Origin of the sequence: Micromonospora sp. CA-259024 (assembly GCF_050936255.1) — a bacterium.
GTDB lineage: Bacteria > Actinomycetota > Actinomycetes > Mycobacteriales > Micromonosporaceae > Micromonospora.
In genome coordinates this window covers 2,609,347-2,840,032 of sequence record NZ_JBNJND010000002.1, presented here as the reverse complement: position 1 = coordinate 2,840,032, position 230,686 = coordinate 2,609,347, and the positions used below count along the sequence as shown (strand labels likewise).

The following is a 230,686-nucleotide window of genomic DNA, read 5'->3' as shown; positions in this document are numbered from 1 at the left end:
AGCGCGGCCAGGGCTGGGCTGACCGCGGCGGTGAGCGGCGCCGGGTCCGCCAGCCGACGCGCCGGCTCCGGTAACCAGGCGAGGTCCGCGTCGAACCGGCCGCGCGCGGCGCGTACCTCACCGGCCGGGTCGGCGACGGCCAGGCGACGGCCGCCGCGCATGACCGGCACGAGCAGCGGCTCGCGGTCGCCCGGCGGCGGTTCGTCGCGCAGCCCCACCACATCACCGTCAGCACCGGCGGGATCGCGGAAGACCTGCTTGGGACCGGGCAGAGTGGCCTTGCCGGGCGACAACTTGAGCACCGGCCGGTCGCCGACGGCCACCAGCTTGTAGGCGCTGTCCAGGGACGGCGCGTCGAACGAGACGCCCATGCGGGTGCCGACGCCGTACGCGTCGATCGGTGCGCCCGCGGCGACGAGCGTCGCGATGACATCCTCGTCGAGGCTGCCACTGGCCACGATCTGGGCCTGAGTCAGCCCGGCGTCGTCCAGGATCGCGCGGGTCTGCACGGCGAGCGCGGCGAGATCTCCGGAGTCGAGCCGCACGCCCACCGGGCCGGTCAGTCCCAGCTCCGCGATGACCTCGACGGCGGCTCGCACTCCGGCGGGCGTGTCGTAGGTGTCGACGAGGAACACCGGGTTCGTCGGGAAGTCGGTCGCGAACGCGCGGAACGCGGCGCGCTCGTCCGGGAACGCCTCGACGTACGAGTGGGCCATGGTCCCGGACGGCGGAAGTCCGTAGCGTCGAGCGGCCTCGACGTCGCTGGTCGCGCCGAAGCCGGCAATCGCGGACGCCCGAGCCACGGCCGCGCCGGCTTCGATGCCGTGCGTGCGGCGGAACGCGAAGTCGATCAGCTGCGCGTCGCCCGCCGCGAGGCGGCATCGGGCGGCCTTGCTGGCGACCGTGGTGTGGAAGGTGATCAGGTTCAGCACACCGGTCTCCACGAGCTGCGCCTCGGCGATCGGCGCGGTGACCTCCAGCAGCGGTTCGTCGGCGAACACCACGCGGCCCTCCGGCACGGCCCAGACATCACCGGTGAACCGCAGCCCCGCGAGCGCTGCCAACGTCGCTTCGTCGAGCCCGACGGTGTCGCGCAGGTAGCCGAGTTCGCCCTCGTCGAACGCGAACCCTTCCAGGAACGCCAGCGCCTCGGCCAGCCCGGCGGCCACCAGGAAGCCACGCTGCGGCGGTAGGCGGCGGACGAACAGGCTGAACGTCGCGCGTTCCACCATGTCCCGGCGCAGGTAGCTGGCCGCCATCCGCAGCTCGTAGAGGTCGGTACGCAGCCCGGTCACGGTTCCTCCATCGGCACTGGGCACCATCGACGGGCAGGTGGCATCGTGGTGCTGCCATCCCGTCGGATCCGGGGCGGACGCCGGCTAGTGCGTCCGGCCCCGGCTTCCGAGCCAGCACGCCGCGACCAGCAGTTGGGCCCGGCTACCCTTTCCGGTCGCCGGTACACCTGACGGCGACCCTCCGCGTTGACAACTCGCGCTACCCGTTCGCCACGGTCGCCGGCTCCGGCGGGGTGTGCGGCCCGCTGGCCGGCCGCTCGTCGCCGTGCCCCGGCCACCACGCCTTGTGCCCGATCAGCGCGGTCAGCGCCGGAACGAAGAACATCGACATGACGAACGCCGACAGCACGATGCCGATCGCCACCGCGAAGCCCATCTGCTGCAGGAACGAGATCGGCGCGAGCAGCAGCACCGCGAACGTCCCGGCCAGGATCAATCCTGCTGCCGCGACCGTCGGGCCGGCGTGTTCCACGCCGTTGGCGGCAGCCTTGCGTGGCTCGTTGCCTTCCCGCGCTTCCTCCCGTAGTCGGGCGATCATCAGGATGTTGTAGTCGGTCCCGATGGCCACCACGAAGAGGTAGAGGATGATCGGCAGCTGGAAGGTGACGCCGGGCTCGCCCTGCAGCCCTTGGAAGAGGTAGACCGTGGCGCCCAGCGTGGCGGCGAAGTTGAGCAGCACCGCGATCACGAGGTAGATCGGCGCGACCAGGCTGCGCAGCAGCAGCGCGAGGATGAGCGCGATCAGGCCGGCCGCGACCGGCAGGATCACCGAGAGGTCGCGGTTGTTCGCCGAGTTGATGTCCGCGAAGATCGCGGTGGTCCCGCCCACCAGCGCCCGGGTGCCGGGCGGCGCCGCAGCGTGCACGGCACCGCGCAGGTCCTCGCGGACGAGGGTGATCGCCTCGTTGGAGACCGGGTTCTCGTCGAGCAGCAGGTTGACCCGGGCCACACTCGGGTCGGTGCTGCGCTCCGGGGGCTGCGCCTGGCCGACACCCGGGGCTTGCGCTACGGCCGCCGCGAAGTCGTTGACCTGTTGCTCGGTCAGCGGCGATCCGTTACTGGTGGTCAGGTAGACCTCGGTAGGGGCGAGCGCGCCGGCGGCGAACCCGCGTTGCAGGTCCTGCGCGGCCTTCGCCGACTCGGTGTCCTGCGGGAAGCCGGCGCTGAAGTCGTAGTCGGCCTTGTAGCCCAGCACGCCTGCGGCGAGCGCGACCAGGAGGACGCCGGATGCCGCCGCGACGAGTGCCGGCCTGCGCCCGACGACCGTGCCGAGCCGGTGCGAGATGGTGGCCTTGGGCGCACGCTGCCACGCCTTCGACGGCCAGAAGACGTATCGGCCGAGCAGCGAGACGACCGCCGGGACGAGGGTGAGCGAGGTGACCAGCATGACGGCGACGGCGATCGCGAGCGCCGGACCGAGCGAGCCGAAGAAGCCCAGGGAGGCGAGGAGCAGCACGAGGAACGCGACGATGACCGCTCCGGCGGCCGACGTGATGACCTCGCCGACCCGCTGGACGGTGACGATCATCGCGGTGCGCTTGTCGTCACCGGCGCGCAGCCGCTCCCGGTAGCGGAAGAGCAGGAACAGGATGTAGTCGGTGCCGATGCCGAACAGCACGATCAGCAGGATCGTCTGCAGATCCTGACTGACACTGAGATCGAATGCCTTGCCCGCGGCGGCGACGAGACCCGTCGTGATGCTCAGGACGACGCCGACGACCACCACGGGCAGCAGCGCGGCGATGGGGCTGCGGAAGATGATCAGGATCAGGCCGATGATCAGGATGATCGTCGCGACGCCGACCACGGCGAAGGCATTGTTGAAGGTGTCCTCGTTGTCGACGAAGCTCGCCACGTCGCCGGCCACGCCGGCGGTCAACCCACTGTTCGCCAGCTCCGGGCCGATGTCCGCTCGCAGATCGCGTACGGCGTCGAGCAGCGCCGGGTCGTCGGGGGTGGGGGCGTCGAGCCCGACGTTGATGATCTGCACGGACTTGTCCGGCGCGACCGCGGGCGGACCGGTCAGGTAGCCGGACGTGTGCGGGATGTTCTTGGCCTTGAGCGCCTGGGCGAGCTGGCCCACCTTCGCCTCGTCCGCCGGTGTGAGCTTCTGCCCGTCGGCGCGCTTGACCACGATGATCGCCGTCGCGGTGGCCTGCTGCGGAAACGCCTTCTGCCCGAGCTCGGTGGCCTGCACGGACTCGTACGAGCGGGGCAGGAAGCTCTCCTGATCGGCGGAGGTGATATCGCTCAGCGACGGTGTGGTGGCGATGATGGCGGCTGCCGCGACCACCCACCCGGCAATCACCCACCAGGCTTTGCCCACAACGAATCTGCCCAGCCGCTCGAACATGGTTTCCCCCGTGTGTTCGGCACCACCGACGTCTGGGGCCTGGAGCGCCCAGGGCACCCGCCCGTCACTCCGCCGGCAGTCTTCGCTACCCGCTGTGCACACTACCGTCGCCCGGCACTCCTTTTCGGATGCTTGGGCTCCGGGGGTTGCGCGAGTTTCAGCCGTTCAGGTAGGCGAGCACCGCCAGCACCCGCCGGTTGTCGTCATCGGACGGCGGCATGCCCAACTTGCTGAAGATGTTGTTGATGTGCTTGCTGACGGCCTTCTCGGTGACGAACAGCCGCCCGGCGATCGCCGCGTTCGACCGTCCCTCGGCCATCAGTCCCAACACTTCCCGCTCCCGGGCGGTGAGGTTCCGCAGTTGCTGCGTGCCCGAGTTGCGGGCCAGCAGCTGGGACACCACCTCGGGGTCCATCACCATGCCGCCGTCGGCGACCCGGCGGAGCGCGTCGATGAACTGGCCGACGTTGGACACCCGGTCCTTGAGCAGGTAGCCGACTCCCCCGCTCCGGTCGGCGAGGAGTTCCCGGGCGTACAGTTGCTCGACGTGTTGGGACAGCACGAGGACCGGCAGCCCGGGCATCTCCACCCGAGCCGCGAGGGCGGCCTGCAGGCCCTCGTCGGTGAAGGTGGGCGGGAGGCGTACGTCGACGACGGCGATGTCGGGGCGGTGGCGGGTGAGTGCCGGCAGGACGGACGGCCCGTCGGCGACGGCCTCGACCACCTGGTGTCCGTACGCGTCGAGGATGTGCGTCAGCCCGTCCCGGAGGAGGGCGAGGTCCTCGGCGATGACAACTCGCACGGCAGCTCCATGGTCACGACGGTGGGTCCGCCGGGCGGACTCTGCACGGTCATCGTGCCATCGAAGGCTGCCAGTCGGCGTCGCACACCCGCCAGGCCGGTCCCCGCGTCCGGCGACGCACCGCCCCGGCCGTCGTCGCCGACCACCAGACTCAGCAAGCCATCGCGGTGCACGACGTGAATCCAGGCACGCCGAGCGCCGCTGTGTTTGGCGATGTTGGTCAGTGCCTCGGCCACCGCGAAGTACGCCGCGGATTCGACCGCCGCTGGTGGGCTGGCAGGCAACTGCACGTCGACGTCCACGGGCAGCGTTGCGGTCAGGGCGAGGGCTTCCACCGCTCCGGGGAGGCCGCGTTCGGCGAGCACCGGCGGGTAGATGCCGCGCACGAGGTTGCGTAGGTCGGCGAGGGCGTGGCCGCTGGTCTCCTGCGCCTCGCTGAGCAGTCGCGCCGCCCGTGCCGGGTCGTCGGCCATGAGCTTCTCGGCCAGGCCGATGCTCATCCGCAGCGCGACCAGCCGGGCCTGCGCCCCGTCGTGCAGGTCGCGTTCGATGCGGCGCAGCTCGGCGGCCTGGGTGTCGACGGTGTCGGCGCGGGTGGCGGCGAGGTGCCGGACCCGCAGGGCCAGCTCCTGCGCCCGGGTCGGGGCGAGGAAGAAGCCGGCGAAGCGGAAGTGCAGCCACACCAGCCAGTGCGCGACGGCCAGCCCGCCGGCGAGGAGCAGCCAGCCCTGCGGCGCGGACAGCCACGCCTTCGCGAAGTTGTCCATCGGCCAGAACACGCCGTAGCCGTACCAGTCGATGGTCAGGTACAGCACCAGCGGCACGAACAGGGCGCCCTCCAGCCCGTACGCGGGCAGCACGAACGCGAGCAGGCAGACGCCGCCGGTGATGGTGCCGGGGATCAGCCAGGCGAAGTCCCGCCAGGTCGCCGGGTCCGAGACCACCCACCGGAACCGCCGCCAGGTGCCGAGCCGGGCGCCGGCGGGCACCGCCGCGTACGGCGACGCGATCGGCGTGCCGGCCCACCGGCTCAGCCCGCGTTGCGCCGTCAGCGACAGCCGTACGAGCACAGTGACCGCGGGGAAGAGCGCGAACCCGATGCCGAGTGCGGGGATGAGGGCGAGGGAGACCACCGACAGTGCGAACAGCGCCACGTTGGTGCTCAGGCTGAGCAGGGCCACGGCCAGGCCCTGCACGGCGGCGAGGGCGCCGGGCCGGAGCTGCTGCCAGATGGTCGACCGTACGGAGCTGTCCACGGCGTCATTCTCCGCCCTGGGAGCGATCCGAATCGGTGGTGCTACCACCACCTTGCTTTCGGGACCTGCCACCCCTGCCTTCGAGCCGCACCGGCCGAAGGATCGATGGCATGACCAGCGAAAACAAAACCGCGCCACGCCGGCTGGCGGGCCTGCCGTCGGGCCGCCGCAGCAAGTACGTGATGCTCGTCTTCTGGCTCGTCCTCGTCGCGGCGGCCGGGCCGCTGGCGATCAAGCTGACCGAGGTGCAGGACAACGACAGCCTCGGCGCGCTACCGGCCAGTGCCGAGGCCAGCCGGGCGGTGCAGCGGGCGGAGGAGGCGTTCCCGGACTCGCAGAAGCCCCTCGCTGTCGCCGTCTACGCCCGCGAGGGTGGGCTCACCGACGGCGACCGCGCCAAGGTGGACGGCGACCGCGCGGCGTTCGCACCGTACGCCGACGGCGGTCAGGTGTCCCCGCCGGTGGCGAGCGAGGACGGGCAGGCGCTGCTGCTCTCCTTTCCCGTCGCCGGGGACGCCGACCAGCGCGCCGACGCCGTGGCCGCCATCAAGGACCGCCTGACCGCGGACGTACCGGATGGGTTGCGGACCGCGCTCACCGGCCCCGCCGGCGGGGAGGACGACGTCTTCGACGCGTTCGCCGGCATGGACACCGCGCTGCTGCTGGCGACCGCGGCCACCGTCGCGTTGCTGCTGCTCATCACCTACCGCAGCCCAATCCTGTGGTTGATCCCGCTCATCACCGTGGTGCTGGCCAACCAGCTCGCCAGCGCGGTGGTGTACCTGCTTGCTCGACACGCCGGGCTGGCCGTGGACTTCCAGAGCCAGAGCATCCTGACCGTGCTGGTCTTCGGTGTCGGCGTGGACTACGCCCTGCTGCTCATCGCCCGCTACCGGGAGGAGCTGCGCCGGCACGCCGACCGGCACACGGCGATGGCCGTCGCGCTGCGCCGGTCGATCGGCGCGATCGCCGCGTCGGCGGCGACCGTCGTGCTCGGTCTGCTGTGCCTGCTCGCCGCGCAACTTCCGTCCACCCGGGGGCTCGGGCCGGTCGGCGCGGTCGGGATCGTCGCGGCGCTGCTGGCCATGACCACGCTGCTGCCGGCCGTGCTGGTCATCTTCGGGCGGTGGCTGTTCTGGCCGTTCGTGCCCCGGTACTCGCCTGACGCGGTCGGGCTCGACGTGGCGACCGAGCACGGAGTGTGGCGCCGGATCGCCGGTTTCGTCGGTCGGCGGCCCCGCACGGTGTGGCTGGGCACGGCGGCTGCGCTGGTCGCCCTCAGCTTCGGTATCGGCAACCTCAGCATCGGCATGCCGCATGACGAGTCCTTCACCAAGGAGGTCGGCTCGGTCACCGGACAGCGGATGATCGAGGCGCACTACCCGAGGGGAGCCGTCGCACCCGCCGAGATCCTGGCCGCCGCCGGCCCGGCCGACCAGGTGGTGGCCGCCGCCCGTACCGTGCCGGGGGTTGCCGAGGTGGGCGAGCCGGAGCGCTCGCCGGACGGGCGTTGGGTGCGCATCGCGGCGGTCCTGGCCGATACGCCGGACAGCGACGCGGCGCTGGACACGGTCGAGCGGCTCCGCGCGGCGGTGCATGCCGTGCCGGGTGCGCAGGCGCTGGTCGGCGGGGACACCGCGTACCTGATCGACGAGGAGCGGACCGTCAGCCGGGACAACCGGGTGGTGGTGCCGCTGGTGCTGGCGGTCGTCCTCGTCATCCTGGTGCTGCTGCTGCGGGCGCTGGTCGCGCCGCTGCTGTTGCTGGCCAGCGTGGTCCTGTCCTACGTCGCGGCGATGGGCGCGGCCGGGTTGATCCTCGACGCGATGGGCTACCCGAACCTGTTCGTCGGGATCCCGCTGCAGACGTTCCTGTTCCTCGTCGCCCTCGGCGTGGACTACACGATCTTCCTCAGCACACGGGCGCGGGAGGAGGCGGCGCTGCTCGGGCACCGCAACGGCGTGCTGCACGCGCTGACGGTCACCGGCGGGGTGATCACCAGCGCGGGCGTGGTGCTGGCCGCCACGTTCGGCGCGCTCAGCGTGCTGCCGCTGGTGCCGTCCGTGCAGACGGCGGTCATCATCGGCGTCGGGGTGCTGCTCGACACGTTCCTGGTCCGCAGCCTGCTCGTCCCGGCGCTGGCGCTGCACATCGGCCCCCGCACCTGGTGGCCGAGCGCTCTGGCGCGGCCAAGGATCCGGCCGGTCGCGGCGACGCCGACCGAGCGGGCACCCGCAGCGTCGTAGGAATCCCGCGGGAGTCGGCAGCCCGGCCAGATCGCGCGCTGGGCCTGGCTGCCGACCTACTCCGCCCGCCGCCGCGGATCCGGCCCTGGGCTCATGACTAGCCACTCCGCCGCCGGGTACGCGCAACCGCGGTGGCGGCCGGGCACGGTGCCGATCCGCCTGGGAGGAGACATCCAATGGCGAAGTTCCTGTTGAGGTCGACCTACACCATCGACGGGGTCAAGGGGTTGGCCAACGACGGCGGCACGAAGCGCGCCGAGGTCGTCCGCAAGTCGATCGAGGCCGCCGGTGGGCAGATGGAGTCGCTGTACTTCGGGTTCGGTGATCACGACACCTACGTGTTGTGCGACCTCCCCGACAATGCCGCGGCGGCCGGACTGGCCATCGCGATCCGGGCGGCGGGCGGCGTGGACACGAAGATCACGCCGGTGCTGACCCCGAGAGAGGTCGACGAGGCGACCCAGCGGAAGGCCGAGTACCAGCCCCCAGGGAGGTGAGCGTCCGCACCACCCGGCAGGACATTAGGTTGGCGACATGGAGCAGCGGATCAGCCTGATCACCCTCGGAGTCAACGACGTGCCCCGCGCGAAGGCGTTCTACGAGCACCTTGGCTGGCGCGGCCAGGAGGTCGAGGAGACCGTCTTCCTCCAGGCCGGCGGCGTGGCCCTCGTCCTCTGGGCCCGTGACAAGCTGGCCGCCGACGCGGGCATCGACGATCCGGGCACCGACGGCTTCGGCGGCGTGTCCCTGGCGCAGAACGTCCGCTCACGGGCGGAGGTCGACGAGGTGATCGCCACCGCAGTCGAGGCCGGCGCCGCGGTGACGAAACCGGCGCGGGAGACGTTCTACGGCGGCTACGCCGGCTACTTCACCGACCCGGATGGTCACGTGTGGGAGATCGCCTGGAACCCCGGCTTCCCCCTCGGCCCGGACGGCTCCCTGACCGTCCCCGACTTCAGCGCCATGGACTGAGCCGGGAGCGGATCAGGGTGCCGGAGACGGGCAGAGCAGCTGGTCCAGCAACGGGAGCTGGAGGGGATCCAGGCAGACCCTCAGCAAGGCGGGATCCGACACCGGCGTCGCAGTCGGAGCCGGCGAGGTCGGTGAAGTCGGTGAAGCCGACGCCGTGGGTGGCGTCGGGACGGCTGACGCGGGCGGCGCCGTGGTGGAAACCGGGCCAGGGGTCGGCGCCGAACTGGTTGGCGGGGCCGGGGCGACCGACGGCGCGGCGGCCGGTGTCGGGGCCACCGCGACCGGCGCTTTCCCGACGGTGGAGGCAACCGCCGGACGAACAGGCGTCGACCTGCTCGGACCACTGTCCGGCAGGTTCGGCGTCGGGCGGCCGACCGACACGACCCTGGTCTTCTCCGGTGCGACCGGCCCGACGGGAAAGGCCGGGACGAGGACCTGGCTGACCCTCGGCACCTCCATGACGACGAGCTGGGACGCAGGGTCGGCCCGCTCTGTTCCCAGAGCGCTGGGGCCGAGCGTCGCGAGCACCACCGCTCCGACGGCGGCGACGGCGGTCACCCGGCGGTCCGGGCGTGCCGCCGTCAGCGGTGCCTCGTCCGGCCCGACCAGCGGCAGCGGCGTGGGTCGGGCATCCTGATGGGCGGCCAGCAGCGCGTCGACCTGTGCGGTGACGGCCGCGCGATCCTCGGTGGCCGCGAGGGTGAGGTAGAAGCGGAAGTTGACCACGGCGCTGGCCGGGACGAGCAGCCCGGCGAGTCGACCGTGGTCGGGCAGCAGGGTGACCGGGACGTCGGGGTGGTGTCCGGGGCCGACCAGGTCCGCGTACCTCCACTCGCGCCGACGCTCCCTCCCGGCGAAAGCCACCCGCCGGCTGGTCACGACGGCCATGCCGGTGTCGGCGATCCGCAGACCCGCCGGCAGCGCCTCATCCACAGTGTCGGCAAAGTCGCACGGCCCCGGTGTGGGCAGTCCGGGGACGTGCCGCGCCTCGGCCTCGACCAGCGTGGCGACGGGGAGGACGCGGAAGACGAGTTCGTCGTCGTCGAGGTCCACGGGCAGGCCGGTGCGTGGCTGCGTACACCCGAGGAAGCCGGCGGCTTCGATGCGCAGCCGAGCCAGGTGGTCGTTGCGGCGCGACCAGGCGTCGGTGGCGTCGCGGTACGCGCGCCGCCGCCGCTCGTTCTCGCGCTCGGCCCAGGCGAGCCGCCAGGGGGAACATGCCAGTGAGGTCACGGTCACACGCGGTACAACCGCTCATGTACGTGACAGGCAACGCCGGCTGGATCGATGCTTCCCTTTGTTCCCGAAAGGAGAGAATTGCAGGATCATGACCGACAGCGGCGGAGCCGGCCACGATCGGACCGGCTCCGCCTCATGTCAGGACCTGCGCAGCGAGGTGAAGAACTGTCGCATCTCACCGGCGAGCAGGTCCCGCTCCTCCAGCGGCATGAAGTGCCCGCCCCGGCCCGGCTCGCTCCAGTGCCGGATGTCGGTGCAGGCTCGCTCGGCGATCTCCCGAGGAAAGTTGGCCTGCGACGGTTCGGTGCTCACCGTGAACGCGGCGGGCACGGTGATGTCGGGCCGCGGGGTGTTGTGGTCGAAGTCGGCGTACTGCCGGAACGACGAGCCGATCGTGCCGGTCGCCCAGTAGAGCGTGATGATGGTGAGCAGGGTGTCGGCGTCGAAGCTGTTCGCCAGGTCCCCGTGGTTGTCGCTCCAGTCCCGGTACTTGTCGACGAGCCAGGCGGCCAGCCCGGCCGGTGAGTCGGCGAGTGCCGCCGCGAGGGTGTCCGGGCGGGTGCCCATGATGGCGCTGTAGCCGCCGTCGGTCTCGTCGTACGCGGCTTCGGCGTCCAGGTACGCCTGCTCGGCCGCCGACAGGGGACGAGCGTCGAAGCTGGCCGGGAACGGCGGATGGATCATGTGGATGCCGGCGACCTGCTCCGGGTACAGGGCACCGAGCCAGCCGGTGACCACTCCCCCGACGTCCCCGCCGAAGGCGCCGTAACGCTGATAGCCGAGCACGTCGGTCATCAGCTCGTGCAGCGTCCGAGCGAGGAGCGCCCGGGTCACCGGCTCGCCCGGGGCCTCCGAGAAACCGAAGCCGGGCAGCGATGGCACCACCACGTCGAACGCCTCGGCGGGGTCGCCGCCGAACCGGGCGGGGTCGGTCAACCGGTCGACCAACGGCAGCATCTCGACGAAGCTGCTGGGCCAGCCGTGGCTGAGGATCAAGGGCAGCGGCGCGGGCGTACCGCCCGGTCGGACCGCGCGGACGTGCAGGAAGTGCAGCTTCCGGCCGCCGACGAGCGCCAGGTGGTGCGGGTACGCGTTGAGCTCGGCCTCGCGGGCTCGCCAGTCGAACCCGTCGTGCCAGTAGGACACCAGGTCCCGCAGGTAGTCGGGGTCGACGCCACCCTGCCACGGCTGGCGGCCGCTGCGGTCGGTGAAGCGGGTACGGGCCAGGCGGGCCCGCAGGTCGTCGAGAACCGCATCGGATACGTCGACGCGGAACGAGGAGAAAGACATTGGTCCTCCGATAAGGAGGGCGCTCCCCGACGCGAGCGGTCAGCTGAGGGGGACGGCCGAGAAGAGCGCCCAGGAATGACGATGGGTGGTCACCGGGCTCACCTCCTCTCGTGGCTGACGAAGATCACCATAGCCGACAGCGAACAGCCGGCAGCGGTCAGCCGGCTCGCCGCCGGTACGGCAGGGGGCCTCGGGCCGGAAACCGCGACTCTGTGCGCGGCGGGTACGCCTCGCAGTGCTCGGCCCAGTGTTCGGCGGCGGTCGCGAGGGCATCCGCGGAGACGGTGAGGACCAGCGGGTAGACGGCGCTGGACGGGCGGCGCATCCACGGCGGCAGCGACTCGGCGGAGAACTCCACGATCAGCTCCAGCCGGCGGCGGCGGAGCACCCGCGTCCGCAGGGCCAGGTTGGGTTCGGTGAAGCGGACCAGCGCCGGTGGCGAGCTCAGCCCGAGGGCCGCGGTCGCCTGCCCGTGCAGCCATCCGCCGAGCGCGCGGGCTTCCTCGACCATGAGGCTCGGGTAGTGGTGCGACCAGGTCTGACCGTCGGCGGTACGGGCGTCCACCTCGATGAGCAGCCAGTCGTGCCACCCGGGCGCGGCGCCGTCGGGGTCTTCGGGCGGATCGATCCCGGGCTGGTAGCCGACGGGGCGTATCCGCACCCGTGCGCCATCGTCAGACCGGATCTCCACTCGATCATTCTGGCCGACCGAAGCAGACTTTCGCCCCCAAATCGGTCACTTCCAGATGGTTCGTCGCACGCCTCGGTGCTCGGCGCAGGCGTTGGAACGACCGCCGGTGAGGCTGACCGAGCCGTCACGGCACTGCACGAGGTAACCCCGACCGGCCCAGAACTGCGGCACACAGTCGAACCAGTCGCACACCTCGGTGGCCGGCTTGCGGATCCGTGTGCCGCCGCAGAAGTCGTACCCCAGTGGGTTCTCCGGCGCCCCGCAGCGCGGGTCGCGGGTCGTGCTGGGCGACGGGCGTGGTGACTTCGTCGGCTTCGGCGGTGGGCTGCCCAGCACGGGCGCCGGGCGGATCAGCGCGGGTGCCACGCTGGGGGTGGGCGCCGGGGTGGCGGCGGCGGCGACCTCCGGGCCGCCGGTCGGGTCGGACGGGTCCGACTCGATCAACGCCGCCGGCACCAGCAGCGCGATGGCCGCGGCCACCGCGAGGGTCCTGCGGCCACCGGGAACGAACGACGAGAGCCGGGCCTGCCCGGGAGTCGCCACGGCCGGCCGAAACGGCTTGAGCTGGGCGTGCTCGGCGATCAGCTCGTCGAGCTGGGCGAGCACCGCGGCGCGCTGTTCGATCGCGTCCGCGAAGGCCAGGGTCAGCTTGAACCGGAAGTCCGGCGCGGCATCGGTGGGCAGCATCAGCCCGGACGTGCGCCGCCGGTCCAGCACCTGGATCAGGGTGACCGGCGCCGCCGGGTCGTGGGCCAGCCCGGTCATCCGGCCGTACGCCCAGTCGCGCCGACCGCGTCCGCCGAGCAACACCAGCCGACGGCTGGTGATCACGGCCATGCCGGCGTCGGTGACGCGTACGCCGTCCGGGCGGCGCGGGCGCAGCGACCCGGCCTGCGGGGCGACCGTGAGGTCCGGCGCGGGCAGCACGGTGGTGTGGCGAACCTCGACCAGTTGCGCGGCGGGCAGTGCCCAGAGCACCACCTCGTCAGCGGCCAACTCCAGTGGCAGGCCGGCACCGGCCGCCGCGGAGCCCTGGAAGTCGGCGGCCAGGGCGCGTAGCCGCCGCAACTCGTCGTCGCGTCGCCGCCACGCCGTCTCAGCGCCGCGGAACGTGCTGATCCGCCGCACGTTCTGCCGGTGCGCCCACCGGTACCGCCAAGTGGAACCCGTCGAATCAGTCTTTGCCACGCCGACTCCTTCGCCGCGCAGGCCACCAATCTGGGGTGTCACGTCGTTAACCGGCGCGGCGCGGCGCCCGGACACGCCGGAACGGGCAAAATACCCGATCGGCGGAGCAACCCACACGATAGGCCGATACTGCTGCACCGACGATCGACCTTTCCGCGTGTCGTGCGGGCCGATCGGTAACGTCAGCCGCAGCCGGGTGGCGAGGCCGCCGCACCGCCGCTCGAAGGGGATGAGGGTCGTGCCGCAGGACACCCGGCCCGCCGTGGTCATCGGCGTCGACATCGGCACCACCAGCACCAAGGCCGTCGCGTACGACACCGACGGGCGGCAGCTCGGCAGCCACTCGGTCGGCTACCCCCTGAACGACCCGCAGCCCGGGTACGCCGAGCAGGACCCGCAACTCATCCTCGACGCGGTGCTGAAGTCGATCAGCATCGTCGTGGCCGAGCTGGTCGAGCCGGTGGCCGGGCTGTCGTTCAGCTCCGCCATGCACAGCCTGATCGGGCTGGACCCGGCCGGCAACCCGCTCACCCCGTCGGTGACCTGGGCCGACTCGCGGTCGACCCGGCAGGCCGAGCGGCTGCGGGCGGTGCCGTCCGGGCTGGCCCTGCACCGTCGCACCGGCACACCGATGCATCCGATGTCGCCGCTGCCCAAGCTGCTCTGGTTCGCCGAGCAGGAGCCGAAGCTCTTCGAGAGCGTCGCGCACTGGGTGGGCATCAAGGACTGGGTGCTGCTACGGCTCTGCGAGGCGCTGGTCACCGACCACTCGATCGCCTCGGCCTCCGGCCTGATGGACATCCACACGCTGACGTGGGACAGCGAGGCGCTGACCATCGCCGGCATCACCGCCGAGCAACTCCCCCAACTGGTCGCCACCACCGCCGTGCTGCCCGGCCTCACCCCGCAGGCCGCGGCCACCACCGGCCTGCCACAGCGCACCCCGGTGGTGGTCGGCGCCGGCGACGGCCCCCTGGCGAACCTGGGTCTGGGCGCGGTGCACCCCGGCATGGTGGCCTGCTCGATCGGCACCAGCGGCGCGATGCGCGTCATGGTCGAGCGGCCCGGCGTGGACCCGCTCGGCGGGGTGTTCTGCTACGCGCTGACCGAGCAGCGCTGGGCGGTCGGTGGCGCGATCAACAACGGCGGCATCGTCCTCAAGTGGGCCGGTGCCGCGCTCGCCCCGGATCTCGGCGAGCACTCCGAGGAGGAGCTGGTCGCCCTCGCCGCCCGCGCGCCGGCCGGCTCGGGCGGGCTCATCATGCTGCCGTACCTGCACAGCGAACGGGCGCCGCACTGGAGCGCACTGCCGCGCGGGGCGTACGTGGGGTTGACCCACGGGCACCGCCGCGAGCATCTGATACGAGCCGCACTGGAGGGGGTCTGCCAGCAGCTCGCGCTGGTGCTCAGCTCGGTACGCGCGGCCGGCAACGAGGTCCGTGAGATCCGGGCCGGCGGCGGCTTCGCCCGCAGCGGCCTGTGGCGGCAGATGCTCGCCGACGTGCTCGGCCAGCCGGTGAGCTTCCCGACCGCGCACGAGGGATCGAGCTTCGGCGCGGCGCTGCTCGGCATGCAGGCGCTCGGGCTGATCCCCAGCATCGACGTCGCCGCCGACCTCGTGCGGATCGAGGAGACGGTACGCCCCGACCCGGCCGCCGCCGCCACCTACGCGTCGCTGCTGCCGCTCTTCGCCGAGCTGTACGACGCGCTGGTGCCCGCCTTCACCTCGATGCGCCGGTTGGCACCCGGCCTGCCCGCGGAACCCGAGCCATCAACAGGACCACCGATGTGACCGTTGCCGGCGCGCCCGGGTCAGGGCGCCTCGACACCGGAGATCAGGTAGCGGTGCACGTCGGCGTCGAGGATGGCCGCCGTCTGCACATCGCTCGGCCCGGAGCCCCGGAACGCCGCCAACTGCTCCGCTGACTCCCAGCGTTCGTAGACGTGGATCCGGCCCGGGTCGAGCGGGTCGGCGGCCAGCAGGAAGTCCAGGCAACCGGCGGTCGCTCGCGCCTGTGCGATGACCTGGTCGCACTCCGACAGGTAGGCGTCGCGCGCGCCCGGCTCGACACGCAGACTGCCGGCAATGATCAACATTGGGTTCCCTCCGGGGTCGGTGTTGCTGATGAGCCTGATGCCTCTGAGTCATATTGATACCGGAGAGTCATCACCCTCCCGGGGACATCGCCGCCCGGACGGGTGACGCCAGCCCCGGGGACCTCGTCGGCCTCTCACGTTTCTTATCGTGCAAACGTGAGCAAAAGCGACATAAATTCCTGCGTACTCCTGAAGGTGCTGACGGCGACGGTCGCGCTCGCGGTGCTCGCGACGACCGGGCCGGCCACCGCGGACGGGCCGGGGGCCACGGCCGAGCCGGACCACCGGACCGAGCCGGGGTACGCGGCCGACCCGGGCGACGGGCAGAGCCACGAGCCCGGTGTGGACCCGGCGCCGGAGCGGCCGCCGACGAGCGAGGTGTCCTGGTTGTCGTTCCCCGGCGGGGTGTTCGCGGTGGACTCGCTCGGGCACACCGTGCGCTACCGCGCCTGCGACGGCGACACCGGCCGGGTGGCCGACCCGGGCATGCGGGTCGCCGCCGGGGTGGCCAGCGGTGAGGTCATCGTCGGGGGCACGGCCTACCGCTACCGGGTGCCGTTGGTCGGGCGCAGCGAGGGCACACTCGAGGTGATCCGACGACACCGCCCGCCCACCGAGCTGACCGGCGTGGTGGTCACCAGTCCACAGCCGCCCACCGACCCGGTCGCGGGAGCCCGACTGTTCCCGCTCAGCGGGCAGCTCGCCCGGGTGGTCGCCGACGCGAGCCTCAACCCGGCCGGGGTCACCGTCCGCGACCTGTCCGGCCGGTACGGCGACCAGCAGATCGCCGTCAACGGCGCGCTCCGCCCCAAGGCGGCCAGCGTGATCAAACTGTGGATCCTCGTCGAGTTGCTGCGCCGGGTCGACTGTGGACAGGTCTCCCTCGACGACGGCGTGCTGGTGACCCCGGAGGACGTGGTCGGCGGCACCGGCCAGCTGCAGTTCGAGACGTTCCCGCAGGTGGTCACCCTGCATCGACTCGCCCAGTACCTGATCAAGTACAGCGACAACATCGCCGCGAACGTGCTGATCACCTACCTGGGCGGGTTCGCCCCGGTCAACGCGCTGATCGACTCGATGAACCAGCGGTCCACCATCCTGGCGCGCCGGATGCTCGACAGCGGGGCCGCGCAGCGCGGCGAGGAGAACTACACGAGCCCCGACGACGTGGTGTCCCTGCTCGGCGCGGTCTGGGACAACGAGATCCTCACCCCCGCCTCCCGCGACCTGATGATCGGTTTCATGCGGGAGCAGACCCTGAACACCAAGATCCCGGCGGCGCTGCCACCCGGGGTGCCGGTGGCCCACAAGACCGGCGACCTTCCGGACGCGTCACACGACGTCGGCTACTACCTGATTCCCGGCAGCGAGACCGCCGTCGCGTTCCTCACCGCCGGGCCGATGGCCACCGGTGACGAGACGGTCCGCCGGATGGCCCGTACCGTCTACGACTTCCTGGTCACCCCGACCGGCGGGCCGGTCGAGGAGTGAGCCGGTGTCAGGCCCCGGGGATGTTCGCCGGCGGGTCCTCCCCGACCAGGTCGGCCGCCGGCGGATCGGCCGACACCGGCAGCCCGAAGTCCGAGTACGTCAGGTCGAGCTGCGCGGTCTGCGACTGCTCGCTGGCCAACTCGATGCGGTAGCGGACCAGCCGCCCCTGCTCGTCGACGGCCGCGGTGAACGGCACCGCCCCGGCCCGGTCACCGAGCACGCCGCGGACACCGCTGCCCAGCACCGCAGCGCTCTCGCGCAGGTCCAGCGTGCCGGCGTACTCCCGCGCGCCGGTCTGCCGGACCCCCGCCGGCGCGGCCAGCGTGCCGGCCAGCCGGGTGTTGTCCAGGCCCTGCTTGGCCGCCGGAGCACCCGGCGCGCCCACGTGCCACCAGGTCTTGCCGTCCCAGACCGGGACGCGGCGGTCCGGGGCGGTGACCCGCACGTACACGTCCGGCCCGGTGGTCAGCCGCTCGATCTTCACCTCACCGTTGGGCACCTTCAGCGAGGTGGTCTCCAGACCACGCTTCGCCTTCGGGTCCCAGAGCAGCACCGTGCCGTCCCCACCCGCCGCCCCGCCGGTGCCCACCGTCAGCTTGTACGGCTGCTCGTCGGCCTTGCCGGCGGCGGCCTTCAGCACCGCGACCGGGTCGGTCGGGACCGGCGACGCGCTGGCCGTCGGACGGCCCGCGTCGGGTTCGTCGCCGGTGGCCACCAGTGCCCACACCCCGGCGGCGACCGCCACGGCGACGATGGCGCCAGCGGCGATCAGCTTCGGCTTCTGCACGGTCATCTCCCCGAGGGTGCGGTCCGGCCAGACTAGCCGGACCGCACCCACTCAGGCGCGGCTGATCGCGTTGGCGTGGATCGCCTCGTTCAGGTACGCCGCCAGCCCCGGGGCGATGTTCTCGTAGTACGCGGTGAACCGCTCGTCGGCCAGGTACATGTCGGCCAACCCGGTCTGCATCTCGTACGAGCACTCGTAGAACCAGCGGCTGATGAGCTGCCGGTGCTCCTCGGCCAACTCCATCGCCTCCGGGCTGTCCGCCGGTGCGCCCGAGGCCAGCACGACGACCATCCGCCGACCCCAGTCCTCGTTCTCCGCCTTGTTACGCAGCCAGTCTTCCTTGCTGTAGCGGGCGACCCGCCGGTTCGACTCCCGGTACGCGTCGGTGTCACCCCAGCGCTGCTCCGCCTCGGCCTGGTGCTCCTCCGGGTCGAAGTCACCGAAGACCTCGAACCGCTCCTCCGGCGTGAGCTGGATGTTCATCTTGCTCGCCTCCATCGCGAACTCGATCGCCGTGACCATCTCCTGCAACCGCTTGAGCCGTACCGTCAGCAGTTCGTGCTGACGACGCAGGTGCGCGGCCGGGTCGGCCGCCGGGTCGTCGATGATCGCGGCGATCTCCTCAAGCGGGAAACCCAGCTCCCGGTAGTACAGGACGAGCTGCAACCGCTGCAGGTCCGCGTCGTCGTAGCGGCGGTAACCGGCCGAGGTGCGCCCACTCGGCGAGAGCAACCCGATCTCGTCGTAGTGATGCAACGTCCGGACCGTCACGCCGGCGACCCTCGCCACCTGACCCACCGTGTACGCCATGGTTCCCCTCCCTTCCGGGAACCAGGCTCCCGCCTGCCGCTACGTGAGGGTCAAGGCCGATTCTGACCCACCATGGCGGCGCCGTCCGGCCGCCCGTACAGATAGCCCTGACCGCGCGGGCACCCGATCGCGGCGACCGCCTCGTGCTGGCGTTCGGTCTCCACCCCCTCGGCGACCACCGCCAGGTCGAACGCGCCGGCCAGCCGGGTGACCATCTCCACCGTGGCGTACGCCCGGTCGTCGTCGGTGCCGAGGCGGGCCACGAACGAACGGTCGATCTTCAGCTCGGTGGCCGGGATGCGGTGCAGGTAGCTCAGCGACGAGTAGCCGGTGCCGAAGTCGTCGATGGCGATCCGGATGCCCAACTCCCGGAGCTGGTGCAGCCGCTCCAGCACCGCGTCGGTGCCCTCGATCAGCGCCGACTCGGTCAGCTCCAGGGTCAACGCGCGTGGCGCCAGCCCGGCGGCGCTGGTGGCCGCGGTGACCGTGGCGATCAGGTCCGGCCGGCGCAGGTGCGCGGCGGCGATGTTCACCGCGACGGTCGCCTCCGGTGCCCGACCCCGCCAGGTCGCCGCGGCCCGGCACGCCTCGTGGATCACCCAGCGGTCGATGGGCAGGATCAGGCCCGTCTCCTCGGCCAGCGGCAGGAACCGGGCCGGTGGCAGCATCCCCAGTCGGGGGTGCCGCCAGCGCACCAGCGCCTCGGCGCTGCGGACCGCGCCGGTGGCCAGGTCCACGATGGGTTGGAACTCCAGGTGCAGCTGCTCCTCGTCGACCGCACGGCGTAGATCGGCGATCAGCTCGGCACGGGAGACGGCCGACTCGCGCAGCGCCGGGGTGCACGTCCGGTACGCGGACTTCCCGGCCGCCTTGGCCGCGTACATGGCGATGTCGGCGTCGCGCAGCAGATCGGTGTGGGAGGCGTGCTGCGGACCGTACTCGGCGATGCCGATGCTCGCCGACGGGTGCACCCCGACGTCCTCCTCACCGTCGGAGGGCCGCAGCGCGTCCAGCAGCCGCTCGGCGAGCCGCTCGGGAGACACCGGTCCGTCACCGTCGACCAGCACGGCGAACTCGTCCCCGCCGAGCCGGGCGATGGTGCCGTCACCGCCCACGGCAGCCCGCATCCGGGCCGCCAGCCCGGTCAGCAGCGTGTCTCCGGTGGCGTGCCCGAACCGGTCGTTGACCTGCTTGAACCCGTCCAGGTCGAGTAGCAGCACGGCCACCGGTCGCCTGTCGCGCAGGGCCAGGCGCAGCCGCCGGTTGAACAGCAGCCGGTTGGGCAGCCCGGTGAGCTGGTCCCCGTACGCGAGCCGACGCAGCCGGGCCACCAGCCGCAGGTTCTCGTTGGCGGCCAGCCCCTGGCGTACGGCGAGGGCCGCGAGCAACGCCATCATGGTCACGAAGACCAGGTGCGGTGTCTGCCCGGTGGGCCGACGGGCCAGTACCACCGCGATGATCGCCCCACCCACCGGCAGGTACGGCAACGCCACCCGCCACCAGGGCGGCAGCGGCGACTCGGCGGTGTCATCGGTGCCGTCGCAGTCCGGCGGTGGCCGGTTTCTGGTGGCCAGGCCGATCAGCAGGTAGCTCAGCGGCCAGCACAGGTCGATCGGGTGTCCGGCGACGTAGTCGCCGCGGGCGACCTGCGACACGTAGACGACGTCGGCGACCACCCGCAGGCTGAGGCTCGCCGCGAGCACGCTCATCGGTCGCCACATCGGCCGGGCCGGGCCGCAGACCGCGACCAGGATGGTGAGCTGCATCAGGTCGAACATCGGATAGAGCAGCCCCAGCGTGCGCGCCGGGTCGGCCAGTTCGGCGGCGGCGACCCCACGGAAGACCAGCACCCAACCCATCGGCACCAGGGCCAGCGCGACGATCACCCCGTCCAGCAACGTACGGGCCCGCCTCACCGCGGTCCGTGGGGCGGACGGCGAACTGAGCAGCGCGGCCGTTCCGCTGATGATGCCGGCGGTGAAGACCAACCCGACCAGCGGTGTGTGCGGCAGGTCGCCGCCGACGAGCCGCTGCACCGTCCAGATCGCCCGGCCCAGCGCGGCGAGCGCCATGGTGACGGCGAGCAGCGTCCAGAACCGGCGCAGCCGAGCCGGATGGCGACGAGCCACACCCGCACAGGCCACGGTCACCCAGCCGGCCACCACCATCCCGCCGAGGTCACTGACCAACGCGGCGCCCGGCAGTGCGGCGACCAGCCAGCACGCCTCCAGGAGAACGACCGCGCCCGCGGTGATCGGTCCGACGCGGTTCGGCTGGGCCGCCGCGACGCCGATCGCCGGCCCGCCGGTCGGCTCGGCGACGGTGGGCTGCCCCGCAACCCGCTCCACATCATGTCGTGACACGGTCGCTCCGGCTCTTCGTCGTGCGTGCACCCTCGCGGACCGCTCCATGACAAACCCCGAAAGCCTAGCCAGCAGCCGGGGCGCCCCGCCAGGCCCGGACGGCCACGCGCGTCGAGCCGGTCCGGCCACACAGGACGAGCATGCCGGGGCGGCCCCTCTGGTGCTCGCTCCTGTCGAGCTGCCCCGTTGATGGAGGTGGGTGCAGCGAGGGCGCTCAGCGCCCGACGGATCGATTCCAGGGTGAGCGGGGCAGCCTGGTGCCGGCCGGTGGACGGCGGGCGCGGCGGTGCTTCCGCCGGCCGGGGGTGCAGGGCGGGCGCGGGGCGGTGTGCACCGGAGGGCCGGCGGGCGGGGGTTGCCGGCCGATCAGCCAGCACAGGAACGGGGCCACCTGCGGCTCAGCCGACCGGGAGACGCGCGGCGTCGGACTTGGAGATCTCGTACTGCGCACCGCAGAACGTGCACTGCTGCGCGTACCGGGTGCGGATCGGGATGAGGGGGATGAAGAAGAGGGTGAACTTCGTCGACCGGCGGGTGATCACCTGGGCGGCGTGGTTGCCGCAGTGGCGACAGACCTGCTGCACGACACCGGACCGGTCGACCTTGGTACGCAGACCAAAGATGAAGAACATCGCCGTCCAGTACCCACTCCACCCCGAGAAGTCACCCCGCACCGGCAACGAACACGCCCGCGAGCGCCGGCCCGTGTGCGGTGGGCCGGCGCTCGCCGGGGTGTCGGCGTCTCAGCTGGCGGGCTGGGGCTCCAGACCGGGCACCTCGGCGGGGAGCCAGATCGGCTGCCAGTCCGGCACCTCGTGGTAGCGGCGCAGCTCGAACAACCCGGAGACCGTCCCGCTCCAGGCCGCGTACGGGGGGTTGGTCTCGTCGAAGCCGCTCTGCACGAAGGTCAGCGTGGTCCGACCGGCGGACTCGGCCAGCTCCCAGCTCGTCACGCCGGTGGGCCCCCAGTCGACCGAAATCTTCCGGCCCGGCTCCAGGTCGACGACCTTGGCGGCGTAACCGGCGTCGAAGCCGCCCATGGCGTACCGGCCGCCGACCCAGGGCTCGATGCCGATCGGGAAGCCGAACCACGCGCTGGCCTGCTCGGAGTCGGTCAGCGACTGCCACACCTTGTCGGCGGGGGCGGCGATGACCAGCTCGCCGCGCAGGTCGGCGGAGGTGAAGTCGGTGCGCGGCAGCAGCGGCCGGCCCTCCAGGTGGGCGGCCAGGTTGGCGATGGACAGCGCCCAGTACGTCTGGAGCACACCCCGGATGCTGGAGCCGCTCATCGCCTCGGCGAAGTCGAAGTGGCTCTGCGTCAGGGTCAGGACGGTGGTGTCCGTGCCCTCGGCGGTCAGCTCGAACGTGGTGGTGGTCTCCACCCCGTCGAGCAGCCAGCCGAAGCGCAGCGTGTCGTCGTCGGCGTGCAGCGGCCGCTGGTGCGGGGCGTCACCCTCGGGCGTGTAGCGGCCCCAGAACTCGTACCGCTGGGGCAGCTCGACCTCGGCGTGCTCGGCCAGCCAGAGGCGCAGCTCGGCCGGGTCGGTGAGGGCCTCGCGGACGCGCCCGACGGACGCGGAGAGACGGGCTTGCACCTTCATCGGTTCACTCATTGTCGTTCCCCTTCGGATAGCAGGCCACGGCCAGCTTGAAGGCGTCGCCTTCGCTGCCGCCGTAGCGGGTGAACAGGTCCTGAAGTGCGGTTTGCAGGTCGTGCAGGAACTGTGGGCGCTGCTCCGCCGGCACCCGGATCTCGCCGGAGACCCCGATCGAGGGCAGCTCCGGCGCCGCCCGGTCCAGGGCGGCGATGTCGGCCTGGACCTCCTCCATCAGGTCGAGCAGGTAACCCAGGCTCAGCTCGTCGCGGGCCCGGCGCAGCCCGATCCGGCCGACGAGCCGGGGCGACAGCCAGTAGGACCGGGCGGCCGCCTGGTAGATGCCCTCGGTGATGCCGCGGACCTTGCGCTCGTTGACCAGCTCGACCAGGCCGGCCGCGACGAGCTGCTTGACGTGGTAGTAGACGCGCTGTGGCGTCTGGTCGAGTCGGGCCGCGACCTCGGTGCAGGTGCGGGGTTCGGCCAGTTGCCGCAGCACCTCGACGCGCTGCGGTTTGAGCAGGACCTCGGCCTGCTCGATCTGCTCCAGGTACAGGACGTCTCTCATGGCAAAATCAGTTTGTACGTACAAAACTTGTTTGTCAATCGCTTCGCGAGAAGCCGCGCCGACTTTCTCGGCGCGGCTTCAGGCAGCGGTCAGCAGATGGTCAGGGCAACCAGTCCGGCCGCAACGGATACCCGTTCACGCCGTCCGGGCCGTTGTGGGTGGCCAGCACCTGATGCAACTGGATGCCGTTGCGCTCGAACGCCATCCGCGACCCGGCCATGTACAGCCCCCACACCCGGGCGGTGCCCGCGCCCACCTCCGAGACGCAGAAGTCCCAGTGCTCGACCAGGTTGCGGCACCAGGCGGCGAGCGTCAGCGCGTAGTGCTGGCGCAGGTTCTCCTCGTGGTGCACCTCCAGACCGGCGTCGTGGACCTCGCTGATCAGCCGGCCCGGACCGGCCAGCTCCCCGTCCGGGAAGACGTACCGGTCGATGAACGCGCCGGAGCGGTGCGGCGCCCGATTGTCCGCCCGGGTGATGCAGTGGTTGAGCAGCCGCGCGCCCGGTCGCAGCCGGTCGCGCAACGCCCCGAAGTAGGCCGGGTAGTTGCGCACCCCGATGTGCTCGGTCAACCCGATCGAGGAGATGGCGTCGAACCGCTCCGCAGGCGCGTCCCGGTAGTCCAGGTGTCGCACCTCGGCCAGCTCGGTCAGGCCCTCCCGCTCGATAGCGGCCTGCGCCCACTGGGCCTGCGCCTTCGACAGGGTCACCCCGAGCGCCTTCACGCCGTACTCGCGCGCGGCGTGCCGCACCATGCCACCCCAGCCGCAGCCCACATCCAGCAGCCGCATCCCCTTCTTGAGCGCCAGCTTGCTGGCGACCAGGTCGTACTTCGCCGCCTGGGCCTGCTCCAGCGTGTCGTCCGGAGACCGGAAAACCGCGCAGGTGTACGTCATCGACGGGCCGAGCACCTTCTCGTAGAAGGCGTTGGAGACGTCGTAGTGGTGCGAGATCGCCGTGCTGTCGCGGACCCGCGAGTGTCGCAGCCCGTTCATCACCCGCTTCCACCGCGGCTGCGCCTCCTGCGGAGGAGCCGGTGGCGGCATCAGCCGCTCCCAGCCCAAGCCCCGGACCAGCGCCAGCCCCTCGGCCAGCGACGGTGGGCGTAACCGCAGCTCGTCCTTGAGCACTCGCAGCGCCTCGTACGGGTCACCCGGATGGACCCCCTGCAACGCCAGGTCGCCACTGACGTAGGCCCGGGCCATGCCCAGGTCACCGGGGGCCGTGAGCAGGTACGACAGCCCGCGCTCGGAACGGATCGCCAGGGTGATGCCGGCATCGGACGGGCCGACGGCGCTGCCGTCGTACCCGGTGATCCGTACCGGCAACGGCCCCGTGGTGACCGCGCGGACGACGTCCGCCACGGTCGGACCCGTGCGCGGGCCCCCCGCCGGCGGGGTGGCGGGGACGCTCGCCGCCCCCTGATCTCGGTCGGTCAGGCTCATGCTCGTGCTACCGCCTTTTCGTACAGTCCCGTCAGCCGGTGGTCCGGGTCGTAGCGGTCCTTCACCGCGCGCCACGTGTCGCCGCCGTACAGGCGATCGAAGGCGTCCCGGTCGTAGTACGCGTCGGAGTAGAGCGACTTGTGCCCGCCCGACTCCGACACCCTGCGTTCGATCATGCGGTTGACGTCGCCGTCGGCGGCGCCGGGCACGATCGGCACGCTCCCCCAGAACCCAATGTTGACGTAGTCCTGCCCCGGCCGGAGTGGATATAGGGGCCAGGACCTCGCGGAACCGGGACCCGCCGGCTCGCGCAGTCGCAACGGACACAGCCACACCGGGTTCATCCCCACGCTGCCCGCGAACCAGCGCAGGAAGTCGGCCGTACGGTCCAGCGGGATCTCCACGTCCTGCACGACCCGTTCCCGGGCCGGCTGGCCGCGCAACCGATCGATCCGTGCCGCCACCTGGTGCCGGTGCTCCAGCCGGACCAGGCGGTGGTAGAAGTCGCTGCGCCGGTAACGCGCCGGCCAGAGCCTGCGCACGACCGGATGCTGCGCACCGAACGCCGCCGAACACCAGAACCAGTCGGTGTCCCACCGCCAGAGGTAGTCGTACGCGGTGAGCACGTCGCGGGTGCGTTGGCGCAGCGACCGGTAGTAGATCGCCTGACCGGTGTAGTCGCTGGGTGGATCGGCCGCGTCGGTGAACGTGGCGAACACCAGGTACGCCTCGCCGGGGCTGAACATCACCCCGTCCATCGCGTCGACCGGCTCACCGGCCCAGGACCGGGTCGCGGTCACCTCGGCGATCGCGTCGGTCAGCGCCTCCAGTCGGGTGAACCGGATGTTGCGCAACGCCACGTACCGGCCGACCGGCTGCAGCTCGATGCGGAGCCGGGTGGCGTAGCCGAGGCTGCCCAGCGAGTTGGGGAACGCGGTGAACAGGTCGGCGTGCTCACCGTCGGGTCGGGCGGTGATGATCTCGCCGGAGCCGGTGAGCACGTCCAGCTCCCGCACCGACTCGTGCGGGAGGCCGTTGCGGAACGAGGTCGACTCGATCCCGAGGCCGGTCACCGCACCACCCAGCGTGATGGTGCGCAGCTGCGGCACCACCAGCGGCATCAGCCCGTGCGGCAGCGTCGCGTCGACCAGGTCCTCGTAGGTGCACATGCCCTGCACGTCGGCCGTGCGGCCGGTCGGGTCGACCGACAGAACGCCGTTCAGGCCACTCACGTCGAGGCCCGGGGCCCGGGGAGCGGACCGGGGGCGGAACAGGTTGGAGGTGCGTTTGGCGAGCCGGACAGGCTCGCCCGTGGGCACCGCGGCGTACGACCGCCGCAGCGTGTCCACCGCTTGATCATGGTCAATCGGGTGATCCACACGCTCAGCGCGCATGTGATCACCTTACGCCTGCACCCAGGAAACCGTGGGATGTCGACGGTGGCCGTTTCCCGTCCGGTGACAGACCCGGCGGTTACCGTGGCGGGCATGCCATCGCCAGCGATCGCCGCCCTGGACGCCGCCCAACTGCCGTATCGGCTGGTCAGCCATGGTGCGGTCGGCAGTCTCGCGGAAGCCGCCGCGGCCCGGGGCGTGGCCGTCCCCGACGTGGTCAAGACGATCGTGGTCCGCCGGGGTGCGGACGATCACCTGTTCGTGCTCACCCCCGGCGACCGGGTCGTCTCCTGGCCCAAGCTGCGCACCCTGCTCGGCGTGCACCGTCTCTCCATGCCGGACGCGGCGGGTGCCCTGGCCGCCACCGGCTACGAACGCGGCACCATCACCCCGTTCGGCGCGAGCACGGCCTGGCCGGTGATCGCCGACGAGCGGCTGCGCGGCCGGGAGATCACCCTGGGCGCCGGCGAACGCGGCCTCGCCATCGCGGTCGACGCCGACGCCGCGATCGCCGCCCTCGACGCCACCGTGGCCGACGTCACCGACCCGCAGCCCACCCGCTGAGCACTGTCGTCGTCGGTGGCGCGGCATAGTGTTGGAGACATGCCGAAAGCCGTGTGGAACGACCTGGTCATCGCCGAGAGCGACGACACCGTGCTGGTGGAGGGCAACCACTACTTCCCCCGCTCCGCCCTGCGCGACGATCTGATCCGCGAGTCCGCGACGCACACCGTCTGCCCGTGGAAGGGCACCGCCTCCTACTACACCCTTGCGCACGAGGGCAGCACCAGCGAGGACGCGGTCTGGTATTACCCGGAGCCCAAGCCGGACGCCGAGATGGTGCGTGACCGGGTGGCGTTCTGGAAGGACGTCCGGGTCGTCGACTGACCCACCGACTGGCCGTGGCCGACGGCGGTGGGTGAGGATGGCTCGTATGCCCGCGCCCGAGGAACGCCCCGACCCCGCCGGCACCGTCTACGGCGGCAGCCGACGGGCGCCCCGCTCCGGCCCGCTGGCCGATCCGCTGCTGCGGGTGGCGCTGGGGGTCGGGCTGGTGGGCGTACTCCTGGGGGTGGCCTTCGCCAGCGGGCTGTTCGACGGTGACGACGCGACGGCCGTGCCGGCGCCGGTCGGCGCGCCGTCCAGCGTCGCAAAGCCCAGCGACCCGGCGGCCGAGCCGAGCCCGACCCCGTCGGCCGAGCCGTCGCCGACCCCGTCGGCCACCACCCCGGCCGCGCCACCCACCGGGCCCCGGGTGTTCCGGGCCGCCTCGGGGCTCTGTCTCGGCCTCGACGGCGACGGTGAGAAGGCCGAGGCCACGTTGGCCGCGTGCAGCGGCGGCCCGGAGCAGCAGTGGGTGATCAACCCGGCCGGCCCGGACGTGGTGACGTTGACCAACGCCGCCCACGGGCAGTGCCTCGACGTCGAGGGCGGCAGCCGGGACGACGGAGCACGGTTGCAGCAGTTCCCCTGCCACGGCGAGGTCAATCAGCAGTGGCGGCTCGGCGCGACCGGCACCGGTTCGGTGCTGCTGATCGCGGCGCACAGCGACCGGTGCGCCCAGGCCGACGACGACGGTGCCGAGGCCGGCGACGAGATCCGACAGCGGCCCTGCGACGGCCGGCCAGCCCAGCAGTGGAGCCTGGGCTGACCGTCCACACGACATCCGACGCCCGGTATCAGCCCTGGTAGCTCCAGGCCTTGGGCGCGGTGGCGGCGGCCAGCACGGCCTCCGGCACCGCCTGGCCCGGTCGCTTGCGCAGCAGCAACGACAGCCCGGCGGCACCGATCGACAGGGCTCCCGCCACGTACCAGGCCATCGCGTAGTCACCGAGCCGATCCCGGACCAGCCCCGCGCCGGTCGCGGCGACCGCAGCGCCGAGCTGGTGGGCGGCGAACACCCAGCCGAACACCACCGCCCCGGCGGCACCGAAGTACTCCCGGCACAGCGCCACCGTCGGGGGCACCGTGGCCACCCAGTCCAGGCCGTAGAAGACGATGAACACCAGCATGCTCGGCTCGGTGGTGCCGGAGAACAGGCTCGGCAGCACCAGCAGGGACGCCCCGCGCAGCGCGTAGTAGATGCCGAGCAGCAGGCGACTGTCCACCCGGTCGGTCAGCCAACCGGAGGCGATCGTGCCGACGATGTCGAAGAGCCCGACCAGGGCGAGCAGCCCGGCGGCGGTGGTCTCGGTCATGCCGTGGTCGTGCGCGGCCGGCACGAAGTGCGTACCGACGAGGCCGTTGGTGGTCGCGCCGCAGATCGCGAACCCGCCGGCCAGCAGCCAGAACGGCCTGGTCCGGGCCGCGGCGGCCAGCGCACCCAGCGCCCGTGTCGCCGCGCCGCCGGTCGCCGGTGGCGCCGCGACGACCTCGGTCGCGCCGTAGGCGGGCAGGTCGAGATCCGCCGGGTGCTCGCGCAGCAACCACACCACCAGGGGTACGACCGCCAGCGCGGCTCCGGCCACGACGAGTGCCGCCGTACGCCAGCCGTGGTCGCGTACCAGGACGGCGACCAGCGGCAGGAACACCAGCTGTCCGGCTGCCCCACCGGCGGTCAGCACCCCGGTGACCAGGCCCCGTCGGCGCACGAACCAGCGACCGGTGATGGTGGCCACGAAGGCCAACGCCATCGAGCCGGTGCCCAGCCCGACCAGCACGCCCCAGCAGAGCAGCAACTGCCAGCTGGCGTTCATGAAGACCGTCAGCCCACTGCCTGCGGCGACCAGCAGCAGCGCCACCGAGACCACCCGGCGGATGCCGAACCGGTCCATCAGGGCGGCCGCGAACGGCGCGGTGAGCCCGTAGAGCAACAGGTTGACCGAGACAGCCGCGGAGATCGTGGCCAGTGGCCAGCCGAACTCCTCGTGCAGCGGGTGCAGCAGCACCGACGGGGTGGCGCGGAAGCCGGCCGCGCCGACCAGCGCCACGAAGGCGACGGCGGCGACCAGCCAGGCGGGATGCAGACGGCGGTTCTTTGTCACGTCGACCAGTCTGGGCGGCGCCGTCGGCAGCGACGAGTGGCCGGAAAGCCATCATGCGCAATAATCGGGCCATGACCGTACGCCCGCACCGCATCGCCGTCCTCGCCCTGGACCAGGTGGTCGGCCTGGACCTCGGCACGCCGTCCCAGGTCTTCAGCACCGCCCGGGGTGCCGACGGTGTGCCCCACTACGACGTGCGGGTCTGCACCCCCGGCGGCCAGCCGGTTCGCAGCACCGCCGGCTTCCAGGTGGTCCCGGACCATGGTCTGGAACTGCTCGACACGGCCGACACGGTGATCGTCCCGGGCGTCCACGCCGGCAGCGCGCTGACCTCCGGCACCGTCGAGCCGGAGGTGGCCGAGGCGCTGCGGGCGGCGTACCAGCGGGGCGCTCGGATCATGTCGATCTGCACCGGGGCGTTCGTGCTGGCCGCCACCGGGCTGCTCGACGGGCGTCGGGCGACCACCCACTGGGCGTACGCGGAGCAGTTCCGCCGCCTGCACGGCCAGGTGGACCTCGACCCGGGCGTGCTCTTCATCTCCGACGACCGGGTGCTCACCTCGGCCGGAGTCGCCGCCGGCATCGACCTCTGCCTGCACGTCATCCGCCTCGACCACGGCAGCGAGGTGGCCAACCGGGCGGCCCGCCGCTGCGTGATGCCACCGTGGCGGGACGGCGGCCAGGCACAGTACATCGAGCGTCCGGTGCCCAAGGCCACCGACACCAGCACCGCGGCTGCCCGGGAGTGGGCGCGGCAGCGGTTGCACGAGCCGATCGCCCTGCGCGACCTGGCCGAGCAGGCGCGGATGAGCGTGCGTACCTTCACCCGGCGGTTCCGTTCGGAGACCGGTCTGAGCCCGGCCCAGTGGCTGCTGCAACAGCGCACCGACCACGCGCGGCTGCTGCTGGAGACGAGCGACCTCACCGTCGACCAGATCGCCCACCGCTGCGGCTTTGGCACCGCTGCCGCCCTGCGCCAACAACTCCACCAGCGCATCGGCGTGGCGCCCTCCACCTACCGCCGCACCTTCCACCCTCGCCCGGAGCTGATCGAAAGCTGACCCCCCACCCCCGCGATCTTGCACTTTCGGTCGCCAGTTAGTCCACTTACGCCCGCTTTGTCGGTGCAGGAAGTGCAAGATCGCGGGAGTTGAGGGGGCAGGGGGTCAGGGGGTTAGGGGGTTAGGGGGTGCGGAGGAGGCTCAGTTGGGCCTGGTGCTTGGGTAGGTGGACCCGAGCGTGCAGGTCGAGGGTGCGGGACCAGGGCAGCGGCTCGTCGACGATGAGGTCGAAGCCCTCGCGCAGATGGGTCTCGACCGGGGTCTCCGCTGCGAGGCCGAGCCGGTCGACCAGCCCGCACAGACGGTCGCTGGTTCCGTGCAGCAGAGCGGTCAGCCCACGCAGACCGCCCTGCTCGGCGACCAGTGCGTCGAGCTGTGGACGGTGGATGTCATCCAGGTCGTAGTAGGCGAACGTGGACCCGGCCAGCAACGCCTCGGTGGCCTGGATCATCAGCTCGTCGTTGGCGACCAGATGCGCGACGATCTGCTCGGCGCTGAGCTGCCCCTCCGGAGCCGGCCCGAACCCCCCGGCGTCAACCTCCGCCAACACCGCGCCGTAAGCCCGCCGCAATCCTCCGCTCTCCATCCCCCCAGTCAACCCGCCCCACCCCGCCCCACCCCGTCGATCATGGAGTTGTGGTGCCCGGTTCACCCGGACGGGAGGCATTTGTCACCCACCACAACGCCATGATCGACGGGACAGAGGTGGGGGTGGGGGCGGGGCGGGTTAGCGGCCGGGTTGGCGGGAGCGGAGGTAGTCGGAGACGACGTACTCGCCCAGGTCGTCGGTGTCTGGTGTGAACATGCGGCCTCGGCTGCGGCGGGCCACCGCGTCGACGAAGCGGCGCAGACCCGGGTCGTCGCCGAGCATGAACAGGTTGAGCGTGGCGCCGTAGCGGCTGAGCCGGTCCACCTCACGGACCGTCGCCTCGATCGTCTCCGGCAGCGGCGGCCAGTGGAACAGTGCCTCCCCGTCGTCCGGGTCCAGGTGGGCGGTCGGCTCCCCGTCGGTGACCACCAGCACCACCGGCTCGGCGTCCGGGTGTCGACGCAGGTGCCGACCCGCCAACCGCAGCGCGTGCTGGAGGTTGGTGCCCTGTTCCATGTCCGGCTCCACGGCCGCCAGCTCCTGCTGGGTAAGTGTCATCGCCTCCCGACCGAAGCCCACGATCTGCAGGGCGTCCTGCGGGAAGCGCGTCTCCATCAGGTGCGCCAGCGCCAGGGCGGTCTGCTTCATCGGCCCCCAACGCCCCTGGGAGATCATCGAGTACGACAGGTCGACGCAGAGCACCACCGCGGCCGAGGCGCGCCTCTCGGTCTCCACCACCTCGAAGTCGTCCACCGAGAGCTGCACGGGCACGCTCGGCCCGGCCCGACTGACCGCCCGGGTCAGCGTCCGGACCACGTCCAACGGCTGCTCATCGCCGTACTCCCAGGGTCGGGACGCGCCGCTGACCTCGCCGGCGGCCCCCGCCGAGCGCAGGTCGTGCTGGCCACGCGGCCCGGCGGTCAGCTCGGCGAAGACCCGCCGCAACGCGGTCCCGCCGAGCCGGCGCAGCGCCTTCGGGCTCAGCGTGAGCCCCTCCGCGTCCCGGCTCACCCAACCCTGCCGGCGCAGCTCCCGCTCCAGATCGCGCAAACGGCGAACGTCGTCGGCCGCGTCCCGGCCCAGCGTCCGGGCCACGGCGTCGACGTCCACGTCGTCCAGGGTCGCCCCGGGGTGTTCCTGGTCGAGCTGGTCCAGCAGGTCGTCCAGCTCGCCGATCTCACCCAGCGCCCCGGCCGCGTCGGCGTAGCCCAGCGGCTGTTCGCCCCGGACCCGCTCGCCGCGACCCCACCGCAGATCCGGTCGCAGTGCTCGTAGGTTCGCGTCGAGCGCGGACAACTCCCCCGCGAGGCGGTCGCCGAGCGACTGCCGCATCAGACCGGCCAGCTCGGCGCGCTGCCGGTCGGAGAGCGAGTTCATCAGCCGCTCACCGGCCGCGGAACGGCGGGCCAGCACGTCGATCAGCTCATCGACGCTCTCCGGCTTCTCCGGAAAGAAATCGCCGTGTCGGCGCATGAACTCGGCGAACGCGTCAGTGGTGTCCTCCGCGCGGGCGTGCCGGGCCAGCAGGTCGTTCAGGTCGCCCATCATCTCGGCGAGCCGCTGCTGGGCGGCCGGATCGGCGGACGCGCGCACGGCGTCACGCAGCCCGGCGAAGCGCTGACCGAGCACGTCGTCGCGGAGCTGATCCAGAATCTGCTGGTACGACCGGCGGGCGTCCGCGCTGGCCCACTCGTAACCGGCCAACTCCTCCACGGCCCGCGCGGTGGACCGGGGCAGGTTGTCCAGTACCGACTCGGCGAACCGCGCGTCGTCGTCAGCACGGCCGCGCAGCTCGTCCCGCTCGGCGGCGAGGGCCTGGTCGAGCAGGGCCCGGGCCCTGGTCACGGCGCCGTCCAGGTTGCCGCGACGGAGCGCCTCCCGGCGCAGCCGCCGAGCCCGGGCGGCCAGGTCGTCCAGCCCACCCCGCCCCTGCGGGCCCCGGCGCAGCAGGTCGCGTAGTGCCTCGCGCAGGCTGCCGCCGGCCAGCACCTCGGCGCCGACCGCGTCCACCGCCTCGCGCACGTCGTACGGGGGTGCCAGCGGGTCGGGCCCGCCGCGCCACTGCCCGTACCGGAACCGGTTGCCGGCCACGATCAGTCCCGGCCGCCGTAGACGGTGCGCCCCGAGTCGGTGACGTCCTTGCCGAGCCGGCGGGTCAGGTGCAACCCCTCCAGCACGAACTCGACGGCTGCCGCCGCCTCCTCCGAGGTGGGCGCGTCGCCCAGACCGAGCCGATCGAGGACCTTCGCCAGCCCGGGCACGGTGCCCACCTGGCGCAGCAGTTCGGCGGCGCCGACCAGCTCGCCGGTCTCGATCGTCGTGCCCTCGTCGACGAGTGCGGTGAAGCCGGACAGATCCAACCCGGCGAGGTGGGCCCGGAACGTCTCGGCGGTCGCGGTGCGCAGCAGGTGGGCGAGGATCTCGATCTCCCGCCCCTCCTCGCCGCTCTCGAACTCCACCTTGCCGCGCAGGGTGCTGGTCACCGACACCGCGTCACCGACCCGGGCCACCGCCGCCTCGGGGCGTCCCTGCGGGGTGCCGGAAGCGGCGAGCAGGCCGGCGCGGCGCAACGCAGCGCCAGCGACCGTCTCGGCGGCGGCGATGGCGAACCGGGCGGAAACACCGGAGCGGGGGTCCACTGACGGCGACTCCCGCACCGCGCGGGCGAACCGGGCCAGAACCTCCAGCACGTGTTCCGGCACCTCGGCGACCAGGTCGGCCTCCTGCCGGATCAGCGCCAGCTCCAACTCCAGGTCGACCGGGTAGTGGGTACGGATCTCCGCACCGAACCGGTCCTTGAGCGGGGTGATGATCCGGCCCCGGTTCGTGTAGTCCTCCGGGTTGGCGCTGGCCACCAGGAGCAGATCCAGCGGGAGCCGCAGTTGGTAGCCGCGTACCTGGATGTCCCGCTCCTCGAGCACGTTGAGCAGGGCCACCTGGATGCGCTCGGCCAGGTCGGGCAGCTCGTTGACAGCGAAGATGCCCCGGTTGGTGCGGGGCACCAACCCGAAGTGAATGGTCTCCGGGTCGCCGAGGGTGCGACCCTGGGCGATCCGGATCGGGTCGACGTCACCGATCAGGTCGCCGACGCTGGTGTCCGGGGTGGCGAGCTTCTCGCCGTAGCGCATCGAGCGGTGCAGCCAGCCGACCGGCTGGTCGTCGCCGGCCTCGGCCACCTGGCCACGGGACGCCGGGGTGAGTGGGTGCATCGGGTGCTCGTTGAGCACCGAGCCGGGGATGACCGGGGTCCACTCGTCGAGCAACGCGCCCAACGAGCGGATCAGTCGGGTCTTGCCCTGGCCACGCTCGCCGAGCAGCACCATGTCGTGCCCGGCGAGCAGGGCCCGCTCGACCTCGGGCAGCACGCTGTCGTCGTAGCCGACGATGCCGGGAAAACGGGCCTGACCGGCCCGCATCCGGGCCAGGAGATTGTCGCGGAGTTCCTGCTTGACGGTGCGGTACTGGTGACCGGCCGCCCGAAGCGCGCCGAGCGTGCCGGGCAGGTCGGCCGGTGGAACCGGAATTACCGGGGTAGGCGCAGTCACCCGACCCACGCTAGCTCACATTCGCAGGGGCGCCCCGGGATCGGGGGGCACCCCCACTCCCACCCTCAGCCCCGTCCGCAGCGCCGGCAGGCCCCGCGGCGGCGCAGGTGGTACGCGTAGGTCGCCGCGCCGAGCGCCACGCCCCAGATCGGCCAGAGCAGCATCGGCGCCCCGGTCAGGCTGAATCCGCCGGTGAGTTCCCAGAACCTGGCGTTGCTGAGCAGCCCCAGGGTGGCCGCGGTCACCGCGATGGCGACCAGGGTGGCCGGCACCACGGCCAGCTTCACCGGAACCCGGCGACCGGCCAGCCCGAGCATCCAGCGCGGGAACCGCTCGCCCCACCGCTGCACCAGGCCGAGGGTGAGGATCGCGCCGACGGTGGCGAACGCGCCCAGCCCGAACCCGGCCCACACCAGCCCGGTGTCCTGCATCTCGGTGAGGAACTCCCGGGAGATGCCCAGCGGGATGCCGGCCGCCCAGGCGAACCGGGTCGACGCGTACGCCAGCGGGATGGCCGCGGCGATGCCGGCGGCCCAGCGACCCCAGCGCGCGGCGGCGGCCGGGGTGGTCCAACCCCGGTCGGTGTCGCCGCGGCCACAGCCGACGCAGGCCCCGGCGGTACGGCGCTGCCAGGCGAGCACCGCCCCGGCCAGCAGCAGCCCGCCGGCCAGCGCGGCGAACCGGGCGAACAGCGCCCAGTTGAAGAGGTCGGAGTAGTCGACCGGCGGCCAGCCGAACGGTGCCCCGACGATCAGTATCGGCAGGTAGCCGAGCATGACCAACATCCGGGCGTCCGGAACGACCACGGCGAGCACGACCGCGACTGTCCACGCGTAGCCGGCGAGCAGCGCCCGCAGCGGGCCGGGCGGGCGCACGGCCGGACGGCTCATCGCCAGCGCCGCCACCGCGGCGGTCAGCAGCACCCCGGCGAAGAGCGGGGTGGCCACCTCCACCGGTACCAGGCGCAGCAGGTTGACGTCGCCGCCGTGGTGGTCGTTCGCGCCGAACGGGTAGCCGGTGCCGGTGAGCGTGCCGAGCAGGGCGAGCACGCCCCACAGGCCGAGCCAGCCGGCGGCCAACGGGGCCAGCCGGTCGGGCCATCGGGAGTCGGGGCGGGGCCGGGAGACAGTGATCGTCGTCATGCTTCCAGCCTCGGCCGGCGGTCGGCCGAACCCCTCCCGGGCAGCGGTGAACCCGCTCCCCCCACAGCGGGAGGGCTCAGCCGGACGGGGTGACGAAGCCGGACTCGTAGGCGGCGATGACCGCCTGGGTCCGATCGCGTACGCCCAGTTTGGCCAGCACGTTGCCGACGTGCGTCTTGACCGTCTCCACCCCGACCACCAGGTGCGCGGCGATCTCCGGGTTGGACCGGCCGGTGGTCATCAAGCGCAGCACCTCGGCCTCCCGCTCGGTGAGCCGGGCGGCGGCCAGCCGGTCCCCACCCGTCGGCCCGTACGCCCCGGCCAGTCGGCGGATCGCGGCCGGGAAGAGCAGCGACTCCCCGGCGGCGACCACCCGGACGGCCTCGACCACCTCGGCCGGCCGCGCCCGTTTGAGCAGGAACCCGGCAGCGCCGGCGCGCAGCGCCTCGTAGACGTACTCGTCGTTGGCGAAGGTGGTGACCACCAGCACCCGGGGCGGGTCGGCGGAGGTGGCGAGCAGGTGCCGGGTGGCCTGGATGCCGTCGATGCCGGGCATCCGCACGTCCATCAGCACCACGTCGGGCCGGTGCCGGGCGACCAGCGGCGGCACCTCGGCCCCGTCGGCGGCCTCGGCGAGCACGCACAGGTCGGGTTGGGCGTCGATGATGGCCCGCAGCCCGATCCGGATCAGCTCGTCGTCGTCGACGATGAGCACGCCGGTGGTCATGGCGTCCCCTCGTACGGCAGGCGGGCCCGGATCAGCCAGCGGTCGCCGTCCGGGCCCACGGTGAGCCGGCCGCCGAGCAGCAGCACCCGCTCCCGCATCCCGTCCAGGCCACGGCCGGCCCGGCCCGGGTCGGCGCGGCCAGCGCGGCGCACCGCGTTGGCCACCTCCAGCTCCAGCGCGTCCGGGTGCAGGTCCAGCCGCAGCGTCACCGGCCCGTGGCCGTACCGGGCGGCGTTGGTCAGCCCTTCCTGGACGATCCGGTAACCCTCGCGGGAGACCGCCGGCGGCACCCGCGCCGGGTCGCCGACGCGGTGCGCGTGCACCGCCAGCCCGGTCGCGCGAGCGTCGGTGACCAGCCGGTCCAGGTCGGTGAGGGTACGCTGCGGCGCCACCGGAGGACGGCCGCTGCCGGTCTCCCGGAGCAGCCCGAGCACGTGGTCCAGTTCGTCCATCGCGGTCCGCCCGGCCTCCTCGATGGCGGTGAGCGCCCGCCGGACGAACTCCGGGTCGGTGTCGAGCACCTCGCGGGCGGCCCCGGCCTGGAGGGTGGCCACGGTCAGCGCGTGGCCGACCGAGTCGTGTAGTTCCCGGGCCAGCCGGTTGCGTTCGGCGAGTCGGGTGGCACGCGCCTCCAGCGCGGCGATCCGCTCCGCCTGCGCGGGGCCGAGCAGCACCGGCGCCATCGACACGGCGAGCGCGCCGAGCCCGGCGACGGCGTAGCCGAGGCCGACCAGCAGGGCCACCCCGGTCAGGGTCAGCCAGCCGCTGTCCCGCCCGTCCAGCGGCCCGAACCGTTCCCGGCTGGTCAGCTCGGCGCCGATGCCGAACTGCTGGGCGATGAACGTCAGCGCCATCGGCAGGGTGCTGAACAGCGCGAGCATCACCAGCCCGCCCACGATGAGGTGCGTGGCGATCCAGAGCGCGCTACGCAGCCGGGTCTCCCGGTCGCCGTGGTGCCCCGGCGCGGGTTCGGGCAGGTCGACACCGAGCAGAGCCCGTACGGCGGCGATCTCCAGTGCGCGGCTGCCGTCGAGCAGCAGCGGCACCACGGCGATCAGCACCGCGATGACCAGCAGGGCGTACACCAGCGGGCGGGGGATCGCGGAGTCGGCGAGCAGTTGGGCGAAGGTCACCGCGAGGACCCCGTACGGCAGCGCCAGCACGCCGCCGAGCAGCAGGAACACGCCGCGCCGCCAGGTGGTGCCGGCGACCAGCGGGGCCAGGGCCGCTCGGAGGGTCACCTCGTCATTCTGCTGTCGCGACCGGTCTCGGCGACTCCCCCGTGCCGGGGAGATCTCAGCGGTGGTCGGCGACGTACCGCTGCGGGTCCTTGTCGCGGAACGGAAGGTTGCGGCCGTTCTTGTGCTCGCCGTAGAAGGTGAGCCAGCGGTGGCCCAGCTCGGCGCGGAGTTCGGTGCTGGCGTGCCGGCGGAAGTCGGGCAGCGCCTCGTCCTCCTCCTCGGCCAGGTGCTCGCTGTTCTCCCGGCGGGCCGTGCCGACCGCCGCCCACCAGCGTTCCGAGCCGACGGGGTGCAGCTTCGACTCAGCGATGGCGTCCCGGATCTTGTTGTGGTCGCCGATCGCGTCGGCGGTCTCGTCCTCGCCGTCGTCGCCGTGTTTGACCAGGTGCGGGTAGAGGATCGCCTCCTCCGCCTCGGCGTGGATGTCCAGGTGCAGGGCGAGAGCTTCCCAGACGGCGAGCAGTTCCTGCTCGTCGCGGGCGTCGTCGAGGCGGGCGAAGCCGCGCCGGAAGGTGGCGTGGTCGTCCAGGATCAGTGCGGTGATGTCGTCCATTGTGCTCACTTTCCGGTTGGGCGGGCGATCCGGGCGCGCACCATCGCGGGCATCGCGGCGAGTCCGGTGACTGGGCGGAAGCGTTTCGCGGCCTCGGCCAGCGCGACGTACTCGTCGTCGGCGAGGTCGATGTCCGCGGCGGCGGCGTTGCGCTCCATCTGCTCCACACCGGACGCACCGGGGATGGCGAGCACGTTCGGGTGGCGCAGCAGGTAGGCCAGCGCGATCTGACTGGGGGTGGCGTCGTGGGCGTCGGCGACCTGGCGCAGCGTGTCGATGAGGATGGCGCCCCGCTCCAGGTTCTCCGGCAGGAAGTACGGGTTGGCGCGCCGGACCGCGCCACTGGGCGGGTTCTTCGCGTCGTAGCGGCCGGAGAGGAAGCCCTGCGCCAGCGGGCTGTACGCGATGACCACACGGCCGGCCTGCCGCGCGTACGGCAGCAGGTCCTGCTCGGGTGCGCGGTCCAGCATGCTGTAGCGGACCTGATTGCTGAGCACCCGCCGGCCGAGCGCGGCCTCGGCGACCTGCCAGCGGCGCAGCCCGTAGTTGCTCACTCCGACCTCGCCGACCAGCCCGATGTCCTGCAGGACCCGCATGCCGCGCATGGTGGTGTGGTCGGCGACGAGCGGGTTGGGCTGGTGCACCTGGTAGAGGTCGATGCTGGTGACGCCGAGCCGGGCCGCGGAGGCGACCGCCCGTTGCTGCACCACCGCGGCCACCGGCAGCACCGGAAGGATCTTGGTGGCGACCACCACCGTGGGCCGGTCGTCGCCGAGGGCCGCGCCGAGAATCCGTTCGCTGCGGCCGAAGCCGTAGATCTCCGCGCTGTCGAAGACCGTCACGCCCAGTTCCACGGCCCGCCGGACGATCTGCGCTGCCTGCTGCTCGAACTCCGGGCCGTAGCCCCATTCCCGGGAGCCGAACTGCCAGGTGCCCAGCCCAATCTTGGAGAGTGGTTTGGGTGTGTCGAGCGCAATGAAACGCATGGCGTCGAAGCTACCCCGATGTCCGGGTTCGTACGCCCGATCCCGCCCACCCGAGCCCGGAGTTAGGCTCATGATCGTGACCTATCTCGCCGCGGATGACCGCTACGACACCATGACCTACCGGCGCAGCGGGCGCAGTGGCCTGCGGCTGCCCGCCGTCTCCCTCGGGCTGTGGCACAACTTCGGCCCCGATCGCCCGTTCGAACGGCAGCGCGACATCGTCCGACGCGCCTTCGACCTGGGTGTCACCCACTTCGACCTGGCCAACAACTACGGCCCGCCACCCGGTTCGGCGGAGGAGAACTTCGGCCGGATGCTCGCCACCGACCTGAAGCCGTACCGGGACGAGCTGGTGATCTCCAGCAAGGCCGGTTACCTGATGTGGCCCGGCCCGTACGGCGAATGGGGCTCGCGCAAGAACCTGATCTCCTCGCTGGACCAGTCGCTGGGTCGGATGGGGCTGGACTACGTCGACATCTTCTACTCGCACCGGTTCGACCCGGACACCCCGCTGGAGGAGACGATGGGCGCGTTGGACGCCATCGTCCGCTCCGGCAAGGCGCTCTACGTCGGCATCTCGAACTACAACTCGGAGCAGTCCGCACGGGCCGCCGCGATCCTGCGCGACCTGGGTACGCCGCTGCTGATCAACCAGCCGTCGTACTCGATGCTCAACCGCTGGACGGAGGCCGACGGCCTGCTCGACACGCTGGAGCAGGTCGGCGCGGGTTGCATCGCGTACAGCCCGCTGGCCCAGGGCCTGCTGACCGACCGCTACCTGGGCGGCATCCCGGCCGACTCGCGCGTCCGCACCAGCGTCTTCCTCAACGAGAGCGACCTCAGCGACGAGAAGATGGCCACCATCCGGGGTCTCGGTGCGGTCGCCGGGCGGCGTGGCCAGTCGCTGGCCCAGCTCGCCCTAGCCTGGGCCCTGCGCGACCCGCGGATGACCAGCCTGATCATCGGCGCGAGCAGCGTCGAGCAGTTGGAGACGAACATCGCCGCGCTCGACAACCTCGACTTCAGCGCCGAAGAGTTGGCCGAGATCGACCGGCACCTGGGCTGAGGCCCGACCGAGCCGGCGGCCCGGGTCACCAGATCCGGCGCCGCCCGGCCCGGTGGTTGCGTACCTCGCACTGCCGGCCCACCGGCGCGGCGGCGCCGCGCCGCCGCCGGCCCGCGCCGATCAGCAACACCAGGACCAGCACGGTGGCGACGCCGGCCAGCACCGGCCACCGACCGTCGAGGTTGGTCACCGACGCCACCGGCACGCCCGGATCGGCCGCCGCCGCCACCGCCGGGCCGGTGGTGGCCGGCCCACTCGCGGGGGTACGCGGAGCAACCGACGCGCTCTTCGTCACGGCGGCCCGGGACGGGATGGCCGTCGCCGTGCCGCCCCGCGCCGAGCGGAACACCACGTCCGAGCAGGAGTAATAGGTGTCCGGGGTGTTGGAGTTCTGCCAGATCGTGTAGATGAGGTGGCGGCCCTCACGGCCCACCGGCAGTCGACCCGGCAACTGGTACGCCCCGGACCGGACCGGCGGGTCGGTCATCGTCAGAAACGGGCGCGTTTCCAGGTCAGCCCAGGTCAGCGACGCCGTGGGGTCGTACCCGGGCCGGGTGACGTAGAGCCGGAAGGTGCCCCGGTGCTCGATGGTGGTCCGGTACCGGAAGGTGAACGTGGCGCCTGCGGTCAGGTCGGTGGCCGGCCAGTCCGTGCGGGGCAGGTCCAGGCCCCGGTATGCGGACAGGCCGCCGCTGCACAGCTCACCGTCCGGGATCCGCTCCCGGTCCCGGCCGTTGATCGCGGCCACCCGGACGTTGTCCCACTCGCGTACCGCCGCGCCGGCCTGGACGGCCGCCCGGCAGGCGCTGGTGGCCGCGTACCGACCCTCGGGCCCGCAGGCCGCCGCCCGACTGACCGGGTTGGTCGGGGCGCCGTGGGCGGCGGCGGGCGCGGCTGCCAGGGGCACGGTCGTGGCAGCGAGCAGCACCGTGGCGAGGAACCGGCGTACGGGCATGAAGGTGACCTCCGCCCACTGGTACGGCCAGCAGGGGACAAAGGTTCGACGACGACCGGCGGGAATCCGACGGGTGGGCGGAGCGTTTCGATACTCGGAACCGCTTGCACCGAGGAGGCAGACATGAAGGTACGTAGCTCGTTGCGTGCACTGAAGCAGAAGCCGGGTTCGGTGGTGGTCCGCCGTCGCGGCCGGGTGGTCGTGGTGAACCGCGCCAACCCGCAGTGGAAGAGCCGCCAGGGCTGATCAAGCCCTCAACGGACATACAGTCGACAAACGCCCTGACCGGGATCACTCGGGTCAGGGCGTTTTCGTGTGTCCGTCTCCTACCAGGACCGACCCCACTGCGGTCAGGCGGCGGCGAGTGAGGCGACCGTGACGAGAACCACTGCCGAAAATACCGACCGGTCGGTATGTTTTTGAGGTGACCGAAGCTCCCACCCCCCGCAAAGGGCAACGCACCCAGGCGCACCTGGTCAAGGTCGCCGCCGAGGTCTTCGCCACCCATGGGTACCGCGGCGCCCGCATGGCCGACCTCGTCTCCGCCAGCGGCCTGACCAAAGGCGCCTTCTACTTCCACTTCTCCTCCAAAGAGGAGGCGGCGCTGGCGGTTCTGGCCGACGCCCACGACACCTGGGCACGCACCTTGCGCCTGCGGGTGTCCGCAGCACCACCGGGAGCACGCCTGGCCTCGGCGATGGAGGGCGTCGCCGAGCTGGTCGCCGAGCCGGGCCTGTGGGCGGCGTTCACGCTCTGTGCCGATCTGCAAGCGGTGCCCGGGGTTGCCGAGCGGGTCCGCGGCCACTGGGACGATTGGCTTGCGCTGCTGGTCGAGGTCATCGCAGGCGACCACCCGGACGCCGACCCGACGCGCGTGCGCGACGCGGCTGCCGGGCTGCTCGCCACGATCTGCGGCCTACGCGAGGCGCTGACCGGGACGGATGAGCTGCGGCGACTGCCGCACGTGTTGCAGCTACTCACCACCGGGATCGCGGGGGCGTTGCGCCCCGAGCCCGACCGCCCGCTTCCCGTTCAACACGCGACGGCCGAGGCCACCGCGATCTCCATCAACCGCTAGCAACACCGTCGGCAACAGGAGCCATTGATGTCCATTTCCCCATCGAGCACCGGCCCCTCGCCAGCCCGGCTTGACCCCAAGGCCCTGCGGGGCCGTACCGCCGTGGTCACCGGTGCGTCGTCCGGCATCGGCGCGGCCTTCGCCCGTGCGCTCGCCGCCCGCGGCGCCGACCTGGTCGTCGTCGCCCGCCGCACCGATCGTTTGCAGGCTCTCGCGGACGAACTGTCGCCCACCGGGGTACGAGTCCATATCCGCACCGCGGACCTGGGCCGGCCCGGCGCAGCCGCCGAACTGGCCAACTCCCTGGCAGCCGACGGCATCCCGGTCGACCTGCTCGTCAACAACGCCGGGCTCGGCCTGCCGCACGGCAGATTCGACGAGGCCGATCCCGAACGGCTGCGCGAACTGATCAACGTCAACGTGATGGCGGTCGCCGAGCTGGCTCACGCGCTGCTGCCCGTCATCCGGCAACGGCGGGGGGCCATCATCAACATGGCGTCCAGCGTGTCGTTCCTGCCGACGCCGTATCACACGGCGTACGGGGCGGCCAAGGCGTTCGTCCTGTCGCTGTCCGAGGCGCTCTGGGCGGAAAACCGTGACAGCGGCGTACGGGTGCTCGCGGTCTGCCCCGGCCGGACCATCACCGAGTTCTTCGAGGCCAGCGGCCCGCAGGCCAACACAGGATCGGCCCAGACCGCCGAGGAGGTCGTCGCCCAGGCCTTGACGGCGTTGGAGGGCGAGCGTCCGACGATCGTCACCGGCTGGCGCAATTTCCTGACCGCCCAGTTGCCCCGACTACTGCCACGCCGCATGGTGGTCAGCATCGCCGAGCGGCTCGGCCGAACCCCCGTCGCGCCCAGCGAGCTCGTCAAGGCGTGAGGCACTGATCGACGCCCCAACCCTCAACGACCTCGACGAACTGGAGAGCCGGGTGAGCGCGGCGTTCGGCATCATCGTCGATCGCTGAGCACCGGGCGGGCACCTGCGGTGGCGCAGTGGATCGACTAGGGTGCTCCGAGAAACCGCCCCAAAGAGGAGGAACTGGTGTTCATCGTGGAGTTGTCCTTCGGTGACCAACCCGACCGGCTCGCCGCCCGGCCCGCGCACCGGGAGCGCCTCCAGACCCTGCACCAGGAGGGCCGGCTGGTCATGGCCGGGCCGTTCCCCGACGACTCCGGCGCCCTTCTGATCTTCGACGTCCCCGACGCCGAGGCGTTGGCCGCGACCCTCGCCGAGGACCCGTACTACCGCACCCCCGGAGTGACGGTCGTGAACCAGCGGGAGTGGTCACCGATCGTGCGCTAGGCACGCTCGCCCCGGGGTGACACGCGGGTCACCCCGGGGCGCCCGTGGAACCAGCCGACACGACGATGCTCCCGCCCGGAACGGACGGGAGCATCGGAGAAAACCACCGGTCAGCACATGCGTGCCATCGGTGGAGCCGAGGGGACTCGAACCCCTGACCCCCACACTGCCAGTGTGGTGCGCTACCAGCTGCGCCACGGCCCCTTGCTGTTTCCCGGTCGCCCGGGCACTGGGAAACTATACACAGACCGGCCGGCGTGGTCATCTCGCGGGGTCCCCGCCGATCCGGGTCAGTTGAGCGCCACGTCCGGCGGAAAGTGTGCGACGGCGGCCATCATTCCGCCCTGCCGGCGCAGCACCATCGGCCACAGGTCGTCGGGCCGATCGACGAAGGCGTCACCGGGCAGCGCGTCCAGCAGGAACCAGGAGCCGTCGGCGATCTCCTGCTCCAACTGGCCACTGCCCCAGCCGGAGTAGCCGGCGAAGACGCGGATGCCGCCGATGCTCTCCCGCAGTCGCTCCGGGTCGACCGAGAGGTCGATCGTGCCAACCGCCCCGGAAACCTGGTGGAAGCCCTTGAGCCGGCGCATCGGGTGTCGCATCCGGGCCAGGCAGATGGCCGAGTCGGGCTGCACCGGGCCGCCCTCGAAGAGCACCGCCGGGTGGCGGGCCAGGTCGCTCCAGTCACCGAGCACGTCGGCGACCGGCACCTCGGTGGCCCGGTTCAGCACCACCCCGAGCGCGCCGCCCGGTTCGTGGGCCACCAGCAGCACCACCGTACGGTCGAAGTTCGGGTCCTTGAGCGCCGGAGTCGCGACCAGCAGCCGCCCGGTCATCGACTCCATCGCTCGTCCGCCGATCGCCTGGCCCTCTCCCTGCATCCCACACACCCGTCAACCGTGAGCCCGCGCTGGAGCTCCGTCACCCGCTGGCTTCGCAGGGTGCACCGGGATCAACCGCGCCGTCAACGCCATGCCTGGCACCATAGCTTGCGTCCCGGTCGCTGGCTAAGGTCTGACCAGCAGGTGATCGGACAGTTGCGACCGCGAGTCGATGACACCGAGGTGGACCTCCGGTGATCGACCGATCCGGGTCACCGACGGCTGGGAAACGCCCGAAAGGTCCGTCACATCCCGATAGATTCGGTTGGTCGGGAGGGCGACCCGCGGTCGTCCCTGCCCGCGACACGGAGGCGGGTGGCGATGGCAACGGTCCGGGACGCGACGTACGACGTGCTCCGCACCCTCGGCATGACCACCGTCTTCGGCAACCCCGGCTCCACCGAGGAGCCGTTCCTGCGGGACTTCCCCACCGACTTCCACTACGTCCACGCGCTGCACGAGGCCACGGCGGTCGCGATGGCCGACGGCTACGCCCAGGCCAGCGGGACACCGGCCCACGTCAACCTGCACACCGCCCCGGGTGCCGGAAACGGCATGGGCAACCTGGTCACCGCCTGGCACAACAAGACCCCGCTGATCGTCAGCGCCGGTCAGCAGACCCGAGAGATGCTGCTCCTCGAACCCCGGCTGACCAGCCGCCGACCCACCGAGCTTCCCCAGCCGTACGTCAAGTGGGCCTACGAGCCGGCGCGGGCGCAGGACATCCCCGGCGCGGTGCTGCGGGCGTACGCGACGGCGGTGCAGCCGCCGGCCGGGCCGGTCTTCCTCTCCCTGCCGATGGACGACTGGGCCCAGCCCGCGGACCCGCCGCCCGCACCACGCTCGGTGGCCACCCGTTTCGCACCGGATCCGCAACGACTGGACGAGTTCGTCCGGATCCTGGCCGGCAGTCGCAACCCGGTGCTGGTGTACGGGCCCGGGGTGGACCGCGCCGGCAGCTGGTCGGCCGCGATCGCGCTGGCCGAGCGGCTGGCCGCGCCGGTCTGGTCGGCCCCCGCGCCGGAGCGCGCCGTGTTCCCGGAGGACCACCCACACTTTCGCGGGGTGCTCCCGTATGCGATCGGCCCGCTGGCCGAGGCGCTGCGCGGGCACGACACCGTGCTGGTCATCGGCGCCCCGGTGTTCCGCTACTACCCGTACGTACCGGGCGAGCACCTGCCCGACGGCGCCCGGCTGCTGCACGTCACGGACGACCCCGACGAGGCCGCGCGCGCCCCGGTCGGGGACAGCCTGCTCGGCGACCCGGGGCTGACCCTGACCGCGCTGGTCGAGCGGGTGCCCTCGGCTGACCGGCCGCCGCCCGCGCCCCGGGACGCGCCGGCCCCGCCGGAGGTCACCGCCCCGCTGAGCCCCGACGCCCTGTTCGCCGCGCTGGCCGCGCACTGGCCGACGGACGGCGTGCTGGTCCAGGAGTCACCGTCCAATCTGTCCGCGCTGCGTCGCCGGCTGCGGATCACCCGCCCGGCGTCGTACTTCACGATGGCCAGCGGCGGCCTCGGCTACGGCCTGCCGGCCGCGATCGGGGTGGCACTCGCCGAACGGGACGCCGGGCGCGGCCGTCCGGTGGTGGCGGTGGTCGGCGACGGCTCATTCCACTACTCGGTGCAGGCGCTGTGGACCGCCGCACGCCTGTCACTGCCGGTGGTGGTCGTCGTCCCGGTCAACCAGCAGTACGCGATCCTCAAGGCGTTCGCCGAGCTGAAGGACACTCCCGGGGTACCCGGCCTGGACCTGCCGGGGTTGGACATCGTCGCGATCGCGGCCGGTTACGGCTGTGCCACCGAGGTGGTCGAGACCCCCGACCAGCTCGGAGCGGCGCTCGCCGGCGGGCTGGCCGCCGACCGGCCCACCGTGTTGCCGGTGCCGATCAGCACCGACGTCCCCGGCATCCTCTGACCGGGCCCGTCAGCGCGGGGCGATCGACAGCGGGGTGCCGGCGGCGACGTCCAGCACCGGCCGGGCACCCAGCGGCGCCGCGAGGGTGACGGTGACCGGCTCCAGCTTGAGCAGGTCCGGGCAGACGCCGGTGCCCCGGGTGACGCTGCCACCCACCACCACGACGTCCGGCCGTTCCCACACCAGCGGCGCGATCCCGGTGTCGCAGGCACCGACGCCGAGCCGGACGGTCAACCGGGCGCCGTCGACCGTCGCGAGGTCCTGGGCGGCCACCAACCCGTCCGGCAGCGGCCGGGCCGGCGCGGTGGGCTCGGGAACCGGCGTGACCGCCGTCGGCGCGACGGCGAGCCGGGCCACCGGGGTGGCCAGCTCCTTGATGGTGAACAGCCAGGCCGGGACCTGCGCCGCACCCCGGCTGGTGCGGACCGGCACGGTGCCGAACGTGACCCCGGTAACGGTGAGCGCGAGGCAGGCGGTCTGGGTCGCGCTGGTGGCCCAGCCATCCGGTCCAGGTTCGACGGTGGGGCCGCCCGGGGTCGGCAGGCCGGGCCGCTTCGGCCGCCCCGGACAGGGCAGCGGATCGCCCTGGTCGAGCTGCCGGTACGCCTCTGCCGCGCTGACCAACGGCAGTGTGAGCCGGCCGTCCGGGAACCGGATCTCGCCACCTACCCGGGTGGGCGGAATCGGGACCTGCTCGCGGTACCAGCCGGCTCGGAACGCCGCCTCGGTGTCGGGGGTGAAGCGCGGGTCGCCGGTGAGCACGGTCGGCCCCTCCAGCGGGACGTAGCCCGCACGCCAGTCGGGGCCGGGCTGCCACGCCCCGGCGACCTCGGCCGCCCGCTGGTCGAACGCCTCCGTGCGGCCCGGCGGGTTACTGGGCCCGCCGGCCGGATCAACACCGTTGGAGGCACAGCCCACCACGAGCAGCAGCGGGAGCACGAGCAGCAGGACCGGTCGACGCATGTACGGTCCGACGCGGCTGTCGACCTCCCGGTTCCCCTGCCCGGGTCAGGTCTCGCCACCCAGATCCGTCTGGTACGCCTCCCAGAGCAGGTCGGCGCCGCGCCGCCGATGACGGGCCAACCTCCGCAGCAGGCGCCCGGCCCGGTGCCGCACCTCGTCGGGGTGCGCCCCGGGCTGCTCGGCGATCTGCTGAACAGCCAGGATCGCGGCGACGATCGCGGCGTGCTCCCGGGTCAGCAGCCGCACCCCGTGGTCCAGCCGTGGCGACTGGCTGAGCAACTCCCGGTAGAGGCCGGTGGGGCCCTCGGTGACCCGGACGTGCTCGGCGAAGGCCTGTCCCACCGGACGGAGCCGGAACAGGACCTCTTCGCGCCAGCGCGGCTCGGTGGTGGCGACGGCCACGGCCCGGCCGAACGCGTGCACGTCACCGGCGAGCCCCGCCGGGCGCGGCTCACCGGGCAGCCCGACCGGGTACGCCTCGGCGGGCCGCCTGGTGGGGTACGGATCGGCGGGGAGCCCCTCCGGGTGCGGGTGCGCGGCGGATGGCCGGGCGACGAGTGACGGCTGCTGGACCGGTCCGGTGACCATGGCACCTCCCGCGCTGCGCTACTACCCCATACCGCGATGGTGAGCCTGCCCGGCCTGCCCTGTCCAGGCCCCGGGCCAGCCTCATCTGCCCCATTGGCCCCATTGACCCCGCCGGCACCACTGGTCCGGCTCAGCCGCTCGACGGGTGCTCCGCCAGGTGGTGCAGGTGGGCGGCGACGGCGCGCGCGTCGCCGTCCCGCCCGTCGACTCGACCTGTCGTCATCGCGTCGGCGAGCGCGCGCAGTTCGGACGGGGGCAGGCTGTCCAGGCCCATGCCGCGCAGCGGGATGGTGACCCGCCTCGTGCTCTCCTGGTCGGTCGCGATGATGGTCCGCACCCGCCGTCCACCCGCCGAGGCGTCGTCCCCCGCCTCCCGATAGGACTCCGGGCCGGCGTCGATCCGGGCGGTGGCGAGGTCGACGGTACGGGTTCGGAACGCGCCCCGTACCCGCACCCGGCTGCCGTCCAGCCATGCGGCCGTGCGGAGCACCCGCAGCACGAGGTAGACACCGAGCAGGACGAATGGCAGGCCACACAACCCGATGAACGGACCAGGGCCGGCCTGATCCCCGCCACCGGCGTCCCGCAGCCCTGGCGGCAGCAGTCCCGGCGGCAGGTCGCGAGCTTCCTCATAGGAGGCGAACGTGTCACCCGGGCCGGTCAGTCGCCGCAACAGCCCGCCGGCGATCAGGGGCAGCGCCACGGACGCCACACCAACGGCCCCGACGAGGACGCCGGTCACCACCGCGACCGTGCGCTGGCCGGGTGACGCGCCGACGGACAGGCGCAGCTCCTGCTTGGTCACAGGGGGCAGCGTAGGCGAGCCGGGCCGGCAGCCCTGTCGTCGCACCAGACGCCGACACAACAAAGCGCCCCGGCTAGTGGGCCGGGGCGCTTCGTTCGAGGTGGTGGAGGTGCCGGGAATCGAACCCGGGTCCTTCGCCGGTTTGTCAGGGCTTCTCCGAGCGCAGCTCGCTGTGCCTCTACTCGGCCCCACCGCTCACGCGAGCAAGTTGGTGTGACGGGCCCAGTCGCTGATTAATCTCGCCGCACGGACCCCGCGACCGGGTCCGATTGGCCAGCCTCCTAGCTGATGCCGGCTACTGGGACGAAGGCGTTCCCAGGCCGACAGACTTAGCTACTCGCCTCAGGCGGCGAGAGCGAAGTCAGCGCGATTGTTCTTGGCGCTTATAAGTTTCCGACGACCGATTCTCGAGACGACGTCGGCTTCCTCGGCTCGCTTCCCCTGTCGCTGCGTACGAAGTCGAAACCAGTCACCCCCTCGACAGGCCACCGATGTGGTGGCACTGACAAGCCTAACGCCTGGCGCAACAGCTTTCATCCCGAGCCCCGGCCCGGCGCGCCGACCCGGACAAACGGGATGAATTAGTCGTCCATGCCCTTGCCGCGTCGACCGGACACCCGGGCAATCTCCCGGTCCGCGTCCCGCTTCGCGAGGTCCTGACGCTTGTCGTACGACTTCTTACCCTTGGCCAGGGCAATCTCGACCTTGGCCCAGCCGTCGGCGAAGTAGACCTGCAGCGGGACGATCGTCAGACCGCCCTCGCGGGTCTTGCCGACCAACCTGTCGATCTCACCCCGGTTGAGCAACAGCTTGCGGGTACGCCGGGGCTCGTGGTTGGTCCAGGTGCCCTGGGTGTATTCCGGGATGTGCATGGCGTGCAGGTACAACTCGCCGTCGCGCTCCTGGGCGAACGCGTCGACCAGCGACGCTCGCCCGGCCCGCAGCGACTTGACCTCGGTGCCGGTCAGCGCCATGCCCGCCTCGTACGTGTCGAGGATCGCGTAGTCGTGGCGCGCCTTCTTGTTGGAGGCGACCACCTTGCGCCCCTTTTCCCGTGGCATCGGCGCCACCCCCTCTCGCGAACGTCCGTGGCCGGGCTCACCCCGGCCGGACAACCGATCATGCTACCCGAATGACAAGGACCCTCCCGCGCCGTTTATTTCCGGCAGCGGGAGGGTCCCCGGGAGACGACGGGACGACCCGTACGGCGCCTAGACCCGCAGGTAGAAGCGCAGGGTGATCCAGGCCGTGCCCGCGCTGACCAGACCACCGACGCCAGCCATCAACGGGAAGACGACCAGGATGTCGCCCCAGGTGATCGGCGAGAGCAGACCCTGCAGGGCGCTCAACGAACCGTCGAAGAGCAGGTACTTCGCCGCGACCAGGGCGACCAGGCCGAGCAGTGAGCCGATCAGGCCGGCCACCACGGCCTCCAGCACGAACGGCGCCTGGATGAACCAGTTGGACGCGCCGACCAGCTTCATGACCGCCACCTCACGCCGCTTGCTGTACGCGGCCACCTGAATGGTGTTCGCGACCAGCAGCAGGGCAGCGATCGCCATCACGACGGCGGCGGCCAGCGCGATGTTCTGGATCGAGGTGAGGATGTTGAAGATCTTGTCGAGCAGTCGACTCTGGTCGACGATCTCGTCGACACCCGCGGTGTCCTTGTACTGGTCGTAGATGTCCTTGTACTGCTCCGGGTTGTTCAGCTTGAGCCGGAACGACTCGGGCAGCTGGTCCGGCTTGACCGCGTTCACCAGGTCCGGGGCGTCCTGGTACATCTCCTTGAAGCGCTTGTACGCCTCGTCCTTGTTGACGTACAAGACCTCCTTCACCAGGGGGTCCCCGTCCAACTTGGTGTTCAGGTCGGTGCGCTCCTGCTCGCTCACCTCCTGGTTCAAGAAGATCGAGACTTCGATGTTCTTGTAGTAGAGGTCCTTCATGTCGTCGACCTGGCGGTACATGAGACCGCTGGCGCCGAGCATGGTCAGCGAGACCGCCATCGTGATGATCATCGCGATGGACATGGTCACGTTGCGCCACAGTCCGACCAGTACCTCGGACAGGACGTATTTCACGCGCATCGGGATTTCCTCCGGGTCTCCGGCATGAAGTGTTCGTCGTCAGGCTGCGCAGGGGTGGAGAGCCGGCTCACCCGTAGACGCCGCGGGCCTGGTCACGCACGATGCGACCGCTCTCGATCTCGACGACGCGGCGACGCATCTGGTTCACGATGTTGGAGTCGTGGGTGACCATCACGACGGTCGTGCCGGTGCGGTTGATCCGGTCCAGCAGACGCATGATCTCGATCGAGGTGTCCGGGTCCAGGTTTCCGGTCGGCTCGTCCGCCAGCAGGATCAGCGGACGGTTCACGAACGCCCGGGCGACGGCGACCCGCTGCTGCTCACCACCGGAGAGCTCGTGCGGGTAGCGGTGCTCCTTGCCACCGAGCCCGACCAGCTCCAGCACCTCCGGCACGACCCGGCGGGCAACCGCCTTGGTCTTGCCGATCACCTCGAGAGCGAACGCCACGTTCTCGTAGGCGGTGCGGTTCGGCAGCAGCCGGAAGTCCTGGAAGACACAGCCGATCGAGCGCCGGAAGTGGGGTCGCTTCCAGGAGCGCATCGACGTGACGTCCTTGCCGTTGACGACGACGCGACCCTTGTTGGGGGCCACCTCGTGCAGCAGCATCTTGATGATCGTGGACTTGCCGGAGCCGGATGGACCGATGAAGAAGACGAACTCGCCCTTCTCGATCGAGACGGACACGTTGTCGAGCGAAGGCCGGGACGCCTTCGGGTACGTCTTCGTCACTTGCTCAAGCTGAATCACGGGTGGTGAGTCTACGCGGTGTAACAACTGAGCCAAGCCCCACGCCCCGTCGATCCGACGCGAGTCGTCGAATCAGGCCTCTACCTGGAGATCGATGACGCGCTCCGCCCGCGTGTCGTCACGCACCGTCGCCGGCGAGTTGCCGCTGCTTGCGCCAGCGGATGCCCGCCTCGATGAAACCGTCCAACTCGCCGTCGAAGACCGCGCTCGGATTGCCGGTCTCCTGCTCGGTTCGGAGATCCTTCACCATCTGATACGGGTGCAGGACGTACGAGCGCATCTGATCGCCCCAGGAGCCGGCGGCGTTCTCCTTGAGCCCTTCGAGCTTGGCCTGCTCCTCCTGGCGCTTGCGCTCCAGCAGCCGGGCCTGGAGCACCCGCAGCGCGGAGGCCTTGTTCTGCAGCTGGGACTTCTCGTTCTGGCAGGTCACCACGATGCCGGTCGGAATGTGGGTCAGCCGGACCGCCGAGTCGGTGGTGTTGACGCTCTGCCCACCGGGGCCGGAGGAGCGGTAGACGTCGACCCGTACCTCGTTCTCCGGGATGTCGATGTGGTCGGTCTGCTCGGTGACCGGCAGGACCTCGACGCCCGCGAAGCTGGTCTGCCGACGGCCCTGGTTGTCGAACGGGCTGATCCGGACCAGCCGGTGGGTGCCCGACTCAACGCTGAGCGTGCCGTACGCGTAGGGCACCTTGACCGCGAAGGTGGCCGACTTCAGGCCCGCCTCTTCGGCGTACGAGGTCTCGTAGACCTCGGTCGGGTAGCCGTGCCGCTCCGCCCAGCGCAGGTACATCCGCAGCAGCATCTCGGCGAAGTCCGCGGCGTCCACGCCACCCGCGCCGGCCCGGATGGCGACCAACGCCTCCCGGGAGTCGTACTCACCGGAGAGCAGGGTGCGGACCTCCATCTCCTGGATGGCCTTGGTCAGCCCGGTGATCTCCGACTCGACCTCGGTCAGCACGCCCGGGTCGGCCTCGGCCTCCGCCAGCTCCAGCAGCACCTGGGCGTCGTCGAGGCCCGAACGCAGGCTGCCCAGCTTGCTGATCTCGCCGTTGACGTACGACAGCTGCGAGGTCACCTGCTGAGCCTTGGCCTGGTCGTCCCACAGGTCGGGGGCGGAAGCCTCCTGCTCGAGGCGGGCCTTGTCCTCGTGGAGGCGGTCGATGTTGAGGACGGCCTCGATGTTTCGCAGGGTCGCGTCGAGTTCCTTGAGCTGTTCGGCGTAATCGGCAGCGGTCACGACAGACAAGCGTACTGTGCCGCAGGCCGCCCAGCTCGTTCTGGATGCGCGAACTGGCCGGAGGTCACCCGACGGGGGCGGACTTCAACCACGACAGGGCCGCCCGGTGGTAGGCGACGGCGAACTCCAGCGCGCTGGCGTCGTACGTCTCGCCGTCCCGTTTGGCGTTCTTGACCTGTTCCCGCACCTGGGCGAGGGCCTCGGTGTGGTATTCGTTCGCGGAGGCGTACAGGCTCTTCAGCTGGCTCGCGGAGTGCAGGTTGCCGAAGGCCATCCGCAGCGCTATCGGGTTGCGGATGGTGTCCCGCCCCGGGTTCTCCGCCAGCCAGCGAGAAAATGTCCGTTTCCCGCTGGCGGTGAGAGCGTACGGCTGGCTCATCCGCGGCCCGGGCTTGCCGAGCCGCACGAAACCACGCTCGGCCAGGACCGGCAACTCGCGGTAGACCTGACTGCGGGTCATCGACCAGTACGGCGCCAGACGGCGCTCAGCGGCGGCCATCAACTGACCGCCTGTCATCGGGCCCTCGTGGAGGAGGCCGAGCAAGGCCGCCGCCGTAGGGTTGACTCCGGAATCCGCCATGCCCACTACGCTGCCACTTTGCGCACGCGGCGTCCAGGATTTGCCAGTTTGCCACCCAACAGGACTTCCTAAGTGCACTGTCGGCGACAGACTGTCCGTTGAGGACTATCAATGGGTTACGACATTCGGCGGACCGCCGGCGGCGCCACGCGCGCCGCCGGCGGGTCGTCGCCGGTCAGCCCATGTGGGGGTACGTGTGGTCGGTCGGCGGCACGAAGGTCTCCTTGATCGTCCGCGGCGAGATCCAGCGGACCAGGTTGAGCCAGGAGCCGGCCTTGTCGTTGGTGCCGCTGGCCCGGGCGCCGCCGAAGGGCTGCTGCCCGACCACCGCGCCGGTCGGCTTGTCGTTGATGTAGAAGTTGCCGGCCGCGTACCGCATGCGCTCGCCGACCGCGTCGACCACCCGGCGGTCGGTGGCGAACACCGAGCCGGTCAGCGCGTACGGGGCGATCGACTCGGCCTGCGCGACCACCTCGTCGAAGCGGGCGTCGTCGAACACGTGCACGCCCAGGATCGGCCCGAAGTACTCGGTGGTGAAGGTCTCGTGCGCCGCGTCGCCGCACTCGAACAGCGTCGGCCGGACGAAGTAGCCGATCGAGTCGTCGGCGGTGCCACCCGCCAGCACCCGGCAGCTGTCGTCACCGGCGATCAGGTCCAGCGCGGCGGTGTGCCGGGCGAACGCCTTGTCGTCGATCACCGCGCCGCCGAAGTTGCTGAAGTCGGCCACGTCGCCGTAGGTCAGCGACTCGGTGGTCGCGGCCAGCCGGTCCCGCAGCCCACCCTCCCAGATCGAGCGCGGCACGTACGCCCGCGACGCCGCCGAGCACTTCTGGCCCTGGTACTCGTAGGCACCGCGGATCAGCGCCGTGTGCAGGGCGTCGACGTCGGCGCTGGTGTGCGCGACCACGAAGTCCTTGCCGCCGGTCTCGCCGACCAGGCGCGGGTAGCCCCGGTACCGGGCGATGTTGTCGCCGACGGTCCGCCACAGCTGCTGGAAGACCTTCGTCGAACCGGTGAAGTGGATGCCGGCCAGGTCCGGGTCGGCGAGCACGACGTCGGAGACCTCCTCGCCCCGGCCGGTGACCATGTTGATCACGCCGGGCGGCAGGCCGGCGGCCTCGAACAGCCGCATGGTGAAGTGCGCGGCGAACTGCTGGGTCGGGCCCGGCTTCCAGATCACCGTGTTGCCCAGCAGGGCCGGCGCCGACGGCAGGTTGCCGGCGATGGCGGTGAAGTTGAACGGGGTGACCGCGTAGACGAAGCCCTCCAGCGGGCGGTGGTCGAAGCGGTTCCAGACGCCCGGCGAGGAAGCCGGCTGCTCCTCCAGCAGGCGACGGGCGAAGTGCACGTTGAACCGGAGGAAGTCGATGAACTCGCACGCCGAGTCGATCTCCGCCTGGATCGCGGTCTTCGACTGGCCGAGCATCGTGGCGGCGTTGAGGGTGTCGCGCCAGGGGCCGGCGAGCAGCTCGGCGGCGCGCAGGAAGATCGCGGCGCGCTCCTCGAAGGGCAGCGCCCGCCACATCGGGGCGGCGTCCTTGGCCGCCTTGATCGCGGCGCGGGCGTCGTCGTGGGTGGCGTGACCTGTCACGCCCAGCACGTGCGCGTGCCTGTGCGGCTGCACCACGTTGATCGGGTCACCGGCGGCCATCCGCTGCTCACCGCCGATGGTCATCGGCAGGTCGATGCGCTCGGCGGCGAGCTCGGTCAGCCGCCGCTGGAGCCGGTCCCGGTCGGGGCTGCCCGGCTCGTAGTTGCGAACCGGCTCGTTGCGCGGCTCGGGAACGGAGAACACGGCATCCATCAAGGCTCCTGGCGATCTCGACAGCAGTGGCGAAACCGGACCCGCGGGCACCGACCGGACGGCCGGACACCGGACGCCGCACGGACGGGCCGAGCAGCGGCGGGACCTCCGACGATTCTCCCATGAGGGGCCGCGCACCCCACCTCCGCCACCTGCCTCCGCCAAGGACCGCCCCACCCCTCCTCCCCTTACCGATCGGGCTCGATCCCGACGCCCCGCCCGCACATCGGGCAGCCGCATCCGGCGACCCCGTGGACGACACACCGGGACGTCCTCGGAGATCCTGGCCGGCCCTACCCGTCGTGGCCGTCCCGGGGCGGCGGACGGCTCAGCGGAGCCGCGTACCCTGAATGGTCGGTGACCTGCCGCCTCGAAGGGGAGACGATGACCAAGCAGCCCGGCCGCGTCCCGGCCGCGGAGTCGGACGAGGCGGCGGACGACGCGGCCAGCCCCAACAGCCGGCCGGTGCCCGCGCCCGGCGCGGCGGTGCTCGCGCTGCTGGCGCTCGGGTGGCTGACCGCCATGCTCTGGTCCACGCGGGAGGCCATCACCTCGGCGGCGGCCGGTGTCACGGCGATCAGTCTCTCCGCGTTCGCCCTACCCGGCGTGATCTCGGCCGCGCTGGTGGCCGGGGCGGCCGTCGCGCTGGCCGGCGGCAATCTGCTGGCACGCCGGTACGGCGACTGGGCCACCCTGCGCTTCGCCGGGGCGATCGGCGGCGGAATGCTGGTCGGGCTTGCCGCCGCGCTGGCGATCAACCTCACCTACTTCGACACCTCGACCACCAACGTGATCGCCGGCACCACCGCGGCCGCGGCGATCATCGGCGGCGCGGTGGCTGGCGCGCGGACCGCCCCGGCGGTCGGTGCGGTCGTGACCGCCGCGCTGGGCACGCTGGTCTTCGTGGTCGCGTTCAGCCGCGCCCGGGACCCACTGTTCGACCTGTTCGGGGCCGGCGACAGCCAGCAGTCGTTGGTCGACGCGGCCAAGTGGGTGTCCCGCACCGAGTCGCTCGTCGCCGGGCTGTTGGCCGGGCTGCTCGCCTTCGGCTACCTGACCTGGTCGCGGCGTCGGGCCGTGCGCCGCGATCCCGCGGCCCCGGCACTGCGCTGGCCGGCGTACCTGCTCGCCGGCGCCGGGCCAGGGCTGCTCCTGCTGCTCGCCGAGGTGATCATCCGAATCGGCGGCCGGTCGTTGCTCGATCTCGCCAGCGCGCTCAGCGAGGCGGACGCGGTGGCGCAGACTTCGCTGGGCACCTCGCGGGTGGACAACGGCATCTGGGTGCTCTTCGTGGGGGCGCTGACCGCGCTCATCGCGTTCGGCCGCACGCTCGGCCCCAGCCACACCGATGATGACGAACCGGCCGGCGGCACGGACACCGGTGCGGACCGGGTCGACCCGGAGGACGAGCCCACCCCGGCCGAGGCGTTCGACGCGGACCCGGCCAAGGCGGATCCGGCCCGCTGACGTCGGCCGGCGACTGGTGCCCGCTCAGCTGGCAGCGCGTAGCAGCAGGTCCAGCTCTGTCACGTCGTACCACTCCAGCTCGTGGTCCTCGGCGCCGTCGACGGTGAACTGGGCGTCGGGGTCGCCAGCGGCCGCCTCGGCCACCACGTCGGCCGCCGCGGCGACCTCCTCGACCGCGTCCGCGCCGTCCACGTGGATGGCCGCGACGGCACCCACCGGCACGGCGCCGGCCAGAGTCACCGTGCTGGAGCCCAGCTCGCCGTCGCCTCGCCCGAGCGCGCCCGGCGGCAGGTCGACCGAGACGACGACCCGGCGGCGGGGCGCGGTCGGATCGGCCCGGAGCAGGTGCAACGCGTCCTGGGCGGCCCGGGTGAACGCGACGTACTCCAGCTCCTCCTCGTCGCCCTCGGCGTACCACTCTCGCAGCGCCGGAGTCACCGCGTGCGCCTGGTCGGCGGCCAGCCCCTCCTCGCGCAGTCGGGTCAGCATCGGTACGGTCGCCGGCACGTACACCCGGACAAGCTCGTCGGTCACCGGTCGTCTCCCCGCTTCGTCCTCCACCGGCGGCCGCCGGCACGGGCGCAGATCATGCCGCACGCCGTGACCGTCATACACCCCGGCTCCGGCCGGTGGAAGTTCCCGGCCGGTGTGTCCGCGCGGTTGGGTCTGCCGCCGAGTCGTCCGGGGTGCTGGGCGGCCGGAGCTGTCGATGGCAAACTGAGCCAAACGCCATCAACCCCGGGAGTTTCTGTGGAGCCGAGGTTCCTGCTGCTCTCCGACGTCGCCACCGAGCTGAACGTGTCGGACTCGCAGGTCTACCACATGGTGCGCAGCGGTGAACTGCCGGCGATCAAGATCGGTGGACGCGGCCAGTGGCGCGTGGAGCGTGCGCGTCTGGAGGAGTACATCGCGCGCAAGTACGACGAGACCGCGGACTGGGTGCAGAGCAATCCACTGATCGACCGCGACCCGGAGTAGCCGCCACGCTCCACCCCACAGCCCAGCCCGCCAGCCTGGCCTGGCCGGATGATCCACTCCAGGGCGGCGATGTCGGGGTGTCCAGACGGCTCGGATGCCGCGACATCGGCAAAACGGTGTCGATCACGCTCGCGCGGCGGCCCACCCTCCACCGGAGGCATTGACCGGGGCCACCCCATCACCGACAATCGATGTCGTCGGAGGCAAACGAAAGCAAACGCAAGATCAAGGAGGCGGCGATGAGCGAGGCGCGACCCGGCCCTTCCCGACCACCCGTGCGGCTGCGTCCCGTCCCGCCCATCGACCCTCCGTACGCGGACGAGACCGACGGGTCGTACTGGCCGGCGCCCACCCACGGTCAGCTCGCCCTCGACCTGTTCGCCTCGACCCGGCCAGACCCGGTCCGGCCACCGGAGCGCCGGGCCTTCCGCCCGGTGCCCAGCCGGTCCACCACCCACCCGGTCACGCCGTTGCCCCCGGCGACCGTCCCGGAGGCCACCCGAGCCGCTCACCGTTTCGTCGGCACCTGTCTGGAGGTGGTCAACGGCTACCGTTCGCCGGCGCAGATACGGGCACTGCTCGACCCGACCCGGGCGGGTGACCTGTTGACCGAGCTGGCCCGCGCGTCCGGGCGAGCCGGGGCACCTCGTCGCCGCGCCGGACGGCCGGTGGTCCGGTTGCTCCGCCTGCGAGTCTGCGAGCCCCGGGAGGCCGCCGTGGAGGCGGCGGCGGTCCTCACCGGCGCGGGCGGTCGCAGCTGGGCGCTGGCGCTCCGCCTGGAGCATCGCCGAGGTCGGTGGCTCTGCACCGCCCTGCACATCCTCTGACCACAGGGCCCGCAGGCGCCGACCCGGGCGCGCCAACCCGGGCACCCCACCCCGTGCCCCAGCCCCGCGCGGGCCCACCCCGCGCGCCCAGCCCCGCGCCGGCCACCCCGCACGCCCCCAACCCGCACGCCCCCAACCCGCGCGGGGTTGATCGACTCGGGTTCCGGGAAGTCGGGCCATCGGCCTGTCGCGGACACCCCGACTTCCTTGGAGATCGTCGGGCGCGGCCGCGTACCCGGCTGGGCCGCGAGGAGCTGGAGACGCCGACGGGCCCCGGCCATGTCGGCCGGGACCCGTCGGTCAGGTGCTGTCGGTCAGTTGCCGCCGTTGGGGGCGCCGTGGCAGCGCTTGTACTTACGACCCGAGCCACACGGGCACGGGGCGTTGCGGGACGGGCCGTTGCTCGCCTCCGCCTGGTTCGGTGCCGGCCGACGGGAGGCGGCCGACGGAACCGCCGGGCCGCGCAGCCCGGAGGCCGGTCGCTGCGGGCTGGACGGCGCGCTCTGACCCGGCGCCGCCGGAGCACCCGGGGCCGGTCGGCCCACACCGAGCGCCGGAGCCTGCTGCTCGGCCTGCTCCACCGCAACGGCGCCAGGGCTGGCCTCGCCGTCGATGGTGGGAGCGGAGTATTGCAGGCCCTGCCGCTGCGGAGCGCGGTTGAGACCCTTCGCCCGGATCTCCACCGGCTTGTCGAGCAGCGCGACCTCTTCCGCCCCCGCCTCCGGCTCCGGTTCGGTCACCTGGACGTCGACGTTGTAGAGGAAGCCGACCGTCTCCTCCTTGATGCCCTCCATCATGGTGGCGAACATGTCGAAGCCCTCGCGCTGGTATTCCACCACCGGGTCGCGCTGGGCGTACGCCCGAAGGTTGATGCCCTCCTGGAGGTAGTCCATCTCGTAGAGGTGCTCGCGCCACTTACGGTCGATGACCTGGAGCAGCACCATCCGCTCGAGCTGACGAACCCCCTCGGTGCCGACCTGCTCCTCACGCCGGTCGTACGCGGCGTTCGCGTCCTCCTTGAGGCGGGCGACCAGGAAGTCGGCGTCCATGCCGGCCCGGGAGCCGCCGGCCTCCTCCTCCAACTCCTCGATCGTCACGCCGACCGGGTAGAGCTGCCTGAGGCTGGACCAGAGCTGCTCAAGGTCCCAGTCCTCGCCGTAGCCCTCGGAGGTGGCACCCCGCACGTACGCCTCGACGGTGTCGTCGATCATGTTGCGGACCTGGTCGGAGAGGTCCTCACCGTTGAGCACCCGGAGCCGCTCCGCGTAGACGACCTGGCGCTGCTTGTTGAGCACCTCGTCGTACTTGAGCACGTTCTTGCGGATCTCGGCGTTCTGGCCCTCGATCTGGGCCTGGGCGCTCTTGATCTGCCGGGTGACCATCTTCGACTCGATGGGCACATCCTCCGGGATGTTGAAGCGCTCCATCACCGCCTCGACCGCGCCGGCCCGGAAGCGCCGCATCAGCTCGTCCTGCAGGGACAGGTAGAAACGGGACTCGCCCGGGTCACCCTGCCGGCCGGCACGACCACGCAGCTGGTTGTCGATCCGCCGTGACTCGTGCCGCTCGGTGCCCAGCACGTAGAGGCCACCCGCTGCGGCGACCTCGTCCGCCTCGGCGTCGCAGGCCTGCTTCCACGTGGGCAGGACCTCCTCCATCGCCTTGGCGTACTCCTCCTCGTTCTCCAGCGGGTCGAGGCCGCGCTGGCGCAGCTCGTTCGCGGCGAGGAACTCGGCGTTGCCGCCGAGGAGGATGTCGGTGCCGCGGCCGGCCATGTTGGTGGCCACGGTGACCGCGCCCTTACGCCCGGCCTGGGCGACGATCTCGGCCTCCCGGGCGTGGAACTTGGCGTTCAGCACGTTGTGCGGGATGCCCCGTCGGCGCAGCAGCTGGGACAGGATTTCGGAGTTTTCCACCGAGACGGTGCCGACGAGCACCGGCTGACCCATCTGGTGCCGCTCGGCGATGTCCTCGATGACCGCGTTGAACTTGGCCTTCTCCGTCTTGTAGATGACGTCCGGCCGGTCTTCGCGAACCATCGGGCGGTGGGTCGGGATGGTCACGACGCCGACCTTGTAGACCTTGTTGAACTCGCTCGCCTCGGTCTGCGCCGTACCGGTCATCCCGGACAGCTTCTCGTAGAGGCGGAAGTAGTTCTGGAGGGTGATCGTGGCCAGGGTCTGGTTCTCCTGCTTGATCTCCACCCCCTCCTTGGCCTCGATCGCCTGGTGCATGCCCTCGTTGTAGCGACGGCCGTGCAGGATGCGACCGGTGAACTCGTCGACGATCAGGACCTCACCGTCGCTGACGATGTAGTCCTTGTCGCGCTTGTAGAGCTCCTTGGCCTTGATGGCGTTGTTGAGGTAGCCGACCAGCGGAGTGTTCACCGACTCGTACAGGTTGTCGATGCCGAGCCGGTCCTCGACCTTGGCGACACCGCGCTCGGTCACCGCGATGGTGCGCTTGGAGTGGTCGACCTCGTAGTCGCCCTCGCCGTCGGTGCCGGGCTGGAGCCGGGCCACCACGCCGGCGAACTCGCCGTACCAGCGGGCGGAGTGCTCGGCCGGGCCGGAGATGATCAGCGGGGTGCGTGCCTCGTCGATCAGGATGGAGTCGACCTCGTCGACCACGGCGAAGTTGTGGCCGCGCTGGACCAGCTCGTCCTTGGACCAGGCCATGTTGTCGCGCAGGTAGTCGAAGCCGAACTCGTTGTTGGTGCCGTAGGTGATGTCGCACTCGTAGGCGGCCTTGTGCTCGCTGGCCGGCCGGTTGGGCAGCACCACGCCGACGGTCAGCCCGAGGAACTCGTGCACCCGACCCATCCACGCCGCATCACGCTGGGCGAGGTAGTCGTTGACCGTGATCACGTGGACGCCCTTGCCGGACAGCGCGTTGAGATAGACGGCCATGACCGAGGTCAGCGTCTTACCCTCACCGGTCTTCATCTCGGCGATGTTGCCGAAGTGCAGCGCTGCGCCGCCCATCACCTGGACGTCGTACGGGCGCTGGCCGAGCACCCTGGCAGCCGCCTCGCGGGCCACCGCGAACGCCTCCGGCAGCAGGTCATCGAGGGTTTCGCCCTCGTCGAGCCGCTCCCGGAACTGTTCGGTCATGCCGGCCAGTTCCTCGTCGGTGAGGTTGACGTAGTCGTCCTCGATCGAGCTGACGGCGGCGGCGATGGCCTTGAGCCGGCGCACCATGCGGCCCTCGCCCGCGTTAAGGACCTTTTCCAGAATCGACACGGATCAACGCTCCCCTAGACAGTCTCGAACCATCGTAGGCGCTCCATCGGCGCGATGGTCACTGGTGGCGCTGGTCCACCCCGCCGAACCCGACATAACTCGCGTCCTGCGCTCACCCCAACGTTATCCGGTTACGCCGTCGGCGAACGCTGCGGCAGGATGCACGAGTGGAGCCCGTGGAGATCATTGAGGACGGCGTGCTGCTGCGCCCCTGGCGGGGGGCCGACGCCGAGGCCGTACACCGCGCATGCCAGGACCCGGACATCCAGCGCTGGACCACCGTGCCGCGCCCATACCTACCGGAACACGCCCACGGGTTCGTCACCGAGTTGAGCGAACGGGCCTGGGCGGAGGGCACCGCAGCGCCGCTCGCGGTCTGCGACCCGGCGACCGGTGATCTGCTCGGCTCGTGCGGGTTGATCTCCATCGACCGCGCCGGCACCGGTGAGATCGGCTACTGGACGGCCCCGTGGGCGCGCGGGCGGGGCGTGACCGTCCGGGCCGTCCGGGCGGTGGCCCGCTGGTCCTTCGAGACGCTCGGGCTGCGCCGGCTGATCTGGCAGGCCGAGGTGGGCAACCACGCCTCCCGGCTGGTCGCGCTCCGGGCCGGCTTCCGGATCGACGGCCGGCTGCGGCTGGCCGACCCGGCGCTGTCCCTCGGCGCGGACGGCTGGATCGGGTCCCTGCTGCCCGGCGAGGTGCCCGCTCCCGGGGTCACCGGGCCCGCCGGTCCGGGCACCCTGGCCGCCCGGCGGGCCGCGGTCTTCGGCCGCCCACAGCCGGTCCTGTTCGCCACCGCCGGCGGCGGTGAGCTGCGACTGCGGCCGATGGAGGAGCGGGACCTGGACGCCGTGGTGCAGACCTGCCGCGATCCGGAGACCATCCGCTGGACCACCGTGCCGGACCCGTACGAGCGCGCCGACGCGCAGGGCTACCTGGTCTACAGCCGGGACACCTGGGCCCGGGGAGACTCCGCCTGCTTCGTGGTCGCCGACCCGGACGACCGGTACGCGGGCTCGATCGACCTGCGGCTCTCCCCCTCTGACCCGCTGCTGGCGGACGTGGGATTCATGGCCGCCCCGACGGCCCGTGGCCGGGGCTACCTGCCGGCCGCGCTGATCGGGCTGAGCGCCTGGGGCTTCAGCACGCTGGGCCTGGCCCGGATCGAGTGGAAGGCGAACGTGGGCAACACCGCCTCCCGCCGGGTGGCGGAGAAGGCCGGCTTCACGTTCGAGGGGACCGCGCGGGGCGGGGTGCAGCACCGGGGCGAGCGTGTCGACGTGTGGGTGGCCGCGCTGCTCGCCAAGGACCTGGGATGACTCTGTCACCGGTCGTCGAGGCGCACGGTGTGCGGCTGCGCCCGTTCCGCGTCGAGGACACCGCCGACGTGGTCGACGGCTTGGCAGATCCGGTCAGCCAACGGTTCATGTCGGGCCTGCCGTCCCCGTACACCGAGGTCGACGCCCGCTGGTGGATCGACGCCGGCGCCCCGGCGGCCTGGACCGGCGGCGGCGCCGCGTACGCCGTCGCCGACCCGGCCACCGACCGGCTGCTCGGCACGATCGGTCTCAGCAATCCGGTGCCCGTGCGGGGCCAGGCCGAGATCGGCTACTGGGTGCGGCCGGCGGCGCGCGGTCGCGGGGTCGCCACCGCGGCCACCCGCGCGTTGAGCGAACACGCGTTCGGCACCGGGACCGCTCGGCTGGAGTTGCTCACCCACCCACAGAACGCGTCCAGCCAGCAGGTCGCGTTGGCCTCCGGCTTCCGCTACGAGGGGTCGCGCCGGTCGGCCGGGTCCGGCCGCGACGGAGGCCGCCACGATCTGCTGGCCTGGGTACGCCTCGCCGGCGACCCGCCCGGACCGACGGCCCGGCTGCTGCCCGACCTGCCCGGCGGGGTGCTCACCGATCAGGTGGTGGCGCTGCGCCGGCTCGCACCGGACGACGCGGAGATGGTGTACCGGCTGCACAGCCGGCCCGAGGTGGTGGCGAACCAGGCGCCGCCGGTGCCGCCGGAGCGGGCGGCGATCGAGCGGCGCTGCATGCTCGCGGAGAGCGGGTGGCTGACCGGCGAGATCGCCCGGCTGCTGATCACCGACGTGGCCACGGGCGAACCGGCGGGCAGTTGCGGGTTGTCGTACACGGATGTGGCCGGCGGCGAGGCTTCGCTGGGCTACGCGTTGCTGCCCGACTGGCGTGGCCGGGGGTACGCGACCCGGGCGGTCCGACTGCTCGCCGGCTGGGCGTTCGGCCCGGCCGGTATCGCCCGGATCACCGCCGGGACCGTGCCGGAGAACACCGCCTCGCACCGCGTGCTGGAGCGGGTCGGCTTCCACCGGGAGGCCCTGCAGCGGGCCCGGCTCCCCGGCCTGGCCGGCACCCGCCTCGACGACCTGACCTTCGCTCTGCTACCCGCCGACCTCCGCTGACGATCATGGAGTTGTGGTGGGGTACGCCAACCGTGAACCGGTGCGAACCGCCCACCACAACTCCATGATCCACGCGGGTCAGGCCCCGGTCAGGTGGCGAGGGAGATGATGCCGTAGTCGTACGCGTGGCGCCGGTAGACGACGCTGGGACGGCCGGACTCCTTGTCCTGGAACAGGTAGAAGTCGTGGCCGACAAGTTCCATCTCGAACAGGGCGTCGTCGATCGTCATCGGCTCCGCCGGGTGCACCTTCTCCCGGGCGATGTGCCACGGCTGCTGGTCGTCGTACTCCTCCTCGACCCGCTCCGCGACGGCGGTGCCGGCGCGGGCGCCGTCACCCGGCGCGTTGAGCGGGGCGACCACCAGGTCCGCGACCGGCAGGCCCGCGGTGGCCTCGGCGACGGAGATCGGCGCGTGTCGACCCCGGTGTACGCGACGGCGGTCGGCCGCGCGGCGCAGGCGGGTGTCGAGCTTCGCGATGGCCGCGTCGAGTGCGCTGTAGAAGTCGTTCGTGCAGGCCTCGGCCCGGATCACCGGGCCCCGGGAAACGCAGGTGATCTCCACCCGCTGGCAGTGGTCGGCTTGGCGCGGATTGCGCTCGTGGAACAGCTCGACATCGACACGAATAAGCTTGTGGTCGTAGCGTTCGATCTTTGCGAGTTTCTCGGCTACGTGCACCCGGTAATGGTCCGGCACTTCGACGTTTCGGCCCTTGACCACGATGTCCACGTGACCTCCCTTGTTCGGACGGTCTTCGATCCGGCAAACCCGGTCGCGCGCCGTGGGGAGACCCGCTGGCGTCGACCGGTTGGTACGGCTACGCCTCCTCTCACCGTCGGAGGCGGGTGGAACGACCTCCTACCCCCGACAGCAAAACGCTAACTCCTGTTTGCCCGGCAGTCACCCCATGTTGCTGAGACCACCCAGAATTTTTCGCAGCTCATACACCAAGGGGTGAAACGGAAACACGATCGGTTACGACTGGTGCCTTTTCTCGGTCGCCGCGAGCACCACGGCAACACTCGGTTGCCACCCGGTCGCGGTCAGCACCCTGGCTGCGGCGGCCAGGGTGACGCCGGTGGTGACGATGTCGTCCAGCAGCACCACGAGCGGTGCCGCGCCCGCGGCACGACCCCCGCTCGGCGCTGTGGAGCGGGGCTGGAACGCGGCGTCGGCCGCCGCCGCCCGCCCGGCGCTGTCCAGGGTGACCGAGTCGGGCCGGGGCAACGCACGCAGCGGACGGTGTACCCGCACCGCCCAGCCGCCCCGGCTGAGCCGGGCCGCACAGTGCCGGGCCAGCCGGTCCAGGTGGTCGCCGTAACGGGACCGGGCTGCCGCCGCGGTGTCCGGGACCGGGACCAGCGCGAGCGGACGAGCCACGCCGACCGCCGCCACGACGACCTCAGCGAGCAGGGCGCCGAGCGGGCGGGCCAGGCCATGCCGGCCGTGTTCCTTGTACGCCAGCAGGGTCTCCCGCAGCGGGCCGGCGTACGGGCCGAGTGCGACGCAGGACGGCAGGCCCGGCGGGGCGGGGGTGGGGCGGACGGACCGTGGGCGCAGCGCGCCCAGCGCTCCGACACAGGCCGGGCAGACCCCGTGCCGCAGGCCGGGCCGACGCTCCCGACAACCCGCACAGTCGACGGGCAGCACCAGGTCGGCGAAGTCCGCCCAGAGCCCGCGCACGGCGTCAGTAGAGGAAGAACGGTGCCGACGGGTTGCTCGGGCGGACGCCGGCCGGCACCGGGGCGATGCCCCGCACACGGTCAGGCTCGATCCGCTCGAAGGGGCTGCTGCGGTAGGCCACCCCGTTCGCCTCGTACATGTACGCCCCGCTGGGCACCCGCACGCTGCGGTTGGTCGGGTACGCCGTCAGGTGGTTGACCTTGGCTCCCACGTCGGTCCGCAGGGGCGTCTCCAGAGCGCCGTCCACGCTGATCTCGTAGATCGCCTGCTGACCCGCCGACCCGGCCACCACCAGCCGGTCCTCCCTGCCCCAGTCGACCGCCGTGAGGCCGGTCAGCGAGGTGGCCAGCTGGCGGGGTGGACCGATGGAGACGCCGCCGCCGTCCGGGTTGACCGCCGCGACGTAGAGCCGGCCGCCGACGATCAGCGCGACCCGCTGACCGTCCAGCGCGGCGGCCACCGCGGTGACCTTGGCGGAGGGCAGGTTGAGCGGCACCGGGTACATCCGGGCCGCCTCGTCGAACCGGTACAGCTGCCCGTCGGCCACGACCAGGCCCCGGCCGGGACGGGAGTCGACCGTACGCAGCCAGACCGGGCGGCTGATCGAGGAGTATTCGGCATCGCTGCGGCTGATCACGGAGACCGGTTCGATGCCCGTGCCCACCGCGAGTCGTTGCCGGCTCTTGCTGCCGGTCACCACCATCGCGGCGAGGATCCGCCGGTCCTTGGCCAGCGCGAGGTCGGCGGAGACGATGGTGCGGTTGACCTCGGGCGCCAGCGGCACCACGCCGCTGAGCTCACCGTCGAAGTCGAGCGGGTGGATCGCGCCCTCGTACACGCCGAACCGCTGCGGGCTCGCGATGTTCGGGTAGAGCTGCTGGGAGTTCCGCCGCTCGTTCAGATCCTGTACGGGTTGCGAGTTGTTGCGGACCCTCAACTCCAGTTCGCCCGGCAGGTCACCCAGCGACCAGGCGAGTTGGGTGATCAGCTGGTCGATCCCGTGCTGGTCGTCACCGGACATGTCCAGGTTGACCTCCCACCGGCCATTCGCGCCGGTGGCGTTGTTGATCAGCTCGGTGCGGTCGGGCAGCCCGACGACACCCGGGCGCAACCAGTCGGACGGACCACCGACCAGCCACTTCACCACTTCGTTGACCCGGCGCTCGTCCGGCACCGCCAGTGGCCGGTAGCGCTGGTCGGGCACCAGCCGGGTGCGGTCGGAACTCCAGAAGTAGATCGACTCATCCTGGTAGTACTGCTTGAGGGCGATGTCGCTGAGCAGCAGCACGTTCGGCGGGTCGAGGATGTACAGGCCGGCGCGCTCATCGTTGACGCCGCCGTCGAACGCCGCGCTGCGGAGCCCGAACTCGTACTCCGTCTCGGTCGCGACCGGCGGGGCCAGGATGCCGTTGGCCCGCAGCACCCCGATCTGCTGCACCGTGATCTTCACGGTGGTGGTCTCGTCGCTGTTGAGGGTGTAGACCGCCTCGCGCAGCCGGACCACGTTCAGCGCGACCTCGCTGCCCTTCTTGTCCTGCAGGCGGGGCTTGTGCTCCGGGGCGATGAACGCCTTGACCCGCTCGTACGCCCGGTCCGGCTCGCCGGCGGCGGCGGACAGGAAGTTGCGCACGAACACCTCGTTGGAGCTACCGCTGGCCGTCCTCGTCGGCGGCTCACTGCGCCGGCCGTCGACCACGCCGGCCTCCGTCGCGGCTCCGCCCTTACCGTCCACCCGCACGTCGGACGCCGCCGGAATGCCGCAGCCGGCACCCAGCAGCAACACCACACCGAACGCTCCGAGGAGATTCCGCCGCCTCATGAGCGCACCTCCGCCCGCTGCCCCTCCCCGGCCGGAGCCGGGCCGATCGCCAACGCCCCGCCGGTGCCGGGCCCGATGGCCAGCGGACCACCGTCGCGGGGACCGCCGAACGGCAGCGCGGCGTCGGCCGGCACCAGCCGCAGCGGCGAGGTGGTCAGCCGGTCACCAGCGCGGGCCGGCAGCGTGAGCCGGAACTGCGCGCCCTGCCCGGGAGCACCCCACGCCTCCAGCCAGCCGCCGTGCAGTCGGGCGTCCTCCAGGCTGATCGACAGGCCCAGGCCGGTGCCTCCGGTCTGCCGAGCCCGGGACGGGTCCGCCCGCCAGAACCGGTTGAACACCAACTTCTCCTCACCCACCTTGAGCCCCACACCGCGGTCGCGGACGGTGATCGCCACCGCGGTCTCGTCGATGCCGAGGGTGATCAGCACCGGGCGGGCCTCACCGTGTTCGACGGCGTTGCCGACCAGGTTGCGCAACACCCGCTCGACCCGGCGCGGGTCGACCTCGGCGATCACCGGCGTACCCGGCAGGTCGAGCTCGATCGGTACGCCCACCCGCTCGGCCAGGCCGGCCAGCCGGTCGACCACCCGGTGCACCACCGGAACCAGGTCGGTCGGCTCGGCGTCCAGCATGGCGAAACCCGCGTCGAACCGGCTGATCTCCAACAGGTCGGTGAGCAGCTCCTCGAACCGATCCAGTTCGGCCTGGAGCAGCTCGGCGCTGCGAGCCACCGCCGGGTCGAACTCGTCGCGCTCGGCGAAGATCAGGTCAGCGGCCATCCGGACCGTGGTCAGCGGGGTACGCAGCTCGTGCGAGACGTCGGAGGTGAAGCGCCGTTGCAACCGGGACATCTCCTCCAGGCGCAGGATCTGCCGTTGCAGGTTGGTGGCCATCTGGTTGAACGAGGCGGCGAGCAGGGCGAGGTCGTCTTCGCCGTTGACCACCATCCGCTGGTCGAGCAGGCCGGCGGAGAGCCGCTGGGCGGTCCGTGCGGCGACCCGGACCGGGTTGACCACCAGCCGGGTGACCAACGCCGCGAGCAGCCCGAGCAGGATCACCAGGGCGACCCCGGTGGCCACCACGGTGGCCCGGGCGTCGGCGGCGGTGACGTCCTGCCGGGTCAGCGGCACCAGGTAGTAGAGCTCGATCTGGCCGAAACGGGTGGGCACCGGCGAGCCGTAGACCAGGTATTTGGTGGACTCGCCGGTGAGCCGCCCGGTGCGGATCTGGCTGGCCACCTTGCCGTCGGCGATCGCGGCCCGCAGCTCGGGGCTAATCAGCAGCTGGACGTTCGCGGACGGCGCGGTGCGCGTCTGGATGTCGTTGGGATAGCCGTCGGCGGTGATCGCCACCACCACCCCACTGATCTGCTGGGGGTCGCCGCCGGCCAGATAGTTGACCGTGCCGTCGATGGTCTCCTGGAGCTGCGCCTCCTGCGGCTGGCCGTAGAGGGAGACCTGCTTCGCCGTGTAGCTGGCGCCGCTGATCACCCGCTGCCGGACGTCGCTGCGGGCGTTGTCGAGCAGAATGGTGGTGATCTTGTCAGCGATCAGGAACGCGAAACCACCGACCAGCAGGCTGGAGGCGACCAGTGTGATGGTCACGACCCGGACCTGAAGCGAACGGCGCCAGGTCTGGTGCACCCGGGCCACCACCCGGGCGACCCGGCCGCTCACCGCGCGCCAGAGCTCCCCGCCGGCGCTGGGCCGGCGGGCAGACGTGCTCGGGGAGTGTGGGAGCGGCGAGGTCGACACAGTGCGACCAGGCTATCCGGTCCCCGCCTTGTAGCCCACGCCCCGCACGGTGAGGATGATTTCCGGTCGCTCCGGGTCCGGCTCGATCTTGGCACGCAACCGCTGGACGTGCACGTTGACCAGACGGGTGTCGGCCGCGTGCCGGTAGCCCCACACCTGCTCCAGCAGCACCTCGCGGGTGAAGACCTGACGTGGCTTGCGGGCGAGCGCGACCAGCAGGTCGAACTCCAGCGGAGTCAGCTTCACCTCCTCGTCGTTGCGGCTGACGGTGTGCGCGGGCACGTCGATGGTGATCTGGTTGCCGGGCGGCCCGATGGTCAACATCTCGGGGGCCACGTCCTCACCCCGGCGCAGGCGGGCCCGCATTCGGGCGACCAGCTCCTTGGGCTTGAACGGCTTGACCACGTAGTCGTCGGCACCGGACTCCAGGCCGAGCACGACATCCACCGTGTCGCTCTTGGCGGTCAGCATGACGATCGGCACGCCGGATTCGGCCCGGATCGACCGGGCAACGTCGATACCGCTCATACCGGGCAGCATCAAATCGAGCAGCACGATATCCGGACGACTGTCACGAAACGCCGCCAACGCCCGCTCGCCGTCCGCCACGAACGAGGGCAGGAAGCCCTCGCTGCGCAGCACGATGCCAAGCATCTCGGCGAGCGCGGGGTCGTCGTCGACCACCAGTACGCGGGCTCTCATGGGATTAATATTGCATCCCCGTTCAGTTCGGTGGGACCGGCGTCTGCCGGTAACGGACAGCGCCGCCGACAATCCTGTGCACCGCGACCGCCCGTGGCGGCGGCGCCACGTGCTGCGGCGCCTGGCGACGGATGAGTCCAGGGCCAGGCTGCCACCATGATCCCCCTTTGGCGCCGCCTGGCGCCACCGCAGCCTGGGCCGATCCCGGTGTCGCCATCCAGACGGCCGTCAGCCGAGGAGTGCCCGCCCCCAGTGGTCCCCGCCGTCGCGTACCCCGGGCGGGCAGGCGAACACGCCACTGGACACGTGCCGCAGGTACTCGTTCATCACGTCATGCCGAGCCAACTGGGTCTGGATCGGCACGAACTGGCGACGCGGATCGCGCTGGTAGGCGATGAAGAAGAGCCCTGCGTCGAGCCGTCCGAGGCCGTCCGAGCCGTCGACGAAGTTGTAGCCCCGGCGCAGCAACTGGGCACCGTTGTTCCGGCTCGGGTGGGCCAGCGTGACGTGCGCGTGTTCGGCGATCACGGGCTTGCCGTCCGCGCCCCGCGCGGCGAAGTCCAGCTCGTCGAACTCGTCGGTCCGACCGAGTGGGGCACCGCTGCCCTTGGCCCGGCCGACGATCTCCTCCTGCTCGGCCAGCGAGGTCCGGTCCCAGGTCTCCACCAGCATCCGGATCTTGCGGGTGACCAGGTACGAGCCGCCGATCATCCAGTCCGGTCCGTCGCCCGGCTGCACCCACAGGTGGTCACGCAGCAGATCGGTGTCCTCGGCCTTGAGGTTGGCCGTGCCGTCCTTGAACCCGAACAGGTTGCGCGGGGTGGCCTGGTCGCGGGAGGTCGACGAGGTACGGCCGAAGCCGAGCTGCGACCAGCGGACGCTCACCACGCCCATGCCGAGCCGGGCCAGGTTGCGGATCGCGTGCACCGCCACCTGCGGATCGTTGGCGCACGCCTGCACACAGAGGTCGCCGCCGGAGAGCTGCGGCTGCAACGCGTCGCCGGGGAACTTCGGCAACTCGACGAGGGCGGCCGGCCGCCGGTCGGCGATACCGAAACGGTCCCGGCCCTCGGCGTCGCGGAACAGCGTCGGCCCGAAGCCGATCGTCAGGGTGAGCTGCGACGGGGGCAGACCGAGCGCCTCGCCGGTGTCGTCCGGCGGGGCCTCCGGCATCCCGCCGACCGCGCCGAGCACCCCGGCGTCCCGCCCCGCGGTCATCCGAGCGGCGGCGGCCGTCCACTCCTCGAGCAGCTCGGCCAGCCGGGCCCGGTCCTTGGTGATCACGTCGAAGGCGACGAAGTGCAGCCGGTCCTGCGCGGGGGTGACGATGCCGGCCTGGTGTGAACCGTGAAACGGCACCGCCCCGGCCGGGTGGTCACTCGCCGCGGCCGGGCCACGGGAGCCGTTCACCAACGCCCCCGCGCCGACCGCCGCCCCGGCGACCCCGGCGACCCCGGCGCCGGCGAGCGTGATCGCCCGCCGGCGGGTCAACCTGCCCTCGCTCATCGAATCGACTCTCTCTGCCATCCGGTCACTTGGCGACGGTCGCGGCGACCTTGCTGATCGGCTCGGCGAGCGCGTTGATGCCGTCGGAAAGCTCCTTCAGCTCGGTCTTGCTCAACGCGGTGTGCAGCTTCCACCCGTCGCCGGCGCGGTGCTTGCCGAGCAGCGCCTCGACGTTGGCGAACTCGGTGTCCAACTGCTTGACCAACTCCGGCGAGCGCTGCTCGAGCGCCGGGCGGAGGGCCGACACGGCGGCCTTGGAACCTTCGAGGTTGGCGGCGAAGTCCCACAGGTCGGTGTGCGAGTAGCGGTCCTCCTCGCCGGTGATCTTGCCGCTGGCCACCTCGTCGAGCAGTTCCTTGGCGCCGTTGGCGAGCTGCAGCGGGGAGAGTTTCTCGGCGTTGGCCTTGGCCACGATCTCCTTGACATCGACCAGCAGCCGATCGGCGATCGGGCCGTCCTTGCTGATGTCGCCGGACTGCCAGAGGTCCTTCTCGATCCGGTGGAAGCCGGTGAACTCCATCCCCTCCTCGATGACCTCCTCCCGGCCGTCGATCTTGGGGTCGAGGTCGCCGAAGATCTCGGCCACCGGCTCGATCCGCTCCCAGTAGGTGCGGGCGACCGGGTAGAGCGCCTTGGACTTCGCCACGTCGCCGGCCTTGACCGCGGCGACGAACTCCTCGGTCTTGTCCAGGAGTGCGACGGTCTGGCTCTTGACGTAGCGCTGGTAGTTGTCGGTGGCGTCACTCAACGCGGCGTCGGCGGTGAGCGGCTGCGCCGACCCGCTGACCTTGAGCGCCCCCCGGATGCCCTTGCCGCTCATCCCGGGCTTGCAGGCCGTCTGGTACGTGCCGGCCGGCAACTCCACGTGCAGCTCACGGCTCAGCCCGGGGGCGATGTTCTCCACCTCGCCCAGCACCCGGTCGCCGTCGGCGTACACGTAGAACTCGGTCACCTTCGCACCGGAGTTGGTGATCTTGAAGGTGGCGGTGCCGGCGCTCAGGTCGGTCGTGCCGACCTCGCAGGCGGTGTCGCTGGCCTTGACCACGATCGGGCCGCCGGCAGCGGCCGGGTCACCCTTGTCGGAGTCGGAGCAGGCGGCCACACCGGCCGTCGCCAGCACGCCGGCAGCGGCCAGCGCGAAAAACTGGGTGCTACGCATCTGAGCTGTCTCTCCTCGTGGGTCAGGCACGCTGCGGCGTGGACGCCGCCTCGGCCTCGGCGCCGGTGTCGGCCCCGCGCTCGGTGACGGTGGTGGGGGTGGTCGCGGTGTCGCTCGCGCCGGTCGTCGGGGCCGCCTCACGCACGGACCCGACCGGTGCCACGACGGGTGCCGGCCTGCGGCGGGTCGGGCGCAGGAAGAGCAGAAGGACCGGCACGGCGTACCCGACCCAGGCCACCGTCTCCAGCACGGTGGGCGCGGGCGTCACGTTGAACATGCCGGCGAGCAGGGCGGCGTACCAGGTGCTCGGGTCGAGCACGCTGGTGATGTCGAAGGCCAGGTTGTTCAGGCCGGGCAGGACAGCGGCCTCCTGGAAGTCGTGCACGCCGTACTTGAGGATGCCGGCGGCGACCAGGATCAGCAGCGCGCCGGTCCAGGTGAAGAACTTGGTGAGGTTGATCCGCAGAGCGCTGGCGTAGAGCAGCACGCCGAGCACCACGGCAGTGGCGATGCCGCCGATCAACGCGAGGAGCGGCCCGGTGTCGCCGGCGGCACCCTGGGCGGCCGAGTAGAAGATCAGCGCGGTCTCCAGGCCCTCCCGGATCACCGCGAGGAAAGCCATGCCGGCGACCGCGAGGGACCCGACGGCCAGCGCCTCGGTGAGCTTGCCCCGCAGGTCACCGGCGATGCTCCGGGCGGCCCGGCGCATCCAGAAAATCATCCAGGTGACGAAGACGACGGCGGCGACGGAGGTGATCGCCTCGAACAACTCCCGGTCCTCGGAGCGGGCCAGCAGCGAGGTCGACGTGTACTCGATCAGCCAGCCGAAGAGCACCGAGAGCGCCACGGCCAGGCCGACGCCCGCCCAGACCTGGGGCAACCGGTCCCGGCGCTGCGACTTCACCAGGAACGCGACCAGGATGCTGACCACCAGGGTGGCTTCCAGGCCCTCCCGCAGGCCGATCAGGTAGGTGGCGAACATCCGATCTCCGAGTCATTAGGCACGCCTCAGCCAACTTAGGGCAGGCATACCTTCCTCCCTGCTCAAGGCCCTCGTCAAGTCGTGCACGACAAGCTCACTCGCGCACGACAGGTCCTCCGACCGCCCGACGGCGGACAGCCTCCGTTCGGCTGTGGAAGGATCCCCGCCGTGAAGGGATTCCTGCCGTGGCTGACGGTGCTGGCGGTGGTGCTGCTGCTCAGCGCTCTGCGCCTGCGGGCGCTGGCCACCGTCGTGTCGGTCGGCTGGCTGGCCTGGTGCATATGGACGTGGTTCCGCCCCGCCCGCCGCGGCCCTCGTTCGGGCTGACCCGCAGAAGCCGGGCCGAGCACCCGGTCCAGAGGCGGGGACGACGAACCGGGCCGGCTGCGAACAGCCGACCCGGTCCGGAGGTGTCGATCAGTAGCGGTAGTGGTCCGGCTTGAACGGACCCTCCGTGGAGACGCCCAGGTAGGCGGCCTGCTCCTTGGTCAGCGTGCTCAGCTTGGCGCCGAGCGCGCCCAGGTGCAGCCGGGCCACCTTCTCGTCCAGGTGCTTGGGCAGCACGTAGACGCCGATCGGGTACTCCTCGGTCTTGGTGAACAGCTCGATCTGGGCGATGGTCTGGTTGGCGAACGAGTTCGACATCACGAAGCTCGGGTGCCCGGTCGCGTTGCCCAGGTTCAGCAGGCGGCCCTCGGAGAGCACGATGATGGCGTGCCCGTCGGCGAACCGCCACAGGTCGACCTGCGGCTTGATGTTGACCCGCTCGACGTCGGAGCGCTTGGCCAGGCCGGCCATGTCGATCTCGTTGTCGAAGTGGCCGATGTTGCCGACGATGGCCTGGTGCTTCATCCGGGCCATGTGCTCGTTGGTGATGACATCGAAGCAGCCGGTGGCCGTGATGAAGATGTCGGCCTGCTCGACCACGTCGTCCAGGGTGGCGACCTGGTAACCGTCCATCGCGGCCTGCAACGCGCAGATCGGGTCCACCTCGGTCACCACGACCCGGGCGCCCTGGCCACGCAGCGACTCGGCGCAACCCTTGCCCACGTCGCCGTAGCCCATGACGACCGCCATCTTGCCGCCGATCAGCACATCGGTGGCCCGGTTGATGCCGTCGATCAGCGAGTGCCGGCAGCCGTACTTGTTGTCGAACTTGCTCTTGGTCACCGAGTCGTTGACGTTGATGGCCGGGAAGAGCAGGGTGCCCGCGCGGTGCATCTCGTAGAGCCGGTGCACGCCCGTGGTGGTCTCCTCGGTCACGCCCTTGATGCCGGCGGAGATCCGGGTCCACCGCTGGCCGTCCTCGGCCAGCGAGCGGTGCAGCAGCTCGAGGATGACCCCGTACTCCTCGGAGTCGGCGGACTCCACCGGCGGGACCGCCCCGGCCCGCTCGAACTCGGCACCCTTGTGGACGAGCAGGGTGGCGTCACCGCCGTCGTCGAGGATCATGTTCGGACCCTGCCCGTCCGGCCAGGCGAGCACCTGCTCGGTGCACCACCAGTACTCCGGCAGGGTCTCGCCCTTCCAGGCGTACACCGGGACGCCGGCGGGCGCCTCAGGCGTGCCGTTCGGGCCGACGACGATCGCCGCGGCGGCGTGGTCCTGGGTCGAGAAGATGTTGCAGGACGCCCAGCGGACCTGCGCGCCGAGCGCGACCAGCGTCTCGATCAGGACGGCGGTCTGGATGGTCATGTGCAGCGAGCCGGTGATCCGCGCGCCGGCGAGCGGCTGCACCTCGGCGAACTCCCGACGGATCGCCATCAGGCCGGGCATCTCGTGCTCGGCGAGCTGAATCTCCTTGCGCCCGAACTCGGCGAGCGACAGATCCGCCACCTTGAAGTCGCCCTCGGCGAGCGTGCTCGGCCGAACCTCGAACGGCGTACCGCTGGCGGACGCCGGGAGGGTGCTGGTCATGAAAGCTCCTGTCGAACGATGTCTGCGCCGATCCTCCACCTTACGCCCGCTGACGACGGGCGTCGGGGGACGGTCCGCAGACAGCGCACGGGACGGTCGGTGATGGACGGAGTTACCCGCCCACGTCCCGCCCGCCCCGTGCATCCCCCCGGTTTGGTTCCCCGCACGTTCTCGGACCGTCGTCGCGATAACGCTGCGTACTCATAGAGTCACACTCGGCCAGGGCGCCGTCAAGCTATTCCGGAAAAGTCGGACTTGTGTCGGCCCGACAGTGTCAGCGTCACCGCAAACCGGAGGTCGCCACGTACGCCTCGCCAGCTCCCCTGATCCGCAGCGGCTCGCCGGCCGCCGTACCGATCGCCGCCTCGCCGGACACGAGCGTCAACGCGCCCGCACCATCGTCCACGGTGATCGAGCCGCCACCGCAGAGCACCACCCGGGGACCGGGCAGCGGCAGCGTGACCGACGGCACCGCCGCACCGACGCGTACCCGGTGCAGCGCGAAGTCGTCCACCGGAACCGGCCACCAGTCCACAGCCGGGCCGACCGGCTGCGCGGCGCGCACCGGATCGTCGAGCACCTCGAAACGCAGCACCCGCAGCAACTCGTCGACGTCCACCCGCTTCGGGGTCAGACCGCCGCGCAGCACGTTGTCGCTGGCCGCCATGATCTCCACGCCACAACCGCTCAGGTAGGCGTGCAGGTTGCCCGCGGGCATCCAGATCGCCTCCCCCGGTGTCAGCCGCACGTGGTGCAGCAGCAACGCGACCAGAGCGCCCGGATCGGCCGGGTACGCCTTGGCCAGCCGGCGGACCAGCTCCGCGTCCGGCCCGTCGGCCGGTGCCGCCAGCACGGAACCCAGCAACTCGCCGCGTTCCGCGACCGGCCAGCCGAGCAGCGTTCGCACCGCCGTCCGCAGCCCCTCCGGCCCGGCCCGCAACGCGCTGACCACCGGCGTCAACTCCGGTACGCCGAACGCGGCCAGCGCCTCGGCCGACTCCGCCGGGTCCCGGAAACCGCACAGCGCCTCGAACGGGGTGAGCGCGACCAGCAGTTCCGGCTTGTGGTGCGGGTCGGAGTAGTTGCGCTCCCCCTCGGGGCGTCCCGCGTCCGCCGCGTAGCCGGCCCGGGCCTGCTCAGCGTCCGGGTGTGCCTGCAGGCTCAGTGGCGCATCGGCCGCGAGCACCTTGAGCAGGAACGGCAGCCGGCTGCCGAACCGCTCGGACACCCGCTCGCCGAGCCACTGCCCCGGCTCGTCACGCACCAGGTCGCAGAGGCTCATCCGCAGACCGGCACGGTCCACGCTGGCCGGGGCGCCCGGGTGGGCACCCAACCACAGCTCCGCCTCCGGACCGGCGCTGGGCACCGGCCGCCCCTGCAGGAGGGCAATGGCCGAGCGGGACCCCCAGGCGTAGTCCCGGATCGGCCCGTACAGAGGTTCCACCGGTCAGTCCCCGGGCCGCCCGGTCGCCTCGCCTGACGCATCCTGCGGCTGCGGCACGGCGGTGTCGGCGGCGGCGCCGGTGCCGGCCTCGGCGGCGGCGGCGCTGTACACGTCCGGCTCCAGGTAGATCACCCGGGCGATCGGCACCGCCGCGCGGATCCGCGCCTCCACGGTGTTGATGCCACGCGCCAGGTCGTGAGCGCTCTCGTGCGCCGACACGCCGATCTTCGCGGCCACCATCAGCTCTTCCGGCCCCAGGTAGAGCGTCTTCATGTGGATGATCCGCTCCACCTCGGGGCCGTCGGTGACGGCTCGCTCGATGGCGGCCACCTCGGACGCCTCGGCACCCTCACCGAGCAGCAGACTCTTCGTCTCGATGGCCAGCACGACAGCGATGACGACCAGCAGGATGCCGATCATCGCGGTGCCGGCGGCGTCCCACCGGCCGTTGCCGGTGATCAGCGTCATGCCGACACCGAACAGGGCGAACACCAGGCCGACCAGCGCGCCGAAGTCCTCCAGGAGCACGACCGGCAGCTCCGGCGCCTTGGCGCGACGGATGAAACGCACCCAGGACTGGTTGCCCCGGACGTGGTTGGACTCCTTGATGGCGGTCCGGAAGGAGAACGACTCCATGATGATCGCCGCCACCAGCACGACGACCGGCAGCCAGTGCCAGGACTTGATGCCCTCCTTGTGGTCCCACTTGTGGTACGCCTCGTAGAGCGCGAACAGGCCACCGATGCTGAACAACACGATGGACACGATGAACGCGTAGATGTAGCGCTCCCGGCCGTACCCGAACGGGTGTTCCGGGGTGGCCGCGCGCTTCGCCCGCTTGCCGCCGAGCAGCAGGAGGCCCTGGTTGCCGGAGTCGGCGACCGAGTGGACCGACTCGGCCAGCATCGACGACGACCCGGAGAGCAGGAACGCAATGAACTTGGTGACGGCGATGCCGATGTTGGCCAGCAGGGCGGCGACGATCGCCTTCGTCCCACCGTTGGCGCTCATGCCACCGCTCCGCTTCGGCGTACGAAGCCGACCGGTCCACGCATGCCGCGCCGCCCCCTACGTTCGTTCACTGGTTCGACAGCTCCTTCATTTCGGTGATGGCCGGTACGGCCATCGGGTCCAGCCCGTGGGCCAGGGCAAGGTAGATCGAGGCGAAATCCGGGACCGCGATCAGCGAGGCCAGCCGCTCCAGGGCGGAGCCGCCCTCGGCGGTGACCACGTCGCACCGTACGCCGCGGCGCTCGGCGAGGGTCTGCACCGCGTCCGCGCGACGCTCCTCGACCGCGAGGGGCTCGTCGGTGTCGTCCTCGGCGTTGAGCCCGCCGTCGCGCAGCAGCACCAGCCGCAGCCGCGTGCCCTCGCCGTCGTCGTCGTCCGTCGGGTCGGCGAAGATGTCCCGCTCCCCCTCGGCCAGGCCACCGAAAACGCCGTCGAGCAACCCGACCCGGCCCCGACCGGCCTCACCGAGCGCTCCGGTGACCACCGGGTAGCGGGCGTTGGCCGACAGGGTGTCGCCGAACCGGCGGGCGGCCACGGTGGCCAGCGGGGACGAGCCCCAGACGATCGGAATGGAGCCGGCCAGGCCCAGGGCCAGTGACTTCGCCGGGTTGACGAAGGACTCCGCAGCGGACCGGCAGCGGTCGGCGTCCGCGTCGAGCCGGGCCGCGGTCTCCGCCAGGTCCGCCTCGTTGACCTTCACGAGCCCGAGGGAACGGGCGGCGAGCAGGACCGGCACGGTGAGCGCCCAGAGGCTGGCGCGGGCCGGGGCGCGCCGGGGCACCGGGATGAACGGTGCCCGGGCCTGCTCGGCGATCGACTGCAACTGCGAGTCGGGGGCGCCCACGGCGACCAGCCGGGCACCACGCCGGTGCGCGGCCTCGGCGGCGCCGAGCGCCTCCGGGCTACGGCCGGACGCGCTCACCGCGATCACCACGTCGGCCGCACCCACCCAACCGGGTACGCCGGTGCTGCGGTGCGCGATGACCGGGACCGGGCAGCGTGGCCCCGCGACCGTGGCCAGCACGTCCCCGGTCCGCCCGGCGGTGCCGATGCCAGCGATCACCACGGCTCGGGGCCGCCCGTCGTCGGCGAGCACCGCCAGGTTCGCCTCGGCAGCCAGCGCGGCGCTCTCGCGCACCTGCGCACCGGCCGATGCCGTGTGCCGGAGCATGCCGCCCGGGTCGCGCTCGGCCAGCGCCTCCGGGTCGTCGAGCAGCGCCTCGTCGGCATCGCGACGTCCGCTGACCCCTGCCGTGCCGTCGATCATGAGGGCTGTCCCGGGCCGCCGCGCGCCTCGTCGAGCAGCAGCACCGGCACGTCGTCGCGGACCTCGAAGATCCGGCCGCACTCCGTGCAGGTCAACGTCTGCGCCTCGGCGTCGTAGGTGAGCGGGGCGTGGTGCGTGTCCGGACAGGCGAGAATCTCGAGCAACTGCGGATCCAGGGCCATGGCACGGCTCCTTCCACGTGTGCGGCTTCACCGGCGGCGGTGCCGACCGGCGCAGGCGATCTTATCGGCGAACGCGGTCGAGCACGTCGTCCCGGAGAGAGACCATCCGATCCCGGGTGGGCGCCTCGACGTTGAGCCGCAGCAGCGGCTCCGTGTTGGAGGCGCGCAGGTTGAACCAGGCGCCATCGGGGAAACGCAGGGTCAGCCCGTCCATCTCGTCGGCCACCGCGTCGGGGTACGCGGCTCGCACCTCGGCCACCGCCGCCGCCTGGTCGGTCACCGTCGAGTTGATCTCGCCGGAGGCGATGTAGCGCTCGTACTCGCCGGCCAGCACGGACAGCGGCAGCGACTGCTCGCCCAGCGCGGCCAGGGTGTGCATCGCGGCGAGCATCCCGGTGTCGGCGAACCAGAAGTCCCGGAAGTAGTAATGCGCGGAGTGCTCGCCGCCGAAGACGGCGTTGGTGCGGGCCATCTCCGCCTTGATGAAGGAGTGCCCGACCCGGGCGACGACCGGCTGCCCACCGTGCTCACGGATGATCTCGGCAACCGCGCTGGAGGTGATCAGACCGTGGATCACCGTGGAACCCGGGTGCTTGGCCAGCTCACGCGCGGCGACCAGGGCGGTGATCGCCGACGGCGACACCGGCTCACCGCGCTCGTCCACCACGAAGCACCGGTCGGCGTCACCGTCGAAGGCCAACCCGATGTCGGCCCCGTGCTCGACCACCGCGCGCTGGAGGTCGACCAGGTTCGCCGGATCCAGTGGGTTGGCCTCGTGGTTGGGGAAGCTGCCGTCCAGCTCGAAGTAGAGCGGGACGATCTCCAGCGGCAGCGGCGACAGGGCGGCGTCGCCCAGCACGGTCGGGACCGTGAAGCCGCCCATCCCGTTACCGGCGTCGACGACCACCTTGAGCGGTCGGATGCCCGAGAGGTCGACCAGCTTGCGCAGGTAGCCGGCGTAGTCGGGGAGCAGGTCACGCCGCTCGGCCGGCCGGGTCGGCTCACCGGCCGGGCGGGTTTCGCCCGAGTCCAGTAGGGCCTGAGCCCGCTCGCGGATCTCCGCCAGACCGCTCTCCTGGCCGATCGGGCGGGCACCGGAGCGGCACATCTTGATGCCGTTGTACTGCGCGGGGTTGTGGCTGGCGGTGAACATCGCGCCGGGCAGGTCGAGGGAGCCGGAAGCGAAGTAGAGCAGGTCGGTGGACGCGAGCCCGATCTCGATCACCGAGCGCCCCTCGGCCCGTACGCCGGCGGCGAACGCGGCGGCCAGTCCGGGCGAGGTGGCTCGCATGTCGTATCCGACGACGACGGCGTCGCCCGGCTCGTCGGTGGAGTTGAGCAGCTGGGTGAATGCGGCTCCCAGCGCCTCGGCGACCCGTTCGTCCCACTGGTCCGGCACCGTCCCTCGGACGTCGTACGCCTTCACAATCTGGGACAGATCAGACACGTGTTCCGCTCCTTGGCCGTAAGTTGGACACCGATCCTGAGCCTAACGGAGGGTCCGGGCCGAGCCTCGCTCAGCCGGGGAGCCGGGGCATGAACACGGTGTGGCCGCCACCGTCGGCGGGCGGATCCTCGGGCAGCGGCCGGGTCGCGGGTGCCCCCGGCATGGGCTGCGTCGCCTCCGGGGCCGGACCGGGGCTGACCGGCCGGGCACCGTAGACCCCGCCTGCGGCGGGGCGCGGGGACGGCACGGCACCCCAACCGGCGGACGGCGGCTGCTGGCCGTACACCTGACCAGGGCGACCGGGGGCGGCCGGCGACCCACCGCCGGCGCGGTAGGTGGTGCCGCCGGGGTTGCCCGGCAGGGTGCCGGGCGCCTCGTCGGACGGCGTCCGATCCTGTCGCGAACGACGGACCAGCAGCACGATGAGCAGCAACCCGACCGCCACCATCACGATGCCGAAGAACATCACCGGTGATCCGCCACCGGAGGATTCGGCGGCGGTCGCCGTGGTGTCCGGCGCGGCGGACACGCCCAGCGCCGCCGGGTTCACCGCTTCGGTCGCGGCCTCGGTCGGGCTCGGAGTGGCCGACGGCGACTTCGACGGTGACGGGGTGACCCGTGCGCCGGTCACCCGCGCCGAGTCGCTGCCTCGACCCAACTCCTGGCCCTGCGCGCTGACACCCACGCCGGTGACGACCAGCCGTCCACCCGGCGCACCCGCGGCGAACGCCACCCGGTACCGCACGGTGATGCCCTTGCCCTTGCACAGGGTCGGCTTCGTCGGCGACGTCTGCGCGGTCGCGACACTGCCCCCACCGCCGGTGACGGCCACCGGGAACCAGTGCCCGCCCGCGTTGACCTCGACCGTCACCTGGTCCGGCTCGAGACCCTCAAGGCGCAGAGCCAGCGCCGTACGCAACAGGACGCACCCGTCGGAGCGCTTGCGCACCCCGACGCTCGCCCCCTGCGGGGAGCCGCCGGCGGTGAAGCTGCTGGCCGAACTCACCCGGACCGAGTCGTCGTCGGCCAGCGCCGGCGACGCACCGAGCATCACCAGGCCGCCCACCAGACCGCAGACCGCCGCGAGTCGTGCCGCGCGTCGACGCACCGTCATGATTACCTCACCGTTCTCCCCGGGTGGGGTCCGCGGGTCAGGCTACTACCGGCCCACCCACACCACCGGTCATAGAGCGGCCCGCATGTGTGCCGCGTTACGGTTTACGACCCGGCCCGCCGACCTGCTGCTAAGCCTCTCTGGTCGGGCTGTTCCGTCCGGTCGGAGGGTTCGGCCCGAGGGATGAGTCGGGCTCGTGCGGGGCGATCAGTCGGGCCGTTGCGCGCGGGCGAGGGCGTCGCGGCAGAGTCGGTCGGCGGTGCGGGTGGTTTCCGGCAATCGGTACCGCGGCGTCAACGCGAGCACCTGCGTGGTCGCGTTGTCCAGGCTCATCCGATGGCCGACGCTCACGAAGACCGGCTTCACCCCGTCCCGGGTTCGCAGCACCCGGCCGACCACGTCGCCGCCGTCGCGCAACGGCGACCAGGCGCCCCGCTCGGCGGACGGCTGATCCCACGTCCCGACCAGCGGCGTCTTCCCCACCCCGATCGCGGGCAGCCCGGTGACCACCCCGAGGTGACAGGCGAGCCCGAACCGGCGCGGATGGGCCAGCCCGTGCCCGTCGCAGACCAGCAGGTCCGGGAGGATGGTCAGGCGGTCCAGTGCGGCGAGCAGCGCGGGCAACTCCCGGAAGGCGAACAACCCGGGCACATAGCCGAACGCGGGCCGACCCACGCTGACCGCGGAGTCCACCACGGCCAGCGTGCGGGCATCCAGCACCGTCACGGCCGCCGCCAGAAGATCACCACCCTGGTCGTACGCGACGTCCAGGCCAGCCACCGTCGCGGGCAAACTCGGCCCCGGCCCGTCCAGGTCGACCAACGGTCGCAACTCCTCCTGTACGGCCACCGCCTCCGCCACCGTGCCCGGCACCGCCACCTCCCGCCATGATCCACTCGACATCGCGGACATCGGGCTATCCGACCGCCCCGGATGCCCCGACATCCCTGTTCCGGTGTGGAACATCATCGGTGTGAGCGGAGACCCACAATCAGGCAAGGCCCAACTCTTCGCGGGCCTCCTCGATCCACCGGCGCACCCCGTGCGCACCGCTGCCGGCAGCGAGCCCGGCCGCCTCGTCGAGCAACTCGCGGGCGGATTCCCGATCGCCGTCGCTGACCGCCAGGTCCGCCAAGCCGATCAGGTTCGCCGCGACCCCCGGAGTGAAGGACAACTTCCGGCGCAGCCGCGTCGACTCCGTCAGCAACCGTGCTGCCCACCCCCGTGCTTGCGGTGATCACCTCCCGCGCCGCGTCGACGCGACCCGCAGCCTGCTCACCGAAGCAGAGGTGCCGCAGCACGTACGACAGGGTCAGCTCGTCCCCCGCCGCGGTAGCCAACTCCCGTGCCCGGGCAAAGGCCGGGCCAGCGGCCGCCTGGTCCTGTCGGATCACCTGGTGGACGGTGCCCACCCAGAAGAGCGACTCGCCTTCGCCACGGGCGTCGCCCAACTCGCGGTACAGCCCGGCCGCCCGCTCAAAGAGCGGCAGTTCCGCCGCGTCCTCCAGCCCGGTGTCCAGGAAGCGGGCGTGCAGGACCCGACCCCGCGCCAGAGCCACATCCGCGTCCAGCGCCGCGAGATCCCGCTCCGCCTCGTCCAGCGGCTTCGCGTCGCCGCCGAAGACCGCCAGTTCGTAACGCTCCTGCGCCCGAACCAACCGAGCATCCAGTCCTTCGGTCAACACTGACGCACCCTTCCGTCGATCCATTCGCGGAGCAACGCCTACTCCGCTCTCGCAATATCGGGGTCGGCACCAGGATCACCGGCCGCTCGGAGCTGTTCCTCGAACATCACGAACGTCCGCTGCCGGATTCCGCGAATGACGGCAAGGAGCCCCTGGGCATCGAGCGCACACTGCGAAGGTCAGAGGAAACATCAGCGATCCCCACTGCCATGCCTCCTGAACATGGCACGAATTGAACTCTCGTCCGGTAGCTTCTCACCGCCAGTGACGGTCTCGGCTACTGACTCAGCGGCGGCACGGTTGACGTTCTTGTAGCGGTCCACGTTCCGGTAGTCATCGAGGAAACGCACGACGAGCCCCGGGTCATAGGCCCATTCCCGAGCGCGATGATCCCAAAGAACGGCGTGGCCCAGCCCGGCATCCATGACAAAGAGTCCTGCTGGCCCCCCTTGTCCATCAATCGGGTAGATCACGTAGTAACTCAACAATCTCCTGCTCCAACTCTTCAGCGACGTGCGGCGCTACAGGGAAGTCACGCGACCCTAGCCCGAAGTCCCGCACAACTTGCGAGAGGCTTCTGTCGTGGCGAGTCAACCAGGCGCAGTACTCCTGCCAAGCGTCAGTGTTCTGACTAATCCACTTGGCGAAGGTGGCATCCTTGGCTGGGAAACGAAAATCCAATCCGAGCGGCAGGGAATCAGGAAGGTCACGCTCGCGATTCATACCGAGCATCCGCAGAAGTGCATGAACTCGTCGTTCGGAACTGTGTGATGGACGGCGCAGAACCTCATATTCCTCATGGGTAGCCAGCCACACTTGTCGCGATACCGGCGTGTGGAGCTGCAACTCGATCAGCATTCCGTCAGGCGAACGAAGAGTGCAGTTGAACCCGTAGAATCTGTTGCCCTGCCGCCAGAAATTCTTACACTCCGACTCCGGTACGGAGAAACCGGCTTCAACGAGGCCGCCAAGGACCAGGTCGACAGCCCTGCTGTAGTGCCCACCCGATGGCATTTCGAAGCAGAACCTCAGGACGTCATTGACGCTCGCCACAAAGTCCGTCACGTCGGTGATAGCAACGCGCGCCTCGTCTAGGTACTTCCGTGCCAGCGATTCGAGACTTTTGACGCGAAACTCGCGGCCCCGTAGTGAAATTGGATCACTTAGGCCGAGCGCGTCGGAGACGCTCTGCCCCACCTGAGCCAGGGCATTCTCGACCCGGTCGGCGGTACCCAGAGCGCGCTCGCGGACCTCCGTCAGCGCCGCCAACTCGGAAGTCGTGAGCTGGGCAAGATCTGAAGTTGGCCCAGTGATACCGCTCGAATCGGCCCCGCCATCGCCGACACCCGCTGAACCTGGGCCGTCCAGCAGCAGGTACATCCGGTTGATGTACGGATCGCCGTGGCCGCCGTCGTCGTGCGCGGGCGGGTGGTCCGGCAGGTCGGGCCGCTCGCTGAACCGGCCCCGGGGCAGCCCGCCGAGCGGCATCGGGCGGCCGTCCCCGCTCAGCACCAGCGCGTCGATGCCGACCACATCGGGGTACAACGGCCGGTCCCGGACCACGCCGTTCTGCGGGTCCACGTAGAGCACCGTGCCGTTCTGGTTGAGCGCGACCCAGGCGTGCGAACCACCGTGTGGCCACTCGGTGACCAGGAACGCGTAGCTGCCGTGGCCTCCCAGCAGCAGTTGGTCGTGCAGGTTGCGGTAGCCCCGATCGGCGTCCCGCCGCGCCTGCTCGGCGTGCGGGTGTTGGCCGGACGGCGGGGTGAGGAGTTGCTGGAAGCGCCCGCCGGTCACGTCCTCCACGCGACCGGGGCCGCCCACCTCGCCACGGATCGGGCGCCGGATGTTACCGTCCAGGTAGCCGTCGAAGGTGCGCGGCGCCGACACCCGTGGCCGCCCGTGCACCCACGTCTCGAACAACGACAGCGTGCAGTCCAGGCAGTTGATGCCCCGGGTGGCGTCGGCCGCAGGCCCGCCGTCGTTGAGAAGCCGGAACCAGCCGCCCTGTCGGGGGTCAGCGGTGCGGGCGACGGTGCCGTCCGACTCGCGGGGCATCTGTCGTTCGACGTCGACCTGATGCAGGGCGAGTGGTGGACGCAGCCCTCCGGGCCGTCCGTACGGTCGGGAGTCGTCGATCGGCGGCGGAACGTCGTCGCCGGTGAGCCGTGACGGGCCGGAGGTCTCCACCGCGCCGAGCGCGAGCGCGCCCACGTCCCTGTTCGCGTGTTCGAAGGCGGCGCCGATGTCCACGACCGGGGGCGCCGTGGCTCCGGTCAGCACCGCGTCAGCCAGGTCACGCCATTGGGCGTACGCGCGGGTCTCGTCGTTCGCGGCCCGCTGCCAGCCGTCGGCCCACTGCCGGTTGCCTGCCTGGTGCAACTGTCGGGCGTAGGTGGCGTACTCGACGGCCCGGCGGTCGTGCTCCGCGGCCCGGGCGCGCAGTCGGGTGACCTCCGACTGCCGGCGGTTGTTCTCGAATCCGGTCCGCTGCGACTCGTAGTGGCCCTGGTAGCGCCGCCGCTCGGCGGCTTCCGCTTCGGCCGCCCACCGGGCCGCGTACGAGTCGTTGGTCTCGGTTTCGGGCACCGACGGATCGCCGAACGCCGCCACGTCGACGGGGATCGACGCCCTGCCCCGGGCCGGATGCTCGGGCGCTCGCACCGGCGCGAGCGTCTCGCGTGTCGGGACGTGCGATGGCACGGCGAATCGGCCCACCACCGGTGGGGTGGAGGTGACCGCCGGCGGCGTGCCGCTGGTCGTGCTCGGGACAGCGAACGTGACCGGCGGGCCGGGGATGGTCGTCGGTGCTGGTATGCCAACTGACGGAGACCAGGCGGTCGGGCCGGTGGTGGTGGCGTGTGGCGAGCTGCTCGGGTGGCCCTGGGCGGCACCGGCGGCGGGCGCATGTGTCGGTTCGAGGGTCACGGGTGCGGCAACGGACGAGAGCGTCGGATCGGTTGCCGTCGACGAGAGCGTGGGGTCGGGCGTGTCCGGGTGCGATGTGGCGGGCCGGCCCGCCAGCGGCTCGTCCGGCGACGGCGTCTCGGACACGGGCATCGGACGGCCACCACCGTCCACGTCGGACAAGGAGGCGACCGGCGGCGACGGCGGCAGCTCGGCAACCGGTGACAGATCGCCACCCGAGTACGTCGGGGGCTCGGCGCGTAGCGGCGGCCCGTGGTCGGTCGGCGACGTGACCACGGCCGCCGTCGCCTGCGCCGGAACGCCCGGAGACGAAGCAACCCCGACCGAACCCACCCCGACCGAACCCACCTCCACCGAAGCCACCCCGGCCGAAGCCACCCCGATCGAGGCCGCCGCACTCGTGGCCACCGCAGGTGAGCCCGCCGCAGGTGAGCCCGCCGCAGACGCGGGGCCCGCTGAAGAAGACGCGCCCGAAGCAGCGGACGCCACCTCGGAAGCTGAATCGCCCGCGACGGGAGCCACGGAGGGGAGGGAGGGACCGGCGAGCGATGCTCCGGCGAGGGCGTTGGCCTGCGCGTCGAGCCGGGCGCGCAACGCGTGGTCGGTTTGCGCCGTCGCCGAACCGGTGGCCCCGGAAGCGGCGGCGCGTGCCACGTCCTCCAGCGAGGTGAGGCCCTGCCCGGTGGCGAGGCCTGCGGCACTGTCGGCGAGCACCTCGCCGGTCATCTCCCGCCCCAGGTGCTCCCCCACCCGTGCCGCTCGGCCGGTCGCGTGCCGGCCCAGGCCGGCGAGCGGCGCCACCGCCCCGCCGGCGAGCCCGCCGACCGCTGACGCGCCGAGGTCGGTGAGGTCCAGGCCGTGCGCCCGCCCGGTGGAGTTCTGGTACGCCTGCGTGGCCAGGGTGACACCGCTCTCCTCGGCAGCCTCCTCCAGCCCGCCACGGGCGGCCCGGGTGGCGAGCCCCCGCACGCCACCCCGCGCGACCTCCTTGGCGGCCCGCTCGCCGGCCTCCTTGAGCCCCTGCTTGAGGGATTTGCTGGCCAGTTGGCCCATCAGTCGCTTGAAGATCTGTTGGACCAGCAGCCGGGTCGCGGTGATCGCCGCTCCGGCGGCCGGGGTCGCGGCCCCGGCGGTGAGCACCGCCGCCACCGCCACCGAGAGCAGCTCGATGACCAGGATGCCCAGCTCGATCCAGACTTCCAGCTTGGCGCCCTCGATGTCGCAGCCGCACTCCTCGACCAGCCGGCCCAGGTCGGCGGTGACCGCGAGCAGCACGGGCAGCGGGGCGTCGGCACCCTCGGCGATCCCCCGCCAGGCCGCCTCGAACGCGGCGTCGACCGCCCCGACGCCGCCGTACCCGCTGTGCACCTCGGCGGCGGCCGCAGCGGCATCGGCGTACGGACCAGCGAGCACGGCGGCGACGGCGTACCACTGGTCCGCGACGTCCCAGACGGCCCGCTCGTTTCCCTCCGGCCACTGCACGCCGACCACCCAGTCGAGGGCTTCATAGATCCAGCCCGGCACGTCCCAGGGAGCGAAGTCCAGTGGGTGCGGAATCGGGCTGGGCAGCACGCTCATCGGGATCGCCAGCCGTCAGCGCTTGTCGGCGGCCCGACCGAACCGGGCGGCGCTGGCCCCGTCGGTCTGCACGCTCGCGTCGACCGCGCTGACCACGTCGCCGCCCAGCTCGGTGAGCCGGTGCCCGACGCCCGCCCAGGCCCGCAGCACGGTCTGCTCGAACCCGCGGTAGTTGCGCTCGAACACGTCGCCGATGTCGTCGCGACCCCATGGCCGGCCACCGCTGGCGGTCTCGATCGCACCACCCTCGGCCGCTCGACGGGCCGTCACCGCCTCACCGGCGAGTGCCAGGTCGGCACCGCCCCGCCGGGCCCGGAACGGATCGAGCCAGAGCTGCCCGTCGGTCATGCCTTCCCCTCACCCCTGCCGAGCACCGCGTCGGCCCGGCCGAGCAGTGCGGCGAAATCTCCGGTACGCAGGAAATCCACCGACCCGGAGCCGGCCGGCATGCTCTCGGCGACCAGGGCGCGGGTGGCGTCTGCTGCGGCGGTCGCGGCGGCGCGAACCGTTTCGGTGATTTTTCGGCTGAGCGCCTCGGCGTCCCGGTCCCGGTAGACGGCCGGCGTCAGCTCGACCGCGATCACCTGGCCCTGGGCGCCGACGGTCGCCGTCACCTGCCCGTCGGCCGACAGCCGGGTCACCCGTAGCTCGGCGAGACGCGCCTGCAGGTTGTCCAAACCGGACCTGAGCTGCTGGTATTGCCCGTACACGTCGTCGAACCGGGCCCGTAGCTCGCGATTGGCGCTGCGGTCCACCTGTTCGCTCACCGCCGCTCCTCCCGTCACCGTCGGTAGAGCGAAACCATACCGGCCGCCATCGATCCGTGTGGTCCGGTAGTTTCAGTGCGTGATCGACCGTCAACAGGCCGAGCAGCTTGCGGCCACCTGGGCCCGCCGCGACTCCCAGCGCCTCGGCCACGAGTGCACGGCGATGGTCGACGAGTTCGACCTCGGTTTCGTCATCACATCCGTCGTGCCCACTGAAGTACGGACGGTCCCCGGTGACCTGCCGACGACCGTGATCGACAAGCAGACCGGCAAGGTCACCACCTGGCCCCGAGTGCCGAGCACGGTGGTGGCGGAGATGTACCGCCGCAGCCAGCCCGAGGGGCCGACCGCTCCCCGCACTGTCGATCCGTCGAGTCTGCTGGTTCGGGAGATCCATCGGTTACCCACCCCGAACACCGCCGCGCATCTGACCATCGACGGGCGGATCTGGACGGCCCAGGGCGCCAAGGGCGACGTCCCACTGAACCATCACCCGCTCGTCCGCACCTACCTGGACCAGCTGCCGCCCGGCGAGCTGGTCCGCGGCGGCGAGGCTCATGCCGAGCTGATCGTGGTCTCCGACGTACTGCACGAATACGATCACCGCCGGGCCGCCGAGGGCATCGCGCCGATGGGTCGGGCCGAGGCAGCGGCACTGCTGGACGGCGCCCGGTTCGAGATCTTCCGGATCCGTGAGCCGGGTGATCCAGCTGGTGGTCCCGCCGATCGGCCGTGCGATTCGTGCATCGCCTTCCTGGTGCGCGCCAACGTGTTGCCGGAGTCGGCTCGGGCCTACACCACAACCTGGCGCGCGCCGAAAGAGCCCGACCCGGATCCGGGGCGTTTCCCACCGGAGGTCGCCAACGCGCTGGTCGCCGCCGGGTGGCGACCGCACATCGGGGACCAGATCATGGCTGCCGCGGCCGTACGGGATGTCACCGCGGTGTCGGGGCTGACCCATCAGCACGCGGTCTTTCCGGCCGCCGTGGAGGCGCTGACCGCGTTCCCCAGCCTGGTCGGTGCGCGGCGCGGCCGGGGCGAGCAGGTGTGGATCTCCCGTTTCGACATCCGGCCGCACGTGATCGCGCACACCGCCGACACACTCGCGGACTTCGGCGCGGTGCTCGGCGTACGACTCTTCCCCATCGGCACCGAGCAGCAGGACAGCATCCTGGCGGTGGACGAGCGCGGCCGGGTCTTCGCGCTCGACCAGGCCGGCGAGTGGTTCCTCGGCGACACCATCGACGCCGCGCTGACCACTCTGCTGCTCGGTCGCGCCCCCGCCCGGGTACGCGACGACGGCACCTGGCAGGCCGACTAGAGCGCGAGGCCGACTTAGAGCGCGAGGCCGGTCAGCACCATGACCCGGGGCTCGGTGTAGTCGTCCATCGCGCTGCGCAGCCCCTCCCGGCCGACGCCGCTGCCCTTGACCCCGCCGTACGGCATCTGGTCGGCGCGGTACGACGGCACGTCGCCGACGATCACCCCGCCCACCTCCAGGGTCCGGGCGGCGGAGAAGGCCACGTCGAGGCGCCGGGTGAACACGCCGGCCTGCAACCCGTACGCCGAGTCGTTGACCGCGCCGAACGCGGCCTGGTCGTCGGCGACCGGGGCGACCACCAGCACGGGCCCGAAGACCTCCTCGGCGACGACCTTGGCGTCGGCCGGCACGCCGGTGAGCACGGTCGGGGGGTACGTCGCGCCGTCGCGGGCACCGCCCACCTCGATGGTGGCGCCGGCCGCGACCGCCTCGGCCACCCACGTCTCGACGCGCCGGGCGGCGTCCTCGGACACCATCGGCCCGACGTCGGTCAGCTCGGAGGTGGGGTCTCCGGTACGCAGCCCACCCACCGCCGCCAGCAGCCGGGGCAGGAACTCGGCGTAGAGCGTGTGGTGCACGTACACCCGCTGGACGGCGATGCACGACTGGCCGGCCTGGTAGTTGGCGAACATCGCGATGCGCTGCGCGGCGAAGGTGAGGTCCTCGTCGGACGTCCAGTCCGCACAGATCACCGCAGCCGCGTTGCCGCCCAGCTCCAGCGTCACGTGCTTCTCCGGCACCTGGCGGCGGATGGCCGCGCCGACCGGCCCGGAGCCGGTGAACGACACCACCGGCAGCCGGGGGTCCGCGACCAGCTCGGCGGCGCGCTCGTTGGGCAGCGGCAGCACCGAGAACATCCCGACCGGGAGGTCGGTCTCGGCCAGCAGTTCACCGAGCAGCAGCGCGGACAGGGGCGTCGCGGGCGCGGGCTTGACGATGATCGGAGCGCCGACGGCGATGGCCGGCGCCACCTTGTGGGCGACGAGGTTGAGCGGAAAGTTGAACGGCGCGATGCCCAGGACGGGCCCCTTCGGCACCCGCCGGACCAGCGCGATCCGCCCGCTGGCGGCCGGGTCGGTGTCGAGTCGTTGCAACTCCCCGGAGAACCTGCGGGCCTCCTCGGCGGCCCAGCGGAAGGTGGAGACGGCCCGTCCGACCTCGGCGCGGGCCCATTTCAGCGGTTTGCCGTTCTCGGCGGTGATCAGGGCGGCGACCTCCTCGGCGCGCTCGGCGAGGCGCCGGGACACGTGGTCCAGGGCCGCCGTGCGGGCGTGCGCGGGCAGGGCCGCGGCCTGCGCGGCCACCCTGGCGGCCGCGGCGATGGCGGCTTCGACCTGGTCGCTCGTGGCGAGGGTGGTACGCCCCACCGGGCGGCCGTCGTAGGGGTGGTGGACGGTCAGCTCCCCCTCGCCGGAGGCGGGGCGGGAGGCGACATAGAAGGCTGCGGGCTCCACGTCGAGCAGCGTAGACGAGAGAGCAGTCGACGGAAACAGTCGCCGGAACCCTTGTCTGCCGCGAATTCAGTAGCGAAGATGGCAGACAGATTGCGATAACCGCCGCAGAGTGCACCCCCGGCCCCTCGGAGTGATCCCGTCATGAGTGACCAGCAACAGCTGCGCAACTTCGTCAACGGCTCCTACGTCGACCCGGCCGATGGCGGCTACGCCGACCTGATCGACCCCTGCACGGGCGAGGTGTTCGCCCAGGCCCCGGTCTCCGGCGCCGCCGACGTGGACGCGGCGATGAGCGCCGCCGCCACCGCCTTCGAGGGCTGGCGGGACGTCACCCCCGCCGAGCGGCAGAGGGCGTTGCTCAAGCTCGCCGACGCCGTGGAGGCGCGGGCGGCCGAGCTGGTCGACGCCGAGGTCCGTAACACCGGCAAACCACGCCAGCTCACCGCCGAGGAGGAACTTCCCCCGGCGGTGGACCAGTTCCGGTTCTTCGCCGGCGCGGCCCGGATGTTGGAGGGACGGTCCGCCGGGGAGTACCTGGCCGGGCACACCTCGTACGTGCGGCGCGAGCCCATCGGTGTCTGCGCCCAGGTCACCCCATGGAACTACCCGCTGATGATGGCGGTCTGGAAGGTCGCCCCGGCGCTGGCCGCCGGCAACACGGTGGTGCTCAAGCCGTCGGACACCACGCCGGTGTCGACGCTGCTGCTCGCCGAGATCGCCGCCGAGTTCTTTCCGCCGGGCGTGTTCAACGTGGTCTGCGGTGACCGGGACACCGGTCGTACCCTCGTGTCGCACCCGACCCCGCAGCTGGTGTCGATCACCGGCTCGACCCGCGCGGGCATGGAGGTCGCCGCCGCGGCGGCCCCCGACCTGAAGCGCACCCACCTGGAGTTGGGCGGCAAGGCCCCGGTGGTGATCTTCGACGACGCGGACGTGGCGGCGGCGGCCGAGGCCATCGCGGTGGGCGGCTACTTCAACGCCGGGCAGGACTGCACGGCGGCCACCCGGGTGCTGGCCGGTCCGGGCATCCACGACGACTTCGTGGCGGCGCTCGCCGAGCAGGCCCGCAACACGAAGACCGGGGCCCCGGACGACGCCGACGTGCTCTACGGCCCGCTGAACAACGCCAACCAGCTCGCCCGGGTCAGCGGTTTCGTCGACCGGCTGCCGGACCACGCGGCGATCCAGGCCGGTGGTTCCCGGCAGGGTGAGCGCGGCTACTTCTACTCGCCCACCGTGGTCTCCGGGCTGCGCCAGGCCGACGAGATCATTCAGGACGAGGTGTTCGGCCCGGTCATCACCGTGCAGCGCTTCGCCGACGAGGACGAGGCGGTGCGCTGGGCCAACGGCGTCGACTATGGCCTGTCGGCGTCGGTCTGGACGAGGGACCACGGCCGGGCGATGCGGATGACCCGGCGACTGGACTTCGGCTGCGTCTGGGTGAACACGCACATCCCGTTCGTCTCGGAGATGCCGCACGGCGGCTTCAAACACTCCGGGCACGGCAAGGACCTCTCGGTCTACAGCCTGGAGGACTACACCCGGATCAAGCACGTCATGCACAACATCGAGAGCTGACCCATGACCACATCTGACGAGCTACACAAGCGGCGTGGTGGTGCGGTCGCCCGGGGCGTCGGCAGCGCCATATCGTCCTACGTGGACAGCGCGGGTGGCGGGACGCTCACCGACGTCGACGGCCGGGAGTGGATCGACTTCGCCGCCGGCATCGCCGTGACCAGCGTCGGCAACTCCGCTCCGAAGGTGGTCGAGGCGGTCCGGGCGCAGGTCGAGCGGTTCACCCACACGTGTTTCATGGTCGCGCCGTACGAGTCGTACGTGGCGGTGTGCGAGCAGCTCAACGCGCTGACGCCGGGCGGTTTCGAGAAGCGCTCCGCGCTGTTCAACTCCGGTGCCGAGGCGGTCGAGAACGCCGTCAAGATCGCCCGGCACGCCACCGGACGACCGGCGGTGGTGGTCTTCGACCACGCATACCACGGCCGGACCAACCTGACCATGGCGCTGACCGCGAAGAACATGCCGTACAAGCACCGGTTCGGGCCGTTCGCCGGGGAGATCTACCGGGTACCGATGTCGTACCCGCTGCGCGACGGTGGGCTCTTTGGTGCGGAGGCCGCGGCACGGGCGATCGAGATGGTCGAGAAGCAGGTCGGTGCGGAGAACGTCGCCGCGCTGCTCATCGAGCCGATCCAGGGTGAGGGTGGCTTCGTGGTGCCCGCGCCGGGTTTCCTACCGGCGCTGCGAGCCTGGGCGACGGCGGCCGGGGTGGTGTTCGTCGCGGACGAGATCCAGACCGGCTTCTGCCGTACCGGCGACTGGTTCGCCTGTCAGCACGAGGGTGTCGAGCCCGACCTGGTCACCCTGGCCAAGGGCATCGCCGGTGGCCTGCCGCTGGCGGCGGTGACCGGCCGGGCCGAGCTGATGGACGCGGTGCACGTCGGCGGGCTCGGCGGCACGTACGGTGGCAACCCGATCGCCTGCGCCGCCGCGCTGGCGACCATCGAGACCATGCACGAGCTGGACCTGGCCGCCGCGGCCCGCCGGATCGAGTCCGTGCTGGCCCCCCGGCTGCGGGCCGTCGCCGAGCGGGACCCCCGGATCGCCGAGGTACGCGGTCGCGGCGCGATGCTCGCCGTGGAGCTGGTGCGGCCCGGCACGCTGACCCCTGACCCGGTCGCCACCGCGACGATCTCGGCCGCGTGTCACGCCGCTGGTCTGCTCACCCTGACCTGTGGCACCTACGGCAACGTCCTGCGTTTCCTGCCCCCGCTGGTGATCTCCGACGCCCACCTGACCCGAGGCGCCGACATCCTCGACGCCGCCTTCGGCTGACCGAGGGAAGGGGCACCTCGTCACGAGGTGCCCCTTCCCGACGGCAGTGTCAGCGCAGCACCTCGACCGTGTTGCGGCGGACCAGGTTCTTGCCCGGCTCGCGGATCTGGTCCATCGCGGCGGAGTTGAGCAGCACGCAACTCCCCGACGGGCCGGTCACCGTCACCGTCGTCGCCCGGTTGTTGTCCAGGTTGGTCACCCGCAGCCGGGTGCCCACCGGGAACTGCCCGCTGGTCGCCGCCGGCCCGGCCGCCTCCTCGAAGAAGGTGATCGCTCCCGAGCACGCCGAGCGGGGCGCCGGTCCGGATGCGCCCGGCGACGCGGCGCCGGGGCGGACCGTGCCGGGGGCCGGAGCGCCGACGGGCGGTGCCGCGCCGTCGAGGCGCTCGACGACGTTGCGGCGGATCACGTTCTTCCCGGGCTCCCGGACCAGCTCCATGGCGGTGGCGTTGAGCAGCACGCAACTCCCCGACGGGCCGGTCACCGTCACCGTGGCCGCCCGGTTGTTGTCCAGGTTGGTCACCCGCAGCCGGGTCCCCACCGGGAACCGGTCGCTGGTCGCCGCAGGCGCCCCACCCTCCGCCGAGAAGGTGACCGAGCCGGAGCAGACGGACGACCGCGCCGGGGCGGTGTCGGCGAACCCGAAGCTCGTCCCCACCGCCACACCCGCCGCGGCGAGCACCGCCACGGTCGCCGCCAGCACGTGCCTGCGCTGCACCCTCATCGCCGTCACTCCCGTCCTCGGTGGTGTCCTTCACCGCCTGGTACGGACGGGAGCGCCCTACCGTTCAGCCGGCACGGGTACCGATCGTGCGGCGGACAGGTCCACCGGCCCGTACCGGGTGTGTGGCGCACCGGTGATCAGCGCCCAGTAGCGGTCCCCGTACGACCAGTGCCACCACTCGGTCGGGTAGTTCACCATCCCGGCACCGCCGAGAGCCGCCACCATGATCTGCCGGTGCCGGCGGGCGGTGGCGCCGATGGCGGGCGCGTCGGTGAAGCAGGCGTCGTCGCTGTCCTCCGGGGTGGCGTCGATGGCCGTGCCCAGATCCAGTTCCACGCCGTCGTCGGTGCACAGCGTCAGATCCACCGCCCCGCCCGTGCTGTGCGGGGCAACCTCGACCGGCGAGACGAACTTGGTGGTTTCCCGGTGCAGCCGCTCGGGGGACCAGTCCGGGTGTCGGCGGCGCAACTCGTCCCGGTAGCCGGTGAAGATGGCCAGTTGCGCCTGGTACGGCCGGTAGCCCTCGACGACCAGCAGGCGCATCCCGCCGGGCAGGGCACGCTGCGCGGCCAGCAGGCGCTCCACGACTCCGGCGCGCAGCCGGGCGTACGCCCCCGCGGGGTCGGCCGCGCGGCCGTCGAGCCGCAGTTCCGGCAGCTCACGCAGGTCCATCAGCGGGTCGCCGTCGTCGGCGCTGGGCACGGCCGCCACCCGGGGATCGGAAAGCAGGATCATCGGATACTCCCCACAGTGGTCGCCGACCGTTCCGCGTGCCGGGTACGGGCCAACGCGACAAGTCGGTCCACCACCTCCCGGTAACCGACGCCGGCAGCGGCCCACACCTTCGGGTACATCGAGTGCGCGGTGAAGCCGGGCATGGTGTTCAACTCGTTGACGTACAGCTCGCCGGTCGTCTCGTCGTAGAGGAAATCGACCCGAGCCAGGCCCCAACCGCCGATCGCGGCGAACGCCCGCAGGGACAGCTCACGGACCCGCTCGGTCACCTCGTCCGGCAGCACGGCGGGGACGATCATCGGGTCGGCGTCGCCGAAGTACTTCTGCTGGTAGTCGAACCAGCCGCCGACGACCCGTACCTCGCCGACCGCCGACGACTCGGGGCGCCATCCGCCGAGCACCGCGCACTCCAACTCCCGGCCGGTGACCCCCTGCTCGACCATGACGAGCTGGTCGTGGCGGAGCGCCCCCTCCACGGCGGTGGCCAGGTCGTCGCCCTCGCCGACGCGGGAGATGCCGATCGAGGAACCCATGCTGGCCGGCTTGACGAACAGCGGCCGGCGCAACCCGAGCACCAGCTTCTCCGGGTCGTCGGCCGCCCGGTAGGTGTGCGCGTCGAACGCGACGTACGGGGTGACGGGGATGCCCTCGGCGCGCAGCGCCCGCTTCATCGCCACCTTGTTCATGCCCACCGCCGAGGCGAGGATCCCGCACCCGACGTACGGCACGTTCAGCGACTCCAGCAGCCCCTGCACCACGCCGTCCTCACCGAACGGGCCGTGCAGCGCCGGGAAGATCACGTCCAGCTCGGCGTGCACCGCGCCAGGGGCGTTACCGGCGGACACCTGCACGACGCCCGGACGCGGGCCGGCCCGCAACTCGACGGCCGGCCCGGTCACCGTCAGACGGTCGTCGATGGCCCGCTCGCCGGCCGGCCGGTCGCGCAGCTCGGCCAGCAGCGCGTCGGGCATCAGCCGAAAGCCGCCGCTGCGGGTGACGCCGATGGCGACCGTGCGGTACCCGCCGCCGGCGAGTGCCCGGGCCACCCCGAGCGCGGAGGCGCAGGACACCTCGTGCTCCGCCGACGGGCCACCGTACAGAATCCCGATCCGAGTTGGGGCGCTCACGCCGCCACCCCTTCCACTGTCGTATCGTCGGCGGACCGCTGGACCGCCAACCGGGCCACCAGCGCCGCCTCCACGTTTCCGCCGGTCAGCACCACGCCGACCGTCCGCCGCCGACCGTCCGTGGCGGCGAGCCGGAGCGCGCCAGCCAGTCCGGCCGCCCCGGACGGCTCGGCGAGCACCTTGAGTTCCATCAGGATCAGCCGGAACGCCGCCGCGATCTCGTCGTCGTCGACCCGGACCACTCCACGTAGTGCGTTCCGCACGATGGCGAACGGCAACTCCCCCACGCACGAGGGCCGCAACCCATCAGCGATCGTGGGCGCCGGCGCGACCGGGACACGTTCACCGGCCGCCAGGCTGCGGGCGAGCGAGTCACAACCCACCGGCTCCACGCCGTACACCGCGATGCCGGTGTCGGCGGCGGCCAGGCAGGCGCCCGCGACCCCGCCGCCACCACCGACCGGTACGACCAGAGCGTCCAGCGGTGTGCCCCCGCGCTCGGCCTCCTCGATCAGCTCCAGGCTGGCGGTGCCCTGCCCGGCGATGACGTCCGGGTGGTCGTACGCGTCGATGACGGGGTGGCCACTCTCGTCACTGAGCCCGTTGGCCACCGCCACCCGCTCCTCGACGGCGGTGCCGGCGAGCACCACCCGGGCACCCGCCGCGCGGGCCCGGTCGACCTTCGTCGGTGCCGCGTCGACCGGTAGCACCACGGTCGCCGCGAGTCCGTGCTCCCGCGCCGCCAACGCCACCGCCACCGCGTGGTTGCCGGTGCTCTGCGCGATCACCCCGGTGTGGCCGGCCGCGGCGAGCCGGCCAACCGCCCGCAACGCGCCGCGCATCTTGTACGAGCCGCCGTTCTGGAGGTTCTCCGCCTTGAACAGGACGCGAGCCCCGGCCAGCTCGTCGATCACCGGGGACCGCAGCACGGGTGTGCGGAGCACCCGGCCGGCGAGCCAGCGGGCGGCCTCCTCGACATCGGCCCGGACCTGGCCAACGGTGCGTGACATCGTCTCTCCTCTCGGGCACACCACAGGCGGGATCCAGCGGTACGCGGACCCCGGGGACGGGTGGGAGCGCTAATTCGGGTTGGGTAGCTGGACGTCGACCCGCAGGCCGCCGTTCTCAGCGGGCACGGCCGCGATGATGCCGTCGTGCGCCTGAGTGATCGAGCGGGCGATGGCCAGGCCCAGACCGGCGCCTCCGCCGTGCGAGGTGCGGTCCCGGGCGAGCCGACGGAACGGCTCGAAGAGACCGGCCACCGCCTCGGCCGGCACGGGCTGACCGGTGTTGACCACGGACAGCGCGGGCGCGCCGCCCACCACGACGGTCAGCGAACCGCCGCGCCGGTTGTACTTGATTCCGTTCTCCACCAGGTTGGTGATCAGGCGCTCCAGCAGCACCCGCTCACCGACGACGACCCGGGGTACGAGTTGGGTGTCGATGGTGACCCCGGCCTCCCGGGCGCGGTCCCGGTAGCCGGCGAGCACCGCCTCGACGATCGCGTCGAGGCGCTGCGGTATCCGCGAGCGCAGGCCCTGGTCGCTCTCGCTGAGCGCGAGCAGACCCTCGATCAGCCGCTCGTTGCGCTCGTTGGTCTCCAACAGCTGGCCGGTCAACAGCTCCAGCTGCTCGCCGCTGAGCGCCCGTGCCATGCCGACCTCGATGAGCGTCCGCTGCACCGCCAGCGGAGTACGCAGCTCGTGCGAGGCGTTCGCGGCGAACCGCCGCTGCCCCTCGTACCCGGCGGAGATCCGCTCCATCATCTCGTCGATCGCGCGGGACAGCCGGGCCAGCTCGTCACGGCCCCGGGGCCGGATCCGGTGACCGAGGTTCTGCGGCCCGACGTGGCCGATCGGCCCGGCCAGGTCACGAACCGGGCGTAGGCACCACACCGCGCCAAACCAGAGCGCCACCAGGGTGGCCAGGACCACGAACAGCACGGCCAACACGGGCAGCACGAACGCCGCTGGGCGCACGTTGGCGCATATTGTCAGCAGCCCGGGCACCGGTAGGTCGCAGGCCTGCTGGCCACGGACCCAGATCACCTCGTACAGCCACCTGCCGACCGCCGGCAGCACCGGCCCGGCCAGCAGTGCCAGCAGGCCCACCAGCAGCACCCGACGTCGGGGCGTCCAACTCACGCCGCGCCACCGATGCGGTAGCCGGCCTTCGGAAGCGTGTGGATGACCGGGGGATCGCCGAGCTTCTTGCGCAGGGTCATCACCGTGACCCGTACGGTGTTGGTGAACGGGTCCGCGAACTCGTCCCAGGCCTGCTCCAGCAGCTCCTCGGCGCTGACCACCTGACCGTTCGCGCGCAGCAGCACGTGCAGTACGGCGAACTCCTTCGGGCTCAGCGCGAGCGGGCGGCCGTCCCGGGTGGCGACGTGCCGGCCGACGTCCAGCACCAGGCCGTCCTGGGCGAGCACCGGCGGCAACGCCGGGGTGGATCGTCGACCGAGCGCCTGTACCCGGGCGACCAGCTCGGCGAAGGCGAACGGCTTGGTCAGGTAGTCGTCCGCGCCGAGACCGAGCCCCTCCACCCGGTCCCGGATGCCGGCCGCCGCGGTGAGCAGCAGCACCCGCGTGCCGACCTGTGAGTCGGTGATGCTGCGACACACCTCGTCGCCGGTGTGCCCGGGCATGTCCCGGTCCAGTACCGCCACGTCGTAGCGGTTCACTCCGATCCGCTCCAGCGCACCGTCGCCGTCATAGCAGACATCGACAGCCATCGAGAGGCGGCGCAGCCCTTCGGCCACCATGTCCGCCAACAACCGCTCGTCGTCCGCCACCAGCACCCGCACGATGTCCGCTCCCCCGAGTTCGGCTACCCGGCATACCGTTGCAGGCCAGGGTTAAGGGTTCTGTAAGCACCCGCCGAAGCCATCCTCCACGGCAACGCGTGACGGACAAACCCCCGCAACCCAGGCGCCGCCCGCTTCGTCCCCGCGCCATGCTGTCTGCGCCATCCGTCCTCGGCGACCCCGGCGGTTGGCTATCGGCGGTGACTCGCCTCACGAAGGCTCCCACGACCCCCTCGCCACCATGACCCCAAGCCAGCCCCCACCCCACCCCACTCCACCCGCCCCGCCCCGCCCCGCCCCGCCCCGCCCCGCCCCGGCGATCTTGCACTTAATGTCGCCGAAATGCCCCTTCTGAGGCACTTACCCTGACAGAAAGCGCAAGATCGATGGCGTGGGGTGAGGCGGGTCAGGAGAGGGCAGCACGGATGGTGGCGTTGATGTGTTGGGGGCGGCGGTAGAGATCACGGTCGGTGAAATAGCGCATTCGCCAACCGGCGGCATCCAGCCAGTTGACCCGCTCCCGGTCGTACCTGAGCCGGTCACGGTCCAGGTGCGACAGTCCGTCGTACTCAATGCCGATCCGACGCTCGCGGTAGCCCAGGTCGAGCCGGTAGAGAGGGATGCCACAGCGGTCGGTCACCCAGACTTGCGGCTCCGGTGGTGGCAGTCCTCCGTCGATCAGGATCAGTCGTAGTTGACTCTCCTGTCGGCACTCCGCCCGGCCGTCCGCCAGCGGTATGAGCTGCCGGGCCTGGCGGACGCCACGCAACGCATTGTGAGCTGAGACCTCCGCCACCAAATCATCCTGGGTTACCACGCCCGACCGGAGCGCAGCATCGAGTACCGGTAGTGCGTCGAGCCGCCGAACCGCGCGGGCCAGGTCAACGGCACAGCGGGCCGCCGGTACGCAGGGCAGGCCTCCGACGACGACCGGCCGAACGGGTAGAACCGTCCGATGTACGACCACGCCGGGCAGGCGCGGCTTCGGCACCTCGGCGGGTAACTGGATGTGGATCAGGTCTTCGCGCAGCACCCCGAAGCCATGTCGGCGGGCGGCACTCTGCCTTGCCAACATCGCCCCGTCGGGCAGGCGGAGCATCAGTGCACGCAGTTCGTCATCGTCGCCGCAGGGATGGTCGGCGTAGACCCCTCTGCGCACCCGGAACAATTCCTCGCGGCCGAGCCGGGTACGGATCCGGCCCACGGTGAGCTCCCGCATCAGCGCGTCAGTGCGCCACAACTGAGTAGCCATGACAGCAGGCTGACCACCCGAAGCCCCAAGAACCTGCCCCCCAACGACCACCTGTGGAAAACAAGCCCACCTGTGGACAACCCCCCGCCCGCCCTCTCCCGTGCTAATCACGCCCGCACCGCGTCCCCTTCTCCCGGCGATCTTGCACTTCCTGTCGGAGATATGTCCCATATGGACGGAAGGTGAGCGCAGAAAGTGCAAGATCGCGCGGGGCGGGGGCGGGGGCGGGGGGGCGGGGGCGGGGGCGGGGTGGGGGGCGGCGCTAGTCGCAGGCGGTGCCGTCGCCGTCGCGGTCCAGGTCGTAGATGTCACTGCCGATCACGCTGACCGGGCCGCGGACGTAGGCGGGACCGTTACCACTGCCGCCCGCGCAGTCGACGTCGCTGGCGATCGGGACGCAGGGGGTGTAGTTCGGGTCGCAATTCGACGACTGCGGCTGCTTGGTGCCGACGGCGACAACCTGGGTCACCGGCTGCTTCGTCACGACGGACTTCACGAGCTTCTTGCCTGTCCGTACCCCGTCCGTGGTGGTCACCTCGTACGTCAGGGTCTTCACACCGTTGACGCCCTTGGTCCGGACGACCCGCTTGCCCTCGGCCAGGGACGAGTCCTTGACGGTCCTCTCGCCGTATCGGATCGCGGTCTGCTCCGTCACGGTCGTCACCTGCACCACGGGCGCCGCGCTGGACGGGATCGGCGAGACCGGAGTGGAGGGCGCGGCAATCGGCGACACCTCCTGCGCGGGGGCCTCCTCGGTCGGGTCGGCGGGCGCCGCCACGATGGGCTGCTGCGCCTGCTCGGCCGCGGTACCGGTCCGGGTGGGCGTCGGTTCTCCGCCAAGCGCAGACACGATCGCGGTGCCGGCGCAGCAGAGCAGCAGGACCGACAGGGCAACCGAGCCGAGGATCACGGCGGCGCGACTGGCGGGAGCGGCCCGGTGGAACCAGTTCGGAGCGGCGGGCGATTGGGTCCCGGGACCGAACGACGGCACGTGCGGCGGGCCGGGATTCGGCGGTGGTTGCATCGTCACGGCGATGAGTGTCGTCGCAAATACTGCCTGCAATATCCACCGTCGCGTTCGTCAGCTTCGCCGTTCGCCCTGGGAAGCAGGTTCGGTGGGCACGGGCCCCGCCACCGACCGTTTTCACCCTGGCGACGGGTCGGCACGCCGGCCACCCGCTCGGCTGGACCGGCGGGGCCGATTGTGCATCCTCAGCTCGGGATCAAAACCGCAAACCACGCACAGTGCTTCATCCTGCGGGCAATACGCCGATGATGACCCCGGACGTCGGACCACCTGTCGGTTTGACGTCACCGCACTGGTCAGCGCCATCGCCGGCCCGTACCGCCTCATCGCTCCTCCAATCCCCACGGCGTCACGATGGGAGCCGAGAAGGTCCCCACGGCGTCACGATGGGGGCCGAGAAGGTCGCCCGATGGCTGACCCGCTCGCCGACCTCCTCAGTCGGTCAGGGTGGCGACGGCGGCACGCAGGTCACGCTGGAAACGCTCGTCGTCCCACACGGTGTCGTCCTCGATCCCGGCGGTGATGACGCGGCGATCCCGCTCCGCGAGGTCCCGGAGGGCCGGCAGCGCGTTGCGTGCGCCCATCTCGAGCAGCAGCGGCAGGGCGTCCCGCGAACCGTATTCGTCCTCGATGGCGCGGATCAGCACCGGGGCGAGCTCGTCCGCCGGCACCCCGAGTCGCCAGAGCGCACGCACCGCGGACACCCGGGCCCACTGGTCGGAAAGGAGGTCTCGCAGCACCGGCTCCAGCCCCGGCTCGCCCAGCAGGGCGGCCAGTTCGGCGGCGGCCCGGGCGGGCAGGTCACCGCCGGCCAGCACCGCCCGGACGGTGGGCAGGATGGCCGCGACGTCACCGGTCGCCGCGTGGACGATCCGGGCCGCCACCATCTGTAGGTGCCGCTCCGGGTACGTGGGCAGGGCCACGCCGGTCAGGTAGGGACGCAGCCTGGGGGCGAGCGCCCCGAGCGCCTCCGGTGCCTCCTCGACCAGCAGTACCAGCTGGCGGTCGTTGGCGTTCCGGCCCTGGTCGAGGTGCGCCCCGACGGCCGCCACCAGCGGCTCGGATTCACCGGTGCTGCGCCACAATGCCAACCCGGACGGAATGTCGCCGGCCGACGCCGCGGCCCGAGCCTCCGGTACGGCCACCGGTGGAAGCACCCCGATCGCGGCCAGCGCGGCCGTCACCTGGACCGGCGCTACCGCCAGCACGGCGGTCAGCTCCGGTGTGGCGGCCGCCGCAGCCGGTCCCCACCGTCCGAGGAGCGTGGCCAGCCCGGCGACCAGCAAGGTCGGCCCGCCGGCGGCGAGCCGTTTCCGGGCGACGGCCAGCAACGCCGGATCGAACGGCGGTTCGGCGACCGGCAGCCGCACGTCCTCCCCCGCCGTCCATGCAGCACAGACGGGCTCGATCCAGCGCGGGTCGGCCAGCATCGCCAGGGTCTCCACCGCCCGGCGCGGCGCGGTGATGGAGACCGAGCCGGCCACCTCCGGGTAGCCGGCGGCGATCCGGGCGAGTTGATCGGCGTACGGTCCGGCACCGGCACCAGCCAGGCGCAGCAGACCGACGGCGTTGTGGCGGACGCGCTCGTCGGGGTCGTCGAGCACCCGGTCCAGCAGGGGCAGCAACAGGCCCGGCGCGGAACGGCGTGCCCGGATCCGCACGCCCATCGCGTAGAGGGCGGCACGACGGGCATCCGGCCCGGCGTCCAGCAGCCGCGCGCACAGGTCGGCCACCACGTCGTCGCCGGCTTCGAGCGTCACCTCGTCGAGCGCCTCGCCGTGCCGCTGCCACACGTAGTCGAGCTCCGCCTCGTCGCCGACCACGTCGGCGAGGGCCGTGACCGCGCCGGTGGGCCAGGGCAGGCCGGCCCGCAGCAGCGCGACGGCGGCGGCGACGCGTACCGGTGGTTCGCCGCCGAGCAGCGCGCCGGCCAGCAGATCGGCGGAAGCGGCCGCGTCGCGTAGCCCGAGCGCCAGCGCCATCGAGGCACGAACGGCCACATCCGTCTCAATCGCCCACCGGTCCCGCAACAGCGCGGCCGGAAGGCGGTCGCCGCACTGTGCCACCGTGTACGCCGCGTACGTCCGGATCTCGGGGTCGGGATCGTCGAGCAGCGCCGGGAAGCGGTCCGCCTGAGCGCGTACCGCCTCGCGGACCTCCTCCTCCTCGTCGCCGTAGGCGTGGTGCCGGTCGGCGAGCATGCCGACGGTGGCGAGGATCGACGCCCGCTGGTGCGGGGCGGTCGATGCCAGCTCCGCCAGGAACGGCACGGCCGGCACCGTGGCGGGGTAGACGGTGCCCTGGTGGAAGACGCTGCCCACGAACCCGTCGAGGGCCTCGTCCGCCTCGTCCTCGTCGGCCGAGGCCATCGCCCGCAGCAGGTCGGGGGTGTCCTCCGCCGGGCCGTACGCGTGGAGGAGATCCGCCCAGTTGATCTCGTTCAGACCGTTCAACACGGGCGCACTCTACGCAGAATCCGGCCAGGACGCGGGCCCCGGGAAAGCCGCGAATCGCTGACCGCCTATGCCAGCGGCACAGTGCAGCGGCTCATCGCTCCTCCATTCCCCACGGCGAGCCGTAGGCGCTCAGCAGGTCGAGGAATGGCATCGGGGGCAGCGCCTCCGGGCCGAGCACGCCGACGCCGGACCACGCGCCGGTGGCGAGCAACTCCAGGGCAACCACCGGGTTGACCGCGGTCTGCCAGACCACCGCCTGATGGCCGTACTCCCGCATCGACCACTCGTTGTCCACCACGTGGTACAGGTAGACCCTGCGCGGCGCGCCATCCTTGCCGAGGCCGGTCACGTACGTGCCCGCGCAGGTCTTGCCGCGCATCCGGTCGCCCAGGGTGGCCGGGTCGGGCAGGCAGGCCGCGACCACGTCCCGGGGAGAGACCGGGGTGCCCCGGACGGAGACGGGCTTCGTGGAGTCCAGGCCGAGCGTGTGCAGCGTCTTGAGCACCTCGATGAACTCGTCGCCGAGGCCGTACTTGAAGGTGACCCGCTTCGCCTTGACCCAGCGCGGGATGAGCAGCACCTCCTCGTGCTCGACGTTGACGCACTCCACCGGCCCGATTCCCGCCGGAAAGTCGAACACCTCCGGCTCGCTGAACGGCGGTGTGGTGTACCAGCCGCGGTCGGCCTCCCAGATGACCGGCGGGTTCAGACACTCCTCGATGGTGGTCCAGATGGAGAACGAGGGCGCGAAGTCGTAGCCGTCCACGGTGAGGTTCGCGCCGTCGCGGACACCGATCTCGTCGATCTCGCTGAACAGCTCGTCGGCGGCGTAGCGGGCGAAGATGTCCGACAGGCCCGGCTCGATGCCGATGCCACCGAGCGCCAGCCGACCGGCCGCCGCCCAGCGGTCGGCGACCGCGAACTGGTCGTCGCCGAGCTTCACCCCGGTCTCGGCGTAGGGCCGCACGGGATGCGGGTGGGACAGCGACATGGCCATGTCCAGGTAGTCCGCGCCCGCCGCGAACGCGCCGTCGAAGATCGGCATGACGAAGCGCGGGTCGACGGCGTTGAGCACGTGGGTGATCCGGTGCTCCCGGCAGAGTGCGGCGACCGCGTCGACCGAGGAGGCGTCCACCTGGGCCGCGACGAACCGGTCGCCGTGCCCGGCGACCGCGCGCTCGGCGCGACCGACGTCGTGGTCGGCGACCACCATCGTCTCGAAGAAGGTCCGTCGGGCGGCGATGGCTACGGCGGCGGAGCCGACGCCACCGGCGCCGACGAGGAGGACACGCATCAGGAATCAAACCCCAAACCGAAACGATCGAGAGTACGGAGCCAGAGGTCGCGCCGGCCCTCGCGCGCGTCGGCGCGGGCCAGTGACCAGCGGGTGAGATTGATGCCGATCGCGCGCAGGGGTTCCGGCGGGAACGGCAGTGGCTTACGGCGGACCAGGTCGAGCCGGGTCAGCGGGGTGTCCCCGCCGGCCAGCAGGTCGAGCAGCACCCGGGCGCCGAAGCGGGTGGCCCCGACGCCGAGGCCCGTGTAACCGGCGGCGTACGCCAGCCGACCTCCGTACGCGGTGCCGAAGAACGGGCAGAACCGGGTGCAGGTGTCGATGACGCCGCCCCAGCGATGGCTGAAGCGCACATCGGCGAGCTGCGGGAACGTGGTGAAGAAGTGCGTCGCGAGCGCGGTGAAGGTGGCGTGGCGCTGCTCCAGCTCCGGCGCGACCCGGTTGCCGTAGTGGTAGACCGCGTCGTAGCCACCGAAGAGGATCCGCCCGTCGGCGGTGATCCGGTAGTAGTGGAACTGGTTGCCGGTGTCGGCCAGCCCCTGCCGGTTGCGCCAGCCGATCGCGTCGCGCTGGGCCGGGGTGAGCGGCTCGGTCATCAGCACGTGGTCGTAGACCGGCACCAGGTACGCCCGCAGCCGGCGCAACAGCGGCGGAAAGGCGTTGGTGGCCAGCACGATTCGTCGGGCCCGCACCGAGCCGGGCGCGGCGTCCGACCCGCCGGTGGTCGCCGCGTGCAGAGCGGCACCGTCGGCGCGCAGACCGGTGACCCGGGTGTGCTCGTGGACGCGTACGCCGAGGTCGAGGCAGGCGCGGCGCAGCCCCCAGACCAGCTTCGCCGGGTCCACCATGGCCACCCGCTCGGAGTCGAACATCCCGCCCAGGTACGTCGGCGAGTTGACCTCGGCGCGCACCTCGTCGCGGTCCAGCAGTCGCACCTGGTGGCCGTACCGGCCGGCCAGCTCGGCGTCGTCGGCGAGCCCGGCCAACTGGTACGGCTCGACAGCGACGGCCAGTTCGCCGGTGCGCTCGAAGTCGCAGTCGATGCCGAACTCGGCGACGGTGGCGGCGATGGCGTCCAGGTTCTCCCGGCCGAGGCGTTCCAGTTCGCCGACCTCGTCGGGGAACCGGTCGACGCCGTTGGCCAGCCCGTGGGTGAGCGAGGCGGCGCAGAACCCGCCGTTACGCCCGGACGCGGCCCAGCCGCAGGTCCCGGCGTCGACCAGCAGCACGTCACGGTCGGGGTCGGCCTGTTTGGCCAGCAGCGCGGCCCACAGACCGCTGTAGCCGCCGCCGATCACCAGCAGATCGGCGGTCTGCTGGCCGACGAGTGGCGGCAGCGGGTCGGGGCGGTCCGGGCGGTCCAGCCAGTAGGGCACGGGCGCCGCGTCGGCGAGCGCCCTGCCGGTATGCGGAAGGGTCATGACGTACGGCGTGCCGGAGGGGCCTGCGCCGGGCCGGCCAGCAGGTTGGCGCGGCGGGCCCGCCGACCGCGCAGTGAGCTGAGCCCGACCAGCAGCAGCGCGATCGCGAACATCGCGGTGCCGATCACGTTGACCTGCGGTGGGATGCCCCGCTGGGCAGCGCCCCAGACGTACATGGGGAACGTGACAGTGGTGCCGGCGTTGAAGTTCGTGATGATGAAGTCGTCGAAGCTCAACGAGAAGGCCAGCAGCGCGGCGGCCACGATGCCGGGCAGCACCAGCGGCAGGGTGATCCGTCGGAAGGTCTGCCACTCGCTGGCGTAGAGGTCCATGGCGGCCTCCTCCAGCCGCCGGTCCATCCCGGCGAGCCGTGCCTTGACCGTGACCACCACGAACGAGACGCAGAACATCACGTGCGCGATCACGATGGTCCAGAAGCCCTGCGGCACCCCGGCGGAGACGAAGAGAGCCAGCAGCGACGTGCCCATCACCAGCTCCGGGGTGGCCATCGGCAGGAAGATCAGCACGTTGATGCCGGACCGTCCGCGGAAGCGGTGCCGGACCAGCGCGAACGCCATCAGGGTGCCGAGCACGGTGGCGACCACGGTGGCGATGAAGCCGATCTGCACGCTGCGGACGACCGCGTCGCACATGTCCGACGTGGCGCACGGCTGCCGCCAGTTGTCCAGGGTGAACTCGTTGAAGTCGTACGACAGTCGGCTCGACGGGCGGTTGAACGACAGCCCGGCCACCACCAGGATCGGCAGCGCCAGGTAGCCGAGCACCAGCAGCGCCACGATCATCACCCAGCGGTCGGCCAGCCAACGCGAGAGCCGCATTTAGAGGACCTCCTCCGTGCCGGCCCTGCGCAGGTAACCGAGGACCACCGCGAGGATCGCCGCCATCAGCAGGAACGACAGCGCGGCGCCCTGCGGGTAGTCCAGCCGGACCAGGAACGCCGAGTCGATGACGTTGCCGATCATGTATTCCTTCGGGGTTCCGAGCAGTTCGGCGTTGATGTAGTCACCGCTGGCGGGAATGAAGAACAGCAGCGTGCCGGCGACCAGGCCGGGCATGGACAGCGGCAGGGTCACCCGACGGAACGCCTGCATCGGGCTCGCGTACAGGTCGGTGGCCGCCTCCAGCAGCCGGTGGTCCAGCCGTTCCAGGCTCGCGTACAGCGGCAGCACCAGGAAGGGCAGGAAGTTGTACGTCAGGCCGAGCACCACCGCGAACGGGGTCGCCAGCAACCGGCCGTCCGGGGCCAGCAGGTGCACGTCGCGCAGCAGGCCGACGAGCGCACCGTTGTCCGACAGGATGGTCTTCCAGGCCAACGTGCGGACCAGGAAGCTGGTGAACATCGGCGCGACCACGCAGACCAGCAGCAGGTTCTTCCACCGGCCGGCCTTCTGCGCGATGGCGTACGCCAGCGGGTAGCCCAGCAGCAGCGCCAGCACCAGCGCCAGACCGGCGTAGCCGAACGAGCGCAGGAACTGCGGCCAGTACGCCTGCAGCACGTCCGGGTAGTTGCCGAACGCCCAGGTCAGCGCGTACCCGGTGGAGAGCGAGCCGCTGGGGTCGTACAGGCTGGCCGCCGCGAGCTGCACCAGCGGCACACCGAAGAAGATCAGCAGCCAGGCCGCGCCGGGCAGCAACAGCAGGTACGGCATGAGCCGGTGCCGCCCGGACCGGGCTGCCGGCGGCGCGGGCGGCGCCTGCCCGGGTCCGGTGGGGGCCAGAAGGGTCACGACGACGCACCCACCGGCTCGTCGAGCACCGGCGACGTCCGGTCGGTGTCGGCGGCCTCCCGGGGCAGCAGGAACGCGTGCCGCGGATCCCAGTACGCCACCGCCACGCTGCCGAGCGGCACCCGCGTCGACGTTCCGCTGTTGGCCGCGAAGACCGACAGCTCGGTGCCCCAGCCGGTACGCAGCAGGTACTGGGTGCTGACTCCCACATAGGAGGCATCGGTGACCACCCCGGCGACGTGCTGATGCCCGGCGGGCACCTGGTCGGCGGAGCCGACCAGGTGCAGCTTCTCCGGGCGTACCCCCAGGTGGACCGGGCCCCGGTCGGCCCGTGACCGGCCGGCGGGCACCGAGAAGCGCGCGCCGTGCGCCGTCACCGCGACGTCGCCGCCGCTGGTGCCGGCGGCCTCGCCGGCGAGGAGGTTGGACTGGCCGAGGAAGTTCGCCACGAACGCGGTGGCCGGGAACTCGTAGATGTCGGCCGGCGCGCCGAGCTGCTCGATCCGGCCGGCGTTCATCACCGCGACGGTGTCGGCCATGGTCATGGCCTCCTCCTGGTCGTGGGTGACGTGCACGAAGGTGATGCCGACCTCGGTCTGGATCCGCTTCAGCTCGATCTGCATCTGCCGGCGCAGCTTCAGGTCGAGTGCGCCCAGCGGCTCGTCGAGCAGCAGCACCTGCGGCCGGTTGATCAACGCACGGGCGAGCGCGACCCGTTGCTGTTGGCCGCCGGAGAGCTGGGCGGGGCGTCGGTTGCCGTACCCGTCGAGCTGCACCAGGGACAGCATCCGCAGCACCTCGTCGTCGACCGAGCGGATGCCGCGTCGGCGCAGCCCGAAGGCCACGTTCTCGAAGATGGTCAGGTGCGGGAAGAGCGCGTAGCTCTGGAACACGGTGTTGACCGGCCGCTTGTACGGCCGCAGCCGGGCGATGTCCCGGTCACCGAGCAGCACCTGACCGCTGGTCGGTTCCTCCAGCCCGGCGATCATCCGTAACGTCGTGGTCTTGCCGCAGCCGGACGCGCCGAGCAGCGCGAAGAACGAGCCCTGCGGAATGGTCAGGCTGAGGTCGTCGACCGCGGTGAAGATGCCGAACCGCTTGGTGAGGTTGGCCAGGCTCAGGTCGCCGACGGGTGTCTCGCGCGCCATCCCCGTCACGCCCCGATGACCTGCTGGAACTTGCCCTCGAACTCCCGTTCCTGCTTCTCGTCCAGGGCCATGAACACCTTGGACTTCGACAGCAGCGCCTCGTCGGGGAAGATCAGCGGGTTGGCCGCCAGCTCGGGATCGATCTTCTCCATCTCGGCCTGGGCGCCCTTGACCGGGCAGATGTAGTTGACGTACGCGGCGAGCTTCGCGGCGACCGCCGGCTCGTAGTAGTAGTTGATCAGCGCCTCGGCGTTGCCCTTGTGGGTGGCCTTGTTGGGGACCATCATGTTGTCGCTGAACAGCATCACGCCGGAGTCGGGCGCGACGAACTGCACCTTCTCGTCCTCACCGGACAGTTGGATGACGTCGCCGGACCAGCCGATGCACGCGGCGATGTCGCCCTTGGCCAGGTCGGGTGCGTAGTCGTTGCCGGTGAACTTGCGGATCTGCCCGGAGTCGACGGCCTTCTTGAGCTTGTTGAGCGCGTCGTCGAACTGCGCCGTCGTGAAGTTGGCCGGGTCGTGCCCGTTGGACTGGAGCAGCAGGCCCATGGTGTCGCGCATCTCGCTGAGCGCGGTCACCTTGCCCTTGAGGTCGGGGCGGGTGAGCAGCTCATCGACCGTACGCAGTTCCTTCGTGACGTTGCCGTTGTACGCCAGGCCGGCAAGGCCGGACTGCCACGGGATGGAGATCCGGTTCTCGCTGTCGAAGGAGCGGTTCAGCAGCGACGGAAGCAGGTTGGCCTGCACGTTCGGGATCTTCGCCGGGTCGAGTTTCTGGATCCAGCCGAGCCGGATCATCCGGGCCGCCATCCAGTCGGTCAGCACGATGATGTCCCGGTCGGTGCTCTGGCAGGCGGCGAGCTGGTTCTGCACCTTGCCGAAGAACTCGTTGTTGTCGTTGATGTCCTCGGTGTACGTAACCTGAATGCCGGTCTTCGTGATGAACTCGTCCAGGCTGGGCCGCTTGGATTCGTCCTTCTCGTCCACGTCCATGTACTGCGGCCAGTTGGAGAAGGCAAGCTTCTTCTCGGTGCCGGAGAGGTCCTCGCTGACGCAGCCGGCCTCGGTCTGTTGGGCGCCCTTGGTGCCGCAGCCCGCAAGGCTGCCGCCCATGGTGAGTAGGGCGGCCGAACCGAAAGTGCCGGTGAGCAGTCCACGCCGGGAGAGGGGCCGGAGGGGAGTACGCATGACGACTCCTAAGGGGTCATCGTCGGCGGGCGGGACGGGGGAGGCACGCCGGCGGAAGGGTCGGGAGGTTCAGGTGCCTTGGACGACTGATCCTGACATGAGGTGACCTCCCTTACAAGGGATTCCGTTGCAGGATTAGCGATGCACGACGAAATACGCCAGACTGCGCGGGGATACACGCGCGACATCACGATTCGGGACATGGGGAGCGGACGATGACGAACCGGCAGCACGAGAACGGCAACAGCGGCCGACGCGTCGCTGTCCGTGAAGGTGCCAATCACGCTCTGCTGGATGACGTGGCCAAGCAGATCATCGAACAGCTCCAGGAGGACGGCCGGCGCCCGTACGCGACGATCGGCAAGGCGGTGGGGCTGTCCGAGGCTGCGGTCCGACAGCGGGTGCAGCGGCTCCTCGACTCCGGCGTGATGCAGATCGTGGCGGTGACCGACCCGCTTCAGCTCGGCTTCCCCCGGCAGGCGATGATCGGCCTGCGTACCGACGGTGACCTGGAGGCGGTGGCCGACCGGCTGGCCGAGCTGGACGAGGTCGACTACGTGGTGATCACCGCCGGGTCGTTCGACCTGCTCACCGAGGTGGTCTGCCGCAACGACGACCACCTGCTGGAGATCCTGCAACGGCTGCGAATGGTGCCCGGGGTGCTCTCCACCGAGGCGTTCGTCTATCTCAAGCTGCGCAAGCAGACCTACACCTGGGGTACGGCCTGACGCTGCTCACCACATCTTGATCCACTCGACTTCAGGCAAGTCGGGGTATCCACGCCGTGCGGACCCCGCGATTTCCGTGATCCCGAGTGGATCAGTGGGCCGCCTGGCGGACCGCGTCGATGAACGACGTCCAGGCGGCCGGCGCAAAGGCCAGGGTGCCGCCGTCGCGATCCTTGCTGTCGCGCACCAGCACCCGGCCAGGCAGGTTGTCGGCCACCTCGACGCAGGCGCCGCCGTTGTTGCTGCTGCGGGTCGCGGTGCGCCAGCGGGCGTCGGTCATGTCCATGTCGTGGCCACTTCCCTGATCAGCTCGATCGACCGGCGTTGGGGGAACGCCTCACCGGTGACGTTCTCCCACCTGCGTCCCAGGCTAGCGATGTCGATGGGATCGGTCACGACCTGACCACGTAGCTGGTTGTCGAGATACGCCAATTCCGTCCCGTCGGGCAGGCGACCGAGCACGAAGGGCCCGGCCAGGCCGGTGTGCCACGGACTCTCGGCCGGGATGACCCGGACCTGCACGTGTTCCCACTCGGCGACCGCCGCCAGGTGGGCCAACTGCCCGGCCATCACGGCGCGGTCGCCGACCAACCGGCGCAGCACCACCTCGTCGATCACCGCCACGAGCTGCGGTGGGGCATCGCGGCCGAGGACCGCCTGCCGTTCGAGGCGGCCCGCGACGATGAGGTCCACCTCGGACGGCGGGACCAGCCCACCGGTGCCCAGCACCGCGCGGGCGTACCCCTCGGTCTGGAGCAGGCCCGGCACCAACAGCGGCTCGTACCACCGAATGCCGGTGGCGTCCTGCTCAAGCTCCGCCCACGGCCGGAACCACGGCAGGTCCCGGCGGCGGAACGGCTCGGGCCAGAGGTCGGCGGCATCCTGACCCAGAACCTCGGCCACCGCGATTCGGGTACGCGGGTGCGGGATGCGCCCCGTGGCGAGCCACCGCGCCGCCGTCTTCGGGTCGACGTGCACCTTCTCGGCCAGCGACTCGACGGTCTCCCCCGCCTCGGCCATCGCCACGCGCAACGCCTCGTTCGCCACCGGATCCTCCTGCCCGCCGGGTGCACACTGCGGCGCACGATAGCCACGCTGCGTGTCGATGTCCGCCGCCTACCGGCGTGTTGCGGTGGACGTGTTGGCGCGCGTCCAGGACGCTCCGCAACTGCCCCGAAGGTGCCCTGCCCCCGTCCCGCTTGATCGACGCGGATGATCCACTCGATATCCCTGACATCGGGGTATCAACCCCGCCCGGACACCCCAACGTCGGCGATATCGAGTGAATCAAGCCTCGGGCGGCGGGCGGCGGGCAGTCCCATATCTGGGGCAACTCGACAGGCTCCCGCGACCACCCCGCCGGACCACCGCACCCGCCGACCAGGCCAGCCACCCAGGGTGCGAATTCCGTTGCCGGGACTGTGGCTACTCGCTGATTCCGTTGCACATGAGCCATTGCACTACTGATACCACTTGCCTCGGGGGCTGAGACTGTGCGATAACCGTGGGCAGAGCGGCCGGCCTCACCCCTTTGACCGGCCCGACGAACCGATGGGGCTGACATGGCCAACGCCACCGACCACCTCTGGATGCACTTCACCCGGATGGCGAGCTACTCCGCCGGCGAGGTGCCGACCATCGTGCGCGGCGAGGGCGCGTACGTGTGGGACGCACAGGGCCGCCGCTACCTGGACGGGCTCGCCGGGCTCTTCGTCGTCAACGCCGGTCACGGCCGCACCGAGCTGGCCGAGGCCGCCGCCAAGCAGGCCGGCGAGCTGGCCTACTTCCCGCTCTGGTCGTACGCCCACCCGAAGGCCGTCGAGTTGGCCGAGAAGATCGCGGGGCTCACCCCCGGCGACCTCAACCGGGTCTTCTTCACGACCGGAGGTTCCGAGGCGGTCGAGGCGGCGTGGAAGCTGGCCCGGGCGTACTTCAAGCGCACCGGCCAGCCCAACAAGTACAAGGTGATCAGCCGCTACATCGCCTACCACGGCACCTCGATGGGCGCGTTGTCGATCACCGGCCTGCCCGGCATCAAGAGCGACTTCGAGCCGCTGGTGCCCGGCGCGATCAAGGTGCCGAACACGAACTTCTACCGGGCACCCGAGCACGGCGACGACCCCGAGGCGTTCGGCCGCTGGGCCGCCGACGAGATCGGTCGGGCCATCGAGCGGGAGGGGCCGGACACGGTCGCCGCGGTCTTCCTGGAGCCGGTGCAGAACTCGGGCGGGTGCTTCCCACCCCCACCCGGTTACTTCGAGCGGGTCCGCGAGATCTGCGACGCATACGACGTGCTGCTCGTCTCCGACGAGGTGATCTGCTCCTGGGGCCGGCTGGGCGAGTACTTCGGTGCGGTGCGCTACGGCTTCCAGCCCGACATCATCACCACCGCCAAGGGCATCACCTCCGGGTACGCCCCACTCGGCGCGATGATCGCCAGCGACCGGCTGATGGAGCCGTTCCTCACCGAGACCGGCATGTTCGCCCACGGGGTGACCTTCGGTGGGCACCCGGTCTCCTGCGCCGTCGCCCTGGCCAACCTGGAGGTCTTCGCCCGCGAAGACCTGGTCGGGCACGTACGCGCCAACGAGGACGCCTTCCGGTCCACGCTGGAGAAGCTGTACGACCTGCCGATCGTCGGCGACGTGCGCGGTGACGGCTACTTCTACGGCATCGAGTTGGTCAAGGACAAGACGACTCGGGAGACCTTCGACGAGGCCGAGTCGGAGCGGCTGCTGCGCGGTTTCCTCTCGACCGCGCTCTTCCAGGCCGGGCTCTACTGCCGGGCCGACGACCGGGGCGACCCCGTCGTGCAGCTCGCCCCGCCGCTGATCGCCGAGCAGCAGCACTTCGACGAGATCGAGCAGATCCTGCGTACGGTCCTCACCGAGGCATGGGCCCGGCTCTGAGCGGCGCCGGGGCCTACCGGGACCGGTCGTACTGGCTGTCCACCCTGGACGAGCCGCTGACCCCGCGACCGGCACTGCCCGGCGACGCGGACGCCGACGTGGTGATCGTGGGCGCCGGCTACACCGGGCTGTGGACGGCGTACCACCTGGCCCGCGCCGACCCGGCGCTGCGGGTCATCGTGCTGGAGATGGAGATCGCGGGGTACGGGGCATCCGGCCGCAACGGCGGCTGGTGCTCCGCGCTCTTCCCCACCTCGCTGACCGGGCTGGCCCGCCGGCACGGCCGGGACGCGGCGGTCGCCATGCAACGGGCACTGCACGACACGGTCCCCGAGGTGGCGCGGGTGGTCACGGCGGAGGGCATCGACTGCGACTGGGCCGACGGCGGCACGGTCACCCTGGCCCGCAGCGGCCCGCAGCTCGGCCGGGCGCGCGCCGCCGTGGACGAGGCGCGCGCGTTCGGCTTCGGCGCGGAGCACCTGGCGCTGCTCGACGCCGGCGAGGCCGCCGCCCGTTGCGGCGCCGAGGGGGTACGCGGTGGGACGTACACGCCGCACTGCGCCGCGGTGCACCCGGCGAAGCTGGTCCGCGGCCTGGCCCGGGCCGTGGAACGGCTCGGGGTGACGATCCACGAGCGCACCCCGGTCACCGCGATCCGGGCCGGCACGGCGGTCACCGCGGCTGGCACGGTACGGGCGCCGGTGGTGGTCCGGGCGACCGAGGGGTACACGCCCATGTTGCCCGGTCAGCGGCGCGTCGTGGCACCGGTGTACTCGCTGATGGTGGCCACCGAGCCACTGCCCGCGGAGACCTGGGCCAGGATCGGGCTGGGTCAGCGGGAGACGTTCTCCGACCACCGACACGTGATCATCTACGGGCAGCGCACCGCGGACGGCCGACTGGCCTTCGGCGGGCGCGGTGCTCCGTACCATTTCGGCTCTCGGGTCTCCCCCGGCCACGACCGGGAGCCACGGGTCTTCACCGCGCTGCGGCGGACCCTCGGTGAGCTCTTTCCGGTGCTCGGCCCGGACCTGCCGGTCGCCCACGCCTGGGGTGGTCCGCTGGGCATGGCCCGGGACTGGGCGGCCTCGGTCGGCTTCGACCGGGCCAGCGGGCTGGCCTGGGCGGGCGGCTACGTCGGGGACGGGGTGGGCTCCAGCAACCTTGCCGGCCGCACCCTGGCTGACCTGATCCGGGGCGAGCGCACCGAGCTGACCGCCCTGCCCTGGGTGAACCACCGCTCACCCCGCTGGGAACCCGAACCCCTGCGCTGGCTGGCGGTGAACGCCGGCCTACGGGTCATGGCCGGCGCCGACGCGACCGAATCCCGCACCGACCGACCGTCCCGTCGAGCCGCCGCCTTCTCCCGCCTCCTGGGCCACTGATCGGGTCAGTGGTTGGGAGGAATGACCCGGAGGTGACCTCGGCGGCCGGTTTGGTGTGGGTTGTCGTGGTGTTGGTCGGGCTCGGGCGGCCGGGGCGCCGGGCGGGCGGCCTCGCGGACCGCCTCGGCCAGCGCGACCAGGTCGTCCGTGGTCGGCGGCGGCGGCTCGAACTCACCCTCGTGCCGGACCACGTCCCAGCCACGCGGGGCGGTCAGGCTGCGGGCGTGCGGCTCACACAGGTCGTACGTGTGCGGCTCGGCGAACGCCGCCAGCGGGCCCACGACCGCTGTCGACTCGTTGTAGACATAGGTCAATGTGGCGACCGCTTGCCGGGGGCAGCCGTTACGGGAGCAGCGCCGTGGTGACCTCACGGCGGCAGGGTATCTCCATTACCGGGTCCGGCGCACCGCTTCGCGTTGCGACACGCCCGTCGTGGTGATCACAGTTCACCGCCCTGTGCGCGCCGCGCCATGAGAGCGGCGCTGCCGCTGGCCAGCCCGACGTGGGCGCTACCCTTTGCCTCATGACGAGCCCGGAACACCGCCGCCCCGGCTCCGGCCGGCGTGCGCACCGCGACCGACACGGACGCGGCCTGCGCGGGCGGCTGGTGCCGGCCACCGTTCCGCTGGCGCGGACCAAGGCCGAGGTCTTCGACGACCTGGTCCTGGACACCGTCGAGACGCTGGAGCGTCGGTTCGCCAAGGAGCTGGCAGGGGTCGAGTTCGCGGTCGAGGACGTCCCGCCGGACCTGAACGTCTACGACTCCGATGTGCTGGAGGACGGCGAGGTCCCGCTGGCCCGGCTGCTGCCCGGGCGCCCGGGTCGGCAGGAGGTGCCGCCGCGCATCGTGTTGTACCGGCGGCCCCTGGAATTCCGGGCGATGGACCGTGAGGACCTCGCCGATCTCGTGCATGACGTGATCATCGAACAGGTGGCGAACCTTCTCGGGGTCGACCCCGACGAGCTCGCCTGAACCAGGCCCCACGCGGGCGAGTCGGGCGGCCCCCACCGCCCTGACCTCGCACCGCTCAGGCGGCCCGCCGCTTCAACTTCCGCCGCTCCCGCTCCGAGAGCCCGCCCCAGATGCCGAACCGCTCGTCGTGACCCAGAGCGTATTCGAGGCATTCGGTCTTGACCTCGCAGCGCGAGCAGATCCGCTTCGCCTCGCGGGTCGAGCCGCCCTTCTCGGGAAAGAACGCCTCGGGGTCGGTCTGCGAGCACAACGCCCGCTCCTGCCACTCCGGCGCGTTTCCGAGCAGGTCGGCCACCTCAAGCTGGCCGTCCATCAAATGCCTCCTTGTCGCGCACCGGCGTCATCGCCGCTGCAACCCCCCACGCGAAAGGCGTGCTTGTCCGTCCGGTCCCGTTTTGTTGCGTTCCGTGCGAACAACCCCATTCAAATTACACGCGTGTAATGCGTGCGCCGTCAAGCCAAACTTGATAATGGAGTCGCCCTCCCGACACCCCCGGTCGGCCACTAAGGCCGTCCAGCCTCGCAACCTGCCCTATCGATTCAGACCCCGGCCGAGTAACGCCCTCTCCGGCGAGTTGCCCAACTTTTCTGCCGTGGCGTTCCCCCGGCAGGCCACCGACGCGGCGACACCAGACGCGGCCACCGACCCCCTCTCCGCAAGCTGATCTTGGTGGGGGACAGGTTAACGCGGCGCGGCGCAGACCGCCCGCCGAGCCGCGAACAGCGCTCGCGCCCCGTCCACGATGTGGACAGGACGCGGCGGAAAAGCCGGTGCGACGAGGTCAGCCAGCGACCCCGAAACCGCTGCTCGGCCACACGAATTCAGCTATCCCTCCACCATGGACAGATATTGTCCCGACCGACGTACTCTCGTCCCACCAGACGGTATAAATTCCGCCGGGCAGATCGGGGTAGAGCGCACTGTGGAACGAGCCGTCCCGCACCCGACGCTCCCGCACCGCCGAATGGACCCGCCGGTCACCGTCTCGACTGATCTCAATCTCCCGGCCGTGCAGATCCCGACCCGTGTAGACGATCAGGGCGCCGGTGTCGCCGCCCAGATCGAGGACGACGCTCCCGGTCTCCGACGGCCCGTACGCGTGCTCGTGCATCCCCTGCTCCCCGCGCCGGTCAGGACGCCGCCGGCGGGTTGTTGAACCCGTCGTACGGCGTACCCAGGTAGGGGAAGTTCCCGAGGAACGGGGCGGTCACGTCGGCGGCGCTCAGACCCGGGGTGACCGCGGCGGCCGCGGCGTCCGGGCGGAACGTCTTGTCGACCAGCGGCACGGTCACCCCGGCGATCGCCCGCAACGCGATGCTCACCACGTCGTCGCCGACCCGCCGCCCGTTCGGGAACCCGGCCAGGTCACCGCCGAGCACCCCGAACCGGTCCGGGCGCCGGGTGGGCGGGATCGCGGTGTTCAGCCGCAGCATGTCAGCCTGGACGTCCCCGGTGGTGTTGGTGAAGCCGTCGATCAACCCGGCCGGTACGCCGGTGAGCAGGATCGCCACCAGGTCCGCCCGGACCTTCTTCGCCTTGGTGAGCTTGTCCAGATTCGGGAAGACATCCGGGTAGAGCGCCGGCAGCAGCGCGGCCAGTTCCGGCTGCTCGACGAACCGCGCGAATCGCTTGTCCTCCGACGGCGGCAACGAGTTCCACAGGTCCTTCTTGGACATCGGCACGATGACCTCGTTGAACAACGGATTGCCCAGCCGGGAGACCTGGGTGAACGGGCCGGTGGCAGTGTCCGCGCCGCCGCCGTCACCGAGCACCCGTACCTGCCGGCGCGACGCCGACGTCCACACCCCGATCACCGATGCCCGGTCACCCGCGCCGTACCGGTTGGCGCGCCGGCGCGCCCTGGCCAGCGGCACCTGCACCGCGATGCTGTGCACGTTCATCCGGTCGGTCGCGTTGACCGGCTCCCCCTCGGCCTTGAAGATCTTCTTCCCGGCCACGTGCAGCTGCTGGAACGGTCGCAGCGTGCCGAGGTCGAAGATCGCTCCCAGGTCGACGAAGAAGCCGTCCGCGCGCTGCCCGGCGAAGACCCGCTCCCCGGTGGAGAGCGAGTACGTGGCCTGCCGGACCAGCTCGGCGTACTTCGGGGTGGACAGCGGGCCGACGTTGCACGGCGGGCAGGGCAGCTTGTGCGCCAGCCGGTGCTCCCGGCCGTCGGCCACCCGGGTCAGGCTGTAGAACTGCCGCCGGTTCCAGTTCTCGCTGTCCAGCGAGTCGATCGGGCCGGTGTTGTAGAGAAAACTGTTCGGATTGGTGATCTCGGTGGTGAATTCGAAGCGGTAGGTGACATCCGGACGGCCGTCGCCGTCGTTGTCGATATGGATCTCATAGCGCACGTCGTCGCCGAACTCGAAGAAGTTCGGGCCCCCGGAGGGGAGCTGCAACGGCACGTAGTTGGCAATCAGCGTGACCGAATCGGGCTTGTCGGGGCTGACGAACGCGTACAGGTCGGAGCTGTCGGCTACCGGATCCTTGGCGATCTCCGGGGCCTCGCGATGGGAAGACATGGCGGACCAACCTCACTGGGCGGGAGCAGGACGGCGGGACGGAGGGCCCGGGGGGGGTCAGCGCCGGGCGGCGCGGCGCAGCCGGTCCGCCAGGCCCCGGTCGCGGACCTCGATCCGGGCCTCGCCGACGAAGACGTCCATCGTTCCGGAAGCGGCGTCACGCAGGTGCACGACGATCGGTTCGTCGGGCCGTCCGGCCGCGCCGGGGGCGTTCTGCGCGGCCGACAGGCCCGGCACGGTGAGCGCGGCGGCACCGAGGGTGGCGCTGGCGGCGGCGGTCAACGTCTGTCGGCGGGTCAGGCGCGGCCAGGGCCGCTTCCGCTGATCACTGGTCATGGGCAACCTTTCCGGCGGCGGCGCGAACGCGCCCGCGGAGACGGACAGGTCCGGTGCCGCCAACGACGCCGCCGGGCCCCTGAGGGGACACCGGCGGCGGTCCTCGCCGTGACCGCCGCCGGCACCGCGTGGTACGGCCGGCGGCGGGAAAAGGTTCGACCTCAGGGCCGGGCGTGACCGTACGCGGTCGAACGCTTGCGCGCCGGACGCCCGGCCGCCGTGGCGATGGCCCGCAACTGCTCCTCCGTACGCGCCGAGCCGTTGCCGGAGCCGGCCATCCGGGAGATGGTCTCCTCCATCAGGGTTCCGCCCAGGTCGTTGCAGCCGCTCTGGAGCATCGCCACCGTGCCCTCGTCGCCCAGCTTCACCCAGGAGCACTGGATGTTGTCGATCCGGCCGTGCAGGAGCAGCCGGGACATGGCGTGCACCACCCGGTTCTCCTGCCAGGTCGGCCCGGGGCGGGCGATGCCGGCCAGGTAGATCGGGGCGTTCGTGTGCACGAACGGCAGCGCCACGAACTCGGTGAACCCGCCGGTGCGGTCCTGCACACCGGCGAGCACCCGGAAGTGCCCCAGCCACTGCCCGGGGTGGTCGACGTGGCCGTACATCATCGTGGAGCTGGACCGGATGCCCAGCTCGTGGGCGGTGCTGACCACATCGACCCAGGCGGCGGCCGGGAGTTTGCCCTTGGTCAACACCCAGCGCACGTCGTCGTCGAGGATCTCGGCGGCGGTGCCCGGGATGGTGTCCAGCCCGGCCTCGCGCAACTGCGTCAGCCACTCGCGCACCGGCACGCCCGCTTTCGCCGCGGCGGTGGCGATCTCCATCGGGGAGAACGCGTGCACGTGCATCCCGGGCACCCGCGCCTTGATCGCGCGCACGATGTCGGCGTACCCGGTGACCGGCATCTTCGGGTCGATGCCACCCTGGAGGCAGACCTCGCTGGCACCGGCCGCCCAGGCCTCCTCGGCCCGGTCGGCGACCTGCTCGACGGAGAGCCGGTACGCGTCGGCGTCCCGCTCACGTTGGGCGAAGGCGCAGAACCGGCAGCCCACGTAGCAGACGTTGCTGAAGTTGATGTTGCGGTTGACCACGTAGGTGACGTCGTCGCCGACCGTGTCGCGACGCACCTCGTCGGCGAGCCGGCACAGCTCGTCGAGCGCCGGCCCGGCGGCCCCGAACAACGCCAGAGCCGCATCGGTGTGCACCGGCTCCAGCAGCGCGGCCGGGTTGTCGGCGGCGAGCCGCAGTCCGGCACGCAGATCGTGGTCACCGGCGAGGGCCGTCGGCCCGGCGGTCACCTTCGTGGCCACCTCCGCCCAGTCACCGTAGACGCTGTCGAAGTCGCCCCGCCGGTCCTCCGTACGGCCGGTGGTGTCGATGCTGGCGTGCAGATCGGTCCGCCCGCCGAACACCTCCTCCGGCTCCTGCCAGGGACGACCCTGCGGCATGGCCGACTCGACCGCCATCCCGGAGGCCGGGTCGGCCAGCGCGCTCACGTGCGGCGACAGCCGCGGGTCGAGCCACGGGTCGCCGGCCCGCACGTACTCCGGGTAGATGGTCAGCCGCTCGCGCAGCGTGAACCCGGCCAGCTCGGTGTGCCGGGCCAGCTCCTCGATCTGCGGCCAGGGGCGCTCGGGGTTGACGTGGTCCGGGGTGAGCGGCGAGACACCGCCCCAGTCGTCGATGCCGGCGCGCAGCAGCAGGTCGTACTCGCCGGCGATGAGGTTCGGTGGGGCCTGGATGCGGGCCTTCGGGCCGAGCAGCAGCCGGGCCACCGCCACCGTGGCGGCCAGGTCGTGCAGCTCCGCGTCGGGCATACCGCGCATCGCCGTGTCCGGCTTGGCGCGGAAGTTCTGCACGATCACCTCCTGGAGGTGGCCGTACTCCCGGTGCGCGCGGCGGATCGCGAAGAGCGCGTCCACCCGCTCGGCCGGGGTCTCCCCGATGCCGATCAGGATGCCGGTGGTGAACGGCACCCCGACCCGGCCCGCGTCCTCGAGCACCCGCAGCCGGACCGCCGGCTCCTTGTCCGGCGAGCCGAAGTGCGGCCCGCCCGGCTCGCACCAGAGCCGGGTCGCGGTGGTCTCCAACATCATGCCCATGCTCGGCGCGACCGGCTTGAGTCGTTGCAGCTCCGACCAGGACAGCACCCCCGGGTTGAGGTGCGGCAGCAGCCCGGTCTCCTCCAGCACCGCGACCGCGCAGGCACGGAGGTAGTCCAGGGTGGAGTCGTAGCCGCGCTCGTCCAACCAGCTCCGGGCCGCCGGCCAGCGCTCCTCGGGCCGGTCACCGAGAGTGAACAAGGCCTCCTTGCAGCCCTGGGCGGCACCCTCCCGGGCGATGGCCAGCACCTCGTCGCGGTCCAGGAACGGCGCCGGCAGCCGGTGCGGCACGGTGGCGAACGTGCAGTAGTGGCAGCGGTCCCGGCAGAGCCGGGTCAACGGGATGAAGACCTTCTTCGAGTACGTGACGACGCCCGGCCGCCCGGCCTCACGCAGCCCGGCGTCCCGGATCCCACCTGCCACCAGGAACAACTCGTCCAGCGCGTCACCGCGAGCGGACAGCAGCGCGGTCGCCTCGTCGACGTCCAGTGCCCGCCCGGTCGCGGCCCGGCCCAGGGCCCGCCGCACGCTGGCGTCACTCGGGCCGGAGTGGGTGCGATCAACCATCCGCTCAGCCTATGCGCTTCCGGAGCCCGCTTCGCCGACCCGGGCCCGCAGCGTGGGAAAGGGCACCCGCCCCGGCCCCACCTCGTTGATCATGAAGTTATCGCCCCGACACGCCGTGTCATCGGGTAACAACTTCATGATCAACGAGGGCTGGCGGTCCGGGTGGCGGTCAGCGCGGCTGGTCCGGGTGGTCGCCGGGCTTGATCTGCTGGGTCCGGTCGCCGTCCGCGTCGCCGGGGCGGGAGATCACCTCGGTCGGGTCGGCGGACTGGCGCGGGATGGCCTGGGTGGGGTCGGCCGACGGCGGCTGCCCGAACGGCGGCGCGGCCGGGGACGGCGCTGCGGCCGGGAACGGCGGCGCCGACTGCGGGGCGGGGTTGACCGGCGGCCCGAACTGGGGCGTGGCCGGGAACGGCGGCGCGGACTGCGGGGACGGCGGCGCCGACTGGGGGTAGGGCGGCCCCGACTGCGGTGCCTGGAACGGCGGCGAGGGCTGGCCGTACTGGCCGGGGAACTGTGCCGGTGGGTAGCCGCCGGGCTGGCCGGGGGCGGGCCAGCCGCCTGCCGGCTGCCCACCGGGCTGCCCCGGGGCCGGCCAACCACCCGGCTGCTGCGGCCATCCCGGCTGGGGCTGGCCGTAGACACCCGGCTGGGGCTTGGGCCGCGGCACGTAGTAGTGGGCGCGCCAGATGGTGTAGACCACCCAGGCGGCGACCGCGAAGATCACCAGCCAGGCGAACCGGGCGAGGACACCGAGCAGCGCGTCGAGCACCTCGGCCTCGGCCAGCCGGCCCACCGTCCAGATCAGCATGGTCAGCGTGCCGAACAGTGCGCTGACCGCGTACTCACCGAGAGCCACCTGCGTGATGAGCTTCGCCTTCGGCAGCACCGGCGAGATGTGGGTGGCCAGCAGCACGGCCAGCAGCGGCAGGCCCACCGCCTCGATCCCGATGAACGCGTAGAAGGCACTGCCCGCGCGGTCGGTGAAGGAGCTGTAGTCGTTCGGCGCGATCAGCCGGAGCAGGCCCACGAAGAGGAACACGGCGTTGGCGCCGAGCAGCGCGAGCGCAGCGAGTTCGCGTAGCGGCTTGGTCAGCTGACGGGCCTGCGTCGCGTCGGTGGACGCGGGCTCGGCTGGGCTGGTCACGAGGTCCCCCTCGGGGCATGAACGGACAGGGCGCACGTGAGCCTAGTCTCCTGGGCCACCGGCGGACCGGAGGCGTCGCGTGCGCGAGGATGGTCGACATGCGCATCGTGGTTCTGGCCGGCGGCATCGGGGGTGCCCGGTTCCTGCTCGGCGTCCGGGCATACGCCCGCGAGGTCGGCGCGGAGGTGACCGCCGTGGTCAACGTCGGCGACGACCTGTGGCTGCACGGGTTGAAGATCTGCCCCGACCTGGACAGCGTCATGTACACGCTCGGCGGCGGCGCGGACCCGGAACGGGGCTGGGGTCGGGTCGGCGAGAGCTGGACCGTCAAGGGCGAGCTGGCCGCGTACGGGGCGCAGCCGACCTGGTTCGGCCTCGGCGACAAGGACATCGCCACCCACCTGGTCCGCTCCACCATGCTCAACGGCGGCTACCCGTTGAGCGCGGTCACCGAGGCTCTCGCCACCCGCTGGGAGCCGGGTGTGCGGCTGTTGCCGGCGACCGACGACCGGCTGGAGACCCACGCCATCGTGAGCGCGAGGAGTGAGCCGGCGAGCCCCGCAGTCGCGAACAGCACCAGCACCGCGGAGGACGACGAGGGGCAGCGGGCGATCCACTTCCAGGAGTGGTGGGTGCGCTACCGGGCGGACATCCCCACCCACCGTTTCGTCTTCGTCGGAGCGGAGACGGCGAAGCCGGCACCCGGCGTGCTGGACGCGATCGGCTCGGCGGACCTGGTGCTGGTCGCACCCAGCAATCCGGTGGTGAGCGTCGCACCGGTGCTGGCCGTACCGGGGCTGCGCGAGGCGGTGGCCGACGGCCCGGCACCGGTGGTGGGCGTCTCGCCGATCATCGGCGGCGCCCCGGTGCGGGGAATGGCCGACCGCTGCCTCGCCGTGCTCGGTGTCGAGTGCAGCGCCGCCGGGGTGGGCCGCCTCTACGGCGGTCGGAAGGCCGGCGGCCTGCTGGACGGCTGGCTGGTGGCCGAGGAGGACGCGGGCACGGTGGTGCCCGAGGTGACGGTCCGCGCGGTGCCGCTGCGGATGACCGACGAGGCGGCGACGGCGGCCATGGTCCGCGCCGCGGTGGAGTTGACGTGAGGCTGGAGATCCTGCCGGTGCTCGGCATCGGCCACGTGACCGAGGGTGACGACCTGGCGGCGGTGATCGCGACCGCCGCGCCGTGGCTGCGAAACGGCGACGTACTGGTGGTGACCAGCAAGATCGTCTCCAAGGCCGAGGGGCGGTTGGTCGATGTCCCGGCCGACGGGCCTGACCGACTCGCCGCACGCGACGAGGTCCTGGCCGGCGAGACCGCCCGGGTGGTCGCCAGCCGGGGGGCGACCCGGATCGTGCAGACCCATCACGGCTTCGTGATGGCCTCCGCCGGGATCGACGCGTCGAACGTGGACAAGACGCGGCTGGTGCTGCTGCCGGTCGACCCGGACGCCTCGGCACGGGCGCTGCGCGACGCGCTGCGGGACCGCTACGACCTGGACCTGGCTGTCATCATCAGCGACACGATGGGCAGGCCCTGGCGCAACGGCCTCACCGACGTGGCGCTCGGGGTGGCCGGAATGCCGGCCATCCGTGACCACCGGGGCGAGGTCGATCCGTACGGCAACGAGTTGCAGTTGACCCAGATGGCCGTGGTGGACGAGTTGGCGGGCGCCGGCGAGCTGATCAAGGGCAAGTGCGACCAGGTCCCCGTTGCCGTGGTGCGCGGCTATCTCTCCGCCACCAAGACGGACGACGCTGGTGGCGCGCGGGCGTTGGTCCGCGACGCCGCACAGGACCTCTTCTCGCTCGGTACCGCCGAGGCCCGCACCGCCGGGCTGGCCGACGGCGCCACCCTGGCCGATGGTCCCGGGCCGACGCCGGCGGACCCGATCGCGGTGCGACGGGCGATCGACGCGGTCGCCGGGGTGATCGCCCCCGGCACGGTCTTCACCCTGGTCGACGAGGCGGAGGTACGCGCCGGACTGGTCGCCGAGATGCCCGGGTGGCCGGACGGCGCCGACCTGGTGCTCGGCTCTCCGCCGACGCCCGTCGAGCCGATGGGCCTGGTCCGCTTCGGCGCTGACCTGCACCGACTGCGCGTCGCCCTGGCCGCCGAGGGCGTCGGGTCGACCCTGTTGCCGCCACCGCCCGGCAGCCCGGCGAGCGCCGCGCTCGCCCTGTGACAGCCGGCCGGGTCACGCTCCAGCGCAGCCCGGCGAGCGGCGCGCTCGCCCTGTGACAGCCGGTCGGGTCACGCGTCCAGCATGGCCCGGCCGAGCGGAGTCAACGTGTGCAGGACGCTGTTGCGCTCCCGGTGGCTGACCAGCAGACCGGCGTTGCGCAGCACGGTGGCGTGCTGGCTCGCCGCCGCTGGCGAGATGTTGAGCTGGCGGGCGACCTCGCCGGTGGTGCAGCCCTCGTCGCTGGCCTGCAACACCGCAGCCCTGGTGCGGCCGAGCAGCGCGGCGAGTGAGTCGCGGGCGGCACCCGACGGGGCCGCCCCGATGCGGTCGGCCGACGCCAGCCCACCCAACCGGTCCACCGGGTAGACCAGCACCGGTGGCAACGCCGGGTCGAGCAGGGCGACCGGGGTGCCCGCGCAGAAGAACGACGGCACCAGCAGCAACCCCCGGCCGTCCAGGTGCATCTCCCGGCTGTGCGGGTAGTTGCGGACTTCGAGCACCCCGTCTTCCCACCGCATCGCCGGGCGGAGGCTGGTGAGCAGGCCCGCGACCCCGCCGTCGAGCAGCGCCCGGGCCCGGCGAGCCCGGTCCGCCGCGACCGCGGCCTGGATCCGGCTCCAGTACGGGCTGATGGCCAGCGACCGGTACTGCTCCATCGACCCGGCGAGGTGGTGCAGCGCCGCCACGTCGCCCCGGGCCAGCGCGGCGGCCGAGGAGGGCAGCTGAGTTTCGGCGGCCAGCAGGCTCAGGTCCCGGTGCAGCAACTCGGTGGGGGTGTGGCGGAGCGCGTCGAGCCCGGCCTCGAAGCCGTCGACGCTGGCGTACGGGGTGAGGAAGTCGGGGAAGTAGCCACGGGGCGGGTTGAGCGCGAAGAGCAACCGGAGTTGCTCGGAGGCGGCGTCCTGACGCAGCCCCCGGGACACGGTGCGCCGCCAGTGCGCCGTCAACGGATCCCGGTTGCGGCCCTGCAGCACGTGCAGACTGAGGACCAGCTCCCAGACCGGGTCCGCCGCCGGCGCCACCCGGGTTCGGAGGATGTCCTCCCCAGAAAAGTGGATCTTCAGCATGGAGCGCTCCCGTGTCACCGGCAGGGGGATGCCGGGCGACCGTTCGACTCTACCTGGCCGGCACTATTCTCCATCTTTAAGCCTGAGCTGAAAAACCTCGACGTCTCCTGGGCCGGTTCGGCATGCTACCAATGCCCGAACACGGTGCTGGCGCGTCCTGGACGCCCCGCAGCACCTGGGCACCGGGACCGGGGAGGCCCGGTGATCGGGCGGCACCACGAGGGTCTGCGGCCCTTGCTCCGCAGAGGTGCCGTCCGGTCATCCCGCTCCCCACATCAGCGCCCGCCCAGCTCACCCGACCCAGAGCGCGACCCGGTGGTCCTCGTCGGTGACGTAGAACGGTTGTCCATCCAGCTCGGCCAGCCCCTCGACGTGGTGGAACGGCGCCAGATCCGCCACCACCGTGCCGACGAGCCGGTACGCGTCGTCCGCCGCACCGTCCGGCAACCAGAAGCGGACGTGTCGGGAATTGACGTCACCCCCGCCCGGATGCTCGTCGAGCAGCACCGACCCCTTGCCCAGAGCGTCGATCGAGCCGATCACGGCCGCGTACCCACCGTTCGACATCGGAGTGATCGCGCGGAACCCGGTCAGCTCCCCGGGCGGGGTGACCCCGGTCAGCGCGTACGCGCCCAACGCCCGAGGCCACGCCGGCTCCGCCGCGAACATGGCCGGGACATCGGCCACCTCGACCAGGATCGGCTCACCGCCCTCGGTGACCGGGAAACGCAGCCCGAGCAGCACGGTCCCGGCCGGGGTGAAGGCCGCGGCCTCCACGTTCAACGGCAGGTCGTCCGGGGCCAGCCGGCTCACCCAACTCTTCTCCCGCGCCGTCCCCCTCGCCAACGTCTCCACGATGAACCGGGCCCGCACCCGTTCCCCCGGCGGAACCAGGGTCAGCGGCGACCCGGCGAGGGCGTCGTTCAGCGCCCGGTGCAGCCGGAACGAGTTGCGCACCACGTGCACCGGCACCGGCCCGGCCGCCGCGTCGTCCTCCCGGAACCGGGCCACGAAGGCGCGCCGGGGCCGCAGCGGGCCGGCCTTCGACCCGAAGTGGGAGCCGAAGACGTACACCCAGCCGTCGTGGTGGGCGAGCGCCTCACCATCCTCGGTCCGCCCGTTCTCCGCACCGGCGTCCGCCGGCACGTGCCGGGCCGTCCACTCGCCGCCGTCCAACTCCAGCAGCAGCGCCAGGCAGCGCTCCACCGGCCCCTCGTCCAGCACCGTCCAGAAGCCCCGCCGCGCCCCGTACGCGCGCAGCAGCGCCGCCGACCGCACCGGCAGCAGATCGCTGGCCTCGTTGCCGGCCACCACGAATTCGACGAGTCGCAGGGTCACCGCGCCAGCGTACGGAGCACACGCTCGTACAGTGGCGGGGTGCCCGACACCGTGATCACCGGACCGACCGCCCACACGACCGACCCCGAGACGTACGCGGCCCTGCACGCCGACGCCACCGCGCTGCTCGAGGGCTGGCAGCCCACCAGCCCGGACGCGGCCGTCGCACGGGACCGGACCCTCCGGCTGCTCACCGCCGGCCCGGTCGCGATGAGCCGGCAGCACCGCCCCGGGCACATCACCGCGAGCGCGCTGGTGCTGGACTCCACCGGTACACGGGTGCTGCTCTGCCTACACGCCAAGTTCGGGCGCTGGGTGCAGCTCGGCGGGCACTGCGAGCCGATCGACCGGACCCTGGTCGCCGCCGCGCTCCGCGAGGCCACCGAGGAGTCCGGGATCGCCGGCCTGCGTATCGACCCGACGCCGATCGACGTGGACGTGCACACGGTGCACTGTCAGGGCGGCTCCCTGCACCACGACGTCCGGTTCGCCGTGCTCGCCCCGAACGGAGCGGTGGAGCAGGTCAGCGACGAGGCCGAGGAACTGGGCTGGTTCCCGCCGGACCACCTGCCCGAGCCGCTGGCCGGCGGGACCGTACAACTCGTCGCGCCGGCCCTCGCAGCTCTCAGACGTAGCCCTCTTCGCCCCGCTCCTTGAGCTCGTCGACCAGGCTCTTGACGTCCTGGGCCCGGTCGCGCGGGCAGACCAGCACCGCGTCCGGGGTGTCCACCACGATCAGATCGTGCAACCCGAGGACGGCCACCAACCGACCGGACTGCGGCACGACCACCAGGTCGGAGCTGTCCCGCAGCAGCACACCCGGTTTGGCGTCGGTGCCGAGCACCACGTTGCCCGCGTCGTCGGCCGGCAGCACGTCGCCCAGGGTGTGGAAGTCGCCGACGTCGTTCCAGCCGAAGTCGCCCGGCACCGTCGCGACGCGACCCGCGGTGGCCGCGCCCTCCATCACCGCGTAGTCGACGGAGATCTTCTGCAGGGTCGGCCAGATCGCACCGAGAACCTCGTCCTGCTCCGGGGTGCCCCAGGCGGCGGCGATCGCGGCGACGCCGGCATGCAGCGCCGGCTGCTGGCGGGCCAGTTCGGCGAGGAAGACGTCCACCCGCCAGACGAACATGCTCGCGTTCCAGAGGTGCCGGCCCGAACGGACGTACGCCTCGGCGACCTCGGCTACCGGCTTCTCCTTGAACTCGGCCACCGGCCGCCACGGCGCACCCTCGGTCTCCTCGCCGGTCTCCAGGTAGCCGTAGCCGGTCTCCGCCCGGGTCGGGGTGATCCCGACGGTCATCAGCATGCCCTGCTCGGCCCCGCGGACCGCCTCCTGGACCGTGCGAACCCAGCTGTCCGGGTCGCGGATCAGGTGGTCGGCGGCGAAGCTGCCCATCACCGCGTCCGGGTCGCGCGCCGCGATCACCGCGGCGGCCAACGCGATCGCCGCGCAGGAATCCCGCGGGGATGGTTCGACCAGGATGTTCTCCTCCGGCAGACCGGTCAGCTGCCGGGCCACCGCCGCGACGTGCGCGGCACCGGTGACCACAAGGGTCCGTTCCGGTGTGGTCAGCGGCGCGAGCCGCTCCACGGTCGCCTGGAGCAGCGAGGCGCTGGTGCCGGTCAGCGGATGGAGGAACTTGGGATGGCCGGCGCGGGACAACGGCCACAACCTCGTGCCGCTGCCACCTGCCGGAATAACCGCATAAAGCATCCGCACATCATGCCCGACGAACCTGACCGGAGTGGCACGGGTCACCGTCCGGGGCCCGGACGGTCACGCACGGGCGCGGCTCCAGGCGGCGATGTGCACCTCGGCGCTGGACTCCCAGGTGAACTCCTTGGCACGGTCGAACCCGGCCTTCGCCAGCGACAGCCGCCGCTGCTCGTCGTCGAGCAGAGCGGCCAGGTCGGTGCCGATCTGCTCCGGGTCCTCCGAGGTGTACGCGACCGCGTCGCCGCCCACCTCGGGCAGTGAGAGCCGGGGCGTGGTCAGCACCGGGGCGGCGCACGCCATCGCCTCGAGGATCGGCAGCCCGAACCCCTCGCCATAGGACGGATAGGCGGCGACCAGTGCGCCGCCGAGGAAGCCAGGCAGGTCGGCGTAGCGCAGGTAACCGGGGCGCAGCAGACGCAGGTGCGACGGGACCTCGGCCACCGCCCGGTCGATGTCGTCGTCGTGCCCCTGCCCACCGGCGATCACCAGGGCCGGCGGGTCAACCCGGTCCGCCACCGCACGTGCCCAACCACGGATCAGGTTGGGCACGTTCTTACGCGGCTCCTTGGCACCGAGGAAGGCGACGTAGCTGCTGTTGCCCAGCCCCAGCCGGGCGCGTACGCGGGCCTTCTCCTCCTCGGTGGGAGCGTGGAAGGCCGCCTGGTCGACACCGTGATAGGCCACGTCGATCCGTGTCGGGTCGGCGTCGAGCAACCGGATCAGCTCGTCCCGGGTGGCCTTGCTGGGCACGATCACCCGGTCCGCGCGACGCAGTGAGGTCTTGATGGCGCTGCGGAAGAACGTGCGGCGGGACTTGTCGTAGTGCTCCGGCTCGGTGAAGAACGTCGCGTCGTGCACGGTGACCGTGACCGGGCACCCGGCCCGCAGCGGGCAGGTGTAGAAGGGCGAGTGCAACACGTGCGCGCCCACCTGCTGGGCGAGCAGCGGCAGGCCGGTCTGCTCCCACGCGAGCCGCGCCGGGCGGTGCGCCACGGCGGCCGGGGCGGGGATGATCTCGGCGCCGGGCAGCATCCGGGTGTAGCGCTCCAGGTCGGTGCGGAGGCTGACCACCGCCAGCTCCACCCCCGACCCGCACACCTTGCCGAGGGCACCGAGCAGACCGTCGACATATCGACCGACACCACCACGGTCGGCGGGGACACTCGTGGCGTCGATGAGCACGCGGGGCGGGCGACCGGCGGTCACGGGGCGACTCCTTGCACTGGCGGGTCTGTGGGGAACAACACTCCGGGGGCCAAGCCTACGCCGGGGCGCGGGCCCGACGCTGACTGCGACCCGACGGTACGCCGACTTGTCATCGTCTTCGAGTACGGCCCGCAGGGGCGTATCGTTCGCGCCGATGGCCGACAACATTGCCCGGGTGTTCGCCGACGCGATCGCGACCGACCCGACCCGACCGTTGCTCACCTGGTACGACGACGCCAGCGGCGACCGCACCGAACTCTCCGGCGCCACACTGGCGAACTGGGTGGCGAAGACCGCCAACCTTCTCGTCGACGAGGTCGGCCTCGCCCCGGGCACCCCGGCCGGCGTGCTGTTGCCGCCGCACTGGCAGACCGCCGCGGTGCTGCTGGGCTGCTGGTCGGCCAAGCTGAGCGTCGTCGACACACCGGGCGACGTGGAGGTGCTCTTCGCCGCCGCCGACCGGCTGGACGAGGCGCAGTCCTGGCCGGCCGACGAGCGGTACGCCCTCGGGCTGGCCCCGCTCGCCGTACCGCTACGGCAGGTGCCGCCCGGGTTCGCCGACTACGTGGTCGAGGTACGCCGGCACGGCGACCACTTCACCCCGCAGCCCGGGCCGGGCCCCACCGACGAACAGCTGCTGACCCGCGCCGAGGCCCGTGCCGTCGAGTTGGGCATTCCTCCCGGCGCCCGGGTCCTCATCGACGCCGACCGGCACCCCGACCCGGTCGACTGGCTGCTGGCCCCGCTGACCCGGGCCGCCACCGTCGTTCTCTGCGCCAACCTGGCCCAGGGCAAGCTGCCCACCCGCCTGACCACGGAGAAAGTCACCCACTCTCTCCCGTGACCCACCCGCGGTGCCCATCCGGCGTCCGGCGGCGTCGAGGGCCTGCGGGTGTGCCCCGCGCCACGCAGGAACTGTCAGGCGGGAGTGCTGTCGGTGACTCGGCGTCGGGCGAGGGCGGCGAAGGCCGTGAGGGACTCGGGGTTGGCCAGGGCGCCCTTTGCGGCGGCCTGGTCGACCGGGGTGCCGGTGAGGATCTTCTTGACCGGGACCTCCAGCTTCTTCGCCGACAGGGTGCGGGGCACTGAGCGCACCTGGTGGATCTCGTCGGGCACGTGTCGAGGCGACAGCGCGGTCCGCAGTTCACGGCAGATCTTGGCGCGCATCGGGTCGTCCAACTCCAGGCCCTCGGCCAGCACCACGAAGAGCAGCAGCTCACCGGCGCCGCCCTCGTCGTCCTCCAGGTGTACGACGACCGAGTCGAGCACCTCGTCCAGCCCTTCGACCACGGAGTAGAACTCGGCGGTGCCCAGCCGCACCCCGCCCCGGTTGAGCGTGGCGTCGGAGCGCCCGGTGATCACGCAGCCGCCCCGCTCGTTGATGGTGATCCAGTCGCCGTGCCGCCAGACGCCCGGGTAGACGTCGAAGTAGGCCTCCCGGTAGCGGGTGCCGTCCGGGTCGTTCCAGAAGCCCACCGGCATGCTCGGCATCGGCTCGGTGATCACCAGCTCGCCCAGCTCGCCGATGACCGGGGTGCCGTCGGCGGAGCGGGCCTCCACCTTCGCGCCCAACGCCCGGCAGGCGATCTCACCGGCGTACACCGGCAGCAGCGGCACCCCGCCGACGAACCCGGTGCACACGTCGGTGCCGCCGGAGAGCGACTGGAGCTGGACGCTGTCGCCGACGGTCTCGTACACCCAGTGGAAACCCTCGGCGGGCAGTGGCGCACCGGTGGAACCCACGCCGCGCAGCGCTGACAGGTCGGCGACGTCCCGGGGCACCAACCCGGCCTTGCGGCACGCCAACAGGAAGGGCGCGGAGGTGCCGAAGTACGTGGTGCCGGTCTCCGCCGCCAGCCGCCACAACCCGCCGAGGTCGGGCTCAGCCGGCCAGCCGGGCTCCGCGCGGACCCCCGGGTTGCCGTCGAAGAGCACGATGGTCGCGCCCACCGCCGGGCCGGAGACCAGGAAGTTCCACATCATCCAGCCGGTGGTGGTGAACCAGAAGAACCGGTCGGCCGGGCCCAGGTCGTGGTGCAGGGCGAGCATCTTGAGGTGTTCCAGCAGGATGCCGCCGTGGCCGTGCACGATCGGCTTGGGCAGCCCGGTGGTGCCCGAGGAGTACAGCACGTACAGCGGGTGGTCGAACGGCACCGGCGTGAACACCAGCGGCTCGTCGGTGGGTGCGGCCAGGTCGGCCCAGCCCAGCGCGCTGTCGGGCTCGGCCTTCATTCGGTCCGAAGCGCCGCCTAGCGGCGCGGAGGCCGAATTATGGCCGTCGGCGCCCACCGGGTCCAGGTAGCCGATGCTGACAGTGTGCCGCACCGACGGCAGGGCGGCCCGGATCGCGGCGACCTCGGCACGCCGGTCCACCGGCTTGTCGCCGTACCGGTAGCCGTCGACGGCGACCAGCACGGTCGGCTCGATCTGCTGCCAGCGGTCCGTGACGCTGCGGGTGCCGAACTCGGGCGCGCAGGACGAGAAGACCGCCCCCAGGCTGGCCGTGGCCAGCAGCAGGACGTACGTCTCTCCGATGTTCGGGGCGTACGCCGCCACCCGGTCACCGGCGGTGACGCCGAGCCGGCGCAGACCGGCCGACACCCGGCGGACCTGCTCGCGCAACTCTCCGGCGGTCAGTGTGACCGGTGGCCGCGTCTGCCCGTGCGCGATCACCACCGGGTCGTCGTCGACACGCCCGGGCATCCGCAGCACGTTCTCCGCGTAGTTCAGCGTGGCCCCGGGGAACCAGCGCGCGCCGGGCATCCCCCGCTGGGCCAGGGTGGCGGTCGGCGGGGTGTGCGCGACCACCTCGAAGTGGTCCCAGATCGAACGCCAGAACCCGTCCAGGTCGGTGGTGGACCAGCGCCACAGCGCGTCGTAGTCGGCGAAGTCCAGCCCTCGGTGCTCCCGCAACCAGTGCAGGTAGCCGCCGATCCGGGACCGCTCGAGTACGTCCGCCGGCGGCGTCCACAGCATGTCACCCACTGCTCCACCCTCCCCTGGCCCGGCACGACACTGTGAATGGGCCGTGGCGCCATCTTGCCCTACCTCGAAGCGCCATTCTGCGCACCGGGTCCACCAACCGACGCGTGCCCGACCCACACTCCACCCCGCCTACCCATGTGGTTCAGCCGGCGCGGTGGGCCTGGATGGCCCGGCGTCGAGCCAGGCGGTGCGCGCGACGGATCTCCGCCTCCCGGTACCGGCGCTCGTCCTCCGCCGTCTCCGGCAGCACCGGACGCACCACCCGCGGCGCCCCACCCACGTCCACCCCGACGAAGACCAGGTACGCGGTGGCCACCCGGACCGGCGCGTCCTCGGCCGAGTCCCATCGCTCGGCGACCACCCGCACGCCCACCTCCATCGAGGTCTGACCGGTCCAGTTGACCTGCGCGTGCGCGTGCACGAGGTCGCCGACCCGGACCGCCTCGGAGAAGACGATCTCGTCGATCGCCGCGGTCACCGCCGTTCCGCCGCTGTGCCGGGCAGCGGCGGCCCCGGCCACGTCGTCGACGAACTTCATCAGAACCCCGCCGTGCACGGTGCCGTAGAGGTTGACGTCCACGGCCGTCATGATCTTGCTCAACGTGACGCGCGAGTACGACGTCGGCTTGCCGATCGGAGGGGTGGAGAGGTGCTCAGTCATGCCGAAAACGGTACGGTGCGCGGATGCGACATCTCTGGAGCTTCCTCGCCGGGCTGGTGGTGGCGCCCATCACCTGGGTGCTGGTCACGCTGGGGCAGGACGGGTCGAGCCGGACGGTCGACCGCTGGGTGGAGATCGGCACCTTCAACACCGCCAACCTGATCGAGCCGGCCGTTTACGTCGGTGTCGGCGGTGTCCTGCTGGGTCTGCTCGGCACACTGCGCGTCTCGCCGCTGGGCCCGCTGGTGGCCGGGCTGCTGCTGGTCACCCCGTACGTCGGGATGTTCGTGGCGCCGTTGGAGGTGCGGGACGCGATCCCGCACGAGTGGAAGGTGTTCGGCGACCCGCTGCCGCTGCGGCTTCCGGTGGAGAACGGCACCCTCTTCCTGATCGGCCTGCTGCTGCTGGTGGCGGCATTCAGCAGGCAACGCTGGCAGCAGTGGCCGCGTCCGGTGACCGAGCCGGTCACCGCGCCGGCAACAGCGGGCGGCCCTCGGACCGACGAGTTCACCCTGACCGACTGGCCGCCCACCGAGCCCGCCGAGCGCGATGCCGCCTCGCCCACCCTCGGTTACCCGGCCGATCCGACCCCGACCGAACCGCTGCCCCGCCGGGTGGCCGGCGAGTCGCCCTGGTCCGCGCCGCCGCGCGGCCAGCCGCGTCCCGAGGACACCACCGAGATCCGTTGATCGTGGGGCGGGCCGGGTGACCGGCCCGCCCCCAAACCGGAGCCCACCGGGCGCGGTGGACGGGCCGCGCTAGTGCAGTGCGACGGCCAGGTCCGCATCGACGTCGCCCAGGTCGGCGCGAGGCACGACGAGGAGCATGACCAGCGTCGCGGCGGCCATTCCGCCCGCGATGACGATCGCCATCGGTACGCTCCCGGTGCCGAACAGGCCCGCCAGCGGCGCCGACAACGCACCGATGCCGAACTGCACGGCACCGAGCAGCGCCGCCGCGGTGCCAGCGGCCTCGCTGTGCCGGCTCATGGCCAGCGCCGGGGCGTTGGGCAGGGCCAGGCCGGCGGCGGCCAGGACGAGCCACAGCGACGCGAGCAGAGTGCCCAGGCCACCGAAACCGGTCGCGGCGAACATGATCAGCAGGAGCCCGGCCGCGGTCCCGGCGATCAGGGCACTGCTGAGGATCTGCTGCGGGGTGTAGCGGCGCAGCAGCCGGACGTTGAACTGGGTGGCTCCGATCAGGCCCACGGCGCCGGCTCCGAAGGCCAGGCCGAACTGCTGCTCGTCGAGGCCGTACTCCTGCTGGAGCACGAACGACGACCCGGAGACGTACGCGAACAGGGCCGCCATCGCCAGCCCGGCGACCAGCACGAGGCCGACGAACGCCCGGTCGTTGAGCAGACCCCGGTAGTCGCGCAGGGTGGCGCCCACCCCGCCGTGACGCCGACGCGCCACCGGAAGGGTCTCCGGGAGCCGGAAAGCGGCTACGACGATCAGCAGCGCGCCGAGCACCGCCAGTGCCGCGAAGACGCCCCGCCACTCGGTCCAGCGCAGCAGACCGCTGCCCAGGGTCGGGGCGAGAATCGGCGCCAGGCCCATGACGAGCATCAGGCGGGAGAAGATCCGGGCGAAGGAGGCACCGCTGAACAGGTCGCGGACGACGGCCGTGGCGACCACGGTGGCGGCCGCGACGCCGAGCCCCTGCAGCACACGCAGCGCGCCGAGCACGGCGATGTTGGGTGCGAAGACGCACAGCACGGATGCCACGATGTGCGCGGCCAACCCGGCCAGCAGCGGCAGACGCCGGCCGACCACGTCGGAGAGCGGCCCGATCAGCAACTGGCCCAACGCGAGACCGACCAGCGTGCCGGTCAGCGTCAACTGCACCGCGGTCTCGGTGGTCTGCAGAGCCGTCGTGATGGCGGGCAGGGCCGGCAGGTACATGTCGATGGTCAGGGGGCCGATCGCGATCAGCGCGCCCAGCACGAGGACGAGCTGTACCCGCTGACGGTTGGTCATCAGGTCACCGGGCAGCTCTTCTTCGGTCGTACCCGGGTTTCCCACGCGGGTGCCCGATCCGGTCTTGTCCACCAGCTGCTTCATCATCTCGATCTCTCTGCGGGAGCTTGGGCGTCGTCACGGCGTGTGCGCAGCCACGGATGCGGGCGGCACGGTGTGGGGTGCCCGACGATGGGCAGCGGAAAAGGGTCGAGACGGGTTGGCCGGATGAACCGATCATCCGGTGGTGATTCTCTCGCTCGCCAACGCTCAGAAGCCGGACGACGTTCCCGGTGTGTGGGGAGTCACGCCGCGTCGAACACGGGCAGACGGAGGGCGGGGACCGATGCCGGTCCCCGCCTCCGCCCGATCACCGGAGGCCGAAGGCTCGGGTGATGCTCTGCTCGACGCTGTTCCCCCGGGCGTCCCGGGCCGTGGTGCGCAGGGTGACGAAACCTGCCGTACGCGGGGCGTCGATCCGGGTACGCCAACCGTCGCCCTTGTGCTGGAGCTTGGCATGGTGCCAGGTGGCGCCGTCGTCGTACGACACGTCCAGCGTCACCGTGCGGATCGCGGACGCCTCGGTCGCCGTCGGCAGGTGCAGCGCGGTGACGGTGAGCTCGGCGTTGCGCTTCGCCTTGCCGTCGAGATCGGTGTCGACGGCGTAGTCGAGCTGGATCAGGGACGGTTCCCACCACAGGACGCCGGGGCTGATCCTGCCGGAGGTGAAGCCCCATTCCGTCCTGGTGGCGGTGGAGTACGGCCCGGCCCAGGCGTCCCGCTTGTTCTCCGACACGAGTCGGTACGGCAGCGGTTCCGGGCTGAGGACTTCGCTGCTCAACATCGGCTGGTAACGGTTGGCCTCGCCGACGAGCTTGTTGCCCTGGTAGAGCCGCAGGGTGTTGTCGACGGCCTGGCTGTTGAGGGTGCTGCCCTCGTGCGCGGTGCCCGAGTCGCCCCAACCGGGGATCAGTGCGGAGATCGCGTCACCGTCCCCCCGGAAGACGGTGCTGGTCGTCAGCAGCCGGGGCCGTTGCACCGGGCCGAACCACCGCTCCTCCTGGACCGAGCCGGCGCGGTAGGTGGTGGGTGCCGTCTGCTGGGACTGCTCGTCCGGCAGCGTGACGTTCGTGGTCCACCGCGTCCCGGCGGTGACCCAGTCGGTGCGTTCGCCGCGCGCCGGGACCTCGTGGAATTCGAGGCCGGTCGACGAGCCCGACGCGGTGACACCGGTGCGAGTCTCCACGGCCCGGCCGGGACGCCAGTTGCGCAGGGACATGTCGACTCGCGCCAGGTCGCGCGGGGTGACCCGCTGGGCAAGGTCCGCCGGGATGGCGCCGGTGTAGTCGCGGATCAGGTCGTAGACGTACTCGGTGGTCGGGTGGGAGGTGACGTCGAGCCGGACCCGCTTCTCGCGCTTGATCCGGGCGATCAGCTGCTCGCCCTCGTCCCGGGTGAGGGTCGTCACGGTGACCGGCGGTGGGTCCTGTGGTGCCCACACCGAACCCGGCCACGGTGCGAGGCGCCCGGTGCCGTCGTTTACCACGAGCAGGAGACGGGCACCGGCGGACGCCGCAGCAGCAGCCTGCTTCTCCAGGGGTACGGCGTCGTTGCGGCGCACCACGGCGGCCTTGCCACGGGCGTTCAGCTTGGCGTACCCGCTGCTGCCGCCGTCGCCGGCGAACACCGCGTCGAGGTGATGCTCACCCCGGGGCAGCGGCGTTCCGGCCCGCTGTACCCGCAGGTCGTCATAGTCACGGCCGCCGGCCGCCACCGTCAGGGCGGGCTGCACCGTGCGCCACTGGGTGCTGAAGCTGAACGTGCCCTTCGTGACCCTGCGGTCGGTGGGCAGCACCCAGACGCTGTCGTACGAGGAGTCCGTCAACCACCCGTCGGTCCAGACGTTGCCGCCGAAGTCGCGAGACACTTCGATGCGGGCACCGTCCACGGTCGAGTCTTGCGGCGTGCTCACCGTGACCCGGCGGGCCTTGGTCGCGTCGAAATCGACGGTACGGTCCTGGTCGAGGTTGATCTCCGGTACCGGCAGCACGCCGAGCCCTCGCGAGTTCGGCCCGTTCGCGCCCTCGACCTCGGTCTTGAGCCACGCCGCGTACGTGCCCGCGGGAATCCGCAGCTCCAGGGTGCCGGTGGCGTCGATCTGCTGCTGCAGGACGGTGTTGTCCTGCCCGAGCAGGAGGAGATCTCCACCGGTCGGTTTGCCACTGCGGTCCTTGGCCTTGAAGGTGAGGAGGTGGCGCACGCCCTCACGACCGACGGCGAGCGCGGTACGGGTGCGGACCGCGCCGGAGGCATCGGTGGCGGTGAGGAAGCCCGCGAAGGGGCTGTCGGCCGGTACGCGGTCGAAGTCCGTGGCCACGGTCACCGAGGTGACGCCGCGCGCCGGGACGGTGATCTGCCGGGACGACAGGGTGAAGAGGTTCTCCGGGCCACCGTCGACGGTCGCCGCGAGGTCGAGGGTGACAGCGTTGTCACTGAGGTTCGTGTAACGGACCTCCCGTTCGACCGCGCCCTCGGGGGCGGTCGGCCACTCGGGGTAGCCGAAGTCCGCGCTGGTGGTGGCGACGACGGACGCGGCCGTGGTCGCGGCGATGTCCAGGCGGCCGTTGCCGCCCTGGTACGGGTTGAGCCCACCGACCGCCTTCGCGGTGCTGACCAGGGCTTCCTTGAGCTGCTTCCCGGTGAAGTCGGGATGTTGGGCGGCCAGCAGCGCGGCGGCGCCCGCGACGTGCGGGGATGCCATCGAGGTGCCGTCGCCGAGGCGGTACCAGCCTTCGCCGGCGGAGTCCTGGGAGCGGGCGGCCAGGATGCCGACACCGGGGGCGGTGAGGTCGGGCTTGAGGGCCCGATCGCCGATCCGCGGGCCCTGGCTGGAGAACATGGCGAGGGTGTCGTTGCCGTCGACGGCGCCGACGGTCAGCGCGGCGTCCGCGGTACCGGGGGTGCCGACCGTGTATGTGCCGGGACCGGCGTTACCGGCAGAGACGACGAACAGCGCCCCGGTCTCTTCGCTGAGCTCGTTGAGCGCCACACTCATCGGGTCGGTGCCGTCGGTGGGGTCGGCGCCGAGGCTCATGTTGACGATCTTGGCGTGCTGGTCGCGCACGGCCCACTCCATGCCGCTGATGATCCACGATTCCTGGCCGGCGTTGTCGTCGCCGATGACCTTGCCGACGTGCAGCCGCACGCCCGGGGCGACGCCCTTCTCCTTGCCGTCCGAGGCCGCGCCGGTGCCGGCGAGGGTGGAGGCGACGTGCGTGCCGTGGCCGTAGACGTCCTTCACCGTCTGCCCGGGAACGAAGGACTCGGTGGCGGCGATCTGGCCGGCGAAGTCGGGGTGGTTGGTGTCGATGCCGCTGTCCAGGACGGCGACGTCGACACCCTTGCCGGTGTTCCCGGCCGCCCAGACCTGGGGGGCACCGACCTGCGCGGTGCTGTCGGCGAGGTCGGCCTCCACCTTGCCGTCCAGCCAGATCTTGGCGATGCCGCCGCCGAGCGCGAGCTGGTTGCCGGTGGAACGGGCGGTCATCTCCCCGCCGCCGGTGATCGAGGACCAGAAGGCGTCCGAGCGGTCGACGTTCAGTGCGTCGCCCTGGATGCTGTCCAGCCTGCGGACGTCGCGGGCGCCCGCGGGTGCCGAGGCGCCACGGGAACGGGCGGCGGCGGTGCTGTAGGTGACGATCAGCGGGAGCTGGTCGCGCTGCGCGTCGTCGTACCCGTCCGCCAGCAGCTCCGAGATGTTGAACAACTGCTTGTCGAGCAGCCCGGCGCTCACGTACGGCAGCACGCCGTGCGGATAGACGTAGGTGTCCCCTCCTTCCCTGGACGAGGTGAACCCGGTCAGTCGCCCCTCGGTGTCCCGCACCTGAGGACTGAGGCTTCCGTCCGCCGACCTGGTGGCGGTGACCTTTTCACCGGTGATCAGGGTGACGGTCGGGGTGCTCGCAGGAGCCGGCGGCGCGGCCGAGGCGACGGAGGGTGGGGTCGGGGGGGCAGCGGGTCCGGCCGAGGCCAGGGCGGGCGACGGGGCGAGCACCGCGAGCGCGGTGCACAGCGCTATCGGCCCGCGTCCGCGAAGACGTGGAGGTAGCAACACGTTTCCTCAAGTTGATCAACAAGGCAGGGCGGATCCTAATGTTCCGGCTATTTGTTTCGGCAATGGATCTTGGCTGTTTCCCGATGAGTGAGGCGGCCGCAACCCGCCAGAGCCACGGTCGGCGATCGGCGCTGCCCACGGCTGACCCGGGCCGCGCCGGACGAAGGCCACCGACCGGCTCGTCCGCCCGCCAACGCCTGAGGGCGTACGGCGTTCCCGGGTGCGCGGGTGATGCAGTCACATGACTGACGCGGCGGGGGAACGCCGCGCGCCAGACTCAACTGCGGACCTGTTTGGCATCGCACCAGCGGATGCCCACATGACCAGGACCGAGGTGCGGTCGGAACAAGGTCGCCAATTCCGCGCCGGCATTGTGGCACGACTGCGCCGATCGATTCCTGGCACATCGATCGTACGGATCGGTGAAACGCAGTTTCACGAGTCAGCCGCCCGTCACGTTATTGCACATTTGGAGGTTTCGTTGTCCCTACCGTCACTCATCCTCGTTCCGGGCGCCTGGCACAAGCCCGAGCACCTGGCGCTCCTGACTGACGAACTGCGGGATGTCGACGTTCACACCGTCGCACTGGCCAGCAGCGGTGACGACCCGGCGAAACTGGGTGACATGCACCAGGACGCATCGCTCATCCGGAACGCGGTCGCCGCAATCGACGGCCCAGTCGTCGTCGTGGCCCACTCGTACGGTGGCATCCCCACGAGTCAGGGCCTGGCGGGCGCCGACAACGTACGGCGTATCGTCTATCTCGCCGCGTTCCAGATCGAGGTCGGCGAATCGCTGCTGTCCAGCGCGGGCGGGTCACCGGCGCCGTGGTGGAAGATCCACCAGGACACCGGCACCGGCGAGTATGTCGAGGCGATGAACCCGGTGGATGTGTTCTACGGCGACGTCGACCCCGACATCGCACGGCAGGCCGTGGCGCAACTGGGCTACCAGTCCTACAGCTCGAAGACCCAGGAACAGACCCAGGCCGCGTGGCACACCATCCCCAGCACGTACGTTGTCTGTGAGGCTGACAACGCTCTTCCGCCCTTCGCGCAGGAGCATTTCGCCAGCCGGGCCGGCCGGGTCGCGCGGATGGCCACGTCTCACTCCCCGTTCCTGTCCCAGCCGGCAGCGCTCGCGCGGCTCATCAGGGACGATCTCGCCTCCGCGTGAGGAAACCGCGTGTGTGGCGTGCGCCACGTCGTGGACACGCCACACACGGAACCTTGATCGGCCACCGCGAGGGGGTCGGTGTAGACGCTGCCGGGTGGCGTTGATCAGGCGCTTCGGTGGCAGCGGGTTTCGAGCAACGCCCGCAGCGGCGCGGGATCGCCCGTCACCAGCCCGCTGAGTTCGACCGGACTGACGGTGACCTGCTCCGATGGCATGAGAGGGCAGTGCACTTGGACCCGCAGCCGCGGTGCCGCGGCTAAGGTGTGGAGTGGAGGGACTACCGCGCGACGAGGTTCACCAAATCCCGGCGATAGGCTCTGCCGGGCCAGGGTGCCACCGACGTGGCCGCGGATGACGACACCAAGCATGACGGGGACATGACGCCAGACATCGTCGGCAGAAATGACGCCCTCGAGGTAATCGAAGGATTTTGCGAGCGCTCACGCGAATCTGGGCGTTCGCTGGTCATTGTCGGCGAACCCGGTCTCGGGAAAACCACCCTGCTCCAACACGCGGCCCGGCTCTGGACGAAGGCGGGCGGCCAGGTCCTGGCAGCGACCGCCGTCGAGTTCGAAGCGGACATCAGCTTCGCCGGCCTGCAACAGATCCTGAGTCCGGTCGTCGACTCGATCCCCACCCTCGCCGGCGCGCGTGCTCCCGTCCTCGAAGCCCTGTTCGATCCGGATGCATCGGTAGCACTGGATCGGCTGGTCGTCACCGAGGCACTGCGGAACCTGCTGCGTGCCGCGGCGCGCGAATCGCCGGTCCTCGTTCTCGTCGATGACCTCCAATGGCTGGACCGGTCGAGCGCCGCAGTGCTCACGCTGCTGGCCCGGCGGCTCACCGGTACGCGCGTCGGCCTGCTCGGGTCGACGCGTCCGGAGGCCGAGGGCTTCTTCGAACGAGCACGGCTGGACGAGTACGCACTCTTCCCCGTTGACGAGCAGTCGGCGACAGAGATTCTGATGGCTCGCTATCCCTATTTGACACCGGCGATCCGACGAAGGGTTCTGGCCACGGCGGCCGGGAACCCGCTGGCGCTCGTCGAACTGCCGTTGATTCTGGCCGACCCGGGCCTGGACAATTCGGCGGTCGACCTGTCCGTCGTCCCGCTGAACCGGCGGCTCCAAGCGGCGTTCTCATCCCGGATCGAGAACCTGCCGGACGCCACACGGCAGTCGCTGCTGTTCGCCGCTCTTGAGGCATCCGGGAGTATCCGTGTCCTTGAGGCCGGATCGGGCGAGCGGGTGCTGGAGACACTGGCAGCCGCGGAGCGCGCTCGACTCATCCAGATCGCGGACCGCGGCACGCGAGTCGTGTTCGCACATCCACTGACGCGATCGGCCGTTGTCAACGCCTCCACCGCCGCCGAGCGACGCCGGGTCCACGGCCTGCTGGCCGAGGCTGTACGTGACGACCCGGACCGACGAGCCTGGCATCTCGCGCACAGCAGTCGCGGACCCGACGAGCGAGCGGCATTCTCACTGGAAGAAGCGGGCTATCGGCTGGCCAGCCGGGGCGACACCGTCGGAGCGGTCACCGCGCTCACGAACGCCTCGATGCTCAGCCCCGCCAAACCGGAGCGTGCCCGGCGCCTGGCTGCCGCGGCCTACGTCGGTGCCCACCTGGGCGGCGGGATCGCGTTGGCCGGCGACGCTCTGCGCGAGGTCCGCCAACTCGATTCCGCACACGCCGGCTATCTGGACACGGCGGTTGCCACATCGTTCGTCATTCTCAACGCGGACGGCGACGTCGACACCGCTCATCGCGTCCTCGCAGGCGCTCTGGACGCGGTGAGCGAGAAGTCCCATCCGATCTTCCAGATCAGGGCGGCCCTGCTCACCTTGTTGTACGTCTGCTTCTTCGGTGGGCGGAGCCAGCTCTGGCCGGTCTTCGATGCACTCGTATCGCGCCTGAACAGCCCGGAAATCGACGTTGTCGTCCTGATGCGGCACACCCACTCGGATCCAGTGAACGCCGGCGACGCCGCGTACCGACAACTCGACCGACTCGTCGAGAATCTGGATCAGGTCAACGACCCCGGCGAGATCGTCCTGGTCGGGCTCGCCAGTTCCTGGGTGGATCGGCTTCCTGGCTGTCGCGCCGCCCTGCACCGCGCGCTGGAGATAGGACGCGCCGCAGACGACACGAACGTCATGACACAGGCGCTGGCTCTGCTGGCGCTCGACTCCTACTTCATGGGGCAGTGGCAGGACAGCGATCGGTACCTGGCCGAGTCGCTGTCGCTGACCAACCAGAACGGCCTCCGGCTCTTTCGCTGGGCCACCGAACACTGGATCGCCACTCTCGCCGCCCTACGCGGCGATGACGAGACAGCGCGACGGATCACCGACGACCTCATTTACTGGGCCGTACCCAGAGGTGTCGTCGTGGTGAGCCATCTCTGCCACTACACCCGCGCCCTGGGCGCACTTGGCCGGCAGGACTACGAGGAGGCATATCGGGAGGCGACCTCGATCGGCCCCGCCGGCACCATCCCGCCTTTCCGTCCGGTGGCGATCTGGACTGTGCTCGACGTGGTCGAGGCCGCGGTGCGGACCGACCGTCACGCGGAGGCCCGGGCACACGTCGAGGCGGCTCGCGCCGCGCGGGTGGAGACGATCTCCGGCAGGCTCAGCATGCTGGTGACTGCCGCCGAGGCCCTCGTCTCTGCCGAGGAGATCGCGTCGAGTCTGTTCGACCGGGCTCTCGCGACACCGGAGGCCGACCGGTGGCCGTTTGACCGAGCCCGCATCGAACTCCTGTTCGGCCAACACCTCCGAAGGAGCCGCTCACCGCGCGCCGCCCGTGAGCACCTCGGCCGGGCCGGTGCGGCCTTCGAACGTCTGGGTGCGACGAGATGGACGGAACGAGCTCGCCAAGAACTCCGGGCAGCGGGCCAGCGGACCGGCCCCCAGCCACGAAACGAGGCCCTGACCGGCCGAGAATCTCTCATTGCCCAGATGGCCGCGACCGGCATGACCAACAAGGAGATCGGCGAGGAGCTGTTCCTGTCAGCGCGGACCGTCGGAGCACACCTTTACCGCATCTTCCCCAAACTCGGTATCACCTCGCGGGCAGGCCTGAGAGATGCCCTCACCCACATGGACAGAGACCGAGCACCGGGCGGCGCCTAGCGGCGTGACGCTACCGCACCCGGACGGCGAACTCTCGGCGGTCAGGAGGCACGGCGCCGTCGGCGCCCACCGCGTGGCTCGGTGAGTTTTTCCACCACCTGGCAGGCGTTGTGCAGCGGGTCGAGGCGGTCGGCGTGCGTCGCGACCCGCTGGAGCAGTTCCTTGAAGGCCGGCTGCTCGCCGCCGAGGACGGAGAGGATCTCCGCTTCGGCGGCGGTGAGGGCGTTGCGCCGGTCCTGCCAGAGGGTCCGACCGGCTTCGGTGGCGATCACCCTGCGGCTGCGGCGGTCGCTCGGGTCCGGCTGGCGGGCGACGAGGCCGGCGTCTTCCAGGTCGTCAATCAGGTAGGTGAGGACGGTCCGGTCGATGCCGAGCTGTGCGCCGAGCGCGCCCTGGTTCGTGGCGAGGTTCTGGCTCGCCGAGGCGATGACCTGGTAACCCCGGGCACCGCCGGGAACGTCGCCGAGGGCCTCCCCGACCGCCTTCGAGTAGCGCCGCAGGATGACTCCGAGCGCCCAGCCGAAGTCGTCCTTGAGCAGGTCGGCTGCGATCTGTTCGCCCCTGCCGGAAGAAGCGGGGGCGTTCGGCGTGGTGGCTGCTCCGTCGGACACTCGCCCATCATAGCGGTCCGACATATCATTTGTCTGACAAATCTTCTGCTTTGCTGTTCTGCGATTTAGCAGATGATCAGTCTCACAGTCTTAGTAGTTTGCAGATCGTCTGTACATAATCGGGTCTGCATCGCAGAACATATGGAGGAAAGTAGTGAGCCTGTTCCGACTCGACTCGAGCATCCAGGGCGCGCGCTCCACCAGCCGCGCGGTCGCCGACACCGCCGAGCAGGCGTGGGCGCGCACCCACCCGTCCGGCCTCATCACCCGGCGAGACCTGGTCGCGTCGCCTCTGCCGCCGCACGCCTGGACCTCGGCGGTCTCCGCCGAATTCGTCCCAGCCGACCAGCACACCGACAAGCAGGCCGAGGCCGTCGCGCTCGCCACCGAACTGGTCGACGAACTGTTCGCGGCCGAGGCGTACCTGCTCGCCGTCCCGCTCTACAACTACGGCGTCTCCCAGCATGTGAAGAACTGGATCGATCTGGTGATCACCGACCCGCGGATGGCCGGAACGGGGGGAAGGCCGCCACTGGCCGGGCGCCCTGCGGCGCTGATCACCTCCCGGGGCGGCGGCTACGGCCCCGGCGCCCCACGCGAAGGCTGGGACCACGCCACGCCGTACTACCGCCGGATCTTCGGTGATTTGTTCGGCATGGAGCTGCACGTCAGCGAGATCGAGTTGACCATGGCCGAGATCAACCCCGCGATGGCTGCACTGCGCGACCAGGCCCGCCAGCAGTTGGAGGCCGGGCACGTGTCCGCCGAGAAGCACGGCGAACTGCTCGCCCAGCACGTCCTCGACCAGCAGAGCTGAGCGGCGACCCGGACCCTCGGGTCATGCCCCCGCCCGACGATCGGTGCGGGGGCATGACCGTGCGCAGGAACGCTGCGTACCGGCCACCGTCGCACGACATCGACGGCTATCAGGCCAGCAGCAGCGCGCGTGATCGTTGTCAGACGTCAGGACGGTCGACGTTGACCGGCGTGCCGTAGTCGGAGAACACCATGACGGTCTCGGTCAGCGGAAGCCCGGCCAGGGCGTACGTTCTCGACGTTTTCCCAGGACACCTGTTATTGCCGAGAGCCGCGTGGACAGTTCCCGCAGGTTTCCGACGAGTGCCGACAGGTTCGTGAGCTGCGCCGTTATCGCGGACGAGAAAACGAAACCGGCGCGGCGGCCGTAGCCACCGCGCCGGACGTCCGTGGGAGGGTCAGCCGGTGATCCCCAGCCGGTCGAGATTCCAGGCGGCGACGAACGCCTCCCCCTTCCAGGAGTCGTAGCGTCCGCTCGGGCCGCCGTGCCCGGCACCCATCTCCGTCTTGAGCAGGTACGACCCCTGCGGTGCGGTGGCACCAAGCCGGGCGATCCACTTCGCCGGCTCGTGGCAGAGGACCCGGGTGTCGTTCAGGCTGGTGACAGCGAGGATCGCCGGGCAGTCGACCGCGGCGACGTTCTCGAGCTGAGAAGACAGCCTAAGCAATGCCGCTGAGCAGCTGCCTCGCCATGACGATCCGCTGGACCTGGTTCGTGCCCTCGTAGATTTGGGTGATCTTGGCGTCCCGCATCATCCGCTCGACCGGGTAGTCCCGCGTGTAGCCGTACCCGCCGAGGAGCTGCACCGCGTCGGTGGTGATCTCCATGGCGGCGTCTGAGGCGAAGCACTTGGCCGCCGCGCCGAAGTAGGTGAGGTCGGCGTCGCCCCGCTCGGACCTGCCGGCCGCGGCGTACGTGAGCTGCCGCGCCGCCTCCAGCTTCATGCCCATGTCGGCCAGCATGAACTGGATGCCCTGGAACTCGGCGACCGCCTTGCCGAACTGCCGGCGCTCGGTCACGTACCCCTTGGCGTAGTCGAGCGCGCCCTGCGCGATCCCGACGGCCTGAGCGGCGATGGTGACCCGGGTGTGGTCCAGGGTCTTCATCGCGGTGGCGAAGCCGGTGCCCTCCGCGCCGATCATCCGGTCGGCCGGGATCCGCACGTTGTCGAGGTAGACCTCTCGGGTGGGCGAGCCCTTGATGCCGAGCTTCTTCTCCGGGGCGCCGAAGCTCACCCCGGCGTCGGACTTCTCGACCACGAAGGCCGAGATGCCCCGGGAACGGGCGGCCGGGTCGGTGACGGCGAAGACGGTGTAGAACTCGGACACGCCGGCGTTGGTGATCCAGCGCTTCACGCCGTTGAGCACCCAGTGATCTCCGTCACGTACCGCCCGGGTGGTCATCGACGCCGCGTCGCTGCCCGCCTCCGGCTCGGAGAGGCAGTACGAGAACATGGCGTCGCCGGCCGCGACCGGCGTCAGGTAGCGGCGCTTGATCTCCTCGGAACCGGACAGCAGCAGCGGCATCGTGCCGAGCTTGTTCACCGCCGGGATCAGCGAGGAGGACGCGCAGGCCCGGGCCACCTCCTCGATCACGATGGCGGTGGCCAGCGCGTCCGCGCCCGCACCGCCGTACTCCTCGGGGATGTGCGGCGCGTGGAAGTCGGCGGCCCGCAGAGCGTCGTAGGACGCCTTCGGAAACTCACCGGTCTCGTCGGCCTCGGCGGCGTGCGGAGCCACCTTCGCCGTGCAGACCTCCCGGACCGCCTCCCGGATCGCCTCGTGCTCCTCGGGCAACCGGTAGACGTCGAACGACTCCCCTGCGGCCATCTCGGCCCTCCCCTTCACCGCTATCATGCGCAGTCTGTAGCCTTCCGTGACCGCCGACCGCGCAGACTGAAGGATAACGACTGCAGTTCAGGTGATGTTACCGGCGCGTAGGCATGGGGATGACGGAGCACCCACGCCGCCGGGCGATGATGGAAGACAGACAGAGCCACCCTCCGGTGCCCGCCGAGGCGCCACAGCAGAATGCGACGCGACGGTGCGCCGCCAGTGCGAGCGGAGAAGACAGGCGTGACAATCCCCTACCCCACCATCCAGCCGACCCCCGCCATCGCCACGGTGACGCCTCCTTCGGGCGCGCCCCGGCCGCGGGTGACGTTCCTGGGGACCGGTTACCTCGGTGCGACGTACGCCATCTGCTACGCCGAACTGGGCTACGACGTGCTCGGCTTCGACGTCGACACCGACAAGATCGCGATGCTGAACGCCGGTCAGGTGCCGATCCACGAGCCCGGCCTGGACGAGTTGCTCCGGCGCAACCTGGCCGCCGGCCGGCTCCGGTTCAGCACCGACATCGCCGAGACCGCCGAGTTCGGTGACGTGCACTTCATCTGCGTCGGCACCCCCCAGCGGGCCGACGGGATGGGCGCCGACCTGTCGTACGTCGAGGCCTCGGTGACCAGTCTGGCGCAGCACCTGACCCGCAAGGCTCTGATCGTCGGCAAGTCCACGGTGCCGGTCGGCACCGCCGAGTGGGTCGAGCAGCTCGTCGGCAAGCACACCCCGAACGACCTGGGCGTCGAGGTGGCGTGGAGCCCTGAGTTCCTCCAGGAGGGGTTCGCCGTCGACGACGTCCTGCGCCCCAACCGGATCGTCGTCGGCGTGAAGAGCGAGTGGGCCAACGGCATGCTCTACGCCGCGCACAAGGGCGTGTTCGACCTGGCCGCCACCGAGGACCGCGAGGTGCCCCTGGTGGTCACCGACTTCGCCACCGCCGAGCTGGTCAAGGTCGCCGCGAACGCCTTCCTGGCCACCAAGATCTCCTTCATCAACGCGATGGCCGAGGTCTGCGAGGCCTCCGGTGGCGACGTCACCCAGCTGGCCCGCGCGATCGGTTACGACCCGCGGATCGGCAATCGGTTCCTCCAGGCCGGCCTCGGCTTCGGCGGCGCCTGCCTGCCGAAGGACATCCGGGCCTTCCAGGCCCGCGCCCAGGAGCTGGGCGCCGGCGAGGCGCTGCGCTTCCTGCACGAGGTCGACCTGATCAACCTGCGCCGCCGCACCCGGGTGCTTCAGCTCGCCGCGGACCTGCTCGGCCGCCGCTCCGGTCCGGCCGGCCCGGACTTCTCCGGCACCCGGATCGCCGTTCTCGGTGCCACCTTCAAGCCCAACACCGACGACGTCCGCGACGCTCCGGCGCTCGCCGTCGCCGCGCTGCTGCACAAGGCCGGCGCCGAGGTCCACGTGTACGACCCGCAGGGCACCGAGAACGCCCGCCGAGCGGTTCCGGAGCTGACCTACGAGACCGGCATCAACGAAGCGGTCACCGGCGCCGACCTGGTCTGCGTCCTCACCGAGTGGGCCGATTTCCGCAACGCCGACCCGGTCGCCCTCGGCGAGCTGGTCAGTGGCCGCAAGGTGGTCGACGGCCGCAACTGCCTCGACTCGGCACTGTGGACCCAGGCCGGCTGGGATTACCGGGGCATGGGCCGTCCCTGACCGACCCGACCTCACCGGCCGGCCATCGCGCATCTCGGTGGCCGGCCGGTGTCGTTGTTTGCCCCGGACCCGCCGACAAGAGTCGAAATCCGCGCCAGCTTTGGGCATGCTGCGACAGTGGGAGTCCACAGTGCGGGTGGAGGGGTGTCGTGGCGACCTTTCAATGCTCCTCGTGCGGCCGGGAGATCAAGCCGGCCGCCCGTTGTCCGCACTGCGGGGCTGATCAGCCGCAGTGGGCCGAGCACCTGGCGGATATCGAACGTTCGATCGCGGAGATGAAGGCGCGCGAGGCCGCCATCGCCCGCGAGCAGCGGCAGATCGCCGCCAAGATGCAGGCCGCACTCTTTCAGCGGGACATCCTCGCCCACGCCGGTGAGGAGCGACTCAAGCAGGCCACCCGACCACGCCGGGTGCTCCGTCGCCGCCCCGGTCGACGGCCACCGACCGCCACCACCGGAGCGCCGCCCCGGGTTCCCCGCCAGGGCACTCCCTCCGCTGCGGGGGACCCGCCGCCTCCACCCCGGGCGAGCTGGCTGGACGCGGACGACCCGGAGCACCCCCCGGAGGCCTCGTCGCGCGAGGTGCAGAACATCCCTCTCGGCCTGGGCGCGCTGTTGCTCGGGGTGGCCGCCGTGGTCTTCGCCGCGGTGGCGACCAGCTCGATGGACGCGCTGGCCCGGCTCGGCATCCTGCTCCTGGCCACCGTGCTGATGCTGCTCGCCCCGCCGGTGCTGGCCCGGCGCGGGCTCACCTCGACCGCCGAGACCATCGCCGCGGTCGGCCTGCTGCTGGTCCCGCTTGCCGGGAACGCCCTCTGGGCGGTGGACCAGATCGGCGACGGCAGCGCCTCCTCCACGATCTTCGCTGGGGTGATCTTCGCGATCACCGCCGCCGTCGCACTCGGGTATGCCGGCTGGACGGGCCTGCGCGCACCCCGCTTCGCCACCGTGCTCGCCGCGCAACCGGTGCTGCCGCTGCTGGCGTACGACCAGATCACCGGGCCGGGTGGCTGGGCGCTGGTGCTGGCCCTGGTCGGCCTCGTCAACCTCTGGCTGGCCCGCTCCGGCGTCGCCGTGGAACGCCCCGTCCGGCAGGACCTGCCACCGCCGGCCGCCCCGTCGGCACCCCGCCAACGCAGCACCGAGAGCCGGCCGGAGGGCGACCCGGAGGAGGCCGCCGAGCTGATCGACGCGAGCGCCGGTTCCGCCGACACCCGGCCGGCCCGCCCGGTGCCCGGGCTGCGCGAGCTGACCTGGTCGCTGCACGCGGTGGCGGTCGCCGTCGCCCTGGCGTACGCGGTCACCGCCCTGCTCCGGGCGCAGACCGTGCCGACCGCGAGCGGTGCCGGGGCGGTGCTCCTGCTGGCCGCCGCGGTCGGGCTGGCCGGCGCGCTGGTGCTGCGTCGTCCGCCGCTGCCCGACGTCGCGGCCGGCATCGTCACCCTGGCCGTGATCGGCGCGCTCAGCCGAATCGCCTCGGTGGCTCTTCCGGGCCGGGCGTTGCTGCTGATCGCGGCGGTCATCACGGTGACCGGCCTGGCGGTGCGCGCGGTCCCCGAGGCGGCCCGACGCGGCCCGCAGGTCGCCTCCGCGGTGGCGCTGACCGTCAGCGGTCTGGTGGTCGCCGGAGGCGCGCTACGCGCCGGGGTGGCACCGGTCCGGGCGGCACTGCCCGCCTGGGGTGCCGACCTCGACCGGTATCCGGCCGAGTTGGCCGCCGCGGTCGGGCCCACCACCTGGCAGCTCGCGGGCGCCGCGTTCCTTCTCACCATCGCGGCGGTGCTGGCCCTGCCCACGGAGATCCGCCGCGAGTTCGCGGTCGCCGGCGCAGCGCTGACCGCGCTCGCCGTGCCGGCGTCGTTCGGTCTCGGCTGGGCGGTGGCACCCTGGCCGATGGTGATCACCGCGATCGGCATCGGGGTCATCGGGCTCTCCGCGCGCACCGACCGAGCCGCGGCGGCGCACGCCATCGGGGCAGCCGTGGTGGGAATGTTCGGCGCGGGTGCCAGCCTGGCCAGCCCCACGCTCACCGCCGCAGTCCTGCTCACCCTGTTCGCGGCCGGCACGCTGGTCGCGCTGGCACCCCGGATCCGGATCGCCTCGGCCGCCTCCGAGACGGTCACCGCCTGGGCCGCCGGAGGCGCGGCGTTCGCGCTGCCCGGGGCGGTGGCCGCGTTCGTGGCCACCACCATGCCAACCGATCCGACCCCCACGCCGGCCAGCCTCCGGGAAGTGACCGTCCCGGTCCTGGCGGCCAGCTTCCTGGCGGTCTGCGTGACCCTCGGCCACGCCGCCGTGGTGCAGGTCTCCCAGCGCCGCATCCCCGCGCCGCTGTCGGTCGGCACCGGGCTGGGCGCGCTACTGGTCACCGCCGCCGCCTTCGGCGCGCCCGGTGCGACCGTCGCGGACGCCTGGGTGGGCGCGCTGTTGCTGGTCGCGGCGGTGCTGCTCTTCCTGGCCCCGTCCATCGACGCCGGCCGTCGCGCCGACCTCACCCTGGACGGCTCGGACCTGGCCGCCGCAGCGGTCACCACCGCCCTGATCGCCACGCTGGTGCGGATCGGGGCGGTACTCGCCCCGGGCGGGCAACTGGCGGTGGCCGCCGGCCTGGTCCTCGTGGTCGCCGTCGGTGCCCGCGCCATGCCGGAGGAGTGGCGTCGGGGGCCGATCCTCGGCCTCGCCGTCGGCGGTGTCCTCATCGGCGTCCTCGCCGGCTGGTCGGCGGTGCGCGGTGGGGTCGGCGTACTGGCCACCCCCGGCCCGATCTGGGGCGGCGACCTGAGCGGCTGGCCGGCCGCACCCGTCGGCGGCGCCACCTGGCAGGCACCTGTCGCGCTGGCGCTGTTGGCTCTCGCCGCCGGCATCCTGCTTCCGCCGCCCTGGCGCTGGGACGTGTCCGGCGTGGCGGTGGTGCTCGCCACGATCGGCGCGCCGGCCGCGTTCGATCTGGCCTGGTGGTCGCCGGTCCTGGTCGGCGGAATGGTCGCCACCGTCTACGGGATGGCCGCGGTCGCCACGGAGGAGGCGCGCGCCGGGCTGTCCCGGGCCACCGTCGCCGGGGTGGTCGCACTGCACGCCGCCGGAGCCGGCCTGGTCCGACCGTGGACCACCGCGCTGGCGCTGGGCAGCATCGCCCTGATCGGCGTGGTGGTGGCCATGCTGGCCCGCGTCCTGGCCGGCCCGCAGGTGACCGACATCGAAACTGAGGGGATGCCGCCGCACCTGGCACAGATCGGTGGTGCGGCGATCGGCGCCGCGCTGCTGGCCCTCCCCGGTTCGGTGGCCGCGCTCGCCGCCGAGTTCCAACACTCGGCACAGGTGGTGCTGACCGCCGCGCTGGCGGCGTCCAGCCTCGGCCTGGCCGCCGTGGCCGCGGTCCGCCGGCAGGTGCCGCAATATCTGCCCTGGGTCAGCGTGGCGGTGGTCGGCGGAGCCACCATCAGCGCCCTCGCCGCCATCCCCACCGGCCTCCCCGCGGGCGTCTACGCGGCCGCCGCCGCCCTGCTCGGCGTCCTGGCCGAGCTGATCCGAGCAGCCACCGTGCCGCCAACCGGCTCCGCCCAGCCGGTCCGGCGCTGGGCGGTACGGCTCGACGGCGCGCTACGGCGACTGCCGAACGACCCGGAGCGGCGGCGGTGGAGAGTCAATCCGGCCGCGGGCGCACTGGCCGCAGCGGCCCTTCCGACCGCCCTGGCACTCGCCTCGATCGCACCCGCGCTGGTCGCCGCTCTGGTCGAGCCGCACCGCACGCTGACCCGGATCTGGCAGGGCCCACCGCCGGAGTTGCTCACCCCACCCCCGGACGTGGTCGACCCCACCCACGTGCTGACGGCTCTGCTGCTCACCGCGACCGCGGCACTCGCCGCCACCGGTTTCAGCGGTGGACGGCGCTCCCGCGCCGTGCCGGTGGTGTTGCCCGGAGCCGCCGTCACGCTGCTGATCGCCCCCATCGCGTTGGGCAGCGGCTGGCCGGCGAGCACCCTCGCGGCGCTCGCCGTCTTCACCATCTCGATGCTCGGCCTCGCGCTGACCCCGCCACCGCCGCTGGTCGAGCCGGCCCGCTCGCTGCGACTGGCTCGGGTCCTGGTCTTCGTCATCGGGTTGGCCGCCGGTGGCGCCGGGCTCGCCGGAAGTCTCGCCGCCCAGGAGCTGACCCTGTTCACCCTCGGCGGGGCGGTCGGCGTGGGCGTGGTGGCGGCCCTGTTCGGGGCCACCCAGCGGGCCCGCATCCTCGGTTGGCTCTTCGCCTCGCTGATGGCGCAACTCTTCGTGCTCACCGCCGGCCTGGTCGCCGGGCTGGCCGCCGTCTGGTCCGCGTTCGGGGTGCTCGCGGTCGGGGCTGCCCTACAGGTGTTCGCGGCGATCCTGCCCCGGCTGCGGCAACCGGAGGCGCAGCGTGAGGCCTCCACGGTGGAGTGGAGCGGGTATGCGGCCGCGCTGATCGCGCTGGCACTAGCCTTCGACTCGCCCCGACACATCGCCGCCCTGCTGGCCGCCTGGGGTGCGGTTCTCGGCGTGGCGGCGACCCGGCCCGGCCGCCGGCCGGTGGAACGCCGGATCCTGTTCTGGGCTGTGGTGGTCTGCGAGATCACCGCGTGGTGGATCCTGATGCGGGTCGCCGACGTGGCGCTGCCCGAGGCGTACACGCTGCCGTTCGCCGCGCTGGCCCTGCTCGTCGGCGTCCTGGAGCTGCGCCACCGACCGGACATGAGCAGCTGGGTGGCGTACGGGCCGGCGCTGGCCGCCGCCTTCGTGCCGACGCTGGCGATCGTGTTGGCCACCGAGTCCAGCACGATGCGGCAGATGCTGCTGCTTCTCGGCGCGGTCGCGGTGCTGATCTTCGGCTCGTCCAGTCGGCAGCAGGCACCGGTGATCGTCGGCGCGTCGGTCACCGCGATCACCGCGATCCACGCGCTGTTCAGTCTCGGCCCGTGGCTGGCGCTGATCCCGGTGGGCATCCTGCTGCTCGTGCTCGGTGCCAGCAACGAGCGCCGCCGCCGCGCCCAGGAACGCCTACAGACCGCGCTACGCGGCATGAGGTGAGTGCGCAACCCCCGGTCGCGGCGATCTTGCACTTTCTGTCAGAACATTAGGCGCAAAATGCCACGAAACGACGACCGAAAGTGCAAGATCGCGCGGCAGGGGGGTCAGCTCAGGGTTGCCTGGAGGGCGGCTTCCTTGGTGGCCACCAGCTTCTCCAGGTCCTGCTGGTAGGTCGTCATCTGGGCGCGCAGGTTCTCGTCGTTGGCGCCGAGGATTCGTACGGCGAGCAGGCCGGCGTTGCGAGCGTTGCCGATCGACACGGTGGCGACCGGGACCCCGGCCGGCATCTGCACGATGGACAGCAGCGAGTCCATGCCGTCGAGGTGCTTCAGCGGCACCGGCACACCGATCACCGGCAGCGGCGTGACCGAGGCGACCATGCCCGGCAGTGCGGCCGCACCCCCCGCCCCAGCGATGATCACCTTCAGACCCCGGTCGGCGGCGTCCCGGCCGTACTCGATCATCGCGACCGGAGTCCGATGCGCCGAGATCACCCGCACCTCGTACGCCACGCCGAAGTCGTCCAACACCTCGGCGGCGGCGCGCATGGTCGGCCAGTCCGAGTCGCTGCCCATGATCAGCCCGACCGTGCTCACTGCGGCACTCTCCTCGTTCGCGACAGCGTGGCTCACTCGTGCCCCTCGCGCAGCCAGCGCGCGGCCCGCGCGGCCCGCGCCCGTACGTCGTCCAGGTCGTCGCCGAGCACGGTGACGTGCCCGATCTTCCGACCGGGTCGCACCTGCTTGCCGTAGAGGTGCACCTTGGCACCCGGCTCCGCGGCGAAGAGGTGGTGCAGCCGCTCGTCGATCGACATTCCACCCGGTTCGCCACCGAGCACGTTCGCCATCACCACCACCGGCGCGGTCAGCGCGGTGTCGCCCATCGGGTAGTCCAGCACCGCCCGGAGGTGCTGCTCGAACTGCGAGGTCCGGGCACCCTCGATGGTCCAGTGCCCGGAGTTGTGTGGGCGCATCGCCAGCTCGTTGACCACGATCGCGGGTCGGCCGGCGTCGTCGCGCACCTCGAACAGTTCCACGGCCAGCAGACCGATCACGCCGAGCGCGGTGGCCAGGTCGATGGCGAGTTGCTGGGCGGAGACCGCCAGCTCCTCGTCCAGGCCGGGCGCCGGGGCCAGCACCTCCACGTTGATGCCGTCCCGCTGCACCGTCTCGACCACCGGGTACGCGGCCACCTGACCGAACGGCGACCGGGCCACCTGGACGGCCAACTCCCGGCGCAACGGCACCCGCTCCTCGACGATCAGCCGGGTGCCCCCGGCGAGCAGCGTGGCTGCCAGCTCGGTGGCCTGCGCCGCGTCGTCGACCATCCAGACGCCCCGGCCGTCGTAGCCGCCCCGGGCCGCCTTGAGCACCACCGGCCAGCCGACCTGCTCACCGAAGCCGACCAGGTCGGCGGGCTCGCCGACCGGCCGCCACGCCGGGTTGGGCGCACCCAGCTCCGTCAGGCGTTCCCGCATGACCTGCTTGTCCTGAGCGTGCAGCAACGCGTCCGCCGGCGGGTACAGGGCCACCCCTTCCGCCGCCAGCGTGCGGATGTGCTCGGTGGGCACATGCTCGTGGTCGAAGGTGACGACGTCGCAGCCCTTGGCGAAGGTTCGCAGGGCGGCCAGGTCGGTGTGGTCGCCGTACTGGACGTCGGCGGCGACAAGCGCCGCCCCGTCCTCTGGGGCGGTCGCGAGCACACGCAGTGACTGGCCGAGGGCGATCGCGGCCTGGTGGGTCATCCGGGCCAACTGGCCACCACCCACCATGCCGACAACAGGCAGACCGGTACGGGAATCCATAGCGCGGCCAGCCTATCCGGGCCGCCGGCGAGCACACCCGGAGGGCTGGCGCTCGCGTCGCCGGACCCCTCCGGGAAACGCCCACCACCACCCGGCGCGGTCGCGGTCGACTACCGGGCGCTACGTCGGTCGCGGGTGGGCTTCAGCGGAGCTCGGCGAGCAGCTCCCCCACCGAGGTGACCGGCCGCTGGCAGACGAACCCCCGGCAGACGTACGCGGCGGACCGCCCGTCGACCAGCGGCCGGTCGGCGAGCAGCGGCACACCGGGCTGGTCCGGGCGGCCGGCGACCACCACCGCCCCGGGCGGGGCATGCCGGCGGGCGGCAGCCACCAGGGGGTCGCCGGTCGGGTCGTCGGTCGCAACGGCGATCTCGTACGGCCCGGAGAGCAACGCCTCGCCGACCATGGCCGCGTACCCGGTGAACCGGGGGTGCTGCCCGACGATCGGCGCGACCGTGGCGAGCGCCGCCTCGGCGGCTTCCCGGTAGCGCGTCTCCCCGGTCAGCGCCGCGTATGCCACCAGCCCGGCGATCAACGCCGACCGGCCGGACGGGGTGGCGTTGTCGGTCGGGTCGGCCGGGCGGGCGATCAGCCGCTCCGCGTCGTCGGCCGTGTCGTAGAAGGCGCCACCGGGCGCGGCGAAGTGCTCCAACGCGCTGTCCAGCAGGTGACCGGCCAGGGTGAGCCAGCGACCCTCGCCGGTCAGCTGGTGCAGCGCGCAGAAGGCCTCGGCCACACAGCCGTAGTCCTCCAGGACGCCGGCCGGCTCGCCGACCCTGCCATCCCGGGAAACCCGGCGCAGCCGGCCGTCAACCAGATGCACCGTGGCCAGGTGCTCGGCCGCGTCGCGCATCGCGCCGTCGGCGACGATGGCCACGCCGTCCATCAGGTTGGCGTCCTCGTCCTCCGGGGACGCGTACAGCGCGGCGACCTGGAGGAACTCGGCGATGGCCGTGATCGCCAGGCCGTTCCAGGCGGCCACCACCTTGTCGTCGCGGGCCGGCTGGGGCCGGGTGTCCCGGGCCGCGAGCAGCCGTCCCACCACCTGCTGCCAGCGGGCGCGCACCTCGGGTGCGGCGTCGTCGACGTCCCTGGCGAGCTTGAGCACGCTCATGCCGTGCTCAAAGGTCCCCTCGTCGGTCACGGTGAACAGGTCGGCGGCGAACCGGCCGTCCTCCTCGCCCAGCGCCTCGACGAGCTGGGCGGGCGTCCAGGCGTAGGTGAGCCCCTCGACGCCCTCGGTGTCGGCGTCCAGCGCGGACGCGAACCCCTCCCCCGGCCGGTGCAGCTCGTCGGCCAGGAACCGGGCGGTGTCCCGAGCCACCCGGCGGGCCAGCGGGTCACCGGTGAGCCGCCACAGCTGCGTGTAGAACCGCAGCAGCAGCGCGTTGTCGTAGAGCATCTTCTCGAAGTGCGGCACCGTCCAGTGCGCGTCCACCGAGTACCGGGCGAAGCCGCCGGCGAGCTGGTCGTAGATGCCACCACGGGCCATCGCCTCGGCGGTGTGCCGGGTGATCTCCAGGCTGCGCGGGTCACCGGTGCGTTGGTGGTGGCGCAGCAGGAAGAGCAGGTTCATGTGTGGTGGGAACTTCGGGGCGCCACCGAATCCACCGTTTGTCGCGTCGTACTCGCTGGCCAGCCGGGCGGCCGCGGCGTCGAGCAGCGGGGCGTCCAGCGGGGCGGTGGGCCCGCCCACGGCCTGGGCGCCGCCGATCGCCTCGACCACCGCGGCGCCCTGGCGCACCACCTCGTCGCGCTGATCCCGCCAGGCGGTCGCGACGGACTGGAGCAACCGGACGAAGTTCGCCCGGGGGAAGTAGGTGCCGCAGAAGAACGGGGTGCCGTCCGGGGTGGCGAAGACCGTCATCGGCCAACCGCCCTGACCGGTCATCGCCTGGGTGGCGGTCATGTAGACGGCGTCGACGTCCGGGCGCTCCTCGCGGTCCACCTTGATCGACACGAAGCCGTCGTTGAGCAGGGCGGCGACGTGCTCGTTCTCGAACGACTCGTGCGCCATGACGTGGCACCAGTGGCAGGCGGCGTAGCCCACCGAGATGAGCACCGGAACGTCCCGCCGTTTCGCCTCCGCGAACGCCTCGTCGGACCAGGGCCACCAGTCGACCGGGTTGTCGGCGTGCTGGAGCAGGTACGGGCTGGTGGCGTCGACGAGTCGGTTCACCCGACGACCATAGTGCCTCCGGGTGAGGTCAGGAGGCGCCGTCGGCGCGGAGCCGGAACACGTTCGACTCCGCCGAGTCGCGCAGCGACCCCAACACCGCACCGATCTTGTCCGCCGGCATCGGCTTGAAGAAGTGGTAACCCTGTGCGGAGGTGCAACCCAGCTCGGCCAGGGCCATCCGCTGCTCGGCGGTCTCCACACCTTCGGCGACCACGCGCAGCCCCAGCTCGTGGGCGAGGCCCACGGTCGTCCGTACGATCGCCGCCGCCTCCGGCGAGTCGGCCATCCGGATCACGAACGAGCGGTCCACCTTCAACTCGTCCACCGCGATCCGGGTGAGGAAGGTCAACGAGGAGAAGCCGGTGCCGAAGTCGTCCACGGCGAGCTGCACGCCCATCGACCGGAGCGTGGCCAGCACCTCGTCGATGATCTCCAGCTCGCTCATCACCACCGTCTCGGTGATCTCCAACACGAGCCGGTGCGGCGGCACCTGGTGCCGGCGCAGCGCGTCGGCGATCTCCGCCGGCAACCGCGGGTCGAGCAGACTACGCGCCGAGAGGTTGACCGAGATCGGGACGTCCAGTCCCTCCCGGGCCCAACCGGCGGCCACACTGAGCGCCTTGTCCAGCACGTAGCGCGTGAACGTGCCGAGCTGCTCGCTGTTCTCCACCGGCCGGATGAAGTCGGCCGGGTTCAGCCACCCACGCCGGGGATGCCGCCAGCGGATCAGCGCCTCCACCCCGGTGGGCGCACCCGTGGCCAGGTCGACCGCCGGTTGCAGGGCCAGCACCAGCTGATCGTCGACCTTCAGCGCCTCACGTAGCTCGGCCAGCAGGGCGAGCTGGTCGGTGCTGGCCGCATCCCGGGTGCCGTCGTACGCGGCGACGTTGCCGCCGCCCTCCTTGGCCTGGTACATGGCGATGTCGGCGCGGCGCAGCAACTCGGTCAGGTCGGCGGTCCCCGCGTCGGCCACGACCACCCCGACAGAGACCTCGATCGACATCCGCACCCCGGCCACCTCGGTCGGCGCGGCCAGCCGCTCCGCGATCTCGCGGGCCTGACGCAACGCGTGTGCCATCGGGGCGACCCGGTCGCCGAGCACCGGCACCGCGGTGAGCAGCAGCGCGAACTCGTCGCCGCCGAGCCGGCCGAGCAGGTCGCCGGGGCGTGCCAGCGCGCTGAGCCGGTTGGCGGTCAGCCGCAGCAACTGGTCGCCCGCGGCGTGGCCGAGAGTGTCGTTGACCTCCTTGAACTGGTTGATGTCCAGCAGGAGCAGCGCCACCGGGTGATCGTGGGCGAGCTGCCGCAGCGACTGATCGCCCTTACCGAGCATCGCCGCCCGGTTGGCCAGCCCGGTGAGCGGATCGTGCACCGCCTCGTACGACGACCGAGCGGTGACCAGCCGCAGCTCGCGGTGTGTTGCGGCGTCGTGCAGCGCGGCGGCGAGCGCGTCGCCGAACGCGGCCACCGCGTCGCGTTCCCGGGCGGTGGGCGGGGCCGAGAGGGGGAACCGGACCCGTAGCTGACCGACCGGGGCGGCGCCCACCGACAGTGCCCGGCTCAGCTCGTGTTCGTCCCTCTCGGACTGGTCCGGTGGTCCCACCTCGCGGTCGACCAGTTGGCCGCTGGCGTCGCCCCGGTACCGATGCCACCGGCCGTCGGCGCGAGCCACGTCGACGTCCACCAGTTCGGCGTTGAACAGCGTCAGCGCCCCGGTCACCGCCGCGCTCGCCACGCCCCGCTCGTCGAGTTGATTGAGGGCCGCGGTGGCCTCGGCGAATGCTCGCCAGGTGCGGCGCTCCTGATCGGAGCGCAGCCGGTATCGGTAGGTCTGCTGCAGCAGCCAGAGCAGCGGCGGCAGCAACAGCAGCCAGCGAGGGTCGAGCTCCAGCAGTGCGACCACCACGAGGCCGACCGCCACGTTGCCGACGAACATGAGCAGCTTGCCGCGCAGCGCGGCGAGCAGCGGCGGCCCGATCGGCAGCCCGTGCCGCAGCCCCAGCGTCACCCCGCCCAGCCAGGCGGTCACCAGGAGGTAGGTCACCGACCCGGCGATCACCGCCACCGCCAGCATCGGGGTGGGCGGGGCGAGCAGCGGTCGGCCGAGCGCGGTGGTCACGGAGACGGCCAGCGCCGACGCGGCGGCCAGCGACGCGGCGATCCGGACGATCTCCAGGGCTGGACGGCGGTCGTTGTGCAGCGAGAGCACCGTCCAGGCCAGGCCGGTGCCGAGCAGCGTGGCGGCCGGCAGCCAGCCGGCCGGCGTCAGGTACAGGCAGACGATCAGCGCCGCCTCACCCCAGGTGATGCTGACCATGCCTGCGGCCGAACGGAACCGCAGCCGGGCGAGCTGGGCGAGAGCGAGGACGGCGACAGCGATACCGAACCGGGCGGGACCCCCGAGCGGGTCGTCGGCCGGCAGCGTGGCCGGAAGGGTCAGGCCGACCACTGCGGCGACCGCGGCGGTCAGCGTGACAGCAGCGGTGAGCACGAGCAGCCGGCCCGGTGTGCTGCGCACCCCGAGCCGATCGAACGGGTCGCCGGCCGGGCCGGAGGTCATCGACCTCCCCCGTCAGCCGACCGACCGACGTTGCGGCGGGCGGCCGGTGCTGTGCTGGTCATCGGCGCCTCCTCCCGCACACGGCTCGGAGACTTTTGGTCCCCCCGGCGGAAGGCTAAGCCAAACCGGGTGGCCGCAACAGGGGGCGACCAACCGGTTCGGCGTGAATCATGCCCGGACTACCCGTTCCGGTGCTGCTGGTGCCCGTTGGGAGAGGGCGTGGATGAATCACGCGCTCCGGTCCCGTCTGTCGGATCGACGACTGCCGCATTAGCCCTGGTCGGATCGGTCGGACCCGTCTGCTGCGGGAACCGGTCCGGCAGGCGGCGCAGCCGAGCGTTCATGTTGCGGATCAGCAGGATGGTCGCGGTGGCCAACAGCAGGATGAGGAAGAGGCCCATCGGCCCGGCCAGACCACCCGTGCGGGTGTCCCCGAAGTTGTTCTCCGCGAGCACCTGGGCAGCGGTCAGCATGGCGTTCCTCCGATGTGCGGTTGGTAACCAGGGTAGCCCCGCCCGAAATCAGCGTGCGTGCGCCGTCTCCCGCACCCCGGCGAAGAGATCGGACTCGGGCAGCGGGCTGTCGACCACCGAGCGGGCCAACTCGTAGTCCTCGGTCGGCCAGGCGCGCTGTTGCAGCTCCATCGGAACGTGGAACCAGAAGCCGTCCGGGTCGACCTGGGTCGCGTGGGCGCGCAGCGCGTCATCGCGGACCGGGAAGTACTCGGCGCACTCCACCCGGGTGGTGATCCGGGGGCCCTTGTCCGGCCGGTCCTCCCACCGCTTGAGCCACTCCTCGTAGGGCGACTCCAGACCGGCGGCCAGCATGCCCTCGTGCAGGGCCATGATCTTGCCCTTGGAGAAGCCGATGTCGTAGTAGAGCTTCAGCGGCTGCCAGGGCGCGCCCAGCTCCGGGTAGCGCTCCGGGTCACCGGCGGCCTCGAACGCGGCCACGCTCACCTTGTGGCACATGATGTGGTCCGGGTGCGGGTAGCCGCCCTCTTCGTCGTACGTGGTCACGACGTGCGGACGGAACTCGCGCATCAGCCGCACCAGTGGGCCCGCGGCGACCTCGACGTCCTGGAGGGCGAAACAGCCCTCGGGCAGCGGCGGCAGCGGATCGCCCTCGGGCAGGCCCGAGTCGACGAAGCCCAGCCAGGCCTGATCGATGCCGAGGATCGCCCGCGCGGCGTCCATCTCGGCACGCCGGATGTCGGCGATGTTGGCCCAGACGTCAGGCCGGTCGAGCTTGGGGTTGAGCACGCTCCCACGCTCTCCGCCCGTGCACGTCACGACCAGGACGTCCACCCCCTGGGCGACATACTTCGCCGTCGTCGCCGCGCCCTTGCTCGACTCGTCGTCCGGGTGCGCGTGCACGGCCATGAGACGCAGCTGCTCTGCCAACTTCGGCGCTCCTCGTCTGTGCCGGACGGTGGACCCGACCGGGCTCGACCGGCTGACCTGCCGGGATCGTTCCTCACCCCGTCGCCGGCCAGCACCGCAGGGCACGACCTGCCATTCCTGCCGCTGGACCGGGTGGGAGGATGGACTCTGTCATTCTTGCCGATGCCGCCGACAACAACGCCAGGAGATACCCGCCGGTGACCGAGACGCACGCCACAATTTCCGCAGGCGCTCCGGTATTCCCAGCCGGGCGCTACGGCCGCCGCCGGGCACCGGGCGGACGGCGCCGCCGCACGCTGCTGGCCGCGCTCGCGCTCCTGGCGCTCGTGGCGACGCTGACCGTGATCTCGGTCCGGCTCTACCGCCAGTACGGCGACCCGGTCTACGACGCCCAGGTGATCACCTACACCGACATCACGGACACCCAGGTGCTGGTCGACTTTCGGGTGACCGTACCGCCCGGCGGATCGGCGGTCTGCGTGCTGCGTGCCCGGGACCACGCGGGTGCCGAGGTGGCCCGGGAACAGGTCACGGTGGCCGCCGAGCCCGGCGACCGGCACGTCGTGACCCGGCACCGCCTGACCACCACCGCGCGGCCGTTCATCGGCGAGGTCCTGCGCTGCCGAGCCCCGTCCTGAGCTGCTCGAACAGCCTCGCGACGAGCGCCGGGTGGGCACCTACCCCCGGTGGTGGAGCCGGACACCGGCGGTGATGGCCGACACGCTGTGTCGTACCGCACTGGTAACTTGGTAGTTCACCTGTCAGCCAGCCACGCACAACTGAGGAGAACGCCTGTGTCCACTGGCAACGAGGCGCCCGCCACCTGGCTGTCGCAGGACGCGTACGACCGCCTCCAGGCCGAGCTCGACGAGCACATCGCCAACCGTCCGGCGATCGCAGCCGAGATCAACGCTCGGCGCGAGGAGGGCGACCTGCGGGAGAACGGCGGCTACCACGCCGCCCGCGAGGAGCAGGGCAAGGCCGAGGGTCGCATCCGCTACCTGCAGGAGCTGCTGCGCACCGCGAAGGTCGGCGAGGCCCCGACCGCCGACGCGGTGTCGCCGGGCATGGTGGTGACGATCTACTTCGACGACGACGCCAACGACACCGAGACCTTCCTGCTCGGCTCCCGGGAGATCGCGGCCACGACCGACCTGACCGTCTACAGCCCCGAGTCGGCTCTCGGTAAGGCGATCCTGGGTGGCCGGCCCGGGCAGACCTGCACCTACACGGCGCCGAGTGGTGCCGACATCAAGGTGACCGTGGTCAGCTTCGAGCCGTTCTCCGGCTGACCGTCGCCGGTCTCACCACACGCTGAGGCGTCGCCGCCGCCGCGGCGTGGCACTGTTCCGTGTCACGCCTCGGCGGCGAAGACCACCTGGTAGCCGCTGGCCCGCAGCGCGCTGATCAGCGTGTCCGAGTGCTCCACCCCCCGGGTCTCCACCGACAGCGCCACCTCCACCTCGCCGAGGCTCAGGTGCGGGTTGGCCCGCTGGTGCTCCACGTCCACGACGTTGGCCCGGTGCTCGGCGATCTGGCTGAGCAGCGACGCGAGTTGCCCGGGGCGGTCCGAGCAGCGCACCGTCACCCGCAGGTAACGACCCGCGGCGGCCAGGCCGTGCTCGATCACCCGCAGCATCAGCAACGGGTCGATGTTGCCACCGGAGAGCACCGCCACCACCGGCGTCTCCACCTCCACCACACCGGCCAGCAGCGCGGCGACGCCAACCGCCCCGGCCGGCTCGACCACCTGCTTACCGCGCTCCAGCAGCATCAACAGGGCGCGGGAGATGTCCTCCTCGGAGACCGTGACGATCTCGTCGACCAGCTTGCGCACGTGGTTGAAGGTGATCTCCCCCGGTCGGCCCACCGCGATGCCGTCGGCGATGGTGGAGAAGGCGGGCAGCCGGACCGGCTCCCCGGCCACCAGCGAGGGCGGGAACGCCGCCGCGCCGGCCGCCTGGACGCCGATGATCCGGACGTCCGGTCGCAATGCCTTCGCGGCCACCGCCATGCCCGAGATCAAACCGCCACCACCCACCCCGGTGATGATCGTCTTCACGTCCGGGCACTGTTCGAGGATCTCCAGCGCCACCGTGCCCTGGCCGGCGATCACATCGGGGTGGTCGAACGGGTGGATCAGCACCGCGCCGGTGCGCTCGGCGTACGTGTGCGCGGCGACCAACGACTCGTCGACGGTGTTGCCGGCCAACTCGACCTGCGCGCCGTACCCCTTGGTGGCGGCCACCTTCGGCAGCGGCGCGTTGACCGGCATGAAGACCGTGGCGTGCGTGCCGACCAGGCCGGCGGCGAGAGCAACGCCCTGGGCGTGGTTGCCCGCGCTGGCCGCGACCACGCCGCGCTCCCGCTCGGCCGCCGACAGCCGCGAGATTCGCACGTACGCGCCACGCACCTTGTACGAGCCCGCACGTTGCACGTTCTCGCACTTGAGCCAGGTCGGGCCGCCCAGTGCCGCGCTCAGCGGGCGGGAGGGCTCCAGCGGGGTGGTCCGGGTGACGCCAGCGAGCAGTTCCCGTGCAGCCCGCACGTCCTCGAGACCGACCAGTTCCGTCATGCCCCGATCGTGCCACCCGACGCCGGAGGCCTCTGCGGCGACACCGCAGTGTGTGGCGCCGCGGGCAGCGGTTGATCCACTCGACATCCTGATACCGCGTATCAGCTTCGCTGTGATGGCGCGATTTCAAGAATCCGGGGGTGGATCAGGCGGTGGCTGGCGACCCCGTTCCGATGAGGGGGTAGCCGGGGGCGTGGCGCGCCCACGGGGCGGCCATCTCGAACTGGCCGGCCACACCGAGCAGCAGCAGCTCCGAGCCGGGCGGACCGACCAGTTGCACGGCTACCGGCAGGCCGTCCGGACGGCGGCCGATCGGCACCACGACCGCCGGCAGGCCGGCGATGTTCCATGGTGCGGCGTACGGGGCGTACCGGATGTTGGCTGCCATGTTCGCCCGCCAGGAACGCTCGGACCACTGCGCCGCCTCCGGCGGTGCGGTGGCCAGCGCCGGGGTGAGCAGCAGGTCGACCGAGTGGTCGGTGAAGAAGTCGACCGACCGTTGCCGCCACGCGGCCCGGTCAGCCTCCCGCACGTAGCCGCGACGCTGCGCCCACTCGCCCAGCGCGACGTGCCGCCGGGTACGCCGTTGCAGGCCCCGCCGGTCCAACCCGGAGGCCCGGACATCGGCGGCGGCGGCGGCGAACCACGTGGCGATGCCCTGGAGGCCGAGCGCGGTGGGGTAGACCGGGTCGGCTGGCACCGTGTCGTGCCCGGCGGCGGCGAGAAGCCGGCCGGCGGCGGCGACGGCGTCCCGGTTGGGCGCGTCCGGCGTGACGCCGCGCACCGGGGAGCGCAGCGAGACACCCACCCGCAGCCGCTGCGGCGGGACCAGCTTCTCTGGACGCCGACCGGCGAGCACCGAGAAGCCGACCGCCGCGTCGGCGACCGTGCTGGTCAACATGCCGTGCTCGGTGAGGCCGAACCAGTCGTCCGCGCCGAGCTGGCAGGGGACCACGCCCCGACCGGGCTTGAGCCCGACCAGGCCGCAACAGGCCGCGGGAATCCGGATCGAGCCGAGACCGTCGTTGCCGTGCGCGATGGGCACCAGCCCGGCGGCCACCGCGGCGGCGGCGCCACCGGAGGACCCGCCGGGGGTACGCGTGCTGTCCCACGGATTGCGGGTGACCGCGCTGTCGTCGTCGGTGAGCGCCCACAGCCCAAGCTCCGGCATCCGGGTCACACCGAGAATCACCGCGCCGGCGCCGCGCAGCCGACGCACCACCTCGTGGTCGGCCTCCGCGACGTCGGTACGGGCGGCCGTCGACCCGTTCCAGGTGGGCAGACCGGCGACCGGGGTGTTCTCCTTGACCGCCACCGGCACCCCGGCCAGCGGCAGGTTGGCCAGGTCCTCCTGCTCGTCGACCTTCTCCGCCTCGGTGATCGCCTCGCCGCCGCGCACGGCACGGAACGCGGCCAGCTCTCGGTCGGCTCGGGAGATGTACTCGAGGTGGTCGGCGACGACCTGGGTGGCCGAGACGTCACCCCGGCGTACGCCCCGGGCGATCTGCTTGGCGGTCGCCCCGACCCAGGTCGCCATGATGTCCTGCACGGCCATCCTCCCCAGCGGTCAGCCCAGCGCCTGCTCCAGATCGGCGAGCAGGTCGTCGACCGTCTCGATGCCGACAGACAGTCGCACGAGATCGCCGGGAACTTCAAGCGGCGAGCCGGCAGCACTTGCGTGTGTCATCCGACCCGGGTGCTCGATCAGGGATTCCACGCCGCCGAGCGACTCGGCGAGCACGAAGAGATTGGTGCGGTTGCAGATCTCCACGGCATGGTCCTCACCACCGGTGGCGCGGAACGAGATCATGCCCCCGAACCGGCGCATCTGCTTGGCGGCCACCTCGTGACCAGGGTGCGAGGGCAGCCCGGGGTAGATCACCTGCGCCACCTTGGCGTGCCCGTCGAGGTACGCGGCGAGCCGCTCGGCGTTGTCGCAGTGCCGGTCCATCCGTACCCCGAGGGTCTTGATGCCGCGCAGCGTGAGCCAGGCGTCGAACGGGCCGTTGATCGCGCCCATCGCGTTCTGGTGGTAGCGCAGCTCCTCGCCGAGTGCGGCATCCGCCACGACGAGCGCTCCACCCACCACGTCGGAGTGACCGCCGATGTACTTGGTGGTGGAGTGCACCACCACGTCCGCGCCGTGCGCGATCGGCTGCTGCAGATACGGCGAGGCGAAGGTGTTGTCGACCACCAGCAGCGCGCCCGCGTCGTGTGCCACGGCGGCCAGGGCGGCGATGTCGGCGATGCCGAGCAGCGGGTTGGTCGGCGTCTCCACCCAGACGATCTTCGTCCGACCGGGCTGCACGGCCGCCCGGATCGCGGACGGGTCGGAGACCTTGGCCGGGGTGAACTCCAGGCCCCAGCGCTGGGCGACGCGGGCGAAGAGCCGGTAGGTGCCGCCGTACGCGTCGTCCGGGATCACCACGTGGTCGCCCGGCTGGCACACGGTCCGCAGCAGGGTGTCCTCCGCCGCCAGGCCGCTGGCGAAGGCGAGACCCACCGGCCCACCCTCCAGAGCTGCCAGGCACTCCTGGAGCGCGTCACGGGTCGGGTTGCCCGAGCGGCTGTACTCGTAGCCGAGCCGGGGCGCGCCGACGGCGTCCTGCGCGTACGTGCTGGTCTGGTAGATCGGTGGGATCACCGCGCCGGTGCGGGCCTCAGGATCCTGGCCGGCGTGGATGGCGAGCGTCTCGAAGCCGTGACTCATTCTGGTGAGGCTAGTGCCCCGTCCCGAAGGTTGGAACGGAACCCGCGCTCCGAGCGGGGCCGGCCTCGCCTGGACCGGAAACGGGCCGGCATAGCCTGGGCCGATGAACGCTTGCGTGTTCTGCGGGATCGTGGCGGGCGAGGTGTCGGCGTTCCGGGTCGCCGACGAGCCCGACGGGATGGCGTTCCTGGACACCCGGCCCGTGTTCAAGGGGCATGTGCTGGTGGTGCCCCGGGTCCATCTGGTGACCCTGGCGGAGTTGCCGTCCGACCTGCTGCCGGGCTACTTCGCGCTGGTCCGGCGGCTGGCGGTGGCGGTGGAGACCGGTCTCGGGGCCGGTGGGACGTTCGTGGCGATGAACAACAAAGTGTCCCAGTCGGTGCCACACCTGCACACCCACGTGGTTCCGCGTACCAAGGGGGACGGGCTGCGGGGCTTCTTCTGGCCGCGCACCCGCTACGCCGACGACACCGAGGCGCAGACGTACGCCGACCGGGTGGCTGCCGCACTGCCGGGTGGGGCCTGACTCACGGTGACGCGGGTAAGGAAGGAAGACCCACCGGTGTTACACGCTGGGAGTGGTACGAGAGGAGATCCCCACGTGTTTTTGCGCCGTATGAACGCCGAGATGGTTTCGCCCGACCAGGCCCTGCCGGGCCGCCCGATCGCCATGCCGGTCGCCGACCGGCACGAGGTGCTGGGCACGCCGTTGAAGGGCCCGTTCCCGGAGGGCCTGCAGGTCGCCGTCTTCGGCATGGGTTGTTTCTGGGGTGCCGAGCGGCTGTTCTGGACGCTGCCCGGCGTCTACACCACCTCCGCCGGTTACGCCGGTGGCATCACCAGGAACCCGACGTACGAGGAGACGTGTTCCGGTCGGACCGGGCACGCCGAGGTCGTCCAGGTGGTGTACGACCCCAGCAAGATCGCTTACGAGGACCTGCTGAAGGTCTTCTGGGAGAACCACGACCCGACTCAGGGCATGCGCCAGGGCAACGACGTCGGCACCCAGTACCGGTCGGCGATCTACACGACCACCGACCAGCAGCGGACCATCGCGGAGTCGTCCCGGGACGCGTTCCAGCCGATCGTGACGCGCGCCGGCAAGGGTGAGATCACCACCGAGATCGCCCCGCTCGGCAGCTACTACTTCGCTGAGGACTACCACCAGCAGTACCTCGCCCCGACGAAGAACCCGAACGGGTACTGCAACCACGGCCCGAACGGGTTGAGCTGCCCGGTCGGTGTGGCCCGTACCGCCGGCTGACCACCGCCCACCTGCACGAGCGTGATGCCCGGCCGCCGATGAGGCGGCCGGGCATTCCCGTTTGGCCCTGTGATCGAAATCCGTTGCAGAGCCCCGTCAGGACTCGATAGCGTGGGCGTACACGTGAAAGGAGGTGGTCCAGACTTGTATAGCAATCGGACTCGTGAGGTGGCTGTCCGCTAGCCGCTGTCCTCGACAGTGATCGGTTCGCCAACAGGCGGGCACCAGCACCATCGTCGAGACCGTGTGGCAGCGGTGCGGCGAATCCACGACAGCCACCCGACCCCCGGGGTGCCGGCCTCAGTCCAGCCGGCCCGCGCGTCAGCGCGGAGCACCCCGGGGGTCGCTTCATATCCGGAGGACCGGCGATGTCGATGCGCGAGCTGGTGGTCCTGGGGACGGCCAGCCAGGCGCCGACCCGTCAGCGCAACCACAACGGGTACGTGCTGCGCTGGGACGACGAGGTGATCCTCTTCGACCCCGGTGAGGGCAGCCAACGCCAGCTCCTGCACACCACGGTCACCGCCACCGACCTGACCCGGATCTGCGTCACCCACTTCCACGGCGACCACTGCCTCGGCCTGCCCGGCACCATCCAGCGGCTCTCCCTAGACCGGGTGGCGCACCCGGTCGCGGTGCACTTCCCCGGCGGCGGCGCCGAATACTTCGCCCGGCTGCGGCATGCCACCTCCTTCTACGAGACCGCCGAGCTGCGGGTGACCCCGATCGAGGCGGACGGGCAGCGGATCGCCCTGGGCTGCGGCACGCTGGAGGCACGCCGGCTGCGACACCCCATCGAGACGTACGGCTACCGGCTGGTCGAGCCGGACGGCTACCGGATGCTGCCGGAGAAGCTGGCCGCGTACGACGTCGCCGGGCCGGCCGTCGGCGAGCTGATCCGCGTCGGGCACCTGGACCTCGACGGGCGCCGTGTCACCCGCGACGAGGTGAGCGTGCCCCGCCCGGGGCAGCGGTTCGCGTTCGTGATGGACACCGGCCTCTGCGACGGGGTGTACGCCCTCGCCGAGCACGCCGACCTGCTGGTCATCGAGTCGACCTTCCTGGAGTCGGAGGCCGCGCTCGCCGCCGAGGTCGGCCACCTGACCGCGGCGCAGGCCGCCCGGGTGGCGACCGAGTCCGGGGTACGCCGGCTCGTGCTCACCCATTTCTCCCAGCGCTATTCCGATCCGCGCCGGTTCCACGACGAGGCGCGGGCGCACTTCGACGGTGAGCTGATCATCGCCGAGGACCTGACCACGGTGCAGGTCCCACCCCGCCGGGTAGCCTCGGCCGGATGACCGTCACGCTCCGCCCCGCGACCGGTGACGACCTGATGGCGGTGGGCGCCCTGCACCAGCGCTCCCGGGTCGCCGCGTACTCCGCCTTCCTGCCGCCTGAGGCCCTGGCCGACCCGACGCCGGAGGCGATGGGCTGGTACTGGGCCGAGCGGTGGCGCTGGGAACGGGACACCCACCGCATGACCGTGGCCGAGCGGGCCGGGACGCTGGTCGGGTTCAGCCACCTGGGCCCGGACGACGAGGACGACCCGTCCACCGGGCTGCTCAACGCGATTCATCTCGACCCGGACGAGCAGGGCCGGGGCACCGGCCGCGCGATGATGGTGGACGCCCTGGACGCCATGCGGGCCCGGGGCTGGCGACACGCCGTGCTCTGGGTGCTCCGGGACAACGCCCACGCCCGCGCCTTCTACGAACGCGGCGGCTGGACCCCGACGGGTGCGGAACGCGAAGAGCACATCGGCACCGCCCCAACCCTCCAGCTGCGCTACAGCCGCCCCCTCTGAGCGGCGCTTGCGCGTGCCAGGAGCCCACCCCTACCGCAGAGCAAAGGACTGGGTAGGGGTGTCCGGTGCCGCCCTGCGGGTCGGCACACGGGTGGCCTGGGAAGGGACTAGTGGGCGCCCAGGTGGGCTAGCAGGTCCTGGCGGGTGAGGACGCCCTTGGGCTTGCCGTCGACGAGGACCAGGGCGGCGTCGGACTTCTCCAGCAGGCCGACAGCCTCACTCACCGGCTGGCCACCACCGATCATCGGCAGCGGGTCGCCCATGTGCCGCTCGATCGTGTCGTGCAGGTGGGCCTGGCCGGTGAACAGCGCGTCGAGCAGGTCCCGCTCGGCGATCGAGCCGGCCACCTCGCCGGTCACCACGGGCGGCTCGGCCTTCAGCACCGGCAGCTGCGAGACGCCGTACTCGCGCATGTAGTCGATCGCGTCACGGACCGTCTCGGTCGGGTGCACGTGCACCAGCTCGGGCAGCCCGCCCGGCTTGCTGGCCAACGCGTCGGCCACCGTCGGCTCGGCACCGGAGTTGTCGAGGAAGCCGTACCGGGCCATCCACGAGTCGTTGAAGATCTTCGAGAGGTAGCCCCGGCCGCCGTCCGGCAGCAGCACCACCACCACGTCGTCCGGGCCGGCCTTGCGGGCGACCTCCAGCGCGGCCACCACCGCCATCCCGCACGAGCCGCCGACCAGCAGCCCTTCCTCGCGAGCCAGCCGCCGGGTCATCTCGAAGGACGCCTTGTCGGACACCTCGACGATCTCGTCGGCCACACCCTGGTCGTACGTCTCCGGCCAGAAGTCCTCCCCGACGCCCTCCACCAGGTACGGCCGGCCGGTGCCGCCGGAGTACACCGAGCCCTCCGGGTCGGCCCCGATGATCCGCACCCGTCCCTCCGAGGCTTCCTTGAGGTAGCGGCCGATGCCGGAGATGGTGCCGCCGGTGCCGACGCCCGCCACGAAGTGGGTGAGACCGCCCTCGGTCTGCTTCCAGAGCTCCGGGCCGGTCGTCTCGTAGTGCGAGCGCGGGTTGGCCGGGTTGCTGTACTGGTCGGGCTTCCAGGCGCCGGGGATCTCCCGGGTCAGCCGGTCGGAGACGTTGTAGTACGAGCGCGGGTCCTCCGGGGCGACCGCGGTCGGGCAGACCACCACCTCGGCGCCGTACGCCCGGAGCACGTCCTGCTTGTCCTGGCTGACCTTGTCCGGGCAGACGAAGACGCACTTGTAGCCCTTGAGCTGGGCCACCAGGGCCAGCCCGACGCCGGTGTTGCCGCTGGTCGGCTCGACGATGGTGCCGCCGGGCTTGAGCAGGCCAGCGGCCTCGGCGTCCTCCACCATCCGCAGCGCGATCCGGTCCTTCACCGAGCCACCCGGGTTGACGTACTCCACCTTGGCGAGCACGGTGGCCTGGATGCCCTCGGTGACGTTACGCAGACGTACCAGCGGGGTGTTGCCGATCATGTCGACGACGTTGTCGTAGTACTGCACGGTGTGCCCTTCGTTGCGGCGCCGGCGATGGCGGCCGGGCAGACGTTTCCTCGCCGCCCAGCGTACGTGTCGTCAGGGTGCCAACCCCCCGGGGATGACCGAGCTGCGGCGGGCCTCCCACTCCAGGAAGCGATCGGTCTCGGCGAGCACGCTGCCGGCCAACCACGTGATCATGACCGCGTCGTCGGCCAGCCCGAAGATCGCCAGCGGGATCTCCGGGAGCAGGTCGATCGGCGAGACGATGTACACCGTCGCCGCGGTCATCAGGGCCAACCGGAGGCCGCCGTCGTACTCCCCCTTGGTGGTGGCCCGGATCATCCGGGGCAGCGCTGCCAACCGGGCGCCCATCGACGGCCCACCGCGCGCCCCGGCCGCCAGTGCCCGCACCAGTGCCGTGAACGCCGCGCTGCGCTTCAGTGTCTTCCCCATCGTCGTGCTCCTCTCCGCCGGATCAGCGTGGCGGGTCGGCGCAAGTCGACCGGCCTCCCCCGCACAGATACCCCGTAGCGTCGGTTTCCAGGCACCCGGGTGGCGTCACGACGACAGCGGCGTGTCGGCCCGGCGCGATAATGTCGCGGTATGGGGGTGGCTGATTCCGTCGTACCCGTTGGTGAGCGCTGGCGGCAGGCCCGGCGGTTCGCCCGCCTAGCGGCCATCGGGACGGTCGCCACCGCGGCAGCCGCGGTGGCGACCGGTGGGGTGCTGCTCGGCCAGGCCCGGCAGGCCCGACGCACCATCCCGATGGCCGAGGCACCGCCGCCGCGCTGCGACGGCGTGTACGGCGCGAAGTTCCCCGGCCCCGCACTCACCATGGTCGTGCTCGGCGACTCGTCGGCGGCCGGCTACGGCGTGCACCGCCGTCGGGAGACACCGGGCGCGCTGCTCGCCACCGGCCTGTCCCGTCGACTGCGCCGGCCGGTGCAACTGCACCGGTTCGCGGTGGTCGGTGCGATCTCTGCGGCTCTGCGCCATCAGGTCGAGGCGGCGCTGGAGTGCCGACCCGACATCGCGGTGATCCTCATTGGCGGCAACGACATCACCAACCGCACGCCGCGCGGCCTCGCGGTGCGCTACCTGGTCGAGGCGGTGCACACGTTGCGCGACGCCGGGTGCGAGGTGGTCGTCGGCACGTGCCCCGACCTGGGCGCGATCCGCCCCATCCAGCCCCCTCTGCGCTGGTTGGCGCACCGGTGGAGCCGCCAGCTCGCCGCGGCCCAGACGGTTGCCGTGGTCGAGGCGGGCGGCTGGACGGTCTCCCTCGGCGATCTGCTCGGCCCCCGGTTCGCCGCCGAGCCGACCCGGATGTTCGCCTGGGATCGGTTCCATCCCTCCGCCGAGGGGTACGCGATGGCCGCCGCCGCGCTCCTGCCGACGATGCTCTCCGTGCTCGGCGCAGGGCAGGAACGACGGGCCACACCGACACGCGGCGAGGGCGTACGGTCGCTGCCGGAGGCCGCACAGGAGGCGGCCCGGCACGCCGGCACGGAAGTCAGCGGCACGCAGGTCCGGGGCCGCGACCGAGGGCCGGCCGGCCGGTGGGCGCAACTGCGTCGCCGGGCGTTCTTCGGTGTCGGCGCCGTGCCGCAGCACGGGTCCGCCTCGGACACCTCGACAGTGGAGGGACTGGCATGAACGAGCGCAGCGAGCGGGGCGTGACCGCCGGCCTTCCCGGCAGGCTGGGCCGGGCGGCGGCATACTCGCTGCTCGCCGGCACCGTGGGCGGCGCGGCCGTCCTGGCCGGCGAGGCGTTCGTCGCCCGGCACCGGCGCTACGCCCAACCGGAGCTGGGGCTGGCCCTGCGAGCCACGATCGGCCGGGAGGGCGCTCCGCCGCTGCGGCTGGTGCTACTCGGCGACTCGTCGGCACTGGGCGTCGGTGTCGACCGCCTCGAGGACACCATCGGCGGGCAGTTGGCCAACCTGCTCGCCGAGGGCCCGACCGGCCGGCGGGTGCACCTGTCGAGTGTCGGCGTCTCCGGGTCCCGCTCGACCGACCTGGCCACGCAGGTGGCCCGGGCCCTGCTCGGTGAGCGGCCCGACGTGGCGCTGATCCTGATCGGCGCGAACGACGCCACCGGGCTGCGCCGGCCCTCCGACGCGGCGGCGTACCTCGGCGCGGCGGTGCACCGGCTGCGCGAGGCGCGGGTCGAGGTGGTGGTGGGCACCTGCCCCGATCTCGGCGCGGTGCGTGCCATCGCACCTCCGCTGCGCCAGGTGGTCAGCTGGTCCGGGCGCCGGACGGCCCGCGCGCAGACCACGGCCGTACTGGACGCTGGCGGTTCGGTCGTCGACCTGGCCACCGAGACCGGGCCGGTGTTCCGGGCCGACGCGGGGACGCTCTGCCACGACGGCTTCCACCCCTCCGCCGACGGCTACCGGGTGTGGGCGCACGCGCTGCTGCCCGCCCTCGCCGCCGCGGCGGCGGTCGCGACCCGGCGCTAGATCGGCCCCGCAGGGGGTGACATTTCCCGCCGCGCCGGCTCCTTCCCCGCCATGTTACTGGCGGGTTAACGTTGGTCCATGCCGATTGAGTCGTCCCGCGACGCCGTCATCGTCGCCACCGCCCGCTCCCCCATCGGCCGGGCGCACAAGGGGTCCCTGCGCGACGTCCGCTCCGACGACCTCGCCGCGACCATCGTCCAGGCCGCCCTGGACAAGATCCCGCAGCTCGATCCGACCACGATCGACGACCTCTACCTCGGGTGCGGTCTGCCCGGCGGCGAGCAGGGCTTCAACATGGCCCGGGTGGTGTCCACACTCCTCGGCCTGGACACGGTGCCCGGCGCCACGCTGACCCGCTACTGCGCCTCGTCGTTGCAGACCACCCGCATGGCCATGCACGCGATCCGCGCTGGTGAGGGCGATGTGTTCGTTTCCGCCGGCGTCGAGATGGTCTCCCGCTACGCCCGGGGCAGCTCCGACGGGCTGCCTCCCGAAGCGCAGGCCCTGGTCGGTGGCAGCTGGGAGAACCCCCGCTTCGGGGCGGCCGGCGAGCGCTCGAAGCGCCGCGCGCAGGGCGGGGCAGAGGTGTGGACCGACCCGCGCGAGGCCGGTGAGCTGCCCGACATCTACCTGACCATGGGGCAGACCGCGGAGAACCTGGCCCAGGTGTACGACGTCACCCGCGCCGACATGGACGAGTTCGGCGTACGCAGCCAGAACCTCGCCGAGAAGGCCATCGCCGACGGCTTCTGGGCCCGGGAGATCACCCCGGTCACCACGCCGGACGGCACCGTGGTGAGCACCGACGACGGGCCCCGCGCCGGCGTCACCCTCGACGCGGTCGCCGGCCTGAAGCCGGTGTTCCGCCCGGACGGCCGGATCACCGCCGGCAACTGCTGCCCGCTCAACGACGGTGCGGCCGCCGTGGTGGTGATGAGCGCCCAGCGGGCCGAGGAGCTTGGGCTCACCCCGCTGGCCCGGATCGTCTCCACCGGTGTGACCGCCCTGTCGCCGGAGATCATGGGTCTCGGGCCGGTCGAGGCGTCCCGGCAGGCGCTGCGCCGGGCTGGCATGACCATCGACGACGTCGACCTCGTCGAGATCAACGAGGCGTTCGCCGCGCAGGTCATCCCCTCCTACCGCGAGCTGGGCATCCCGGAGGAGAAGCTGAACGTGATGGGCGGCGCGATCGCGGTCGGTCACCCGTTCGGCATGACCGGCGCCCGCATCACCGGCACCCTGCTCAACGCACTGGAGTGGCACGACAAGACCATCGGTCTGGAGACGATGTGCGTCGGCGGTGGCCAGGGCATGGCCATGGTGCTCGAGCGGTTGAGCTGAAGCTGACGTCAGAGCGCGCTGCGGGTCGCCGTTACCTCGGCGGCGGCCCGGGCCAGCGCCTCGGCCCCCGGGCCGGCAGCCACCAGGTCTGCCGTCACCACCCGTAGCTGATCGGGCAGGGCCAGGTCGTTGGCGAGCCGGGGCACCACCCGCCGGGGCTCACCCTCGGCGTCGGCGGCCAGGTTGGCGATCTCCTGCACCAACCGGTGCACCAGGTCGGCGCGGGACACGTTGCCGGTGGTCGCGGCCGCTGCCCAACGCGGCTGCTGCCAGTGCCCGATCTGACGGACCAGCAACTGCACGGCCTGATCCAACTCCGCTGCGCTCATCGCCGCCGAGTCTACGGCCGGCCGGCGCGGAGCCCGAGATCGACTCGATTTCCTGGAAATCGGGGCATCACCGCGACCCGGACACCCCGACGTCATGAAAACCGAGTCGATCAAGCCGGCGCGAGGCCGATCCCCGGGGGCCGGCGCGAGGCCGGTCACCGGAGGGCCGGTCACCGGCGCAGGTAGCTGAGCAGCCGCAGCAACTGCCAGTAGAGAAAGACCAACCCGGTGAGCAGGCCGAACGCGCACAGCCACGCGAACCGGCGGGGTCGACCGTCGCGCACCGAGCGTTCGACCAGATCGAAGTCGAGGATGAAGCTGAACGCCCCGGCGATGATGGCCACCACCGAGAAGGCGTACGGCAGCCAGCCGACCTCCCCACTGACGCTGTAGACCGCCAGCCCCGGGCGCCCCGAGATCAGGTACGACACCAGGTTGACCACGCTGAGCACGGCGATGCCGAGCAACGTGCCGATCACCAGGCGGGCGAGCCGGGGCGTCGCCCGGATCACCCGGGCCCGGTAGAGCGCCGCCATGCCGAGGAAGACGCCGAAGGTGCCGGCCACCGCCTGCACCACGATGCCCGGGTACACCTGCTCGAAGGCGCGGCTCGCCACCCCCAGCAGCAGTCCCTGGAGCACGGCGTAGCCGACGATCGGCACCGGGTTGGTGATCCCGCGCAACGAGATGACCAGGACCAGCGCGATCGAGGCGAGCGCGCTGCCGGCCAGGGCGGCGCCCAGCCACGCCGCGTCGGGGATCACCGCCCAGGACACCGCCGCGGCCGCGCCGGTGACGAGCAGCAACCCGACCGTACGGACCACCACCTCGTCGACCGTCATCGGCTCGACGTCACGGGCGCCGAGCACCCGGGCCTCCACCCGACCGGTCTCGTCCAGCCGGTTGAGCACCGGGTTGTTGCTGCGCACCGCCGCCTCCTTCGCCCGCGTACCCCTCGCAGTCACTCTGCCCCGGGCGGCCCGGCGGCGACGGGGAAACGGCGCGCCCGGTGCGAACGACGGCGCCCGCCCCCGCGAGAGCGGGAGCGGGCGCCGGTCGGCAGTGCGGACGAGGTCAGTCGTCGCCCTGGAAGTAGCTCAGCAGACGCAGGATCTCGATGTAGAGCCAGACCAGGCTGACCAGGATGCCGAACGCGGCCGTCCAGGAGTAGCGCTGGGGCAGGCCCATGCGGACGCCGTCCTCGATCTCCTTGAAGCTGAGCACGAAGCTCAGCGAGGCGACCACGATGCAGACCAGGCTGAAGCCGATCGCCAGCGGGCTGCCGTCACGCAGGCCGGTGTTGACGCCGAAGAGTGCCAGCACCAGGTTGATCAGCATGACGGCGAAGAGGCCGACCATCGCCGCGATCATGCCCTTGACGAACGCGGGGGTGGCCCGGATGACCTTCGCCCGGTAGAGCATCGCCATCAGGAAGAAGATGCCGAAGCTGGCGACGGCGGCCTGGAGCACGATGCCGTCGTAGAGCGTCTCGAACGCCTTGCTGACCATGCCGACGAAGACGCCCTCGACGACCGCGTACGCGATGACGAGCGCCGGGTTGGCCATCCGGGAGAACGAGATGATCAAGCCGAGGACCAGCCCGACCACCGCCGCGCCGATCCAGGCGGTACCGACCAGCGCGTCGGGCACGAGCACCCAGGCGGCCGCGGCGGTGATGCCGAGGATGCCGAGCAGAGCGACCGTCTTGACGACCACGTCGTCGACGGTCATGGGCGCCACGGTGGGCGGCGCGGCCGGGTAACCGGCCTGGGACGGGTACTGCTGGGGAATGCCGGGCTGTCCGTACGGCCCGGCCGGTGCGTACCCGGCGGAGCGCTCCCGCTCGGCCGCCTGGCCGAGCCGGGCGAGCACCGGGTTCGAGGTCTTCACTGTCTGGCCTCCCTCAGGGGGTCGTTTGCACGTGAACGTGCCCTCCAAGAGTAAACGGCGCAGCCAAGTCCTGGTGATCACGGATGAGAATGCGTTCGAGCCGACCTGTGCCCGGGGCGGGGGTCGAACCCGCACGCCTTGCGGCAGCCGCTTTTAAGGCGGCCGTGTCTGCCGTTCCACCACCCGGGCGGGTGGCACCGGCGCGCCGACACGCACGGTGCAGTGTCACCGTATCCGGTCTGCGGCGACCCGGCGTACCCCGCCGGGTTGGCCACATTAGGGTCGATGCCGTGAGCAGCGCAGCCCCCACGGCCCCCGACGCCGCCCCTGAGCAGGCCTTCCGCCTCGCCGATCAGATCAACCGCCGACCCCGGGCCACCCGGCTGCTGGCCGCCGTCCACCGACACCGGGCGGACCTGCTGGTCGCCCTGGCCTGCGCGGTGCTGGCCGGCTGGCTCACCCACGGGCTCTGGCCCAACCCGGCGGGCCGCACCCTGGCGCTCAACCCGGAGGACCAGGCCCTCTACGAGTGGTTCCTGGCGGTCGACGCCCGCGCGCTGCTCGGCGACTTCGGTCTGCTCACCGACCGGCTCAACGCCCCCGACGGCGTCAACCTGATGGCCAACACCACGGTGATCGCGCTCGGAATCGCCCTCGCGCCGGTCACCCTGCTGCTGGGCGCGCCGGTCGCCTTCGCGCTGCTCGCCGCCGCCAACCTCGCCGGCACCGCCCTCGCCTGGTACCTGCTGTTCCACCGGACGTTGCGCGCCCGCCGGCTCGCCGCCGCGCTCGGCGGAGGGCTGTGCGGGTTCGGCCCCGGCATGGTCTCGCAGACCAACAGCCACCTGCACATGACCGCCCAGTGGCTGGTGCCGGTGATCGTCTGGCTGGTGGTCCGACTGCTGCGGGCGTCCGACCCGGGGCCCGCGGCACCCGGTCAGGCCGGGCACACCCGGCCCGCCGGGCCGGATCGCCGGCGGATGGTCACCTCCGCGGCAGGGCTGGCCGCCGCGGTCACCGCGCAGGTCTTCATCGGTGAGGAGGTGCTCTTCCTCGCCGCCGTCACACTGCTGGTGATGGCGATCAGCTACGCCGTGGCGGACCGGGACCTGGCCCGGCGGGCACTGCCCGGCTTCGCCGGTGGGCTGGCGATCGCCGCCGGGCTCGCCCTGCTGGTGCTCGGCTACCCGCTGTGGTTCCAGTTCGCCGGGCCGCAGGGGGTCGCCGACGGCATGTTCACCCCGGCCTACTTCTCCGCCGACCTGAGCAGTTGGTGGACGATCTCCCCACTGTCGGTGGCCGGCAGCGACGAATCCGCCCGGCTGACCACCGGCCCGGCGGAGTACAACACCTTCCTCGGCTGGCCCCTGCTGCTGGTCGCCGCCGCCTGCGCGATCTGGGTCGGGCGACGCCGACTGGTCTTCGCCTGCGTCGTGGCGGGCCTGGTGATGGGTGCGCTCTCGCTCGGCCCGGAGGTGGTGCTCGGCGGCACCAGGACCGCGCTTCCCGGCCCGTACGCCCTGATCGGCGGGCTGCCGATCGTGGACGGCGCGTTGCCGATGCGGTTCGCGCTGGCGTTGTTGCCGATCATCGCGACGCTGCTGGTGCTGGCCGTCGACCGGGCTCTGCGCAGCACCGGTCGGGCGCGACGGCTGGTGCCGTTGGCCGTCGGCGCGGCGCTGCTGCCGATCTTCCCGACCCCGCTGCCGACCGCCGAACGACCCGCCCTGCCGGAATTCGTCACCGGCGGCCACTGGCGGCAGTGCGTACACCCCGGCGGGGTGCTGGTTCCGGTGCCGCTGCCCACGCCCAAGGAGCCCTGGCCGATGCGCTGGGCAACCGCCGCCGACGCCGGCTTCGGTCTGCCGGAAGGGTTCTTCATCGGCCCGTACGGGCGGGGCGGCACCGCGGCGATGGGCACCTTCAAGCAGCCCACCTCCGCCCTGCTGGCGGACGTCGCCCGGCGCGGCGACCAACCGGCCATCGGTGACGAGCAGCGCCGTCAGGCCGCCCGCGACGCGGACTTCTGGGGTGCCTCCTGTGTGGCGTTGACCGACGACGCCCCGCACGCCGACAGCCTGCGGTCCACCCTGGAGCAGCTCTACGGCCCGGCCACCCGCATCGCCGACGCCTGGATCTGGCGGGTCTGACAGCGCCGGGCTCGGACGATCCCGGACGCAAAGAAGGGGCCCCTCCTACACCGGAAACGGTAAGAAGGGGCCCTTCCGTACAGCTGGGTCAGACGCGGGGCGCGCCAACCGGCTGGGACGCCTCGACGAACTCCTCGCGCGGGTCGTGCAGCTGACCCAGGGCGACCACCTCACGCTTGAGGAAGAACGCCAACGACCAGTCCACCACCACGCGGACCTTGCGGTTGAACGACGGGATCCGGCTCATGTGGTACGTCCGGTGCATGACCCAGGCCGGCCAGCCGGTCATCTTGATGCCGTACACCTGGGCGACGCCCTTGTGCAGGCCGAGGCTCGCGACACTGCCGACGTGCTTGTGCTTGTAGTTGACCGGCTCGCGGCCCCGGATCACGGCCACGATGTTGTCGGCCATCCGGGCGGCCTGGCGCACCGCGTGCTGGGCGCTCGGCGAGCAGAAGTTGCCCGGCTCCTTGGTGAGATCCGGCACGGCGGCGCAGTCGCCGGCGCTCCAGGCACCCTCGACGACCTCGTCACCGTCGACCACCTGAAGGGTCGGCAGGCAGGTGATCCGTCGACGGTCGTCACGGGGGAAGTCGGTCGAGTCCAGCATCGGCGACGGCTTCACCCCGGCCGTCCAGACGATCGTGTCGGACCGGAAGCTGTCACCGTCGGAGAGCTTGACCACCCCGTCGACGCAGGACTCGAGCCGGGTGTCCAGGCGGATGTCCATGTTCCGCTTCAGCAACTGCTGGACGGTATAGGCGCCCATGTCCCGGTCGACCTCGGGCAGCACCCGCTGGGTGGCCTCGACCAGCACCCAGCGAACCTCGTCCTGGTTCAGCTCCGGGTAGTAGCGCAGGGCGTCGCGAGCCATGTCCTCCATCTCGGCGAGCGCCTCGATGCCGGCGTACCCACCGCCGACGAAGGTGAAGGTCAGCGCCGAGCGGCGGACGTCCTCATCCGCCGTGGCGGCAGCGACGTCGAGCCGGTCCAGCACGTGGTTGCGCAGGTAGATCGCCTCGCCGATGGTTTTGAACCCGATGCCCTGCTCGTGCAGGCCGGGGATCGGCAGGGTGCGGGAGACCGAGCCCGGGGCCACGATCACGTGGTCGTACGTGATCTCCCGGGCCGGGCCGCTGATCGGCTGCACGGTGGCCACCTTGCGGTTGTGCTCGATCCGCGTGACCGTTCCGGCCACCATCTTGCACCGACGCAACTCCCGCCGCAGCGGCACCACGGAGTGCCGCGGGGAGATGTTGCCCGCCGCCGCCTCGGGCAGGAACGGCTGATAGGTCATGTGCGGCTGGGGGTCCACCACCATGACCTCAGCCTCACGGGAGCTGAGCTTCTTCGACAGGCGCAGGGCGGCGTAGAGACCGACGTGCCCAGCACCAACCACAAGGATCCGCTTCGGATTCACGTCGTCTATCTTTCCCCGGCCGGCTCAGGTAATCCCGCTCGCGCCCCCCATCTGTGACGGAGCACAACCCCTGTGACCTGCCTAACCCTCATGTCACAGCGTTTACCGACGCCGCAGCAGCCAGCCGAGCAACGCTGCCGTCCCCACGGCCACCAAGAGTCCCAGCACGGTTACCCACTGATATCCGGTTTCGCCACCCGTGTCCGAGACCTGCAACAACAGCACCCCGAGGACGGCGGTGCCCAGCAGGACAGCGGCCGAACGCAGCAACCACCGGGTGATCAACTCCGGGTCCACCACCGCGTCGTAGGGCAACAGCGCGGCCAGCGCGCAGAGGGTGTGGCCCAGATAGAGCAGGGCGGCGATGGCGAGCAGACGCCAGAGGGCGACCGGGCGGCCGTACCCGTCGGTGGCGAGCAGCCAGCCACCGACCGTGACCAGTGCGGTGAAGGTCGCCCAGACCCGTCGCGGACCGACCGCCGGTAACAGCGCGGCCACCGCCAGGAAGAGGATCGTCCGGCCGGAAAGCGCCTCGGCGGGGAACGCCAGGGCAAACCCGGCAAACACCGTGACGAAGATCCCGGCCCGAACCAGAAGCGGGGCCACGCTGATGCGGGCGACAGCATTCTGGGCCGCCCGGACCCGTCCGGTCACGACGTCGATCATCTGCGCGCTCACCGGACTCGCCTTTCGTTCGCGACCGCGGGGCTCGTAAGCTCACTCCTCGCGCTCACCGGACTCGCCTTTCGTTCGCGACCGCGGGGCTCGCAAGCTCACTCCTCGCGCTCACCGGCCACCCACTCTCGGTGCCGTCGCCAACCGGGCCACGTCCCGCAGCACCTGGTCCAGGCTGCCGGCGCCGGCCCAGCGCACCACCGGCACGCCGTGCTCCCGGAGCTGCCCGATCATGATCTCGCGATCCAGACGCCACAGCCGGTACGCCACCTCGGCCCAGCCCCGGTCCTTTGGCGACGCCAGGTCGGTCGGCAACGTGTCGACCGCCACCACGAACCGCCCGGCGCGGGTCAGCCGGGCGAGCATCTGCGCGGACCGTTCGTCCAGCAGCGGGGTGAGCACCACCACCAGCGCGTCCGAGGAGAGCAGTTGCGGGCCGAAGACCTGGTCGTACGGCTCGTGCGAGGACGAGCGGACGCGTACGTCGAGCAGCCACTCCAGGACGGTCAGGTACTGCCGACGCCCGGCGGCCGGACGCAGGCGGCGAGCCGCCGGCCCGTACTCCAGCAGGGAGACCCGGTCGCCGCGGTGCAGGTAGTGCTCGGCGATCGCGGCGGTGGCCCGGACGGTGGTGTCCAACACCGAGGCGGCGCGCCCAACCCCACCGGAACGGCCCGCCTCGGCGAGCACGTCGAGCAGCACCACCACCTCCGCGTCCCGGTCGGAGAGGGTGGAGGCCACGTGCAACTGCCGGGCGCGCAACGAGACCCGCCAGTCGATACGGCGCAGCCGGTCCCCGGGGGCGAAGATCCGTACGCCGGCCAGCTCACCGCCCTCGCCGGGCCGCCGGGAGTGGTGCGCCCCGACCAGGCCGGCGGCGCGGGGCATCGCCTCCACAGCCTCGAACGGCTCGGTACGCGGGTACACCCGCACCTGGACCGGCTCAGTGATCACCGCCCGGGAGACCAGCAGGCCACCCGCCGTGGCGACCCGGGCACCGGCCGGACCGACCGGGTGCCGGCCCCAGCGCAGGGCACGACCCGCCAGGTCCAGGTCAACCGCCGAACCGGTGGGCACCGACGTCACGAACGGCCGGTCGACGACGGAACGGCCCGTGCCGCTGGCCGGAGCCACGGCACCGGCCAGCGCCGTCGTAGCGGCCGGTGGCACGTCGTCGACCGCCTCGTCGCGGGCGAACCCAGCCCGCTCGATCCGCAGCCACGGCGACACGCGGGAACGCAGCACCACCATGTCGTAGTCGACGCTGTCCGGGTTGCCGACGCTCACCGCCGCCGTCACGTCGCCGCCCTCGACCAGCGGCCCGCCGTCATCACCCGCGGTGATCCACACCTGCGGCAGCGCCGTGGGCCGCCGGCGCAGCGCGTACGCGGTGCCCAGCGCGAACGGGGCGGCCAGCACGATCAGGTCTACCCGCCCCAGCAGCACCCCTGCCACCAGCAACAGGCCGGCGAGCAGCACCGCCCGGCCGAGCGCCGGGGTGGGCGCCCAGCCGGCAGCCGCTTCCGGCTCGGCGGCTCTCGGCACGGTCGGTCCGGTCATCAGCGCCGGGGCCCGCCGGCGGCGTAGCTGGGCAGCGCGCCACTCGCCGGTGCGGGGGTCGCCTCCAGCACCTCGCCGACCACGAACGCCGGATCGACCCGGCGCAACCACATCTCGGGGCGCAGAGTGATCCGGTGGGCCAGGGCGGGCGCCGCCACCTCCTTGACGTCCTCCGGCACCACGTAGTCCCGTCCACCGAACACCGCGCGGACCCGGGCCAGCAGCAGCAGCGCCAGCGAACCGCGCGGCGAGGCGCCGACCAGCACCGACGGGTGCTCCCGGGTGGCCGCGGTGAGGGACACGATGTAGCGGCCGATGGAGTCCTCCACCACCACGTCCTCCAGGGCGGCCTGCATGGCCCGCAGCGTGGCCGCGTCGACCACCGGCTTGATCTCCGCCTCCTCGCGGCGACGGCCCATCCGACGGCGCAGCACCTCCCACTCCTCCTCGTGCTGGGGGTAACCGAAGGAGACCCGCAGCAGGAACCGGTCCAGCTGCGCCTCGGGCAGCGGGTAGGTGCCCTCGTACTCGATGGGGTTGGCGGTGGCCAGCACGTGGAACGGCTCGTCCAGCTTGTAGGTCACCCCCTCCACCGAAACCTGCTTCTCCTGCATGGCCTCCAGCAACGCGGACTGGGTCTTCGGGGGCGTCCGGTTGATCTCGTCGGCGAGGAGCAGGTTGGTGAAGACCGGGCCGGCCCGGAAGGTGAAGTCGCCGTTGCGCTGGTCGTAGAGGAACGAGCCGGTGACGTCGGCGGGGAGCAGGTCGGGGGTGAACTGCAACCGGCGGAAATCCAACCCGAGCGCCTGCGCGAACGAACGCGCGGTGAGCGTCTTGCCGAGCCCCGGCAGATCCTCCAGGAGCACGTGCCCGCCCGCCAGGATGCCGGCGAGGACCAACTCCAACGCGTCCCGCTTGCCGACCACGACGGTGCCGACCGCGTCCAGGACCGTCCGAGCCAGGTGGCCGACCTCGGCGGGGGCAATGCTCCGGTCCACGTCGTTCATTCAGATCTTCTCCAGTTCGGCGACGATCACCGCGAGGTCGCGCGGCGACGGGGTGCGACGAGGCGGGGTCTCCAGGAACGTCCACAGCCGGTCACCCAGCAGGGCACGGGCGCGGACCGGATCCGACTCACGGGTGACGCCGTGCTTCAGGCGCATCCGTTCGTCGGCCAGTTCTCCGAGCCGGGGCAGGACCACGTCGCTGAACCGTTCGGGTCGTGTCGTGGACCAGTCCAACGGCCGTTCCCAACGGTTGATGGCGGTACGCAGCGCGTCCCGGGCATCCCAGTTGTAGCTGCCGTCGTCCTCGCCCGTCACGACCCGGCCACCTGCCGGCTGCGGGGGTGGCGGCGCGAGCAGAGCGGTGATCCGGCGGACAGCCAGGACGGCGAGCACCCCGGCGATCAGTACCGGCAACGACACCTGGAGGCCGACCGCGCGGAGGCCGACGAGCAGCACCGCGACCACAGCGGCGGCCCACGCGAGCGAGCGCAGCACCGGCCCGGCGCGGGAGCCGCGCGCCTGCGGGCCCGCCGGTGACGCCTCCTCCTCGAACGCGAGCAGGTCGTCGATGCTGGTGCTACTCATGCGGAGCCGCCTTGGTTCGCGACTGCGGGGCTCGCAAAACCGGCTCACTCCTCGCGCTCACGGAGCCGCCCTTGGTTCGCGACTGCGGGGCTCGCAAAACCGGCTCACTCCTCGCGCTCACGGGGTCACCACCGCTGAGAGCTCCCCGCGTAGCCGGCGTAGCGCGGCGCGGGACTGGTCGCGGGTGCCTTCGTCGACCGGGCGGGTGGCGTACCGGGCTTCCCGGTAGACGTGCGCGAACTCGGCCAGCACGTCGGTGCTGACGATCGCCGGCACCCCGGCTGCCGGATCACCGCGAAGCAGCCGGCTGACCAGGTCGGTGGGGGTGTCCCCGGCGAGCCGTGGAACACCGGCCGCCGCAGCGGCCTCCTCCAGGCGTACCCAGCAGGCGATCACCGCCACCCGGGGGTCGGTGTCCCGGTCGTCGAGCTCGACCAGGCCGGCATCGAGGGCGGCGACCACCTCGCGGGCGGTGCCCTCCGCGGTACGCCGGGCCCGCTGCGCCGGCAACGCCCGGGTGGTGCGGCGCAGCGCACCCCGAATCAGGATCCAGGAGAGGTAGCCGAACGCGGCGAGGATGGCCAGCCCGAGCAGCACCATCGCCACGGTGGCGATCCACTGCGGTATGTGCGCCTGGGTGGCCTCGCCGGCGTCGCGCGGTTCGACCGGGATGGACGGCGCCGGTTCGGCGGTCGGGTACTCGGGCACCCAGGGCACGTTGTCCGCGGCCGGCGGGATCCGGCTGGCCCCGATCGACGAGTGGGCGGACGCCAGCGCGGCACCGGCGAGCAGGGCGGCGACCGCGCCCACCGGCCACCACCGGCGGAGCAGGCCGAGCGCCGGGCGCAACACCCCCGGCTCGACGGCCGGGGACGGCGTGGGCGGGCGCGTTCCGTCTGTCATCGCCACCGCCCCACGCGTTCTCAGTCCACTCCGGCCAGCTGCTTGGCCTGGCCGAAGAGGTCGTCCAGCATCTCTGGTGTCAGTCGCCCCGTGAAGGTGTTCTGCTGGCTGACGTGGTAGCAGCCCAGCAACTCCGGAGCGTTCGTGCCGGACCAGTGTGCCCCATGACCGAACGCCGGTCGCGGGCTGGGCGGGCGCTGCCCGTACACCTCACGCAGCACCGGCCACCACGCGGCCCAGGCGAACGCGCCCAGCGCGACCACGACGCGCAGGGTGGGCCGGATCAGCGTGACCTCGCGGTGCAGCCAGGGTGCGCAGGTGTCCCGCTCCTGCGGGGTTGGCTTGTTGTCCGGTGGCGCACATCGGACGGCCGAGAAGATCCGGAGGTCCCGCAGGACGAGCCCGTCGTCGGCGGCGACGCTGGTCGGCTGGTTGGCCAGCCCGGCCCGGTGCAGCGCGGCGAACAGCACGTCACCCGACCGGTCGCCGGTGAAGATCCGGCCGGTGCGGTTGCCGCCGTGCGCGGCGGGCGCCAGCCCGAGGATGGCGATCCGCGCGTCGCCGGTGCCGAAGCCCGGCACCGGCCGGCCCCAGTATTCCTGGTCACGGAAGGCGGCCCGGCGGGTGCGGGCGACCTCCTCCCGCCACTGGACCAACCGTGGGCAGGCGAAACAGTCGCTCACCGCCGCGTCGAGGTCGGCCAGGTCGGCCGCCCGCGCTGCGTGGGCGACCACCTGCTCCGGGGTACGCGACTCAGCCAAGCTTGGCCCGGAAGAGTTCCAGGGTGCGGGCCCAGGCGCTGGCGGCGGACCGCTGGTCGAACGCCTCCGGCCGGTCGTCGTTGAAGAACGCGTGCGAGGTGCCCAGGTAGTCGTAGAGGTGGCAGGTGCCACCGGCCTCCTCGATGGCCCTGCGGGCGGTCTGTACGCCCTCGTCGGCCGAGGTGCCGTCCTCTTCGGAGCAGTGGATGACCGCGGTCTTGCCGGCGTAGTCGGCCCAGTCGGGACGCATCGACTCCCACGGGAGCACGGGATAGAAGCCGGCGGTGGCGACGATCCGCTCGGAGAGGGTGGCTGACCAGAGGGCCAGGCTGCCACCGGCGCAGAAGCCCACGGCACCGACCTTACCGGTGACCTCCGGCCGCGCGGCGAGATAGTCGGCAGCGCCGGCGATGTCCTTCGCCGCCTCGTCCATCCGCATCGCCATCAGCAGCCGCTGCGCCTCGTCCGGCTCGCTGGTCGTCTCACCGTGGTAGAAGTCCGGGGCGAGAGCGACGAAGCCGGCCTCGGCGAACCGGTCCGCCACCGACCGGATGTGCGGGACGAGGCCCCACCACTCCTGGATGACGATGACGGCGGGGCTGGCCATGCCGCTCGCGGGTATCGCGAGATACCCCTCGCTCGTGCCCCCGTTGCTGCGGTAGCTCACCATCTCGCCCATGGGCCGTCCTCCTAGCGGTCAGTCATCGTTGGCTGGTCGCCCAGTGGTCCTACGTGCCGGTAGCCTGCCATGCCGCGCCGCCGCCGGGAAGACGCCGGAACAGTGGCATTCACCTCCCGTTCGCCCGCCGGTGACTCCGGGTACGCCGACGGCGGCGGGGTTGCCCCCGCCGCCGTCGACCCGATCTGTCGCTCTGGTCAGGCCTTCTTGGTCAGGCAGAGCACATAGCCCGTCTTGCCCGGCTCGATGCTGGAGAAGACGTACGCCTCCTCGCCTTCCTTGAAGTACTGGCTACAGGCGGTGTCGGCCTTGGCCTGCGCCTCGCTCTGGTCGTCCACCCGACCGACCACGTTGTACGCCGCGTCGGTGGAGGTGCACTCGACGACCTTGGCGCCCTTGACCGTCTCCTGCTCGGTGCCGGTGATCTCGGGCAGCTCGGCGATGCAGTCGCCGGCCTTGGCGGCGGCGGTCTCGTCCTTGTTGAAGTAGTTGCCGATCGCCGAGGCGATGCCGAACTTCAGGCCGGCGACAACGACGATTGCGAGGATCGCGCCGACGATGCCGAGGGCCTTCCTTCCACCGGGCTTCTTCGCCTCCGGCTCGGCCGGCTGGGGTGGTGCGGCCTCGGGCGCGGGGGGCGGTGCGACCTGCTCTGACACGGGGGTTCCTTCCGAGGGGTTGATGAGCAGACGACACCGTAACGATCATTGATTTCCGGTGTCGTCCCGCTCGCCTCGTCCGTTCAGCTATTTCCCAGCTTCGTATGCATGATCCAGTTCACACCGTGGTTCAGCTCGTCGCGGTGGGGGTCGGCGCGTCGCTCGGCGGCGCCGTCGGGCCTGCCGTGGGCCCGCCGGTGGCCGTCCCGGTTGGCTCCGGCGTAACGGTCGGGTCCGGCGTGGTGCTCGGGTCCGGCGTGGCGCTCGGCGTCGTGGGTGGGAGGGGCGCTCCCGGTGCGCGGGGCCCGAAGGGCGCCTGGTCCGGGCAGTACGGGTACGCCCGTAGCAACGGCTTGCCGTAGACGTCGATGGGGCTCGGGCAGTCCGGGTAGCCGAGGCGGATCGGATTGCCGTTCTGGTCGAAGAGCCGAGCGTCCTCCACCAGCCGGCCCTCACTGTCGTAGACGAAGACGTCCCGGATCTGGCTGTACTGACTGTCGACCGACGTCGGGGAGTAGCCGTAGTCGCCGTAGCGCATCCGGTCCTCGGCCTGCATGAGGGCGGCGAACGCGAAGATCACCAGCACCACACTGCCGACCTGCACCGCCGAGCGCGGCCAGCGGGTCAGCCGGGCGGAGCGGCGGCCGATCCAGATGGAGGCGAGCACGAAGCCGACCAACATGATCAGGCCGGCCAGCAGCTCGCCACCGAACCGGGGCAGCAGGCCGAAGCTGCCCCCGGTGCTGATCACGGTGACCAGCATCGCCGCCAGGTAGCCGCGCAGCACCCACCAGCCGGGGCGCAGCAACCGGAGAAAGTCGCTGGCCGTCGCGTACCCGAGGGGTGGGCCGAGCCGGGTGTCGATGACGCGCAGTCGGCTGCGGACCCGGACCACCGCGGTGGCGACCCGCTGGTCGAGATTGCGCCCACCGCCCGGGGCGGCGCCGGCCGCGGCGCGCAGCTCGGCGGCGTACGTCTCGGGCTCACCCAGCCGCTCGACGAGGGTGCCCTCGGACTCGGCGGCGACCTCGGTGAGGTGATCGGCGAGATCCTCGGTCAGCTCGTCGCGTTGCGTGGTCGGTAGGTCGGCCAGAGCGGCCCGGACCCGCGCCACGTAGTCGGTGATCTCCTGCTCAGTGACGGTCATGCCGCCATCCCCCGATCGTCGAGCAGACTGTCCATTGTCGTGGCGAACGAGCGCCAGAGCTTGCCGGAGCGGGTCAACTGGTCACGCCCCGCGGCGTTGAGTGAGTAGTACTTACGGTGCGGCCCGGATTCGCTCGGCACGACGTAGGTGGTGAGCAGGCCGGCGGCGAAGAGGCGGCGCAGCGTCCCGTAGACCGAGGCGTCGCCGACCTCCTCCAGGCCGGCCTCGCGCAACCGGCGGAGGATGTCGTATCCGTAGCCGTCCTCCTCCCGGAGAACGGCGAGGACGGCCAGATCGAGCACGCCCTTCAGCAACTGTGTGGTGTCCACGCATTGCACACTACTGCGCATTGCGAAATACCGTCAACGATTCACCTCGACACGCCGGGCGGGGCGGCGCAGGCGGGGGGCCGAGCCGGGCGGGGGGCGAGCCGGGCCCGGCGAGGCGCGCGCGGCCGGGTTTCCGCCGAGGCTTTGATCGACGCCAGGTCGATCAAGCGCGGCCAGGTCGATCAAGCACGGCCGGGTCGATCACGCCCCGCCAGGTCGATCACACACCCCCGGCTAGGTCACACCGAAGCTAGTTCTGGGCCGGCTGGAGGCTCCAGGCGATGCCGTCGAGGATGTCGTGCTCCGAGGCGACCACCGACGGCATCCCGGCGCGCTCCATGATCACGCGAAGCACCAGCGCGCCCGCGCCGATCACGTCGGCCCGGCCCGGGTGCATCACCGGGATCGCCAGCCGCTGCTCACGGGTCTGACCCAGCAGGTCCGCGGTCACCTGAGCCACCGCCTCGTACGACACCCGGGCGTGGTGGATGCGCTCCGGGTCGTACTCCCGCAGGCCCTGGGCGATGGCGACCACGGTGGTGACCGACCCGGCGAGCCCGACCAGGGTGGCCGCCTCGCGGCCGGGCACCACGGCGAGCGCCCGGTCCACCACGGCCGCGATGTCGGCCTGCGCGGCGGCGACCTGATCGGGAGTCGGCGGGTCGCCGGGCAGGTGCCGCTCGGTCATCCGGACACAGCCGATGTCCACCGAGATCGCCGCACGCACCCCGTCGGCCCGGTCACCGACCACGAACTCGGTGGAACCGCCGCCGATGTCGACGACGAGGAACGGCTCCTTCGCGTCGGCCGGCAACCCGCGCACCGCACCGGTGAACGACAGCCGGGCCTCCTCGTCGCCGCTGACCACCTCGGGTGCGACACCCAGGGTGCGCTGCACCATCTCGGTGAAGTCGTCGGCGTTGGAGGCGTCCCGGGAGGCCGAGGTGGCGCACATCCGTACCCGCTCCGCGCCCAGCTTCTCGATGTCGGCCGCGTACGACGCCAGCGCCACCCTGGTCCGTTCGATCGCCTCCGGCGCCAGCCGGCCGGTGCGGTCCACACCCTGCCCCAGCCGGACGATCTCCATTCGTCGGGTCAGGTCGACCAGCGGCGCCTGCGACCCGGCCGGCTCCTCGGGCAGGTCGGCGACCAACAGTCGGATCGAGTTGGTCCCGCAGTCGATGGCCGCCACACGCGTCGTCACGGCAGCAACCTTACGGCAGGACGGGGGGCCACCCGGCGGCTTGGCCGGGCGGCGGCCACGCCTCGGACCAGTTCTCCGCCGACGCGTCCGGACCCGCGCTCAACAGCCCCACTCCCAGCGGTGTCAGGTGATGCCGGACGGCCCCGCCCTCCCGCTCGCTGGCCACGAGCCCAGCAGCCCGCAGCGCCGTGGCGTGCTCCGACGCCGAGGAGAGGCTGATCCCGGCGGCCCGGGACAGCACGGTGGTGGTCAACCCGCCTTCGGCTGCCAGCCGGCGCAGCACCAGCGCCCGGGTGGCACCGAGCAGTCGGCCGAGGGAATCGACCGAAGCGGTGGCGCCGCGCGGAGGCATCGCCGCCGGATAGACGAGCAGGATCGGGTGACCCGGCTCGACCAGCACCCGGGGGCGCGGGCCAGCCAACGGGGAGGGCAGCAGGATGATCCCGTGGCCGGTGCCGGGCAGGTCCCCGCTCCACCACGTCCGCACCTCCAGCACCGGCTCCCGCCACCGGATCGCCGGGTGCAGCCCCGCGAAGAGACCGGCCAGGCCGTGCTGCGCCAGCCGTTGGCTGGCACAGATCACCTGCTGGCGGTACGCGGACACCAGCTCGTGCCACTGCGGCGCGAGGACGGCGTCGAACCAGGTGCGGACGGCCCCGCCGAACAGGTCCAGCACCTCCGGATCGGCGGCCGCGAACCGCCGCCGCAGCGGGGTGGCGACCTCGTTCCCGTACGCGGCGGTGACCTCGGCGCGGACCCGTCGTGCCGGAGTGGCCCGGATCGCCTCCAGACCGGCGGCGACCGACTCCAAACCGTCGAAGGGGGTCACGAAGTCCGGCAACCGCCCCCGGTCCGGTAGCAGGTGCCGCAGGATCGCGGTGGCGGTCTGGGCGGCGCCCGTGCTCTCGACCACCGCGGCCCGCTCGGCCAGGGCCGGTGCCATCGCCGCGACCGTGGGATCACGCAGCCACTGACCGGCGAGCAGGGCGGTGCCGACCGGGTGCAGCCGGTCGGCGAACCGAACCCGGCACAGGTCCGCCGGCCCGAGCTGGAGGCGAAGCATGGCAACAGCCTGCCCCCCTTCGCCCAGGACCGAAAGGGTTGATCCGCACCCGGGATACCTCCAGTGTGGACAGCGGAGTCGACGGGGGGTGGCCGGCGTGCGGCTGACGAAGGCGGTGTTGACGGGGCTCTGCCTCATCGTGATGGTCGCGGCCTGTGGTGAGCGGGGGCAACCCTCGCCGACCCCGCCAGCCACACCCTCCGCGCCGGCTGAACGCCCGGCGCCGGGCGACCACCTGCTCACCATGAAGCACAACGGGCTGGACCGCACCTACCTCCTGCACGCGCCGCCCGGGTACGACCCGAGCCGCCCGTCCGCCCTGGTCATCGCGCTGCACTTCTATCCCGGCGCCGGCCCTTCCATGCGCGAGCTGGCGGGCCTGGACGCCCGAGCCGACAAGGACAACGCCCTGGTCGCCTACCCCGACGGGGTGAGCGGCGGCTTCAACGCGCTGGTCTGCTGCGGCACCCAGGACGACGTCGGCTTCCTCAACGCCCTCACCGATCACCTGGTGCAGACCTGGCGCGCCGACCCCAACCGGGTCTTCCTCACCGGCATCTCGAACGGCGGCGACATGAGCTTCCGGGCGGCGGTCGAGGGTGCCGGCCGGTTCGCCGCGATCGGGGTGGTCAGCGGCGGTTACAGCGGAAAACTGACCACGGCCGAGAGCTACCTGCCGACGAACCCGGTCTCCGTGATCACCTTCATCGGCGGGCAGGACCGGTACGCCCCGATCTTCCAGACCGGCATCCGGACCTGGCAGCAGCGGCTCACCTGCCAACCCAGCCCGAAGGCGTCCGGGGTGCCGAAGGTGACCAGGACCGTCGCGTCCTGCGCGGACGGCAGCGAGGTCAGCGTCTACACCCTCACCGACATGGGCCACAGCTGGCCGGGGGCGGCATCCGGTCAGCTCGCCGCACCCGCCGCCGGCCTCTCCGCCACGGACCTGATGTGGGAGTTCTTCGCCGCACATCCCCGGCGGGCCTGATCACAGGCGCAGCAGCATCCGGGTGTTGCCCAGCGTGTTCGGCTTCACCCGCTCCAGGTCCAGGAACTCCGCGACACCCTCGTCGTACGAGCGCAGCAACTGCTCGTACACCGGTTGCGGCACCGGCGCGCCGTCGATCTCCTGAAAGCCGAACGCACCGAAGAACCGCGTCTCGAAGGTGAGCACGAAGATCCGCCCCACGCCCAGCTCCCGGGCGGCGTCGATCAGCTCGCCGACCAGCCGGTGCCCGATCCGCTGGCCCCGGCAGGACGGATCCACCGCGACCGTACGGATCTCCGCCAGGTCCTCCCACATCACGTGCAGCGCACCGCAGCCCACGACTGCGCCGTCGTCGGCCCGAACCGCCACCCGGAACTCCTGCACGTCCTCGTACAGGGTCACGGTGGCCTTGCTCAGCAGCCGGCGGTCGTCGGTGTACGTGTCGACCAGGCGCCGGATGCCCCGCACATCCCCGGTACGGGCCCGCCGCACCAGAATCTGACTCTCGGGTGCCGAGGACCCAGCCCGCGCGCTCATTCGCCCGCCGGCACGTCCACGCACGGGCCGGCGGCCCACCACGGCTCGACCAGCTCCAACGTCTCGTCCCCGAACGGGTTCACCCCGGGGCCGGCGCCCAGCGCGTGCCCCAGGTGCACGTGCAGGCACTTCACCCGACCCGGCATCCCGCCGGCCGAGACGCCGGCGATCTCCGGTACCTCGCCGATCGCCGCCCGACGGGCGAGGTAGTCCTCGTGTGCGGCACGGTAGTGGGCGGCCAGCTCGGGATCCGTCGTCAGCCGGTCCGCCATCTCCTTCATCAGCCCCGCCGACTCCAGTCGGCTGCACGCCGCGGTGGCCCGGGGACAGGTCAGGTAGTAGAGCGTCGGGAAGGGTGTGCCGTCGGCGAGGCGGGGGGTCGTCTCCACCACGTCCGGGAGACCACACGGGCACCGGTGGGCAACCGCCCGGGTGCCCCGGGGTGTCCGGCCGAGCTGCGCGGCCACCGCGGCCAGGTCGGCCTCGGTGGCCGGTTCCCGCTGCGGCAGGGGTACTGAATCCGCCGCCGACTCGTGCGGTGGTACGACAGTCACGGTCTCTCCTGGTGCGGTGGGTCGGTGGATCACTTGCCCGGCTGCTGGCTGTCCGCCGCCCGCACGCTCGACCAGAGCGTGTCGTACCAGGTCACCGGCCCAGCCGGGGCGGACGAGCCGGCCGGCTTCCCGGCGTCCCGGGCGGCGCCCTCCGGGTCGTGCAGCACCACCATCATCTTCTCGCCCGGCCGGCCCATGAAGAACCGCTCCCGAGCCTGCGTCGTGATGTACGCCGGATCCTTCCAATTGGCGGCCTCGGCTTCGAGCTTGGCGATCTCCGCCTCCTGCACCGCCTGGGCCGCCTCCATCCGCTCGATGTCGGCCTGCTGGTCCAGGTAGACCCGGACCGGGTAGGTGTAGGCCAGGGCGAGCGCGATCAGGACCGCGAACAGCACGGTGGCCCGGCCGGTGAAGCGACGGGGGTGGGGTGCGGCGAGCCGTTTGACGGAACCACCGGCGGCGGTACGCCGAGCGGCGGCCGGACGATTCGCGGAGCGCACGCCGTCGGCGCCCCGGGCCGCGCCCGGCGCCCGACCAGCGGCGCCACGCGGCTCGGCGCGTACGCCGGTCTCCCGGACCGAACCCCGCGTGGCGCGGGCGCCACCCGGCCGACCGGACTGACCCGGCCGGCGGGCGGGACGCTGACCACCCGGTGTGCGGCGCTGCTGCATCGTCACACCCCTCCCCCGAGGCTTCGTGCGTCTCAGGCCGAACGGTAGCGCGGGAACGCGCCGGCGCCGGCGTAGCGCGCCGCGTCGGCCAGCTCCTCCTCGATCCGGAGCAGCTGGTTGTACTTGGCGACCCGGTCCGAACGGGCCGGCGCGCCGGTCTTGATCTGGCCGCAACCGGTGGCCACCGCCAGGTCGGCGATGGTGGTGTCCTCGGTCTCGCCGGAGCGGTGGCTCATCATGCACTTGAAACCGGCCCGGTGGGCCAGGTCCACCGCGTCCAGGGTCTCGGTCAGCGAACCGATCTGGTTGACCTTGACCAGGACCGCGTTCGCGGACTTCTCCGCGATACCGCGGGCGATGCGCTGCGGGTTGGTCACAAACAGGTCGTCACCGACGATCTGCACCCGGTCGCCGATCGAGGCGGTCAGCGTCTGCCAGCCGCTCCAGTCGTCCTCCGCCAGCGGGTCCTCGATCGACACGATCGGGTACTCGTCGGCCAGCTTCGTGTAGTAGGTGCTCATCTCGTCGGCGGACTTCGCGGCACCCTCGAAGGTGTAGGTGCCGTTGTCGAAGAACTCCGTGGCCGCCACGTCGAGCGCGAACACGATGTCGGTGCCGAGCCGGTAGCCGGCCTTCTCGACCGCCTCGGCGATCAGGTCCAGGGCTGCCGCGTTGGTCGGCAGGTTCGGCGCGAAGCCACCCTCGTCGCCGAGGCCGGTCGACAGGCCCTTCTTCTTCAGCACCGACTTCAGCGCGTGGTAGACCTCCGCGCCCGAGCGCAGCGCCTCACGGAAGGTGGGCGCACCGATCGGCGCGATCATGAATTCCTGGATGTCGACGTTCGAGTCGGCGTGCGCGCCACCGTTGAGGATGTTCATCATCGGCACCGGCAGGAGGTGCGCGTTCGGGCCGCCCAGGTAACGGAAGAGGCTCAGCTCGGCGCTGCCGGCAGCGGCCTTCGCCACCGCGAGGGAGACCCCGAGGATGGCGTTCGCGCCCAGCTCCGACTTGCTGTCGGTGCCGTCGATGTCGAGCATCTTCTGGTCGATCAGCCGCTGCTCGCTGGCCTCGTACCCGATGATCTGGTCGACGATCTTGTCTTCGACGTTGGAGACCGCCTTCTCCACGCCCTTGCCCTGGTAGCGGTCGGCGTCACCGTCGCGCAGCTCGATCGCCTCGAAGGCGCCGGTGGAGGCGCCGGAGGGCACGGCGGCGCGGGCCACCGTGCCGTCGTCCAGGCCGACCTCGACCTCGACCGTCGGGTTGCCCCGCGAGTCGAGAATCTCCCGGGCGACGATTCCCTCGATGGTTGCCACTGAGTCGCTCCTCGTTGTTGTGATCCGGTCCGTGGGTGGGCCGCGACGGTGCGGCTGAGGCAGGTGTTGAACGCAGCGTATCGGGCGGCGCGAACGGGCACGGCGTCGCCCGCGCACCCGAGTCGCCCCGCGTTGACGGACATTCCCGGATTTCCGGGCGTCAACCGGCAACGGGTTTGCGCTGCGCGGACCAAATCCACCAGGCTGGTCGCCATGCCCGCCGCCTCGACCACCCTCCGCATGCTCGCCGTGTCGGTCATCGCGTCGCTCACGGTCACCGGCTGTCAGACATTCGAGGACGCCGGAGTCGCCATGGGTCGCTCGGAACTCGTCAACGACCTCGCTGCCCGACTCGATCGGGCACTGGAGTTGACCTACTCGGCCGACTACCAGCTCCCCGGGGGCCAGAGCGCCGCGATCGTCCAGGCGCAGGACCCGGCCCGTTCCGCGTACATCTACCCGGGCGGGCGAGTCACCGTCACCCCGGAGGCCATCACCCGGTGCACGACGACCGGCAACCGCCCGCAGTGCACGTTGGTCGCCCCGCCCACCCCGGGCAGCAAGCCCACCGTGACGCTCTTCGGCGAGGCCAACAGGCAGGGCCTCGTCACCCCACCGGTGGTGGTCGGGTTGCTGAGCGCCGCCGCGCTCGACCCACAGGCGGTCATCAAGCAGAGCGACACCACCGTCGCTGGGCACCACGCCACCTGCGCCACGGTGCAGAGCTCGTCCGGCGACTTCACCGCCTGTGTGACCACCGAGGGCGTGCTCGGCAGCTTCACCGGGCCGGTCGACGGCAAGCCGATGGAGCTGGCGCTGAGCCACTACTCCACGACGGTCGACACGAGCGCGTTCGACCCGCCCGCTGGCGCCGGTGTGGTGGACCGCCGCCCCGGTGGCTCGTGACCGACCCGACAGCAGGCACCACGTCCGCCGTACCACCTGACGGGTCCACGTCCCCCGCGCGGCTCGGCGGGTCCACCTCCAGCGCAGCTCCCGGCGGATTCCTGCCGGGGGCCGACCGGAGCCGGCCGCCCGCCGCCGATGACCTGGCGCTGCCGGTGACCGGCGCGAAGCTGCTGACCAGCGCCGACGGCCGACCGCTGCGCGTCGCCGACCTGCCCGCCGACACCGACTGGGTGCCGCTGGGCACTCTCGGCGGGGTGCCCGCCTGGGCCACCGACCTGGCCACCGCCGACGCGCTGCCCGGCCGGGCACGCGGCTGGGCGTCGCTCGCCGCCGAGGTGCCGGAGCCGCACGCCACCCTCGCGGGCCGGGCGTTGGCGATGATCACCTGGCGGCGTACCCACCGGTGGTGCGGCGCCTGCCGAGGAGAACTGACCGACCTGCCCGGCGAGACCGCACGGCGGTGCCCCGACTGCGCCCTGTACCTGCCGATGCAGCTCTCCGCCGCGGTGCTGGTGGCGATCACCCGCCCGAGCCCGACCGGTGGCACCGACGAGCTGCTGCTGGTGCGGCACGCCACCGGGCCGACCGGGCTCTGGGCACTGGTGGCCGGCTTCGTCGAGGCCGGCGAGACACTGGAGGCGGCGGTGCACCGGGAGGTCGGTGAGGAGGTCGGGCTGTCCGTCGGCCGGCTCGCCTACTTCGGCAGCCAGCCGTGGGCGATCTCCGGCCCCGGCGTGCTGCTCGCCGGCTTCACCGCCCGTGCCGCGGACCCGCACGCCGAGCCGGTGGTCGACGGCCGGGAGCTGACCAAGGCTCAGTGGTTCGGTGTGGACGCGCTGCCGGCGGAGCTGCCGCCCGCGTACTCCATCTCGCGCTGGCTGATCGACGCGACGGTGACCGCCGCGCGGCGCTGAGCCACGCGCGGCCCGGCGTTGTCCTCAGAGACCCAGCAGGGTGCGCAGGTGGCGCGGGGGCGGGCAGTCGTGGGCGAGCATCGCGTCGTGCCAGTCGCGGACCGCCACCCCGTCCGGGCGGGCCGCGGCGATCTCGGCGACCTCGCTGTACCCCACGAAGTAGGTGGAGAGCTGGGTGGAGGTGAGCAACGCCCGGCGCCACTTGCCGGCCGCCTCGCCCTCCTCCTGGAAGCCGCGCCCGGTCATCAACGCCATCGCCTCGGCCTCGGGCAGGTCCTCGGCGTGCACCAACTGGTCGAGCAACGCGTTGATGGTCATCCGTAGCTGCATCTTGAGTTGCTGCAACCGCACCGGCAGACCGCCGAAGCCGAGACCCACCATCAGCTCCTCCGCGTACACCGCCCAGCCCTCGATGAACGGGCCGGACTCGGCGAGCGCGCGGACCCGGGTGCCGCCGACGTAGCGGCGGGCATGGGCGAGCTGGAGGAAGTGCCCCGGCATCGCCTCGTGCACCGTCAGATTGCGGATCATGTGGTCGTTGTATTCGCGGTAGAACGACTCGACCCGCTGCGCCGGCCAGTCCGCCGGGGTGGGCGCGATGCAGTAGAAGGTCGGCAGGGCCGCGGTCTCCAGCGGGCCGGGCGAGTCGCAGTAGGCCACCGCGACGCCCCGGGCGAACTCCGGCATCTCCTGGATCACGCACCGGTCGTCGACCAGGGTGACCAGGTCGTGGGCCCGGACGAAGTCGGTCGCCTCGTCCAGCGTCACCCCGGCCAGCTCCACGATTGTCGAGTCGTTCGGGTGCTCGGCGGCGAGCAGGTCCAGGGCCCGGCGTACGGCCGCGTCGTCGGCCGGCCCGCCGACCAGCCCGACGGCCGCCTCGCGGATCTCCGCGGTGACCCGGTCCAGGTTGGCCCAGGCGCGGCGCTGGATCTCGGCGGCGCCCAGCTCGGTGTCGAGGGTGTGCCAGAGCCGGGCCTCCCAGCGGCGCCGGCCCAGTCGCGGGTCACGGCCGGGGCCGGCATCCGCGGCCAGGCCGATGCGTAGCCAGGCGACGAACTCCTCCAGCGCGGCGATCGCCGCGGTCGCCGCCGGCTCGACCCGGTCCAGGGTGCTCGGCGCCTGGGCGAGCAGCGCCGGCAACTCGTCACGGATCAGCGCGGCCGTGCCGGTGAACTGCCCCACCGCCGTCTCCGCATGGACCCGCGGCATGTCCCGCAGCGTCGCGCGGGCGGTGGCGAGAGCATCCGGTACGGCGGCGAGCCGGCCGGCGAGCTGGGTCAGCCGCACCTCCGCCGGGGCGTACGGACGGGCCAGCAGCGGGTGCAGGAGCGGCCCGGGATTGTGCCGCAGGGGATCCCACTCGTGCGCGCGGATCTCGGTCAGCTCGAACAGCTCCCGATCCACGAAGGAGGTGAGCAGCGCGTGGTCGACCCGGTCGTCGACGTCGAGCGAGTCGGGGTCCAGTTCGGACAGCGCGTTGGCCGCGTCGGAGAGCATCGCCCGATCGCCGGCCAGAGCATCGGCGGACAGGTCCGGAAGCCGAGAGTCGAACCGGTGATCCCCCGCCGCGGTGGCAACCCCCGGCCGTGACTCCAGTAAAGCCTCGACAACCCGCTCCGCCAGCACCCCAAACGCTTCCACCCGGCCCACCCTACCGACCGCCCCCTGCACTGCCGCCTATTCGTCGATCATGAAGTTGTTGCCGTCCGACTCGGCGTGTCGCGGCAACAACTTCATGATCAACGCGGGTCTGGGGGTGGGGGTTGGGTTTCGGCGGCGCGGACGGCCTCGGCGTAGGCCAGGGTGGTGCGGCGGAGGGCCGCCTCGGGATCGATACCCGCCTCGCGGGCTGCCGCGACCGTAGCCAGGAGGCTCGCGCCCAGTCGTGCTTCCCCGCCCACCTGGGTGTCGGCCAGGGGCGGAGGAACCGACAGACCGATGCGGGCGGCACGCTCCAGGATCTGCGCGGCCAGGGCCAGTGCGGGCTGGCTCAGTGCCACGCCGTCCAGCACCGAGTCACGCGACTTCTCGGCGCGCTTGATCCGCTCCCAGTTCTCGGTGATCTCCTCCAGAGTGCCCGCCTCGGCACCGGCGAAGACGTGCGGGTTACGCCGGATCATCTTGTCGACCAGGCCACCCGCCACGTCGTCGATGGTCCAGCGTTCGCCCTCGGGCAACTCCTCGGCAAGCCGCGCGTGCAGCACCACCTGCAACAACACGTCGCCCAACTCTTCGCGCAGCGCGTCGGTGTCGTCGGCGCCGATCGCGTCGTACGCCTCGTAGCTCTCCTCCAGCAGGTAACCGGCGAGGCTGCGGTGCGTCTGCGCCCGCTTCCACGGGTCGCCTCCCGGCGAGGCCAGCCGGTCCAGCACGGCCACCGCGTCGAGCAGCCGCGCTCCCGGCGGATCCCACGAGCCGTACATCAACTCCATCTCGGCCAACCCCGGCTCCCGGGCCAGCCGCAGACCCAACTCCCGGGCCAGCGCCTCGTCGCCCGCCGGGCCAGCGAGCCAGACCACCGCGCCGTGCGTCGCCACCGCATCCAGCAGCGGCTGCGTCGCCGGGCCGTCCACCACAGTGACCTCGGCGCCCGCCTGGCGCACGGCCGTGGCCAACTCGCTCTCCGCACCGGCCAGCACCGGATGCTGGCGTACGACGTCCCAGGCCGCGGAGGTCAACAGGCCCGCGGGCAGCCGGGGCGAGGTGACCAGGAGGACGATCCGTGCCGACATGCTCAGCTGGCCGTGCCCTCGGCGCCCGGGACCGCACCGTCGGCGCCCGGGGCGTCACTCGACGGCAGCGGCTCCGGGCTGGAGATGTCGGTGACAGTGCTGACCTGGTCGAGATAGGGCAGGTCGTACGCGCCGAGGCCACGGCCCGGCACCTCGAACAGGGCCGGAATCTCCAGCCCGGAGTAGCGCGGGTTGAGGGAGACGTCCTCCCGCTTCACCTCTTCCTGGAAGGCCGCGCTGAGGGCCACCACCGCCGCCACCTGCCGGGCGATGTCCGGCTCGGCGAACCCGGCGCGCTGCTCCTCGACGGACCAGCCGGCGGGGGCCACGCCGCCCTCCACCAACGCGTCGTAGACCTTGGAACGCTCCTCGTCGGTCAGCTCAGCCGCCGGCAGCCCCGTCTGAAGTGCGATGAAGAGGTCGTACCAGTCGGCGGCGAGCTTCGCGTACTCCGAGCCGGGAACCTTGAAGCTCTGACCCAACTGCTCGGCGTTGATCTGGTCCTGCACCGGGAGTTGCTTCTCCGCGATGATCCGCTTGGCCAGGTCGATACCGACGAGCAGGTTGAGCATGTCCTGCGGGGTCGCCTCGATCCGGAGCAGCTCGGGCGAGGGGGACGCGGACGGACCGTTCTGCTGCTTGAACGCCGTCCGGACGGTCTCCTCGTACTTTGCCTGAGCCTCGGCGTGAATAGCGTCGACCCGGCCCACCGAGTAGGTGGTGTCACCGACGTAAGCGGCGACGCCCGGTGCGGACCTGCCGCAGGCAGCGAGGGAGAGGACACCCAGGGCCGCGACGCTGGCGGCGGCGATCACACGGCGAGCACGCATGCCCGTCACTCTCTCATGCCCTCTCCCGCGCTGTGACGGCCCCCACCTCACCCCGCCGCTACGGCGAGCGGGGCGGGGGCACCCAGCACATCGGAGAGCAGTTGCGCACACCACTGGAGCAGCGCCTGGTCACGCAGCGGCTCGCCACCGACCCGCCGGGTGGTCGGCCGAGGCACACTGACCTGGTCGGTGGCCTGCTTGTAGACGGCGTCGGGGTGGTAGCGCTTGAGCCGCAGCTGCTTCGAATCCGGCAACGGCAACGGCCCGAACCGTACGTGCTTGCCCTGCATGGACACGTCGCTCAGGCCGTACCGGCGGGCCAGCAGGCGGAACCGGGCCACCTCCACCAGGTTCTGCACCGGGGCCGGCGGCTCGCCGTACCGGTCGGTCATCTCGGCGACCACCTCGCGTAGCCGCTCCTCGTCGCGCGCCTCGGCGAGCTTGCGGTACATCTCCAGGCGCAGCCGCTCCACGCTCACGTAGTCGTGCGGCAGGTGCGCGTCGACCGGCAGGTCGATCTTGACGTCGGTCTCCTCCTCCGGCCGCTCGCCCTTGAACGCGGAGACCGCCTCGCCGACCATCCGCACGTACAGGTCGAAGCCGACGCCCTCGATGTGCCCGGACTGCTCGCCGCCGAGCAGGTTTCCGGCACCCCGGATCTCCAGGTCCTTCATCGCCACGTACATGCCGGCGCCCAGCTCGGTGTGCTGGGCGATGGTCGCCAACCGCTCGTGGGCGTGCTCGGTGAGCGGCTTCTCCGGCGGGTAGAGGAAGTAGGCGTAGGCCCGCTCCCGGCCCCGGCCGACCCGGCCACGGATCTGGTGCAGCTGGGCCAGGCCGAGCAGGTCGGCCCGCTCCACGATCAGCGTGTTGGCGTTCGGGATGTCGATGCCCGACTCGACGATCGTGGTGCAGACCAGGACGTCGAACTCCTTCTCCCAGAAGCCGACCATGACCTTCTCCAGGGCGTCCTCGCTCATCTGGCCGTGCGCCACCGCGACCCGCGCCTCGGGCACCAGCTCCCGCAGTCGCCGCGCCGCCCGGTCGATCGACTCGACCCGGTTGTGCAGGTAGAAGACCTGCCCGTCGCGGAGCAGCTCCCGGTGGATGGACGCGGCCACCTGCCGGTCGTCCTGCGCGCCGACGAAGGTCAGCACCGGGTGCCGCTCCTCGGGTGGGGTGGCGATGGTGGACATCTCCCGGATGCCGGTGATCGCCATCTCCAGGGTGCGCGGGATCGGGGTGGCCGACATGCTCAGCACGTCGACCGACGCGCGCAGCGTCTTCAGGTGCTCCTTGTGCTCGACACCGAAGCGCTGCTCCTCGTCGACGATCACCAGACCGAGCTGCTTGAAGCGGGTGGCGGTCTGCAGGAGCCGGTGGGTGCCGATGACGATGTCGACGGTGCCGTCGGCGACCATCTCCAGCGTCCGCTCGGTCTCCTTCGCGGTCTGGAACCGCGAGAGCTGCCGGATCTGCACCGGGAACTGGCTCATCCGCTCGGCGAACGTGTTGAAGTGCTGCTGCACCAGCAGCGTGGTCGGCACCAGCACCGCCACCTGCTTGCCGTCCTGTACCGCCTTGAACGCCGCCCGGACCGCGATCTCGGTCTTGCCGTAGCCGACGTCGCCGCAGATCAGCCGGTCCATCGGAACGGTCTGCTCCATGTCCCGCTTGACCTCGTCGATCGCGGCGAGCTGGTCGGGTGTCTCCTGCCAGGGGAAGGCGTCCTCCAGCTCCCGCTGCCACGGGGTGTCCGGGCCGAACGAGTGGCCCTTGGACGCCTTGCGGGCGGCATAGAGCTGGATCAGCTGCGCGGCGATCTCCCGGACCGCCTTCCGGGCCCGGGCCTTGGACTTCTGCCAGTCCGAGCCGCCCATCTTGTGCAGGGTCGGCTGCTCGCCGCCCACGTAGCGGGAGAGCTGGTCGAGCTGGTCGGTGGGGACGAAGAGACGGTCGCCGGGCTGGCCCCGCTTGCTGGCCGCGTACTCGATGACCAGGTATTCGCGGCTGGCGCCGTTGACCGTGCGCTGCACCAGCTCGACGTAGCGGCCGATGCCGTGCTGCTCGTGCACCACGTAGTCGCCGGCCTTCAGCTCCAGCGGATCGATGGTGTTGCGCCGCCGGCTCGGCATCTTGCGCATGTCCCGGGTCGACGTGCCCCGACCACCGGTCACGTCGTTGCCGGTGAGCAGCACGAAGCGGGACGCCTCGTCGACGAACCCGCTGCTCAACGCGCCGCAGGTGACCACCAGCTCGCCGGGGACGGGTGCGGTCGGCACCTCCTCGGTCAACCGGGCACCCAGGCCGGCGTCGCGCAGCACCTCCACCGCCCGCTGGGCGGGGCCGTGCCCCTCGAAGACCAGCGCGATCGACCAGCCCTCGCCGGCCCAGCGCTTGAGGTCGTCGACCACCCGCGTGGTCTCGCCGTGGTAGAGCGGGGCTGGCTGGGCGGACAGGGTCACCGCGATGGCGTCGTCCGGGGTCACGACGGCCTCCTCCGGCGCGTCCTCCCAGGGCTGCCGCGTCTCGGTGGTCTCCGCCTCGGAGAGGCCGAACGGGGACAGCGTCCACCACGGCTGGCGCAGCTTGCCGGCGACGGCGCGTACCTCACCCAGGGTGCGGAAGGCGGCGGCGCCGACGTCCACCGGGGCCTGGCCGCCGACCGCGGCGGCGGCCCAGCTGGCCTGGAGAAACTCCTCCGAGGTACGCACCAGGTCGTGGGCCCTCGTGCGGATCCGCTCCGGGTCGCAGAGCAGCACGTGGGTGCCGGCCGGCATGGCGTCCAGCAGCAGCTCCAGCGAGTCGGGCCCGACCAGCACCGGCGCCAGTGACTCCATGCCCTCCACCGGGATGCCCTCGGCCAGCTTGTCCAGGATCTCGGCCAGCTCGGGATGCTGCTCGGCCAACGCGGCGGCCCGGTCGCGGACCGACCGGGTGAGCAGCAGCTCACGACAGGGCGGCGCCCAGAGCAGCGGGACCTGCTCGATGGTCCGCTGGTCGGCGACGGCGAAGGTGCGGATCTCCTCGACCTCGTCACCCCAGAACTCGACCCGGGACGGGTGCTCGTCGGTGGGCGGGAAGACGTCCAGGATGCCGCCGCGCACCGCGAACTCGCCGCGCTTGGTGACCAGGTCGACCCGGGCGTACGCCATGTCGATCAGCCGGCGGGCGACCTCCTCCAGGTCGGCCTCCTCGCCCGCGGCGAGCTGCACCGGCTCCAGGTCGCCGAGCCCCTTGAGCTGCGGTTGGAGCAGGGAGCGGACCGGGGCGACGACCACCCGCAGCGGACCGGTCCTGCCGTGCGCGTCGGCCGACTCGGGGTGCGCCAGCCGGCGCAGCACGGCCAGCCGCCGGCCCACCGTGTCCGAGCGTGGCGAGAGTCGCTCGTGCGGCAGCGTCTCCCACGAGGGGAAGACCACGACCTGCTCGGACGGCAGTAGCCCGCCCAGAGCGGCGGCCAGGTCGTCGGCTTCCCGGGTGGTGGCGGTCACCGCCAGCACCGGGCGCCCGGCCCCGCCGCCGGTGCCGTCGGGGTCGGCCGCGACGGCGGCCACCGCGAACGGGCGCAGCGCCGCCGGGGCGGTGATGTCGAGGCCGTCGACCTGGGCGGCACCGGAGCGCGCCAGGTCACGCGCCCGGGTCAGCCCGGGGTCGGCCAGGGCGGCGGAGAACAGACCGGTGAGCAAGGGAATCCTTCCAGGGGAGTCGACGCACACGACGGCGGCCCCTCGTCCAGTCGGACGGGGGGTGCACGACGACCAGCCTATCCCCGTGCACCGACACCCACCCCCTTCCGCGCCGACCGGGCCCGAGTAGCGACCGAACCGGGACGTGGATCTTGACGGAGGGTGCCCTTCGTGGTCCGGTTTCGGAATGGGTGAGCAGTGGCGGGCGCAGTTCGACGCGGAGGTGAGTTTCGCCAACGGTGGTGGACTGCGCACCGAGGGGTTCCGGCTGGACATCCCGGGGCAGGAGATCACCGACGACGACCTGGCGGCGCTGTTCGTCCGGCACCTTGGGCTGCTCATGGTCGCCGAGGTCCGGATCAGCGCGAAGACGATCATCGAAGAGCCGCACAAGGGCGGCCGGGGCGTTGCCGTCGACGCGTCCGGCACCGGCCGTCGGCTGGTCGAGCTGAGCCATGTGATCAGCGACGGGATGACGACCCTGCCCGGCTGGCCGGGCCCCCGGATCGACGACTGGCTGACCTTCGCGGCGTCCCGGTCGACCTACGCGCCGGGCACCGAGTTCCACGTGGCCCGGATCGACATGATCGCCAACACCGGTACGTACCTGGACACTCCCGCCCATCGCTGGGCCGGCGGCGACGACCTGACCGGGGTGCCGCTGGACCGGCTCGCCGACCTGCCCGGGGTGGTCGTGCGGGTGCCGGCCGGCACGCGAGCCGTGGACCGGCTGATGCTGGCCCCGTACGAGGTGGCCGGGCGCGCGGTGCTGCTGCACACCGGGTGGGATGAGCACTTCGGCACCGAGCGGTACGGCGAGCCGGGAGCACCGCACCTGAGCGGGGACGCCGCCCAGGCGCTGGCCGACGCCGGCGCGGCCCTGGTCGGCATCGACTCGATCAACATCGACGACATGAGCCCGGCGGCCGGAGGCGTGCGCCCCGCACACAGCACGCTACTCGCCGCCGGCATCCCGATCGTGGAGCACCTGACCGGCCTGGGCGCGCTGCCGCCGAGCGGGTTCCGGTTCACCGCGGCACCACCGATGGTGGCCGGCATGGGCACCTTCCCGGTCCGCGCCTTCGCCGTCGTCGACGGCTGACGTCGCGAGGGTCGACACGCCAGACGCCGGCCTGCACGTGGCGAAGGAGGGTCAGTAGCGCACCGCGATGCGGTGGGTGAGCGCGTCGACCCGGATCTCACCGCCGTACGGGATGATCAATTGCGGGTCGGTGTGGCCAAGGTCGACGTCGAACACCACCACCGCGTCCGGGTTGTACGGCGCGAGCGCGCGGGTGATCGCCTCCCGCTGGGCCTCGCCCCACGCCGACCGTTCCGGCACCGACAGCGGCTTGCCGAAATCCCACGCCTTGGGGCGACCGACGACGATGGCCGGGAAGGCGGCGAGCAGGCCCCGCTCCCCCATGTTCCGCACGATCCGGAACACCTCCTGGGCGCCGGGCATCTCCTCCGAGGTCTCGACGATGAGCACGGACCCGGCCAACTCGTCGCTGGTCGGCACCCGGTCGGTGGCCAGCAACCAGTGCAGGATCTCCAGGTTCCCGCCCCAGGTGCGCCCCCGCACCACCCGCTGCGGGCCCTGCCAGCGCCAACCCTCGCCGGGCAGCATCTCCGGCTCGTGCGCCAACGTCTCCGGCTCGGTCCAGGGGTTCGGCCGGTCACCCCATTCACGGGCGGGCGTCAACTCGTACCAGTCGGAGGTGAAGAGGGCGGCGCGCAGCGAGCCGAAGGTCAGCGGGTGCGGCGAGCCGGGCCGGCCGAGGTGCACCAGCACCGACCCGCCGTGGTACGCGACGATGCCCAGCCGGTACAGGTGGTTGAGCACGTTGGTGTTGTCGGAGTAGCCGAAGTAGGGCTTGGGATTGGCGCGCAGCACGTCGTCGTCGAGATACGGGGTGACCGTGATCAGGTCGTCCCCGCCGACCGTGGCGAGCACCGCCGTGATGCTCGGGTCGGCGAAGGCCGCGGTCAGGTCGCGGGCGCGCTCACGGGGGTCTGCCCCCATGACCCGGGTGGTCGGGTACTCCACCGGCTCCAGACCGAACTCATCGCGCAGCCGGCGCAGCCCCAACTCGTACACGTGGGGGAAGAGGGCGGGCAGACCGGCGGAGGGCGAGACGACCGCGACCCGGTCGCCCGGCCGCGGCTTCGACGGGTATTCCAGCGACACCATGATCAGAACCTAGTCGGTCATGGTGGCTGAGATCACGCCGGAAAACACCGCTCCGGGGACAGTGGATCGCCCGGGGGCCCTCCAGACATCCGGTGCGCGCGGATACCATCCAGTAAGTCGGACAGCGCTGTCCTTCGTATCCACGTGAGGGAGCGCATCGTGACCGACCAGCACGACCACGACGGCCCGGACGCCGCGCTACGCGCCGACATCCGCCGACTCGGCACCCTGCTCGGCCAGACCCTGGCCCGCCAGGAGGGTCGCCCGCTGCTCGACCTCGTCGAGGAGATCCGCGCACAGGTCCGCACCGACGCCCCGGCGGCCGCCCAGCGCCTCGGCGGGCTCGACGTGACCACCGGCACCAAGCTGGCCCGAGCCTTCTCCACCTACTTCCACCTGGCCAACATCACCGAGCAGGTGCACCGTGCCCGGGATCTGCGCCGGCGCCGCGCGGTGCAGGGCGGCTGGCTGGACCAGGCGGCCAAGATGATCGCCGAGCGCGGGGTGCCGGCCGAGGAGATCGCCAACGCGGCGCGCCGGCTGGCGGTCCGGCCGGTCTTCACCGCACACCCGACCGAGGCGGCCCGCCGCTCGATCCTGTCCAAGCTGCGGGCCATCGCCGACGAACTGGACACCGAGACCGCCAACGCGATCCTCTACGGCGCCAGTGACGAGGGCCCGGCCAACCGCCGCCTGGCGGAACTGCTGGACCTGATGTGGCAGACCGACGAGCTGCGACTGGACCGGCCGGACCCGACCGACGAGGCCCGCAACGCGATCTACTACCTGCGCGACCTGTACGCCGAGGCCGCCCCGCAGGTGCTCGACGACCTGGCCGACACGCTGCGCACGCTCGGCGTCGAGACGTCACCGACGGCCCGGCCGCTGAGCTTCGGCACCTGGATCGGCGGCGACCGGGACGGCAACCCGTTCGTCACCCCGGCGGTCACCCGCGAGGTGCTCACCATCCAGCACGAGCACGGCATCGCGGCCACCGAGAAGGCGATGGACCACCTGATCAACGAGGTCTCGGTCTCCCGCCGGCTGCGCGGGGTGTCCCTGGACCTCTCCGCCAGCCTCGCCGCCGATCTGGACGCGCTGCCCGAGGTCGCGCCCCGGTTCCGCCGGGTCAACGCGGAGGAGCCGTACCGGCTCAAGGCACGCTGTGTGAAGGCGAAACTCGCCAACACCCGGCAGAGGTTGCGCCAGGGCACCGCGCACGTGCCGGGCCGGGACTACCGGGGCTCCGCCGAGCTGATCGCCGACCTGGATCTGCTGCGCGCCTCGCTGGCCCGCAACTCCGGGCAGCTCACCGCCGTCGGCCGGCTGGCCTCCACCATCCGTACGGTCTCCGCGTTCGGCCTGCACCTGGCCACCATGGACGTGCGGGAGCACGCCGAGGCGCACCACGCGGTGCTCGCCCAGCTCTACGAGGCCGTCGGCGAGGTCTCCGACTACCCGGCGCTGACCCGGCTGGAGCGCACCAAACTGCTCGCCGACGAGCTGACCGGCCGTCGACCGCTGTCCACCCTGGACACGTCGCTGTCCGAACCGGCCCGCAAGACGTTCGACGTGTTCAGCACCATCCGGGAGGCACAGGACCGGTTCGGCGCCGAGGTGATCGAGTCGTACATCATCTCGATGACCCTGGGCGTCGACGACGTGCTGGCCGCGGTGGTGCTGGCCCGCGAGGCCGGCCTGGTGGACGTGCACAGTGGGCGGGCCCGGATCGGGTTCGTGCCGCTGTTGGAGACCCCGGCCGAGCTGAACGCCGGCGGTGAGATCCTCGACGAGCTGCTGTCGCTGCCCGCGTACCGGGCGCTGGTGGCTGCCCGAGGCGACGTGCAGGAGGTCATGCTCGGCTACTCCGACTCGAACAAGGAGGCCGGGATCACCACCAGCCAGTGGTCGATCCACCGGGCGCAGCGGGCGCTGCGCGACGTGGCCGCCCGGCACGGCGTACACCTGCGCCTGTTCCACGGCCGCGGCGGCACGGTCGGGCGCGGCGGCGGGCCGACGCACGAGGCGATCCTGGCCCAGCCGTACGGCACCTTGGACGGCGCGATCAAGGTGACCGAGCAGGGTGAGGTGATCTCCGACAAGTACACCCTGCCCTCACTGGCCCGGGAGAACCTGGAGCTCACGCTCGCCGCGGTGCTCCAGGCGACCCTGCTGCACACGGCACCTCGGCAGCCGGCCGAGATGTTGGAACGCTGGGACGCGACGATGGACGTCGTCTCCGAGTCGGCGTACCGGTCCTACCGGTCGCTCGTCGAGGACCCGGACCTGCCGGCGTACTTCTGGGCGTCCACCCCCACCGAGCTGCTCGGCGCGCTGAACATCGGTTCCCGGCCGGCGAAGCGCCCGAACACCGGCGCGGGCCTGTCCGGTCTGCGGGCCATTCCGTGGGTGTTCGGGTGGACGCAGACCCGGCAGATCGTGCCGGGTTGGTTCGGTGTCGGCTCGGGGCTGGCCGCCGCCCGTGAGGCGGGGCTGGCGGACGTGCTGGCCGAGATGCACCGCAACTGGCACTTCTTCCGCACGTTCCTGTCGAACGTCGAGATGATGTTGAGCAAGACCGACCTGAGCATCGCCCGCCGGTACGTCGAGACGCTCGTGCCGAAGAAGCTGCACCCGATCTTCGAGCAGATCGAGCAGGAGTACGAGCTGACCAAGCGGGAGGTGCTGGCGGTGACCGCCTCACCCGCCCTACTGGAAAACTCGCCGGTGCTCCAGCGCACCCTGGCCGTCCGCGACACCTACCTGGAGCCGCTGCACCATCTCCAGGTGGCGCTGCTGCGCCAGTATCGGGAGTCCGGCGCCGCCGGACGGGCAGTGGCCACCGCCCCCGGCGGCCGGCGTGCACCGAGCGACGGCACCGCCCTGGAGCGGGCACTGCTCACCACGGTGAACGGCATCGCCGCCGGAATGCGCAACACCGGCTGATCTGCGAAAACGGACAGGCCCCGGTCGCCGTGACCGGGGCCTGTTTCGACGTCACTCGACGACGGTCAGAAGTCGCCGCCGCCGAAGTCACCACCCCCGAAGTCACCGCCACCGAAGTCGCCACCGGCATAGTCGCCGCCGCCGAAGTCCCCACCGACGTCGCCGCCCTGGTCCCCGCCGCCGAAGCCCTGGTCGCCGCCCTGGTCGCCGCCTTGGTCGCCGCCGTCGCCGAAGCCCTCCTGGTAGCCCTGGTCGTAGCCGTACCCCGGGTCGGCGAAGGCGGGCGAGAACAGCGCGTCGGCGATCAGGATGCCGCCGAGCGCACCAGCGCCGGCGCCGAGTGCCGTCTTCCACCACGGCGTCGAATACCACCCGGCCGGTACCGGCCGGCCCTGATACCGCCCACCGGGGTAGTAGTAGGGCGTGTCCCCGCCGGGTTGCGGACCGGCCCGGAAGGTCTGCCCCTGCACCTCGACCTCGCGCTCCCTGGTGAGCTGCCCGACGCCGCGGGCAGCGGCCAGCGTCGGCACCTCGGGGCCCGGATCGATGCCCAGCGCGGTACGCGCCGCCCGGATGTACGCCAACCCCTCCAGCGCGGTCTCCCGGGCCAACCCGAACTGGTGCGGCATGCGCGCCTGCTCCAGCTGCGAGCCCGCCGCGTTGTACCGCTCACTGGCATCGGCCAGCGCCTGGCGTACCGCCGGCTCGTCGCCGTGCAGGTTCGTCAACTGGCCGCCGAGGCGCTCGTACCACCGCTGCGCCTCCGCGCGGGCGTCGCCGAGCTCGGTGCGCTGGCGGGCGGTGGCCTGGGCGCGGATGAGCGCTACGGCACCCAACGCGCCGACCAGCACGATCGCGAGGCAGAGCACAAGTTCCATGTCATCGAACGTACCCCTGGCTGGCACGTCGTATCCGTCTGGCAAGCTCCGGTGATGGACGTCTCGACGCTGCTCCTGGTGATCGTGTGCCTCGGTGCCGGCGGGGCGGTGGGCTGGCTCGCGGCCCGGTCCCGGTCGGCGGCCGACATCGCCCGTCTCGATGCCACCCTGGCCGCGACCCGGGAGGGCGAGGGCCGGCTGGAGCAGTCCATGCGGGCGTTGGGCTACGAGGCCACCGCGCAGTCCCAGGAGGCGGTGGCCCGGGCGGTCGCGCCGCTGCACGACACCCTGCGTCGCTACGAGCAGCGTGTGGCTGAGCTGGAGCACGACCGGGTCGACGCGTACGCCGAGTTGCGCGAGCAGGTCCGCTCGATGACCGCGGTCTCCGGCGAGCTGCGCACCGAGACCAAGCAGTTGGTGGCGGCGCTGCGGGCCCCACAGGTGCGGGGCCGCTGGGGTGAGCACCAGCTGCGCCGGATCGTCGAGGCGGCCGGGATGCTGGAGCACTGCGACTTCTCCGAGCAGGTCACCGCCGCCACCGACGAGCAGGTCGTCCGCCCGGATCTGGTGGTCCGGCTGCACGGCGGCCGATCGGTGGTGGTCGACGCCAAGGCGCCGTTCGACGCGTACCTGACGGCCATGGAGGCCCGCGACGAGCGCAGCCGGGACACCCACCTCGACGCACACGCCCGGCATCTGCGGGGGCACGTCGACGCTCTGGCCGCCAAGTCGTACTGGTCGGCGTTCGACAGCGCACCAGAGTTCGTGGTGCTGTTCGTCCCCGCCGACCCGTTTCTCGACGTCGCGCTCCAGCGCGACCCGACGCTGCTGGAGCACGCCTTCACCCGCAACGTGGTGCTGGCCACGCCGGCCACGCTGGTCGCCCTGCTCCGCACGGTCGCCTACTCCTGGCGGCAGGAGGCCCTGGCCCGCAACGCGCTCGCGGTGCACACCCTCGCCCGGGAGCTGTACGGCCGGCTCTCCACCCTCGGCGACCACGTGGGCAAGCTCGGGTCGTCGCTGGCCGGTGCCGTGACGGCGTACAACCGGGCGGTCGGCTCGTTGGAGGCCCGGGTGCTGGTCAGCGCCCGAAAGCTCGCCGAGCTGGGCGTCTCCGACGAGGAGTTGGCCACGCCCGCGCAGGTCGAGCTGACGCCCCGACAGCCGCAGGCACCCGAGCTGATCGATCCGGCCGACGACGAGGTCTCGACGAGCCGGTCCGCCCGGCCCGCAGTCATGTGACAGTGCGTATGCATGCATGTCACGAAGTGGCCACAAGGGACTGACCGGTAGTGACAGTGCTCGTCGATACCACGAAGGATTTGCTCACCCACGTGCCCTCGTCACCGAGGGCCCTGTTCTCTGGAGGAAAGAGAACGTGAGCAAACCCCGAAACCTGAGCCGGCGTACCTCTGCCGCGCTCTTCGCGTCGGTCCTGGCGGCGAGCGCCGTGACCGCCGTGGGCGGTGCCGCCACCGCGGCCGCCGCCCCCGTCACCACACCGGACGCTTCCCCGGCCACCGCCGCCGAGACCCTGGGCGCTCACGACGCCAAACTGCTGAGCGAGGCCAGGGCCAAGAAGGCCCCGACCGTCACCCTGATCGTCTCCACCGAGAAGGGCGAGGCCGGGGACGTCGCCGAGGGCCTCACCAAGCTCGGCGGCACGGTCAGCCAGCGGCAGGACAGGGTCGGCTTCGTGCTCGCCAAGGTCCCGACCGACAGGGCCCTCACGGCGGCACGGCTGCCCGGTGTCTCGGCCGTCGACCTGGACGAGGTCATCCACCTGCCAGACCCGACCCCGGAGCAGACTGCCGCCGGCACCGCCGGCGCACGGCAGGCAGCCGTCGGCGCGCCGGGCGAGGCCACCCGGGCGGTCAACCCCTACATGCCGACCAACGAGATCGGTGCGGTCGCGTTCACCGACGCCCACCCGGAGTGGGACGGCCGGGGCGTCACGATCGGCATCATGGACTCCGGTGTGGACCTCGCCCACCCGGCGCTCCAGCAGACCACCACCGGCGAGCGCAAGATCGTCGACTGGGTCACCGCGACCGACCCGCTGGAGGACGGGACGTGGCGGCGGATGCAGGCCGAGGTCACCGGCCCGTCGTTCACCATCGCGGGCGGCGCCTGGACGGCACCGGCCGGCACGTACCGGTTCAACCTGTTCAGCGAGTCCGTCACGGCCGCCAGTGACGCCCGGGGTGACGTCAACCGCGACGGCGACACGACCGACACCTGGGGTGTGCTCTACGACCCGGCCACCAACAACATCTGGGTGGACGCCAACCAGAACCTGAACTTCACCGACGACCCGATGATGCGGCCGTACAAGGAGAAGTTCGACATCGGATACTTCGGCACCGACAACCCGGCGACCGCCGTCGCCGAGCGGCAGCCCTTCGTCGTCGAGTACCGCAAGAACGTGAACACCGCGCCCATCGGGCTCCCGGGCACCTGGGACTACGTCAACATCGGCATCGTCGAGAGCACCCACGGCACCCACGTCGCCGGCATCACCGCCGCCAACGACATGCTCGGCAACGACGTGTTCGACGGGGCGGCCCCCGGCGCCAAGCTGGTCTCCTCCCGCGCCTGCTCCTGGGGCGGCGGCTGCACCGCGGCGGCGCTCACCACCGGCATGATCGACCTGGTGGCCAACCGCGGGGTCGACATCGTCAACATGTCGATCGGTGGCCTTCCGGGCCTGAACGACGGCAACAACGCGCGGACAAACCTCTACAACGAACTGATCGAGACGTACGGCGTGCAGATGGTCATCTCGGCCGGCAACTCCGGCCCGGGCCTCAACACCGTCGGCGACCCGTCGGTCGCCAGCAACGTGATCAGCGCCGCCGCCAGCATCAGCAAGGACACCTGGCTGGCCAACTACGGCTCGGTCGTGCGGAAGAAGAACGCCCTGTTCAACTTCTCCTCCCGCGGCCCGCGCGAGGACGGCGGTTTCAAGCCGAACATCACCGCCCCCGGCTCGGCCATCTCGACCGCACCGACCTGGCAGCTCGGCGCCCCGGTCCCCGAGGCCGGCTACGCGCTGCCCCCGGGCTACGCGATGCTGAACGGCACCTCGATGGCCTCTCCCCAGACCGCCGGCGCCGGCGCGCTGCTGCTGTCGGCCGCCAAGGCCACCGACCGGGGCGTCAGCCCGGCGGCGCTGCGGCGGGCGCTGTTCAGCTCGGCCAAGCCGATCGCCGACGTGCCGACGTACGCGCAGGGCTACGGCATGGTCAACGTTCCGGGCGCCTGGCAGTTGCTGCGCCAGGGCGTCGAGACCCGGTCGTACGTCTCCGACGCGCCGGTCTGCAGCCCCCTGTCGGACCAGCTGACCATCTGGAACGGCGTGAAGTTCGTGCCGAACCCGGGTCGCGGGACCGGCGTCTACAACCGCTGCGCATCGTCCCAGGGCGGCCACAAGATCGGGCAGAGCAAGACCTACCAGGTCAAGCTGACCCGCACCAGCGGGCCGGCCGGCACCATCAAGCACGACGTCACGCTCCAGGGCAACGACGGCACCTTCAAGGCACCGAAGACCGTCGCGCTGCCGCTCAACCAGACCGTCACCGTCAGCGTCACCGCCAAGCCGGCCACCGAGGGTGCGCACGGCGCGATCATGCGGATCGACGACCCGGCCACGAACGTGGTCGACTTCGAGGTCTCCACCGTGGTGGTGGTCTCGAACGACGTGACGAAGCCGGCCTTCTCGTACGCCAACGAGGGCTCCGTCGACCGGAACGGCTTCACGTCGTACTTCGTGACGGTGCCGGAGGGCGCCAAGGCGCTCCAGGTGAACCTCTCCGGGATCGCCACCGGCTCGCACACCCGGTTCATCGCGATCAACCCGCTGGGTGTGCCGGTGGAGAGCACCACGAGCACCGTCTGCTACACCAACTTCTCCGACGTCAACGTCTGCAAGCCGCAGGAGCGTGACTACCAGAACCCGATCCCCGGGGTCTGGGAGATCGAGGTGGAGTCCCGGCGGACGTCCCCGGCGCTGAACAACCCGTTCAAGCTCCAGGCACGGGTGCAGGGTCTGACCGTCGAGCCGGCGCTGATCGAGCTGCCCAGCGTCAAGGCCGGCGAGCCGACCAACGTGAGCTGGAACGTCACCAACGCCTTCGGTCCGGTCTCGGTCAGCGGCCGCAGCGGGGCGCTGACCGGCGTGCGTACCGAGCGTCCGACCATCACCGAGGGTGGCGCGAACCAGGAGTGGACCGTCGAGATCCCGGCCGGGACGTCGACGTTCACCGCCCGGATCGGCAACCCCGCCAACGCGGGCGCCGACCTGGACCTGTACGTCTACCGGGGGACCGCCGAGGTCGGCCGGGCCGCCGACGGCGACTCGGAGGAGGCGGTGACGCTGACCAACCCGCCCGCCGGCACCTACCGCGTCGTGGTGGAGCCGTACGGGGTCGACGGGCCGGGCACCAGCACCGCCTACGACTACTACGACGCGTTCGCGTCCGCGTCGCTGGGCACGATCACCGCTCCCGCGGTCGCGGTGCCGCTGATGCACGGCGAGTCGACCACCATCACCGGCACGGTGACGGCCGTGGCCGTTCCGGCCGACGGACGTCAGCTCTCCGGTGAGCTGGCGATCGTCACCACCGAGGGTGCGGTCGTGGGTCGCGGCAGCGTGTCCATCGGGGCCGTGAACTGATCCGTCCGTAACACCAACAGGAGCCCGTCCCCGTATCCGGGGGCGGGCTCCTGCACGTTCAGAGTCGTCGGGGCGGGCGGTCAGGACCGGTGGGCGGCCGTCACGACGAAGGGGGTGCCCTGCTGGCAGGTGGTCATCATGCCGGGCTCCGCCCGACCGGTGACCTCGACCCGCGCGCCCGGCGTCAGCACGTCACGCGGGCCGCCGACCAGCAGGTAACCGTCGAGGAGTACGCAGTTGGGCTCCACGCCGCCCTGCACCGTGCCGGTCAGGGTGGTGGCCCCGACCCCCGGGGGCGTGCTCGGACCGCCAGGTTTCCCGGTCTTCGGGCCCGGCGACGGTGTGGGGTCGGCGGTCGGCGGCAGGGCGGTCGGGTCGGGCGTGGGCTGGCTGGTCACCGGCTGCGCTCCCGTCGGGGTCGGGGTGGGTGTGCCGCCTCCGGTGCCCTGACTGCCGCAGGCGCTCAGCGCCACGCAGACGGCCAGCGCGGGAACGGCGAGCCGAAAGGTCCTCATGCCGAATCTGACGTACGCCGGACGGAGTTCGTTCCCGCGCTCAGCCGCGCGCCGCCGCAGCCTTCATGTCCCGCTTCAGCTCCTGCGGAAGCGAGAACGTGAGCCGCTCGTTGGCGGTGGTGATCTCCTCGACGTCGGCGAAACCGCGCGCGGCGAGGTGGGCCAGCACCTCCTGGACAAGATCGTCCGGGACGCTCGCACCGGAGGTCAGGCCGACCGTGGTGGCGCCCTCCAACCAGGCGTCGTCGATCTCGTGGGCGAAGTCGACCAGGTGACCAGCGCGGGACCCCGCGTCCAGGGCGACCTCGACCAGGCGGACCGAGTTGGAGGAGTTCGTCGAGCCCACGACGATCATCACGTCGCACTCGGCCGCGATCTCCTTGACCACGTGCTGCCGGTTGGAGGTGGCGTAGCAGATGTCGTCGCTGGGCGGGGACTGGAGCAGCGGCAGCCGCTGCTTGAGCCGGGCCACCGTCTCCAGCGTCTCGTCGACCGAGAGCGTGGTCTGGGAGAGCCAGACCACCTTCTCCGGATCGCGGACGGTGACCTTGTCGGCGCCGTCCGGGCCGTCGACCAGTTGGATGTGCGCGGGAGCCTCACCGGCGGTGCCGATGACCTCTTCGTGCCCCTCGTGGCCGATCAGCAGGATGTCGTAGTCGTCGGCGGCGAACCGCTTCGCCTCCTGGTGCACCTTGGTGACCAGCGGGCAGGTCGCGTCGATCGCCTTGAGCGAGCGCTGCTTCGCCTGCTCGTAGACCTCGGGAGCCACGCCGTGCGCGGAGAAGATGACGGTGGCCCCCTCCGGCACCTCCTCGTTCTCCTCCACGAAGATCGCGCCCTGGGCCTCCAAGGTCCGTACGACGTGCTTGTTGTGCACGATCTGCTTGCGCACGTAGATCGGGGCACCGTAGAGCTTCAGCGCCTCCTCGACGGTCTGCACCGCCCGGTCGACGCCCGCGCAGTAGCCGCGGGGCTTCGCCAGGAGCACGCGCTTGCCGGTCCGGGGAGTCGCCTGAGCCTCAGTCACCCGTCCATCGTACGTGCCCGATCCGCCGCCGGCAGCGGCCGCGGGCCCGCGATGGCGCGGCGGCCGGCTGGGCTGGCCTGACCCCGGTGATCAAGAGGTTTGGGTCAGAAACGCGCCCAGGGCCGACGCAAACTTCTTGATCACCGCGAGTGTCCGTAGGGTGGGCGGGTGAGTGATGGGGCGCGGGGGGACGGGGCGGCGCGGGCGGGCAGCAGCAGCAGCGCCGAGGAGCCCTGGCCGGTGCGGGTGGTCAGCCAGAAGGTGGGGGCGTGGATCGCCAAGCTGGGCTGGGTGTGGGTGGACGGGCAGGTGGCGCAGATCAGCCGGCGCCCCGGAGCCAGCACTGTCTTCCTCACCCTGCGTGACCCGTCGGCCGACCTGAGCCTGACCGTCACCACCAACCGGGACGTGCTGGACGCCGGCGCACCGGAGCTGCGCGAGGGCGCCCGCGTGGTGCTGCACGCCAAGCCGGAGTTCTACGCCGCCCGGGGGACGCTGAGCCTGCGGGCCGACGAGATCCGCCAGGTGGGGCTCGGAGAGCTGCTGGCCCGGCTGGAGAAGCTCAAGAAGCTGCTCGCCGCCGAAGGGCTCTTCGACCGCGCCCGCAAGCGCCGGCTGCCGTTCCTCCCCGGGCGGATCGGGCTGATCACCGGTCGCGCGTCGGCGGCGGAGCGGGACGTGCTGACCAACGCCCGGCGGCGCTGGCCCGCGGTGGAGTTCCGCACGGTCAACGTGGCCGTGCAGGGCCCGTCCGCGGTGCCGCAGATCGTCGACGCGCTCAAGGTGCTGGACGCCGACCCGACCATCGACGTGATCATCATCGCCCGGGGCGGCGGTGGCATCGAGGACCTGCTGCCCTTCTCCGACGAGGCGCTCTGCCGCGCCGTGTTCGGCTGCCGTACACCAGTGGTCAGCGCGATCGGCCACGAGACGGACGCACCACTGATCGACTACGTCGCCGACGTCCGTGCCTCCACCCCGACGGACGCGGCCAAGCGGGTCGTCCCCGACCTCACCGAGGAGGTACGTGTCATCGGCCAGGCCCGGCACCGCCTCGAACGGGCGGTACGCAACCTGGTGGACCGGGAGACGCACCGGCTCGACGGGCTGCGGTCCCGGCCGGTGCTGGCCCGACCCCAGGTGATGGTGGAGCATCGGGCGACCGAGCTGACCGCGTTGCGTCAGCGGGCCGGCCGCTGCCTGGAGCACCGGCTCGCCGCCGCCGACGACGACCTGCGGCACACCCTGGCGCGGCTGCGCGCGCTCTCCCCCGCCGCCACCCTCGACCGGGGGTACGCGATCGTGCAGCGCGCGGACGGTCATGTGGTCCGCGCGGCGGCGGACGTCGGCAAGGGTGACCCGTTGCGGGTACGGCTGGCCGACGGCGAGCTGGCGGCGACGGTGGACGGCTGAGTGGCGACGCGGTGACCCGGGGAGCGGTGTGCTGAGATGGACGCGATGACTGACGACACGAAGGCCGGGCCGGACGAGCGGCTCAGTTACGAGCAGGCCCGCGCCGAGCTGGCCTCGGTGGTCGAGCGGCTGGAGGCCGGCGGCACGTCCCTGGAGGAGTCGCTGGCGCTCTGGGAGCGCGGCGAGGCGCTGGCGGTGATCTGTCAACGCTGGCTGGACGGGGCGCGGGCGCGGATCGACGCCGCCCGGCAGGAGCCCGCTTCCTGACCCCCGGTGGGGCGGCCGGAGCCGCCCCACCCGCGTACGGTCAGTTGAACAGGCTGTACAGCTCGGCCGGCGCCTCGACGACCTGGTCCGCCGGCGGCTTCTGGGCGGCGGTGGCGGCGCCGTAGTCGGAGTACGTCATCCGGATCTCCTGGGCGGCGGTCTGCCCGGCGGCCGGCAGCTGCAGCACCAACTCGCTGAGGCGGCCCTGCGGGTCCACCTTCGCGGTGAACGGGACCGTCTTCGCCTGGGTGCCCAGCGCGGCGATCGTGGCGGCGTTCAGCGAGCCCGCCTCGGCGGCCTTGGTGACGTCGATGGTGCCCGCGTACGCGCCGGTGCCGGTGCTGCGGACCTCGGTGATCCCCTGGGTCAGCACCGCGCTGCCCGCCGGGTCGACCTTGTCGAAGTCGAAGCCGAGGTTACGGTTGCCCTTGATCCGGGCCTGGTCCAGGTGCTGGTACTTGCCGAGGTTGAGCTGCTTGATGGCGGGCAGGCTGTCGGCGGTGGGGCCGGTCAGCTCCAGCTTCACCCAGCTGTCCGGCTTGTAGTGGATCACGTCGAGCTTCATCGCGAGGTCGGACGAGGGGCCACCGATGGCGATCTTCATCGCCGCACTCTGACTCGGCTCGTGGACCTGCCCCTCCGCCGTCGAGCCGGCACCGGTCAGGGTGAACCGGAAGTTGCCGTTGCTGATCTCCTTGGTGGAGTCGAGCAGGGCCTGCTTGGCATCGCCCGCCACCGGCGCGCCGCCGGACGGGCTCGCCGTGCCGGACGCGGTCACCGTCGGGGAGGCGGTCGATCCGGCGGTGCCGGTTCCACCGTTGGCGCAGGCGGCCAGGGCGGGCGTGAGCAGAGCGGCGGCTACCAGGCCGGCGCTCAGTCGTCGAACAGTCATACGTGTCTCCCAAGGGGGTCACCCGACGACCGGGACGGCGCCGGAAACCGGGCGACGCAGCAGAACCGTCGGCTGCGCCGCGCGATCCGAGCCGAACAGCGCGCCCGGATCACTCCCCCTTTGTGCCCAGTCGACGCGTCGGACAATCGCCCTTCTGTCCGGTTGCCCATCTTCGCCGTCACCGGGGCCACCGATCGGCGGAGCCGGTCAACGCAGCGCGCCTGCCAGTTCGCGCAGTTCGTTGTCCCGGGCATCGCCGACGACGATCACCGTGCGGGTCGGCTCCAGCAGGACCAGTGCCTGCTGGTTTCCCCGAGCCGTGTAGAGCTGCCAGGTGCGCCCGGCCAACTCCGTCGGACCCTGCGGCTGGCCCTGGTCGGTCAGCTCGGCGGGGAGCAGCCGCTCCGCCGGCACGCTGCTCTGCAGGAGTTGGACGCCCCGTCCCTCCGGCGTGACGTAGCCGAGGCGCAGGTTCGCACCGCCCTCGACGGTCTGATAGCGGGCGCTGACCGTCGACCAGCCGGAGCCGAGGCCCTGCGGCTGGCTCACCGGGAAGACGTTCGCCGACCGTGCCTGCTCGATCGCGGGAGCCGGATCGACGGTCGTGGCCTGATCGCCGCCGAGGAATCCCCGGTAGAACGCCACCAGCAGCGCGATCGGGATGAGCAGCACCAGCAACGAGATCGCCATGTCCTTCGGCGACCGCTCGGATTTGCCGGACCCCACCCGAGGCGGTGGCGTCGGATCGATCGCGGCGGGCTCACCAACGGGGCCGGCGGGGACGTCGACCGGCGGTTGGCCGTCGGGCGGCGTGCGGTCGGCGGGGACGCGGTCGGCTGGCTGTGCGGGTTCCACCCCTCCATCTTCGCAGCCGCCCGACCGGCGGTATCCGGGCCATCACCGCCCCGCGCCGACGCCGGGTCGGCCATCGTGTGAGGATCAGCGACAAAGCCGGCAGCGGGGACCGCCCTGCCGCCGGCCGTCCCCGCACCGTCGCGAGGAGGAGTAGCCGTCATGACGAACACCAGGACGCGGATCCCACAGGATCTCGACCGTAACCTCGCCCTCGACCTGGTTCGGGTCACCGAGGCCGCGGCGATGGCCGCCGGCCGGTGGGTCGGTCGGGGCGACAAGGAGGGCGGCGACGGGGCCGCCGTCGACGCGATGCGCAAGCTGATCAACTCGATTCAGATGCGCGGCGTGGTGGTGATCGGCGAGGGCGAGAAGGACAACGCCCCGATGCTCTTCAACGGCGAACACGTCGGCGACGGTACGGGCCCGGAGGTGGACGTCGCTGTCGACCCGGTGGACGGCACCACCCTGATGAGCAAGGGCATGCCGAACGCCGTGGCGGTGCTCGCCGTCTCGGAGCGGGGTGCGATGTTCGACCCCAGCGCCGTGTTCTACATGGAGAAGCTCGCCGTCGGGCCGGCGTACGCCGACGTGGTGGACATCAACGCCGGGGTGGCCGAGAACCTGCGCCGGATCGCCAAGGTCAAGGGCACCGACATCTCCGAGGTCACGGTCTGCGTGCTGGACCGGAGCCGCCACGACGACCTGGTCGCGCAGATTCGCCGGACCGGGGCGGGCATCCGGTTCATCTCCGACGGCGACATCGCGGGCTCCATCGCGGCCGCCCGGGGCGAGTCGGATGTCGACGTGCTGATGGGCATCGGCGGCACCCCGGAGGGCATCATCTCGGCCTGCGCGTTGAAGTGCATGGGCGGTGCGATGCAGGCCAAGCTCTGGCCGCGCGACGAGCAGGAGCGGGAGAAGGCCATCGCCGCCGGGCACGACCTGGACCGCGTCCTGAGCACCGATGATCTCGTCACCGGAGACAACTGCTTCTTCGTGGCGACCGGGGTCACCTCCGGGGATCTGCTGCGCGGGGTGCGCTACCGGGCCGGCGGCGCGTACACCCAGTCGATTGTGATGCGGTCGAAGAGCGGCACCATCCGGGTGATCGACTCGTACCACCGGCTGGAGAAGCTGGCGCTCTACTCCGCGGTCGACTTCGACGGTCGTCCCCTGGCCGAGCAGGAGTGACCGCCACCGACACGGCGGCCCCGCAGGTCCTGTCGGCCACCCGCCGGATCACCGGTGTCGCGCTGGCGTCGGTCTCCGGGGTCGCGGTGGCGGTGCAGTCCCGGATCAACGGCGAGTTGGGCGTACTCCTGGCCGACGGTTTCGCCGCCGCGGTGATCTCGTTCGGCGTCGGTCTGTTGGTGCTCCTGGTGCTCGTGCCCGCCACCCCCCGCGGGCGGCGTGGTCTGGTCGCGACGCGGCGTGCTCTGGCGACGGGCGCCCTGCGGCCGTGGCAGTGCCTCGGCGGGATGTGCGGGGCGTTCCTGGTGGCCACCCAGGGCCTCACCATCGGCACGTTGGGCGTGGCGGTCTTCACCGTGGCGGTGGTCGCCGGCCAGACCGGCAGCAGCCTCGCCGTGGACCGGGCGGGGATCGGGCCGACGGGCCGGCAGCCGGTCACCCGGCAGCGGCTGGCCGGCGCGGTGCTCACCGTGCTGGCGGTCGGCCTGGCGGTCGGCGACCGACTGGGGGACCCGGGCACGCTGGCGCTGGCCCTGCTGCCGCTGCTCGCCGGGGTGGGCATCGCCTGGCAGCAGGCGGTCAACGGCCGGGTCCGGGCGGCCGCCGACAGCGCGTTGACCGCCACGCTGGTCAACTTCTCCGTCGGCACGGTCACCCTGCTCGTCGCGTTCGCGATCGACACCGCGGTACGCGGCTGGCCCACCGGCCACCTGCCGACCGAGCCGTGGCTCTACCTGGGCGGCCCGATCGGCATCGTGTTCATCGCGATCGCCGCCGCGATCGTGCGCTTCACTGGTGTGCTCCTGCTCGGCCTGGCCACCATCGCCGGTCAGATCGTGGGCGCCGTCCTGCTGGACCTGGTGCTGCCCACGGCGGCCTCGCACCCCGGCCTGAACACCCTGCTCGGCGCCGCACTGACCATGGTGGCGGTGCTGATCGCCGCGCTCGCGCCACCCGGCCGCCGCTGAGCGGGGCCGGTCCGGCCGGGTGGCGGGCGGGGTTCAGCGACGCAGGGCCTCGACGGTCTCCTTCACCACCTGGTCGATGGGGGTCGGCTGGACACCGAGGGTGGCGGTGGCCGCGGTCGAGTCCATCAGGTAGGGCCGGTCGAACTGGTAGGCGGTCTCCCGCAGCTCGCGGATGAACGGGTTGGTCAGGCCGCCCAGCCACAACACCGGGTACGGCATCCGCGTCAGCTTGGGCGCGGGCGCGCCGGTCAGCGCGGCGGCCCGGTTGGCCAGCTCGCGCATCGGCCTGGCCGGGGCGCTGGGCACGTGCCAGGCCCGTCCCCAGGCCTGCGGGTCGGCGGCTGCGGCGACGAGGGTGCGGGCGACGTCCGGGATGTACGTCCAGGTGTGCGGGGCGTCCCAGTCGACGGGCAGGAAGACCCGCTGCCCGGCGAGCACCCGGGGCAGCACCATCATCGCCAGCGACGTGCCACCGGCGCCGACGTAGTCGGAGCCGCGCACCTCGGTGACCCGGACCCGCCCGGCCTGGTGGGCGGCGCGCGCGTCGGCCCACATCCGGTTGCGCACGCGGCCCTTCGTGCCGGTCGCGGCCAGCGAGGTCTGCTCGGTCATCGGGCCGTCGACCGGCCCGTACCCGTAGAGGTTGCCGACCGTGGCGAGCACCGCGCCGGTCCGCTCGGCGGCGGTGAGCAGCGCGCCGGCCAGTGGCGGCCAGTCGGTGGACCACCGGTGGTACGCCGGGTTCGCGCAGTTGTACAGCGCTCCGGCCCCGGTGGCGAGCGCGGCGAGGCGGTCGGCGTCGGCAGCGTCGGCAGCGACCCGCTCGATGGCCGGGTGCTCCGGTCCGTTGCCCCGGCGGCTGATGACGCGGACCTGCTCGCCGCGCTCCGCGAGGAGACGTGCGGTGGCGGTGCCGACCGGACCGGTGCCGACGATCACGTGCAGTGACATGGGAAGACCTTTCGAAGCAGGGGTACGAAACGAGAGCAGTGCTCTCTGTGCACCACCACCATGCCCGCCGGTGGGGTCGTACGTCAAGAGCAGTGCTCTCTATTTTGATTGGCGCTCCGTCTCGTGAGAGAGTGCTCCCATGCCCGCTTCCTCGATCCGTGCCCGCGTCCGCGCCGAGATGATCGACGAGATCAAGGCGGTGGCCCGCCGTCACCTGGCCACCGACGGAGCCAACCTGTCACTGCGGGCCGTCGCCCGGGACATGGGGATGGTGTCCTCCGCCATCTACCGCTACGTCCCGAGCCGCGACGACCTGCTCACCGCACTGATCCTGGAGGCGTACGACGGACTCGGCGACGCCGTGGAGGCCGCCAACTCCCGCACCGACCCGCACGACCTGCGCGGCCGCTGGCACGCCGTGTGCCGGGCCGCCCGAGACTGGGCGCTCGCCCACCCGGCCGAGTACGCGCTGCTCTACGGCAGTCCGGTGCCCGGATACACCGCCCCCGCCGACACCGTCCTGCCGGCCCAGCGCCCCCCGCTGACCCTGGTCGGCATCCTCCGCGACGGCCTGGCGGACGGACGGCTCACCGTCCCCGCCGAGGAACCGCCGGAGCCGGTCCGCGCTGACCTGACCGAACTGGCCGACGCCTTCTTTTCCGGGATGCCCAGCGCCCTGCTCGCCCGGGGAATGGCCGGCTGGACACAGCTCTTCGGGCTCATCAGCTTCGAACTGTTCGGCCGGTTGAACCAGACCATCTCGCACCGGGACGCGTACTTCGAGCATCAGGTCGGGTTGATGGCCGACCTGATCGGCCTACCCCGACCGGAGTGACCGCACCGGCCGCGGACCAATCCGCCCCGGCGTCGCCGCTCAGCCGGCGTCGGAGGAATGCCCCGGGAAGAGGTGGGCGCTCGGGTCGATGGCCACCGCCGCGTTGTTCACCGCCGTCGCCGCCTCGCCGAAGCCGGTCGCGATCAACCGGACCTTGCCCGGGTATTCGGTGATGTCACCCGCCGCGAAGACCCGGGGCAGGTTCGTCGCCATCGCGCTGTCCACCAGGATGTGCCGGCGGTCCAGTCGTAAACCCCACTCCGCGAGCGGGCCCAGGTCGGCGGTGAAGCCGAGGGCTGCCACCACGATGTCCACCGGCAACGTCTCGGTCGCGCCACCGCGTACGGTCACCTCGGCGCCGGTCACCATGCCGTCCCCGATCAGCCGGCTGACCTCGGCGTTGACCACCACCCGCACCGGCAGCGACAGCACGCGGGCGACCGTCGAGGCGTGCGCCCGGAACTTCTCCCGGCGGTGCACCAGCGTTACGGAACGGGCCAACGGCTGCAACGCCAGCGCCCAGTCGAAGGCGGAGTCGCCGCCACCGACGATCAGCACGTCCCGGTCGGTCAACTCGGCCGGGTCGGTGACGAAGTAGACGATCCCCGAACCGGGAGCGCCGTCGGCGCACGGCAGCGGACGAGGGCAGAAGCTGCCGAGCCCGCCGGTGACCACGACCGCGCCGCAAGCGAGCTGCTCACCGCCGGCCAGGCCGAGCACCGGCCGGTCGTCGGCGTACGAGAGCTTCTCGGCCCGTGTGCCGAGCAGGTACTGCGGGCCGAACGGGGCGGCCTGGGCGACCAGGTTGGCCACCAGGTCACGGCCCTTGACGGCGGGGAAACCGGCCACGTCCAGGATCAGCTTCTCCGGGTACATGGCGGTGACCTGACCGCCCGGCTCGGGCAGCGCGTCGATCACCGCCACCGACAACCCCCGGAACCCTGCGTAGTACGCGGCGAAGAGGCCAGCCGGGCCGGCCCCGATCACGGCGATGTCGACCTCGCGCATGGCGTACCGTCGCTTTCCGCTCACGGATCAACGCTTGCTGATCTCGACCGTAGGCGGGTGGCGGCGGTCGGGCAAGCACGTCCCAGAGGCGCGCCGAGGAATCGGTCAGGGCAGGCTGAGTGTGGAACCCGAGTAGTCCGGGCCATCCACGGCCGGCCGGCGACGACGGAACAGGATCGCCGCCACCACCCCGCCGAGCAGCCCGAACAGGTGACCCTGCCAGGAGATCCGCTCGTCGGTGGGGAGGATGCCGACCAGTTGCCAGCCGTAGAGCAGGCCGACCAGCAGGAAGACCGCGAAGTTCCACCAGCTGCGCTCGACGATGCCCCGGGTGAGCAGGATGCCCAGGTAGCCGAAGATGACGCCGCTGGCGCCGACCACCACCGAGTTGGGCGAGCCGGTGAACCAGACGCCGAACCCACTGACCAGGATGATGACCAGGGTCGACCAGAGGAACCGGCGGGCGCCGGCGGCCAGGACGAAGGTGCCCAGCAGGATCAGCGGGATGCTGTTGCTGTAGAGGTGGTCGAAGCCGTGGTGCAGGAACGGGGAGAAGAAGACCCCGTCCAACCCGTCGATGCGTTGCGGGATGATGCCGGCGGTGGCGTCCAGGCCGAACGCAAGGCCCTGGTCGACGGCCTCGATGAGGAAGAGGAACGGGACCACCGCGCACATCGCGACGAACGCCCGGCCGAGCGCGGCGTAGAACGCCTCGGTGCCGAACCGGTAGGGGTCACCGCTTGACGGGTGCAGGGTCACCCCACAACTGCTATCAGCAAAAGCGTCCGACCGCCACTCGCGTCCCGTCCGGGCCGACCGGTGTACGCGCGACGGCGGGGCGGTGGTCGCCCACCCGTCCCCGCCGTCGGCACCGAATCAGTAGTGCCCGTTGCTCTGGAAGTAGCTCCAGGCTCCGCAGGGCGTCTTGTACCGGCCCTTGACGTAGCCCAGCCCCCACTTGATCTGGGTGACCGGGTTCGTCCGCCAGTCGTCGGCGATGGTACCCATCTTGCTGCCGGGCAGGGCCTGCGGAATTCCGTACGCGCCGGACGAGGAGTTGGCGGCCTTGTGGTTCCAGCCGCTCTCCTTGGTCCAGAGCTTCTCCAGACACGGGAACTCGGCGATGCCGAAGCCCGCCTCGATCATCAAGGCGCAGCCGGTCTTGCGGTTGCCGCTGTACTCGGCGCAGGAGGCCGGGATAGGCCCGTCGTACGGCTTGGGGGCGGCGTTCTGGGCCTCCCGCTCGCGCTTGCGGGACGCCGCGGCGGCTTCGGCCCGGCGGGCCCGCTCGGCGGCTTCCTTGGCGGCCTGCGCCGCGCGCAGCTTGGCCTGGTACTCGGCGGCCCGCTGCTGGGCGAACTTCACCTGGTGGGCGGCCTGCCGCTCACGCTGGTAGGCGAGATCCGCCCGGTCGACCTCGGCACCGACCTGCGCGGTCAGGCCCTGTTGCTGGGTTTCCCGGTCTTCGCCCAGGTAGAAGCCACCGGCAACGCCCACGGAGAGCAGCGCGACAGCGGCCGTACGGGCGCCCAACCGGCTCCACAGCCGACTCACGAAGTGGTCCCTTCGTCGGGGGCAAGGACGCGGCACGGCGCAGGCCACAGGCGGGCCATCGGCCGTGCCACGAGCGCCCCGACCGGTTGCCGGTCGCGCCGACGCACCGGCCGCCGCCGATGTCGCCCATCTCGGGACGAACGATCACCAACGATTCCTGTGGTGCGTGGACGCTCGTGGGACACGATTGCGCACAGTGAGGCTGATGGGAAACCAACCGACGGGTTTGTGATCTGCGCCACACCAAAAATGCGGACAAAAGCCCGCATAAACACCATCAGATCGGGATGTCCTCCAGGAGATCCGTGACCATCGCGGCGATCGGCGACCGCTCCGAACGGCTGAGCGTGACGTGTGCGAAGAGCGGATGGCCCCTGAGCGCCTCGATGACAGCGGTCACCCCGTCGTGCCGGCCGACCCGCAGATTGTCCCGCTGGGCCACGTCGTGGGTGAGCACCACCCGGGAGCCCTGCCCGATCCGGGACAGCACCGTCAACAGCACTCCGCGTTCCAGCGACTGGGCCTCGTCGACGATGACGTAGGCGTCGTGCAGGCTGCGCCCCCGGATGTGGGTCAGCGGCAGCACCTCGAGGATGCCCCGCGAGGTGACCTCCTCCAGCACGTTCTCGTGCACCACCGCGCCGAGCGTGTCGAAGACCGCCTGGGCCCACGGCGACATCTTCTCCGACTCCGAGCCCGGCAGGTAGCCCAACTCCTGGCCGCCGACGGCGTACAGCGGGCGGAACACGATCACCTTCTTGTGCCGGCGGCGCTCCATCACCGCCTCCAGCCCGGCGCAGAGCGCCAACGCCGACTTACCGGTGCCGGCCCGGCCGCCCAGCGAGACGATCCCGATCGACTCGTCGAGCAACAGGTCGAGAGCGATCCGCTGCTCGGCTGAGCGGCCGTGCAGCCCGAACGCCTCGCGGTCGCCCCGGACCAACCGGACCGACTTGTCCGGCAGCACCCGACCGAGCGCGGAACCACGCGCCGAGTGCAGCACCAGACCGGTGTGGCAGGGCAGCCCGGCCGCCTCGTCCAGGTCGAGCGTCTCGCCGGCGTACAACCGACCGATCTGCTCCTCGCCCAGATCCAGCTCGGACATGCCGGTCCAGGTCGGGTCGCTGGCCTGGCCATGGCGGTACTCGTCGGCCCGCAGGCCCACCGAGGCTGCCTTGACCCGCAGCGGCATGTCCTTGCTGACCAGGGTCACCTCCCGCCCCTCGGCGGCGAGGTTGAGCGCGACGGAGAGGATCCGGGCGTCGTTGCTCTCGGTGCGGAACCCGGGCGGCAACACACCGTCGTCGGTGTGGTTGAGCTCCACCCGCAGTGTGCCGCCGACATCGTTGGCGGGCACCGGTCGGTCGAGTCGGCCGTGCCGGACCCGTAGGTCGTCGAGCATCCGTAGCGACTGCCGGGCGAACCAGCCCAGCTCCGGATGGTGCCGCTTTCCTTCCAACTCGGTGATGACCACCAGAGGCAGCACCACCTCGTGCTCGGCGAACCGGTGGAACGCGGCCGGGTCGGAGAGCAGCACGGACGTGTCCAGGACGAAGGCCTGGCCGGCTGGTCGCGGCTCCTTGGGTTCGGCCGGCGCGGCGGCCGCCGTACGGCGGCTCCTGGTGGCACGGCGGGTCGTGGCAGTCGCGGCCGGGGTCTGGTCGGCACCGGCGGTGGTACGGCGAGTCGTCACAGGCCTGCTCCGACGGATGGGCACCCGCCACCCGTGTTCCGCCTCCTCCGGTGCCCGGGGACACGGGGTCGGATGCGGAACCCCGTGTGTGAGGTTGCAGATCCGGGCGGCCGGCTGGCCCGGGAGAACCCCGTGCCATGCCTAGACGCTAGCGGCGCCGGACCCTCCCGGCTAGAGGTCGAACGTGGATCTCCGAAGACGGACGCGCAAACACCGCTCGCCGCGGGTCGCACCGACACGAGGGTCAGCGCTGGGCACGGCGGAGCCGGCCGGGATGCATGCCCCCTGCGCGCATCCCGGCCGGCGGGGCCACCGTCACCGGTCTGACGTGACCCCGACGGTGCGTGTCCGCCGCGGACGACGCACCGTGATCGTGGCGCCGGTCGGCAGGCTCCCGCC

The 230,686-nt window shown here is 71.8% G+C and carries 201 protein-coding genes, 2 tRNA genes, 1 other RNA gene and 2 pseudogenes (1 of these 206 cut by a window edge); 61 read left to right on the top strand and 145 right to left on the bottom strand.

The window, feature by feature from the left end; genetic code table 11:
- The 4 genes from ACQEUX_RS32775 to ACQEUX_RS32760 all read right to left on the bottom strand — a co-directional run.
- A protein-coding gene (locus ACQEUX_RS32775) for a nicotinate phosphoribosyltransferase (RefSeq protein ID WP_433056676.1) crosses the window boundary here: on the bottom strand, positions 1–1,295 show its 5' portion. The gene continues 46 nt to the left of window position 1, outside the view; only the first 1,295 of its 1,341 coding nucleotides appear in the window; the start codon lies at positions 1,293–1,295; the stop codon falls past the left edge of the window.
- Positions 1,296–1,494: 199 nt separating this feature from the next.
- On the bottom strand, positions 1,495–3,648 hold the full coding sequence (locus ACQEUX_RS32770; RefSeq protein WP_433056674.1) for an MMPL family transporter: 2,154 nt from the start codon (positions 3,646–3,648) through the stop codon (positions 1,495–1,497).
- A gap of 157 nt (positions 3,649–3,805) precedes the next feature.
- A complete protein-coding gene (locus ACQEUX_RS32765; protein WP_433056672.1) occupies positions 3,806–4,450 on the bottom strand; it encodes a LuxR C-terminal-related transcriptional regulator in 645 nt (214 codons plus the stop codon).
- Entirely contained in the window at positions 4,402–5,706 is a 1,305-nt protein-coding gene (locus ACQEUX_RS32760; protein WP_433056670.1) for a histidine kinase, read from the bottom strand. Before ACQEUX_RS32760 ends, ACQEUX_RS32765 begins: the two co-directional genes overlap by 49 nt.
- Before the next feature lie 110 nt (positions 5,707–5,816).
- On the opposite strand from ACQEUX_RS32760, the gene ACQEUX_RS32755 reads away from it, so the two are divergent.
- From ACQEUX_RS32755 to ACQEUX_RS32745, 3 genes are all read left to right on the top strand, one after another.
- Entirely contained in the window at positions 5,817–7,952 is a 2,136-nt protein-coding gene (locus ACQEUX_RS32755) for an MMPL family transporter (protein ID WP_433056668.1), read from the top strand.
- 176 nt (positions 7,953–8,128) lie between these two features.
- Positions 8,129–8,449: a GYD domain-containing protein gene (locus ACQEUX_RS32750; protein WP_433056666.1), complete on the top strand. Its 321-nt coding sequence runs from the start codon at positions 8,129–8,131 to the stop codon at positions 8,447–8,449.
- Positions 8,450–8,486: 37 nt separating this feature from the next.
- Entirely contained in the window at positions 8,487–8,924 is a 438-nt protein-coding gene (locus ACQEUX_RS32745) for a VOC family protein (RefSeq protein WP_433056664.1), read from the top strand.
- Between the two features lie 12 nt (positions 8,925–8,936).
- Here ACQEUX_RS32745 and ACQEUX_RS32740 read toward each other — a convergent pair whose 3' ends face one another.
- From ACQEUX_RS32740 to ACQEUX_RS32725, 4 genes are all read right to left on the bottom strand, one after another.
- A complete protein-coding gene (locus ACQEUX_RS32740) occupies positions 8,937–10,157 on the bottom strand; it encodes a hypothetical protein (protein ID WP_433056662.1) in 1,221 nt (406 codons plus the stop codon).
- 144 nt (positions 10,158–10,301) lie between these two features.
- Positions 10,302–11,453, bottom strand: a complete 1,152-nt coding sequence (locus tag ACQEUX_RS32735) for an epoxide hydrolase family protein (RefSeq protein WP_433056660.1) — start codon at positions 11,451–11,453, stop codon at positions 10,302–10,304.
- 157 nt (positions 11,454–11,610) lie between these two features.
- Positions 11,611–12,144: a WapI family immunity protein gene (locus ACQEUX_RS32730; RefSeq protein WP_433056658.1), complete on the bottom strand. Its 534-nt coding sequence runs from the start codon at positions 12,142–12,144 to the stop codon at positions 11,611–11,613.
- Positions 12,145–12,189: 45 nt separating this feature from the next.
- Positions 12,190–13,332: a hypothetical protein gene (locus ACQEUX_RS32725; protein WP_433056656.1), complete on the bottom strand. Its 1,143-nt coding sequence runs from the start codon at positions 13,330–13,332 to the stop codon at positions 12,190–12,192.
- Positions 13,333–13,570: 238 nt separating this feature from the next.
- On the opposite strand from ACQEUX_RS32725, the gene ACQEUX_RS32720 reads away from it, so the two are divergent.
- Positions 13,571–15,124 carry a gluconokinase gene (locus ACQEUX_RS32720; RefSeq protein ID WP_433056654.1) on the top strand — a complete coding sequence of 518 codons (1,554 nt, stop codon included), beginning with the start codon at positions 13,571–13,573 and terminating at the stop codon, positions 15,122–15,124.
- Between the two features lie 20 nt (positions 15,125–15,144).
- Here ACQEUX_RS32720 and ACQEUX_RS32715 read toward each other — a convergent pair whose 3' ends face one another.
- Positions 15,145–15,429: a putative quinol monooxygenase gene (locus ACQEUX_RS32715; protein ID WP_433056652.1), complete on the bottom strand. Its 285-nt coding sequence runs from the start codon at positions 15,427–15,429 to the stop codon at positions 15,145–15,147.
- Positions 15,430–15,585: 156 nt separating this feature from the next.
- Between ACQEUX_RS32715 and ACQEUX_RS32710 the strand changes: the two genes are divergently transcribed.
- Complete coding sequence (locus tag ACQEUX_RS32710; RefSeq protein ID WP_433056650.1) at positions 15,586–16,920, top strand: serine hydrolase; 1,335 nt, start codon at positions 15,586–15,588, stop codon at positions 16,918–16,920.
- A 7-nt stretch (positions 16,921–16,927) separates the two neighbouring features.
- On the opposite strand, the gene ACQEUX_RS32705 is transcribed toward ACQEUX_RS32710, so the two are convergent.
- The 8 genes from ACQEUX_RS32705 to ACQEUX_RS32670 all read right to left on the bottom strand — a co-directional run bounded on the left by ACQEUX_RS32705 (position 16,928) and on the right by ACQEUX_RS32670 (position 25,881).
- A complete protein-coding gene (locus ACQEUX_RS32705) occupies positions 16,928–17,713 on the bottom strand; it encodes a hypothetical protein (protein WP_433056648.1) in 786 nt (261 codons plus the stop codon).
- Positions 17,714–17,758: 45 nt separating this feature from the next.
- Entirely contained in the window at positions 17,759–18,517 is a 759-nt protein-coding gene (locus ACQEUX_RS32700) for a MerR family transcriptional regulator (protein WP_433056646.1), read from the bottom strand.
- Between the two features lie 50 nt (positions 18,518–18,567).
- Positions 18,568–20,880 (bottom strand): putative bifunctional diguanylate cyclase/phosphodiesterase, encoded by a 2,313-nt coding sequence (locus ACQEUX_RS32695; protein ID WP_433056644.1) that lies wholly within the window; start codon positions 20,878–20,880, stop codon positions 18,568–18,570.
- A 398-nt stretch (positions 20,881–21,278) separates the two neighbouring features.
- On the bottom strand, positions 21,279–21,512 hold the full coding sequence (locus ACQEUX_RS32690) for a zinc-ribbon domain-containing protein (protein WP_433056642.1): 234 nt from the start codon (positions 21,510–21,512) through the stop codon (positions 21,279–21,281).
- Positions 21,513–21,623: 111 nt separating this feature from the next.
- A complete protein-coding gene (locus tag ACQEUX_RS32685) occupies positions 21,624–22,493 on the bottom strand; it encodes an SRPBCC family protein (RefSeq protein WP_433056641.1) in 870 nt (289 codons plus the stop codon).
- A complete protein-coding gene (locus ACQEUX_RS32680; RefSeq protein ID WP_433056639.1) occupies positions 22,486–23,043 on the bottom strand; it encodes a helix-turn-helix domain-containing protein in 558 nt (185 codons plus the stop codon). Before ACQEUX_RS32680 ends, ACQEUX_RS32685 begins: the two co-directional genes overlap by 8 nt.
- Positions 23,044–23,143: 100 nt before the next feature.
- Positions 23,144–24,487, bottom strand: a complete 1,344-nt coding sequence (locus tag ACQEUX_RS32675; protein ID WP_433056637.1) for a class I SAM-dependent methyltransferase — start codon at positions 24,485–24,487, stop codon at positions 23,144–23,146.
- Positions 24,484–25,881, bottom strand: coding sequence for an FAD-binding oxidoreductase (locus ACQEUX_RS32670; RefSeq protein WP_433056635.1), 1,398 nt, complete (start codon positions 25,879–25,881; stop codon positions 24,484–24,486). Before ACQEUX_RS32670 ends, ACQEUX_RS32675 begins: the two co-directional genes overlap by 4 nt.
- A 93-nt stretch (positions 25,882–25,974) precedes the next feature.
- On the opposite strand from ACQEUX_RS32670, the gene ACQEUX_RS32665 reads away from it, so the two are divergent.
- Genes ACQEUX_RS32665 through ACQEUX_RS32655 form a run of 3 tightly spaced genes read left to right on the top strand, consistent with a single transcriptional unit; the run spans position 25,975 to position 27,532 of the window.
- Positions 25,975–26,445 (top strand): aminoacyl-tRNA deacylase, encoded by a 471-nt coding sequence (locus tag ACQEUX_RS32665; RefSeq protein WP_433056634.1) that lies wholly within the window; start codon positions 25,975–25,977, stop codon positions 26,443–26,445.
- Positions 26,446–26,484: 39 nt separating this feature from the next.
- Positions 26,485–26,769 carry a DUF427 domain-containing protein gene (locus ACQEUX_RS32660; protein WP_151487605.1) on the top strand — a complete coding sequence of 95 codons (285 nt, stop codon included), beginning with the start codon at positions 26,485–26,487 and terminating at the stop codon, positions 26,767–26,769.
- A 46-nt stretch (positions 26,770–26,815) separates the two neighbouring features.
- Positions 26,816–27,532: an RICIN domain-containing protein gene (locus tag ACQEUX_RS32655; RefSeq protein ID WP_433056632.1), complete on the top strand. Its 717-nt coding sequence runs from the start codon at positions 26,816–26,818 to the stop codon at positions 27,530–27,532.
- A 28-nt stretch (positions 27,533–27,560) separates the two neighbouring features.
- Here the strand turns inward: ACQEUX_RS32655 and ACQEUX_RS32650 are convergent, their stop codons facing one another.
- Positions 27,561–28,865, bottom strand: coding sequence for an MFS transporter (locus ACQEUX_RS32650; protein WP_433056630.1), 1,305 nt, complete (start codon positions 28,863–28,865; stop codon positions 27,561–27,563).
- 53 nt (positions 28,866–28,918) lie between these two features.
- Between ACQEUX_RS32650 and ACQEUX_RS32645 the strand changes: the two genes are divergently transcribed.
- On the top strand, positions 28,919–29,926 hold the full coding sequence (locus ACQEUX_RS32645) for a GlxA family transcriptional regulator (RefSeq protein ID WP_433056628.1): 1,008 nt from the start codon (positions 28,919–28,921) through the stop codon (positions 29,924–29,926).
- Positions 29,927–30,047: 121 nt separating this feature from the next.
- Here ACQEUX_RS32645 and ACQEUX_RS32640 read toward each other — a convergent pair whose 3' ends face one another.
- The 8 genes from ACQEUX_RS32640 to ACQEUX_RS32605 all read right to left on the bottom strand — a co-directional run bounded on the left by ACQEUX_RS32640 (position 30,048) and on the right by ACQEUX_RS32605 (position 38,709).
- Positions 30,048–30,512, bottom strand: a complete 465-nt coding sequence (locus ACQEUX_RS32640) for a hypothetical protein (protein WP_433056626.1) — start codon at positions 30,510–30,512, stop codon at positions 30,048–30,050.
- Between the two features lie 141 nt (positions 30,513–30,653).
- A complete protein-coding gene (locus tag ACQEUX_RS32635; RefSeq protein ID WP_433057307.1) occupies positions 30,654–32,609 on the bottom strand; it encodes a VWA domain-containing protein in 1,956 nt (651 codons plus the stop codon).
- Positions 32,609–34,069, bottom strand: coding sequence for a magnesium chelatase (locus ACQEUX_RS32630; protein ID WP_433056624.1), 1,461 nt, complete (start codon positions 34,067–34,069; stop codon positions 32,609–32,611). Before ACQEUX_RS32630 ends, ACQEUX_RS32635 begins: the two co-directional genes overlap by 1 nt.
- Before the next feature lie 56 nt (positions 34,070–34,125).
- Positions 34,126–35,202, bottom strand: a complete 1,077-nt coding sequence (locus ACQEUX_RS32625; protein ID WP_433056622.1) for a hypothetical protein — start codon at positions 35,200–35,202, stop codon at positions 34,126–34,128.
- 76 nt (positions 35,203–35,278) lie between these two features.
- Complete coding sequence (locus ACQEUX_RS32620; RefSeq protein ID WP_433056620.1) at positions 35,279–35,929, bottom strand: response regulator transcription factor; 651 nt, start codon at positions 35,927–35,929, stop codon at positions 35,279–35,281.
- Entirely contained in the window at positions 35,926–37,170 is a 1,245-nt protein-coding gene (locus ACQEUX_RS32615) for a histidine kinase (protein ID WP_433056618.1), read from the bottom strand. Before ACQEUX_RS32615 ends, ACQEUX_RS32620 begins: the two co-directional genes overlap by 4 nt.
- Positions 37,171–37,225: 55 nt before the next feature.
- Positions 37,226–37,723 carry a hemerythrin domain-containing protein gene (locus tag ACQEUX_RS32610; protein WP_433056616.1) on the bottom strand — a complete coding sequence of 166 codons (498 nt, stop codon included), beginning with the start codon at positions 37,721–37,723 and terminating at the stop codon, positions 37,226–37,228.
- Positions 37,724–37,728: 5 nt separating this feature from the next.
- The gene (locus tag ACQEUX_RS32605; RefSeq protein ID WP_433056614.1) at positions 37,729–38,709 is read right to left on the bottom strand and encodes an aldo/keto reductase; all 981 of its coding nucleotides are present in this window, start codon (positions 38,707–38,709) and stop codon (positions 37,729–37,731) included.
- A 70-nt stretch (positions 38,710–38,779) separates the two neighbouring features.
- On the opposite strand from ACQEUX_RS32605, the gene mgrA reads away from it, so the two are divergent.
- Positions 38,780–39,775 carry an L-glyceraldehyde 3-phosphate reductase gene (gene mgrA / locus ACQEUX_RS32600; protein ID WP_433056612.1) on the top strand — a complete coding sequence of 332 codons (996 nt, stop codon included), beginning with the start codon at positions 38,780–38,782 and terminating at the stop codon, positions 39,773–39,775.
- A 25-nt stretch (positions 39,776–39,800) separates the two neighbouring features.
- Here the strand turns inward: mgrA and ACQEUX_RS32595 are convergent, their stop codons facing one another.
- Positions 39,801–40,730, bottom strand: coding sequence for a lytic polysaccharide monooxygenase auxiliary activity family 9 protein (locus ACQEUX_RS32595; protein WP_433056610.1), 930 nt, complete (start codon positions 40,728–40,730; stop codon positions 39,801–39,803).
- A 123-nt stretch (positions 40,731–40,853) separates the two neighbouring features.
- Here ACQEUX_RS32595 and ACQEUX_RS32590 point away from each other — a divergent pair, with 123 nt between their 5' ends.
- The 4 genes from ACQEUX_RS32590 to ACQEUX_RS32575 all read left to right on the top strand — a co-directional run bounded on the left by ACQEUX_RS32590 (position 40,854) and on the right by ACQEUX_RS32575 (position 43,113).
- Entirely contained in the window at positions 40,854–40,976 is a 123-nt protein-coding gene (locus ACQEUX_RS32590) for a 50S ribosomal protein L36 (RefSeq protein WP_030490864.1), read from the top strand.
- Positions 40,977–41,154: 178 nt separating this feature from the next.
- Entirely contained in the window at positions 41,155–41,808 is a 654-nt protein-coding gene (locus ACQEUX_RS32585; protein WP_433056608.1) for a TetR family transcriptional regulator, read from the top strand.
- A gap of 27 nt (positions 41,809–41,835) precedes the next feature.
- On the top strand, positions 41,836–42,687 hold the full coding sequence (locus ACQEUX_RS32580) for an SDR family NAD(P)-dependent oxidoreductase (protein ID WP_433056606.1): 852 nt from the start codon (positions 41,836–41,838) through the stop codon (positions 42,685–42,687).
- A 165-nt stretch (positions 42,688–42,852) separates the two neighbouring features.
- Positions 42,853–43,113 carry a YciI family protein gene (locus ACQEUX_RS32575; RefSeq protein ID WP_433056604.1) on the top strand — a complete coding sequence of 87 codons (261 nt, stop codon included), beginning with the start codon at positions 42,853–42,855 and terminating at the stop codon, positions 43,111–43,113.
- A gap of 131 nt (positions 43,114–43,244) precedes the next feature.
- On the opposite strand, the gene ACQEUX_RS32570 is transcribed toward ACQEUX_RS32575, so the two are convergent.
- Positions 43,245–43,317, bottom strand: a tRNA-Ala gene (locus ACQEUX_RS32570).
- A gap of 86 nt (positions 43,318–43,403) precedes the next feature.
- Positions 43,404–43,994, bottom strand: a complete 591-nt coding sequence (locus ACQEUX_RS32565) for a YqgE/AlgH family protein (RefSeq protein ID WP_433056602.1) — start codon at positions 43,992–43,994, stop codon at positions 43,404–43,406.
- Positions 43,995–44,315: 321 nt separating this feature from the next.
- Here ACQEUX_RS32565 and mdlC point away from each other — a divergent pair, with 321 nt between their 5' ends.
- Complete coding sequence (mdlC, locus tag ACQEUX_RS32560; protein WP_433056600.1) at positions 44,316–45,911, top strand: benzoylformate decarboxylase; 1,596 nt, start codon at positions 44,316–44,318, stop codon at positions 45,909–45,911.
- Between the two features lie 9 nt (positions 45,912–45,920).
- On the opposite strand, the gene ACQEUX_RS32555 is transcribed toward mdlC, so the two are convergent.
- The 10 genes from ACQEUX_RS32555 to pruA form a co-directional block, all read right to left on the bottom strand.
- Positions 45,921–46,874: a hypothetical protein gene (locus tag ACQEUX_RS32555; protein WP_433056598.1), complete on the bottom strand. Its 954-nt coding sequence runs from the start codon at positions 46,872–46,874 to the stop codon at positions 45,921–45,923.
- Positions 46,875–46,919: 45 nt separating this feature from the next.
- On the bottom strand, positions 46,920–47,462 hold the full coding sequence (locus tag ACQEUX_RS32550; protein WP_433056596.1) for a hypothetical protein: 543 nt from the start codon (positions 47,460–47,462) through the stop codon (positions 46,920–46,922).
- A gap of 130 nt (positions 47,463–47,592) precedes the next feature.
- Positions 47,593–48,267: a hypothetical protein gene (locus ACQEUX_RS32545; RefSeq protein ID WP_433056595.1), complete on the bottom strand. Its 675-nt coding sequence runs from the start codon at positions 48,265–48,267 to the stop codon at positions 47,593–47,595.
- A 101-nt stretch (positions 48,268–48,368) separates the two neighbouring features.
- Positions 48,369–48,744: a transfer-messenger RNA gene (ssrA, locus tag ACQEUX_RS32540) on the bottom strand.
- A 104-nt stretch (positions 48,745–48,848) separates the two neighbouring features.
- Positions 48,849–49,328, bottom strand: a complete 480-nt coding sequence (gene smpB, locus ACQEUX_RS32535; RefSeq protein WP_433056593.1) for an SsrA-binding protein SmpB — start codon at positions 49,326–49,328, stop codon at positions 48,849–48,851.
- Positions 49,329–49,478: 150 nt separating this feature from the next.
- Positions 49,479–50,354, bottom strand: coding sequence for a permease-like cell division protein FtsX (gene ftsX, locus ACQEUX_RS32530; RefSeq protein ID WP_433056591.1), 876 nt, complete (start codon positions 50,352–50,354; stop codon positions 49,479–49,481).
- Positions 50,355–50,421: 67 nt separating this feature from the next.
- Entirely contained in the window at positions 50,422–51,102 is a 681-nt protein-coding gene (gene ftsE, locus ACQEUX_RS32525; RefSeq protein WP_030331491.1) for a cell division ATP-binding protein FtsE, read from the bottom strand.
- 118 nt (positions 51,103–51,220) lie between these two features.
- Positions 51,221–52,342 carry a peptide chain release factor 2 gene (gene prfB, locus ACQEUX_RS32520; RefSeq protein WP_363614597.1) on the bottom strand — a complete coding sequence of 374 codons (1,122 nt, stop codon included), beginning with the start codon at positions 52,340–52,342 and terminating at the stop codon, positions 51,221–51,223.
- A gap of 64 nt (positions 52,343–52,406) precedes the next feature.
- Complete coding sequence (locus ACQEUX_RS32515; protein ID WP_030331495.1) at positions 52,407–52,922, bottom strand: PadR family transcriptional regulator; 516 nt, start codon at positions 52,920–52,922, stop codon at positions 52,407–52,409.
- 175 nt (positions 52,923–53,097) lie between these two features.
- A complete protein-coding gene (pruA, locus tag ACQEUX_RS32510) occupies positions 53,098–54,726 on the bottom strand; it encodes an L-glutamate gamma-semialdehyde dehydrogenase (protein WP_433056588.1) in 1,629 nt (542 codons plus the stop codon).
- 384 nt (positions 54,727–55,110) lie between these two features.
- Here pruA and ACQEUX_RS32505 point away from each other — a divergent pair, with 384 nt between their 5' ends.
- Positions 55,111–56,193, top strand: a complete 1,083-nt coding sequence (locus tag ACQEUX_RS32505; protein ID WP_433056586.1) for a hypothetical protein — start codon at positions 55,111–55,113, stop codon at positions 56,191–56,193.
- Between the two features lie 24 nt (positions 56,194–56,217).
- Here ACQEUX_RS32505 and ACQEUX_RS32500 read toward each other — a convergent pair whose 3' ends face one another.
- Positions 56,218–56,727, bottom strand: a complete 510-nt coding sequence (locus tag ACQEUX_RS32500; RefSeq protein WP_433056584.1) for a DUF6912 family protein — start codon at positions 56,725–56,727, stop codon at positions 56,218–56,220.
- 216 nt (positions 56,728–56,943) lie between these two features.
- Here ACQEUX_RS32500 and ACQEUX_RS32495 point away from each other — a divergent pair, with 216 nt between their 5' ends.
- Both ACQEUX_RS32495 and ACQEUX_RS32490 read left to right on the top strand, forming a co-directional pair.
- Positions 56,944–57,171 (top strand): helix-turn-helix domain-containing protein, encoded by a 228-nt coding sequence (locus tag ACQEUX_RS32495; protein ID WP_130407536.1) that lies wholly within the window; start codon positions 56,944–56,946, stop codon positions 57,169–57,171.
- Positions 57,172–57,410: 239 nt separating this feature from the next.
- Positions 57,411–57,998, top strand: coding sequence for an Rv3235 family protein (locus ACQEUX_RS32490; protein ID WP_433056582.1), 588 nt, complete (start codon positions 57,411–57,413; stop codon positions 57,996–57,998).
- A 314-nt stretch (positions 57,999–58,312) separates the two neighbouring features.
- On the opposite strand, the gene secA is transcribed toward ACQEUX_RS32490, so the two are convergent.
- Positions 58,313–61,240 (bottom strand): preprotein translocase subunit SecA, encoded by a 2,928-nt coding sequence (gene secA / locus ACQEUX_RS32485; RefSeq protein WP_433056580.1) that lies wholly within the window; start codon positions 61,238–61,240, stop codon positions 58,313–58,315.
- 167 nt (positions 61,241–61,407) lie between these two features.
- Here secA and ACQEUX_RS32480 point away from each other — a divergent pair, with 167 nt between their 5' ends.
- Together ACQEUX_RS32480 and ACQEUX_RS32475 are read left to right on the top strand one after the other, a co-directional pair.
- A complete protein-coding gene (locus tag ACQEUX_RS32480; RefSeq protein WP_433056578.1) occupies positions 61,408–62,559 on the top strand; it encodes a GNAT family N-acetyltransferase in 1,152 nt (383 codons plus the stop codon).
- A 2-nt stretch (positions 62,560–62,561) separates the two neighbouring features.
- Positions 62,562–63,668, top strand: coding sequence for a GNAT family N-acetyltransferase (locus ACQEUX_RS32475; protein ID WP_433057305.1), 1,107 nt, complete (start codon positions 62,562–62,564; stop codon positions 63,666–63,668).
- Between the two features lie 89 nt (positions 63,669–63,757).
- Here the strand turns inward: ACQEUX_RS32475 and hpf are convergent, their stop codons facing one another.
- From hpf to efeU, 8 genes are all read right to left on the bottom strand, one after another.
- Positions 63,758–64,396 carry a ribosome hibernation-promoting factor, HPF/YfiA family gene (gene hpf / locus ACQEUX_RS32470; RefSeq protein ID WP_433056576.1) on the bottom strand — a complete coding sequence of 213 codons (639 nt, stop codon included), beginning with the start codon at positions 64,394–64,396 and terminating at the stop codon, positions 63,758–63,760.
- Positions 64,397–64,642: 246 nt separating this feature from the next.
- Positions 64,643–65,350 (bottom strand): ComF family protein, encoded by a 708-nt coding sequence (locus ACQEUX_RS32465; protein WP_433056574.1) that lies wholly within the window; start codon positions 65,348–65,350, stop codon positions 64,643–64,645.
- 4 nt (positions 65,351–65,354) lie between these two features.
- Positions 65,355–67,169 (bottom strand): LpqB family beta-propeller domain-containing protein, encoded by a 1,815-nt coding sequence (locus tag ACQEUX_RS32460; protein WP_433056572.1) that lies wholly within the window; start codon positions 67,167–67,169, stop codon positions 65,355–65,357.
- Positions 67,166–68,923 carry an MtrAB system histidine kinase MtrB gene (gene mtrB, locus ACQEUX_RS32455; protein ID WP_433056570.1) on the bottom strand — a complete coding sequence of 586 codons (1,758 nt, stop codon included), beginning with the start codon at positions 68,921–68,923 and terminating at the stop codon, positions 67,166–67,168. Before mtrB ends, ACQEUX_RS32460 begins: the two co-directional genes overlap by 4 nt.
- A gap of 12 nt (positions 68,924–68,935) precedes the next feature.
- Positions 68,936–69,625, bottom strand: coding sequence for an MtrAB system response regulator MtrA (gene mtrA, locus ACQEUX_RS32450; protein WP_007455837.1), 690 nt, complete (start codon positions 69,623–69,625; stop codon positions 68,936–68,938).
- A 228-nt stretch (positions 69,626–69,853) separates the two neighbouring features.
- Positions 69,854–71,131: an iron uptake transporter deferrochelatase/peroxidase subunit gene (gene efeB, locus ACQEUX_RS32445; protein WP_433056568.1), complete on the bottom strand. Its 1,278-nt coding sequence runs from the start codon at positions 71,129–71,131 to the stop codon at positions 69,854–69,856.
- A 25-nt stretch (positions 71,132–71,156) separates the two neighbouring features.
- Positions 71,157–72,290, bottom strand: coding sequence for an iron uptake system protein EfeO (gene efeO / locus ACQEUX_RS32440; RefSeq protein WP_433056566.1), 1,134 nt, complete (start codon positions 72,288–72,290; stop codon positions 71,157–71,159).
- A gap of 22 nt (positions 72,291–72,312) precedes the next feature.
- Complete coding sequence (gene efeU, locus ACQEUX_RS32435) at positions 72,313–73,272, bottom strand: iron uptake transporter permease EfeU (protein WP_433056564.1); 960 nt, start codon at positions 73,270–73,272, stop codon at positions 72,313–72,315.
- A 168-nt stretch (positions 73,273–73,440) separates the two neighbouring features.
- On the opposite strand from efeU, the gene ACQEUX_RS32430 reads away from it, so the two are divergent.
- A complete protein-coding gene (locus ACQEUX_RS32430; protein ID WP_433056562.1) occupies positions 73,441–73,599 on the top strand; it encodes a hypothetical protein in 159 nt (52 codons plus the stop codon).
- Positions 73,600–73,689: 90 nt separating this feature from the next.
- Here the strand turns inward: ACQEUX_RS32430 and ahcY are convergent, their stop codons facing one another.
- From ahcY to ACQEUX_RS32385, 9 genes are all read right to left on the bottom strand, one after another.
- Positions 73,690–75,189 carry an adenosylhomocysteinase gene (gene ahcY / locus ACQEUX_RS32425; RefSeq protein WP_433056560.1) on the bottom strand — a complete coding sequence of 500 codons (1,500 nt, stop codon included), beginning with the start codon at positions 75,187–75,189 and terminating at the stop codon, positions 73,690–73,692.
- Positions 75,190–75,469: 280 nt separating this feature from the next.
- Complete coding sequence (gene manA, locus ACQEUX_RS32420; protein ID WP_433056558.1) at positions 75,470–76,633, bottom strand: mannose-6-phosphate isomerase, class I; 1,164 nt, start codon at positions 76,631–76,633, stop codon at positions 75,470–75,472.
- A gap of 3 nt (positions 76,634–76,636) precedes the next feature.
- Entirely contained in the window at positions 76,637–77,644 is a 1,008-nt protein-coding gene (locus ACQEUX_RS32415) for a cation diffusion facilitator family transporter (RefSeq protein WP_433056556.1), read from the bottom strand.
- A gap of 67 nt (positions 77,645–77,711) precedes the next feature.
- Complete coding sequence (locus ACQEUX_RS32410) at positions 77,712–78,911, bottom strand: SIS domain-containing protein (protein WP_433056554.1); 1,200 nt, start codon at positions 78,909–78,911, stop codon at positions 77,712–77,714.
- Positions 78,908–79,093: a Trm112 family protein gene (locus ACQEUX_RS32405; RefSeq protein WP_030490836.1), complete on the bottom strand. Its 186-nt coding sequence runs from the start codon at positions 79,091–79,093 to the stop codon at positions 78,908–78,910. The genes ACQEUX_RS32410 and ACQEUX_RS32405 overlap by 4 nt, the downstream gene beginning before the upstream one ends.
- A 61-nt stretch (positions 79,094–79,154) precedes the next feature.
- Positions 79,155–80,540 carry a phosphomannomutase/phosphoglucomutase gene (locus ACQEUX_RS32400; protein ID WP_433056552.1) on the bottom strand — a complete coding sequence of 462 codons (1,386 nt, stop codon included), beginning with the start codon at positions 80,538–80,540 and terminating at the stop codon, positions 79,155–79,157.
- A 70-nt stretch (positions 80,541–80,610) separates the two neighbouring features.
- Entirely contained in the window at positions 80,611–81,654 is a 1,044-nt protein-coding gene (locus ACQEUX_RS32395) for a hypothetical protein (RefSeq protein ID WP_433056550.1), read from the bottom strand.
- A 207-nt stretch (positions 81,655–81,861) separates the two neighbouring features.
- The gene (nfi, locus tag ACQEUX_RS32390; protein WP_433056548.1) at positions 81,862–82,566 is read right to left on the bottom strand and encodes a deoxyribonuclease V; all 705 of its coding nucleotides are present in this window, start codon (positions 82,564–82,566) and stop codon (positions 81,862–81,864) included.
- A 79-nt stretch (positions 82,567–82,645) separates the two neighbouring features.
- On the bottom strand, positions 82,646–82,861 hold the full coding sequence (locus ACQEUX_RS32385; protein WP_433056546.1) for a hypothetical protein: 216 nt from the start codon (positions 82,859–82,861) through the stop codon (positions 82,646–82,648).
- A gap of 190 nt (positions 82,862–83,051) precedes the next feature.
- On the opposite strand from ACQEUX_RS32385, the gene ACQEUX_RS32380 reads away from it, so the two are divergent.
- Positions 83,052–83,342, top strand: coding sequence for a hypothetical protein (locus tag ACQEUX_RS32380; RefSeq protein ID WP_433056544.1), 291 nt, complete (start codon positions 83,052–83,054; stop codon positions 83,340–83,342).
- 188 nt (positions 83,343–83,530) lie between these two features.
- Here the strand turns inward: ACQEUX_RS32380 and ACQEUX_RS32375 are convergent, their stop codons facing one another.
- The 4 genes from ACQEUX_RS32375 to ACQEUX_RS32360 are packed head-to-tail and all read right to left on the bottom strand — an operon-like array spanning position 83,531 to position 88,612.
- On the bottom strand, positions 83,531–83,812 hold the full coding sequence (locus ACQEUX_RS32375) for a hypothetical protein (protein ID WP_433056539.1): 282 nt from the start codon (positions 83,810–83,812) through the stop codon (positions 83,531–83,533).
- Positions 83,796–87,845, bottom strand: coding sequence for a toxin glutamine deamidase domain-containing protein (locus tag ACQEUX_RS32370; protein ID WP_433056537.1), 4,050 nt, complete (start codon positions 87,843–87,845; stop codon positions 83,796–83,798). Before ACQEUX_RS32370 ends, ACQEUX_RS32375 begins: the two co-directional genes overlap by 17 nt.
- Positions 87,846–87,860: 15 nt before the next feature.
- Positions 87,861–88,193, bottom strand: coding sequence for a hypothetical protein (locus tag ACQEUX_RS32365; RefSeq protein WP_433056535.1), 333 nt, complete (start codon positions 88,191–88,193; stop codon positions 87,861–87,863).
- Complete coding sequence (locus ACQEUX_RS32360) at positions 88,190–88,612, bottom strand: YbaB/EbfC family nucleoid-associated protein (RefSeq protein ID WP_433056533.1); 423 nt, start codon at positions 88,610–88,612, stop codon at positions 88,190–88,192. The genes ACQEUX_RS32365 and ACQEUX_RS32360 overlap by 4 nt, the downstream gene beginning before the upstream one ends.
- 79 nt (positions 88,613–88,691) lie before the next feature.
- Between ACQEUX_RS32360 and ACQEUX_RS32355 the strand changes: the two genes are divergently transcribed.
- Positions 88,692–89,933 carry an SUKH-3 domain-containing protein gene (locus tag ACQEUX_RS32355; RefSeq protein ID WP_433056531.1) on the top strand — a complete coding sequence of 414 codons (1,242 nt, stop codon included), beginning with the start codon at positions 88,692–88,694 and terminating at the stop codon, positions 89,931–89,933.
- Positions 89,934–89,947: 14 nt separating this feature from the next.
- Here ACQEUX_RS32355 and ACQEUX_RS32350 read toward each other — a convergent pair whose 3' ends face one another.
- On the bottom strand, positions 89,948–91,387 hold the full coding sequence (locus ACQEUX_RS32350) for an aldehyde dehydrogenase family protein (protein WP_433056529.1): 1,440 nt from the start codon (positions 91,385–91,387) through the stop codon (positions 89,948–89,950).
- Between the two features lie 141 nt (positions 91,388–91,528).
- On the opposite strand from ACQEUX_RS32350, the gene ACQEUX_RS32345 reads away from it, so the two are divergent.
- Both ACQEUX_RS32345 and gabT read left to right on the top strand, forming a co-directional pair.
- Positions 91,529–92,965, top strand: a complete 1,437-nt coding sequence (locus tag ACQEUX_RS32345; RefSeq protein ID WP_433056527.1) for a gamma-aminobutyraldehyde dehydrogenase — start codon at positions 91,529–91,531, stop codon at positions 92,963–92,965.
- A gap of 3 nt (positions 92,966–92,968) precedes the next feature.
- Positions 92,969–94,240, top strand: a complete 1,272-nt coding sequence (gene gabT, locus ACQEUX_RS32340; RefSeq protein WP_433056525.1) for a 4-aminobutyrate--2-oxoglutarate transaminase — start codon at positions 92,969–92,971, stop codon at positions 94,238–94,240.
- Positions 94,241–94,289: 49 nt separating this feature from the next.
- Here gabT and ACQEUX_RS32335 read toward each other — a convergent pair whose 3' ends face one another.
- The 15 genes from ACQEUX_RS32335 to ACQEUX_RS32265 all read right to left on the bottom strand — a co-directional run bounded on the left by ACQEUX_RS32335 (position 94,290) and on the right by ACQEUX_RS32265 (position 111,168).
- Positions 94,290–94,964, bottom strand: a complete 675-nt coding sequence (locus ACQEUX_RS32335) for a hypothetical protein (RefSeq protein ID WP_433056523.1) — start codon at positions 94,962–94,964, stop codon at positions 94,290–94,292.
- Positions 94,965–95,021: 57 nt separating this feature from the next.
- Entirely contained in the window at positions 95,022–95,699 is a 678-nt protein-coding gene (locus tag ACQEUX_RS32330) for a M15 family metallopeptidase (protein WP_433056521.1), read from the bottom strand.
- Positions 95,696–96,826, bottom strand: a complete 1,131-nt coding sequence (locus ACQEUX_RS32325; RefSeq protein WP_433056519.1) for a D-alanine--D-alanine ligase family protein — start codon at positions 96,824–96,826, stop codon at positions 95,696–95,698. Before ACQEUX_RS32325 ends, ACQEUX_RS32330 begins: the two co-directional genes overlap by 4 nt.
- Entirely contained in the window at positions 96,823–97,836 is a 1,014-nt protein-coding gene (locus tag ACQEUX_RS32320) for a threonine ammonia-lyase (RefSeq protein ID WP_433056517.1), read from the bottom strand. The genes ACQEUX_RS32325 and ACQEUX_RS32320 overlap by 4 nt, the downstream gene beginning before the upstream one ends.
- A 69-nt stretch (positions 97,837–97,905) precedes the next feature.
- Positions 97,906–98,970, bottom strand: coding sequence for a sensor histidine kinase (locus ACQEUX_RS32315; protein ID WP_433056515.1), 1,065 nt, complete (start codon positions 98,968–98,970; stop codon positions 97,906–97,908).
- A complete protein-coding gene (locus ACQEUX_RS32310; protein ID WP_433056513.1) occupies positions 98,967–99,632 on the bottom strand; it encodes a response regulator transcription factor in 666 nt (221 codons plus the stop codon). Before ACQEUX_RS32310 ends, ACQEUX_RS32315 begins: the two co-directional genes overlap by 4 nt.
- A 406-nt stretch (positions 99,633–100,038) precedes the next feature.
- Positions 100,039–100,884 (bottom strand): DUF559 domain-containing protein, encoded by an 846-nt coding sequence (locus tag ACQEUX_RS32305; RefSeq protein ID WP_433056511.1) that lies wholly within the window; start codon positions 100,882–100,884, stop codon positions 100,039–100,041.
- 262 nt (positions 100,885–101,146) lie between these two features.
- Complete coding sequence (locus tag ACQEUX_RS32300) at positions 101,147–101,908, bottom strand: G5 domain-containing protein (RefSeq protein WP_433057303.1); 762 nt, start codon at positions 101,906–101,908, stop codon at positions 101,147–101,149.
- A gap of 437 nt (positions 101,909–102,345) precedes the next feature.
- Positions 102,346–104,367 (bottom strand): hypothetical protein, encoded by a 2,022-nt coding sequence (locus ACQEUX_RS32295; protein ID WP_433056509.1) that lies wholly within the window; start codon positions 104,365–104,367, stop codon positions 102,346–102,348.
- Between the two features lie 91 nt (positions 104,368–104,458).
- Entirely contained in the window at positions 104,459–105,661 is a 1,203-nt protein-coding gene (locus ACQEUX_RS32290) for a saccharopine dehydrogenase family protein (protein WP_433056507.1), read from the bottom strand.
- A complete protein-coding gene (locus tag ACQEUX_RS32285) occupies positions 105,661–107,082 on the bottom strand; it encodes an NAD(P)/FAD-dependent oxidoreductase (protein WP_433056505.1) in 1,422 nt (473 codons plus the stop codon). The genes ACQEUX_RS32290 and ACQEUX_RS32285 overlap by 1 nt, the downstream gene beginning before the upstream one ends.
- Positions 107,079–107,921 carry an ABC transporter permease gene (locus ACQEUX_RS32280; protein ID WP_433056503.1) on the bottom strand — a complete coding sequence of 281 codons (843 nt, stop codon included), beginning with the start codon at positions 107,919–107,921 and terminating at the stop codon, positions 107,079–107,081. Before ACQEUX_RS32280 ends, ACQEUX_RS32285 begins: the two co-directional genes overlap by 4 nt.
- Positions 107,922–108,830 (bottom strand): ABC transporter permease, encoded by a 909-nt coding sequence (locus ACQEUX_RS32275; RefSeq protein ID WP_433056501.1) that lies wholly within the window; start codon positions 108,828–108,830, stop codon positions 107,922–107,924. It lies immediately after the preceding gene.
- Complete coding sequence (locus tag ACQEUX_RS32270) at positions 108,827–109,978, bottom strand: ABC transporter ATP-binding protein (protein ID WP_433057301.1); 1,152 nt, start codon at positions 109,976–109,978, stop codon at positions 108,827–108,829. The genes ACQEUX_RS32275 and ACQEUX_RS32270 overlap by 4 nt, the downstream gene beginning before the upstream one ends.
- Before the next feature lie 5 nt (positions 109,979–109,983).
- Positions 109,984–111,168 carry an extracellular solute-binding protein gene (locus ACQEUX_RS32265; RefSeq protein WP_433056499.1) on the bottom strand — a complete coding sequence of 395 codons (1,185 nt, stop codon included), beginning with the start codon at positions 111,166–111,168 and terminating at the stop codon, positions 109,984–109,986.
- A 215-nt stretch (positions 111,169–111,383) separates the two neighbouring features.
- On the opposite strand from ACQEUX_RS32265, the gene ACQEUX_RS32260 reads away from it, so the two are divergent.
- Positions 111,384–111,896 carry an Lrp/AsnC family transcriptional regulator gene (locus ACQEUX_RS32260; protein WP_433056497.1) on the top strand — a complete coding sequence of 171 codons (513 nt, stop codon included), beginning with the start codon at positions 111,384–111,386 and terminating at the stop codon, positions 111,894–111,896.
- 91 nt (positions 111,897–111,987) lie between these two features.
- Here the strand turns inward: ACQEUX_RS32260 and ACQEUX_RS32255 are convergent, their stop codons facing one another.
- Together ACQEUX_RS32255 and ACQEUX_RS32250 are read right to left on the bottom strand one after the other, a co-directional pair.
- Entirely contained in the window at positions 111,988–112,182 is a 195-nt protein-coding gene (locus ACQEUX_RS32255; protein WP_433056495.1) for a DUF397 domain-containing protein, read from the bottom strand.
- The gene (locus tag ACQEUX_RS32250) at positions 112,173–112,916 is read right to left on the bottom strand and encodes a DUF5753 domain-containing protein (RefSeq protein WP_433057299.1); all 744 of its coding nucleotides are present in this window, start codon (positions 112,914–112,916) and stop codon (positions 112,173–112,175) included. The genes ACQEUX_RS32255 and ACQEUX_RS32250 overlap by 10 nt, the downstream gene beginning before the upstream one ends.
- Before the next feature lie 542 nt (positions 112,917–113,458).
- Between ACQEUX_RS32250 and ACQEUX_RS32245 the strand changes: the two genes are divergently transcribed.
- Entirely contained in the window at positions 113,459–114,805 is a 1,347-nt protein-coding gene (locus tag ACQEUX_RS32245; RefSeq protein ID WP_433056493.1) for an aspartate aminotransferase family protein, read from the top strand.
- Positions 114,790–116,190 carry an NAD(P)/FAD-dependent oxidoreductase gene (locus ACQEUX_RS32240; RefSeq protein WP_433056491.1) on the top strand — a complete coding sequence of 467 codons (1,401 nt, stop codon included), beginning with the start codon at positions 114,790–114,792 and terminating at the stop codon, positions 116,188–116,190. Before ACQEUX_RS32245 ends, ACQEUX_RS32240 begins: the two co-directional genes overlap by 16 nt.
- Positions 116,191–116,195: 5 nt before the next feature.
- Here ACQEUX_RS32240 and ACQEUX_RS32235 read toward each other — a convergent pair whose 3' ends face one another.
- Complete coding sequence (locus ACQEUX_RS32235) at positions 116,196–116,561, bottom strand: DUF3499 domain-containing protein (RefSeq protein WP_387111965.1); 366 nt, start codon at positions 116,559–116,561, stop codon at positions 116,196–116,198.
- 152 nt (positions 116,562–116,713) lie between these two features.
- Here ACQEUX_RS32235 and ACQEUX_RS32230 point away from each other — a divergent pair, with 152 nt between their 5' ends.
- Positions 116,714–117,163, top strand: coding sequence for a metallopeptidase family protein (locus ACQEUX_RS32230; protein ID WP_074316962.1), 450 nt, complete (start codon positions 116,714–116,716; stop codon positions 117,161–117,163).
- A gap of 55 nt (positions 117,164–117,218) precedes the next feature.
- Here the strand turns inward: ACQEUX_RS32230 and ACQEUX_RS32225 are convergent, their stop codons facing one another.
- The 6 genes from ACQEUX_RS32225 to ACQEUX_RS32200 all read right to left on the bottom strand — a co-directional run bounded on the left by ACQEUX_RS32225 (position 117,219) and on the right by ACQEUX_RS32200 (position 123,844).
- Positions 117,219–117,476 carry a WhiB family transcriptional regulator gene (locus tag ACQEUX_RS32225; protein ID WP_007455784.1) on the bottom strand — a complete coding sequence of 86 codons (258 nt, stop codon included), beginning with the start codon at positions 117,474–117,476 and terminating at the stop codon, positions 117,219–117,221.
- Between the two features lie 469 nt (positions 117,477–117,945).
- On the bottom strand, positions 117,946–118,275 hold the full coding sequence (locus ACQEUX_RS32220; RefSeq protein ID WP_433056488.1) for a phospholipase: 330 nt from the start codon (positions 118,273–118,275) through the stop codon (positions 117,946–117,948).
- A 19-nt stretch (positions 118,276–118,294) separates the two neighbouring features.
- A complete protein-coding gene (locus ACQEUX_RS32215; protein WP_433056486.1) occupies positions 118,295–119,689 on the bottom strand; it encodes a DUF4331 domain-containing protein in 1,395 nt (464 codons plus the stop codon).
- 57 nt (positions 119,690–119,746) lie between these two features.
- Positions 119,747–120,025 (bottom strand): hypothetical protein, encoded by a 279-nt coding sequence (locus ACQEUX_RS32210; RefSeq protein WP_433056484.1) that lies wholly within the window; start codon positions 120,023–120,025, stop codon positions 119,747–119,749.
- Between the two features lie 161 nt (positions 120,026–120,186).
- Complete coding sequence (locus ACQEUX_RS32205) at positions 120,187–122,697, bottom strand: bifunctional FO biosynthesis protein CofGH (protein WP_433056482.1); 2,511 nt, start codon at positions 122,695–122,697, stop codon at positions 120,187–120,189.
- A 169-nt stretch (positions 122,698–122,866) separates the two neighbouring features.
- Positions 122,867–123,844: a hypothetical protein gene (locus tag ACQEUX_RS32200; protein WP_433056480.1), complete on the bottom strand. Its 978-nt coding sequence runs from the start codon at positions 123,842–123,844 to the stop codon at positions 122,867–122,869.
- A 98-nt stretch (positions 123,845–123,942) separates the two neighbouring features.
- On the opposite strand from ACQEUX_RS32200, the gene cofD reads away from it, so the two are divergent.
- Together cofD and ACQEUX_RS32190 are read left to right on the top strand one after the other, a co-directional pair.
- On the top strand, positions 123,943–124,944 hold the full coding sequence (gene cofD / locus ACQEUX_RS32195) for a 2-phospho-L-lactate transferase (RefSeq protein WP_433056478.1): 1,002 nt from the start codon (positions 123,943–123,945) through the stop codon (positions 124,942–124,944).
- A complete protein-coding gene (locus tag ACQEUX_RS32190) occupies positions 124,941–126,026 on the top strand; it encodes a coenzyme F420-0:L-glutamate ligase (protein ID WP_433056476.1) in 1,086 nt (361 codons plus the stop codon). Before cofD ends, ACQEUX_RS32190 begins: the two co-directional genes overlap by 4 nt.
- Before the next feature lie 68 nt (positions 126,027–126,094).
- Here ACQEUX_RS32190 and ACQEUX_RS32185 read toward each other — a convergent pair whose 3' ends face one another.
- Together ACQEUX_RS32185 and ACQEUX_RS32180 are read right to left on the bottom strand one after the other, a co-directional pair.
- On the bottom strand, positions 126,095–127,093 hold the full coding sequence (locus tag ACQEUX_RS32185; protein ID WP_433056474.1) for a winged helix-turn-helix domain-containing protein: 999 nt from the start codon (positions 127,091–127,093) through the stop codon (positions 126,095–126,097).
- Between the two features lie 291 nt (positions 127,094–127,384).
- Positions 127,385–128,431, bottom strand: coding sequence for a hypothetical protein (locus ACQEUX_RS32180; RefSeq protein WP_433056472.1), 1,047 nt, complete (start codon positions 128,429–128,431; stop codon positions 127,385–127,387).
- A gap of 39 nt (positions 128,432–128,470) precedes the next feature.
- On the opposite strand from ACQEUX_RS32180, the gene ACQEUX_RS32175 reads away from it, so the two are divergent.
- Entirely contained in the window at positions 128,471–129,088 is a 618-nt protein-coding gene (locus ACQEUX_RS32175) for an NUDIX hydrolase (protein WP_433056470.1), read from the top strand.
- Here the strand turns inward: ACQEUX_RS32175 and ACQEUX_RS32170 are convergent.
- A complete protein-coding gene (locus ACQEUX_RS32170) occupies positions 129,057–130,148 on the bottom strand; it encodes a mannose-1-phosphate guanylyltransferase (RefSeq protein ID WP_433056468.1) in 1,092 nt (363 codons plus the stop codon). The genes ACQEUX_RS32175 and ACQEUX_RS32170 overlap by 32 nt on opposite strands.
- A gap of 63 nt (positions 130,149–130,211) precedes the next feature.
- Positions 130,212–131,357 carry a glycosyltransferase family 4 protein gene (locus tag ACQEUX_RS32165; RefSeq protein ID WP_433056466.1) on the bottom strand — a complete coding sequence of 382 codons (1,146 nt, stop codon included), beginning with the start codon at positions 131,355–131,357 and terminating at the stop codon, positions 130,212–130,214.
- A gap of 154 nt (positions 131,358–131,511) precedes the next feature.
- Between ACQEUX_RS32165 and ACQEUX_RS32160 the strand changes: the two genes are divergently transcribed.
- Positions 131,512–132,201 carry a TIGR03089 family protein gene (locus ACQEUX_RS32160; protein WP_433056464.1) on the top strand — a complete coding sequence of 230 codons (690 nt, stop codon included), beginning with the start codon at positions 131,512–131,514 and terminating at the stop codon, positions 132,199–132,201.
- 74 nt (positions 132,202–132,275) lie between these two features.
- Here ACQEUX_RS32160 and ACQEUX_RS32155 read toward each other — a convergent pair whose 3' ends face one another.
- Positions 132,276–134,333, bottom strand: coding sequence for an acetoacetate--CoA ligase (locus ACQEUX_RS32155; RefSeq protein WP_433057297.1), 2,058 nt, complete (start codon positions 134,331–134,333; stop codon positions 132,276–132,278).
- Positions 134,334–134,484: 151 nt separating this feature from the next.
- Positions 134,485–135,003 (bottom strand): acyl-CoA thioesterase, encoded by a 519-nt coding sequence (locus tag ACQEUX_RS32150; protein WP_433056462.1) that lies wholly within the window; start codon positions 135,001–135,003, stop codon positions 134,485–134,487.
- 23 nt (positions 135,004–135,026) lie between these two features.
- On the opposite strand from ACQEUX_RS32150, the gene ACQEUX_RS32145 reads away from it, so the two are divergent.
- Positions 135,027–135,692, top strand: coding sequence for a hypothetical protein (locus tag ACQEUX_RS32145; protein WP_433056460.1), 666 nt, complete (start codon positions 135,027–135,029; stop codon positions 135,690–135,692).
- A gap of 69 nt (positions 135,693–135,761) precedes the next feature.
- On the opposite strand, the gene ACQEUX_RS32140 is transcribed toward ACQEUX_RS32145, so the two are convergent.
- Positions 135,762–136,982, bottom strand: a complete 1,221-nt coding sequence (locus ACQEUX_RS32140) for a multidrug effflux MFS transporter (protein ID WP_433057295.1) — start codon at positions 136,980–136,982, stop codon at positions 135,762–135,764.
- A 349-nt stretch (positions 136,983–137,331) separates the two neighbouring features.
- The gene (locus tag ACQEUX_RS32135) at positions 137,332–140,844 is read right to left on the bottom strand and encodes a S8 family serine peptidase (RefSeq protein ID WP_433056458.1); all 3,513 of its coding nucleotides are present in this window, start codon (positions 140,842–140,844) and stop codon (positions 137,332–137,334) included.
- A 550-nt stretch (positions 140,845–141,394) separates the two neighbouring features.
- Between ACQEUX_RS32135 and ACQEUX_RS32130 the strand changes: the two genes are divergently transcribed.
- Both ACQEUX_RS32130 and ACQEUX_RS32125 read left to right on the top strand, forming a co-directional pair.
- Positions 141,395–142,252 (top strand): alpha/beta hydrolase, encoded by an 858-nt coding sequence (locus ACQEUX_RS32130; RefSeq protein ID WP_433056456.1) that lies wholly within the window; start codon positions 141,395–141,397, stop codon positions 142,250–142,252.
- A 341-nt stretch (positions 142,253–142,593) separates the two neighbouring features.
- Entirely contained in the window at positions 142,594–145,389 is a 2,796-nt protein-coding gene (locus ACQEUX_RS32125) for a helix-turn-helix transcriptional regulator (protein ID WP_433056454.1), read from the top strand.
- Positions 145,390–145,430: 41 nt separating this feature from the next.
- Here ACQEUX_RS32125 and ACQEUX_RS32120 read toward each other — a convergent pair whose 3' ends face one another.
- The gene (locus ACQEUX_RS32120) at positions 145,431–146,000 is read right to left on the bottom strand and encodes a MarR family winged helix-turn-helix transcriptional regulator (protein ID WP_433056452.1); all 570 of its coding nucleotides are present in this window, start codon (positions 145,998–146,000) and stop codon (positions 145,431–145,433) included.
- A gap of 154 nt (positions 146,001–146,154) precedes the next feature.
- On the opposite strand from ACQEUX_RS32120, the gene ACQEUX_RS32115 reads away from it, so the two are divergent.
- Positions 146,155–146,817, top strand: a complete 663-nt coding sequence (locus ACQEUX_RS32115; protein WP_433056450.1) for an FMN-dependent NADH-azoreductase — start codon at positions 146,155–146,157, stop codon at positions 146,815–146,817.
- A 397-nt stretch (positions 146,818–147,214) separates the two neighbouring features.
- Here the strand turns inward: ACQEUX_RS32115 and ACQEUX_RS32110 are convergent.
- Together ACQEUX_RS32110 and ACQEUX_RS32105 are read right to left on the bottom strand one after the other, a co-directional pair.
- Positions 147,215–147,463: pseudogene (locus ACQEUX_RS32110) on the bottom strand (prolyl oligopeptidase family serine peptidase); the annotation flags it as partial.
- A gap of 13 nt (positions 147,464–147,476) precedes the next feature.
- A complete protein-coding gene (locus tag ACQEUX_RS32105) occupies positions 147,477–148,646 on the bottom strand; it encodes an acyl-CoA dehydrogenase family protein (protein WP_433056448.1) in 1,170 nt (389 codons plus the stop codon).
- A gap of 246 nt (positions 148,647–148,892) precedes the next feature.
- Here ACQEUX_RS32105 and ACQEUX_RS32100 point away from each other — a divergent pair, with 246 nt between their 5' ends.
- Together ACQEUX_RS32100 and ACQEUX_RS32095 are read left to right on the top strand one after the other, a co-directional pair.
- The gene (locus ACQEUX_RS32100) at positions 148,893–150,320 is read left to right on the top strand and encodes a UDP-glucose dehydrogenase family protein (protein WP_433056446.1); all 1,428 of its coding nucleotides are present in this window, start codon (positions 148,893–148,895) and stop codon (positions 150,318–150,320) included.
- Positions 150,321–150,469: 149 nt separating this feature from the next.
- Positions 150,470–155,362 carry an SCO7613 C-terminal domain-containing membrane protein gene (locus ACQEUX_RS32095; RefSeq protein WP_433056444.1) on the top strand — a complete coding sequence of 1,631 codons (4,893 nt, stop codon included), beginning with the start codon at positions 150,470–150,472 and terminating at the stop codon, positions 155,360–155,362.
- Positions 155,363–155,466: 104 nt separating this feature from the next.
- Here the strand turns inward: ACQEUX_RS32095 and purE are convergent, their stop codons facing one another.
- From purE to mca, 6 genes are all read right to left on the bottom strand, one after another.
- A complete protein-coding gene (gene purE / locus ACQEUX_RS32090; RefSeq protein WP_433057293.1) occupies positions 155,467–155,958 on the bottom strand; it encodes a 5-(carboxyamino)imidazole ribonucleotide mutase in 492 nt (163 codons plus the stop codon).
- A gap of 32 nt (positions 155,959–155,990) precedes the next feature.
- Positions 155,991–157,166: a 5-(carboxyamino)imidazole ribonucleotide synthase gene (locus tag ACQEUX_RS32085; protein ID WP_433056442.1), complete on the bottom strand. Its 1,176-nt coding sequence runs from the start codon at positions 157,164–157,166 to the stop codon at positions 155,991–155,993.
- A gap of 142 nt (positions 157,167–157,308) precedes the next feature.
- A complete protein-coding gene (locus ACQEUX_RS32080) occupies positions 157,309–159,345 on the bottom strand; it encodes a thioredoxin domain-containing protein (protein WP_433056440.1) in 2,037 nt (678 codons plus the stop codon).
- Between the two features lie 28 nt (positions 159,346–159,373).
- Complete coding sequence (locus ACQEUX_RS32075; protein WP_433056438.1) at positions 159,374–161,905, bottom strand: putative bifunctional diguanylate cyclase/phosphodiesterase; 2,532 nt, start codon at positions 161,903–161,905, stop codon at positions 159,374–159,376.
- Between the two features lie 179 nt (positions 161,906–162,084).
- Positions 162,085–162,378 (bottom strand): hypothetical protein, encoded by a 294-nt coding sequence (locus tag ACQEUX_RS32070; RefSeq protein ID WP_433056436.1) that lies wholly within the window; start codon positions 162,376–162,378, stop codon positions 162,085–162,087.
- 48 nt (positions 162,379–162,426) lie between these two features.
- Positions 162,427–163,308 carry a mycothiol conjugate amidase Mca gene (gene mca, locus ACQEUX_RS32065; protein WP_145786370.1) on the bottom strand — a complete coding sequence of 294 codons (882 nt, stop codon included), beginning with the start codon at positions 163,306–163,308 and terminating at the stop codon, positions 162,427–162,429.
- Between the two features lie 197 nt (positions 163,309–163,505).
- On the opposite strand from mca, the gene ACQEUX_RS32060 reads away from it, so the two are divergent.
- Both ACQEUX_RS32060 and greA read left to right on the top strand, forming a co-directional pair.
- On the top strand, positions 163,506–163,946 hold the full coding sequence (locus ACQEUX_RS32060) for a DUF4307 domain-containing protein (RefSeq protein WP_433057291.1): 441 nt from the start codon (positions 163,506–163,508) through the stop codon (positions 163,944–163,946).
- A 156-nt stretch (positions 163,947–164,102) separates the two neighbouring features.
- The gene (gene greA, locus ACQEUX_RS32055; protein WP_433056434.1) at positions 164,103–164,600 is read left to right on the top strand and encodes a transcription elongation factor GreA; all 498 of its coding nucleotides are present in this window, start codon (positions 164,103–164,105) and stop codon (positions 164,598–164,600) included.
- 62 nt (positions 164,601–164,662) lie between these two features.
- On the opposite strand, the gene ilvA is transcribed toward greA, so the two are convergent.
- The 3 genes from ilvA to ACQEUX_RS32040 form a co-directional block, all read right to left on the bottom strand.
- Positions 164,663–165,883: a threonine ammonia-lyase gene (gene ilvA / locus ACQEUX_RS32050; RefSeq protein ID WP_433056432.1), complete on the bottom strand. Its 1,221-nt coding sequence runs from the start codon at positions 165,881–165,883 to the stop codon at positions 164,663–164,665.
- A 145-nt stretch (positions 165,884–166,028) separates the two neighbouring features.
- Positions 166,029–167,438: an amidase gene (locus ACQEUX_RS32045; protein WP_433056430.1), complete on the bottom strand. Its 1,410-nt coding sequence runs from the start codon at positions 167,436–167,438 to the stop codon at positions 166,029–166,031.
- Between the two features lie 12 nt (positions 167,439–167,450).
- Entirely contained in the window at positions 167,451–168,593 is a 1,143-nt protein-coding gene (locus tag ACQEUX_RS32040) for a cystathionine gamma-synthase (protein ID WP_433056428.1), read from the bottom strand.
- Positions 168,594–168,696: 103 nt separating this feature from the next.
- Between ACQEUX_RS32040 and ACQEUX_RS32035 the strand changes: the two genes are divergently transcribed.
- The 4 genes from ACQEUX_RS32035 to ACQEUX_RS32020 all read left to right on the top strand — a co-directional run bounded on the left by ACQEUX_RS32035 (position 168,697) and on the right by ACQEUX_RS32020 (position 171,661).
- Positions 168,697–169,119, top strand: a complete 423-nt coding sequence (locus tag ACQEUX_RS32035) for an HIT family protein (protein ID WP_433056426.1) — start codon at positions 168,697–168,699, stop codon at positions 169,117–169,119.
- A gap of 75 nt (positions 169,120–169,194) precedes the next feature.
- Entirely contained in the window at positions 169,195–169,857 is a 663-nt protein-coding gene (gene msrA, locus ACQEUX_RS32030) for a peptide-methionine (S)-S-oxide reductase MsrA (protein ID WP_433056424.1), read from the top strand.
- Positions 169,858–170,225: 368 nt separating this feature from the next.
- Entirely contained in the window at positions 170,226–171,155 is a 930-nt protein-coding gene (locus ACQEUX_RS32025) for a ribonuclease Z (RefSeq protein ID WP_433056422.1), read from the top strand.
- Positions 171,152–171,661, top strand: coding sequence for an N-acetyltransferase family protein (locus ACQEUX_RS32020; protein WP_433056420.1), 510 nt, complete (start codon positions 171,152–171,154; stop codon positions 171,659–171,661). Before ACQEUX_RS32025 ends, ACQEUX_RS32020 begins: the two co-directional genes overlap by 4 nt.
- A gap of 107 nt (positions 171,662–171,768) precedes the next feature.
- Here ACQEUX_RS32020 and ACQEUX_RS32015 read toward each other — a convergent pair whose 3' ends face one another.
- Complete coding sequence (locus tag ACQEUX_RS32015; protein ID WP_433056418.1) at positions 171,769–173,139, bottom strand: cystathionine beta-synthase; 1,371 nt, start codon at positions 173,137–173,139, stop codon at positions 171,769–171,771.
- A gap of 72 nt (positions 173,140–173,211) precedes the next feature.
- Positions 173,212–173,568, bottom strand: coding sequence for a YkvA family protein (locus ACQEUX_RS32010; protein WP_433056416.1), 357 nt, complete (start codon positions 173,566–173,568; stop codon positions 173,212–173,214).
- A gap of 150 nt (positions 173,569–173,718) precedes the next feature.
- Between ACQEUX_RS32010 and ACQEUX_RS32005 the strand changes: the two are divergent.
- The 3 genes and pseudogenes from ACQEUX_RS32005 to ACQEUX_RS31995 form a co-directional block, all read left to right on the top strand.
- Positions 173,719–174,785 (top strand): annotated as a pseudogene (locus tag ACQEUX_RS32005) (SGNH/GDSL hydrolase family protein); the annotation flags it as partial.
- The gene (locus tag ACQEUX_RS32000; RefSeq protein ID WP_433057289.1) at positions 174,768–175,580 is read left to right on the top strand and encodes an SGNH/GDSL hydrolase family protein; all 813 of its coding nucleotides are present in this window, start codon (positions 174,768–174,770) and stop codon (positions 175,578–175,580) included. The pseudogene ACQEUX_RS32005 and the gene ACQEUX_RS32000, both read left to right, overlap by 18 nt.
- Before the next feature lie 78 nt (positions 175,581–175,658).
- Positions 175,659–176,921: an acetyl-CoA C-acetyltransferase gene (locus ACQEUX_RS31995; protein WP_433056414.1), complete on the top strand. Its 1,263-nt coding sequence runs from the start codon at positions 175,659–175,661 to the stop codon at positions 176,919–176,921.
- An 8-nt stretch (positions 176,922–176,929) separates the two neighbouring features.
- Here the strand turns inward: ACQEUX_RS31995 and ACQEUX_RS31990 are convergent, their stop codons facing one another.
- From ACQEUX_RS31990 to ACQEUX_RS31975, 4 genes are all read right to left on the bottom strand, one after another.
- Positions 176,930–177,250: a hypothetical protein gene (locus ACQEUX_RS31990; RefSeq protein ID WP_433056412.1), complete on the bottom strand. Its 321-nt coding sequence runs from the start codon at positions 177,248–177,250 to the stop codon at positions 176,930–176,932.
- 170 nt (positions 177,251–177,420) lie between these two features.
- Entirely contained in the window at positions 177,421–178,179 is a 759-nt protein-coding gene (locus ACQEUX_RS31985) for a Bax inhibitor-1/YccA family protein (protein WP_433056410.1), read from the bottom strand.
- A gap of 145 nt (positions 178,180–178,324) precedes the next feature.
- Positions 178,325–179,140 (bottom strand): Bax inhibitor-1/YccA family protein, encoded by an 816-nt coding sequence (locus ACQEUX_RS31980; protein WP_433056408.1) that lies wholly within the window; start codon positions 179,138–179,140, stop codon positions 178,325–178,327.
- Positions 179,141–179,248: 108 nt separating this feature from the next.
- Positions 179,249–179,329: transfer RNA gene (locus tag ACQEUX_RS31975), tRNA-Leu, on the bottom strand.
- Positions 179,330–179,430: 101 nt separating this feature from the next.
- On the opposite strand from ACQEUX_RS31975, the gene ACQEUX_RS31970 reads away from it, so the two are divergent.
- Entirely contained in the window at positions 179,431–181,290 is a 1,860-nt protein-coding gene (locus ACQEUX_RS31970) for a hypothetical protein (protein ID WP_433056406.1), read from the top strand.
- Between the two features lie 88 nt (positions 181,291–181,378).
- Here the strand turns inward: ACQEUX_RS31970 and ACQEUX_RS31965 are convergent, their stop codons facing one another.
- The 13 genes from ACQEUX_RS31965 to ACQEUX_RS31905 all read right to left on the bottom strand — a co-directional run bounded on the left by ACQEUX_RS31965 (position 181,379) and on the right by ACQEUX_RS31905 (position 193,282).
- The gene (locus ACQEUX_RS31965) at positions 181,379–182,710 is read right to left on the bottom strand and encodes an NAD(P)/FAD-dependent oxidoreductase (RefSeq protein WP_433056404.1); all 1,332 of its coding nucleotides are present in this window, start codon (positions 182,708–182,710) and stop codon (positions 181,379–181,381) included.
- A 102-nt stretch (positions 182,711–182,812) separates the two neighbouring features.
- Positions 182,813–183,373, bottom strand: coding sequence for an LPXTG cell wall anchor domain-containing protein (locus ACQEUX_RS31960; protein ID WP_433057287.1), 561 nt, complete (start codon positions 183,371–183,373; stop codon positions 182,813–182,815).
- A gap of 123 nt (positions 183,374–183,496) precedes the next feature.
- Positions 183,497–184,945: a DUF58 domain-containing protein gene (locus ACQEUX_RS31955; RefSeq protein WP_433056402.1), complete on the bottom strand. Its 1,449-nt coding sequence runs from the start codon at positions 184,943–184,945 to the stop codon at positions 183,497–183,499.
- Positions 184,945–185,952 carry an AAA family ATPase gene (locus ACQEUX_RS31950; RefSeq protein ID WP_433056400.1) on the bottom strand — a complete coding sequence of 336 codons (1,008 nt, stop codon included), beginning with the start codon at positions 185,950–185,952 and terminating at the stop codon, positions 184,945–184,947. Before ACQEUX_RS31950 ends, ACQEUX_RS31955 begins: the two co-directional genes overlap by 1 nt.
- Entirely contained in the window at positions 185,953–186,537 is a 585-nt protein-coding gene (locus ACQEUX_RS31945) for a hypothetical protein (RefSeq protein WP_433056398.1), read from the bottom strand.
- 117 nt (positions 186,538–186,654) lie between these two features.
- Positions 186,655–187,440: a DUF4129 domain-containing protein gene (locus ACQEUX_RS31940; protein ID WP_433056397.1), complete on the bottom strand. Its 786-nt coding sequence runs from the start codon at positions 187,438–187,440 to the stop codon at positions 186,655–186,657.
- 20 nt (positions 187,441–187,460) lie between these two features.
- A complete protein-coding gene (locus tag ACQEUX_RS31935; protein ID WP_433056395.1) occupies positions 187,461–188,174 on the bottom strand; it encodes a uracil-DNA glycosylase in 714 nt (237 codons plus the stop codon).
- Between the two features lie 19 nt (positions 188,175–188,193).
- Entirely contained in the window at positions 188,194–188,880 is a 687-nt protein-coding gene (locus tag ACQEUX_RS31930) for a dienelactone hydrolase family protein (protein WP_433056393.1), read from the bottom strand.
- Positions 188,881–189,077: 197 nt separating this feature from the next.
- Positions 189,078–189,539 (bottom strand): LppU/SCO3897 family protein, encoded by a 462-nt coding sequence (locus ACQEUX_RS31925; protein ID WP_433056391.1) that lies wholly within the window; start codon positions 189,537–189,539, stop codon positions 189,078–189,080.
- A gap of 130 nt (positions 189,540–189,669) precedes the next feature.
- Positions 189,670–190,686: an HAAS signaling domain-containing protein gene (locus ACQEUX_RS31920; protein ID WP_433056389.1), complete on the bottom strand. Its 1,017-nt coding sequence runs from the start codon at positions 190,684–190,686 to the stop codon at positions 189,670–189,672.
- A complete protein-coding gene (locus tag ACQEUX_RS31915) occupies positions 190,683–191,015 on the bottom strand; it encodes a PadR family transcriptional regulator (protein ID WP_074316865.1) in 333 nt (110 codons plus the stop codon). Before ACQEUX_RS31915 ends, ACQEUX_RS31920 begins: the two co-directional genes overlap by 4 nt.
- Before the next feature lie 250 nt (positions 191,016–191,265).
- The gene (locus ACQEUX_RS31910; protein WP_433057285.1) at positions 191,266–192,207 is read right to left on the bottom strand and encodes an exopolyphosphatase; all 942 of its coding nucleotides are present in this window, start codon (positions 192,205–192,207) and stop codon (positions 191,266–191,268) included.
- Between the two features lie 22 nt (positions 192,208–192,229).
- Complete coding sequence (locus ACQEUX_RS31905) at positions 192,230–193,282, bottom strand: ArsR/SmtB family transcription factor (protein ID WP_433056386.1); 1,053 nt, start codon at positions 193,280–193,282, stop codon at positions 192,230–192,232.
- Positions 193,283–193,379: 97 nt separating this feature from the next.
- On the opposite strand from ACQEUX_RS31905, the gene ACQEUX_RS31900 reads away from it, so the two are divergent.
- Positions 193,380–194,270: an alpha/beta hydrolase family esterase gene (locus ACQEUX_RS31900; protein ID WP_433056384.1), complete on the top strand. Its 891-nt coding sequence runs from the start codon at positions 193,380–193,382 to the stop codon at positions 194,268–194,270.
- On the opposite strand, the gene ACQEUX_RS31895 is transcribed toward ACQEUX_RS31900, so the two are convergent.
- Genes ACQEUX_RS31895 through eno form a run of 4 tightly spaced genes read right to left on the bottom strand, consistent with a single transcriptional unit; the run spans position 194,271 to position 197,348 of the window.
- A complete protein-coding gene (locus ACQEUX_RS31895; protein ID WP_433056382.1) occupies positions 194,271–194,807 on the bottom strand; it encodes an amino-acid N-acetyltransferase in 537 nt (178 codons plus the stop codon).
- On the bottom strand, positions 194,804–195,361 hold the full coding sequence (locus tag ACQEUX_RS31890; protein WP_433056380.1) for a DUF501 domain-containing protein: 558 nt from the start codon (positions 195,359–195,361) through the stop codon (positions 194,804–194,806). Before ACQEUX_RS31890 ends, ACQEUX_RS31895 begins: the two co-directional genes overlap by 4 nt.
- 29 nt (positions 195,362–195,390) lie before the next feature.
- Entirely contained in the window at positions 195,391–196,032 is a 642-nt protein-coding gene (locus ACQEUX_RS31885) for an FtsB family cell division protein (protein ID WP_433056378.1), read from the bottom strand.
- A gap of 32 nt (positions 196,033–196,064) precedes the next feature.
- On the bottom strand, positions 196,065–197,348 hold the full coding sequence (gene eno, locus ACQEUX_RS31880; RefSeq protein ID WP_357352768.1) for a phosphopyruvate hydratase: 1,284 nt from the start codon (positions 197,346–197,348) through the stop codon (positions 196,065–196,067).
- A 213-nt stretch (positions 197,349–197,561) separates the two neighbouring features.
- Here eno and ACQEUX_RS31875 point away from each other — a divergent pair, with 213 nt between their 5' ends.
- Positions 197,562–198,254, top strand: a complete 693-nt coding sequence (locus ACQEUX_RS31875) for a hypothetical protein (RefSeq protein ID WP_433056376.1) — start codon at positions 197,562–197,564, stop codon at positions 198,252–198,254.
- Positions 198,251–199,171, top strand: a complete 921-nt coding sequence (nudC, locus tag ACQEUX_RS31870; protein WP_433056374.1) for an NAD(+) diphosphatase — start codon at positions 198,251–198,253, stop codon at positions 199,169–199,171. The genes ACQEUX_RS31875 and nudC overlap by 4 nt, the downstream gene beginning before the upstream one ends.
- A gap of 24 nt (positions 199,172–199,195) precedes the next feature.
- On the opposite strand, the gene ACQEUX_RS31865 is transcribed toward nudC, so the two are convergent.
- The 4 genes from ACQEUX_RS31865 to mfd form a co-directional block, all read right to left on the bottom strand.
- Positions 199,196–200,815 carry a DUF885 domain-containing protein gene (locus tag ACQEUX_RS31865; RefSeq protein ID WP_433056372.1) on the bottom strand — a complete coding sequence of 540 codons (1,620 nt, stop codon included), beginning with the start codon at positions 200,813–200,815 and terminating at the stop codon, positions 199,196–199,198.
- A gap of 98 nt (positions 200,816–200,913) precedes the next feature.
- A complete protein-coding gene (locus ACQEUX_RS31860) occupies positions 200,914–201,906 on the bottom strand; it encodes a nucleoside triphosphate pyrophosphohydrolase (RefSeq protein ID WP_433056370.1) in 993 nt (330 codons plus the stop codon).
- Between the two features lie 2 nt (positions 201,907–201,908).
- On the bottom strand, positions 201,909–202,736 hold the full coding sequence (locus ACQEUX_RS31855; protein ID WP_433056368.1) for a hypothetical protein: 828 nt from the start codon (positions 202,734–202,736) through the stop codon (positions 201,909–201,911).
- A gap of 47 nt (positions 202,737–202,783) precedes the next feature.
- Positions 202,784–206,425: a transcription-repair coupling factor gene (gene mfd / locus ACQEUX_RS31850; protein ID WP_433056366.1), complete on the bottom strand. Its 3,642-nt coding sequence runs from the start codon at positions 206,423–206,425 to the stop codon at positions 202,784–202,786.
- Positions 206,426–206,612: 187 nt separating this feature from the next.
- On the opposite strand from mfd, the gene ACQEUX_RS31845 reads away from it, so the two are divergent.
- On the top strand, positions 206,613–207,527 hold the full coding sequence (locus tag ACQEUX_RS31845) for a cyclase family protein (RefSeq protein ID WP_433056364.1): 915 nt from the start codon (positions 206,613–206,615) through the stop codon (positions 207,525–207,527).
- Positions 207,528–207,578: 51 nt separating this feature from the next.
- On the opposite strand, the gene ACQEUX_RS31840 is transcribed toward ACQEUX_RS31845, so the two are convergent.
- The gene (locus ACQEUX_RS31840) at positions 207,579–208,619 is read right to left on the bottom strand and encodes a S66 family peptidase (protein WP_433056362.1); all 1,041 of its coding nucleotides are present in this window, start codon (positions 208,617–208,619) and stop codon (positions 207,579–207,581) included.
- A gap of 159 nt (positions 208,620–208,778) precedes the next feature.
- On the opposite strand from ACQEUX_RS31840, the gene ppc reads away from it, so the two are divergent.
- Positions 208,779–211,565 carry a phosphoenolpyruvate carboxylase gene (gene ppc / locus ACQEUX_RS31835; RefSeq protein ID WP_433056360.1) on the top strand — a complete coding sequence of 929 codons (2,787 nt, stop codon included), beginning with the start codon at positions 208,779–208,781 and terminating at the stop codon, positions 211,563–211,565.
- 65 nt (positions 211,566–211,630) lie between these two features.
- Here the strand turns inward: ppc and ACQEUX_RS31830 are convergent, their stop codons facing one another.
- The gene (locus ACQEUX_RS31830) at positions 211,631–212,443 is read right to left on the bottom strand and encodes a hypothetical protein (protein ID WP_433056358.1); all 813 of its coding nucleotides are present in this window, start codon (positions 212,441–212,443) and stop codon (positions 211,631–211,633) included.
- A 54-nt stretch (positions 212,444–212,497) separates the two neighbouring features.
- Here ACQEUX_RS31830 and ACQEUX_RS31825 point away from each other — a divergent pair, with 54 nt between their 5' ends.
- A complete protein-coding gene (locus tag ACQEUX_RS31825) occupies positions 212,498–213,685 on the top strand; it encodes a DNA recombination protein RmuC (protein ID WP_433056356.1) in 1,188 nt (395 codons plus the stop codon).
- A 136-nt stretch (positions 213,686–213,821) separates the two neighbouring features.
- Entirely contained in the window at positions 213,822–217,118 is a 3,297-nt protein-coding gene (locus ACQEUX_RS31820; protein WP_433056354.1) for a S8 family serine peptidase, read from the top strand.
- Between the two features lie 80 nt (positions 217,119–217,198).
- On the opposite strand, the gene ACQEUX_RS31815 is transcribed toward ACQEUX_RS31820, so the two are convergent.
- Both ACQEUX_RS31815 and ACQEUX_RS31810 read right to left on the bottom strand, forming a co-directional pair.
- A complete protein-coding gene (locus ACQEUX_RS31815; protein ID WP_433056352.1) occupies positions 217,199–217,633 on the bottom strand; it encodes a hypothetical protein in 435 nt (144 codons plus the stop codon).
- Positions 217,634–217,673: 40 nt separating this feature from the next.
- Positions 217,674–218,660: a 4-hydroxy-3-methylbut-2-enyl diphosphate reductase gene (locus ACQEUX_RS31810; protein WP_433056350.1), complete on the bottom strand. Its 987-nt coding sequence runs from the start codon at positions 218,658–218,660 to the stop codon at positions 217,674–217,676.
- A 168-nt stretch (positions 218,661–218,828) separates the two neighbouring features.
- Between ACQEUX_RS31810 and xseA the strand changes: the two genes are divergently transcribed.
- Together xseA and ACQEUX_RS31800 are read left to right on the top strand one after the other, a co-directional pair.
- Positions 218,829–220,073 carry an exodeoxyribonuclease VII large subunit gene (gene xseA / locus ACQEUX_RS31805; RefSeq protein WP_433056348.1) on the top strand — a complete coding sequence of 415 codons (1,245 nt, stop codon included), beginning with the start codon at positions 218,829–218,831 and terminating at the stop codon, positions 220,071–220,073.
- 45 nt (positions 220,074–220,118) lie between these two features.
- Entirely contained in the window at positions 220,119–220,340 is a 222-nt protein-coding gene (locus ACQEUX_RS31800) for an exodeoxyribonuclease VII small subunit (protein ID WP_030328827.1), read from the top strand.
- A 40-nt stretch (positions 220,341–220,380) separates the two neighbouring features.
- On the opposite strand, the gene ACQEUX_RS31795 is transcribed toward ACQEUX_RS31800, so the two are convergent.
- Together ACQEUX_RS31795 and ACQEUX_RS31790 are read right to left on the bottom strand one after the other, a co-directional pair.
- On the bottom strand, positions 220,381–221,232 hold the full coding sequence (locus ACQEUX_RS31795; protein ID WP_433056346.1) for a hypothetical protein: 852 nt from the start codon (positions 221,230–221,232) through the stop codon (positions 220,381–220,383).
- Between the two features lie 207 nt (positions 221,233–221,439).
- A complete protein-coding gene (locus ACQEUX_RS31790; RefSeq protein ID WP_433056344.1) occupies positions 221,440–222,087 on the bottom strand; it encodes a DUF4245 domain-containing protein in 648 nt (215 codons plus the stop codon).
- Positions 222,088–222,246: 159 nt separating this feature from the next.
- On the opposite strand from ACQEUX_RS31790, the gene glpX reads away from it, so the two are divergent.
- Positions 222,247–223,278: a class II fructose-bisphosphatase gene (gene glpX, locus ACQEUX_RS31785; RefSeq protein ID WP_433056342.1), complete on the top strand. Its 1,032-nt coding sequence runs from the start codon at positions 222,247–222,249 to the stop codon at positions 223,276–223,278.
- Positions 223,275–224,246 carry a DMT family transporter gene (locus tag ACQEUX_RS31780; protein WP_433056340.1) on the top strand — a complete coding sequence of 324 codons (972 nt, stop codon included), beginning with the start codon at positions 223,275–223,277 and terminating at the stop codon, positions 224,244–224,246. The genes glpX and ACQEUX_RS31780 overlap by 4 nt, the downstream gene beginning before the upstream one ends.
- Positions 224,247–224,279: 33 nt before the next feature.
- On the opposite strand, the gene ACQEUX_RS31775 is transcribed toward ACQEUX_RS31780, so the two are convergent.
- On the bottom strand, positions 224,280–225,197 hold the full coding sequence (locus tag ACQEUX_RS31775) for an NAD-dependent epimerase/dehydratase family protein (protein WP_433056338.1): 918 nt from the start codon (positions 225,195–225,197) through the stop codon (positions 224,280–224,282).
- 139 nt (positions 225,198–225,336) lie between these two features.
- Between ACQEUX_RS31775 and ACQEUX_RS31770 the strand changes: the two genes are divergently transcribed.
- Positions 225,337–226,032, top strand: a complete 696-nt coding sequence (locus tag ACQEUX_RS31770) for a TetR/AcrR family transcriptional regulator (RefSeq protein ID WP_433056336.1) — start codon at positions 225,337–225,339, stop codon at positions 226,030–226,032.
- A 39-nt stretch (positions 226,033–226,071) separates the two neighbouring features.
- Here the strand turns inward: ACQEUX_RS31770 and ACQEUX_RS31765 are convergent, their stop codons facing one another.
- The 4 genes from ACQEUX_RS31765 to ACQEUX_RS31750 all read right to left on the bottom strand — a co-directional run bounded on the left by ACQEUX_RS31765 (position 226,072) and on the right by ACQEUX_RS31750 (position 230,287).
- On the bottom strand, positions 226,072–227,040 hold the full coding sequence (locus tag ACQEUX_RS31765) for an NAD(P)/FAD-dependent oxidoreductase (protein ID WP_433057283.1): 969 nt from the start codon (positions 227,038–227,040) through the stop codon (positions 226,072–226,074).
- A gap of 105 nt (positions 227,041–227,145) precedes the next feature.
- A complete protein-coding gene (locus ACQEUX_RS31760) occupies positions 227,146–227,799 on the bottom strand; it encodes a rhomboid family intramembrane serine protease (protein WP_433056334.1) in 654 nt (217 codons plus the stop codon).
- A gap of 117 nt (positions 227,800–227,916) precedes the next feature.
- Positions 227,917–228,594 (bottom strand): lytic transglycosylase domain-containing protein, encoded by a 678-nt coding sequence (locus ACQEUX_RS31755; protein WP_433056332.1) that lies wholly within the window; start codon positions 228,592–228,594, stop codon positions 227,917–227,919.
- 277 nt (positions 228,595–228,871) lie between these two features.
- Positions 228,872–230,287, bottom strand: coding sequence for a PhoH family protein (locus ACQEUX_RS31750; RefSeq protein ID WP_433056330.1), 1,416 nt, complete (start codon positions 230,285–230,287; stop codon positions 228,872–228,874).
- Positions 230,288–230,686 lie beyond the last annotated feature (399 nt).

Bases quoted from the DNA above. Each gene is read 5' to 3' on its own strand.
- ACQEUX_RS32045 (WP_433056430.1), bottom strand. From the start codon at position 167,438: ATGGCCGTGCAGGACATCATGGCGACCTGGGTCGGGGCGACCGCCAAG.
- nfi (WP_433056548.1), bottom strand. From the start codon at position 82,566: ATGTCCGCGATGTCGAGTGGATCATGGCGGGAGGTGGCGGTGCCGGGC.
- ACQEUX_RS32150 (WP_433056462.1), bottom strand. From the start codon at position 135,003: ATGACTGAGCACCTCTCCACCCCTCCGATCGGCAAGCCGACGTCGTAC.
- ACQEUX_RS32240 (WP_433056491.1), top strand. From the start codon at position 114,790: ATGGGCCCGGCTCTGAGCGGCGCCGGGGCCTACCGGGACCGGTCGTAC.
- ACQEUX_RS32405 (WP_030490836.1), bottom strand. From the start codon at position 79,093: ATGGCCCTGGATCCGCAGTTGCTCGAGATTCTCGCCTGTCCGGACACG.
- ACQEUX_RS32620 (WP_433056620.1), bottom strand. From the start codon at position 35,929: ATGACCACCGGCGTGCTCATCGTCGACGACGACGAGCTGATCCGGATC.
- ACQEUX_RS32610 (WP_433056616.1), bottom strand. From the start codon at position 37,723: ATGGACGACATCACCGCACTGATCCTGGACGACCACGCCACCTTCCGG.
- ACQEUX_RS32395 (WP_433056550.1), bottom strand. From the start codon at position 81,654: ATGACGGTGCGTCGACGCGCGGCACGACTCGCGGCGGTCTGCGGTCTG.
- ilvA (WP_433056432.1), bottom strand. From the start codon at position 165,883: ATGACGGAACTGGTCGGTCTCGAGGACGTGCGGGCTGCACGGGAACTG.
- ACQEUX_RS32000 (WP_433057289.1), top strand. From the start codon at position 174,768: ATGAACGAGCGCAGCGAGCGGGGCGTGACCGCCGGCCTTCCCGGCAGG.
- efeB (WP_433056568.1), bottom strand. From the start codon at position 71,131: ATGAGCGAGGGCAGGTTGACCCGCCGGCGGGCGATCACGCTCGCCGGC.
- ACQEUX_RS32075 (WP_433056438.1), bottom strand. From the start codon at position 161,905: ATGACCTCCGGCCCGGCCGGCGACCCGTTCGATCGGCTCGGGGTGCGC.
- ACQEUX_RS32185 (WP_433056474.1), bottom strand. From the start codon at position 127,093: ATGCTGAAGATCCACTTTTCTGGGGAGGACATCCTCCGAACCCGGGTG.
- ACQEUX_RS31860 (WP_433056370.1), bottom strand. From the start codon at position 201,906: ATGTCGGCACGGATCGTCCTCCTGGTCACCTCGCCCCGGCTGCCCGCG.
- ACQEUX_RS32210 (WP_433056484.1), bottom strand. From the start codon at position 120,025: ATGACCAGTGATCAGCGGAAGCGGCCCTGGCCGCGCCTGACCCGCCGA.
- gabT (WP_433056525.1), top strand. From the start codon at position 92,969: ATGACCACATCTGACGAGCTACACAAGCGGCGTGGTGGTGCGGTCGCC.
- glpX (WP_433056342.1), top strand. From the start codon at position 222,247: ATGACGAACACCAGGACGCGGATCCCACAGGATCTCGACCGTAACCTC.
- ACQEUX_RS31845 (WP_433056364.1), top strand. From the start codon at position 206,613: ATGGGTGAGCAGTGGCGGGCGCAGTTCGACGCGGAGGTGAGTTTCGCC.
- ACQEUX_RS32690 (WP_433056642.1), bottom strand. From the start codon at position 21,512: ATGTTCTTCATCTTTGGTCTGCGTACCAAGGTCGACCGGTCCGGTGTC.
- ACQEUX_RS32140 (WP_433057295.1), bottom strand. From the start codon at position 136,982: ATGACCAACCGTCAGCGGGTACAGCTCGTCCTCGTGCTGGGCGCGCTG.
- ACQEUX_RS32670 (WP_433056635.1), bottom strand. From the start codon at position 25,881: ATGCGCGCTGAGCGTGTGGATCACCCGATTGACCATGATCAAGCGGTG.
- ACQEUX_RS31825 (WP_433056356.1), top strand. From the start codon at position 212,498: ATGGACGTCTCGACGCTGCTCCTGGTGATCGTGTGCCTCGGTGCCGGC.
- ACQEUX_RS32460 (WP_433056572.1), bottom strand. From the start codon at position 67,169: ATGAGGCGGCGGAATCTCCTCGGAGCGTTCGGTGTGGTGTTGCTGCTG.
- ACQEUX_RS32130 (WP_433056456.1), top strand. From the start codon at position 141,395: ATGACCAGGACCGAGGTGCGGTCGGAACAAGGTCGCCAATTCCGCGCC.
- ACQEUX_RS32660 (WP_151487605.1), top strand. From the start codon at position 26,485: ATGCCGAAAGCCGTGTGGAACGACCTGGTCATCGCCGAGAGCGACGAC.
- ACQEUX_RS32270 (WP_433057301.1), bottom strand. From the start codon at position 109,978: ATGGCGCGCGAGACACCCGTCGGCGACCTGAGCCTGGCCAACCTCACC.
- ACQEUX_RS32085 (WP_433056442.1), bottom strand. From the start codon at position 157,166: ATGGATTCCCGTACCGGTCTGCCTGTTGTCGGCATGGTGGGTGGTGGC.
- pruA (WP_433056588.1), bottom strand. From the start codon at position 54,726: ATGGATGCCGTGTTCTCCGTTCCCGAGCCGCGCAACGAGCCGGTTCGC.
- ACQEUX_RS32250 (WP_433057299.1), bottom strand. From the start codon at position 112,916: ATGGCCGAGGCGGGGGAGACCGTCGAGTCGCTGGCCGAGAAGGTGCAC.
- ftsX (WP_433056591.1), bottom strand. From the start codon at position 50,354: ATGCGCGTGAAATACGTCCTGTCCGAGGTACTGGTCGGACTGTGGCGC.
- mdlC (WP_433056600.1), top strand. From the start codon at position 44,316: ATGGCAACGGTCCGGGACGCGACGTACGACGTGCTCCGCACCCTCGGC.
- ACQEUX_RS32680 (WP_433056639.1), bottom strand. From the start codon at position 23,043: ATGAGAGACGTCCTGTACCTGGAGCAGATCGAGCAGGCCGAGGTCCTG.
- ACQEUX_RS32655 (WP_433056632.1), top strand. From the start codon at position 26,816: ATGCCCGCGCCCGAGGAACGCCCCGACCCCGCCGGCACCGTCTACGGC.
- ACQEUX_RS32490 (WP_433056582.1), top strand. From the start codon at position 57,411: ATGAGCGAGGCGCGACCCGGCCCTTCCCGACCACCCGTGCGGCTGCGT.
- ACQEUX_RS32770 (WP_433056674.1), bottom strand. From the start codon at position 3,648: ATGTTCGAGCGGCTGGGCAGATTCGTTGTGGGCAAAGCCTGGTGGGTG.
- ACQEUX_RS31945 (WP_433056398.1), bottom strand. From the start codon at position 186,537: ATGAGTAGCACCAGCATCGACGACCTGCTCGCGTTCGAGGAGGAGGCG.
- ACQEUX_RS32225 (WP_007455784.1), bottom strand. From the start codon at position 117,476: ATGGACGGCCAGCTTGAGGTGGCCGACCTGCTCGGAAACGCGCCGGAG.
- ACQEUX_RS32245 (WP_433056493.1), top strand. From the start codon at position 113,459: ATGGCCAACGCCACCGACCACCTCTGGATGCACTTCACCCGGATGGCG.
- ACQEUX_RS32745 (WP_433056664.1), top strand. From the start codon at position 8,487: ATGGAGCAGCGGATCAGCCTGATCACCCTCGGAGTCAACGACGTGCCC.
- ACQEUX_RS32755 (WP_433056668.1), top strand. From the start codon at position 5,817: ATGACCAGCGAAAACAAAACCGCGCCACGCCGGCTGGCGGGCCTGCCG.
- ACQEUX_RS31770 (WP_433056336.1), top strand. From the start codon at position 225,337: ATGCCCGCTTCCTCGATCCGTGCCCGCGTCCGCGCCGAGATGATCGAC.
- ACQEUX_RS32010 (WP_433056416.1), bottom strand. From the start codon at position 173,568: ATGGGGAAGACACTGAAGCGCAGCGCGGCGTTCACGGCACTGGTGCGG.
- ACQEUX_RS32735 (WP_433056660.1), bottom strand. From the start codon at position 11,453: ATGTCTTTCTCCTCGTTCCGCGTCGACGTATCCGATGCGGTTCTCGAC.
- ACQEUX_RS31875 (WP_433056376.1), top strand. From the start codon at position 197,562: ATGCCCGCCGCCTCGACCACCCTCCGCATGCTCGCCGTGTCGGTCATC.
- ACQEUX_RS32515 (WP_030331495.1), bottom strand. From the start codon at position 52,922: ATGGCGGATTCCGGAGTCAACCCTACGGCGGCGGCCTTGCTCGGCCTC.
- ACQEUX_RS31830 (WP_433056358.1), bottom strand. From the start codon at position 212,443: ATGGAACTTGTGCTCTGCCTCGCGATCGTGCTGGTCGGCGCGTTGGGT.
- ACQEUX_RS32550 (WP_433056596.1), bottom strand. From the start codon at position 47,462: ATGGTCACCGGACCGGTCCAGCAGCCGTCACTCGTCGCCCGGCCATCC.
- ACQEUX_RS31765 (WP_433057283.1), bottom strand. From the start codon at position 227,040: ATGCGCGAGGTCGACATCGCCGTGATCGGGGCCGGCCCGGCTGGCCTC.
- ACQEUX_RS32070 (WP_433056436.1), bottom strand. From the start codon at position 162,378: ATGCTGACCGCTGCCCAGGTGCTCGCGGAGAACAACTTCGGGGACACC.
- ACQEUX_RS32665 (WP_433056634.1), top strand. From the start codon at position 25,975: ATGCCATCGCCAGCGATCGCCGCCCTGGACGCCGCCCAACTGCCGTAT.
- ACQEUX_RS32020 (WP_433056420.1), top strand. From the start codon at position 171,152: ATGACCGTCACGCTCCGCCCCGCGACCGGTGACGACCTGATGGCGGTG.
- ACQEUX_RS32300 (WP_433057303.1), bottom strand. From the start codon at position 101,908: ATGCAACCACCGCCGAATCCCGGCCCGCCGCACGTGCCGTCGTTCGGT.
- smpB (WP_433056593.1), bottom strand. From the start codon at position 49,328: ATGCCACGGGAAAAGGGGCGCAAGGTGGTCGCCTCCAACAAGAAGGCG.
- ACQEUX_RS32145 (WP_433056460.1), top strand. From the start codon at position 135,027: ATGCGACATCTCTGGAGCTTCCTCGCCGGGCTGGTGGTGGCGCCCATC.
- ACQEUX_RS32280 (WP_433056503.1), bottom strand. From the start codon at position 107,921: ATGCGGCTCTCGCGTTGGCTGGCCGACCGCTGGGTGATGATCGTGGCG.
- ACQEUX_RS31990 (WP_433056412.1), bottom strand. From the start codon at position 177,250: ATGAGCGCAGCGGAGTTGGATCAGGCCGTGCAGTTGCTGGTCCGTCAG.
- ACQEUX_RS31855 (WP_433056368.1), bottom strand. From the start codon at position 202,736: ATGCGTGCTCGCCGTGTGATCGCCGCCGCCAGCGTCGCGGCCCTGGGT.
- ACQEUX_RS32335 (WP_433056523.1), bottom strand. From the start codon at position 94,964: ATGAGGGTGCAGCGCAGGCACGTGCTGGCGGCGACCGTGGCGGTGCTC.
- ACQEUX_RS31895 (WP_433056382.1), bottom strand. From the start codon at position 194,807: ATGAGCGCGCGGGCTGGGTCCTCGGCACCCGAGAGTCAGATTCTGGTG.
- ACQEUX_RS32625 (WP_433056622.1), bottom strand. From the start codon at position 35,202: ATGACGACGATCACTGTCTCCCGGCCCCGCCCCGACTCCCGATGGCCC.
- ACQEUX_RS32555 (WP_433056598.1), bottom strand. From the start codon at position 46,874: ATGCGTCGACCGGTCCTGCTGCTCGTGCTCCCGCTGCTGCTCGTGGTG.
- ACQEUX_RS32160 (WP_433056464.1), top strand. From the start codon at position 131,512: ATGGCCGACAACATTGCCCGGGTGTTCGCCGACGCGATCGCGACCGAC.
- ACQEUX_RS32410 (WP_433056554.1), bottom strand. From the start codon at position 78,911: ATGATCGACGGCACGGCAGGGGTCAGCGGACGTCGCGATGCCGACGAG.
- ACQEUX_RS31950 (WP_433056400.1), bottom strand. From the start codon at position 185,952: ATGAACGACGTGGACCGGAGCATTGCCCCCGCCGAGGTCGGCCACCTG.
- ACQEUX_RS31940 (WP_433056397.1), bottom strand. From the start codon at position 187,440: ATGACAGACGGAACGCGCCCGCCCACGCCGTCCCCGGCCGTCGAGCCG.
- ACQEUX_RS32700 (WP_433056646.1), bottom strand. From the start codon at position 18,517: ATGGCGTACACGGTGGGTCAGGTGGCGAGGGTCGCCGGCGTGACGGTC.
- ACQEUX_RS32595 (WP_433056610.1), bottom strand. From the start codon at position 40,730: ATGCCCGTACGCCGGTTCCTCGCCACGGTGCTGCTCGCTGCCACGACC.
- ACQEUX_RS32370 (WP_433056537.1), bottom strand. From the start codon at position 87,845: ATGAGCGTGCTGCCCAGCCCGATTCCGCACCCACTGGACTTCGCTCCC.
- ACQEUX_RS31815 (WP_433056352.1), bottom strand. From the start codon at position 217,633: ATGAGGACCTTTCGGCTCGCCGTTCCCGCGCTGGCCGTCTGCGTGGCG.
- ACQEUX_RS32675 (WP_433056637.1), bottom strand. From the start codon at position 24,487: ATGAGCCTGACCGACCGAGATCAGGGGGCGGCGAGCGTCCCCGCCACC.
- ACQEUX_RS32645 (WP_433056628.1), top strand. From the start codon at position 28,919: ATGCGCAATAATCGGGCCATGACCGTACGCCCGCACCGCATCGCCGTC.
- ACQEUX_RS32705 (WP_433056648.1), bottom strand. From the start codon at position 17,713: ATGACCGTGCAGAAGCCGAAGCTGATCGCCGCTGGCGCCATCGTCGCC.
- ACQEUX_RS32285 (WP_433056505.1), bottom strand. From the start codon at position 107,082: ATGACCCTTCCGCATACCGGCAGGGCGCTCGCCGACGCGGCGCCCGTG.
- ACQEUX_RS32605 (WP_433056614.1), bottom strand. From the start codon at position 38,709: ATGCGTTTCATTGCGCTCGACACACCCAAACCACTCTCCAAGATTGGG.
- ACQEUX_RS32685 (WP_433056641.1), bottom strand. From the start codon at position 22,493: ATGAGTGAACCGATGAAGGTGCAAGCCCGTCTCTCCGCGTCCGTCGGG.
- ACQEUX_RS32320 (WP_433056517.1), bottom strand. From the start codon at position 97,836: ATGTCACGCACCGTTGGCCAGGTCCGGGCCGATGTCGAGGAGGCCGCC.
- ACQEUX_RS31840 (WP_433056362.1), bottom strand. From the start codon at position 208,619: ATGGTGTCGCTGGAATACCCGTCGAAGCCGCGGCCGGGCGACCGGGTC.
- efeU (WP_433056564.1), bottom strand. From the start codon at position 73,272: ATGTTCGCCACCTACCTGATCGGCCTGCGGGAGGGCCTGGAAGCCACC.
- ACQEUX_RS32505 (WP_433056586.1), top strand. From the start codon at position 55,111: ATGACCAAGCAGCCCGGCCGCGTCCCGGCCGCGGAGTCGGACGAGGCG.
- ACQEUX_RS31795 (WP_433056346.1), bottom strand. From the start codon at position 221,232: ATGACTGTTCGACGACTGAGCGCCGGCCTGGTAGCCGCCGCTCTGCTC.
- ACQEUX_RS32345 (WP_433056527.1), top strand. From the start codon at position 91,529: ATGAGTGACCAGCAACAGCTGCGCAACTTCGTCAACGGCTCCTACGTC.
- ACQEUX_RS32565 (WP_433056602.1), bottom strand. From the start codon at position 43,994: ATGCAGGGAGAGGGCCAGGCGATCGGCGGACGAGCGATGGAGTCGATG.
- ACQEUX_RS31905 (WP_433056386.1), bottom strand. From the start codon at position 193,282: ATGCTTCGCCTCCAGCTCGGGCCGGCGGACCTGTGCCGGGTTCGGTTC.
- ACQEUX_RS32215 (WP_433056486.1), bottom strand. From the start codon at position 119,689: ATGTCTTCCCATCGCGAGGCCCCGGAGATCGCCAAGGATCCGGTAGCC.
- ACQEUX_RS32260 (WP_433056497.1), top strand. From the start codon at position 111,384: ATGACGAACCGGCAGCACGAGAACGGCAACAGCGGCCGACGCGTCGCT.
- ACQEUX_RS32415 (WP_433056556.1), bottom strand. From the start codon at position 77,644: ATGAGCGCCAACGGTGGGACGAAGGCGATCGTCGCCGCCCTGCTGGCC.
- ACQEUX_RS32305 (WP_433056511.1), bottom strand. From the start codon at position 100,884: ATGGCTACTCAGTTGTGGCGCACTGACGCGCTGATGCGGGAGCTCACC.
- ACQEUX_RS32040 (WP_433056428.1), bottom strand. From the start codon at position 168,593: ATGAGTCACGGCTTCGAGACGCTCGCCATCCACGCCGGCCAGGATCCT.
- mtrA (WP_007455837.1), bottom strand. From the start codon at position 69,625: ATGAGAGCCCGCGTACTGGTGGTCGACGACGACCCCGCGCTCGCCGAG.
- ACQEUX_RS32590 (WP_030490864.1), top strand. From the start codon at position 40,854: ATGAAGGTACGTAGCTCGTTGCGTGCACTGAAGCAGAAGCCGGGTTCG.
- ACQEUX_RS32220 (WP_433056488.1), bottom strand. From the start codon at position 118,275: ATGCACGAGCACGCGTACGGGCCGTCGGAGACCGGGAGCGTCGTCCTC.
- ACQEUX_RS31920 (WP_433056389.1), bottom strand. From the start codon at position 190,686: ATGACCGTCACTGAGCAGGAGATCACCGACTACGTGGCGCGGGTCCGG.
- ACQEUX_RS32715 (WP_433056652.1), bottom strand. From the start codon at position 15,429: ATGTTGATCATTGCCGGCAGTCTGCGTGTCGAGCCGGGCGCGCGCGAC.
- ACQEUX_RS32035 (WP_433056426.1), top strand. From the start codon at position 168,697: ATGAACGCTTGCGTGTTCTGCGGGATCGTGGCGGGCGAGGTGTCGGCG.
- efeO (WP_433056566.1), bottom strand. From the start codon at position 72,290: ATGCGTAGCACCCAGTTTTTCGCGCTGGCCGCTGCCGGCGTGCTGGCG.
- cofD (WP_433056478.1), top strand. From the start codon at position 123,943: ATGCGCATCGTGGTTCTGGCCGGCGGCATCGGGGGTGCCCGGTTCCTG.
- ACQEUX_RS32580 (WP_433056606.1), top strand. From the start codon at position 41,836: ATGTCCATTTCCCCATCGAGCACCGGCCCCTCGCCAGCCCGGCTTGAC.
- ACQEUX_RS32155 (WP_433057297.1), bottom strand. From the start codon at position 134,333: ATGCTGTGGACGCCGCCGGCGGACGTACTCGAGCGGTCCCGGATCGGC.
- ACQEUX_RS31885 (WP_433056378.1), bottom strand. From the start codon at position 196,032: ATGCAGCAGCGCCGCACACCGGGTGGTCAGCGTCCCGCCCGCCGGCCG.
- ACQEUX_RS32105 (WP_433056448.1), bottom strand. From the start codon at position 148,646: ATGGCCGCAGGGGAGTCGTTCGACGTCTACCGGTTGCCCGAGGAGCAC.
- ACQEUX_RS31995 (WP_433056414.1), top strand. From the start codon at position 175,659: ATGCCGATTGAGTCGTCCCGCGACGCCGTCATCGTCGCCACCGCCCGC.
- ACQEUX_RS32255 (WP_433056495.1), bottom strand. From the start codon at position 112,182: ATGGACATGACCGACGCCCGCTGGCGCACCGCGACCCGCAGCAGCAAC.
- mgrA (WP_433056612.1), top strand. From the start codon at position 38,780: ATGATCGTGACCTATCTCGCCGCGGATGACCGCTACGACACCATGACC.
- ACQEUX_RS32205 (WP_433056482.1), bottom strand. From the start codon at position 122,697: ATGGTTGATCGCACCCACTCCGGCCCGAGTGACGCCAGCGTGCGGCGG.
- ACQEUX_RS31775 (WP_433056338.1), bottom strand. From the start codon at position 225,197: ATGTCACTGCACGTGATCGTCGGCACCGGTCCGGTCGGCACCGCCACC.
- ACQEUX_RS31955 (WP_433056402.1), bottom strand. From the start codon at position 184,945: ATGACCGGACCGACCGTGCCGAGAGCCGCCGAGCCGGAAGCGGCTGCC.
- ACQEUX_RS31930 (WP_433056393.1), bottom strand. From the start codon at position 188,880: ATGGGCGAGATGGTGAGCTACCGCAGCAACGGGGGCACGAGCGAGGGG.
- ahcY (WP_433056560.1), bottom strand. From the start codon at position 75,189: ATGACCAGCACCCTCCCGGCGTCCGCCAGCGGTACGCCGTTCGAGGTT.
- ACQEUX_RS32365 (WP_433056535.1), bottom strand. From the start codon at position 88,193: ATGACCGACGGGCAGCTCTGGCTCGATCCGTTCCGGGCCCGGCGGGGC.
- ACQEUX_RS32290 (WP_433056507.1), bottom strand. From the start codon at position 105,661: ATGCGTGTCCTCCTCGTCGGCGCCGGTGGCGTCGGCTCCGCCGCCGTA.
- ACQEUX_RS32330 (WP_433056521.1), bottom strand. From the start codon at position 95,699: ATGATCCTGCTTTCCGATCCCCGGGTGGCGGCCGTGCCCAGCGCCGAC.
- ACQEUX_RS32750 (WP_433056666.1), top strand. From the start codon at position 8,129: ATGGCGAAGTTCCTGTTGAGGTCGACCTACACCATCGACGGGGTCAAG.
- ACQEUX_RS32230 (WP_074316962.1), top strand. From the start codon at position 116,714: ATGACGAGCCCGGAACACCGCCGCCCCGGCTCCGGCCGGCGTGCGCAC.
- ACQEUX_RS32170 (WP_433056468.1), bottom strand. From the start codon at position 130,148: ATGCTTTATGCGGTTATTCCGGCAGGTGGCAGCGGCACGAGGTTGTGG.
- ACQEUX_RS32025 (WP_433056422.1), top strand. From the start codon at position 170,226: ATGTCGATGCGCGAGCTGGTGGTCCTGGGGACGGCCAGCCAGGCGCCG.
- ACQEUX_RS32640 (WP_433056626.1), bottom strand. From the start codon at position 30,512: ATGGAGAGCGGAGGATTGCGGCGGGCTTACGGCGCGGTGTTGGCGGAG.
- ACQEUX_RS32265 (WP_433056499.1), bottom strand. From the start codon at position 111,168: ATGCGTACTCCCCTCCGGCCCCTCTCCCGGCGTGGACTGCTCACCGGC.
- ACQEUX_RS31800 (WP_030328827.1), top strand. From the start codon at position 220,119: ATGACTGACGACACGAAGGCCGGGCCGGACGAGCGGCTCAGTTACGAG.